The organism is Niastella sp. OAS944 (assembly GCA_024809215.1).
Classification (GTDB): Bacteria; Bacteroidota; Bacteroidia; order Chitinophagales; family Chitinophagaceae; genus Niastella.
Genome location: JANUBW010000003.1, coordinates 461,370 through 692,055, shown reverse-complemented (window position 1 = coordinate 692,055; position 230,686 = coordinate 461,370). Strand labels below are relative to the sequence as shown.

Sequence of the window (230,686 nt, the reverse complement as noted above, 5' to 3'; positions counted from 1 at the left end):
CAGCAGTTCCCCTGTCGATGGCTGTGATCTTGCCCGATACCGGATGCCATCCAAAAATATACACCGGACTCCCATTTACACTTACGCGGTATTGCGTTTCCATGGTATAGGTTTGAAAAGAGGTGGCCTTTACAAAAAAAGGAATATCATCAACCATCAATTCAAACTCCTCTGTCCTTGTTGTGTTCTTTTTTGTTTTCATAGAACCTCCTTTTAAAAGTGAATAAAGACAGTAATTTTTCAACAACTATGCCGGAATAGCCTTGCCAGTTACTGCCATCTTCACTTTAAAACTATTTTAATAGGAGATTCCCTTCAAATCAATACATTATGGTGCACACCCAAAATGAGTGGGCATTTTACACTACATTTTGTGGAAAAAAGGACTTATGACCCCCTTTGTGCACGGCCAGCTACGCGGGTTGATTTGGCAGCTCCCTTAGAATTACTTTTTCCTTTGGTTGGAATGGGCGATTTGCCGCCTGTTGCCGGAGTGCCTTTCTTTTTGTCTTTATTCTTATTCGTGTTAAACAGTGACATAATTAACAATTTTAAACTTGTAAAGTTACTAAATCAAAAAATCACAAATTCCAAATCTCAAGATCCAAAAAAAATACCAAGAACCAAATCACAAAATCCAAAAAGAAATGCCAAAATACCAACTTCAAATCGTAAAACATACTAAATAAACATTGAGTTCTGGTTTTTGATGCTTTGATTTGAAGCTTGGTGTTTAGGTTTTGTGATTTATTTGGTTCTTGGAGCTTGGAATTTGGAATTTAAAAAAGCCATCCTGCAACAGATGGCTTTACTTTTTTTCATGGCTCAACTCTCTACTGAACCTAAAACTTACTAACCCACTTAATTCAGCATTTGGTACCGTTATACCGAAACTAACGGCTGTTGTTCTATAATCATTTGTAATTCAACCAATAACGGACTAATGCCGACATTTATTCGGTATCACTCTACAAATTTACAATAAATTTCTTAAAAGATCGCGACGAACAGAATATTATTCAGAAATCCCCTAATTTTACAGAAAATTCATCGGAATGGATGTTGTTTTAGATAATACCGATCTGCAGATCCTGGAGCGTATGCAAGCCAACGCCCGCATTTCGAATGCCGATCTGGCCCGGGAATTAAACATGGCCCCTTCGGCTGTTTTGGAACGGGTTAAAAAGCTGGAGCAGAAAAAAGTGATCCAGGGTTATACAACGCAGATCAACCCGGGCACCGTTCAGCAAAAACTGCTGGCCTTTATTTTTATTCGTTCATCTGAAGGCTTTACCTGTAGCAGCAATACCGCACAGGCATTGGCGGCTATACCTGAGGTGCAGGAAGTACATCATATTGCCGGTGAAGATTGTTATCTTATTAAAGTTCGTACCGCTGATTCATCGTCACTAATGGCCCTTATGCGAAATCAGCTGCAAAAGATCCCTAATATAGCCTCTACAAAAACAACCATCGTTTTGGAAACCGTGAAAGAGCAACAACAATTGGTGATTCCTAAAATTTAACTGTCATGTCCAACCAAGCAAAAAAAAGCGCCAGTCCTTTAATGGTCGTAATTGCTTTTGCAACCGTTTACCTGGTATGGGGTTCCACGTATTTCTTTATTCAACGTGCTGTTGAAACTATTCCTCCATTTATTTTAGGTGCCATTCGCTTTTTAATTGCGGGCGGCCTGTTACTTGGCTGGTGTGCCATAAAGGGTGAAAAGCTATTTAACTGGGCACATATAAAACCGGCGCTGGTGAGCGGCCTGCTGATGCTTTTTATTGGTAACGGTGCAGTTATTTGGGCCGAAACATCGCTGCCAAGTTCACTGGTAGCCGTTCTGGTTTCCTCGGCACCCATTTGGTTTGTGGTGCTTGATAAGCCCAAGTGGCACGAAAACCTTACCAGCCGCAACACCATTGCAGGTTTAATTGTAGGTTTTATTGGTGTTATTTTATTATTCAGCGAACAAACTTCCAAAGCCCTGGGCGCAGGTAATGGTCACCAGGTAATTGGATTAATTGTTTTGATCATTGGCGCAATGGCATGGGCCGGCGGTTCATTATACAGCAAATACAAATCAACTTCAAAAAGCGCCACTGTAAATACCGCCTGGCAAATGATGGCAGCCGGTATTGCATTTGTTCCCGGCAGCTTTTTCAATAATGAATGGAGCTCATTTCATGTACAGGCCGTAACAACCAGCTCATGGCTGTCGTTGGTATATCTTATTACTATGGGTTCACTGGCCGGCTTTAGTGCTTATGTTTGGTTATTGCAGGTTAGGTCGGCAACACAGGTGAGTACCTACGCCTATGTAAACCCCGTGGTAGCAGTTTTACTGGGTGTTCTTTTCGCCAACGAAACCATGACCGGTTTACAAATTACCGGACTGGCGGTTATTCTGCTGAGCGTATTGTTAATAAACCTGGCAAAATATCGCAGCGAAAAAAAAGCGGGCGCGAATTCGAACTCAACACCCGTTAAAAATAACATCGCTATTCCGCCAAGGCCAAAAGCTGTCATCTAAATCCGGAACGCTTATCTTAAATTCATTATATAATTATTAATAACTGGCCAGCCTGGCATTAAAAGCAGGTTGGCCATTTTATTTTGTGTTAATTCAAGGCAGTAGCATGTAAGGCCATGGGTTTAATTGTATCTTGTGGCACCCCCTTGAAATGAGTACATAAACTCAGAACTAAAAACTTTTCTTCCCGACCGTTGAAAATGATAGGGCTTATTACTATTTTTAGCGCCTGTCTATACATTAGCTTTTTTAACATTCAATGTCTACTGTACCTTCAATCTCTGATCTATGAAAAAGGGAGTTAAAATCTTTTGGTGGGTGTTTTTTGGCGGACTGTTATTTGGAATTCTGTTTATTATGTCGGCCAATTTTGGTTTGTTAGGTAAAATGCCTTCCATTGATGAGTTATCAAATCCAACCTCACTTGTTGCCAGCCAGGTATATGCCGAAGATGGCAGCCTTTTGGGCAAATATTTAATCGAAGACCGTATTGACGTAGAATATAAAGAGATCAGTCCGCAGGTATTAAATGCGCTTGTGGCTACTGAAGACGAACGTTTTTACCAACATAATGGTATCGATCTCCGCTCAATTATGCGCTCACTTTCTTCTTTTGGAACCAAAGGCGGCGCCAGTACCATTACTATGCAAACCGCCAAAAACCTGTTCACCGAAGGCTGGAGCACCAGTAATCTCTTTACGCGTATAATCCAAAAGGTGAAAGAAGGGATTATTGCAGTGAAGCTGGAGCGCAATTTCTCGAAAGAAGAGATCATTACGCTTTACCTGAACACGGTAGCCTTTGGTGATAATGTGTATGGTATCAGGAATGCCGCCAAAACTTTCTTTCAAAAAGAACCCGACGATCTGTCAACTTCTGAAGCCGCCGTACTGGTAGGTATGGTTAATGGTGAGATCTATAATCCGCGCCGTTTCCCCGATCGTGCAAAAACCAGGCGCAATACTGTATTGCACCAAATGGTTAGAAGCAATTTCATAAGTGAAGCCGAGGCTAATGCAATGGGCAAAGAACCCATTAAGCTGAATTATAAAAAGCTGAATGAAAATACCGGGTTGGCACCTTATTTCCGTTCAGTATTGGGCGAAGAATTAAAGAAATGGTGTAAAGACCATGAGAACCCTGCCACCGGTAAGCCATACAACATTTACAAAGATGGTTTGAAGATATATACCACCATCAACCCACGCATGCAGCAGTATGCTGAAGAAGCCGTTTGGAAACATATGGCTAACATGCAGAAAATATTGAGTGCACAAAAGAATATTAAGAATGGTACTGTTTGGAAAGACCATGAGAATGTGCTGGAAGCAGCAATGAAAGCCAGCGATCGCTGGAAGGGCATGAAAAAGAATGGCGCCAGTGACGATGATATTCGCAAATCGTTCTTTGTAAAAACGCAAATGAACGTTTTTGCCTGGAATGCCAAACATCAGATAGATACGGTAATGACGCCGTACGACAGTATTAAATATTCCCGCGCCATGTTGCAGGCAGGCTTTATGGCTATGGACCCGCAAACCGGCGCTGTAAAAGCCTGGGTAGGTGGTATAGATTTCAAAACCTATAAATTCGACCACGTTAACGTTGGCACCAAACGCCAGGTGGGTAGTACCATTAAACCATTATTGTATGGTATGGCTATTAATGATGGCGGCTTTACGCCTTCAACGCCTGTTGAAGATGTACAGCAAATGTTTGAGGGTTTTGGTCCTGTACCTGCTACCACAGCATCCTGCTCGAACCAAACCATGCCCATGGCCGAAGCGCTTGCCCAATCACGTAACTGTGCAACGGCCTATATTATGAAACAAATGGGTAACAAAGGCAATGATGCCGCTGTGCGTTTTGTTGAATTCCTGAAAAAAGTGGGTGTTGAAACCGACATCAAACCTTTACCTGCAATTTGTTTGGGTAGTGGTGAAACCTCATTATACGAAATGATGCATGCCTATAGCATGTACCCCGCGGGTGGTTTCTCAGTAAAACCTATGTATATTACCCGTATTGAAGATAAGAACGGTAACGTGTTACAATCATTTACTTCTGAACGTAAAGAAGTGATCAACGCTGCAACAGCCTATAATGTAATGACCATGATGAATGGCGTTATGACACGCGGTACGGGCAGGCGCGCTGCCAGCTATGGCATTAACGTAGCCAATTTCAGTGGTAAAACCGGTACTACCAACGATAACAGTGACGCCTGGTTTATGGGTTATTCACCACAAATATTGTGTGGTGTATGGACGGGTTGCGACGACCGTTTTATTCGCTTCAGCAGTACCGCTGTTGGTCAGGGTTCTTCTGTGGCATTGCCTGTTTGGGCTTATTTTTATGGCAGCTGTTTAAAAGACAAAACTACCGGGCTCGATAGTAAAGTTGCTTTTGTAAGACCAGAAGGTATGGTTGTAGATACAATAAAACCATGGGATAAGCCAGTTGATGATGTTGAAGGCGGAAAAGACACGGTAACAACCGGAGCAAGTGACTACTAATACATATTAAGATTTAAATGGGGCCGACTAAAAATTTTTAGTCGGCCCTTTTTCTTTTATATTGCTCTTCGTTAATAATACACCTGCATGCACAAGTTATTTTCAGTCACAGTTGCTATCATATTATCATTATCAGGTTACACCCAGGTAAAATACGAGCCGGCCGAAACTTTTGCGCCGGGTTTGTATTCTAATAATGGTAATACCATTCGTTCGGCCAATGGCGCACCCGGACCGGCGTACTGGCAAAACCGCGCTGATTATAATTTGCAGGCTACCATCGATACCATTAAACAACAATTAACGGGTTACGCAATTATTCGATATACCAATAACAGTCCCGATTCATTGCAATCATTATGGTTGCTGCTTGAGCAGAACCTGTATAAAAAAGGCGCCCGCAGTAATTTTTTGTTCGATCAACAACCGCAGGAGTTTACCACAGGTTTCGAAATTGACGAAGTGAAAATTGGTCAGGGAGCAACAACAACTGCTGCCAATTATATTGTGACCGACACACGTATGCAAATACGGCTTAATAAAGCGGTGCCTGCAAAAAGCGGAACCATTAGTATTTATATTAAATATCATTATACCATTCCCGGCGCTTTTGGCGGCCGTACCGATTATGTGAGAACAAAGAATGGTACCATATATGAAATAGCACAATGGTATCCGCGTATGTGCGTGTATGATGATCTGTTGGGTTGGAACACGCATCCATTCTTAGGCAGCGGTGAATTTTATTGCGAGTATGGCAATTTCGATTATAGCGTAACTGTTCCCTGGAATTTTATAGTTGCCGGCGCGGGTGAATTGCAAAATGCCAACGAGGTATTAACCAAACAACAAATTGAACGGCTGGCCACAGCCCGCAATAGTGATAAAACCGTAATGATACGTTCTGCCAAAGAAGTAACTGAGGCAACAAGCAGACCAGTGCAAAAAGGTACCCTTACCTGGCGGTTTAAAATGAATAATACGCGCGATGTAGCTTTTGGCGCCAGTCCTGCATTTATATGGGATGCAGCCAGGGTTAATTTGCCACAGGGCAAAAAGTGTTTGGCTATGTCGGTATACCCGGTGGAGAGCGATGGCACTGAAGCCTGGAGCCGTAGTACCGAATACCTGAAAGCCTCTATTGAGCATTTTTCTGAGAAATGGTTTGTATACCCCTATCCTACTGCTGTTAATGAAGCCGGCATAGCCGCCGGGATGGAATATCCGGGAATTCTTTTCGATGGTATGAACGATAAAACCAAAGAACTGTATTGGGTAACCGCGCATGAAATAGGCCATAACTGGTTCCCTATGATCGTAGGCTCCAATGAACGCCGCCATGCCTGGATGGATGAAGGCTTCAATACTTTTATTGGTATTTATGCCTCCGATGCATTTAACAAAGGTGAATATGCGCCCAAGCGCGATGCTGAATATGCACCAGATGGTGGTAACCCCGCCGATGAAATTCGACCCTGGTTAAGTGATACCAACGCTCCATCGATGATGATGCCTGCCGATGTTATTCCTGAAAAATATCGCCACCCCATCTCCTACTTTAAACCCGCATATGGGTTATACCTGCTGCGTGAATATATTTTGGGTAAAGACCGTTTTGATTATGCTTTCCGCAGGTATATTCACAACTGGGCTTATAAACATCCTTCGCCCGAAGATTTTTTCCGCACAATGGATAATGAGGCAGGTGAAGACCTTAGCTGGTTTTGGCGTGGCTGGTTTTATAATAACTGGGCGCTCGATCAGGCAGTACAACAAGTGGCAGTAGCCGGTAATAAAGCAACCATTACCATTGCCAACAACTATAAACTGGTTATGCCCGTAGTTGTTCAGCTTACGTTTAATAATGGAAGCACCCAGCGGATTGAATTACCTGTTGAAACCTGGTTTCAGCGTACGAGTTATACATTTTCTGTTCCTGTTAACGCAGCAGTAACTGCCGTTACCATTGACCCCGACCAGGTATTGCCCGATGCCAACAGGGAAAATAATGTGTTCAAGATTAAATAAAAGCCCATGATGAGCCTCACTGAAAAATTATTGTTTGTAGCGGTTGGGTTTCTGATCATCATTTTTATTGCTGTGGGAGTTATTAACAAAAGCGATAAATTAAAAATGTTGAAAGAGAAATATGAGGAAGCGTTGCAGGGCGAAGACAGGGCTGAAGCCATTGCTGCGGGCGAGGCGTATTACAGATCGTTAAGGGGTGGGGAATTGAGTTTGGAAGATGAGCGGCGTATCTTAAGGGATGTTTCCCATATACCGGAGGCGGAGGTTGATGATGAGTTGAAGAGTTAACTGGTTAACGAGTTGACGAGGGCGTTGAAAAGTTAACAAGGGAGTTGATGAAGGTGATAAAGACTTGAAAGGAATGCTTTTGACTTGGTACGGTTCAGCATTTGGCCGCACTGTTTTCATTTAACGCCTCTGCTTACGGCAGGGTCGCAACAAAGAACTAAGAACTCAATAACTGAACAACTGAATAACTTACTAACATTCTAGTCAACAAGTTAACTCGTCAACCTCTTAGTTAAGGAACGAAATCATTCAATTTAACGCCACAACCTACATAGGATACACCCCCACACCTCACCTCCACCCTATACTCATACCAATTATCACTCATACCATCGCTGCAGAATTCGGGTTTAATAACTATTTGCATGGTAGCTGAATCTTTTTGCACATTATAAATATATTGTCCGTTTTGTTGAACGGCAGGTGCATAGGCAAATACAGTAGGTGCCGTGCTATCGACCCGCAAAAAACTTATTTGTTTGTCTTTATCAATTTCCATTAACCAAAAGGGTTCATTACCCAGTGCAAAAAAATCGATGCCGGCGGCTTTCTTTTCCATCCAGGCAATATTATCGGCGCCAATAATAGTAGGACTTAAATAAGTATCTGGATACAATGGCGCCGGGGCGCCGGTCATGCTTAATTCACTCAAACCTTTATTAGTAACCGCAAAGTGTTTGAACACCTGGTTATTCACCAATAATTTTAATTGATCGTTGGTGGTTTGCCACTGGCCCATTGTTTCCAATGGTGCGGTTTCTTTTCCATTAAACACATCTTTAAAATGAAATTGATGATCGGCCGATAAAAGAATCTTACGCGTAATGCTAAAGCAATCGCTACAAGGTATAATGCCCGTATAATAACCGGGTACAAAAGAAGTAGGCGCACCCGATTCTTCGGGAATAAGTTGATTGGTAAATGTGGAGTCTATTATTGTAGTATCTGAAACCTGGGGAACGTGTATGGGTACGGGATTGTTACAGGCCAGGGTAACCATTATAATCAGGCGAAAACAGCATTTCATAACACAATACGAGCAAAGAATGGGCCGGTTGTGTATATAAAACAGAAAAAATTTAGGGTACGGATGTTTGTAATTAGCCCTTCTTGTATTTGGGCCCATCCTGCTAGCTTGCTTTGCCCTTGTGTTCCCAATATTCTTTTACAATGCGGCCATTTGACATTTGACGAAGCCTTCGGGTGAAGCGCTCCCCCTTTATCTGACCAGTGTCGTCCTTGCGGCCAAGGACCAGTACTATGGCATCACCTTCGCGGTCTGTTTTAAATGCCATGTCGTAGCAATTGCAATGTGTTTCAATAAAAGAAGACGGTTGATACTTCTTGCGTAAAATTTTTAAAACAGGTTCTTCCAGCTCCATAATTCTAATTTTTATATCATGAGCAAATGGTTTTTCATTTTCATAGATGGTGAGGCCTGCTTTTCACTACCGCTATACTGTTAGCCACAAACGAATATTATTTTACGGTCAAGGGGGAGATGTAAATGATCAAGCACGGAAGTTAAAACGCTGAATTTTACAGCTAATGGGGCAATCCACGGTTAAACACGCACGTAGTTCATTTGAATAAAAATGTTGAGCGTTTAAAATTGTTGAAATAATAATGCCACTCATTTAAGCCAAAATGTGCATAGTTTTTTTCGCACATATACTAAAACGTGGCATATGTTGTACAAACCAGGGGAAGGATGTTTATGAATAAGGTGGGTAGTTTTAAACGAACAGGCACACTATGCCAGTATGAAAAAATAAAGGGAGAGCACGGAATTTTCCTTCACTTTTAAAAATTATAGCAGGTATTTTCTATCAATAAGTCTTAGGAGAGCGGCGTCCGGGTTTAACCGGAAAAAGTCACAACTCTTTAAAGTTACAACAATACACCTAAAAAAGTGCAACTCGTTTGCCCGTATTAACAAAGAATGCAACAATTTATCAAATGTCAAATGCGGGGTGTATGTTTATAGCCGCGTATTATATACTAATGATGGGTCACTTATCGTTTATTTTCAACTTTTTGTACAATACACTCGTTAAAATACGTACTTTATAGTCATGGATTATTTGAAGAAGTATAAAAGCTTTTTATACAGTTATTACCTTAGTTCCGGAGTACGTATTACAATAGGGGTGGTTTTACCGGCCCTTATTTTCAGCTACCTCGATATGCTGTCGCAGGGGGTGGCTATTTCATTAGGCGCCATGTGTGTTAGCGGAACCGATAATCCCGGCCCTATTCACCACCGGCGCAATGGTATGCTTATCTGTTTGTTGTTCCTGGTGGCAGTTGCCATTTTAACCAGTCTTTCCGCCTCGTACCCGGTTTTGCTGGGTATTAATATTACAGTTTGTTGTTTTGTTTTTTCCATGATAGGGGTTTACGGAAGCCGCGCCATTTCTATTGGTGTTTCGGCGCTGCTTATTATGGTGTTGCAAATAGGGCATCCCGGCCATGGCAAAGAAGTGTTTCTTCAGGGCGCCTATATTTTATTAGGCGGTCTTTGGTATACCGGGTTAAGCTTGTTGTTACACAGGTTTGCCCCTTATAAGCTGGCGCAACAGGCATTGGGTGAATGTATACAGGCCACCGCCAATTACATTCGCATAAGGGCCCTTTTTTATGATGCAACAACCGATCGTGAAAAGGCTTACCAGCAAATGATTGAACAACAGGTGATCGTTCACACCGAACAGGAGCTGGTGCGCGAAATGTTGTTCAAAAGCCGCTACATTGTAAAAGAATCAACCAATACAGGCCGCACCCTGTTGATGCTGTTCAGAAGCCTGGTAGATCTGTTTGAAAAGATCATGACGGCCTACCACGACGATTATAAAGAACTGCATGCTGCTTTTGAAGGCACCGAGATCATGGAACGCTACCGCCAGCTTATATTAATATTAGCCGCTGAGCTCGATGATATCAGTATAGCCGTTAAAAGCGGCCGCCGTTCGCACCAAACAACTGCCCTGGCCGATGCCATAAAAGAAACCCGCCGGTATTATATTGAGCTTAGGAACTTAAAAAGAACTCCGGAAACCCTGGAGTATTATATTACCATGCGCAATATCCTCAGTAATATAGAGGACATTGCCGCCCGTATTAATACCCTTCATTTATACACTACTTATAAAAAGGTGGCTTCTACCGAACCGGCCGATTACGAAAAATTTGTAAACAGGCAGGATTTCAGCCTGAAAGTTCTTACCGATAACCTAAGCCTGCAATCAAACTATTTCAGGCATTCATTGCGGGTAAGTTTGGCTACCCTGGCTGGTTACATCATATCTATGTTTTTACAGGTGGGGCATAACTACTGGATCCTGCTTACCATTATTGTAATTCTAAAACCCAATTACAGCTTAACTAAAAAACGAAATTTCGAAAGGTTGTTTGGTACCATTGCAGGGGCCATTGCCGGTTTAATTATCTTATATTTTATAAAAGACAGAACGGCCCTGTTCTTTATTATGCTGGTGCTTATGCTGGGCACTTACAGCCTGCTGCGCACCAATTATATGTGGAGCGTTATTTTTATGACCCCCTATGTGTTATTGATCTTTCAATTACTTTACGACACTCCCCTCAAAAATGTATTGACCGACAGGTTGATAGATACCAGTATAGGTTCGGCCATTGCCTTTATTGCCAATTTACTACTGGTGCCGCTGTGGGAGCATGAACAAATATCGGGTTACATAGCCACAGCCATTGAAAAGAACACCGCCTGGTTTAAAACAGTTGCTACCGAATTTATGGGTAAGAAGGTTTTGCCTACCGAATATCGCGTGAGCCGTAAAGAAGCATTGGTAGCGCTGGGTAATTTATCAGATGCATTTACGCGTATGCTGGCAGAACCCAAATGGCAACAGAAGAACGTAAATATCATTCACCAGTTTGTGGTATACAATCACCTGCTTACTTCACATATTGCTACCCTCTCGCATTTCGGACAACAATTTGCGGCCATCAATGCCACTAAAGATTTTGTTCCGGTAACCAATTATATTGAATCGGAACTTAACGCATCAAAAGCAATTATAAAAGGGGAAGAACCACAGGCCGAACCCACCCGCCAACCGCAATGGCAACAGATAGATAAACGGGTGAACAATTTACTTATCAATCGCCACAAAGAATTACAGGAAGGGCTGGCTGATACCGACACACGTGGCGTATTGCTGGCCGTTAAATCTGTTACCGATGAGTTTAAGATATTGCATGATGTAACTGCTGATATTAAAAAAATGAGCCTGCAGTTAGCACAAGCCAAATAAAAATAAATTCCAAGAACCAAATCACAAGATCCAAATAAAAAATACCAAATAACAAATCACAAGAACCAAAGAAGAAATACAAAATCTCAACTGTGCTATTTACAGGGTTTTGGATTGGAGCTTGGAATTTGAGTTTTGGAATTTATTTGGTTCTTGGATCTAGTGATTTGGGATTTCCACTTCAAGCACACTTTTCCGCAGTTCACTCACCTTTACCTCGTCACGGTTTTTATAGCAGCTTAGTTTTGTTATCAAAAGTATAACATGAAAAATATTGCCGTGGCTGCCCTGTTGGCCGCTATACCATTTGCCGGTTCGGCCCAATTAGGCGGGCTGATGAACAAAGTTAAAAACAAAGTAAACCAACGGGTTGATCAACGAGTTGATAGGGCCATTGATAAAGAACTTGATAAAGCAGAAGGAAAAACAGTTTCCAACTCTTCCTCTTCTTCAAATACCAGCAAAAGCAGTACTGCTGCAACTGCAGAAGAACCGGTTTTAAAAAGCACCGGGAAATATGATTTCATTGCCGGTGAAAAAATATTCTACTACGAAAACTTTGAAAACGAAGCCATGGGCGAATTACCCATTGGCTGGAACACAAACGGCACAGGCGAAATAACTACCCTCGATAAATATCCCGGTAAATGGTTACGTGTGCATAGCCCCTTCACATATCTTACCGCAAACAAAACTGAGTTCAGCGAGAACTATACTATAGAATTCGATATAATTCTGCAATTAAAGAACAATGGCTGGATGTATCCACAGGTTTCTTTTGGCCTTTTTTCATCTGGTACAGAAACTACTACCGACAATACATTTCTGAAAGACTATAACAAATACGGTGCAGTAACTGCTTTGTTTAGTCCGGGTGAGTTTAAAAGTACAAAAGCGGTGCTTAAATCATATGTTGATGGACAAAGCTTTTTTACCGGCGAACCAAAAGGATTGCCCGAGCTTGAACAATGGTATGGCAAACCGGTGCATATAGCTATACAAGTGCAAAAAGAACGTTATCGTATGTGGGCAAATGAAGTAAAAATATTCGACATTCCTAAGGGCGTTCCTACCAATTATGGTATAAACCAGTTGCAAATACGGGCACATTCTACCAATTATAACGACAGTCAGTATGGTATTTATGTAAGCAATATTAAAATGGCCAAAGGTTTACCCGATACCCGCCATAAACTTATAGATGAAGGCAAATTCAGCACTACTTCTATTTTATTCGATGTAAATGCAGCCACGTTAAAACCCGAATCGTTTGGAACTATAAAAGAAGTGGCCAATATTTTAAAAGAGTATAAAGATGTGCGGATAAAGATCTTCGGTCATACCGATAGCGACGGGAACGATAAAGACAACCTGGCGCTTTCACAAAAAAGATCAGAAGCAGTAAAAACAGCATTGGTAAATGAATATGGTATTGATGCAACAAGAATTGAAACCGATGGAAAGGGAGAAGCCGAACCCGTAGCGGATAATAAAACTAAAGAAGGGAAAGCGGCGAATAGAAGGATTGAAATGAAAGTAATTAAATAAAGTGCTTTACACCTAAGTGAAAAGTTGACGAGTTAACTGGTTAACTCGTCAACTTTTTAGCGTTTATAATGCTCATGTTAGGCAAACTTCTTTCTTGCCTTATGATGCATTACAGAATTACTCTGCTTATAACTTCAGAGATCACCGATTGGCCGTTTAGTCCAATGGCAATTACCCTGAACCAATAGGTAACCAACGGTTTCAACCCAGTAATGGTGTGCTTTCGATGAGCGGTTGTTTCGCTCACCCAAACCGTTGTTTCCGATGGCGGATCTGCCGAATACTGATGAACATATGCGCGGGCGCCTTTTACCGAGTTCACCAATATATTAGCTTCACCGGGGTTTCCATTTGTTACAACCATGCTTTGAATGGTTGCTAACAATCTGGCGCCCCCATTTTCTTTAGCCAGATCGAAGCCGCTGCTTAACATTTTTACGCGGTCTCCGTTACTTACCTGCATTACGTAAAAGCCCAGCTGAACCATAATATCGATCAAAGATCTTCGATCTTCTTTTCTAACCGCTATTAAAGTTCTGCTTCCGTCTGCAGCATTGTTCATTGAAACCTGAAATTTTGATGTTCTTTTTTCAAGTTCCTGAACTAATGACGTATCGGGAAAAAATGAATTGCCTTTTACGTTGCTTATTATGCGGTTTGCCGCTTTTGCTACTTCGGCATCACGGCTGTTCTTAAATGGAAAAACTATACGACTCATAAAATGAATTTAAACTGTGAAAAAAAAGGTTTCAAACGCGCTACTTAAACAGGACCATAACCAGATAATTGGCCAATAAAGAATAGGTAAGGCACACGAATGGCTGCGATTCCTGCGCTTCTGCAGGATCCTTTATACTACTACCATAAGATCATAGTAAAACAGAAAAACCGGAATGCAACAATTCTGTTTTCACGGAACGGAGATTAGTACTTTGCTAATTAGCAGACATGTCTTAGAATTCTTTGTGTACTTGTTATACCGGCTATCAATTGACAATTCGAATATACGGTGGCCGCCAGGCGATTTCCAAATTTTGGCAACACTTGGCAACACTTGGCAACATTTTTATAGGTAACTACTTAGTGTCCTGTTCGGATACCGGTATTTTATAACGCTATTTGCTACCCTAAATGATTGTAAAATGACGCAAATAGTTACCCTTTGCGCATGTAATACACTTGCAAATACTGATGGTCGTCAAGATTTTGCCGTTATTCATGTAGAAAAAACATCTTTTTTTGAATTCATTATGGTCATCTTTGCGCCATTTATAGCCATCCATGCGTTATTGATGGCCATCTTTGCGTCATTGACAGCTACCAATGCGTTGTGGATTGCCATCTTTGCGTCATTGATAGTAACCTATGCGTTATTTATAGCCTTCTTTACGTTCCCGAAAGCTATTTATGCGTCATTGACAGGCATCGTTACTTTATCGATAGCTATCAATGCGCCATTGATAAGCATCTTTACGTCATTTATAGCTACCTATGCGTTTATGATAGGCACCTTTGCATTATTGATAGCTATAACTGTGATACTTTTTCCACAAAAAAGGCGGCAATTTCTTGCCGCCCTTCTTAGTTACACAGTTGCCATTTGTTTTTCAAGTGCACCTTTCACTTTCTGCCAGCGTATGGGTGGTAACTCATCGCTTGCAATCATATATAATGTTTGAAAAGCCGGTTCCGGTGCTGTGCTACGCACATGTTTTAACCACGTAATGATCTCTTCGTTATTAAGGCTCCTGATCATATAAACACTGGTAGCCTGTAATTCAGCAAATGGAATATTGGCTACAATGGTGTTGTTGATATCCATGATCTCCACATCGGTATAATGTTTCCATAAGGCAATGTTGAGTATACGTTCTTCACGGGCCATATGACTTAAATTAAATGCCATAAACTCAACATAGGCTGTATGTATGGCATTACCTGCATCTATACGTTCTGCAGATGAAACGGCATTGTTAAAAGCATTCAATAAACCCTTTAACCGTTGCGCCATAGCTATATCTTCTTCATGCTCCTGCTCAAAAGAATGTACAAGGGCAGCATCATACTTTGCTATGGCCGGCAACACGTAAGTATCTTCATGCAATGCATGCTTATCAAATAAGTCGGCTATCTCGTGTACTTTTTTCAACGCAACTTCCGATTCATCGGCATCGGTAAAATCGGTTTGTTGTAAAAGGCTGCCTGTTTCGTACAAAAGGGCACGCAGGGCTTTGTGAATGTGATTAAAAATGTTGTAACGCATATGTAAATTGTTGTTTATCGTATTGCCACCAGGTTATTAACAGGTTTGTATTTTGTATTGTGAATTTCTTGCGCAGGCTCCAGTAAATCGGCCACATATTTTGCCACCAGTTCATTTGGTTTATAACGCGCAAACTCCTGGCTAAGCTTAATAACATTCTTTTTGTACAGGGCATTACCGGTAACTTTATCAACAGCCTGGCGCACCTGCGCGGGGTTAGGGCGTTCGGTTTTAAGGTTTATACCCAAATTAAAATAACCTACCCTTGCGCAGATCTCATTTTTACCTTCATGCACGCCGGCAACAACCAATGGCAGTTCATTTTCTATTCCTAACATAACACCACCATAACCGCCATTGGTTATATAGGCATGGGCGTAGGGCATTACCTCATTAAAGGGTATAAAATCTTCAATTATTAAGTTGCGTTGTGGATAAGCCGCCTGTAATTCTTTGGTTTGCGAACCACCCGTTGTGCATATCACCAGCGTATCGCTATTTTTAAATGCTTCAAGCGTGGGAACAATTAGTTTTGTCACATCTTTTTCCACAGTGCCCTGTGTTATCAACACAATTTTTCTATACTGCATCAATCGCTCATCGAACCAGGCCACATGTTGTTTTTTACCTGAATAAGGTAACAGCGGTCCAATAAACCTGATGTTCTTTCCAAGATCACTGCGCTTATATTCAAACGATGGCGTTCCGCTTTGCAATAACAACGATGCTTTTTTTATACCTAAATCAAATACAGAATAGTTGTGATGCTCCATGCCGTACTTATCCATAATATCATATAGCAACCTGTTCGATCTTTTAAACAATACCTGTTTGGTAAGAAATCGTAATAGTGATTGTTTCAACTTACCAGGTAAAGTGTTGGAGGGCGTCATTCCCAAACCCGCGGGCGGCAGGTCTTTTGAAGTTTCTGTAAGCGGCAATACACCAATGGCCACTACCGGAATTTGCATTTTATCGGTAACAAAAGGAATGGCGGTAAAAGCATTATCACATATCAACACATCGAACGGAAATTCTGTGTATATATCCAATATATCTGTATAATATTCGTCTGCCCGCAGAATGAACATATTTTGTATATCCCAATTCAGTTTTTTAAGCGCACCTTTCATTTCTTTTCGTTCTGCAAAAAGTTCTTCCATATTGTTGGCGGTAAGCTCAAGCGCCTTTTGAAAAGGATAATGCGGTATATCCAGCTTCTTTATTTTATTGGTATACTCCCGTGAACCATACCATCGCACATCCGCACCCGATTGCTGTAAGTAAACAGCTAATCCGGTTAACGGGTTAAAGTGGCCGTCGGCCGGAAAGTTGGCAAATAAGATCTTCTTTCCTTCCAGCGACCGGTTGCTTTTGATAAGTTTCATGGTTGTAATTTTTCTTTGTTAGCGTTTAATGACCCTGTAAAAATGGTTCAAAGACAAGCAGCGCAAAGGCCCGCTGTGCATGAGTTGTTATTGATTTTGTATGAACTGCCGCCGCCGGAACATGGCCCCTTTCAATTCATAACCGGTTTTTACCGGTTCAGCCCCGTTATCAACAATTCATCATTACAAATCCACATTTAAGCGGGTCAAAAGATTATATTTGAGAATTCATTACTTTTTTGTGCATCGTATATTTCTAATCATTGCATTTTTATGTGTATGTAGTCTGGTTTGTCTGTCGCAGGATGAAAGGCAATATGCATTTTCACATTATTCAACCGATAAAGGACTGGCTGGTCATGAAATAAAAGCCGTACAGCAAGATAAAGCCGGTTATTTGTGGGTAGGTTCTGTAATAGGCTTACAACGGTTTGATGGTACCCGTTTTCTTACATTCCGTCATAAAAGCTCCGACTCTGCCAGCATTCCCGATAACAACATCAATCACCTCTTTCGCGATAAAAAAGATAATCTGTGGTTAATTACAGCAGCTGGCAATGTAGGCACTTTCGATACCAGAAAGTTTAAGTATAAACCGGTAGCCATCGCTTACACCAAAAAGAATTCGCTTCAGGCCGATAAAAGATTTTTTACCGATAGTCGCGGCAATATTTACCTTCTTTGTTTTAGAACAGAATTGCTTGTTTATAATGAAAAGGAAAACACATTTGTTCCGGCCAGTCATTTGATACCATTGCCGCCCAAATGGCCTATACTTGGTTTTTGCGAAGATGCACAAACCGGTAAATATTATATTGGCACCGACAGCGGACTGGTAGTTTTCAACAGCCATACTAACAAGTTGAGTTATGCAGGTCACACTGTGGAAAACGAACCGGTAATAGAACAATTTGGTCGCCTTACTTATGGCGGACCTATGCTGCTCGATTCAAAACATCGCCTTTGGCTTATTACCTGGCCGCCTACATTAGGGTGCCCTTCTTTTTACTGTTATAACCTGGCCAGCAATACTACCGTTTTAAAAAACTATAGCTTTTTTCCCCTGATAAAAGAATACCACGAACCCAGTGGTATGATAGAGCAAAAGAATGGTACGGTATGGATAAAGGGCGGAAAAATTTTTGCCAGCTATCTTGAAAAAGAAAACAAATTTCAACTGGTGCACAATGGCTACACCAACGATCAAAGCATTGCTTTTGAAACCGTACACGATTTGTATGAAGATGGGGAAGAAAATCTATGGGTAGCTACCAATAATAACGGGTTGTTCAGGTTCAATCCCAGTCGCGAATTTTTTACCAACGTTCACCACATAAACCGCGCAACGCATAAAACCGGTGAAGGTCCGCCCTTAAGTTTTATTTCCGATAATAATAACACCCTTCTGATGGGCGCCTGGGGCAACGGCATTTACCGTTTCGACTCTTCTTTTAACAACATACCGCTTAAGATAAAAGGTATTGTTGAAAACAATGCCATATCGGTATGGAACATGCTGCAAAGCAATGATAGCAATATAGTATGGATGGGTACACAACCGGGGGGGTTATACAAATACAACCGGCAAACGCAAAGCGCCGTTTATTATGATATTCCGGCAATTGAAAAATCGACCGTGCGGCAACTTGCCGAGGATAAATATGGCAACCTGTGGATAGGCACGCATACCCGTGGCTTATTTAAATACACCAAAACCGGAACGGAATATAATTTCACAAAGAATGTTGAGAAAATAACAACAGTTGATGATCGTACCATTCATGCGCTTACCCTCGACAAAAACGGTAACCTGCTGGTAGCTACAAGCGCCAATGGCGTTTATATTATTGATACCAGAAGCAGCAGGCCCATTCAGCATTTTACAATGGAAGGTCCGCCGCAGCAACGGCTGCAAAGCATGTATGCTTCTTCGTTTTGCATTTTTAACGATACCACCATTTTCATTGGCGGGGGCGGATTAAATATGTACAATCCCGTTAAACAAACAATTAAGAAAATACTTACGCCCTACAATTTACCCGATGAGGTAGCTGCCATTCAAAAAGACAGAAGCGGCAATATTTGGGTAACGCTAAGCTCGGGCATGTTCAAACTTAACCCCAACTATCTTCGGGTGTTCATGCTTTTCGATCGCATTGAGGGCATTACCAACGATCACTTCACTAATAATGCATCGGCTGTTTTGCCTAATGGCCGTATGGTCTTTGGCAGCAGCAATCATTTCATTGCTTTTACTCCCGAAAAAATTATAGCGTCAGACTCTTTACCCGATGTTTCTATTTCTGGTTTTAAGATCCTGAACAAACCGGTAGCAGTTGATTCATTGCTCAATTTGAAACGCATTGAGCTTGGCCCTACCGAAAACTCTATTACCATTGAGCTTTCGTATTTATTATACGGGTGCAATTCAATTCTTAAATACAAACTCGAAGGCATTGATAAAGATTGGGTACATGCCGATGTTACCAATCAGGCCGTATACCCCTATTTGCCAACAGGCACTTATACTTTTAAGGCATTAACAGAAGGTGGTGATGGAAAGCCGGCAAAAAATATAACCACGCTTATAATAAAAGTAAAACCACGTTACTGGCAAACCTGGTGGTTCTTTGGGCTCATCATATTTGTAGGTGTAGGTATTTTTCTGTGGGTCGACAAATTGCGAATGCAAAAAATTAAAGCTACCGAAAGCGTTCGCAATCGTATTGCTACCAGCCTTACCGAAGATATGGGCAATTCGCTCAGCAGCATTAATATTACCAGTGAGCTGGCCAAAACAAAAATTGATAGCGATACCGGTAGAACGAAAGAATATATAAACCAGATCAGCGACAGCAGCAACCGCATGGTGCAGGCAATGTATGATATGGTTTGGAGCATTAACCCCGATAATGATTCGTTGCAACATACCATTGACAGAATGAAAAATTATGCTGCGGAAATGGAGAGTATGTATTCGCCGTCGATCATTTTTCAGGTTGATGAGCAGGCGAAAGATCTGCGGTTGAAAATGGAAACGCGGTATGAAATGCTGAGTATTTTTAAAGAAGCGGTAAACAATGCTGCCCGTCATGCGCAGGCAAAATATATTGAGGTGAACCTGCAATATAAAAACCCTACCATCACATTGTGTATTCGCGATGATGGTAAGGGATTTAATGTAGAGTTGGTGGAACTTTCGAGAGGACTGAGCGAAATGCGCCGCCGCGCCGGGACCATTAATGCCAAACTCACGTTGAAATCGGAAATTAATACGGGAACGACTGTTGTTTTAACGATGTTGCGTTGATGCTTGAAGCATAGTTCTTCAATGAACACTTTGTTGACGTGAGTGGTGAATGGTGAGTGGGCCTCCGGAATTTTTAGGTCCATGTCAATTTGCATCCTCGCTTTCGCACCAGGCCCTGCTAACTCATTACCTTAAAATTCTCCCTCAAGAGTTTTCATTTTCATTTCAACCCTTTATCAACTTTATCACCTCTATCAACTTTTCAACTTCCTATCTTGTCAACCAATCTGCCTTTCATTATCACATTATCACATTATCACATTGCACATTATCACATTTGTCATTTCCCCATCCACTTCTTAAAATCAGTAACCTTCTCCCTGCTAACGATAGCCTCTTTATCAACTGCGGGTTTTAAATTCAATAATAAGCGGTTGCCAAAATAATCATGTATTTGATCGATGCTGTTCACCGCCACATAAAATGCGCGGCTGATGCGGAAGAATTGATTAGGATCGAGCATTTCTTCCAGATCGTCCATAGTATAATCAACCACAAATTTGCGGTTATCGGTTGTTTTGAAGAAGTTCAGGCGGCCATCGCTGTAGAAATAAGCGATCTCTTCTACATCAACACTCACTAACTTTTGCGCATGTTTTACCAAAAAGCGTTTGCGGTATTCTTTGGGTTGCAACTTTTGTTGCAGCTCTTTTACCAGGTTATCAACATTGAGTGAAGGCGTGGGCGCGCTGTTGTTACCATAAAGCGATTTCAGTCCTTTTAGTTTTTCCAGCGCTGCGTGCAGGTCTTCTTTCTGAATAGGTTTTAATAAATAATCAATGCTGTTTACCTTAAATGCTTTCAGGGCATATTCATCGTATGAGGTGGTAAAAATAACCGTGCTTTTAACGTCTACCTTATCGAAGATCTCGAAGCTTTGGCCGTCTGCCAGTTCAATATCCATCAATATGAGATCGGGCGAAGGGTTTTGTTGCAGCCAGTTTACCGAGCTGCGAATGCTATCGGCCACCCCAACTACCTGTGCGGTGGAATCAACACTGGCAAGGGTCTTTTGCAGTTTTTTTACTGCCAGTTCTTCGTCTTCAATAATAAGTACTTTCATGTCCGTGGTTTTTGTGGAAGATGCAAATTACAAATCAGGTACTGTTTTGTGGACCGGGTAGGCATGAATTGCCAAATAGGGCGATGAACTGTAGTTTTTGACGTTCTAAGGGTGTATAAGTGGTACAATGACCGCGAACTCTTTTCCATCATCGCGCACGCTGATCTCTTCCTGCTTCATAAGCCGGTACTTTTTAACTATGTTGCTCAAACCCACTTTGTTTGAGGAAACCATTCTGTCTTTTCGTTGCAGGTTATTGCTTACGATCAGTTTGCCACTATTAGTAGTAAGGATCATGATCTGTAAGGGTTTGTCTTTCAGTATCATGTTGTGTTTCACTGCATTCTCAACCAGCATTTGCAGGGTTAGCGGTGGCACCAGGTAGGTCAAAAAGCGTTCTTCAATAGTAGTTTGCATATCGAGCCCGTCGCCATAACGGGTTTTCAACAAATGAAAATATGAGTTTATGAAATCCATTTCGGCCTGCAGGGTGGTTAATCCGTCTTCGTTGGTACGCAAGAGGTAACGGTACACCTTACTCATTTCATCGAGAAACTTTTCTGCCTTTTCGGGATCATCGCTAATGAGCGAAGAAAGGGAATTGAGGCTATTGAACAAAAAGTGCGGGTTTACCTGGCCTTTTAGTCCCTCGAGCTGGCTTTGGAGGTTTTCTTTTTTTAATTGTTCGGCTTCATCAACCACTTCGCGCCAGCGTTCAAAAAAGGCGGCGCCTTCGTTAAGGCTGGTAGCCATAATATTACAAAAAGCGCCTACGATCAGCGCCCAGGCATAGCGGTTCAGGTTTATCTGGTAGCCCATGAAACCAATATAGTCGTACCCCCAGAATAATATACTAAGGGCGGTAACCATTAGGGTAATGTAAATGATGAGGCCAATGGATATACGTTTGAAGGTTTGGCTGTATTTGGGAAAGCGGTTGCGTAAGCTAAAGGCCACCATGCCGCAGCAAACATACACCAGTGCTATAACGCTGAGGGTTATGCCTGTTGAGATCAAAAAACTGCCTGGTGACGAAAAGTATTGATTACCAAATATTGCAAAATTCAATAGAACGGCAAATGGGGGTAATATGATAAATGCAATTACCCTTTCTTTCCGGGAGTACGTTAATGGTTTTATGTCGCCGGCAAATGCCTCCATGCCATCAATTTACGATTAAATTACAACTGTTTTTGCAGGGGTAGCACCAATTGGCACATTTGCCGATGAATTGGTTCATTGGCCAGGTTAATTGTGCGGGTCCTTGTTGCAAAGTTAATTGGCAGCCAGCAACAAAAAGAGGCTTCCCTTACAGGAAACCCCTAAAAATTTATCATTGAGCTGTCGCCTTTTTATTATCACATTAGCACATTATCAAATTATCACATTGCTCTTTACTCCTTCATCTTCCCCGACTTCTTCAAATACCTTACAAACAAATAGGCAAAACCCAACAGGGGAAGTATAATGGCCAGTAGTATGTTGCGCAGCCGTACATCACCATTGGTGATTTGGGGATATTTCAACAACAAAATAAGGGTGATGCCGCTTAGCCAAATGTATTGGGTATTGTACTCTTTTAGTATCCAGCGGCGCCATTTGAACTCCATGCTTTTAAATGTTGCTGAAATACCTTTCAACCTGGGCACCCAGCGGTTAACAGCTTTTGTATAGCGATCGTATTGTTCGCCGAACTTGTTGCGGAGAAAATTCTCTTCGGCCAGCACAATGGCCTGGTACACAAAAAGAAAAAATGGAATAAACACGGCTACATATAAAAGCGAGTTCGACAATACGCCAACACCGCATAACATTAAAATATTACCTACGTACAAAGGGTTACGGCAATGATTAAAAATACCGCGGGTAACCAGTTCTTCTGCATATACTTTTCCTTCTTTACCGCCGCGAATAATATAAGCCAAACCAATAGTTGCACCTCTTATAAGCTGACCGCTTACAGTAATGAGTAAACCAAGTACTACAGGCAACATATAATAGTTAACGCCAAAAACCTCAGGTGAGAACAATGGAGCAGAGGGAATAAAAAGAGCCAGATACAGGAACATAAACAAAAAGTTCCTGTACCGGAAAAAGAAATTACCGATTGGGATCATTCGTATTTAGGGCTTTTTAATTTTTTACGGCAACGATGCCTGAGAAGTTATACCATTTGAAAAATATTTCACAATGCGAAAACCCGGCTTCGCGCAGCATCAGTATGTTTTCGCTTAGTTTATAAGGGATCAGCACGTTTTCGAGCGCTTCGCGCTTTTGCGAGATCTCCATTTCGCTGTAATGCTGCCGTCTTTTATAATTATAGTAGTAGTCTATAAAATCGCGGTTGAACTGACTTTCTTCGGCCAGAATTTTTTCAACGATGATCAATACGCCATTATCTACCAAACCATCAACGATCTTTTTAAGCAATTTCTCACGGTAAAGCGGCCGTACAAATTGAAGGGTTAAACAAAGGATCACCACGGAAGCGTTTTTGATCTCTACCCCATTATTTAAATCGCCCACAACAAGGTCATAAGGCCTGCTAATGCCGGCTTCATCGAGCTTTCCTTTGCACTTTTGAAGCATATCGGCCGAGTCGTCGATACCAACAAAACGCACATCCTTAGAGATAGTATCATCCATCAATATAAATGAGGTTCCGGTTGAACAACCGAGATCGTATACATTGGTACCGTCAAGCGCATGGTTTGCAGCAAGTTCAGCGATCATTCTTTGCATTTCGGCATAAAATGGTACCGAACGGCTAACCATGTCGTCAAACACATCGGCTACTTTCTTACTAAATTTAAAATCAGCCGGTTTGAGTGTCTGTTCCTTAAAAACTTCGTCCTTTAGCATTGGCCTGGTTTCTTAGTTGGTTTAATAATGAGACGTCAGCATTTTTATAACATTGCTATTTTGTCATAAATAATTATACCAGTATACCGCTACAACAGGAACATTAACCGACTCCGAGGGTGGAATGTATCCAATTTACTTAAAAATAGCTGAAAATCCTACCGTGTTGCAGCATTAAAGTCCCATTAATTAGACAAAATGGCAAATTGCGTAGACGAAACCCAATCATCCTATAAACGAAAGATTTCAGGTTAATAAAATGCGTGTGTGGGAGAAGGAAAGACTGAGCTAAGGGTATACCAATAAATTAAAATAAGTTAAATATAAAGGGCGGGGAATTTAACGGTGAAATAATTTGAAATGCTTTATTGCCGTAGCATCTTTGTGGTGTTAACAGTTAACGCATATCCAACATCACTGAAATACCTGGTCTCATATCCATTGAAAACTATCAGAATCCAATAAGTGAAAAGCCGTCCAAGTCCAAACCTGTGAAACCTGTCCAATCCTTATGATAAAAACCTAACGTTTACCAAGGATCCCTTATTAAGTAATTACCCCGCTTTTTGCGGGGTTTTCTTTTATGGCACCAACTTATAAAAACCTCTTGCATTACCCGAAATATGCTTATTTTTACTTATGCACGTTGGTTGCTTGCCACCTATTTCAATCAACTGCCATCATTTTACTTCTGGTTATAGGTTCATTTAGTACAGTGCTTCCCAACCCTTTGCAAGACAAACTATTCCCGCGCAATACATTCACTTAATGACCAATTAGTTTGATTTAGGGCTATCGTAGCCTGCATTGTAGTGTTTAGCTCTTAAAACCAGTTCTTCAAATGAAACAAAAACTTATGTGCATTTTATTCATCGATGATGATGAGCCAACTAATTTCCTAAACAAATTGCTTGTTGAAGAAATGGGTTGCGCGCATCATGTTCAGGTAGTTACCAGTGGCAGGGAAGCATTGGAATATTTAACCGGTAGCGGTGCATTTAATAATGGTACCGAGCATCCCCGTCCCGATCTTATTTTCCTTGATATTAACATGCCAGGTATGGATGGCTGGGAGTTCTTACAACATTATCAAAAGCTTCCATCAACACAAAAAGCGAATATTGTTATGGTAATGCTTACCACAAGTTTAAACCCCGACGATCAAATAGCAGCGCAGGAAAATGTGGAGATCTCCGGGTTCGAAAACAAACCGCTTCAACCAGAGGTGATCCAAAAAATAATAACCCGTTTTTTTCCTGAAGCCTGTTAACACCTTCTATCGTTGGTTATGAAAGATCAAAATGAAATCCTTCTCGAAAATGAAAAAGCATTCAAATCTTTATTTGAACATGCTACCATAAGTATTTTGGTAACCGACGAAAATGGTGATATTAACCTGGTTAATCCAAATGCCGAAAAGCTTTTTGGTTATACCAAAGAAGAACTTAGCGGAAAACCAATAGAACTTTTAATTCCCGAAAATTTAAGAGAAATACATCGCCAACACCGGCAACATTATTTTCAGGCTCCCAAAGCCAGGCCCATGGGATTGGGTAAAGACCTGTTTGCCCGCGATAAAAATGGCCGCACCTTTCCGGTAGAGATCAGTCTTGGTTATTATAAACTGGGCGCCCAAAAAATGGCTGTGGCATTTATAACCGATGTAAGCGAAAGAAAAAAAGCCGAAGCCATATTACGTGCCAGCGAAGAAACCACCCGGCTTATTATGAACTCGGCACTGGATGCTATTATTTGTATTGATAGCAATGGCTGCATCACGGTATGGAACCCGCAGGCCGAACAAATATTTGGCTGGAAGGAAGAAGAAGTAAAAGGCCGCCGCTTATCCGAGACCATTGTTCCACAACAACACCGCGAAGCACACGAAGCCGGACTGAAACGTTATTTAAATACCCGCGAGCAAAGTGTATTAAATAAACTAATTGAAATTACTGCACTCCATCGCAATGGTAAAGAGTTTCCCATTGAGCTAACCATTATACCAATGCGCCAAAATGATACCGATTTCTTTTGCGCATTTATTAGAGATATTACCGATCGGCGGGAAGCTGAAGTCAGGCAAAAAGAATATGCCGAAGACCTGAAGAGAAAGAATATCGAACTGGAGCAATTTGCCTATGTAGCTTCGCACGATCTACAGGAGCCGTTGCGAACTGTATCGGGCTTTGTTGAATTGTTGAAAAGGCATTATAAACACGAGGCCGATGAAAACGTTACCAAATATATCAACTATATAACCGATGCCTCGGACAGAATGCGGCGATTGGTGCAGGACCTGCTCGATTATTCAAGGCTGGGACGTGAACGAATTTTAGAACCCATCGACTGTAACCAGGTTGTACAGCAGGTTTTGAGTGATCTAACCATGGCTGTTCAGGAAAGTCATGCAGTTATTAACATCGATATGTTACCAACTATTTCCGGCTATGCTACCGAAATGAAACAGTTGTTCCAAAACCTGATCAGCAATTCGCTTAAATTTCGCAAACCGGGCGAACCGCCGGTTATCAACATTTCGGTAATGCCCAAGGATGACCACTGGCAGTTTAAAATATCCGACAATGGAATAGGTATTGATGAAAAATACTGGGAGCGCATTTTTATCATCTTTCAACGGTTACATACCAAGAATGAATATGAGGGAACTGGTATCGGCCTTGCACATTGCAAAAAAATTGCGGAATTGCATAATGGAAGAATTTGGGTTGATTCGGTTGTAGGTGAAGGAAGTACTTTTTATTTTACTATAAAGAAGCGATTTACGGATAAGTGGAAGTAAGGTAAAAAACTAAATTCTTTAGGGATATGAAATAAATATTTTATATCTTAGGAGTATAATTGTTCTACTATGGCTAAATATTATAAGTATTATCCGACTCTGGAGGAACGTAATAAGGCTGTAATGGAAGCCCTTGACGAAACATTTAAAAAAATCATGGCTTCAAAAGAAGCAGCAGATGATTTTTTCAAAAGGGCGGGGATAATTCTGGAAGATGCTCCAGAAACCGAAACTGATTCAAAGCCTTAAAAATCTAAATAATGGCTTATCATCAACCTTTTGAAATTTCAGCTTTTCACAGCTGTGATAGAGAGGTCGGCCTACGGATCTTAAACGGAGAGGATGACCTTATCGCAAGTGAAAATGAATGGGACTGGCTTGGCCCAGGTATTTATTTCTGGGAGCAAAACCCGGGTAGAGCATTGGAATATGCAATTGAATGTGCTTCTGGCTGGCAGAAGAATAAAACAAGAATAAAAACACCCTTTGTAATAGGCGCTATCATTGAGTTGGGGAACTGCTTGAACTTGCTGGAACCTGGTTCAATAGAAATGGTAAAAAAGGCCTATGATAAGTTCGCAGAATCTTGTGTAGAAAATGGTAAATCAATACCCGTCAATAAAGGCCCTATTAGAAAACTGGATTGCTCGGTCATTAAATGTTTGCACGCATCTACAGACGAAAATCAACAAAGCCGATTTGATACCGTTCGAAGTGCATTTAACGAAGGAGGTCAAATTTATCCAAATTCAAATTTTTACGATCGCCTGCATATTGAAATATGTGTTCGTAATCCCACTTTGATTAAAGGTTACTTTCTTCCAAGACCCATTGGGGAGTTTAACCCCTATCTTAAAAAGCAATATTCATTTTAGTTCTCCTTCAATCCGGCAATCACACCCCTCACCAACTCCGCCTCATACCCCTTTTGCAATAAATAATCGCTTGTCTTACTCATTTTTACAAACAGGTTCACACCTTCCCCCGTTACACTGTTCCATTTTTGTTCGGCCAGCTTATGCAATGTTTTCTCATAATCATCGTCATTAATTTCTTTCATTGCCTTGTTTACACAATATGCGCTTACCTGTTTTTGCTGCAGGGCATGTTTTATTTTAACCCGCCCCCATTGTTTCATACGAAATTTTCCACCCGCATACTGAATAGCAAACCGCTCTTCGTTCAGGTAATCTTCCTCAATCAATTGCGAAATCGACTCTTCAACCACTTGTTTACGCAAGCCAAAAGAATACAGCTTTTCTTTCACCTCCATATGGCAGCGCTCCTGGTAAGCACAGTAATGCCTAAGTTTTTGCAATGCCTGTTCCTTTGTTAATTGTTGCTTTCTCTGAAACATTGTAAATTAAACAGGCAATGAACAATTAAACTTTGCCAATTGTCCATTGCCTGTTGCCTTATTGATTTATTCTTCTATTCTATCTAAACAACCAAAATCATTCTTTAGCAGATCGTCATAATAATCTGCTTTCTTGAACAGGTTATCAAACACCTTTACACCCCCTTCCTTGGTAATATCGAGGTCGTACATAATGCACGATAATACGATATTCTGGTTCTGACAGCTTAACACCAAACTATTGGTGCGGTAATTCTCCTGCAACAGGAACTGGTAAAGCGGTTTTATTTTAAGCGCATCCTGTGGCAGCTGACACAAAAACGCATCGCCTACCACAAAGAAGTTTTCGGCATTGTAGGTGATCTTTATCTTGGCGCTTCCTTCACGCACTTCCCAGCGGTTTACGCCTTCGCGCGAAAGTTTTATGTCTTTTCCCAGTTCTTTCAAAATATCTTCAATGATTTTTGCTACACCGGTAGGCACTACCTCCTGCTCGGGCATAGTAGGCAATTTAACCTCGGTACCGCAAGCCGGGCAATACTTTTCCGAATCAATATTTTCGGGCAATACCAGGTAATCGCAACTATGGCAACGGGTACTGCTAACGCCTTTGTGTGGCGCATATAATTGCAGCGCCTGGCGCAGATAGCTTACCGGTAAAGCGAAACCAAGGTTATCGCCTCCCTGTACTTTAAACGAGTTTACGCCAATTACTTCACCATTGATATTTACGAGCGGGCCGCCACTGTTACCGGGGTTGATGGCCGCATCGATCTGAATAAATTTCAATCCATCGCGAATGCGATCAACTTTTGATATAACACCCTGCGTAGCGCTATAATTAAAGCCAAAAGGGTGACCAATTGCCAACACCTCATCGCCATCTTTTAAGGCATCGTAATTACCTAAACGAATTGTGGGAATTTCGGCATTGGCAGGCCCTTGCAAAAATGCCAGGTCGTGCTTGCGATCGGTATACCAAACCCGCGATAATGTTTTTTCAAATGTTTTACCGGCAATGGTAACCTCTGCATTATCCTGCACCACATGATCATTGGTTACTATTATATCATATTCCTTTAAATAAAACCCGGTGCCGGTACCGGTTTGCGTTGCTATTTGTATGATGGCGGGATGAAACTGTCCGATTATATCCTGAACCATTGATTAATATTTTTTGTAAGCGTGACACGCTTTGTAATGTTAGTTTGAATCGAAATTTAAAGCCGTGATCTCCGTACTAAAGCTGCTATTGAATGCAACCAGATTGTTAAACTTCAGCGTTTCCATTCTGAACACCAGTTTAGGATATTTAGGTTGCCACTCGGTAACGATCTGCTCTATCCGTTGGCGAATGGCTTCCGGATTGAATTGACCATTCAGCACCTCATAATACGGTACGGTAAAATTGAGCGCTTCGAAATATTCGCGGTAGTTGATCTGAAAGAATAATAATATCAGGTCACTCAGTGGCTTGGGTAAGCTGTACGAATACTGGCTGAACGAAAGCGCATACTCCATTACATTATTGGCAACCGTAGGATAGTTGTTATCGCGGTACCAAACCACATTCTGTGCAGCTGCATTTATAGCATCTGCCACGGTTTGGTGGTGCTGTGGAACTACAATAGAGAATGTATGTTTTGCACGGAACAGGTATGGGTACACATCTTCTTTCGTTTTGTTCATCAGCTTTTTGTACCCTTCAATCATACCCTGGTTACGCTCCATGGTCGATTTTTCGTCCTTACGGTAATAGATCTCCACAATCTTTTCAAGTTCGTTGAGCAGTTTACCATCCGGACAAACCAAATAATCGATACGGAAGGCCAGTGAAAGCAACAGGTAAGCTATGCCACCTGAAAACTTATCGGCATCCAGCGTTTCAATATATTCGAGGGTTTGTTTTACCCAAATCATCATGTGGTTGAACTTCACTTCTTTTTCCGCCTCGGGAATTGCAATGATGTGCTCAGTATCTACCGTTTGCAGGGCGGCAAATTCCTGTACCAGCAGGTCATCGAGTTTATCGGCTTTTACTGCCAGCTCTTTTAACCCATAATATAATTTATTGGGATTGGCAGTTTTTATATCGCTATCGAAGCGCATACACAACCGGTCGTTGTCGAGGGCGTACCGACTGTAGTAAAGGTTAAAATTCATTTCAAGCAGGCGACGCATTACCGGTACGCTGGCCTGGGGCATACGGGCCAGGGTTATTTCTGCCTTCAGACTTTCTTTGTCAAATTCGCCACGAACGATCTTGGAACCCTGAAATATCTGGAAAGTGCCATTTTCATTGTTTCGCTGCAGAATCACATTCTTCTCTTTGTCATCGGCCAGGTAGTCGAAAAATGCATCGATGCTTTCGTAGTAGGACTGTTGTTTGAACAGGTTATCGGCATCGGTCCAACGGCGTACTTTTTCAACCGTTTTGTTATTATCGGAATAGCGGCCAAAAGGAATATCCGGGTTTTCGGGCTTCTTTTTACCACGTCCGAAAAGTTTGTCAAACATATAAGGTTATATTGTTTTTAATACACAATCAGGTTCCTATATTAACACCAATATGGCTGATAAAATTGCTGTTTATATAATTTTTAATCAATGAGTTCCGAAAAATACCCACAAAGCTCAATGCCGAAGGCATAACATGGCACTCCGTACCTAACCAGATTCCGGAGGCTGGTTCAACCTTTAGCATTGCGCATTCAGCGAGTGTCCTCAGCCGGATTTAGCATTTTAATGGGAAAGCAGCCTTAACCACACCGGTCGGAAATTGAATGAATTATTGCCGTTTTGTAGTTAACGGACCCAACGACCTGCCTGGTGCTTCCTACGGTTTGGAAAGTGGTATTATTTTCAACCGGCACCCCGGTACATATTTCAGAAGCCGGTTTTTCAATACCGTCGGATGGCAAGATAGCGTATTTGTGGATTTCGTGTTTTAAAAAAACCGGGTAATTTGTTCAGTCATAACCCTATATTTGCTCAAATCTTAATCAGTTATATGAAGTTTATCGTTTCATCTTCGGCTTTATTGAAACAATTACAACAGATTAGCGGGGTGATCAATGCCAATACGGTGCTGCCGATCCTGGAAGATTTTTTATTTGACGTGCAAAAAAATCAACTATCGGTAGTGGCCACTGATCTGGAAACAGTAATGAAAATTCAGCTTGAAGTAGAGGCGAAGGACACGGGCCGGGTATGTATACCAGCCAAGATCCTGATGGATTCACTGAAGAACATTCCGGAGCAACCGCTTACTTTCAACATTGACAAAAATTACGCGGTTGAAATAACCAGCGATAATGGTAAGTATAAGGTTATGGGTGAAAATCCTGATAACTTTCCTAAAGATCCTGTGGCCGATGATACCAATTCATTTACAGTTAATTCATCTGCCCTGGTAACTGCCATTAATAAAACCCTTTTTGCGGTAAGTAACGATGACCTGCGTCCGGCCATGACAGGGGTATTCTTTGAAATGGATAAGAAAGGTTTGCAATTTGTTGCTACCGATGCTCACCGTTTGGTTCGTTACAAACGTACTGATGTAAGCTGTCCTAAAACCGATTCACTCATTGTTCCTAAAAAACCGCTTACCCTTTTAAAAGCGGCTATGCCGGTGAACGATGATGAGCTTACCATCAGCTACAACAGCAACCACCTGTTTGTAACGCATGGTACCACCCAGCTGAGCTGTCGTCTTATTGACGCCCGTTTCCCCGATTATAAAGTAGTTATCCCTACCGATAACCCATATAAATTGACAGTAAATCGCACCGATTTCCAGGGCGCTTTACGCCGTGTTGGTATTTTTAGTAACAAAAGCACCAATCAAGTTGTATTAAGTATCAGCGGTAGCCAGTTACAGTTAACCGCCCAGGATATCGACTTTTCGTTTGAAGGTAATGAGCGCATGAAGTGTCAGTACAATGGTGAAGACCTGCAGATAGCCTTCAACGCCAAATTCCTGATCGAAATGCTGAACGCTACCGATACCGATGATGTTACCGTTGAATTATCAACGTCTACAAAAGCGGGTATCATTCGTCCGGGCGACCAGGATGAAAATGAAGAACTGCTGATGCTGGTTATGCCTTTAATGTTGAATACCTGATCGCTATTTTTATATATTTCGCTATTACATACAGCAACCCCGCAAATGGCGGGGTTTTTTATTTTTACGATAGCGGAAAAATTTAGATGATAGCAAAACGTTTTAACTGCATCGTCTAAAAAATTTCCATGGCCTGTTTCTTTTTTTCTGACTCGTCTAAAAATTTCTGGCATCAAAAACTTTTTAGACACATCGGAAAAAAAATAATTGATAGTATAAAAATTTTAATTCATGACTTGAATCCTAAAATGCAGCTGTATAATTTTTCCTGGGTGTAAAAATTTAATTTTTTGACGTATAAAAAAAATTTCAAGCTCTCAAATCCTTTAAATAGCGCATTTTAAAAATTTTATATTGATATAAAATTTTTAATCCCTCCATAAATAAACCAGGCCTTTCCGCAGGTCATTTTATGCTTTCCCAGGCCATTTGCTAACGGATATTTTGGCGTAAATTACTGGTACAAACGATGTATGCCATGCAAGCATTTATGCAATTTTGGGAGAACATCGCCCCCTGGCAACGAATGGCCATTTTAATGGGCGGTATGATCTTCTTCTGGCTTATTGAAGGTTATTATCCCCTTTTCCGTTTTTCGTGGAAACGATATAAACATGCCGGCGTAAACCTCATATTTCTTACTACAACTGTTATTCTTAATATAGTATTAGGCTCTATCACCATCATTGCCTGCAAATGGGTTACCGATCATAATTTTGGTTTGCTGAACCTGTTCAACCTGCCGCTCTGGGCTAATATCATTTTAAGCCTGCTGTTTATGGATTTCTTTGCCCAGTATGCACCGCATTACCTGATGCATAAGGTAAAGTTTATGTGGAAATTCCATATGATCCATCACAGCGATACCAAGGTTGATGTTACTACGGGTACCCGCCATCACCCCGGCGAGTGGATATTTAGAGAATGCTTTACTATTATCGGCGTGTATTGTATTGGGCTTTCAATTGGAATGTATTTCTTATACCGCAGCATGTCGGCCATTTTCACGCATTTCAATCATGCTAATATTCATGTACCGGCCTGGCTCGATACACCCATTAGCTGGATCTTTGTTTCGCCCAATATGCACAAGGTGCATCATCATTATAAACGGCCATATACCGATACTAACTATGCTAATATCTTTTCCCTGTGGGACAGGCTGTTTGGCACCTTTGCCTACACAGATCCCAAGCAATTAAAGTATGGGCTAGATGTACTTGAAGATAGTACCGACGAGAGTTTGGGGTACCAACTGAAGTTGCCGTTCAATAAAAATATAAAGACGGATTATTGAGAAGTTCCTGTTACTGCTGCTGTTGAATCATTTCAAGATACCTTCTATACGAATTCTCATCAGTTTTATTACCGCCATTGGTAACGGGCTGTGGTGTTAATATAGTAGCCCGGTCGTCCTGTACATGACCATCTTCATAACTTACCGAAACACCCACTTCGAGGTTGTGGTTCGATGTGCCTTTATATGTTCCTTTTACGGGCGAACAATCGCTGAAATTTCGGCCCACGGCCAATCGCACATGCAGGTCGTTCACAAAACAGTTATTGGTAGGGTCAAGGCCCAGCCAGCCATAATTGGGAATATAAGCTTCTACCCAGGCATGGGTGGCGCCTTCACCTCGCATACCGTTACGGTTGGGACAAATATACCCACTCACATACCGGGCGGGAATACCTATCATACGCAACATCACCAGTAAAATATGTGCAAAGTCCTGGCAAACGCCGGCTTTTAATTTCCATATTTCGTCTGGAGTAGTTTCAACACTGGTAACACCCTGTATATATTGAAACTCGCGATAAACATATTCGTTGAGTTTTTGCGCGGTAGTCAGCGGCGTAACCTGCATATATTGCCCTACCTGGGTATCGCGTTTTATTTCACCTACCACTTCGCAGCTTTCCTGCTTAAGAAAATCAATATAGGGCACCTGGTATTTGATTGCCTGTAAAGCAGCCCATTGTTCTTCCTTTGGTAATGAATCTTCGGGCATTGGCCTGCTTTTGGTGACCACTTCAATTTTTGAATCTATCTTCAGTTCACTGTGTGCATCGGCAAACATGAAAGTACCCACTTCGTTACCATAATAATCTTTATACACCTCCACAACAGGTTCACCGGTAATGGCGAGGTCTTGTTTCAATACCGTTTGGTATTCATCCTTTACAGGATATAAAATGATCTGGTTGGCGCTATCGCGAACCGGCACCTCGTATGTATATCTTGTAACGTGATGAATTTTGAATTGTGGCATGGCTGACAAAAATACAAACTCCTTATTGGTTTTAAGAATAGGCAAAACAACATTGGTTCAGGGCATTGGCTATGGCGTACAGATCATTTTTGATGTCGATCAAATATTGATGCAGGTTTTGATTAATGATCGATTCCGCCGTTGAATAACGAACCTTACTCAGCAGCTTTCCTATCATAAAATCGAGCTGCTGGTAGTTGTTCACCTTACCTTCCTGTTTCAGCCTGTCGAAATAGCGTTGCAAGCGGGTAATTGAATATATAATAGATCGGGGAAAATGATTGTTCAGCACTAACTGCTCAACCACATTACGGGCTTCGAAACCTGTACGGTAGGTTTTCAGGTATAATTCGTAACCGGCAATGGAAAGCAGTAAATATTTCCAGTAAGGGGCATCGGCCGCGGTATCTATATCCGGGTTATTTATAAACCGCACATTCAGCAAATCGACCGTTAAAATGGCCCGTTCAAGAAATTTTCCAATATTCATAAAAGAATAGCCCTCCCCGCGCGACATGGTAATATCGGCCGTTCCGTAATATAACAAGCCTTGTTTTATCAGCACATCCAGTATAGTAATGGGATCATCTTTCTGCAACCAGTGGGCCAGCCACTCTTCCTTGGTGGTATGGTAATAATCGTTCAGGCATTGCCATAATTCTTTAGTAATGTGGTCCTGTACACTACGGGCATTTTCGCGGGCCCGTGTAACAATATTCACAACAGCATTGGGATTACCCTTGTCTGTAACAATATATTGCAGAATAGCCCGGGGATTTGTTTCCAGCTTTTTAGCTTCCGGTTCTTCCAAATAGGTAAACAACCGAAGTACCGGCCGCCACGAAAATTCTGAAATGCTATCCTGCGAATAGGCATAATTCACCTTCAACATTCGTAAAATACCATCACTTCGTTCAATATAACGGCTCATCCAGTATAAGCTATCGGCTACTCTACTTAACATTAATCAGTACGTTGTTTTAGTTTTCATTTCTGTATTTCCTTTCTCATTTCTCTGTTCCTCATTTTTCATTCTTCATTTCTATTATCCCGCCAGCACCCACGTATCCTTACTTCCACCGCCTTGCGAGCTATTCACTACCAACGACCCTTCCCTCAAAGCAACCCGGGTTAACCCACCGGGCACAATTTCAATCCCGTCTGGACCACACAAGGCATAAGGGCGCAAGTCAACGCGGCGCGGTTGCAATTTTCCCTGCATATAACAAGGCGCCGAAGACAAACTAATAATAGGTTGTGCAATAAACTGGCGCGGATCTTTATTTATAGCCGCACAGTAACTCATTATTTCTTCCTCAGTGGCCGTATTACCCATCAGCATACCATAACCGCCGCTTTCATTGGTCTTTTTCACCACCATGTTGGTAATATTCTTAAAAACATAGTCCCGTTGCTCCAGGTTATCGAGGTGATAAGTAGGTACATTCTTCAATATAGGTTCCTCGTTCAGGTAATATTTTATCATATCGGGAACATATAAATAAATAGCCTTATCATCGGCCACGCCATTGCCCACAGCATTTACAATAGCTACGTTACCCTTGCGGTAAGCATTCATTATGCCCGATACGCCCAATACGCTATTAGGATTGAAAGTGAGGGGATCAAGAAATTCATCATCAACCCGGCGATAAATAACATCCACCTGTTGCAGTCCAAAGGTGGTTTTCATATAAACCCGGTGGTTATCCACAACCAGGTCGCGGCCTTCAACTAATTCCACACCCATCAGCCTGGCCAGCGTGGTATGTTCAAAATATGCTGAATTATATATTCCTGGTGTTAATAAAACGATGGTGGGGTTGGCTATTTGCCTGGGCGAAAGGGAAACCAGATTCTTGTGTAAGATATTAGGATATTCTATTACACTTCGCACATTGTTCTGGGGTAGCAGATCGGGGAAAAGGCGTTTGGTTATTTCGCGGTTTTCAAGCATATAACTTACGCCACTGGGCGTTCGCAGATTATCTTCCAGAATATAAAATGAACCGTCATTATTACGTATAAGATCTATACCCGCAATATGCACATACAGGTCGTAAGGAACCGGCAGGTTATACATTTCGCGCAAATAATGCGGACAGCTGTATATCATATCAATGGGAACTACCCCGTCTTTTAAAATAAACTGGTTATGGTAAACATCTTTGAGAAAAAGGTTTAGCGCCTTCAGCCTTTGTTTAATGCCTTTTTCAATATGGCTCCACTCGGCAGCGGTAATTATGCGGGGAATAATATCGAACGGAAATATTTTTTCAATGCCTTCACCACTGCTATATACGGTGAAGGTAACACCCTGGCTCATAAAAAGGCGTTTAGCCAGTTCCTCCTTTTTGTTCAGCTCTTCAAGGTCCAGTTGCTGCATAAATTCTACCACCCGCTGGTATTGTTCACGAACGGTAGCTTGCGTGTACATTTCGTCCCAGGTATTGGTATCTACATAGTAGGTCTTCAGCAATTCGGTGGCTTGCATACAGAATAGTTTGGTTATAGTAACTGGCAGGCAAATCGCTGGAGGGAAAAGACGATCTATCCAAATATAACGAAATGACTGCGTTTAGCCAATCATTCATTGCTATATTCTTATCTTTATCGCGTATGAAAAAAATTGCAATGATCCCGGCCCGCTATGCGGCAACCCGGTTTCCTGCCAAATTGATGCAGCAGCTGGGTAATAAAACTGTTATTCGCCACACCTATGACAATACCGTAGCCACGGATTTATTCGATGAAGTATGGGTGGTGACAGATAGTGAAATTATTTATAATGAAATTGTTTCAAATGGCGGCAAGGCCTGTATGAGCCGTCAACAGCACGAAAGCGGCAGCGACCGTATTGCCGAAGCGGTGGCCGATATAGAAACAGATATTGTAGTGAATGTGCAGGGCGATGAACCTTTTGTAAAAAAAGAACCGCTTCAAAAATTGTTACAGGTATTTGAAGGCGAAGCAGGTGCTAAAGTACAGGTAGCTTCCCTGATGCAGGTGTTGAAAGAACCACAATTCATTGCCGATCCCAACTATGTGAAAGTAGCGGTTGATAAACATATGAACTCCCTGTTTTTCAGCAGAAGCATTATCCCCTACCCACGTAATAACGAAGCAGTGATCACCTATTATGAACATATTGGTGTATACGCTTTTCGTAAAGATGCGCTGATGAGCTTTACCACCTGGCCCATGACCCCACTGGAAGCCGCTGAAAAAATTGAATGCCTTCGTTATCTCGAAAATGGCGTTCCCTTAAAAATGGTAATAACAGATTATATGGGTGTTGAAATTGATACACCCGAAGACCTTGAAAGGGCAGCCCGGCTTTTACAATAATTATAATTAACCAACATGACGCAACCACTTTGGGGTATCGATTTGGGAGGAACCAAAATAGAAGGGGCCATCGTTCCTTCATTAGATAATCCACAACCTATTCTCAGGACCCGTATCGATACGGAAGGCCATAAAGGATACGAGCACATCATTGGCCAGATCGATAAATTGGTTCAAACAATGAAACAGCAATCAGGCTTGCAACCTGCCCGTTTGGGACTGGGTACGCCCGGTGTACTGGACCCCATTTTGCAAACTATGAAGAACTGCAACAGCACTGCCCTGAATGGACAGCCGCTGAAAAAAGACCTGGAAGAAAAGCTCGGAATTCCCTGTGTATTGGCCAATGACGCCAATTGTTTTGCCCTTGCCGAAACGCATTGGGGCGTTGTAAAACAACAGGCGCCCGATGCCAAAGTGGTGTTCGGTATTATTATGGGTACCGGTGTTGGCGGCGGTATTGTAATAAATGGCCATGTGTGGAATGGCAAACATGGCATTGCCGGCGAATGGGGACATAATTTCCTCGATGAATCGGGCGGCCCCTGTTATTGCGGCCGTACGGGTTGTGTGGAAACGGTTTTATCGGGCCCCGGTTTGCAACGGTATTATAAAAGTATTACCGGTTCCATGCTTTCGTTAAAAGATATTTTGGCCCACTCACTGCAGGGGAACGACCAGGCAGCCGTAAAGACCATCGACAGGCTTAACCATTTTTTTGGTAAGGCCGTATCGGTAATTACCAATATGCTCGATCCCGATGTTATTGTAGTTGGTGGTGGTGTGGGAAATATCGACAGTATTTATACTGCCGGTGTTGAATCGCTGCACAAATTCATTTTCAATAACCGCGTTGACGTTCAAATTCTAAAACCCAGCCTCGGCGATAGCGCCGGCGTTTTTGGCGCTGCGGCGTTAGTGGCGTAATTCGTAAAACGGAAAACGTGAAAGGGCTCGCGCGGTTTTGAGATTTACTTGTTTTTTGCACCAGCCATTTAAGGCGGCCCACAATAAAACGAAAGGGGTGAGTACCGCCGTACGGCGAACTCACCCCTTTCAATTATCCTTTTTTTCGTTATCCACTACATCTGCCCGAGTGTTCTGCCCAAAGGCAATCGGACATCACGCAATTAGCGAATCTTTTCACGTTTGCCGTTTCACGTTTCACGTCGTCTTAAGCGAGTACGGTTATCAACGATTTTATTATTGCTCCAAGTTTTACACCTTCAAGAATACGGCTTTCAGAACCGCCATGTTGTAAAATTGATTGTTCGTGCGAAGTAATGCACATTTCACAACCATTTATTGATGAAACAACCAGGCTCACCAGTTCAAAAAACTCTTTACCCAAAACAGGGTTCATCATAATGCTCATTTTTATACCAGCAGGCGTATTGGTATAAAAATCCTTATTCATAAAATGGCGGAAGCGGTAGAATACATTGTTCGCGTTCATCAAAGATGTACACGAAACTATCTCTGCCAGTTCAGCCTCGTTGGCGCCAGCTTCCTGGGCCTGCGCGCGAAAAGAATCTTTCAGCAGATCGAATTTTTCATTTACCGCAACTGCATAGGCCAGTAACAACGCTTCCTTTTTATTCAGGTATTGCGTGTTGTTCAGCACATTGCTCACATTGATCTTCAGGTCCTTTATATATTTCGATTCAGCTACCAACAATTGTTGTGCAGTGGCAGAAGGCGTATACTCAGGTATTTGCAGATCATTTAACAGGTTGCTAAAAGTTTCATTCTGTATTGCTATTCCCTGGCTCATGTTAAATACGTTTGTTTAAAATTAAGGACCGGATAAAAGAACATAGTTCACGAGGGTTATTTTGCACATTACCACTCTTTAGTAATGTCTTTTTAACCGGTCCTTACCACGTAGTTTTGTTACGCTATAAAAATTAGTTCATGCTTAATGCAGTGGTCAATGTTTCCTGACCTTTTTGCCAGTTGCAAGGACACAGTTCGTCTGTTTGCAGGGCATCCAGTACACGAACAACTTCCTGTACGTTACGGCCAACATTCAGGTCATATACACTTACCCAGCGTACAATACCTTGTGGGTCTATGATGAAGGTAGCGCGGTAAGCGATCTTCTCTTCAGAATCAAGAATACCCAGTTCTTCAGCCAGTGATTTAGAAGTATCGGCCAGCATAGGGAATTTCAGGTCTTTCAAATCGTTGTGATCTCTTCTCCATGCTGCATGCACAAATTCTGAATCGGTTGAAGCGCCTATCAAAATGGCATCTCTGTCAGTAAATTCGCTGTGTTTTTTGTTGAACTCCGCTATTTCAGTAGGACACACGAAAGTGAAATCTTTCGGCCACCAGAACATTACTGTCCATTTTCCTTTTGAAGTGGCGTACTCATTTGTTAATTCCATGAATTCTTTGCCTTTCTCAATAGATACAACCGCTTTCTTCTTAAATGCCGGGAACTGAGTTCCGATAGACAACACTTTGTTACTCATATTATGATTTAAAATTTTTAGAATGCTAATCGCCAAACGCACTAATATTTCGGCTAATGCTTAAGCATTATGCTTTGAACTTTCAGGAAAATGGCAGGAAAACAATCGTGATGCCCGTTAATGGGCTATGGTTGAGTGACGCAAAGATGCCAAAAAATGATATAGATTTTTATAGTATTATTCTATAATCAGATAGATTTTATCTATAATCGTATCGAGTACTATAATGCCTTCATCGGTATCGTTCAAATGCCCCAATAATTCTCCTTTACTGTTCCAGGCAGCAGATCTGCCACCGCAAAGCCCATCTTCACACATTCCCACACTATTGCTCATTAAAACGGTCATCCCGTATTTACTGGCAGTTTCACTTAGGCTTGCCCACGCTTTTTCCACACCTTTTACTGTTTTGGCCACACTGGCTACATATAGCTCAGCACCGGACTTGCGGGCATTTGCCGAATGTTCATGAACAGATATCTCATAACAAATAGCCAGGGCAATGGGTGTATTATTAATTATTAAGCCTTGTAAATTTTCACCACTTACAAAAAAGGGTTCTTCATCGGCATGCAAATACATTTTTGAGTTGGCCTGCCGTGGTTTATTGGGCTGAAACAAAACCATGGTAATATGAATACCGGATTCAGCATTTGTTGGTACGCCCACACCAATGGTGATCTGCTTTTCGTTGCTTAATTGTTGAAGAACTTCAAAGCGGCTGTCGTTAATACCGGTAGCTAGTTCTTTGGCAAGTGAGGGTTCATACCCGGTCAACGACAGTTCGGGGAAAATAATAATATCAGCACCATTATCGGCGGCGCGTGTGGCCAGGGTTATATGGTTTTTAATATTACCTTCAATATCCCCGGTAAGTGGTTTTGTTTGCGCTACTGCTATTTTCATTGGATAAGCTTTAATTTATAAGGATAATTATTTTTTAGGTTGTAGCTTTTTTATCACCTTTTCTACCCGCGCCCGTTTTGTTTCTTTTTCAATTTCTGCAAGCCGTGCCGATAGCGTTTGTATAAAAACAGCTTTGTTATTTTCATTTATAACCGGCAATGCATTTTCTGCATACATAGGCAATTGATTGGTGGGGCATAATTTCAATCGCTCCAGTAACAGCTTAAATGCATCTTCAGTACATTTTTTTACAGCCGCCAGTTTTATTAAAATTCCCACACAATGGTCATTGGTAATTACCGACCCCTTATCGGCCACAGCCACGATCGTTGGCAATGCGTTATACACAGCATCGGGTTTTTCATTGGTTATAGCATGCAGGGCCGTCATGGCGCCCCATTGCATGCGATTGTTCTTACTGCTCAAAAGCTCTATAAAACTATTAACATGGTTTGCCACCAATATAGGCTTTAGAGTAGCGATCTCATATAACACTTTTATACAATCGCTTTGTACGTCTTTACTTTTATTGCTTAGGTTATCAACCAGTTCCTGCACCGCTTTTTTATCATTGTTGCCGGCAATTTCAGCGGCCAGCTCCTGGTTTGGCACTTCATCTCTTCTACCAAGCGAAGACGCCAGTTTATTAATAACACCCATATTGCTCAATTTACGAATTCCTTTTAGCAGCAGGCCGGGTGCCGCTGTAGGTTTTTCCCACTGTAATAGGCAATTTTTACTGGCAATCACAGTTTTATATAAAATTTTTACCATCCCGGGCCTTGCGGGGGTGTATGGAATTATTTGACAATTGTCGATTGCCAATTGCCCATTGATTCCGACCTTCGCACGGCTAAATCACAGTATCTTTTAAAAATCATTTAGCGTAAGCATATGAAGTTCAGAAACTTTAAAATGGTCGATTATGTAATATACGGCCACGGCAGTTTTAACCAGCTCGATGAAATTTTAGCTCCACATAGAAAAGGCGATGCGCCCATGATCTTCCTAGTAGATCATTTTTTTGAAAACGGCGCCACCACCGGCGACGGCAAATCGCTTGTAAGCCGCATTCCTTTACGTGGTAAGGACAAAGTGATCTTTGCAGATGTTACATATGAACCAAAAACAACTCAGGTTGATAAACTGGCAAAACAATTAAAAGATGAGTTTGGCACCGTGAGCGGTATTATTGGCATAGGCGGCGGCTCAACCCTCGACCTGGCCAAAGCGGTTTCTTTAATGATGACCAATACTGGTTCTTCGGCCGACTATCAGGGCTGGGACCTGGTAAAAGTTGCCGGCGTTTACAAAGTGGGTATCCCTACTTTAAGTGGAACCGGTGCTGAGGTTTCACGTACCACAGTTCTTACCGGCCCTACCCGTAAACTGGGTATGAACTCTGATTTCACCCCTTTTAGCCAGATCGTTCTTGACCCCGAATTAATAGCCAACGCACCCGTTAACCAGCGTTTTTATACAGGTATGGATTGCTATATCCATTGTATTGAAAGCCTGCAAGGCACTTACCTGAACGAGTTCAGCAAATCGTATGGCGAAAAAGCATTGCAATTATGCCAGCACATTTTTCTTGAAAAAGATAACTGGGACGCTGAGTGCGACGAAAAACTGATGATGGCATCTTTTGCCGGCGGTATGAGCATCGCTTATTCACAGGTAGGCGTTGCACACGCTGTAAGTTATGGCTTAAGTTATTTGCTGGGCACCAAACATGGTATTGGTAATTGTATTGTTATGAACCATCTTGAACCTTACTACCCGGAAGGCGTAGCTGAGTTTAAAAGAATGGTTGAGAAAAATAATATCGATATTCCTGTTGGTATTTGTAAAGGTCTTTCCGACGAACAGTTCGATACAATGATCAATGTATCACTGGGCATGAAACCGTTATGGGAAAATGCATTGGGTAAAGACTGGGAAAAAATTATGACCCGCGAAAAATTACGCGCCTTGTACGAGAAGCTGTAATTAATAATTATATAATCACAACGGTAATATTTTACGAGAACGGAGTTGCAATTTGTAACTCCGTTTTTGTTTTATAGGCAGTATTTGCGTTGGGCATTAAGCGTTACGCCTTCGGTCTTTTTCAGTAAATTCACATAAAACCTGTTATATGAAAAAAATCATTCTTGGTGTTTGCCTGCTAATGGCAGGTTCTGCCTGGGCGCAGGATAAATATGTCCCCACTATTAAACAAGGTACAAAACTGGCTTACTCAGCTTTTTTAAATGGTCAAACTTTTCCCTGTACTTTTTCTTTTGATTCTGTTGCTACCGGTTTTCTTAAAATGGGTTGGAATGTTGAAGGTTTTGGTGGCGGCACCTGGGTTATGAAAAGCAAATCGCTGGAAAGCGGGTTGAAAGGTTTTTGGGACCAGCCTTCGCCCGGCACCGAGCAGGTACTGGCAGATGACCAAACTGCCATTGTATTTTCAAAAGCCCAATGGGACCAATTACAAAAAGATAAAAAGATAGATCTGGACAATCAAAGCTTTAGCGTTAAAACCCCTAACGAGCAACAGCAATTAAAGATAACGGGTAAACCAGTTGATGCCTTTTTTGTAGAAAATGCTGCCGGATCTACCCGAATTTGGATCCTTAACAATGCGGCCTTTCCTGTAATGCTAAAAATTGAAGGAAATAGCCTGGGCGCCGACCTCACCATTAACTCCGTAGAATAATTATTATAATTGTATGCTTTTTGCAGCAGTTACTCTTTGCCATTAACAAGTCAATTAGTGGCAAAGGGTATTGTATTTCAGTATTTTTAGCCATTTTTGTTATATGAGTCCTCAGAAATACCTGCGTTATTTAATGTTGCCATCCCTGTTCGGCACAGCCCGAACCAAGGAAATATTGCAGGTTAATCCTACCATTGTTCCCACACGTGAAGAAGCCAAGGATGTAAAGATCTCTGTATATGAGTACAACGCTGCTACCATACAGGAGTATAACGTTGAAACCGTATCGGAGTGTTTACATTGTAAGGATACTGACTATATCAGCTGGATCAATATTGATGGGTTACGAAAGACCGATGTGGAAGCCATTTGTAACGGGTACGATATTCACCCACTGGTAATAGAGGATATATTAAGTATTAACCAACGTCCGAAGATGGACGAAGTTGATAACATACTTTTCTGCCTGCTGAATATGCTTTATTTCAACGAGGAGAAAAGTTCGGTTGAATCAGAGCAAATAAGTATCATTTTGGGCAAAAATTTTGTGCTCTCTTTTCAGGAAGATGCCCAACGGGATGTGTTCAATCCAGTAAGAACAAGACTAAAAATAACTAACGCCAAGATCAGGCAACGTGGCGCCGATTACCTGTGTTATTCACTTCTTGATATGATTGTTGATAACTACTTTATTGTAATGGAAAAAGTAGGAGAACAAATTGAGTTGCTCGAAGAGGAAGTGATCCGCAGCAGCAATACCCGTTCATTGGCCCGTATTAACAAACTGCGTAAAGAACTGATCGTATTAAAAAGAAATTTTGCGCCGGTGCGCGATCTGCTGAATGGCATTATTCGTAGCGAAAGCGATTTGTTGGAAGACCGCCACACAAAATATTATAAAGACGTATACGATCACATTGTGCAGGCCTTTGACTTAAGTGAAAACTACCGCGATATTATAATGAGTATGCAGGACCTGTATATAAACAATGTGAACCTGCGTATGAATGAGGTTATGAAGGTAATGGCCATCGTTACCTGCTTAATGGCTCCTGCTACAGTAATAGGCGGCATCTTTGGGATGAATTTTGATAAGATCCCCTACCTGCATAATGATTGGGGATTTTTTATTGCTGTAGGGCTAATGTTATTAATACCGTTGTGGATGCTACGGCTTTTCAGAAAAAGAGGATGGTTTTAACAAGAAACCCGTTAATATATTGAGGGCAAGTTGTAAATTCAGCAACACAACCAAAAAACGAACACATGCCCTCGAATCGCCGCCATTTTTTAAAACAATTGGGTGGACTGGCAGCCGGCTTTGGCGCCGCTTCCACCGGATTATCTTTTATTACTTCTACTAACGACAATATTCAAACAAATGCTCATACGTTAGCTAACGATGTAGCAGCACCGCCGTTGTTCTTTACCATTTCACTTGCCCAATGGTCATTGCACAAAAAGCTTTGGGCAAAGGAAATGGATAATCTCGATTTTCCCTCAGTAGCCAAAAATACCTATGGTATAAGTGTAGTGGAATATGTGAACCAGTTCTTCAAAGACAAGGCAAAAGATGAGAAATACCTTGCCGAACTTTTAAAACGTTGCAATGATAATGGAGTAAAAAATCACCTGATCATGTGCGATGGTGAAGGTGAGCTGGGCGACCTGGATGATAAAAAAAGATTACAGGCTGTGGAAAACCATTACAAATGGGTTGATGCCGCCAAATTTTTGGGTTGTTCAACCATTCGCGTAAATGCATTTGGTGTGGGCACCAGTGAAGATGTGCAAAAAGCCGCCATCGATGGCCTGGGCAGGCTTGGCGAATATGCCGCCAAAACCGGCATTAATGTAATTGTGGAAAACCATGGTGGTTATACGTCAAACGGGGAATGGCTGGCCAAAGTAATGAAAACAGTGAACAAAAAAAATGTAGGTACGCTACCCGACTTTGGTAATTTCTGTATCAAGCGTGAAGGTGGCGCCATGTGGGGCGCTAAATGTATTGAAGAATATGATCGCTATAAAGGCGTTGCCGAAATGATGCCTTATGCGAAAGGCGTTAGCGCCAAAACCCACGATTTTGATGAAGAAGGAAATTGCATAGAAACCGATTATGCAAGAATGCTAAAAGTAGTAAAAGCCGCCGGCTTTAAAGGTTATATGGGTATAGAATACGAAGGCGACAAGTTAAGTGAAGAAGAAGGGATCAGGAAAACAAAGGCTTTGCTTGAACGTGTTGGGGCTGCTTTGAAATAAGAGCAAAAATTCCAAGAACCAAATCTCAAGATCCAAATAAATTCCAAAATACAAATCCCGGTTCCAATAAGGAGTCTGGGATTTGTATTTTTATGCGTTACAGGTTGCAACAAAAATTATAATTATTCCTACCAAAAATAACACACCAAATAGCGTCAGTTTTTTTTGTAATTGAAACTTCCAAAGGTCCTTATCATCCATGTATTATGATTTGTAGTTTTTGATATTTGGTATTTATGCTTTTATTATTTGGATATTGTGATTTGAAATTTGTGATTTTTCTTCTAGTAACTGGTTTCATCCAATTTTACTTTTCCCTTAAAGGTCCAAAATACAAATGAAGTATAGGTAGCTACCAGTGGAGTACCTATAAGAGCAATTATCAATAGTATCTTCATTGTTTTGGCTGAGGCAGCAGCATTTTGAATTGTTATGCTGTTATCAGGATTAGTTCTTGAATACAATAAATAAGGAAACACCTCCAGGGCCACCATTATTAACAATAATGAAATGGTTACCGATGAACTAATGAATGCATAACGGTATTTTCCAATCTTCAATTGTCGTGGAATATTTGCAATGGCCAATACCATCAATACAGGTATAATAAATGATGTAGGATGTTCCCTGAAAAAATCACCCAAATGCGGTACATATAATAATGTGTATAACGTGGTGATCACAAAACTCAGCACAAAGAATATGATGAACTGCCGGGCCAGTATATATAATTTAGTATACAGGCGATTCTCCGTTTTCATAACTAAATAAATAGCGCCATGCATCATAAACAACGCCAGTGTTGTTATGGCCACCATTATAGAAAAGAAATTAAAGAACGAAAGCCAGTCGCCGTTGAATTCTTTTTGTTCGTTCAATGATATACCTAACGCTACATTCCCAAGCATTAACCCCAGCGATAAGGATATTATTATGGAAGCCACGCAATACACAATGTCCCATGTTTTGCGCCATAATAAACCGGGTTCTTTGCTTCGAAATTCAATTGCAACACCACGAAAGATCAACCCAACCAGGAAGATCATGAATGGAACATAAAAAGCAGAAAAAATTGCGGCATATGCTACAGGGAATCCGGCAAACAAAGCGCCACCACCAATAACCAGCCATACTTCATTACCATCCCACACAGGGCCAATGGCATTAAGCGCAATACGCCGGCTTAATTCTTTATTCAATAAAAGGTGTAATGCCCCGGCGCCCAAATCGAACCCATCGAGTATTGCATAACCACTTATCACCGCACCGAAAACCAAATACCACCAAACGTTATAATCGAGTCCTAAGAATGTTTCCATTGTAAATTCATTTATGGTTTATAAAACGGTACTAATGAGCGGGAGCTGCATTTTGCCCGTTTGAGTGGTCAAGAATGGGGTTATCTCGCTTGCTGCCTTCATCAATATCTTCTTTGGTACCATAATCCACAGGGCCATGTTGAATTTTTTTGTTCAGCAAATAAAGGAACAATACTAATAACAACATATACACAACGGTAAACAGTATAAGTGAAAACACCACCTGGTTAGCAGTCACTGTTTTCGACAATGCATCGGAAGTTTTCAACAAACCATATACTACCCAGGGTTGTCGTCCCATTTCTGCAGCAAACCAACCGGTTTGATTGGCAATTTGCGGACCCAGCACTGCCCAAACAAACACCCACATCAACCATCGTTTTTCAAACAGTTTATTTTTAAAGGCCAGCCATGATGCATAAAGCGTTAGTGCAATCATAAACATACCGATACCAATCATGATATGATAGAACTGGAATATGGTATTTACCTGTGAGGGTCGTTCATCGGGCTTAAAAGCATTGAGACCTTTTACCGGTTTTTTAAAATCGAATTGAGTTAGAAATGATAAACCACCGGGAATTTTTATACCGGTAACTTTTTGGTTCTTGTTATCAACATATCCCAATAAAAACATATCGGCCACGGCCATGCTATCATAGTGACCTTCGAGCGCAGCTAGTTTTGCCGGCTGATGTTTATAAACTACATCAGCACTTCTATGACCCGCGAATAATTGTAACAGTGAAAATACAGTTGCGGCCACCAGGGCTATTTTGAAAGATGGTTTTGCAATTTCAAGGTGTTTGCCTTTTAAAATATACCAGGCATTTACACTCAGCACTAAAAATATCCCCGCTAAAAAAGCTGCTATCCACACGTGTATTAACCGGTCAACACTGGAGGGGTTAAATACCATGGCCCAAAAATCTGTGATCTCGGCCCGGGCTTCCATGCCACTGCCAACAATATGATAACCGGCCGGGGTTTGTTGCCAGGAGTTGGCTACTACAATCCAAATGGCTGAGAACATAGAACCAAGAAATACCATGACGGTGGAAAAGAAGTGAACTTTTGAACTTACGCGGTTCCAACCAAAAATAAGAATACCTAAAAAGCCCGATTCCAGTGCAAAAGCAAAAATACCTTCAGCCGCCAGAGCACTGCCAAAAATATCGCCCACATACTTCGAATACGTAGCCCAGTTGGTACCAAACTCAAATTCCATAATAATACCGGTAGCTACACCAATACCAAAAATCAGAGCAAAGATCTTGATCCAGAAACGGGTTATCTGTTCATACATTTTATTGCCGGTCTTCAGGTACAAACCCTCAAAAACCACAAGCAATAAACCAAGTCCAATGCTTAGGGGTGGATAAATGTAATGGAAGGCGATAGTAAATGCGAATTGGATCCGTGCTAGTATTTCAACGTCCATGGTGGCCGGTTTTGGTTTCTATATAATTAAGCTACGCAAGTAATATATATGCCATGTTCCTTGCTCCCTCCCAATAAATCGAAAGGACCGGAGGGAGGCCTCAAAAAAAAAGCCGACGCATTGGCATCGGCTTTCGTTAGTTATTTCTTTTTATAGATGGGAACAGTGCTGCAAGGTTCGCCATACATAAGGCTTTTAGCTACCGGCATTAATTTTTTTGTAATAGCCAGGTAAGCAAACTCTCCTATCGGAATATCTCCACACCCTTTAACAACGATCCTTTTATCAACAAACGGTTCCGTATCTATAGCATCTATATTACGTACAAAAAGTTGTTGACGGGCAGTTTGTTCATCGCCAAAGATCACATCTTTTGCAACCGGCTGCAGGTACGAACCAACCAGCATATATGCCCACATGGGAATAATAGCATCGGCCGTACAGGTAACTGCTACCACTTTATTTTGATAGGCACTCCAATCGTTATTTTGTAATGCTGCACGGAATTCTTTTTCCTTTAGGATCAATTCCATGAACAAGTGCGGCTTAAGGTCAAAGACCACAATTTCTTCAGCAGGATAATAGCTTTCCAGGTCGAGGGTGACCAGTTGGCTCTGTGCTATCTTATTTACAATTTCTTCACTCATAATACTCATTTTCACGCTACGAACACAAAGGTAAGTAGGATTTAGTTAAGTAGTTAACAAGTTGACGAGTTAACATATTGACAAATAAGATAGAAATTTCCTCTATAAAAAGCAAATGGGGCTGATAAGTTTCCTTATCAACCCCACTTAATATGTTAATCTATTGACTAGAAGAACTTAATTCTGTTATCCTTAATGGTAGCGGCTTTTTTCAGGGTTTCAATTGCTCTGTATCCTGTCATAGCACCCATTTGTTGTTGAAGGTTTGCCTGTTGCGCCTTCACATCGAAGTTCGGGTTAGGGGCAGCAGAAACGTTATCAACTTTAATAACAAATACGCCAATTTCACCTTTTATAGCAGGAGAGATTTTTGTTTGATACTCTTTATTGAAAGAAGCACCCAACACTTTCATTTCATTACCCACATTTGGAATAAATGTGCTATTGAAAGTTACACTGTCAGCTCTCAATACCTGTTGACCGGTAGCTTGTGCTACAGCATCCAAAGTAGCGGCACTGCCAATTTTTTTGGTAATGATTTCAGCTTTTTTATTGTTTTTGATCTTATACTCAACTAAAGGACGTGCTTTTTCAACCGACATGGTTCCTTTTTCCGAAACCTTAGCAACAGCAGGAACAACATATTTATCACCTACCAAATATGCATGTTCGGCAACAGTTCCTTTTTTAGCTTCATTGAATGCCCAGCGAACGATTTCGCGCGATTCACCTAATCCCATGATCATGTAATCAGATTCTTTCACATCGGCTGATAATACATTCAACTTTCTTTTTTGAGCGTTTGCTTCAAAATCTTTCGGGTTGCGGCTCTCAGCTGCAAATTGAGCTGCTGTACCACTGGCGGTATTTACTGTTTCATCGCTAGGTACAACCGGGCGACTGAGGTAAGCCAGTTTGTATGCAGTTTCAACTTTTTTCTGGCTCAGCACTTCTATATAATGGTATCCGCTGTATGAACCGTTTTCAACTTTTACAACTTTCTTATCGCCGGTGTTACCGTAGAAGATCACTTCAGCAAATTCTTTGCTGAGGGTAGAAAATTGCATAGAACCGAATTCGTACTCACCACCTTTTTCTTTGCTACCGGCATCATCGCTGTATTTAACAACCATGCTGTCGAAGCTGGCTCCACCGCTGATAGCAAGTTGAATGCTATCGATTAATTTTTTAGCAGCGCTGTCGGTTCTGGTCTGACCTTGCTGATCGGCAATTTTTATAAGAATGTGACGGCTTTTCACGCTATCGGGCATGCTACGACGACCAACCATTTTGGCCAGGGTATAGTTACCACCATCGAGGTAAGGACCAAACACGGCGCCATCGGCTAGTTTGCGTAAAGTATCGGCATTGGCCATTTGCATATGGCTGCTCAATACATAACCATCAAAGAATGGAGTTTCGCTTGAATTGTTTGCCAGTACATTTTGAACATCGGCAGTAGTAGCGGCATTTGCCAAAGCATCTTTTGCGTTAGCTACTGTATTATATACAGCCTGACTATCTTTTGAGTTTGGTGCAGCATCAAAAGTTACATACACCAGGCTACGTTCATTTTCCTGTTTGTAAGTTTCTTTGTGTGCATTCACATATTCCTGCACATCTTCGTCAGTTACTTTAATAGTAGAATCTGAGATGCTTGAATAAGGAACGTTCACATATGAAATAGAAGCACGTTGGCTGTTCTCAGTATTTGCTTTTTCGAGCAACCATTTTGGAACATACATGCTTTTTCCAATGAGAGATGTGAATTTCTCACGCTGACGGCTTTTTTCCAGTGCAGGAACAAATTCACCCCAGAAGCTATTATATTGAGGCGAGCCTTTTTTCAATGACTTGATAGCCTGGTAAGCCATCTGTGCATTGAACTGACCGGTTGAATCGGTAAACTGTTGTCTTAACATTTGAGGCGGGTTGGCACCATATAATAGATCGCCTACTTCTTTGTCAGATACTGTAATGCCGAGTTTTTCATACTCGCTGCCCATCAACGCGTCTTCTACATACTCGTTCCACAGGCTTTCACGGATTTGGTTGCGCAACTGATCGTTAACGGGGTAATTCTGTGCGCGGTAGTTTTCTTCGGCCATTTTGTAGCGTTGCTCAAAATCGCGAACGTCGATACTGGTACCATTAACTTTTCCCAGGGTAGTAGAGTTACCGCTAAACAATCCGCGGCTACCACCTTGAAGGGCGTCTTGTACGATAAAGGCGATAAGGGCTAACGCAATCGCGCCGATGATAATCCACGCTGCTTTGTCGCGGATGGTTTGAATAACTGACATATTATAGGTATACCTCTTTTTGTAAGGATGGCAAAAATAGGAGAAAAAAGTTTATGAACAAACTGTGGAAAACCATTCAAAACCAGCATCGAGTAAAGGTTCTACCATTCACAGCCATGTGAACAACCTCCATTTTTTTAATATGAATACGAATCGTGGAACGGTGCCGTGAAAACACTACAAACAGGGGGTACTGTATAACCCTAAAAACCTGTGGATAACCCCGTTTTTTGCACTTTGCTTTTGGTGGATAGTTGGCCGATAAGTTTTGATGAATACTTTTCCCTACCCCCCGGTGTATAAAAACCCTTAGTTATTCAACATCCATTAACAGACTTTTTATGTGTGAACACCGTTCTATTTTTCCCGGCCTTTTTTAATCCACTGCCGTGGAAAACTGCCTAAAACCTAAGCCAGGTAACAATTGTTTAATGTTGAAAGAAAGTGGAAAACCGTGGATAACCATGTTGTTGTAACTTTACCAAATTTCTTGAAAGTCATTTTATCCACGAATCCACAGGCGTAATAATAATAGGTATTTTATAAAAAAAAGAAATTAATATAAATACTATGGTAGATATCCACCTTGCTGACGCAAAAAAAAATTTGATGAAGGCCGGGTTCCTCGACATTGAAATTGACCCCACGCTCGATTTGTTTCATGAGATAGAGCGGTTGAAAAAAGAAAAAAATGCCATCCTGCTCGCGCACTATTACCAGGAGCCCGATATTCAGGATGTGGCCGATTACATTGGGGATAGTTTGGGGTTGGCGCAAAAAGCCCAAAACACCGATGCCGACATCATCGTTTTTGCCGGGGTGCATTTTATGGCTGAAACTGCCAAGATCCTGAACCCAAACAAAAAAGTGCTGCTGCCCGATCTCAACGCAGGTTGTTCACTGGCCGATAGCGCACCGGCCGACCAATTCAGAAAATTCAAAGAGAAACATCCCGATCATATCGTGATCTCGTACATCAACTGTACGGCCGACATCAAAGCACTGAGCGACATCATCGTTACATCGAGCAATGCCGAAAAGATCGTTGAAAGTGTACCGCCCGATCAAAAGATCATTTTTGCGCCCGACAAAAACCTGGGTGCATACCTGGTGAAAAAAACAGGCCGCGATATGGTTTTGTGGAATGGCGCCTGTATGGTTCACGAAATTTTCAGTTTGGAAAAGATCACAAAGCTGAAGACCCGTCACCCAAATGCGAAATTCATTGCTCACCCGGAGTGTGAAGAACCAGTACTCAGGCTGGCCGATTACATTGGGTCAACAACTGGTTTGCTGAAATACACCCAGCAGAGTGATGCAACTGAATTCATTGTTGCCACCGAAACCGGCATTTTGCACCAGATGCAAAAAGCCAGTCCAAACAAGACATTCATTCCCGCGCCACCGAATAACAGCTGCGCCTGCAATGATTGTCCACACATGAAACTCAATACGTTGGAAAAGCTGTACCTGTGCATGGAGTATGAAACTCCCGAGATCCAGATGGAAGAAGAATTGCGCAAGGCAGCCAGGAAACCAATTGACAGAATGTTGGAAATAAGTGCGAGATATGGTTTGTAGGTCCTAAGTTCACCCACATTTACGAACGAAATAGTTGAAATTGGCAGTTTGTCCCCAAAATACCGGGAATGAATTGCCAATTTTGCTTTTTGGAGAAAGTAGGTATTGGTTTTGAACACTATAGCTCGTAAATTAGTGGATAAACCTGTGGATAACCTATTAATAAGGCCGTATTTCAACACAATGGCTGTTAGGGAAGCTGTTTTCGGTCACATCAGTTTCCTGGAATAAGCTTTAAAACTATATTTGCTCCATGGCAGAAGATTTGAGCATTGTGCAGGGCACAAAAGAAGAAAAGTATCAGTCAGTAATTCCCCAAATAAAAGCTTTAGTAGAAGGCGAGCCCGACCTGGTTGCCAACCTGGCTAACATAGTTGCTGCGTTAATGGAACAATTCGGTTGGTTGTGGGTAGGGTTCTACCTCGTGAAAGAAAATCAATTAGTACTGGCTCCATTTCAGGGACCGGTTGCCTGCACACGTATCAGAAAAGGGAGAGGCGTTTGTGGAACCAGTTGGGAAAAAGCCGTAACGGTCATAGTTCCAGACGTTGAAAAATTTCCCGGACATATTGCCTGCAGCAGTAAGTCACGATCAGAGATTGTTGTTCCAATTATTCGTGGCAACAAAGTAATGGGTGTATTGGATGTGGATAGTGATCAGCTGGCTGCATTCGACGAAACAGATAAACATTTTCTTGAAGAGATTGTAGATCTGATCATTTTTGAGTAGTACTCAAATACCTTGTCATATGAAAAGAAGAAAATTTATTGAGAATGCGGCACTGTCTTCAACCGCTTTGCTTCTTGGTCAATCTGCATTAGCTGATGCTGGTAAAGCAGTAAAGAAAGAACTGTACGAATGGCGGGAGTATGAAATTAAGTTTAGGGGCAGTGTGGCTACATTGCATGAATATCTTGAGAAAGCACTCATTCCTGCATTAAATAAATACGGAGTTAAAACAGTCGGTGTTTTTAATGAGATCGGCAAAACGGAGCCGGCAAAAATATATGTGCTGATCGCTTATCCGTCTTTTGAAGAATATCTTTCAATAAATGCGAGCATCAAAAAAGATAATGCCTATTTGAAAAGCAGTGATAACTGGAATAAAGTTCCTGCCGACAAGCCGGTGTATAACAGGATCACCACTTCTTTGTCTTTGGCTTTTGATGGATATCCCACAATAACAGCTCCGGTTAAAGAACCACGAATTTTCGAATTAAGAACTTATGAAGGTTACAGTGAAGATGCTGTGGCTCGTAAAGTGAAAATGTTTAATGAAGAAGAGTTTCCTATTTTTTATAGAACCAACCTGACACCGGTATTTTTTGGTGAAGTGTTGGCCGGTCCAAATTTACCTTGCCTTACATATATGATCACGTTTAAGAATATGGAGGAGCGCGATAAGAACTGGGCAGCTTTTGGCGCCGATGCCGACTGGAAGAAAGTTTCTAACGATCCGAAGTATGCGAATACGGTATCGAACATACGAAGAACATTTCTTGAACCACTTCCCTACTCACAGGTTTAGCTACTAATATAATCTTCACTTTTTATTGGCAGTGCTATTTTCTTAAGGCTACACAATAGTTGTAAATTAGGAAAAGGCGAATTAAAGAAAGGCAGATGATAATTTGATATGGTATTTAAGCTGAGGGATAATATTATTAATATTAATAATGAGTCATCTTTTATGATCTTTCTTCATCTTATTGAAATTATTATTTATATAATTGGTATAACACATCGCAAGCAATTGAAGAATGGCGATAGCCCAAGTTTGGCAGAGATCTTTAGAAACAGAAGGCAGCAAAAGATCTCTACCAATATGAGCTAGGAATTATCTTCCCATATACACCATTAATATTTGAACGTCACTAGGGTTCACTCCACTTATTCTGCTAGCCTGGCCCAATGTGCGTGGTTTTATTTTTTTGAATTTCTGTAATGCTTCAGCAGAAAGCGAAACTATTCGGTTGTAGTCGAAGTTGTCAGGAATAATTAGATCTTCCAGCTGATTCATTCTTTTTACTAGTTCTTTTTCTTTTTCTATATATACATTGTACTTGATCTGAATATCGGCTTGTTCAATGATCTCATCTGTGAAACCGGTTAATGCCTGTTTAATTTTTGGCAAACCGGCAATCATTGACTCAAGTGAAATATTTGGACGAAGCAAAAGCTGAATTGCTTTTTGTTTTTCTTTAATTGGAGCTGAATTATTTTCTGCCAGATATCCATCGGCTTCAGAAGGTTCCAGAGAGATCTCTTTCAGAATATTTTTAATTTTTTCTACGCCATCTTTTTTGCTGATCACTTTATCCATTCTTTCCTGCGATGCCAGGCCAAGTCGATAACTTAATTCGGTAAGACGTATGTCGGCGTTATCCTGACGGAGTATTGTTCTGAACTCAGCACGACTGGTGAACATACGATATGGTTCTTCAGTTCCTTTGCTTATGAGATCATCTATAAGAACGCCGATGTAAGCATCGCTTCTTTTTAAAATAACCGGGTCAAGCGCTTTTGCTTTTTGATGAGCATTGATGCCGGCCATCAGACCCTGACAAGCGGCTTCTTCATAACCGGTGGTTCCGTTAATTTGTCCGGCAAAGAATAGATTACTGATCAACTGTGTTTCCAGCGAATGTTTCAATTGTGTTGGTGGAAAGTAATCGTATTCGATGGCATAGCCTGGGCGGAAAACCCGCACATTTTCAAAACCAGCCACCTGACGTAAAGCTGCAATTTGAACTTCTTCAGGGAGTGAAGTAGAAAAGCCGTTTACATAGATCTCGATTGTATTCCAGCCTTCGGGTTCAACAAAGAGCTGGTGTCTTTCGCGTTCTGCAAAACGGTTGATCTTATCTTCAATACTTGGGCAATATCTTGGTCCGGTTCCTTCAATTCTTCCGGCATACATTGGACTTCTGTCGAATCCCGTTTTCAGAATATCGTGAACTTTTTGACTTGTATAAGTGATCCAACAGCTGCGTTGTTCAACTGGTTTATTAGTATCGGTGAATGAAAAGCCAACTACTTCATCATCCCCTTTTTGTTCTTCCATTTTGCTGTAGTCGAGACTGCGGCCATCAATACGAGGAGGTGTTCCTGTTTTTAGGCGGTCGCTTTCAAAGCCGAGTTCAACCAGTTGTTCGGTAATACCGGTGGCTGCTTTTTCAGCAACCCGGCCACCGCCGAATTGTTTTTCACCAATATGTATGATACCGTTAAGGAAGGTACCACTGGTTATAACAACTGCTTTTGATTTTATTTCATGACCTAAACCGGTGATTACACCACATGCACGACCGTCTTTTATTATGAGCGACCGAACCATGTCCTGATAAAAGTCAACATTGGGCGTTTTCTCCAACATTTCCCGCCAGGTGGCTGCAAATAACATGCGGTCATTTTGTGCCCGGGGGCTCCACATGGCCGGACCTTTTGAAAGGTTGAGCATGCGAAACTGGATCATACTTATGTCGGTGACAATACCAGAGTAACCACCCATAGCATCAATTTCACGAACAATTTGTCCTTTTGCAATACCACCCATGGCTGGGTTACAACTCATTTGGGCAATGGTTTGCATGTTCATAGTTACTAAAAGAACTTTTGAACCAAGGTTGGCGGCTGCAGCGGCTGCTTCGCAACCGGCATGACCTGCCCCTACAACTATTATATCGTATTCTGGAAACATGATGCAAAATTACATGATGGCTGTGAACGGGTAAAAAGAGAAAGGAATAGCTAAGGGTTATTTAGGAGGATATTGGGTTTCTTTATGAGTGTTTTTGCTATTTATTATTTGGCCAGGCCCGTATTGAAAAGGAATAGTTAGGTAGATATAGTTTGAATGACCCCTTATACTTAGCCATTCAGGAGGAAGAAGAAGGGGATGTTTTAGGTTCTTCCTTTTAGGAAATGGGTTCTTTTTTCCTGCTTTAAGTACCCGGTGGATCTTCATTTTGAAGGGAGAGTCTTTAAATCTTTCACTGGTAGGGCTAAGTCCTTCTATGCTTTTTGGTCGACGTTTTAATTGTTGGTTTTTAGGATTAGTTTTACAGGTGATTATTACCTTGATGTTCCGAAATGTAAGGGAAGTGGAGAATGAAATTGTTAGGCCTTATTGCAAGGAAGTAACCTTTAGAGGGATATAGTTAATTGCTTCCGTCAGGTGCTTTATGAAATGAATGGTTACTTTGTTTTGCTTGGTTATGCTCCTCGGTGTATGAGTTAAAGGAATAGTTCTCCTCCTGCATCCTTCCCTTCTTTTTGAGTAAAGAGTATTAACATAGTGCTTCGAGGTATTTAAAGTGATTTCGAAGATTCATTCTTTACCCCGATAGGTAGTATCCTATTTCTCCCCTACCCTTTAATTTATTAGTGCTTTCTTTAAAGCCTTCAATACTTCTTTTACCGTGGAGTCATCATAAGTACCCGTTGTTTCACACACATTTCCACGCTCATGTTCCACGTGGAACCAAGAGGTTGTTATCTATTTGCTTGCCTCCCCTTTGTTTACCCTTACCTTATTAAGATAGTGGATACTACAGAAGTGTATTTCCTCCTGGCAAGTACTTGTTATGGATAAGGAAGTTATGGAAAGATTGGATTTATCTAACCTGGTTAATGGCAAGTGACAAGGTCATTTTGAAGTATTTAAACTATAGTCCTTTTGAACTTACGTCTTCTACTTTGAGCCTTGGCTTTATGACTAACCCTTTATTGAGCTTCCGATGTGTTGTATTCCCTGGGGTTTGTCTACATGTATATCTTATGTCCTTACCTATTCAAGTCTTTAACCCTTTCTTTTAACTCCTCTCTTTTGGAGTATCTTTCCCTGTTCTTGGTTGCTGTTTTTTATATGTAAATGTTCATGTGCTTGCTAATACCCTTTTGACCCTTTATTGAATCCTTACTATATCTCCTTAACCCTCCTTTGCAAGTACATGTTTGTATTTGGGCAATGAAGGTTGGCCTTGACTCCTTCTCTTATCTGAGGTTTTGGCGAAAACTTCCCTCCTTACTTGATTATAGGTAACAGGTTCATGTACCAGTTGGCGATGTTCGGTGTTTGACTAGAGCCTTTTCGCCCTTTATTTATTCCTTGCCATATCTCCATGACCCCTCCTTTACGAGTACATGTTTGTTATAAGACAACGGAGTTTGACCCTGACTCCGTCTCTCATCTTATATTTGGCTATACGCTTTCCTCCTTACCTGATTATTTAAGTACAGGTTCATGTACCTGTTAGCGATGTTTGGTATTTGGTTAGAGCCTTTACGCCCTTTATTTATTCCTTTCTACATATCCTTTGGCTTCCTTTACAAGTCCATGTTTGTATTAGGGCAATGATGGTAGGCCTTAACTCCTTCTCCTATCTTAGGTTTTTGGCCTATACTCTCTCCTTTCTTAATTCTTTAGGTACGGGTTCATGTACTCGGTATCCATATTCGTATTTGACTAGAGCCTTTTCGTCCTTTGATTACTTGCTATATCAATGATGGTAAGCCTTGCTCCTTTTACTCTGTAGCCCTATTACCTTGCCTTGTTATCTATCAGACTTTGCCTTGTTGGTTTACTTTAAAGTGCGCTATTTCTATACTGTGCTTATAACCAAGGCTCGGTCTAATTCCTCTATCCCTTTTTCTTTTATGAGATAGACCTATATGTTTGGGTGTATTAATGGTAGGCTAAGTATTTCCCTACTGTACCCCTTTTTCCTTAAATCTCGGTACATAACGATAGGCTTTTACGGACAACCTATATTGAGAATCTTTCATTCTATAGCGGGGCCTTTCCTGCCATTGCCTACTTATTTAAACAAGGGAATAGTTAACCAGGAACAAGGTTCCCTCCTAGTAATTGATCCCTTAGCCTATAACTACCTTACCCAGGGTATTTTAAGAGGAGTTATTTACTGGTAGGTATAAGGATTATAGTCTTCCCCAGTAATATCTGGCTTCCGTTTGGGTAGTCTCTTCTTCCTGAATATTTACAGGAACGTACCTGTGTTTTATTGGTTTCTTTTATTTTGATACTGGTAAGGGTGAATGAATCATTGCTTTCTAAACTAGACCTATTATTTTAAAGTGGGCAACTAGTAGGAGGAGACTTCTGTACAACCCTTACCTATTTCGTTATCGAGGTGAATTTTTGTTTTATATGAGAGATTATGGGAAGATTGTTTAAACAGGTAGGTTCTTTATGAACCTGACTTTTGTATATACCCAATTTATATTGAAGAGATACTCCAATGTATCAAATAGTGCTTGCAGTAAAAGAGGAGTAACAAGTACTGTGGTCCGCCTTGATAAACATTCAGACGGCAGACCCTTTATCTAATCTAAGAAGCCATAAATAGAAAGTTTATTTTCATACCAGTAAAGAAGGGGGATCTTCTCCCCCGTAATTTGTTTTGCAAGACCTACTTCTTGAAGACGTAATTTATTTCCTGTGTAACAGTTCGCGTTCCACGTGGAACACGCTATTTGACTTTTGATAAGTAGTAGTGTAGATATTTGTCCTCAGCCTTTCTCATAAGGACTTGGTCTTTCTCAGTCTTGTCTTTAAGACCACACAGGTGCAATGCACCATGAAAGATCACTCTTAATAGTTCATGTTTGAAGGATACCTCATAGTTCTGGGCATTATCCCTAACCCGGTCAATACTGATATAGATTTCACCGATAACTGAGTTGGGCTTTTCTGAAAGGTCGAAGGTGATGATATCGGTATAGTAGTTATGTTTTAGGTGTTGTTTATTTATCTCTAAAAGGTATTCATCTGAACAGAAGATGTATTGAAGTTGTTCCAATTTAGTCTTCTCCTTTTTAAAGATATCCCTTACAACTTCTTTAACCAGGGTACGCTGGGTAAAAGAAACGGGTAACATGTAATGAAAATGAATGGGGGGAGTTGTGTTATTCTTTTGCATTTTTCGAAATTCGTAACAGTCATTTATTAATACAAAGCTACATTTGTTGGACTATTCAATTATGAAACGATTATCAGAAATAAGAACAGGAGCTGTTGCCCGGATACTTTCTTTTGAAAACAACGACCTGTTTCTTAAACTAATGGAAATGGGTTGTGTACCGGGAGAGTTGGTTAAGGTAGAACAGGTTGCCCCCCTGGGCGATCCCATCTCAATAACTGTAGCTGGTTATAATCTCAGCCTGCGATTGAATGAAGCCGATAACATTTTTGTAGAAGAACTGGGAATCGCTTAAGCGGTTCCTTTTTCTTTTTGATTTTTCATTTCCTCATCTTGAAGTACTTATCCCAACCCAATGCTTCAGTAATTTATTATCATCTACCACCTGCCTCGTATTGTTTAAATACATGGACTTTTTTCCTCAGCTTCTTTTTCCTTAATTAGTTTACTGCAGCATCACCACATCATCATTCTTCATTTGCTTGTCTCTCTTTATTTCATCTTCTAAGCTTCACTTATATCTTTCCACACTTAGGCTCCCTTCTTTCAACTATTAATCTCTTGCATAATAGAACATTTCTGGTCTTACCAATCTCTCTTCAATCTAAGTGCAAACTTTCTCCTTTCACTATAAATCCATATATCTATCATTCTCCCTCCATTCATCCTCCATTATATAATGGAAGATGAATGGAGGATGAATGGAGGATGAACGAAGAAAAAATGAATAATTAGTGTTGTCATCTATAAGGAATAGACTTAACGCAAGCTTCGTGTTGCAAAGAATGACTTTAGCTAGAATTGAATTTGTGAGTGTCTTTTATTTGCCGATATGCATCTTGCGGAGAGAAAAAATGTGATCGATGGGCAGCCGACTTTAGGGTATGTAATAAGTTTCACCACCTAATGTTGAGATTATAGGTCAGTCTGCATTAAATCAAAAACGCACAACAGTATTCCACAAACAGATTTCATTCGTGCACTTTCTTGCCGGTTCCTCTTCCCGCTTAAATCTGTTTCTTTGCAGTATAATAGGCATCGCACAAACGCGATTTATTCTGGAACTTTAAAAGCGGGGAATTAACAATCAAATGAAAGTCGGACTTTATTTCGGATCGTTCAATCCTATACATCATGGTCATTTGATCATTGCCAATTTCATGTTACAGCATTCTGATCTCGATCAAATATGGCTGGTAGTTTCGCCACAAAATCCGTTCAAACAATCGGCCAGTTTGCTGAGTGCTTATGACCGCTATAACCTGGTGCAGCTGGCTGTAGAAAATGAACCGAAATTAAAAGTTAGCGATATCGAATTCAAATTACCGCAGCCCTCCTACACTGTAAATACACTCACCTATTTACAGGAAAAATATCCTACACATCAGTTCGCTATTATAATGGGAAGCGACAGTTTTGAGAATCTTGCCAAATGGAAAAATTATGAATTCATTCTTCAACACTATCCCATTTTAGTTTACCGGCGCCCGGGTCACGATGTGATCAATAATTTTAAAACAGCAAATATTACAATATTAGATGCACCATTGTTGCAAATATCTGCTACGCATATTCGCAATAATATCCGGCAGGGAAAATCTATTCGTTACCTGGTACCAGATAAAGTAGTGGAAGAAATAGAACGTAATCATTACTATCGATAACTAACAACCGAAAAACCATAACCGAAGTTTTTCATCTGCTGATCATAGTCAATCATTGATTGCAATATTGTGTTGACCTTTTCTATCATTGCCAGGCACCCCATCCGTTACCGCTAATGAATACAGGAAAAATAAATTGAACCTGATCATATTATGAAAAAATACACATTAATTTTGTTCCTGATATTTGGCGCCGATTACCTGTTTGCACAAAAGGTTGATAACCGGTTGCAAAAAAAAATTGAAAGCCTGGTAAAAGATCTACATGGTGATATTGGGGTGTATGTAAAAAATTTGCACACCGGCAAAGTGGCCGCAGTAAATGCCGATTCAATTTTTCCGACCGCCAGTATGGTGAAGGTGACTATACTAATAGGTATTCAGGATAAAATTGAAAAAGGTCAATTGGAATATCATCAGCAACTTGAATACAAAGATTCTTTGCTGTATGCCGGTGAAGACATTTTGGGTTCATTCAAAAGTGGTGAAAAAATAGGACTGCATAAGGTGTTAATGTTAATGCTAACTACCAGCGACAATACCGCCAGTTTGTGGTTACAAAGTTTGGCCGGCACAGGAACAAGAATAAATGAAATACTCGATTCACTCGGAATGGTATATACCCGGATAAATTCCAGAACGCCGGGCCGTGAAGCAAACCGGCTGCAATATGGCTGGGGACAAACCACACCCCGGGAAATGGGAACGCTGATGGAAAAAATTTATCGCGGCGAAGTGATCAGCAAAAAGGCAAGTGAAAAAATGGTGCGCCTGCTTGGGAGAAATTATAATGATGAGCAGGCGATTGCCGAAATTCCGCCGGCCGTATTTGTAGCATCAAAAAATGGTTGTGTAAATGCATCGCGTAGTGAAATATTATTGGTGATGGCTCCAAATGGTCCGTACATATTTTCTGTACAAACCAAAAACCTGCAGGACCAAAGTTGGGACAATTCAAACGAGGCCTGGGTACTCACCCGAAAGCTGAGTGCTTTATGCTGGAATTATTTTGAACCACGTTCGCGCTGGAAACCGGCATTATAAGTCGTCTGACCTAACGCAACATTGCCTAACTTGTGCCCATTCGGGGTTTTGAATAAATGGAATGATATTACTGCGCCATATACCTTTTTTAAAAGCGGTTTTTATTCATAGTGTTTCTGCCTTTGGCGGACCGCAAGGTCATTTTGGCATGGTAATGAAAACTTTCGTTCACCGCCGGCACGATGTTACCGAACAGGAATTGTTGGAATATAATTCTTTCTGCCAACTGTTGCCCGGCGCATCTTCAACCCAGGTATTAACATTGATCGGTTACAAACGCGGCGGAATACCGCTGGCCGTTTTAACCCTCGCCATCTGGATTGCCCCGGCCTGTATTTTAATGGGCGCCTTTTCTTTTTTGCTTGAGTACATTGATAGTAAGTCCATCAGTAATGGCGTCTTTAAATATATTCAACCCATGGCGGTGGGCTTCCTGGCATTTGCTGCAACCAGGTCGTTCCGGCTGGCCATACATAATAATATTACCCGGGTTATAATGATAGTAAGTTCAGTCACTACTTACTTTTTGTTTAAGTCGCCCTGGATATTTCCGATACTGTTATTGGTGGGCGGGTTTGTTACCAACCTCAGTGACAAACGCATTCCCGAAAAAGCGCAACCCGTTAAACAAATAAAATGGGGAAACATCTGGCTGTTTGCCATCATATTTTTAATGGCCGGGGTAGTAAGTGAATTGGCTCGTAAAAATGACTGGCCCAATCGCCGTCCGCTAAACCTTTTTGAAAATACCTATCGCTTCGGCAGTCTGGTATTTGGCGGCGGACAGGTTTTAATTCCTATGATGTACGAGCAATATGTTGAACGCCCAAAGTCGCCGGTGGTTATCAGGAAGAACCTGAACAAAAAAGAAAATGTGATCAGCATTGAGCGCGATGATTTTTATACCGGCGCAGGTATTGTTCGCGCTATGCCCGGCCCTGTGTTTTCTGTCTCTTCTTTTATGGGCGGCATGGCCATGAAAGATAAAGGAACCGGTTGGCAATTGTTGGGTTGCCTTATTGGCTCGGTGGCTATTTTTTTACCAAGCGCCTTACTTGTTCTTTTCTTTTTTCCCATTTGGCATAACCTGCAACGCTATGTAATTGTATACCGTGCATTGGAAGGCATCAATGCTGTGGTAGTAGGAATAATGGTGGCAGGTACCATATATATGATGCGCGATATTTCATTTATCGGTTTTCATACTGTAAGCATATTGAATATGGCCGTTATACTAGGCACCTGGCTATTGCTAAGTTTTTCAAAGATCCCCTCTCCTTTTATTGTATTGTTTTGTTTCCTTCTCGGTTGGATATTATAGATATATATCTAAAAGCCGCTTTGGGCCTGCATTTCATATATGCTTTTATCTAATTTACCGTTCGAATTTAAAATTGCTGTTCCCGTGCAATTTTTGTAAATTACATATAGCGGTATTCTGCAGATAAAAGCTTTTTGAATGTATGAGGCGTGTACTACTATACTTCATTCTGCTATTGGCTTGTCCCTGGCCATTGTATGCGCAAAAAGTACTTTCCATAAAATTAGAAGCAACTATCAATCCCGCTACTGCCGATTTTATTCATCGCGCTATAGAAGTAGCGCAAAATGAACGCGCCACTTGTTTACTTATTCATTTAAATACACCGGGCGGATTGCTGAAAAGTACCCGTGTTATTGTAAGTGATATTCTTGAATCGCCGGTGCCGGTGGTTGTATATGTTTCTCCGGGCGGAGCGCATGCCGGTTCAGCTGGTGTATTTATAACTATGGCTGCACATATTGCGGCCATGGCGCCCGGCACCAATATTGGTGCGGCACACCCCGTAACTACCCAGGGCGAAATGGATTCCATTATGAGTACAAAAGCTACTAACGATGCTATGGCATTTATAAAATCCATCGCAGCCAAACGTGGGCGCAATGCCGATTGGGGTGCACAAGCCGTTCGCAATAGTGTTTCGTTAACTGAAGCCGAAGCACTGGAAAATAATGTGATCAATCTGGTTGCTGGCAGTGAACAGGAGTTGCTTAATAAAATAGATGGTAAACAGATTACCGTTAGTACAGGTACTGTTTCATTAAATACAAAAAACGCAACTATACATATGCTCGAAATGGGCTGGGGCGAAAAAATGCTCAATATTCTAAGTGATCCCAATGTAGCGTATATCTTATTCCTGCTGGGTTTGTACGGATTGCTTTTTGAACTGTACAGTCCGGGTGCTATTTTTCCCGGTGTCATTGGTGGCATTTGCATCATACTTGCTTTGTATGCCATGCATACCTTACCGGTTAACTATGCAGGTCTTGCGCTCATTGTTTTTGGTGTTATATTATTTTTGCTCGAAATAAAAATTGTAAGTCATGGTTTGTTAGGCATTGGTGGTGTTATATCATTATTGCTTGGCTCTATGATGCTCATACGAACAGATGAAACCTGGCATGTGGCCAGTCTTTCATTAACGGTTATCATAACGGCAGTAACTATAAGTTCACTTTTCTTTTTGTTTGTTATAGGGATGGGATTAAAAGCGCAGCGCGCAAAACCGGCCATTGGTTTAGAAGCAATGATTGGTGAAATAGGTCAATCGTTAAGTGAGCTAAATCCTGGTGGTACAGTGCGCATGCATGGCGAAATATGGAAAGCTATTTCAAAAACAGGTCTTATTGCCGAAGGAAGAAAAGTAGTGGTAACCGGTTTTTTGAATTTCACGCTTCAGGTTGAACCATATAATGAACCTTCAGTATAAACCTATTTAATTATGCAAACATTACCTGTATCGGCCATTGTCATACTGTTTTTCTTCATCTTCATACTTAGCAGTGCCATTCGCATTTTGCGCGAATACGAACGCGGCGTTGTATTCAGATTAGGTCGCCTGATATCGGTGCGCGGGCCCGGCCTTATTATATTAATACCCGTTATTGATAAAATGGTAAAAGTAAGTTTGCGCACAGTAGTAATGGATGTGCCGCCGCAAGATATTATTACCGAAGACAACGTTTCAATAAAAGTAAATGCCGTTGTATACTTCAGGGTATTGCAACCACAAAAAGCTATTGTAGAAGTAGAGAATTATTTGGTGGCTACTTCTCAATTTTCACAAACAACATTACGCAGTGTGTTAGGGCAATCGGAGTTGGATGATCTTTTATCGCAGCGCGAAAAAATAAATCAAAAGTTGCAACAGATCATTGATACGCATACTGAGCCATGGGGTATAAAAGTTTCGAATGTAGAAGTAAAACAAATTGATCTGCCGCAGGAAATGCAACGTGCTATGGCTAAGCAGGCAGAAGCAGAACGCGAGCGTCGCTCGAAAGTAATTGCTGCCGAAGGTGAATACCAGGCTTCGCAGCGACTGGCCGATGCCGCCCGCATTTTAAGCGAGCAGCCCAGTGCACTAACGTTGCGTTACTTACAAACACTACGCGAAATTGCAACAGAAAATAATTCAACCACTATATTCCCGGTACCTATTGATTTACTAAAACCGTTTTTGAATAAGGGAACTACTTGATAAATATCAAAAATTACGGAGAGCATTAGTATGAAGAAGTAAATAGATTGTTTTATTAGTAGGTAATTATAAATAAGACTGCTAATAAAATATATGTAATGAGTAATCCGCCTTATGAATTCAGTAGGGAATCTTTGCATAGATATACGTTTACAAGTTCAGGTAAACGGGCTATAGATAAAGTAGTGGAGTTTACTCCAATGTCAAAAAGTGATGTTTATAACCTGGCTTTTGGCGATCTGTTACCAAATGGTGAGATAGATGACAAGGTTAATTCAAACAACGGGGATATTATTAAGATCTTTGCAACGGTCGTTGATATTCTACAAGATTTTACCGAACAAAATCCGGCTTATATAATATTGTTTTCGGGAAGCACACCTCTGCGAACCTTATTATACAAACGCATTTTAAAAACATATTATCAATCATTTAGTGCAAAATTTGCTGTACTTGGGCTTGTTGACAAAGAAGGTGAATCAGTACAAATTCCATTTGATGCGGAAAGCACAGATAATTATTATGCTTTTTTAGTAAAAAGAATTAATTAAATTTGATATATGGCAAAGAAGAAAACAGTAAAGAGAAGGTCTACAAAAAGATTAAAAGATCAGAATACTGTTATTGTAATAAAAACATTGCATCCTGCAAAGGATACTTTATTCCCTGAAAAGTTAGCCAAAGCAGAAGCTATCTTAAAAGAGATTGGAGAGATCAAATTTTAACTTCCCTACCTATATTGATTTGTTTGTTTAGGCCGCCCGCCTATATAGTTATTCTTTCTTTCAAGTTGATATATGCCAAAGAAAAAAACATTAAGAAGAATAAGTAAATCAAAATCGAAAGGTCGAAAGAATGTTGTTGCAGTAAAACCAATACGTCTTTCAGAAGGTACTTTATTCCCCGAAAAATTGGCGAAAGCAAACGAGTTACTAAAGAATGCCAAAATGATGGATTTTTAATGTTCCCCACCCATATTAATACTTGTTTAGGCGCCCGCCTATATGTTTAATTTCTTTCATAAACAGCTCCATTCTTTTTATTAAATGCCTCCTATACAGTAACTTCATAATAATAATTAGTACCATAATTATTTAATTGATGCTTACCGCCGGTCGCTTGCCAGCGCATTGATTATCATTATTAAAGGAGGAACATGAGTGCAGAACATCAACGACTTGCGGTTAATTCCACAAGGAAAATTCCTTTGGAACAATGGGGACCGTATCTAAGCGAACGCCAATGGGGGACAGTTAGGGAAGATTTTAGCGCAAATGGTGATGCCTGGAATTACCTGAACCATGATCAGTCGCGCTTTCGCGCCTATCGTTGGGGTGAAGATGGAATTGCAGGTATCTCTGATTTCTTTCAAAACCTGTGTTTCGCCATTACTGTTTGGAATGGAAAGGATGCCATTTTGAAAGAAAGACTGTTTGGCCTTGGCAACTATGAAGGCAACCATGGCGAGGATGTAAAGGAACTGTATTACTACCTCGACAATTTGCCTACCCATTATTATATGGAGTATTTGTATAAATACCCACAACAAAAATTTCCTTACGACGAACTATTGTCAGCAAACAGGCAACGTTCACGCACCGAGCCTGAATTTGAAATTCTCGATACGGGCATTTTTAACAACAACGAATATTTCGATGTAAATATCACCTATGCCAAACACAATTCAAAAGACATTGGCATCAGGATCAATATTCATAACCATCACAGCAAATCGGCCGAAATAACAGTATTGCCTACACTATGGTTTTACAATCGCTGGAGCTGGGATGCGTCGAAGAAAAAGCCTTCCATTGCCTGGCGCGATAAAACATCGGTAAAGGCCACGCACCACCGGCTTGGCACTTACTATTTATATTTTCAACCGCCACGTGATTGCCTGTTCACCGAAAATGAAACCAATTTTGAAGTGGTGAGCGGCAAACCAAATTTATCGCCTTTTACCAAGGATGCTTTTCATGGCGCCATTATAAAAGGAGAAAATATTGCTGCGCTACGGCAAAAGAAATCGGGGACCAAGTTTGCACCAGTATATAAACTACGCATACAGGGTGGTCGTTCAGAAAGCATTTATTTGCGGCTCAGCAATAAAATGATTGAAACGCCTTTTCACCCCGGCTTTGAAGACATTTTTAAATTACGGAAGGAGGAAGCCGATGCCTTTTATGCCAAGGTGCTGGAGAATACAAAAACAACCGGACTGGCAAGAATTTCGCGTCGTGCATTGGCCGGTTTATTATGGAGTAAACAGTATTACCACTTTGATATAGAACGCTGGCTCACTACCAGCGACCAGCTATCGCCAATAAACCCGGCCCGGTTAACAGGCCGCAACCACGACTGGAAGCACCTGAAAAACCAGGACATTATTTGCATGCCCGATAAATGGGAATATCCCTGGTATGCGGCGTGGGACCTTGCATTTCAGTGCATTCCCATGGCCATGGTTGACCCTGTGTTTGCCAAACACCAGCTTACGCTCATCATGCGCGAATGGTATATGAAACCCGATGGGCAGTTACCTGCGTACGAATGGAACTTCAGCGATGTAAACCCACCAGTGCAGGCCTGGGCCGCTATGGAAGTGTATAGAATTGAAAAGAAACAAACAGGCAAAGGCGATATTCCATTCCTGAAAAGAGTGTTCCAAAAGCTCCTCATTAACTTCACCTGGTGGATAAACCGGAAAGATTCCAATGGTAACAACATGTTCCAGGGCGGTTTCCTTGGGCTTGATAATATTGGAGTATTCAATCGTAGCCACCTGGTGCATAATGATATGGAACTGGAACAGGCCGATGGTACAAGCTGGATGGGGATGTACGCTTTGAATATGTTGGATATGGCATTGGAAATTGCCATGCACGATAGTTCATTTGAAGATACAGGCACCAAATTCTTTGAGCAGTTTGTAATGATTGCCGAAGCGTTGAACGAACAGGGCATGTGGAACCAGGAGGATAAATTCTTTTACGATACCCTTTCAATTGCCGGTTCTGAACCATTACACTTACGTATTTTCTCAATAGTAGGGCTCACATCGCTTTTTGCGGTATCAACCATTGAAAAGCGCATGTTAGATAAACTGGATGATTTCAGGAAACGCATCACCTGGTTCGAGAATTACCGTAAGAAGAATAATAAGTTTTGGCCCAATGAAGAAAGAAGCGATGGTAAAACAATTTTGTTATCGCTGGTGCCAAAAGAACGCGTGGTATTTCTGTTGCAAAGGTTGTTAGATGAAACGCAGTTTCTATCAGAGTGGGGTATACGCGCTTTGTCGAAGTACCACGAAAAGAATCCATACTCAGTAACCATTCGCGGTATTGAATATAAGATACAATATGAGCCCGGCGATTCAACTTCCGATATGTTTGGCGGTAACTCAAACTGGCGTGGCCCGTTATGGATGCCCATAAACTATATCATCATTCAATCAATTCGTCACTTTGGTGAATTTTATGGAAATGAATTGCTGGTAGAGTGCCCCACTGGTTCAGGAAAAAAGATGAACCTGATACAGGTGGCCGAAGAACTAACCCGCAGGCTCATTACTTTGTTTCAACCTAATCAGCATGGCAAACGTCCGTCGCATGGTGCATACAGCTGGTTTTATCAACGCTCCGAAAATGCAGATCTCATTTTGTTCTATGAATATTTTCATGGCGAAACGGGTGCAGGCTTAGGGGCCAGCCACCAAACCGGTTGGACGGCACTCGTTGCTGAACTGGTGCATTCACTGGAAGAAAAACAATATTTCACCGATGAACCACCACCGGAAGAGAAAGAAAAGAAGTAACGGGTGGTAACGAAAAATAGCGATCCCGGATGATCATATAATTATATGATCATCCGGGATTTTTAATTAATTGGTTGTCTTCGCTTTTTATAATTACTACCTGGTAGCCTTCCCCATTGTGCCCATGGCATATGTATTGCAAAACTGTAAGTGTACAAAGAATATGATTTATACAAAAAAGGACAGCTATGAAGAAATTGATAGTAGTAGTTCCGGCTTTCCTTTTTGTATTCGCATCAGTACATGCACAGAATGACTCTGTACTTCTGACTCGCGATACATTACCCATTCAACAGCCGGAAATAAAAGACAAACCTAAAGAGGTTTACAAACTTAACCTGGGCGCCGATATACCGGTGACCGCTACGGGAACTTTATGGTCGTTATACGCCTTTTCCCAAATTTATAGTAAAGACCCCAGTGATGCAGAAACAATACTGGCACTGGATAAAAGCCAGGTACCACGTTTCGATCGTTGGGCCATACGACCTTATAATGAAAAGGTTGATAAAATAAGTTATTTACCTTTCTATGCATCGATGCCGATGCCTGTATTTTTCTTATTTGATAAACGAATGAGAAAAGACATTGCAAAGCTCTCCTTTCTATACCTGGAGGCTATGTCGGTAACCGGTTTATTATACACAGGTTCAACCTACCTTACCAACCGCTACCGGCCATATGTATGGGATGAAGGAACGCCTTTAGATTATCGTACGCGAGGTGGAGGTAAGAATTCATTCTATGCGGGGCACGTAGCATTGGTGGCTACTTCAACCTTCTTCTTTGCACAGGTATGGGCCGATTATCATCCGGATTCAAAAGCAAAATGGGTATGGTATGGGTTAGCTGGTGCTGCTACCGGCGCAACCGCTTACTGGCGGTATAGGGGTGGTTTACACTTTCCTTCAGATATAGCGTTGGGAGTAGTACAAGGTACCCTTACCGGAATACTGGTTCCGAAATTACATAAGACCAGACTGATCAAAAATCCGAATCTTTCTATAACGCCATTCACCGGCTTATCACATGGGCTGGCCGTTAGATACAAATTATGACAGGAAGAGAATACAAGCTTTATATTACTGAAAACTCTATAGGAAATTCAACGATCCCCGACACATTTTGTAATGAGTTGGGGATTAGTTCTAATGCCATAAATACTTCTGAAGGCACCTCAAATGGTGGTCGAATATTCCAACGTGCTGCGGGCAAAAAGCCAAATTTGGGAAAATAGAATTCATGTCCAAAAACAAAAACATCGGTATAACCAAGCTCTGTTGCTTTTTGTAAACCAATAATAAGCAATTTGGCACCGAGTCCTCTTTTTTGGTGAGCAGGATGCACAACCATTGAGGTTACACCTAAACTTTCATACTTGAAGTCGCCATTGGTAATGGTGATCTTTGAAAATAAAATATACCCGATCAATGTATCATCCAAATAGGCCACCAGTGAAAGCTGAGGAATAAAATTGGAACCCTGGCGAATTTGATCAACCAGTCTGGCCTCATTGTCTTGCCCAAAGACAAATTTGTTTAGCTCATAGATCTCATCTATGTCAGCCGGGTCTTCCGGCCTTATTGAAACGTTCATTGTAGTAACATTACATTAGTTATTATACAAATTACGAACCACACCCGCATTTGGATGCTTTATAACGCCAAAACAACAATTCTATATATAAGATAGTAATTGTGGGTTACACGTTGTATAAAAAACGACAATGATTTGTTAATGCCTGGGGACTGTACTTATGTAATTATAATGTAAGGCTTTATAAAGCCAGCGAAGCTACTTCCCTGCTATAATCATGTTGCAGGTCCTCATGCATGCCAAGCAGGGTTTTATTTATCTTTTCAACCTGACTTTTATACATGTTGGTGATAACAACATTCTTTTCAAAGGGAATACCGCTTTCCTGTATTGATTTGCAGAAGTAGATGAGTAATTCAACAGTAACCTGTGAAGAACCGGTATACCTGATGTGTTTGTTTATATTTCTTAATATTTTGCGCAAGGTTTTTTTAACATAGTACAAACTACTTTGATTGATCTCCTCAAACTGTTCATCCACTTCCTTCTTCACAGATTGAATAAACCCTTCCTCGTTGTGCGCTTCAAACATCAGGTAGGTCAATAGCTCTTTATTTTCCTTTTTATATTTAGCCAGCCGCAGGCAAAGTTCTGTTAATTCGGTGGCGGGCATAGTTAATAACTCCTGTTTTAGTTCCTGAATACTGGCGCTTCTCATAATACAAAAATATTGAAATGGGCTTCAGCTATTTATAGTTTTTACAAACCCGGTTGTTTTAGGTTCAAAACCCAGGTACTGGTAAAAGGCATGCGCATCGCGCCTTTCTTCGCGGTTACCACTGTTTAAAAGCACCTGCTGTGCACCCAATTCAATGGCCCAGTCAATAGATTTCTGCAACAATGCTTTGCCCAACCCTATTTTCCTGTATTCTTTATTAACTACCAGCGCCCCTACCCTTATATATATTCCATTTTTTTCCCAATAATAATTACGAAGCAAACCTATCATGCCCACCACCTGGTTATTATAAACAGCTACCCAGGTAATATAATCGGGTTGCGACTGTAATGCCTCATAACGGGTTTGCATTTCGGTTGCAGTAGTAGGATAACCCAGTTCGGTCATCAATAAGGCCAGAACAGGTACATCGGCTTCAATGGCCTGCCGTATTATGCAATTGTTTTCAATCATGGTAAAATAAAATTACAAAATACCATAACGCAGGCGAAATGCACAATTACTACCTTTGATGCACTAATTAAGATCATGTCAACACTTACCGTTACAACTATACAAAGCAATTTGCATTGGGAAGATAAAACCGCCAACCTGCAAATGTTTGAAGAAAAGATAAAGGGGCTGCAACAGCGAACAGAGGTGGTAGTGCTTCCTGAAATGTTCAGCACCGGGTTTAGTATGCAACCCGAAAAACTGGCCGAAAAAATGGATGGCCCAGCGGTAGGCTGGATGAAGAAGTTGTCGGCCGAAAGAAAGATCATTCTTACCGGCAGTTTGATCATTGAAGAAGAAGGCCATTTTTACAATCGCCTGGTATGGATGTTGCCTAACGGGCAATATGGGTATTACGATAAACGCCATTTGTTTGGTTATGCCCATGAAGACCAGCATTATGCTCCTGGCAGTAAACGATTGATAGCTTCGGTTAAAGGCTGGAAGATCAACCTGCTGGTATGTTATGATCTGCGCTTCCCGGTATGGAGCAGGCAAAAACCTGCGGTGTCATCGCTTGCCGACCTGGTGGCCTCAGAAATGGAAGCGCACGATCTTCCTGTGCCCCCACCCCAGGAAACCGGTTCTTCGGCAATAGACCAAACACCTGAGTACGATGTGTTGATATATGTAGCAAACTGGCCCGAAAGGCGTAACCATGCATGGAAAACCCTGTTGCAGGCAAGGGCTATTGAGAACCAGTGCTATGTTATAGGTGTGAACCGCGTAGGAACCGATGGCAATGGCATATACCATAGCGGAGATAGTATGATCGTAGATGCATTGGGATCGGTTATATACACCAAAGCGAATGACGAAGAAGTGTTCACTACCACCCTGCAAAAAGAGTCGCTGGAAGAGGTTAGAAGTAAACTGCCTTTTTTGAAAGATGCAGACCGGTTTATAATAGCGTAAAATAAAATCGTATAAATCATATCCATGTTTACAGCATATACCAACGGAAAAATATTTACAGGCGAAAATATAGGGAACGGAAAGGCAGTATTGACAGATAATGAAACAATAGTGGGTTTGGTAAATGCCGATAGCATTCCTTCGCAATACAGAACAGAAGACCTGAAAGGCTTTACCCTTGCCCCGGCATTTGTTGATATGCAGATATACGGTGGTAATGGAAAATTGTTCTCGCAGGATCTAAGTGTAGAATCGTTAAAGGCAACCTATGAATATTGCCTGCATGGTGGCTGTACACAGTTTATGATAACCATGGCCACCAATACCGTTGAAAAATTTTTACAGGGGTTTGAAGTGGTACGTGAGTACTGGCAACAGGGCGGAAAAGGATTATTGGGCCTGCACCTCGAAGGACCATACATTAACGCCGCCAAACGCGGTGCGCATCTCGAAAACTGTGTTAAGAAACCTACAGTAGCAGAAGTGGAAATGCTGTTGAAAAAAGGCGAAGGCGTGTTTAAAATGATGACCCTGGCCCCCGAGCAATGCGACGATGCGATCATAGAATTACTGCAACAACATAATATCATTATTTCTGCCGGGCATAGCAATGCAACTTATCAACAAGCTATGGCTGCTTTTAATAAAGGAATTCCGGCCGCTACGCATATGTTCAATGCTATGTCGCCCTTACAGCACCGCGAGCCGGGCATGGTAGGCGCCATTATGAACCATTCGTTTGTAATGAGCAGCATTGTTTGCGATGGGGTGCATGTAGATTATGCGGCAGTTCATATTGCTAAAAAAGTATTACAACACCGTCTTTTCTTTATAACCGATGCTGTGGCTGAAACTACCAGCGGAGAATATCAACACCTGTACCGTGGCGATAGGTACGCATTGCCCGATGGTACTTTATCGGGTTCGGCGTTAACCATGTTGCAATGTGTGAAGAATGGGGTTGAGCATGCGGGCATCTCTCTTGAAGAAGCATTGCGAATGGCAACAACTTATCCGGCAAAATTGGTTAGTGATAAAAAGCTGGGTAAAATTGAAGCAGGTTATCAGGCCGACTTTGTTGTGTTTGATAATATGCTCAACCTGCAACGGGTTTATTGCTGAGCAATGCCAATCTTTTGCTTTTGCAAAATGATATGGCGAATAACGGCAGCTTTAGGATCGATACCGCGAATAATGGTTTCTCGGGTAGGCGATACCTGAATATCGGGAATAATACCCCGGCCTTCTTTAACCAGGTCTTTATCCATCACCAGCCTGAATTTAGGAAGGCGGAAGCGTACTTTGGTATTAGGTAATGTAACGTCGGGGATCATCCAGGCCGAATTACCATAGGCGCCGCCACCGGTTTCCTCACCTACCACCTTTACATTTTGTTGCCCCTGTAACGCTTTTACAAATAGTGTAGTGGCTGAGAAAGAATTACCACCGGTAACCAGGTATACGTTGTTATTGAAATGATAGCGTTTTTTGGGATGAAAATAATGACGTTCAAAATAGCCGAAGTGGTATTTTCCATCATCTTTCTTATGTGTTACAAACTGCATCAGCGACCAGTAAAATGGCTGCCAGCCTATGTATTTGTGGTATTTACTGCTTCTGCGAACTGCATATAAAGAATCGGCCAGTTTAAATTTCTTATTAGCCAGGTAACGGGTAAGCAAGGTAGAAAGGCCTGCATCGCCACCGCCGTTGGTCCTTACATCAACAACCAGGTGTTGAATATTGCGGCGTTGTAATTCGCGAAACACTTTACGGTAAAAAGAGCGAAGCCTGTTACCGCGGGTAAATGTGTGAATCGTCATGTAGGCCGAGGACAGGCTGGTATCTATTTGCACGTATCGGGCGCTCAGCGGTAGCAGGGGTCTTTGTCTTTCTTTTTCTTTTGGTGGTTTGGGAGCGGCGGTTACAGCGTGAGCAACCCGTTTGGTGGTATCTTTTAGCGAGGGGTCGAACACAGGAACGCTTACCGTTTGTTCAATACCGTTGCTATCAATATAGGATACGGCTATTTGATCTTTCAACCCAATTATATTACGGTATAAATTTCCAAATGAGCCACTATTGCTTAACGATTGGTATTTGCCATTTAAACTGTTGCCGTCGCCTGAAATAAAATTCATGAAAGAATCGGTGAGGCGGCGGGTGCTATAACCATCAATGGCTGTAACCAGGGTACCATACCGTAAAATAGAATCTTTTCTGTTAATATTAGCCGTTATGGCCATTGAGTCGCCCCAAACCTTAAAGCTAAGGGGGAACATCTTTATTTTGGCTGTATCGAGGTATTTGGAGTATTTTTTTGAATACCTAACGGCAGTATGTCCGCAATGTACCTTACTAATAACGTAGGAAAGAACATTGCGGAACTGCGTTTCGGTCATGGAATCGGTGATATGGCTGAACCCTTCATTAAAATACAGGTCCATGCTGTCTTTTGGGGTAAACCAATAGAGGCTTGGGTGCGATTCCTCGAGCACGCCTCTAAACACACGATAATCCTGCTGTAATTGCTTTTGGCTGTATTTATGCTGAGGATCAAAGGTTTGTCGTGATGCAGAGCAGCCAATGAGGCCGGTAACAAAAAAAAGTATGGCAACGTAGGATATCTTCTGCATCATGCAATCACCTTTTATTTTTTAAAAGCATTCCAACCCTGGGCAGTAATATTATGAACCTGGCCGCCTCTGGTATTTATTTTTATTCCCTCAGCGGCATCGGTCATGTATCCAATGACGCTAATTTGTTCATTTAAAACGATCTTTTCGTAATCAGATTGTTTCATTGTGAACAGTAATTCATAATCTTCACCACCGCTAAGGGCGCAGGCTGTGGGATCTATTTCAAATTTAAAGGCAGCTTTGCGCATTTCTTCGGCAATGGGCAATTTTTCCTCATACAATACACAACCAAGCTGACTTTGTTCGCAAATGTGAAGTATTTCAGAGCTCAGTCCGTCGCTTACATCCATCATAGCGGTAGGCACTATATTCTGCATTTCCAGGAATTCAACAATATCCTTGCGGGCCTCGGGTTTTAACAACCTGCCAATCACATAGCTTTCTCCTTCTAAATCGGGTTGAACCTGAGGACTTTCCAAATATATCTGTTTTTCGCGCTCCAGGAACAGTAAACCTACATAAGCGGCGCCCAGGTCGCCACTGCAGCAGATAAGGTCGCCTTTTTGAGCGGTATTCCTTTTTACATAGTTACCTGGCGTTACCTCGCCAATGGCGGTAACAGAAATAACGAACCCCTTTTGGCTGGTGCTGGTGTCGCCGCCAATAAGATCGACCCCGTATTTTTCGCAGGCGGCATAAATACCTTCATAGAACTCACTGATGGCCTCAACACTAAAGCGGTTGCTGATGCCTATACTCACCGTTATTTGGGTTGGTGTGGCATTCATGGCGTAAATGTCGCTCAGGTTCACTACCACACTTTTGTACCCCAGGTGTTTAAGGGGGGTGTACATGAGGTCGAAGTGAACACCTTCGATCAGCAGATCGGTGGTGATAACGGTTTGTTTTCCAAAATGATCTATTACCGCTGCATCGTCGCCCACACCCAAAACAGATGATGCGTTCTTTATTTCTATATTTCTTGTAAGGTGTTCAATTAAACCAAATTCGCCCAGGGAGCTTATTTCTGTTCTGCTTTCACTCATGGTTCTAAAATGATATTATCTTATAAAGTAAATAGCAATACTCCGCCCTCGCTTCGCGAAGCAAGGGCGGAGCAAAAAGACTATTAAAGTTATTGAATTATTCGGCAGTGGGTGCCAATAGGCAATAGACAATGGGCAATAAGCAAAAGGGAGTTCGCGAATTATGGGTAGTCCGAAAATTCGGCAACTCTTGCCAATTGCATATTGCCAATTGCTTTGCGCCGGAGGCGCAAAGTTTACGCCTTATCGTTCACCCAATTTAACATATCGTCGTGTATTTTACCGTTTGAAGCGGCGATATGGGGTTGGTAGGGTGAATATGGCTTGCCTTCGAAATCGGTTATTTTACCGCCGGCTTCTTCAACGATCAAAAATCCGGCAGCGCTATCCCAGGCCTGTAATTTATGCTCATAAAAGCCATCGAAACGACCGGCGGCTACCCAGCAAAGGTCCATGGCGGCAGAGCCCAACCGGCGAACGGGAATACCAGCCCTGATGAAACGGGAAAATGCTTCGAGCGGACCGTTAGGGTTGTTAATATATGTGTATGGGAAACCTGTTACCAGGCACGATTTCTTAATGTCGCTTTCGATGCTAACGTGAATAGGCTCGCCATTAAGAGAGGCGCCTTTTCCTTTTTCAGCGAAATAGTATTCTTTAATGAAAGGGTTAAGCACTGCGCCCATGATCATAGTGCCATTGTGCTCCAATCCTATAGAAACGCAGCAAATGGGAATACCGTGAGCGTAGTTCACTGTACCGTCAATGGGGTCAATGATCCACTTGTATTCGCTGTCCATAACGAGTTCCCCCGATTCTTCACTAAGGATAAAATGATCGGGGAATGCCGATTTGATGGTGTCGATAATGGCTTTTTCAGAAGCGTGGTCGGCCTCTGTTACCAGGTTATTGATACCTTCTTTATTACTGATGAGCAGATTTTTAGAGTTAAAATAATGCTGCATCACTTTGGCGCCGGCTTCGGTGGCGTTTATTAAAGTTTCTTTTAACATGGCGCAAAGATAAGGGTGTAAAGGCACAAGGCTCAAGATTCAGGGCATAAGGATAAGGGCGTAAAAACCAGGGCTCGGGGGCTTCAAATTTGAGGTGTTGAAAATTACCCAGACACTTGGGATATAAACACTTGTGCCTTGTACCCTGAACCTTGTATCTTGCAACATATGCTGCTGTCTGTCATTATTGTGAATTATAATGTTAAATACTTTCTGGAACAGTGCCTTTGTTCGGTAAGGAAAGCTATTGCGGCCAATACCCATGAAACCGGCCGGCGGAATGTGGAAGTATGGGTGGTGGATAATAATTCAACAGACAAAAGCATTGAATACCTCCAAATGAAATTCCCGTTTGTTCAATTTATAAAGAACACTATAAACCTGGGTTTTTCAAAAGCCAATAACCAGGCAATACAACACGCCAATGGAAAGTATATTTTGTTTTTAAACCCCGATACTATTGTACCCGAGGATGCTTTTACCAAATGTATTGCATTTATGGAAGCAACACCCGATGCGGGTGCGTTGGGTGTGCAAATGGTGGATGGCGCTGGCCAGTATTTAAAAGAATCGAAAAGAGGCTTTCCTTCATTATGGGTATCATTTTGTAAAATGAGCGGCCTCACCCGTTGGTTTCCTACTTCAAAGATCTTTGCCGGTTATTACATGGGGCATTTAAGCAACCAGCAGTTACAAAAGGTAGATATTTTATCGGGCGCATTTATGATGGCGAAAAAAGAAGTGCTTGACAGAACCGGGGGCTTTGATGAACAGTTTTTTATGTATGGCGAAGACATAGACCTTAGTTACCGGATTCAACGGGCAGGGTTTACTAATTATTATTTTTCCGACTGCACTATAATACATTTCAAGGGTGAAAGCACCCGTAAGGACAGCAAGTATGTTCGCCAGTTCTATAAAGCGATGGTACAATTTGTACAAAAGCATTTTCATGGTGAGCTGGCCTGGTTTTATACGGGGTTGCTTGAAGCGGTTATTTGGTTACGGGCAGCCATCACTGTTGTAAGCAGGGAGCATGGCGAACGGTCTGTCAGGTACGAAGGCACACCTGCATTTTACCTGGCTGGTGATGAAAAAAGTGCAAATGAAGTACGGTCTGTTTTAAACTCCTTTCCCAATTACTCTGTTACTACTGTTGCAGATGATGCCAAAGAGTGGATCTTTTGCGAAGGCGATGCCTATTCTTTTAAACAGATAATTGAACAAATACAAACCTGCCCCAGCTGGTTAAAACCATTTATACATGCCAATGGAACTTACACCATTGTAGGAAGTCATTCAAAAGATCAACGAGGGTATGCTATTGTGAGTGAATGAAGAGGCGTGAACATGTGATTAAAGAAAGAAATACGGTTGATATATAGTCACTTTGTAATAGCATAGTTTTACACCGCGTTTACGTAAGCGCTGATGCTTATATGTTATTTAACATTAAACCTTTTCTTATGCAAAGTCAAATTCTACACTTCTTTTCTATTTTATTCTGCCCCTGTAAATCTACGGGCATCTTTTAAATCACACATTTCGGTTGATAGTAGTATAAGGTTTTCTTATACCATAGGTTCAATCTAATGCATTGGCATTAGGGGTTGAACAGGATAGCTATTGTATTTTCTTAATCATTAAATATAATCTTTATGAAAATGTTTAAACACATCGTTTCATCTGCATGCTTATTTATTTTGGCACAGTCGTTAATGGCACAAAACACTTTTCCTGCTGTAGGCAGGGTGGGTATAGGAACTTCAAGTCCGCAGAATGCGTTGGACGTCGTAGGAGGCAGTGTATTAATTGAAACCAATAACGACCCGGTTCTTACATTCAATAACAATGATAACTCCTGGCAATATCTTCAATTTAATAGAAGCAATGTACGCCAGTTATGGATGGGTTTAGATGGAGGACAGGATTTTTATTTTACAAAGGAAACGCAGGGGAATCTTGTCTTGAATCCAATGAACGGTCAGGTAGTTAGCACTTCGCATTTGAGGTTCGATGCAGGGCGTGAAATTTCTTTTGTCGATAATGGGCAAATAAGAAGTTTTGACGACAACCATCGAATTCTATTCCGTCGCGATGAAAATAAAATGGAATTCCGTGAGTACGGTAGTATAGTGTTTTCTCCAGGAGCTACTAATGCCTTGGAAACATCTAAGGTTGTGATGCTTGCCAATGGTAGCGTAGGTATTGGCACAAACAGTCCTGGAAACTTCAAGCTCGCCGTTGAAGGTGGAATTGCTGCCCGCAGTGTAAAGGTTACTACAGCTGCTTTTGCTGATTATGTTTTTGAACCAACATATAAGTTAAGACCACTTTCAAGTGTAGAGAGCTACATCAACGAAAACAAACATCTGCCTGGAATGCCTTCGGCAAAAGAAGTTGAAAAAGATGGTGGTTTTGAGCTGGGTAATATGAATGTAAAGCTGTTGGAGAAAATCGAGGAGCTTACTTTATATGTTATCGAACTTAAAAAAGAGAATGAACAAATGAAGAAGGAGATCAAGGATATCAGGAAGAAGAAATAAGAGGTTTTTATTGAGCTTGGTTATTAAAACAAATGCTTAACCTATAACGGAGAGAAATGAGAAAGTTTTTAAAACTAATATATGTGTGTTTCGGGTTTATTACTGCTAACACATACGCGCAAACCAGTTGCCCCGACGCAACTAATATTTCTAATAATCAGTTTGTATGTGGGCTTTATGGGGATGCAAACGGAAATTCAAACTGGAATTGGGAAATAAGACCTGATGATCCTAGTGGTAAATATTGTGAACATTGGTATGCCAGGATCAACAATGCCACTAACCTTACCGCCATGCGCTCGCCATTTGTAGACCCACAAACAAGCGCATTGGAATTGATTGTGCAGCAGGAGGATTATAAAAAAACAAAAGGTTGGGAGTTATTACGTAGAAATTTTGGTTGCCAGGGTCAGGTAGGTTATCCTTATTTTATACTGTATAATAAATACACCGGCCTAATGCGTGTATTTATATATCAACCGGTACCACCAACACCACAATATTCTTCATTTTTGGTGGAATTAACACCTGTTAAATCGGCTTACCCGGCAACCACTTCATTAGGTGATGCAATATTAACTGCGCCTGATAAATATCAAACATCAACCTCATCAAGCACATTTGGCCGAAAGATTATTTCCGTTACTGAGGATGCCGGCAGCAGCAATTGGCGGGTGGCTGAATTTAATCTTGGGTTTGACCCAAATATTCAGGATGGTAATTATTTAGGGTCTGGAATAAGCCTTGTCATGTATGGCCTGGTTAATTCTACAGTAAAAGCGAAAATAAGAGGCGGAAGCGTTTCGGGAAGTGATCCCAAGATTTATAGCTTTAGTTATTCACCCGATAATCCCGTACCCACACCCAATGGAGAAAATTTTGATTTCAAGACCCAGGGCGAAAAGTTTACAAAATTCAGTAAAACTTTAGACGGGATGGGCGCGGACATTAATAAAGCCGCAAAATCTATTGTCAATAGTTTAAGTAATGTTACTAATGAAAAAAGCTTAAAAGGCCGGATAAAAGGCCTTGCGGAAGGCCTTAGCAAAGTAACTGAAACGACGGGTTCTTTGACCAAATTGCTCAATCAGGTAGGTGCTATTTCCGGAATTGCCGGTAGTGCATTATCCTTCATAGGAGGCGTTGTAGGCTTGTTTGGAGGCGGGGATGACGTACCTGGAGCCTTACCCATCTATACTTCATATGATCTGACACTGGATGGCACAATAACAGCAAAAACTACAGGCCAGTCAATTGTTTTACGTATTCCCGGCGCCCAGCAACCTGGCCCCGACAATTTACCATATTACAGATGTCCCGTTGGTATTTTCAATATTAAAAATACGCCACAAGCTGAGAAGATTACTTACGAAAGAGCTTATGCCTATAAGGATTGGTATCCAAGTGGTCCACCTCCTGCTAATTATATGAGAATACCAACACTGGCAAATTTTGTTTCTTATAGGATGAGCAATGATATTCAGGTGTCTTTTAACAGTGGCGCCGGGCTCGATCTGGTTTCTGTACAAGCTGCTATTGTTGGAGAGGTGCAGAAAGGTGGGGATGGAAATGCCGCGTATGATTTATTGATGGATCATGGTACCAATCTTTTAGGGCCTTTTCCTGATTATCGTAATTATCATTCTTACAATTTTATGCTTCCCGATTTTCAGGCCGGGATATTACAAATGACCACGTTTGAGCCTGAACATAATTTGCATACGTTTCAAACCCCCTATGTTAATATAGAATGTTTGAATGGACTTGCGTTCAATGCCCGGGCAGAAACAAATGTATTCTTAAGGGTTAAAGCAATATTGAAGAAGAAGAATGACCCTGCTAATACTCCTATCTATTACATTCGTGATTATGCTATTGATGCTACCGAAGTAGAAATGGATGGCGGTTTACGTAGTGACCTTAGACGTTGGAACTCCTACGAATATCCAACTCCTTTTACCAATTATTCGGAACTGCCTATGTACATTGCTCCAGATAGGCTGTTTAATAACAATCATTTTACCGGTTACTCAGAAGAAAGGGCGGATAATACCATTACTGCCGAAAGTAATGTCTTTATAGCCGCTAATGCAGACGTTACATTTAAGGCAGGTTATGAGGTGGAGCTGAATGACGGTTTTGAAGCTGAAAATGGAAGTAATTTTGAAGCAACACTCAAAATAAATCAGAGTAATCTTACCTGTGGCACACTTCAAGCCCAAGCGTATAATTATGGACAAGGCTGTTATAATACCAATGTGTCGGCATTAAGAGTGGAAACCAAACCAGCCGTTAATGAAACCGTTAGTCAGGAAAGTTTAAAAGTTTACCCCATACCCACCAGCGGTAAACTTTTCATAGAAGGGGTAAAAGCCAGTAACAAAACAACCATTACCATTCTCGATCAATCCGGAAGGTTGATCAAAGAACTGAGACCGGCTTCTTTCGATGGCGGCCGCATAGACGTGGATGTTTCATCCTTGAGCAATGGGGTATATTTTGTAAAAATTCAAACCCTTGAACAAATCATAACGCGGAAAATTGTAGTTACCAAGTAACTGAGTTCAGTAAAAAAAGTCGCCCTAACCGGCGGCTTTTTTTCAAACCGAAAATTCATATTCACCTAATTCGGCCTACGAGCCGAACAGAGTATCCATTTGTTTTTTCTTAACCATCAAATCATATTTTATGTTGAAAAAGTCTTTACAGTTAAGTATTGCATTATTTTTTATTGGCAGCAGTTCATTTGCACAGTGGGCAGGAAGTTCTGCCACTTCTGGCGATACATACAGAGATGGCAATGTTGGTATAGGAACAGCCAGTCCCGTTTCAAAATTACATGTACAGGGAGAATCGTTCTTTGACGGGAATCTACGTTTGGGACAATATACAAGTGCCCTTGGGTATGCTAAAAAATTATCTTTTGATGATGAAACTGGTTCAGATGGAGTTTGGTTTTCACGGTATATGGTTGCAAATGATGCAACGGAATTTAGATTAAATATTGGTGACGAAGGACAGGCCGCCGATAAATATGTTATTGGGTTCACTAACTGGCAAACCGGTATTTGGACCCCGAAATATTTTTTTGGTATGGATGGGAGAATGGGTATTGGTACCGACAATCCCGGATCCTATAAATTAGCGGTTGAAGGTTCTATCGCATCCCGTGGAATAAAAGTAACTACAGTATCGCCCTTTCCTGATTACGTTTTTGAACCAACCTATAAGCTCAGACCGCTTTCAAATCTGGAGAATTACATCAACGAAAACAAACACCTGCCTGGTATTCCTTCAGCAAAAGAAGTTGAAAAAGATGGCGGTATTGAACTGGGTAACATGAACGTAAAGTTGCTTGAAAAAGTAGAGGAGTTAACGCTGTATATACTTGAGTTGAATAAAAAGCTGGCAGCGCAACAAAAGGAAATTGAGCAATTACAAAAATCATCAAAGTAAAAACCGAACTATGAAAAGGATTACAATTATCCTGATTGGGCTGTTGCTTGGTATGCAACTCCAGTCGTTTTCCCAATGGATTTACAATACCAGTAGCCGGGGCAATTTTAATTTTAGTATGCCTGAATATCCTACCACAATGGATACCTTAGGCTTGCTAACGTATATATGTGCTCCTAATGACAACAGCAACATCTCATACCATGTTGAGTATATAGAAGATGCCTGGATAAGCGGTAATACAGATCTGGGCGAAATTATAGATACCAGTGGCCCCGCTTCCAGGTTGGCTGCAGACCCATGTTACATTGATAGCATTGCAAAATTCTTAAACGTGTATGCGCAGGTATTTCAGTATTCAACGCAGGGTACCATAGAAGGGTTTGAGACTTCAGACTATTCGACCTGTTCAATACGTGGACGAGAGTTAACAGTAAGGCATCAGAACTTAAGTGGTGATGGTGATTATTATTTTACGTTCACCAGGTATTACTATTGGAACGGCAAGCTACTCATCTTTTCCGTTTCTGGTCCCGAAGCCAATTTATCGGCCTTGTATTCCTACAAGAACCAGTTTTTTAGTTCCATTTACATATACTAGAAACACTCTGGTTAAACCTTTAAATAAATAATCAAAATGAAAAATATTATACTCGGTCTATTCTGTTGGTCCTTTGCATGTGCAGGGTACGGCCAGTTTGTTACACCGGGCCGGTTACCTGTTCAAAGCTGTCATGTTGATGTAAATACCAATTCAGACTTCCGTGATGATCTGAAGCGGGCAATTTTTAGTTTCAATGCAGGAGGATTTGGCAATTGCAGTGCTACACTGGTAAATCGCAAAACCAGTCAGGACCAGGTGGGGCAATACTTTATCACTGCATGGCATTGTTTCAAGCAGGGCTCAAGTTGCGATGGATCAACATTTGATTTTAACAATGGGTGGGTAACAATGCGGTTCAATTATCAAAGCCCTAATGGTCAAAGCCTCGTTTTTGACCAGAACACAAATGGCCAATTATATGAAATTACGCGCAGGGTGCGCCTGGTTGAAAAAGTTGACTGCTATTTAGGCGATTTTGCGTTATGTGAAATTTTAGGCGATCCTATTCCTCCTTATTTCAATCCTTATTATGCCGGATGGTATCCTACCGAAATAGGATTAAATGCCAATGGAGAATTTGCGGCTATACATCATCCCGCCGGCACTATAAAAAAGATCTCAGCAGTAGATCATGTGTGGCCATCTACCAATGTTGTAAAAACAACCTGTCAAACTGTTACAAAAGTTATTGACGTTTTGCTTGGCTGGATATGGAAAAGAAGATGGTCGACCCAGGTTATTTGTACATATGCCCAGGTGCCTTATTATGGAACAAAGTATAAGGTGTCTGGTTATAATTACGGAATTACAGAAGGAGGTTCATCCGGTGGCGGGTTTTTTACCGGTGAATGGGGTACGGCCGGAGCAAATCGATTGGTGGGCCAATTATCTGCTGCTGCGCCTGATCATGAATGCAATACATGGGTTGACCCAGGGATAAGTTATTTTGGTAAACTGTCTGATGCATATTACAGGCAGTCTGTAAAAAATACCCTCAATCCCGGCAATGATCTTTGGACCGATAATGCGGGTATGGGTGGAACGCAGATCACCTGTTATCCGCAGATCACCATTAATGGCGGACCCAGTATCCCTGGCGCTACCCTGCTGTATCCTGCCAATACATACCAGCCACAGAATGCAGTAACACTTACTGCGCAAACAGATTTTGTTACAAACCAGAATGTGATCATCAAAACCGGAGCTGATTTTACTTTCAGGGCTGGTCAAAATGTTGATCTCAATCCTGGATTTGATGTTGAGCCTGGTGCCAACTTTACGGCTGAGGTAACACCATCGCCCTGTAGTTTTGGAAATCAGGGCAGAATGGCTACTAACAGTTCTGAATTAAAGGAAGCGCTTAAACGCATTCCTGCTCCGCAGGAGAAAAAATTCGAGATCTCGAAATATCTGCCAGCGGTGGAAAAAGAAAAGAAAACAGGGAATAATGTAAATGCCTTTAATGTATACCCGAACCCTTCGAAAGGAATAATCAATGTGGATTTTTTCCTCTCAGAAAAGGAAAAAAATGTAGCGCTGGATATTTATGACCTGTACGGACGTCATATTCTTTCAAAAAAATACACGAACACCTATTTTATCAAAGAACAGCTTGTACTGCCCACTACCAGTAGTGGAATGTTTAATTTGATAATCAAGACAAATAGTGGAACATTTTCGAAACGGATAGTACGTGCTAATTAAAAGCGTATTACCCAGATAGTTGAAGGTTCGAATAATCACTTTTCAAAAAAAGTCGCCCAAACCGGCGGCTTTTTTCTTTTACCCATGCAGCATTTCCTAATCTTTGCAAAATGTGCAATATATCAGGCTAAAAACCTTTAATTTTGATTTAATGCCTGACCAAACGGGCAATTAATTAATGGCCCTAATTGATATCTCTTTACCCCGGTCCGTTGCCAGAGCGTTGAGATTGCCTGAGAAGTCACCAAGGCGGCAACAGATTAGGGTGCTGAAGAAATTGCTGAAGAAAGCCCGGTTTACCGAATTCGGTCAAAATTACCGTTTCGATGAGATCCTATTGAGCAAACACGCCGGCAAAAAATTCCAGCAACTGGTTCCTACCTATGATTACAATAAGATTTATGCTGAATGGTGGCATAAAACCCTCGAAGGTAAAAGGGATATTTGCTGGCCCGGAAAGATAAAATATTTTGCCCTTAGCTCCGGAACCTCCGAGTCTGCAAGCAAGTATATTCCAATTACCAATGACCTGATGCGCGGAAACCGCATCGTGATGATAAAGCAATTACTTTCTTTACGCACCTATCACGATATTCCTGTAAAAAGTATTGGCAAAGGATGGTTAATGCTGGGCGGTAGTACCGACCTTCAAAAAGGCCCCGGATATTATGCCGGCGACCTTAGCGGCATAACCGCTAAAAAGGTACCATTCTGGTTCTCACCTTTTTATAAACCGGGTAAAAAAATTGCCCGCACCCGCGACTGGAATAGTAAAATTGAAGCCATTGTTGAAGAAGCCCCTAACTGGGATATTGGCTTCGTAGTAGGCGTTCCGGCCTGGATACAAATGTGCATGGAAAAGATCGTGGAGCGCTACCAACTCAATTCCATTCACGATATGTGGCCAAACCTCGCATTTTTCGTTCATGGCGGCGTTTCTTTTGAACCCTATAAAAAAGGCTTTAATAAACTGGTAGCCAAACCGCTTACGTTTATTGAAACATATCTTGCCTCGGAAGGTTTTATTGCCTACCAGGACCGCCAGGATTCACCCGGCATGCGCCTGGCCCTCAATGATCATATCTTTTTCGAGTTTGTGCCTTTCAACAACGATAATTTCGATGCCGATGGCAACCTGGTCGAAAACCCGGAGGCCCTTATGATACACCAGGTAGAAGAAGGGAAAGATTATGCCATTCTGTTAAGCACAACCGCCGGCGCATGGCGCTACCTGATAGGCGATACGGTTCGGTTTGTTGATAAAGAACGTTGTGAGATCATCATCACCGGCCGTACCAAACACTTTTTAAGCCTGGTTGGTGAGCACCTGAGCGTTGACAATATGAACAAGGCCATTAAGCTGGCAAGTGAAGAAATGAATGTAAACATCCCGGAATATACAGTAGCTGGTATTCCTCATGGTTTGTTCTTTGCCCATCAATGGTGGATTGCCTGTGACGATGCTGTTGACCCCGAGTTGCTGCGTCAGAAAATAGACAACTGCCTGAAAGAGGTGAACGACGATTATGCAGTGGAAAGAAACAGTGCTTTAAAAGAAGTTTACCTGAAAGTGTTACCTGTTTCAAAATTCATGGAATTTATGCATTTGAAAGGAAAGATCGGCGGACAGCATAAATTTCCACGGGTTATGAAAGGTAAGATGTTTGAGGACTGGAACAAGTTCATTGAAACCGGTACTATTTCGCAACCTGCTTAGTATTGATGATTTTACGATTTATTTGAGAACTGTTTTACCTACCTTGCGTGCACGCATATTAAAACTGGAATATTTATAAGGGTATAGCATGTGGGAAGCCATAATAAAAGGGTTAACGCTGGGATGTATTCTTGCTCTATCTGTAGGGCCCGTAATATTTACCATAATAAAGCAAAGTTTGAATAATGGCCATACCGGCGGGTTAAGTTTTGTAACCGGGGTATGGGTAAGTGATATAATACTGGTTGTTATAAGTAACGCCTTTTCGGCCTTTGTGGCCGGTTTAATGGCTCACAAAAATATCATCGGCTATTTGGGCAGTACCTTTTTGGTGGGGGTTGGTGTATACTACCTTTTCTTTAAAAAGGTAGTGCTTAGGACCGATACCGATGGCAATGCGCTTAAAATGCGCAAATTTGATCTGTTCAAGATCTTTACAAGTGGCTTTTTTCTGAATACCCTTAATCCCAGTATCTTTCTTTTCTGGCTGGGTACCGCCTCTGCAGTTTCAAAACACTCATTTAATCAGCGGATCCTGATCTTCTCCATTTGCCTGGCTGTTAATATTGCTGCTGATATTTTAAAAGTAATGCTGGCGGGTAAATTACGTAACAAACTTACCCTGCATAATATTTCATTAATTAATAAGGTGTCTGGCGTAATACTGGTTGGTTTTGGCCTGGCCTTATTTTATGCTTCTTTCTTTATGCCCGATAAGATCATGGGTCACTAGTTCTTCAGAGGTCTTTAACAAATAATTAGTTAAATAACAGGAAGGCCCTGTGTAACTTGTTGCCGAATGAAGCAAACTATACTTTCAATATTACTGCTGTCCATTACACAAGTTACCTTATCACAAACCTCCGATTTTGTTGTATTAAAAAAACGTAACAACCGAACGTTAAAGACCTATTATCCCGGCGCATTTATTTCGGCAGTCACCTACAACGGATTTTCTATAAATGGATTTATTAAAGAAATTCGCCATGACTCAGTTTACATTTTACAGCAGGAACGCAAATTAGTGTCTACTGACTTTGGTTCTACTCTTGATACTGTATCCTATACCTTCGGCATAGACTATCGTGAAATAAAATCTTTTCATTATACAAGCCAGTATACCTGGGGGCGCAAACGGGGCTTTGCTGCTATAACCCTTCCCCGATTGATGAAGATGGGCGGCATAGGCTTCATAGTACTGGAACTGGTCAACTCTGCTTACCGCAAGGAATCTTTATCTGAAAATAATAAAGCGGTTCCCCTTGCCATAGCTGCCGGTGTAGCTGCCACCGGTTTTGCCATCAGTTATTTCCAAAATAAAACCGATAAGGCCGGCGGAAAGTACAAGGTAGTATATGTGAAAAATTCAAAATAAGAAAATATCAAAGGCCTGTAACACGTTTAAGGAACAGCAAGCAAAATTGTATCTTGCGGCCAAAGCAGTTCCCTACTCATGTCAACTACAACGAAAGAAAAAGCCCATCGCATCTGGCGAATCATTAAAAGGACTTTGATCTTTCTTATACTTTTTCAGTTTTTTTATATTCTCCTGTTAAAGTGGGTTGATCCGCCTTTCACCTTAACCCAGCTGGGTAGCCTTTTTACCGGCAATGGGTTGAAGCGCGATTATGTGGATATGAAGCAGGTGTCTTCGTACGGGCGCCTGTCGTTTATTGCTGCTGAAGATCAGTTGTTCCCCGACCATAATGGGTTCGATTGGAAAAGCATTCAAAAGGCGATGGAATACAATAAAAAGAAACCGAATCGTATAAAAGGTGCTTCAACCATTAGTCAACAGGTAGCAAAAAATGTTTTCCTGTGGCAGGGCCGCAGCTGGCTTCGCAAAGGCCTTGAAGTGTATTTTACATTTATGATAGAACTAATGTGGGGTAAAAACCGTATAATGGAAATGTACCTCAACGTTTCTGAAATGGGCCCCGGTGTTTTTGGAATTGAAGCTGCTGCGCAGAACTACTTTAAAAAGCCCGCTAAAAAACTCACCCGGCAGGAAGCCGCAATGATAGCCTCATGTATGCCCAACCCCAAAAAATATACGGTAAAGCCACTATCGAGGTACGTGGCCAGGCGATATCCCTGGGTAATGACGCAAATGTCTTTTTTGCAAAACGACCCCGATATTCAAAAACTGTTGCAGTATTAATTAAGGCAAAGCTCAAACTCGGTACTATTTATAGAAGGAAACCCTGGCAAAATGGTGCCAATACATAATCTGGCTTTATAATTTTTTGCTGCTACTTCGGCAGGAATATTAATATGAAGTTCAAGAGCGGAACCTGATAGCTTTTGTACAGTGGTACCCGTATTTATTATTGTCTTTACTTCACCATCACAATATAACACCAGCCATACAGGCGTTTCGCTATAAGCAGGCTGCTGAAAACAGGCCCTGTAATTTTCAGGAATAGAAACACTGGTATTTATTTGAACAACTCCCTTTTGCTTAACAGAACATTTAATACCGGTGAATAACACTCTCGAAAATGAATAGTAGCCATGATAGATGCCTGCCTTTGGAAAACGCCAGCCATTTGGTTTAAACAACCATTCATAATCTTTGCTATTACGGGGAACATCAACATACACCGTTTTTCCAATTAATGAATCTTCAACCGGCCACAAATTATAATTATTACGACGGTAATAAGGTGAGTTCATTGAAAGGGCCGGTACCCCGGAATAGAACCAGTATTTGGAAGCCTGTTGATAGGTATTCACAAAAACCACAGGCAGGTCACCTGCTTTATTATGCATCTCGTTTGCCCATTCCCGATTTCCATGAAACTCATTACGTTCAACCCATGAAACGGGCGGAAACCATGACATTATATAAAGCCGCACAGCCACTACCAGCAGTAGCGTAATGGGAATGCTTCTGTATACCCATTTTTGCAGTTGATAATTTTGAACAAAATACCGGTGACTTAACACCATTATGGGAATAAGAGCTGTTACCGTCCAGTTGGCCTCTACCCGGCCTTTATAGGTACTTATTAAGAATACCACGTAGGTGCCTGCCATCGTGTACTTCATGGCCCGTTCAACAGCAGATGCGGGCTTGTACCGGAATGCAGCCCAAAGCAGCAACCAACCTATTACCGGCCCCGCAAATACTAGTTGTCCCAACAGGTATTCGGTAGTAAACCTGAATTTATAATCGGCTGCATTGCGTTCAAACAAATGAAATTGAACAGATGGAAAATTATGCTGGTACTGCCAGTAAATGTGCGGAACAAACAACGCCAGGCAAACCAGCAGAGAAACATATGTGTTTTTATTGGCAAATAATTTCAGATTCGATAATAGCACCAACCCTATTACCAACACACCATGGTATTTACTGTATAACAAACAGGCCATGCAAACGCCCAGCAAAATGGCGTTGAAAATATTATTGTATTGAAGAAATCGTTGATAGAGCCAGTAAAACAATACCATAAAGAACAGCAGGGGTGTATCGGGCACTGCAATCATTCCGCCTACCTGGGCAACGGCAATAGAACCGGCAACTGCATAAAATAAGGTATCATCTTTTCTATGGGTAAGCTTATGAACAAAGAATATAGTGGCGGTATTTAATATCACTATAAATAGCCGAACGCCGAACTCATTATTAAAAATAGCATAGCCTGCTTTTACCAATGCTGCAATCATTGGCGGATGATCAAAATACCCCCAATCAATAAAGCGGGAATACACCCAGTAATAGGCTTCATCATCGAATAATTCTGTATTCGCGGCCTGAATAATGCTTAGTAACGCCCATCCGCTATAAAATAGCAATCGATGATTTCTTTGCAGCGCATTTGGCATAAAAGCAACAACAACGCAGCAATAGAAAGGGTTGAATTAAACATGTAAAACGTTTACCGCCTGTATGGCTTTTTGTAGCCGTTCATCATAATTGCCCGATATTTCAACCCAGGGAACAGACTGATTAGTGAGGAGGTTCTTATATATTTCATATAACTCTAGTCGTGGGGCCAGGTCGGGATATTCTCTTAACGGATCGTGTATCCAGGGCAGGTCGATGTTGCATAAAAGGTATAAATCATATTTCCTTTTTGTAATTTGATCGAGCACCCACTGATGGCATTTCCCAAAAACAAATTCACACCACACCTTCATTACATATTGATCGGTATCTACGAACAGGACCTTTGCAAAAGGGGCTGCCCTGTTAATATAACTTTCTTCCAATGCTACCTGGCCTTTGGCAATGGTAAGCAGGTCGTCATACGTATATTCGGTACCATGTTCAATCAGATATTCACGCGCATATTCAGGTACCCAGGTGGTGTTATAGTGTTTTGCCAGCTGCTCACTCAACGTGCTTTTCCCTGTTGACTCCGGACCTATGATCACTACTTTTTTCATTAGTACCTTTTAATTGATTTTACCATGTTTTAGCGCACGTTTTCTCCATTCAATTAAACCAAACACCGCCATTACAAACAGTACAAAATAAAAAACACTGGTAAAAACATATTGCTTGGCAAAGTATAACGGTATAGAGGCAATGTTGGTCGCAATCCACCAGTACCAGCTTTCAACCTTCTTTTTTGCCATCAGCCACATGCCGGTAAAGGCGGTTGCTGAAGCAAATGCATCGGCCCAGGGAATGGTGGCAGAATAGAACGCCTGTTTTAAATAGTGAAGCGCGGCATAAATGGCAACATAAAAAAAGGCAAAGAACAATAATTGCTGAACCCATTCGCGACGGCTTGAAAACTGTACGGTAACCACATAATGCTGTTGCTTGTCTTTTTTAAGCCAAAGCACCCAGCCGTAAATGCTCATGATGGTATAGTACAGGTTAACACTTGCCTCGCCAAACAGGCTTCGTTCGGCACTCAGAAATATATAAATAACGGTGCTGATAAGCCCTACAGGGTACACCCATATATTTTCAATGCGTGAAAACCATACACTGGCAATGCCCGAAAAAACAGCAAGGTATTCGAGAAATGTAGTGGCACGCATGCCTTCAATAAATTGGGTCAGGAATTCCTGGTACGTCATTGTATAAAAAAATGCAATTTAGTTCTATTGACAATAATATTGCTGTAACTCCTGGTCTGCACATTCGGCCCAGTTTACGATATTTGGCCCCTAAATAGCATATCCCTTGAATTATTATACCAATAAAACCGTTTGGATCACCGGCGCCTCTTCGGGCATTGGCGAGGCCCTTACTTACGAACTTGTAAAACTGGGTGCAAAAATTATTATTTCGGCCCGGCGACAGGAAGAATTGAAACGCGTACAGCAACAGGCAGGCGCAGCGAATGTATATGTGCTTCCGCTCGACCTGGAGGCCGCCGATACATTTCCCACAAAAGTACAGGAGGCTATTAGCGCCTTTTCACAAATTGATATAATGGTGCACAATGGCGGCATTAGCCAGCGAAGCAAAGTAAAAGATACCCTGCCGGCAGTGCAACGTAAAGTAATGGAGGTTGATTATTTCAGTTATATAGAACTTACGCGGTTATTATTACCACACATGCAACAACGGCAAACGGGGCATATTATAGCCATTAGTAGCGTAATGGGCAAAATAGGTACGCCTATGCGCTCGGCTTATGCCGCTGCCAAACATGCCCTGCATGGCTTTTTTGACTGCCTGCGTGCCGAGGTATGGCGCGACAATATAAAAGTTACGCTGATTATGCCCGGCTATATAAGGACCCAGGTTTCGCTAAATGCGGTTACTGCTTCGGGCGAGAAGCTCAATGAGTTGGGCAAAAATATTGGCCATGGCTACCCGGCCGATAAAACAGCACAGCAGATACTGAAAGCTATTCGCAAAGGGAAGTTTGAAAAATATGTTGGACGGCCTTTTTCGCAGGAGTGGATGGCCGTTCATCTTATGCGATTATTTCCATCGCTGGCCATTAAGGTGTTTAAAAATGCCGTACCGGAATAGAACCGTTGTACAACTCGCAGAACTTTTTAAGATTGGTAAGGCCTTCGCTAAACTGATTTTTAAGGTTTTTGTGGATCATGTAACCCATTAACCGGCCTATAGGGTAAGGTAGCAATCCTGAATTTTGCCAGGTAACTTTTGTTTCACCACTACCCCATTCTTCAAAAAGCCAGTTATCGCGGGCAATGGTCTTAAAAGGTTTTATAAATTCAAGGTCAAAATGAATATGCCTGTCGTCGATATCGCGCAGGGTAAGACTGCCTGTGCCTATTTTACTTTCCTTCCACGAATATTTATGGCCGGGCTGTTTTGATAAACCGGTAATATTGGTAGTGCTGCTATTTTCTTTGGGTTGCCATGGGTTCCATTGTATATGATTGTGAAAATCGGCCACTTTATCCATAACAAAAGCACATGGCTTTTTTATTATAGCCGATTTCTCTATAAAATACCCGTTGGGCAAAAACAAAGCAATGATTAACAGTAGCACTATCACTACCACTAACGCACCTAAAATATACAGAAAGGTCATAAACCTGCTGTTTTGCTGAATTTACTGCATTCCCACAATACAGCCAAGCGAGGTGAATATCTCAGCTATACTTTCTTCCTGTTCACATAAGTACAAAAAAAGACCTTCCCTTTGCGGGGGAAGGTCAACGCAATAAAGTTATATTAACTACTTAAGTGTTATTCTGCCTCAGCCACTACTTCCTTAACCTCGGGGATCATGCGCTTCATCATTCCTTCAATACCTGCCTTTAAGGTGATCATTGAAGAAGGACAACCACTGCATGAGCCTTGCAACATCAGGTTTACAACACCTTCGTTATAGCTTTTAAATTGAATAGCACCGCCATCCATTTCCACCGCTGGTTTTACATAGTTTTCCAGTAACTCTTTAATACGCTTAACCACATCGTCGTCATCGGCGGCAACTGTGTTTGAGCTTTCCTGTTTAATAGTAGCGATCTCGTCTTCATTGATCACCACTTTATTTTCTTCCAGGTATTCTTTCAAAAACTGGCGAATGGTTGGAATAACGTCATTCCAATCGGTTTCAACAGTTTTTGTAAGGGTTACAAAGTTGCTGGCGATGAAAACCGCCTTTATAAAGGGAAAACCAAATAATTCGGTAGCCAGTGGCGAGGCCTTGGCATTTTCCAGATCCGGAAAATCAATGCTTTTGCCCGGATACAACAACTTATTGGCCACAAATTTCATTGTCTCCGGATTAGGCGTCATTTCTGTATAAATACTAATGACAGGACTTCCTGTTTTGATCATGATACTTCCTTCGTTTAAGTTGAATACAAAAATAACAATTGCGCGCTGCAATTGTTTCTTATTTTGAAAAACTTGTTCTCGTAAGGTTTTACCAGGACAAAATATGCTGAATATAGTGCCTGAAGCGGGGAAAAGCCATTTTAATGATCACAATCATCTTCATGAGCATGATTGTGCACCCGGCAGGCCCTGAAGTTTATTAAATGAGCGGTTACGATCATTAAAACAGCAAAAGGCAGGATCCAAAGCTGGTATTGATGCCATATTTGCTTGGCTATCAGCCCGGTAATGCCAACGGCGAAAATGATAATGGGAAGCGTGCTATGGTGATGTTTCTTATATCCATGGCGAAGGGAATACACCCCAATGCCAAAGGCCAGAAAGATCATAAAATATTCAAACGCTTCATTGTCAATTATATTTATGCCCAAAACAGGCAAACTGGTTAATGCCAGGGGTAAAATTGCGCAGTGGATTGCGCAGGCAAGTGAAGCGGCCACACCCATCGCATCCCAGTTTACTCTAAAATTCATGGCCCGAAGATAAGAAGTAAATTTATTCGCATGCAACTTTGTTGCAAAAAGATTCGTTATAAAAATAAATCCATTGGTTGCGGAGAGGCTAGCCGTACCTTTGAGGCCTGAAAATATCAACATTGTTATGAACCGTAAAGTGTTCTTTTATATTGGCTTTTTTATAGTGCTGGCGATTGGTTTCTATTTCGCTATGACGCAGGTAATTCCTGGTTTTGGCGATGTAAAGCTACCTGTGGTGCAACGAATTAAACCTTTTAGTTTTATAAACCAGGATGGGGAGCGGGTAACAGAAAGATCAGTAGAAGGCAAAGTATACGTGGCGGAATATTTTTTTACCACCTGCCCCAGTATTTGCCCTCAGCTGAACACCAATATGCACAAAATATACGAGGAGTTTAAAAATGAACCGGCTTTTATGATCTTGTCGCACACCGTTGATCCTGATAATGACACGGTGGGCCGGTTAAAATGGTACGCCGATTCATTAAAAGTGAATACAAAACAGTGGGTGTTCTTAACGGGCCGTAAAGATAGCCTGTACCTTACAGCACGTAACAGCTATGTGTTAGATGACCCGCAAAACAACCTGCAGAACATTAATGACCAGTTTTTGCACACCCAGTTCTTTGCCCTGGTTGACAGAATTGGCCGGGTGCGTAAAATTTACGACGGCTTAAAGAAAGAAGAAATAGAAGAATTGAAAAAAGATATAAAGAAGTTGTTGCGGGAACATAATCCCGGTGAGCGTTTTTCAAATAATGTTTTCGGCAGCTAATGCTGCAGTGTTTAATGATTTCACAATGGAGGCACAGATAGACGATATACTTCGTAAAAATCAATTAAGTGTGACCGGTAGCCGTAAGCGCATACTGGAGTTGTTTTTATTGAGCAACGGAGCGCTGGCGCATGGCGATATTGAAAAAAAGACCGGTGAAAAATTCGACCGGGTTACTGTTTACCGTACGCTGCAAACATTCCTTGAAAAAGGAATTATTCATACCATACCAACCGCCGATAATTCGGTGTTGTACGCCCTTTGTAAAGATGATTGCTCCGAGGGACATCACCACGATAACCACGTTCACTTTATATGTCAGAAATGTGGCAAAACAATTTGCCTGGCCGATGTACATATTCCTGAAGTAAAATTACCAGGTGGGTTTTTACCACACGACTACCAAATGGTGGTTACTGGTTTGTGTAAAGAGTGCCGTTAAAAAACTTGATAACAATCAGTAAATAACAATTCCGGTTATTCGCCAACGATGTAAAACCAATTGGCAATAGACAATACGCAATAGGCAAAATGGTTTCGCGATTTTTAAATACCGGCGACCCTTGCTTATTGCCCATTGCAAATTGGCATTTGCGTTTATCCCGGTGTGCCATAACCGGTATTTTCTTTTTGGAAGAAATTCTGTGCATCTCATTAAAGAGGGATTAAAAACTGACCGTGGTCAGTAAAATCCAATGCTTAACCAATTTTGCTTTGATCATTTGAAATGCCCGCCAGTACTGAATTCTATTTATTAATAACCTTTAACAAAATCTTGGACATATAAAAACACAAAGCCCCGATGTAGAAACACCGGGACTTTTGGTTAAGGCTCTGATTAGTAGCTATTTTATGATAGTTGGCAGCAGTTGCTACCTAAATCAACTCTATTTTTTAATGCTACAAATATAATAGAATGAATTAATATTTCGCATACCATGAACTGGGTATTTTTTTCCCGGCTATGGATGAACGTTTAGTTTATCCATTTCGCCTTTTACAAATTGCATCAGCTGCTTTATATAGTCGGGAGAAAAGTTAAAAACAAGTCCTGCCGCTTTGTACAGTTCAGGTAATGTTTTAGTTCCACCCAATTGTAGTGACGTCATATAGTTGTTAATGGCTGCTGTTTTATCTTTTCTGAACTGCATCCACAAACCAATGGCGCCTAACTGAGCAATACCATATTCAATATAGTACAACGGAACTTCAAACAAATGCAGCTGTCGTTGCCAGGCGTAGGTGCGATAACCTTCCAGTCCTTCCCAGTCAACCACATTGCTCGAGAACTCGTTCAGGATCTCCATCCATTTTGCAGACCGCTCTTCTACTGTATGTGTAGGATTTTCGTATACCCAGTGTTGAAACTTGTCGATGGTGGCTATCCAGGGGAATATGGTTATCACTCTTTCCAGCTGGTGTTCTTTAGCCCTTATAAGGTCTTCTTCTTTGGTAAAGAAAACATCCCAGGCGTCCATGCTGAACAATTCCATCGACATGCTGGCTACTTCGGCTATCTCCATTGGGTACTCTTTGAAAGAGGTTAACTCCAATGGGTGGGCGAGAAATGAATGTACCGCATGGCCACCTTCGTGTACCATGGTTGTAACATCACTCATTTGTCCGGCCGCATTCATAAATATAAAGGGCGCTCCTGTTTCGGCCAGCGGACAATTATACCCGCCGGGCGCTTTTCCTTTACGGCTATCCAGGTCGAGGCGTTTCATTTCGCTCATTTTGCGCAGGCAATCGGCAAAGAAAGGATGAACCTGGTCGAAGCATTCAATACTTTTCTCCAACAGTTCATTGCCTGTGCTAAACGGATTCAGTGGAGCAACACCTTCTGGTTCTGCTTCAGAATCCCAGGGGCGTAAAGAAGTAAGGTTCAGTTTTTTCTTTTTCCGCTCATTGATAATATTTACCAGTGGCAGTACGTGTTGTTTTACAGCTTCGTGAAACTGAAAGCAATCTTCTTTTGTATAATCGAAACGGCCCAGCTCTTTAAACTTATAATCGCGGTAGTTATCGAAACCGGCATTTTTAGCTACCTGGTGTCTTTTTTGTATCAATTGCGTATACAGGTCGTTCAATGCATCCTTATCCTGTAAGCGTCGTTCGTTTATTTTGCGGTAAACGCTTTCGCGCAGGCTGCGGTCGTGGCTTTCGAGGAATTTACTGGCCTGTTGCAGAGTGTATTCCTTTCCGTTCACTTCAACCGTCATTTTACCGGCAATGGTGCCAAACTGTTGTGCCAGTACGGCCAGTTCAGATTGCAGGGGAATATTTTCTTCGCGAAACAGCTCGATGCTTTTACGAACGCTACGCAGGTAGGTAAAATATTTTTGCTGGTCAAGTTTTGCCACGAATGGGCTTTCAACCAGTTTTTTATTCAGCTTATCGGCATAGGGCTGAATTTGAGGCTGAATTTGGGTTACAAAGAACACGAAGGCTTCTTCAAGCGTTTTGTTCTCGGTATCGCAGGTCATTTTAATCTGGCGCCAGCACGCATCTTCACTTACTACGGCTTCCAGTTCGCTCATATCGTACAACCATTTTTCCAGGTCGGCATTTGAGTTAATGGGCCTGTCGAGCAGGTTCTTAAAATAAGGTTCAAGATTATCCCAGGTAGTTACTGTAAAATCTTCAGGTAAAAATTGCCTTGGCAATTTTTTAATGTCGGCAGTATGATTCATTGTATCACCTTTTTTAAAATAAGAAAGCTACAAACTTCCGGTATAAAAACCAGCAGCCTGTAGCTTTAGTTTATTAAAGAATGCTAAATTACTTTTTGGCGTCTTTTTTAGGAGCCGCTTTCTTTTTAGGCGCTTCTTCAGTAGCATCGCCCTCTTCTTTCTTGGCTTTAGGGGCTGCTTTTTTCTTAGGGGCTGCTTCTTTCTTTTCTTCGCCGTCGCCTTCAGCTTCTTCTTTTTTAGCTTTGGGAGCCGCTTTCTTTTTAGGGGCTGCTTCTTTCTTTTCTTCTTCACCAGCTGCTTCAGCTACTTCTTTTTTAGCTGCTTTCGGCTTTTCTGCTTTAGCAGGAGCTGCTGCTGTTTCTTCTACTGCAACTGCTTCTTCAACGCCTTCTTCTTCAGGGGCTGCTTCTCTTAATTTAATTTCGATATTGTTCGACTTCAATACGCCATACCACTTTACCATCTTCTTCATATCGCTTGAGTATACGCGGTCGAAATCGAGGTCGGCATAAACTTTTTCGAAATATTTTTTCACTGCCGCATTATCCTTATCGTCAGGCAGGTTCTCGCCACTATTTTGCATGGCTGTAAAAATATCCACCAGGTTCACATTATCGCGAACTGTATATACTTCAATGCTTTCGAGATGAGAAAAATTATGTATCCTGCTCGAAACAAATTTTGTGCTTTTGTCTTCCAGTGACCGTACAATAGCGCCATCAGATTTACTGCTCACCAATTCGAATAATCCTGGTAAACCTGTTACAGCAACAATTTTAGCGTATTCCATATCAATACAAATTTTTTAAGGAGTTGCAAGATAATCTGATTTTGGCAAACGGTGTTCCAAAATAGTCTGAAAGATGGTGTCCGATAGGTTCCGGCCCAAAAAACCAGTATGGTGAATGGGGCAACATGGGCCCATTTTGGGGCTTCAACACAATATTTTTTGTTTTAGCGCAGGTTTTTAGCCCTTGCCGGCATCCAAACAGGGTATACTTTCCATAAACTAAATCTCATAGCATGAAAAAAGTGTTTTTATTATTAGCGATTGCAATAACCGGGACATTTGCCGTACAAGCCCAGGGTGGTCCTGGCGGCGGCGGTGGTTTTCAACGCCGTACCCCCGAAGAGAGATTAAAACAGGTTAAAGAAAAACTGGTTGACCTGAAGCTTGATGGCGACCAGACCACTAAAAGCGATAGCACTTTCCTGGAGTTTTTCAGGGCTCAGAATAAAATGATAGAAGATATGCGGGCCGGCGGCGGCGCCCCTGACCGGGATGCCATGCGCGAAAAAATGCAAAAAATGAGCGCTGATCGCGACGAAAAGCTGAAAAAGATCTTTACCGAGGACCAATACAAGAAATGGAAGGATGAAATTGAGCCTTCTATGCGTCCTCAACGCGGCGGCGGACCACGTGGTGGCGGCGCAGGCGGCGGCAACAACTAATGCTGTGATGCACAAATTCCCCGGTAGTTTATTTTATCGGGGTTTTTTATGGGCAATGGGCAATGGTCAGTGGTGAATGGTGAATGTGGTCGCCTAATTAATAATTAATAATATGTTTTGAATTCCCGAACTCCAGAGCTCCTTCTAATTTGTATTGCCACTCATCATTTAGCATATTCGACAATATTCGCGGATCTCTCCCTGTATTCCATTATCACATTATCTCATTAGCATATTATCACAATAACCTACTGTCCCATCCATTGCTTGAAGGCGGCGGCATTTTCCTGACTTATTATAATATCTTCTGTTACAAGGGGCACAACTTCAAGTAATAATTTGCTTTTTGGGTAGGTTTTTATACGTTTAATGGCGCTCATATTTACCAGGTATTTACGATTTACCCGGTAAAAGGAGGTAGGGTCAACCTGGGTCTCAATATCGGCCAGCGATTGGTCCATAATAAATTTTTGCCCGCTGCTGTCAACCATGCAAACCAACTTATGAGTAGCGTAAAAATAGGCCACTTCTTCTGCCTTAATGCTAATGTAATCTGTACCCCGTTTTACCAGGAACCGTTTTTTATACCCAGCCTGTGATTGGGTGGCCGGCCAGTTTGCCAAGGTTTGATAGTTGCCGGTAAAATGTTGTTTTAGCTTTTGATACTTTTTGAGGGCCGCATCCAGCTTTTCGGGTTTTACCGGTTTTAGCAAATAATCTATACTGTTATGTTCAAATGCTTCCTGCCAGTATTCATCATAGGCGGTAATAAATATAACCGGGCATTCAATATTTATTTGTTCAAATATTTTAAACGACAGGCCATCGCTCAGTTCAATATCCATAAATATCAACTCGGGTGTGGCATGCTGTTGCAGCCAGTCGATGGCTTCCTTTACACTGCCCAATACCGCTTCAACATATACCTGTTGACTACCTACAGCAAGTAATGAAAGTAATTTTTCTGCTGCCGGTTTTTCGTCTTCTATAATAACGCAGTTCATATCAGGCAATTTTTAAAATGGGTAATGAAACAGTGAAATCGCTGGCTGATTCCGATACACTAATTTCTTTACTGGTGGTTAATCTATAACGTTCGCCCAGGTTATTCAACCCAATGCGGGAGGAAGTTTTTCTTAAAACTTTTTTTCGTACCTGGTTATGAATGATCAATTCATCGTTTTGCATTTCTATGGTAATTACCAGGGGCAGGGCATCGGAAAACTCATTATGCTTAATGGCATTCTCAACCAGTATTTGCAGTGAGATAGGGGGTATTAAATACAGATCGAATAGTGCAGGGTCAATATTTATTTGTAATTGAACAGCCTGTTCGAACCTGATCTTCAACAATGAAAAATAATCGGTTAAAAATAGTATTTCTTCATGAAGCAAAACCAGCTCGCGAACTTTGTTTTGAAGAATGTACCGGTAAACGTCGGCCAGGTTATCATTGAACTTTTTTGCTTTGGCCGGTTCTTTTTCAATAAGGTGCGATAATGTATTTAATGAATTGAATATAAAATGCGGGTCTATCTGATTCTTCAGTGCCTCCAGTTCCGCTTCGGCCCTGGCCCTTTCCAGTTGCTCTTTCTTCAGCTTTTCATTTTCTGCCTCACGCACTAAAAATACCGTTTCATAAATATGTGTAATAAACAATACGCTTATCATTATTACAAGCGTGGTTGTATAAAGCAGGTCCCAATTAACTATGCCATTATTGAAGATCTTATACCATATCACCAGCATCAATGCGCTTATAGGAATAGTATAAAAAGAGATGGCCAATACAAGCACTACAATTTTGCGCACCGGTTTATTAAACCAGTCGAAGTAACTACGCAGGGTAAACAGCAGGTAACGGTTACCCTCCCATATTAAAAACGCAATACCAATGGTAAATAAAAAGCTGAGCTTGAATTTCCAGGTTGAAGGCGTTTGATTGTTCACCATAGGTGATCAATGGAATAACGACGCCGAATGCAGGTATAAGAATAATTCTGAACCCAATATCGTTCAGGCGCACGGCGCTGCCTGTTTTTTTGATCGGCTTATTATTGATATTGATCGGCTGCTTTTCCAACCTTATTCCCTTTTAGTTGAAGGTATAAAAATTAGCAAATAGATTTGAAATAACTATAGGGGCGTGGGTTTTAATTAAAAACTATTTGTTTATGACAATGCCTTTAATAAACTGGTGGGCTGTGCTGGTAGCCGGTATTTCGTCATTTGTAGTGGGCGGCATTTGGTACTCGCCCGGGCTGTTTGGCCGGGCCTGGATGAAGGATAACAATTTCACCGAAGAACAAATTAGAAAAGGCGGTAATAAAGGAAAGATCTTTGGCTTTACACTTATTTTTTCACTATTGATGTCGGTAAACCTGGCCATGTTTTTAGCCACACCGGCAGACTGCCCGCCGCAATGCGCAGCCAAAGCCGATATTACCTGGGGCGCCATTGCTGGTTTTTTAGCCGGCATTTGGACGTTTTGCGCCATTGCCATTCATAGTTTGTTTGAATTAAAACCCTGGCGCCTGATATGTATTAACGGATTTTATAGTGTGGTAGCATTAATATTAATGGGGGCCATCATTGGCGCCTGGCATTAAAACGCAATTCAATATATAGCCATGAAAATGCCTTGAAGGAGTCTGCGCATACAATGCAACAATTCCTTCAAGGCTTTATATACCTGCACAAAAAAACAATAAAATATGTCAACTATTGACTGGAGCAAGTTCGTTACACGTATAAATATAAGCGCACCTGCTGAAGACATTTATAAAATGTGGGCCACCCGGGGTGGAATGGAAAGCTGGTTTGTACGCCTGAGTGAGTACAAGGATAAAGATGGTGTTGAAAGAGGCACTGATGAAGAAATAACTATTGGCGATACCTATAAATGGCTTTGGTTTGGTTATGGAGATGAAGCTGTTGAAAACGGTAAAATACTTGAGCTGAACCATAAAGACCGTTTCAGGTTCAGCTTTGGTAAAGCAGGTAATGTTACAGTAACGATCACAGAGGAAGAAGGGGAACATATTGTAGAACTAACACAGGAGGATATACCAACTGATGAAAAGGGCATGTACAATTTTCATGTGGGTTGTAAAGGCGGCTGGACATTCTATTTGGCAAACCTGAAGTCGATACTGGAAGGTGGAATAGACCTGAGGAATAAGAAAGTGAGACAAAAAGAAATGTTGAATAGCTGATTGTTTTTTAAACGCTCATTTTAAAAAGTTTTTGATACGGGGAATTTTTAGATGAGCCGGAAAAAAAGCAACCACATATTAAAGCTTTTTTTATGCTGCGTATAAAAAGTTTTTTAATGCCGGGAATTTTTAGCGTGAGTAGGAAACGCAACAACAGCATATCAAAACTTTTTAGTTTGATGTCTTTAAAAAGTTTTCAATAGGCGCAGATTGTTTTCTGACCACCGGGAAAAATTAAATGCGTTGGAAAAAAAATAATTAATAGCTGAAGCTTTTTGTTCGATGCGGTTAAAAGTTTTTTGATAGCGGGAGTTTTGTAGGAGGGGCGCCAAAAAAGTTAAAGAGGCTAAAAAATGCATTTAATAATGCCGTTTAAAATTTTAGCTATAGGGAAAGACAATTTTTGCTGTTATATAATTTGATAAATGTCAAAACCAAAAAGAAACAGGGGTTCCCGATTTATCGGGAACCCCTGTTTCTTTTCTTTACGGTATTTATTTAGCCCTGGTGAACGTAATCTCCATAGTTTTCATCTCCTGACCACCCATATTCATAAACATTTCCATTTTTTGGGTATTGTCGTTAATAACGGCAAAGGTTTCTTTTACATCCATTTCCTTACCGGTCATTGGGTCGGTTGTTTTGCCTTTCAATGTGGCCGTTTTAGTGGCATCGTCCCAGGTGCCTTCCATATACATAATACCGGTTCCCATATTATCGATCCAACTGCTAACAAGTACTTTTCGGGCATTGTCCCAACCCAGCGTGCTTTGCCCTTCAAAAGGCTGGCCCATCATGTTGCCGGAGTGTGTACTTAGTTGATAACGCCCTCCCATTATCATTTTGTTTACACAGGTTGAAGTGCTTTTTGTTGGCGGTGCGCCGGGCTGCATCCACATGCTTACATCGCCTTTCCATTTACCATCCCATTTGGCCAGCATCTTATGAACATCGCCAGGTGTCATGTAATCTGTCCAGGCTTTCATTTGATCCTGTTGCGTTTGTGCACTGGCATTAAAGCTATTGATGATAAATAATACAGCGGTAGCCGCAATGGCAAGCTTTTTCATAACTGTTAGTTTTTATAAAAATACAAAATCAAAAAAGGTACCAATGTGCAATCTGATCAATATCAATTAATACCTGATGAAGCGGGATTGCAACACGATGAAAACCGTACCGAACGAAATACCTTTTGTAACTTCAGCAATATGTTATACTAATACACTTCGCTATGAGAAAGTATACTGTTACTATTTGTTTATTGTTTGTGTTTGTAACTATATCAATGGCACAACAACCTGTTTACACAAATACTGAGTTCAAACCCCTGCATGGGTTAACAGGTTTGTGGAAAATGGATAGTAAACGCGGCGCCTTATACGAAGAGTGGCAGGTTAGTGGCGATAACCAGCTTACAGGCCGCAGTTATAAGATAAGTAACAATGATACTATAGTGCTGGAGAATGTGGTTATTTCATTACAGGGCAATGCTATTTTTTATACACCGGTAGTACGGGATCAAAATAATCAACAACCGGTCCCATTTAAATTGATCTCTTATAATAATAACCGTTACGTGTTTGAGAATAAAGAACACGATTATCCGCAACGGGTGATCTATGAACTTATTTCTTCGAATGAAATACGGGCAAGAATTGAGGGGAATAAGAATGGAAAGGAGTCTGGCTCTGATTTTAATTATACCCGGCTTAAATAACAAGCATGAGGTATAAAGCTTGTTGATCTTCATACCTCATACTTCTTACTTCTCTCAATCGGCAGGGAACTGCGATCTATCAATATTAGGTATAATGCGCAGTGCGTTCTTATAATATACTTTCTTCAGGATAGCATCGGGCAGGCCCATGCCATACATAGCCCAAAAGGCATGATACTTTTTATGATAGGGAAAATATTCGTCTTCGGTTTCAAGCACTCTAAAGTAGGTGGCATATTCATCGGGCACCCAGCTGTCTTTTCCAAATAAAATGCGGTCCTGGTATTTTTCAAAGAATTTACGCGCCATGCGAGGCTGGCGGCCCAGTTCGGCAATCACGGCGCCAAATTCCACTACAACGTTTGGCATATCATCTAACAGCTCGCCCAGCTTAGGCAGATTATTAGGGTACCAGCCAAAATGCGCTGCAATAAATGTGGTGCGGGAATGCTTTTTAAACATACGGTGCTGCTCTTCAATCAGCACTTCCCAGGGTGCAGGATCGTTGGGGCCTCTTTTGCGGCCCGGGTGCGAAGTAATCTCGAGCCAGCGTTCGTTGTGCTCATCTTCCGGGTCCCAAAAGGGTTTGGGGTCGGCGGTGTGTATAAGCACCGGTATTTTAAGCTCGCCGCATTTATCCCAAATGGCATCTAAACGCGGGTCATCGACGGTTACACGTTTGCCGGTATTGTCTTTCACTGAAAGGCCCAGGTTCTTGAATACTTTTAAGCCATTGGCGCCATATTTTGCATCTTCTTCTAACTGTTTAACGGCTTTTTCCGTCCAGCCGGGGTCACCGATGCCGTTGAAGTTGATATTGGCAAAAACAATAAACCGTTTGGGACTGGTTGAACGAATATTGTCGATCTTATTTTGAAGGCTTTTGCCATTGTCACCGCTAAGATTTACCATCACCGCCATATTCAACTTGTCCATGTCTTTTTGCAGGTCTTTGAGGTCTGAAGGCGACATGCCGCGTTGGTGATTATGCACATCGATGAATGGATAGCGGGCGCGGTTTAATTTATGTTCTGGTACTACCAGCGTTGAAGTAGGGGTATATTTTTCAAAATCCATGTGCGACGTTTGCGCACTGGCGGTTTGTAATGCTATTAGTGAACCGGTGATGATCAGCAGCCTTCTCATGCCTGGAATTAATTTCTTCCAATTTAGTGGGTATTGGTAGAATTAGGAAACCGGTTGTGTAAATGGGAGTCTTAAAATGAAAAAGGCCCCTACTATTGCAGAGGCACCCTATAAACTAGTTAACTCGTCAACCAGTCAACATGTTAACTCTCAATCAAGCTTCATCTTATACTTATCAGCATACTTGTTTATCCAGTCGTACAACCGATGTACATCCTCCTTCTTAAACAATTGGGTGCCGGGGTTCATTGTGGCAGCGGTACCGCAGGCTACACCAAAGCGTACCGTTTCGGAAATTGTTTTTCCCTGGCTCAGCATCCACACCATACCGGCTACCATGCTATCGCCGGCGCCAACAGTGCTTTGCTTTTTCACCGTGGGCGTTGGTATATGTTCACATCCGTCGCGGGTAACCAGCAAAGCGCCGGTTGGCCCCATTGAAACTACCATTACTTCACAACTTCCCTGCTTAATAACTTCCATAGCGGCATCATCAACCTCATTAACCTCAAGGTGTTCTTTGCCTACTAAAGCACATAGTTCGCTTAGATTGGGTTTTAAAAGATAGACGCCCTCTTTTGCCGCCAATTGCAATGGTTTGCCTGAGGTATCAATAATATAGCGGGCATTTAACTTCTTAACTACTTTGGCCAGCTCACCAAAAAAGTCTTCGGGTAAACCGGGCGGCAGACTGCCACTGGCAACAATACAGGTTGGGCGTGGTTCCAGTTGTTGCAACAGCTCAAAACAGGCATGTGCTTCTTTGTCGCTCAATGAAGCGCCCGGCATTACAAACCTGAATTGCTGATTGGTATCTGTTTCACGAACCACAATATTTTCGCGGGTTTCATGTGCAACAGGAATGCTTTTGTAATTGATCTGCCTTTGAGAAAGATAATTTTCGATCAGTTTGCCATTCATGCCACCTGAAGGGAAAACGGCTAATGATTCGCCACCCAGTTCTTTAATGGCTTTGCTTACGTTTATTCCGCCGCCACCAGCTTCAGTAATAAGCTCACTGCAACGCATTTTCTTTTCGGGCACCAGTTTATTTATAGACGTGCTTTTGTCTACAGCGGGATTCATTGTGATTGTAACGATCATGGTACTGTTTTTAAATGACTTGTTTGTTCTCTTCCAAAGCAGCGTCGATCCGTTGTTTTAAAACGTCATATTCAGTATAGCCCGATGCAAGCAAAACAAATTTCGATTCACTAACCTGCATCAATACGGCGGGAAAGCCAGATACTTTTAATTGTTTACATATTGAAAATTCTTCGTAGGCTTTTTCTTTATATGCAGGGTCTTTTAATGCATTATAGAATGGTTCAACAGGGATTGCATATTTTTCAAGCAAATGCCTGTAGGCCTCATTATCACACAGATCGCGGCCTTCATATTGAAGCGCGTATTGTAGGTCATACGCAAATGCTATCTGTTTATCGGGATGATATTCCTTGAACACACATAAGGCAATGGCTGGCTTTTCTGAATTGGGAAACCAATCGCTCAAATCGGGGTTCTTTATATGCCATAGAAAGTCTTCTCCAAATTTTGCGCCGGTAAATTCTGCTACCGTTTGGCAGTTTTGCCGAAAATAGTCGGCCATCACACTTATAGGTTTGGGTGTTTCGGGTAGGATCATTCCACCCGAAAGCACTTCAAATTGTAACCTATTGCCATATTCGCCGGCTATTTGTGTCATAACGGGGCTAAACCCATAACACCAGTTGCAATAAGCATCATAACAATAAAATATCACAGGTTCCATATTGACTGTGAATTTACGGCGATCCTTTCAATAACAAAATAAAAACGGCTACCTGATAATTTCACAGATAGCCGTTTACTATAGATCGTTATATGAGGGTTATTTCTTTCGTTTCCTGTAAATGAGTATCGCTTCCTCGGTAGTATTGGCGCTGCTTTTAACCAATCCTTTAAGTGTTAGTATATTTTCATCAACTCCTATTACAACAAATACTTTTGCATCACTGCCGGTAGCGTCGTTCAGCTTTAGTACGGTGGGCCGTCTTTCATCAACTACTCTTTTACCTAATTCATATTTAACTTCTTTTACCAGTTCTTCCCTGATGTTCCATTTATAAAGTTTTACTTCATTGGTACATCCTGTTTTGTTAGATCCGTAATAAGTTTTTGCATTGAAATCGGGAAACAATTCAAGTTGCTGGTCTTTTCTGCAATCATCAAATTCCCAGAAAGCGTCGGAAGAGCGGTAGCCATCTTTATTGAGATCAACGGGATGTTTGAATTTAACAGACTGGAGTACCCACACACCCGTAAACTGCGCCGTATCGTATTGAGCGTATAAGGTGATGAATAAAAAGCAAACGATTAAAGAAGCTACAATGCGTTTCATAGTATAAGATTAAGGGTATGGTTCACAGAAACGACTTCTGTAAATAGAACGCCGAAAGATCAATAATATTTCTGTAAAAGAGAAATGTTTAACTAAAAAAAGCTTTAGCAATCATTTACTAATCAATGCTTCAAGTAGCTCTTTTGTAGTTGGCCACTCCGGTTTAATGATGCTATATACGATGGTGTTGCGAAATGTACCATCGTCGTTTTTGCGATGGCATCTTAGTAATCCTTCTTTAATGCCACCTATCTTTTCAATGGCCTTTTGCGATCGAACGTTGGTTTCTCTTGTTCTGAATTCAACACGCATAATGTTGGCCTTTTCAAAGCAAAAGGTCAATAGTAAATATTTGCTTTCTATGTTAATCTTTGTTCCCCAAACAATTGGTGACAACCACGTAGGCCCAATCTCCAATTGATGATTTACGGGATCAATGTTAATAAACCCTGTACAGCCACACACCTGTTTGTTGCTTTTATTACGAACAACATATGTAACCGTTTGACCGCTCAGATTTTGCTGCAGCCGGTCTTTGATGAATATATCATAGGAATGTTTGTCTTTTATGTTATAAGGCAGGTTCTGCCAAATGCGTTCATCCAATGCTACTGATTCCAATTCGGATATATGATCATTTGTAAGTCGTTCAAGATCTATATTATGCCCGGGAAGAAGTTCTTCGAATCGCATTGTGGTATGTTTAAACTTTAAGCTGTCGGCAATACAATTATACCCATTTAAAGGCTAATGCAATTTAGTATAACAAAAAAAGTCCCCCCGAAATTAATCGGGGGGACTTTCAATTTGATTATTATGAAAAAAGCATTATCCCCTTCTTGGCCGGCTTCCTCCTCCAAGACCACCACCACCAAAACCACCACCACTATTTCCGCCGCCATTGTTTCCTCCGTTATTTCCGCCACCTCCTACCGAAGGTCTTGAGCCGCCACCTGAACCGAATCCGCCGTTCGAAGGTCTTGAACCGCCGCCCGAGCTGAATCCACCACCCGAAGGTCTTGATCCGCCACCTGAACCGAATCCACCACCTGAAGATCTTGGGCCGGGGTTAAAACCACCGCCGCCAGAAGATATTGGTGTGCGAACAGGTGATGATGGTCTGCCAGAAAAACCACCGTTATTGTTACTGCCGCCATTGTAAGGTCTGTCAATAGTGCGGGTACTTCCACCGCCTGGGCGGTCTATAACTCTTCCGGGGCCGCCCTGGGGATCGGCATTGCCGATACTACCTAAACGGCCTGGACCTGCGTTTCCACTTCCATTTCCATTGCGCCACTCGCGTGGGCCGCTAAAGCCGTTATTACCGTTGGTTGGGTTTAAATTACCGGAGCGTGGAGATATTCGTCCGCCATTGTTATCTGAAGAATTCCATCCTCTGGTATAACCACCATTACTGCCACCTGTAACCGGGCGACCAGTACGTCCGCCGGGATTATAAGTTCCATTGCCGGTTCCAAAACCTCTGCCGCTGCCTACATCACTGCGTCCACCTCTATCGGGGCGACTGCCTCCATTTCCGCCAGGTGAAAACCGTCCACCGTTGTTGCCATTATTTGCATAGCCCATACGGCCACCATTATAACCACCATAACGTCCGCCATTGTAACGGGGGCCACGGTCATAACCATTGCGATCATAATCGCGGGTTACCACACCACTTCTTCCTCTGTATATGTTAGTATTGCCATAGTAGTTATTTATAACGGTTACATTGCTATACTGGCGATATGATCTGTAACTGTTATAACCATAGTAGCCGCCACGGTAGTAATAAGACGGGCCATAGTAGCAAGGGCGATACACGCGTGGGCCACCCCACCAGCCGCCACAACCATAATAACCCCATGGGTAAGGATTTCCTATGTTGATGCTTACATTAAACCAGTCCCAGCCAAAACCTACCCCAAAGCCCCAACCAAACCAGGGATTATAGCGGGTAGCAAACCCCCAGGTATAAGGCCGCGCATAATAGTAACGGCCATGCCAGGGGCGATAGTAATAACCGGTTCCATATACAACAGTAGGGCCATATACATAGGCGTTCAAATAACCAGGGGTATAACCCATGTAAACATAATCGGGTGTTACATCGTAGATATCAACATACTTCATGTAATACACCGGATAGCGTGGAGGGATCAGGGCTACTGCATATGGGCGTCTTACGCAAACGGCCCAGGGGCCTACTGCATTATACGATTCGTACCAAACACCATTGTCAACACTATAATACCTGCCCTGCCAGCGGATCACAGATCCGGGCGTGTTGGTAGCATAATACATATCGGTTCCATCAATAGCTTCAAATTCCGGGTCGCCATCATATGTAACTTCTTCACGTACTTTACTGCGTTCAACTTTTGCTGTTTGCGGAACCTGTGCTTCTGCAACGGCATCGTTCGCTTCTTCGGTTCCTGCTACGCTGGCCAGTACATTGTCTTTAGGCGATCCTTTGGGTATTTTGGCAAAATCGGCGGGTAGTTGGTCGGCTGCTACATAGTCCCATTTGCCACTGAGGGTTTTTGATTTATACCAGCGACCCGACAACAACACATAATATTGTTGCGAGTTAATGTCCATGAAAATATCGTTCTCAGAGTTTGATACGTACAACAAACCGGTGCCATCTACTGCAGAGAAATTGGCTTCTCCTTTCGATTGTATCAATTCTGCAGGCTCAGTAGTAACTAGTATATTGTAAATGGTGTTGGCATCAGATTCTTTCTTCTCTTCAGGATTATTTTTTGCGTCGGCCTCTTTGATCGATGCTTCAATTTTATCGAGGTTGTTCGGAATGTCGGTGATCAGTTTGTAAGGGCCGGTAGCTGCAGGAGCAGTATACCAGTGTTTGCCACCGTACAAATAGAATTTATCGTCGCGGTTCTTTACTAAAACGAAGGGCGTATTTACTACAGCCTCTACACCCCAGTCTTTATTGGTTTGAAGTTTAGGGGTGCCATCAATTGAAACCAGAATGGATGGAACGTTGGAGTAAATAACTTTTGGGGGTGTGTTGCTGATCTGGGTGGCCAGGCTGTTTTGTTGTTTGTTCAGGTCCAGAGAAGATTGCAGTTCCTTATTGGCAAACGCTATGTTCCAGGAAGGGACCCTGTCTTCAAGTGTATTGGCAAATTTTTCCAGTTTGGCATCATCATCTTCACCAGGCAGTTTAATGTTGGTGATGTAGATTGATTTAACCTGTACCTGGTCGCCCTGGCTTTCTGTAGTGGCTTTTAACCAGGCTACACCAAAAACGGGCTCCGACTTACCGCTTTCCGTTATAGAAATAGCAGCATGGGCTTTTAACGTGTTATCAGCAAACGATTCGGGCTGCCATTGGTAGAGTTTAATGATGGTCCCATCGGAAGTAGTTGCCGTTTTGGGCCAACTGTCCTGGGCCATAACCAAGTGCGTGATCATGCTTCCCAACACTACGGCCAACAGTGTAAAGATCTTCATATACGGGTGTTTATTTTTTTTGAATAATCCATTGCGCAGAAATCTTACATTAATTTACTACCATTAGACGGCAGTTTAAAGCAGAGGTTTCGAAATATGCCAGTATTGGCAAAACATTAGACAAAGCAATTGTTAAAGGATAGGTTTACTATTGACAAATTAATGTCTTTTTAATAGCGGTGCGCTTCAAAGACTGTCATTTAGTGTTTTACGTGTATTTTTGAGCGACATATGAAAACGCGTAAAAATTTATTTATTGCCCTGGAAGGAATTGATGGTAGCGGTAAAAGCACCCAAACGAAACTGTTGACAGAACAGTTAACTGCCCAGGGACATAAAGTATATAGCACTTTTGAACCTACTAATAATCAGATTGGCAAGCTGATAAGAGATATTTTAAGAGGAAATACCAAAGCAGATCATCGTGTTATTGCCGGGCTGTTTGTTGCCGACAGGTTAGATCATTTATTGAATGAAGAATATGGCATTGTGAAAAAACTTGAAGAAGGGTATACCGTGATCATGGACCGGTATCTTTTTTCATCTTACGCATACCAGGGCGCCCATATGGATATTGACTGGGTAATTCAGGCCAATGCCATGAGCGCCCAAATACTTCGTCCTGATGTAAATATCTTTATCGATGTTTCGCCCGAAGTGAGCATGCACCGGGTGCATACCAACAGAGAAAACGTTGAGTTATTTGAAACGCTCGATGGCTTAAAGCTTGTGCGTTCGAAATATATGGAGGCGTTTGAAAAGCTGAAAGATGTTGAGTATGTTTTTAGTGTTGATGGCAATCGTACACCCGGGCTTATAGCACAGGACATTTGGCAAAAAGTACAATCCATGCTTGGCCAATAGTAATATTACTTCGCAAACTTCATGGGGTATTTTGCCTGTATCTGCCCTTTTGAAATTTTATCCAGCTTTGCCTGTAGTAATTTACGGGTGAGCGGCTTCAGGTAATCGAGATACAAAACACCTTCGGTATGATCGTATTCGTGTTGTATCATTCGTGCGGTTGTACCGTAGAAGGTTTTGATTTGTTTTTCAAACTGCCGGTTGAAGTATTCAATGGTAATGCTCCACGGGCGTTTTACGCGTTCTGCGATTGCAGGAATGCTAAGGCAGCCTTCTTCATCGATCCAGGCTTCATCCGATTCGTCGATAACGGATGCGTTTATAAAGGTTTCTACAATGCCGGTGTCTTCAGGAACAAAATAATCTTCACGAAGATCATCTTCCATTTTGTCGTAGGTTGATTTGCTGTCGACAACAAACAGCCGAATGGGCATATTTACCTGTGGGGCGGCAAGTCCGCAACCGTGGGCGCCGTACATGGTTTCCCACATATTGTCGATAAGGGTATTGAGGTTGGGATAGGTGGCATCGATCTCATCGCATTGTTTTCTTAAGATCTCATGGCCATAAGATAAGATGGGTAGCTGCATGGGGCAATCGTATTATGAAAATGCGCCCCGATGCATCGGGGCGCATGTAAGAAAATTTAGTGTGCTTCGAGCCAGTTAACGCCCGATCCAACCTCTGCTTCAACCGGTACTTCATTGGGTAATGGCAGTGCCGAACGCATACACTCGAGGATGATGGGTTTTATAATATCTATTTCTTCTTTCACCGCGTCAAACACCAACTCATCATGCACCTGCAAGATCATCTTTGATTCAAACTTATGTTTGCGGAACTCATGATATACTTTCACCATTGCCAGTTTTATCATATCTGCCGCGGTGCCCTGAATGGGTGAGTTAATGGCGTTGCGTTCTGCAAAACCACGCACTGTAAAGTTTGATGAGTTTATATCGCGCAACCAGCGTTTACGGCCCATAATGGTTTGAACAAAACCATTTTCGCGTGCAGAATTGATGGTATCGTCCATATACTTCTGAATACCGCTGAATTGCTTTTTATAATTATCGATGATCTCTTTTGCTTCGGTACGGCTTATGCCCAGGTTATCGGCCAGTCCAAAGGCGCCCTGCCCATATATGATACCAAAGTTTACGCTCTTGGCTTTATATCGTTGTTCTTTTGTTACTGCCGACTCTTCTACCCCATATACCTTGGCTGCGGTGGCGGTATGAATGTCAATTCCTTTTTTGAATGCTTCGCACATAGCCGGGTCGCCACTGATGGCGGCTACAATACGTAATTCAATTTGTGAATAGTCGGCTGAGATCAACACACGGTTGCTATCGCGGGGAACAAATGCCTTTCTGATCTCACGGCCTCTTTCTGTTCGAATAGGAATGTTTTGCAGGTTGGGATTGTTGCTCGACAACCTGCCGGTTACCGCTACCGATTGGGCATAGGAAGTATGTACCCGGCCGGTTTTGCGATTGATCAGTTCGGGTAATGAATCAACGTAGGTTGATTTAAGTTTGGTAAGCTCTCTGAACGTCAATATATCTTCTACTATCTTGTTCTGATGTGCCAGTTTCAACAACACATCTTCCCCGGTTGCATATTGGCCGGTTTTTGTTTTTTTAGCTTTGGGATCGAGTTTTAGTCTTTCAAATAATACTTCGCCTAACTGGCGGGGAGAAGCGAGGTTGAACTTAACACCGGCCTGTTCGTACACTTTGTCTTCGGCCACTGCTGCTTCGCGTTCCAGTTCTTTTGAATATTCACGCAGGAAATCAACATCTACTTTTACGCCTTCATATTCCATTTCCATCAACACTTTGGCCAACGGGTTTTCTACTTCCTGGAACACTTTTTCTACTTCCCGGCTTTTTAATAAAGGTGTTAATACCTGTTTCAACTGCAGGGTTATATCGGCATCTTCTGCTGCGTAGTCGCTTATTTTTTCAATGGCAACATCCCGCATATTCAGCTGGTTCTTTCCTTTTTTGCCTATCAGTTCTTCAATATGCACAGGCTCATACCCTAAAAATTGAGCACTGAGCATATCCATACTACGTTTGCCATCGGGTTCAATTACATAGTGCGCAAGCATGGTATCGAAAGTTTGGCCTTTTAGCTCATAACCATACCATTTCATTACAAGCATGTCGTATTTCAGGTTCTGGCCAATCCAAAGAACATCTTCTTTATTGAATACCGGTTCAAAATGCTTAAGAATGTTTTTCGTTGCTTCCTGATCGGCGGGGCAGGGAACGTAATATGCTTCACCGGGTTTACAGGAGAAGCTCATTCCCACCAGCTCTACATCATTCGCGTCAATACCCGTAGTTTCGGTATCGAAACAGATCTCTTTTTCTTCGAGTAATTCTTTTACAAGGGTCTTAAGAGCATCTTCTTCCTGAATGGTACGGTATTGATGGGCTGTATTATGAATATTTTTACCGGCAGGCATTATATCGCCATCTACGGCACGGTCTTCATCGCCGGCTGCTTCCGCTTTTTGCGTTTTGGTCGCTTTAGCCGATTCTACTGCATTTCCAAACAAATCGGTTTGCACTCCCTGTGGCGTTGCTGTTGTGCCTGGTACTATGGATATCTCTTCACCGAGTATGCGTTTGGCTACTGTTTTAAATTCCAGGTCAATAAACACTTCTTTCAACAGATCGCGATTCCACTCTTTAAGGCGGAAATCCTCTTCATGAAACTCAATGGGAACATCTGTAATGATGGTGGCCAGTTTTTTTGAAAGTATGGCGGCGTTCTTACCATTACGCACTTTTTCGCCCAGCGCGCCTTTTATTTTATCGGCGTTTTCAAGCACATTCTCCAGGGTGCCATATTCATTCAACAATTTAGCGGCTGTTTTTTCACCTACGCCGGCAATACCTGGTATGTTATCAACAGCATCGCCCATGAGCCCTAAAATGTCAACTACCTGGTGAACTTCTTTGATATTCCATTTTTCACAAACCTCTTTAGCGCCCAGGATCTCGGCATCGCCACCCTGGTAGCCGGGTTTGTAAATTTTAACGTTGCCATCAACCAGTTGTCCGTAGTCTTTATCGGGCGTAACCATAAATACCTGGAAGCCGGCTGCGGAACCTTTTTTGCTAAGGGTGCCAATAACGTCATCGGCTTCAAAGCCATCAACCTCCAGTACGGGAATATTAAAGCCACGGATGATCTTTTTAATATCAGGAATGGCTGCCATCAGGTCTTCCGGAGCTTCCTGCCGGTTGGCTTTATAATCGGTGAATTCGGTATGCCGTTCGGTGGGCGCCTGCGTATCAAAACAAACTGCCATATGGGTTGGCTTTTGGTTGTTGATAAGGTCGAGCAGGGTATTTATAAAACCAAACTGGGCATTGGTGTTCTTGCCTTTTGAAGTAATGCGTGGATTGCGGATAAGCGCATAATAGGCACGGAAAATAAGTGCCAGGGCATCGAGTAAAAAAACTTTCTTATCGGTTGATTGATTCTCCATATGGTGTCCTCCAATTATTATTCACAATGCCCCGAAGGTAATAACTATGAAGCTTTTAAAAAGCGGTTAATTAGCCCATCGGCCCGATTGTTACACATAGTCACCACCGGTCATAAACCCGATGGCTAATTAACCTAATATTGGAGGCTTCGCACTGTGTAAAAACAGCTTAAGAAGAATATATGAAAAGGAACTTCGTGCTTGAATTAAGGTGCGTTGCTTTATTTAACCTTGTTGGCGCTGGCTGTAGTTTGCGCGGCCCGGCCAACCTGCTCATTTGAATCATCTTTTGAAAATTCGGTCAGGTAAATAGCATATGCCAGGCAGGCAAATGCAAATAGGTTAAATAAGCGACGACGCATACGACGGGCTCTCATACACTGAAATGATATGGGTTTAGGGGTTGATTTCGAACGTATTAAGAACGAGATGTTGCGGGGAATATTTTATTTATACACATTATTTTTTAAAGTTGACAAGTTGACGGGTTAACAAGTTGACGAGGGAGTTGATAAGTTGATGGAGTTGAAAGGTTGATAAAGGAAATACAAGAGTTGTTCAGTTATTCAGCTTGTAACTTGACTGGAGGTGATCTCGCTTCGCTCGATCACTTGACTGTTCAGCTCGCAAGGCGCGGCAGCGCCAATAGCCGTGATCCCACAAAAAAGAGGCCCTGTAAAGAGCCTCTTATGTATTGTAAACTTTCTTTTTAATCTGTAACACCGTTAGCTGAATCCTTGTTAACTCGTCAACTTGTTAACCCGTTAACTCTTTAGTTCCTGCAACTGTTTCTGCAAAGAAAACATTTCGTCGCGAAGGCGGGCGGCTTCCATAAAGTCGAGGTCGCGGGCCGCTTTCTCCATTTCCTTTTTGGTTTTGGCAATGGCCTTTTCCATCTGTGGAATGGTTTGATAAACCACCTGCTCTTCTGCCGCAATGTTTTGAACCAGTTCGTCGTTGGGCGCCAATGCATGCGGGTTGTTGGGGTCGTAGCCCTTGATATCCAGCACCGAGGTTTGTGCAAATACCTGATCGCGCGATTTCTTTACCGTCCTCGGCACAATGCCATGTAAGGTATTGTGGGCAATTTGTTTTTCGCGGCGGCGGTTGGTTTCGTCAATCGTGCGTTGCATGCTTTCCGTCATCTTATCGGCATAAAAGATCACCAGTCCATCAACGTTACGGGCCGCACGGCCGGCAGTTTGGGTAAGCGATTTTTCGTTACGCAAAAAACCTTCTTTATCGGCATCCAGAATGGCCACCAGCGAAACTTCCGGCAAATCGAGTCCCTCACGCAACAGGTTCACCCCTACCAGTACATCAATTTCGCCCAGCCGTAGTTGGCGCAGGATCTCTACCCGTTCCAGCGTATCTACCTCACTGTGAATATATTTTGACTTTATATTAATGCGGTGCAGGTATTTATCCATTTCTTCCGCCATCCGTTTGGTAAGTGTGGTTACCAGTACCCGGTCGCCCTTTTTAACGCGTTTATCAATTTCATCTAACAGGTCGTCAATCTGGTTAACGCTGGGGCGAATTTCAATCGGCGGGTCTAACAAACCGGTGGGTCGAACCACCTGTTCCACCACTATACCATCCGTTTTTTCCAGCTCGTAATCGCCGGGGGTAGCCGAAACAAATATGGTCTGGTCGAGCATCGATTCAAACTCATGAAAGTTCAGGGGCCGGTTGTCGAGCGCTGAAGGTAGCCGGAAGCCATAGTCGACCAGCACCAGTTTACGGCTTCTATCGCCGCCGTACATACCGCTTACCTGCGGAACGGTTTGGTGGCTTTCATCAATTACGCATAAAAAGTCTTTTGGAAAATAGTCGAGCAAACAGAATGGGCGGGTGCCTGGGTGGCGGCGGTCGAAGAAACGGGAATAGTTTTCTACCCCATTACAATAGCCCAGCTCGCGGATCATTTCCACATCATAGTTCACACGCTCGTTAAGACGCTGTGCCTCAATGAATTTTCCTACACTTTTGAAGTACTCTACCTGAGAGGCGGCTTCATCCTGTATTTCGGCAAGGATTTGTTGTATAATGTCTTTGGGCGCCAGGTACAGGTTGGCCGGGAAGATGGCGGCGTTTTCCACCATGCCTATCCGTTTGGCGGTTTTTATGTCGAGGGTTTCAATGGTCTCAATTTCGTCACCAAAAAAGGTAATGCGATAACCAAAATCAACGTAGGGCAGGTTTATATCAACGGTATCGCCCTGCACCCTGAAGTTACCCCGGTTGAAATCAATGGTGCTGCGTGAGTACAAGGAGTTTACAAGGGCGTGCAAAAAGCCCTGGCGGCTGATCACCTGGCCCTGGTGAATTCGAATGATCCCGTTCTCAAATTCGGCGGGGTTACCAATACCATAAATACAGCTTACCGAGGCCACTACAATAATATCACGGCGGCCGCTTAGCAGTTCTGTGGTAGCCTGAAGGCGCAGTTTATCCAGTTCCTCATTGATACTCAGGTCTTTTTCAATATAAGTATCACTAACCGGCATATAGGCCTCGGGCTGGTAATAATCGTAATAACTTACAAAATAGCCTACCGCATTTTCAGGAAAGAACTGTTTGAACTCGCCGTACAACTGGGCCACCAGTGTTTTATTATGGGTAAGCACCAGAGTAGGTTTTTGTACCTGCTGAATTACGTTAGCTACTGTATATGTTTTACCAGAACCAGTAACACCCAGTAAGGTTTGATATTTTTCGCCATCGTTCAGTCCCGTAACGAGCTGACGAATAGCCTCCGGCTGATCGCCGGCGGGTTGGTATGGAGCAAATAGTTTAAAAGCCATGTTGTTTAGATCTACACAAATTTACCGTGTTAACCCTTTCCAAAGTTGAATGGCTTTGGAAAGGGGCCTATATAAAACGGTTCTGGCTTTTAATTGTTCAGGATGCGGGTGAGCAAAAAGTTAAACTTTCCGGTTCAAATAGCTGGTATAGTCGGGAATGTTTACCATGTATTCTTCCATCATTAGCGGGGAGGTGAGAATAAAATCGGCGGTAGCCCGGTCGTTGGCAACAATGCAGTTCCAGGCAATGGCTACACGAAGCAGGGCTTTTACATCGCTGTCGTGCGGTTGTGCTTCCATGGGGTCCCAAAAGAATATAAGCATATCGATATCGCCGCTGGCTATCATGGCGCCAATTTGCTGATCGCCACCCAATGGCCCGCTAAGCAAACCTCTTACCGGGCGGTCAAGTGCGTTCTCGAGCAATTTACCGGTTGTACCGGTAGCATATAATTCGTGTCTTGCGAGAACGGTCTTATTAAACTCCGCCCATTCTATCAGGTCTTTTTTCTTGTTATCGTGCGCTACCATGGCAATGCGTTTACGGGCGTTCAGTTTTCTAACTCTAAGCATAAACTTGGGTTCTTGATTGAAATATATAGGGGAACAAGGTAAATGACTTTTAAAAAACTTTAACGGCCCGGGCCGAATTTTATTAGGGCCCAAACGTTTTCCACATTCGGGCACAGTAATTGTTAATAGTGATGTTCTTGATTTTGACCCATTAAATTCCATGAAGAAAGGCGTACTGGTATATTTAATATGCCTGCTTGTACACGTATGTACAGCGCAGGAAGAGGCTACGGTAGTTCCACCGGTGGTAAGTCAAACTCCTGCAGATATTGCTGATACCACTGATACCACAAGCTACGTTACTGATCTTACCTTAAGCATATTTGAGAACGCAAGGGTTATTCTGGGTTGGAAACAGCCGGAAGATACATCGCTTGCTTTTGCCGTTATAGAGCGTAGCACCGGCGGTCGCAATTTTGAAGTGGTGGCTGTTATAAAGAAGTCGGATATAAAGTCGCTGAATGAATGGATCGATGACGCGCCCCCTAAAGGTCGCAGCATGTACCGGGTTAAGTTTTCGGGAAAGGAAAATCAGCAGGCCGCTTATTCAAAACCAGCTGAGGCTACTATTATGGGCGATATATCGTTCAGGTTTTATCCTAACCCCGTTGATAATATATTAATTATCCGTTCCGAATCGCAACTCGACATTCAGGTGATTGATGCGGTGGGTAAACAACGCATCGCAATCAACAATTTGCAGGGACTTCAAACCCTCAATGTTACTTCGCTTGAAAAGGGCATTTATTTTCTGCGCATAAACAATCATAATACGGGTCTTATTACCCAGGAAAAATTGATTAAGAACTGAAGAATTTAATTGACCAAGGTCATGCTCAACCGATGATAGCAGGTTTCCTGACCTCATATTTAAAAATGTCAATAACTTTCCTGATTCGTAACCCCGCTATAGTCTTTCCTGCCGTCTTTTAATGTGTATTTTGCTGGTTGTCTGCTGGTTATAGACATAAATATTGCATGTATTTCTACGTGTAAACAGGTATTTAAACCACCAAATACCTTGGTATTTCTACTATTACCACAAAATGGTATTGCAGATATCAGAATTCCCCACTATTTTTACCTCGGTTTTTCATAGGATATTGGATTTTAAAAGCGGGGTTGAATTTCTATTCAGACCCCTTTTTTATTTTATACCGGTAATACTTGTGTAGCTAATAAAATACACCCGGTAAATACACAACAGTTTACTGCTTCCCAACCTATTAAGCCGTACTAATCATTTCGATATATTTCTTTTGAATAAGTAATAATAAAAAACGTCCCGGGCGAAACCGGAACGTTATACTTACTAACCCATTTAAATTCTAAACTGGAACCAGGAAATGAATTGCGTGTTAGGCAGATTGCATTTCTACTATTTTTGCCCTGATCTTCACTTCAATTTCGTTAGAGAGTTCAGGATTATCTATCAATAATTGCTTAACGGCATCGCGGCCCTGACCAAGTTTATTAGACTCATAGCTGAACCAGCTTCCGCTTTTATTTACAATTCCAAGTTCAACGCCCATATCGAGAATTTCACCGGTTTTTGAAATGCCTTCGCCAAACACGATATCGAATTCTGCGGCGCGGAAAGGAGGAGCTACTTTATTTTTTACCACTTTTACTTTTACGCGGTTACCAATGGCTTCATCACCGTCTTTAATTTGAGCCTGACGGCGAATATCCAAACGAACCGAAGCGTAGAATTTTAAGGCGTTACCACCGGTAGTAGTTTCGGGGTTACCGAACATAACACCAATTTTTTCACGCAGCTGGTTAATGAAGATGCAGATGGTATTTGTTTTATTGATGGTGGCAGTGAGTTTACGCAGGGCCTGAGACATAAGACGGGCCTGTAAACCCATTTTGCTGTCGCCCATTTCACCTTCCAACTCACCTTTTGGTACCAGGGCGGCCACAGAGTCAATTACTACAACATCCAGGGCGCCTGATAAAATAAGACGGTCGGCGATCTCAAGGGCTTGCTCACCATAGTCGGGTTGAGAAATAAGCAGGCTATCTACATCAACCCCCAGTTTGCGGGCGTACAGGCTATCAAAGGCGTGTTCCGCATCGATGATGGCGCACATACCACCTTTTTTCTGAGCTTCAGCAATAACATGTATTGCGATGGTTGTTTTACCAGAAGATTCAGGTCCGTAGATCTCAACGATACGACCTTTAGGTAAACCGCCAACGCCGAGGGCTGAATCCAAACCGATTGAACCGGTGGAGATCACTTCGATGGGGTCTTGTGATTTTTCATTCATCATCATCACACTGCCCTTACCGAAATCTTTTTCAATTTTATCTATAGTAAGCTTGAGCGCTTTTGCTTTTTCGTTATCTACTTTATCTGTTGCCATAATGGGTTGTTTTTAATTCTTTCAAATTTACCGATTGCCAAATGTAGAGAAAATTATCTTATCAACACTAACTATTTTAGTATTTACGCACTAATTATTTTGGGGCATTAGTGAGCGTGGGTGGGCAATACATAATATTAGTAGGAGTTCCCGTTCCCGGTTTCCCGACACCGGGCCTGGCATTCGGGACTGCTGATTATTATCGGGAATCTTGACATTTCGGAAGCGACCGGTAACTGGCATCCCGGTAACCGGTAACAACGAAAAAACCCTGCCAGCGCGACGTAGCAGGGTTACCCACATGAAATTTCGAGAAAACTACTTCTTGGAAAAGGCAATGGCTGAAACCCATGTGGTTGCTAACAAAGTGACAATAATTAAAAATAACAATCAATACCACTTAGTGGTATTTTTAGTCACACCCTGCATCATAAAATATGACTATGATCAGTATAACCAGCATAACAGTGAAAATGTGTGAATTACGAATTAAATTCGCTTACATTCTTTGCCTTTGCCAATGCTTATTTAAGGCGCTATTAAGTAAATCGCCTTTGTAATTGCGGAGAACCAACAGGCAGTACGGTAATTTTGTCATTACATATTGATCACTATTCTACCGCTGCATTCTATATTATATACCTTGAATTAGCCACGTACTACTATGTATTAAAAAGAAGGGTTATTGTAAGAGCGCGTATAACGGATGATAATTGCCGTTAGGTTGCTTAAGGGCATTTGTACATGACTGAACATGTTCCTTTAAGGTTGCACCCGATTAAAAAATAAAGTGCTTTTTTTTCAATAGCGATGGATTGCTGAAAAATTTTATTAAAACAAACTTAAATTACTGATTTAAATAATTTTCGATCACTGATAATGGCTTCAATCTATACCTTTGCCACTGCCAGGCACAATACTTGCTAAAGGGCCATATAAAGGGAATGGCAGTGCGGTATTTGGCAAAACAATTAAAACAACATACTATATGAAATGTAAGCAGGTGTTATTAACAGGATTATCTTCTCTGTTACTTTTTTCATGTGTTAGCTCAAAAAAATATAAAGGCGAAGTTGCAAAATACAATGAGCTGAATGGTAACTATGTGAAGTTACAGGGCGATTTGAAAGGTTGTGAAGATGCAAAAGCTGAATATGCGCGTAATAAAGAAAAACTGGAAGGTGAAATAGAGAACCTGAAAAAACAAAACGAGTTCTTAAAAGAGAACAATACACAGGCGTTAAAGCAATTGCAAGACCTGTCGGTTATTTCTTCTTCACAAGCTGAAAGCATTAAGAAATCATTGGAGAATATTGGTGCTAAAGACCTGTACATCCAGGACCTGCAGGCTTCAATGGCGCGTAAAGATTCATTGAACATGGCGCTGGTGATGAACCTGAAAGGCGCTATTGGCAACATGGCCGATGAGGACATCAATATCAAGGTTGATAAAGGTGTAGTATACATCGATATCTCTGACAAACTGTTGTTCAACAGCGGTAGCTATGTGATCACTCCAAAAGCAAATGAAGTATTGGGTAAAGTGGCCAAAGTATTAGCTGCGCAACCCGATATTGAGTTTATGGTAGAAGGTCATACCGATAATGTGAAATTTGCCCGTGCGCCATTGCTCGACAACTGGGATCTGAGCGTACACCGTGCTACTTCCGTAGTTCGTGTATTACAAAATCAATATGGTTTAAATCCGGCTCATATAGCAGCTGCTGGTCGTGGTGAATATTTACCTGTTGCACCAAACGATACACCTGCCGGCCGTGCCGCCAACCGCAGAACAAGGATCGTGATCCTGCCTCAGCTCGATCAGTTCTTCAAACTGCTTGAACCTAAGAAATAAGTAAAAGTTTAATAAGATTTCTTAAGCCCTGACGGTATCGTCAGGGCTTTTTTTATGTGTTTTAAAGTCGGATCGCTAATGTAATTCTAATAATACCCTAATGTGGCCAGCTTAATGCGGGTATGGATTTAAGTGATTTTACTTAATATTTTTTTCCAAACCCCTTGAATGTGATAATTTGTTCGCCTGTTGATCATTTTTTCAATCATGTTGCGTTTGTTTATCGAACCCCAGTAGAAATGCCCTGACCGGTTGTTATGAAATATTTGAAATGGATCGTCTTTTTTGCCCTGCTTATATGCGGCCATTTGCCTGCTTGCCTCGCAAAGGATGAACCATTGACGGATGTTGCCGCAAAAAAAGGCGTTCTCGACCTGCGTACAAGTGATTTAAATGGGAAACCGGTTAACCTCGATGGAGAGTGGCAATTTTACTGGCGACAGCTTTTATGGCCCGGCGATTCAATAGTTCGAACTCCTGATTATGTACCCTACCCTTCTTTGTGGAACAAGATCAAATTACATGGCCATGCGCTTCCCGCAGAAGGCTATGCTACCTATTCACTCACTATTTTACTTCCCAGGAACCGGCCGCATCTGGCATTGTTGATGCCCGATGTCTATTGCTCGTACCGGTTATTTATAAATGACTCTTTATTATTGTCGAATGGCCGGCCCGATACAACGGAAGAAAAGGCTGTTCCCTTCTGGTGTACACATACTGTAAACCTGCCAGGTAATACAGATACCGTTCACCTGCTGTTACAGGTAGCCAACTTCTGGCATACAAAGGGCGGTTCTTACAAACAGCTTTTTGTTGGTAAAAGTGAAGAGTTGCGGTTGGGCCTGCAACGCGACCGCGCCTACGATCTGCTGCTGGCCGGTTGTTTGTTTATGGGCGGTTTGTTCTTTTTCGGCTTTTATGCTTTTGGTAGCCGCGATAAGGCCATATTATATTTCTCATTGTTTTGCATTGTATATAGCTATAGAATGATAGGCACCAGCCTGTACGTGCTGCATTCCATCTTCCCCGGTCTTAGCTGGTTTCTTACTATACGAATAGAATATTTAAGCCTAACATTGGGCGTTGCCCTGTTTAGCCGGTATTTTCAAAGTGTATATCCTAAAGACGTCAATAAGGTTATTGTAAATGCGGTGGTGTACATCTGTTTGTTTTACTCGCTCATGATAGCCGTATTGCCACCGTGGTTATTTACCAAAGGCATTATGCCCTTTTTGGTAGTGATGTTCATGTACATTGGTTTTGCATTTTATTCCTGCATCAGGGCCGTGAAATATAAAAGGGTGGGCGCCCCATTTGCGTTAATGAGTTGCGCAGTAATGCTAATGGTTTTCCTTATCATCAACCTGCATTATTTTCAAATTGTAAGTACTGATAAGTGGATCGTTTTCTTCGGCTATGTGACCTTCTTCTTTTTACAGTCGCTGGTATTATCGCATCGCTTTGCATTTGCGCTTAAAAAAGCGGCCGATGAGGCAGAACAGGGGTTAAGAACAAAGACGGAATTCCTTTCAACCATGTCGCACGAAATACGCACACCGTTGAATGTGGTCATCGGAATGGCGCACCTGCTGCTACGCAACACGCCGCGGAAAGACCAGGAAAAGAACCTGAACGTATTATTGTTCTCTGCCAATAACCTGCTTTCGATAGTAAACGATATCCTCGATTATAACAAAATAGAAGCCGGCAAGATCAACTTCGAAATGATACCGATGGATATTTCATCGATAGCACAACATATTACCGGCGGTTTAAGCAGTAAAGCAGTGGAAAAGAACATAGCTTTAACTACAGACATCGATAGCCGCATTACCCATAAAATAATTGGTGATCCCACACGTACCAGTCAGGTTATTTATAACCTGGTGCATAATGCCATAAAGTTTACCGAAGAGGGTGCTGTTAACTTGTCGATACAGGTTGAAAAGATGACCGATGAAAATGTAACGCTTACTATTAAGGTTAGCGATACCGGTATTGGTATTGAACCCGAAAAGCAGCAATTGATATTCGATCGTTTTACCCAGGCCGATTCCAGCACCTCACGCAGTTATGGCGGTACCGGACTGGGGCTTGCCATTACCAAACGAATACTGGAACTTCAAGGCGTAGCACTGAATTTACGAAGCGAGCCGGGAAAAGGATCTGTATTCTTTTATACCCAGCAGTTTGCTTTGAGTAATGAACCCGTTACGCAGGAAGCGCAGCATGATCTGGTGGCGGAACCTGACATGCAATTGCAAAATGTTCCCATACTGGTAGTAGAAGACAATCCTTTTAATATTATGGTAGCGCAATCGTTGCTCGAGCGTAGCGGGGCTATTGTTGATGTTGCCAATAATGGGGAAGAAGCGTTGGAGAAAATTCAACCGGGTAAATACCGTCTGGTGTTGATGGACCTGAACATGCCTGTTATGGATGGGTTTGAAGCAACGCGCCGGCTGCGCGCCCGTGGTGTAACATTACCAGTGATTGCGTTAACTGCCAGCTTACCTGCCGAAGTAGAAAAAGATGTAAACAGTGCCGGGCTTACCGATATAGTAGTGAAACCATTTAATCCCGATGAGTTGTTAAGGGTATTGTTAAAACACCTGAAGAACTAACTGAACTACTCCACCGGTTTAAAGAACAATTGAAAGTGTACGGTGATCTCCTCTTTTATTTTAATAATGCCGGCGAATTTTTTAGGCGGGGTTAAGTTGAACTCCGAGAACAACAAGGCTTTTGTTCCGTTCATTTGAATAAGTCCGGTACTGGTAGTGCTGGTCCTGAAATCTATTGTAGTGCATTTGATCTGTCCGGCTAACTGTATCTCAACTTTACCTCTAACTATTTGAGGGTTGTGCACATCAAATGCATCCAGGCATATGAACTGTATTTTAAGAAAGCGGTTTTGATCGGCCTTTAAGGTTTTTCTGAAGTCGTTGGTGATAATACGTTGGTGACAATCAAAGTCATTTATATTAACATTAAGGCGGCTGTTGTTGAATACAAACTGCCGGGTTGTTTCATTTTTAATATACTGTAAGGTGTCTGCTTCAAGGTATTTGGTAACCTCGCAACAGAAAGGGCTCAGGTTCGAACGGCCTTCGATATTTAAAGAACTATTGCCGGCCACTGCCCAGCGTTTTACCAACGGTTTTGCGCCATTATTTTCACACCAGGGCATTATTCCCAAAAGCAAATGGAAGAATATTATGATTAGCATAACCCCGATTTTAAAATTAGATGTGCCCCGATGCATTGGGGCACATCTCTATTTAGGCTAAAATCCAACTGTAGCAGCTATTACATACCCGTTGAATTTCCCTTCGTTGCGAATATCGCCTACAGGAAAATCGCGGTAGTTCTGTTGAACATACTCACCTTTCAATAACACATTGCGGGTAATGAACCAGCCAGCGCTTCCCACTATACGGTCAACTGTTACGTCTTCAGCAAAACCCAAATTTCCTTTAACTACATTGTAGCGTGCGGCTACATACAGGTTCTCTTTACAACCGAAGCGGTAAACACCGTCAATGGCAAACTGATTCATTTTTCTTGAGGAGTATTCTGCATTCGATCTGCCCCGGGCCTGTTCATAAGTACCGAATACTTCAAAGCCATATATTTTAGCAAAGGCGTTTACCTGTGCAGCATCAATTTTTTTGGTGAAGCCGGGGTTTAAACGACCACTGAAGGCGTTGGCTGAATAAGTGCCTGTTGTAGGTTCCAACACCATAAAGTAGTTAGAACCGGTGCGGTCGCCACCATACAGTGTATTACCGTTTTTGCCAGCGCTGCCGTTATGGTAATAAGAAACAGCAACACGCACCCGTACGTTTTCAGTTAACCTGTTATCATAAGCGCCTTTGAAATAAAGCGATGGGCTTTTATGTACGTTGTCGTCCTGTGGCGTTGCTATCACTGAGTCAATATTACCCTTTATCAATCCATTGCTAACACCTGCCATACCAAGGAAACCGTTTTTTTGAACATATATTTCACCGCCTATTTCAGTTGAGAACGCATCCATAATATAGTTTTCGGCAAATGGGTTGTAGAAGGTGTGGCCGCCATCTGATCTGCGAAAGTGCTGATCGCCATAGTTGATCTCCATATGACCCACTTTAATGGTGGTAACTTTCATAATGTCATCGAAGATCTTTCCTTTTAGAGGCAATTTATCAAACTGAATGTAACCGCCTTTTACCCAGGTTTCGTTATGGTGCCTCGATGACAAATAAGAAGTAAGGTTTAAACGAATACCATCTGCTAAGGCCACATCCATGGTAAGGTTGGCATTGGCCGTATTAAAACCGGGCGTAATGCCATATAATTTAGGAGTGGTGGTTTTTCCGTAGCTGTTCTCGTGTTTCAGCCCCTGAAAGGTTTGGGTGAAGCCACCGCCAAAACGGATCTTAGTACCGGTGAATTCTATATTGGTCGACTTAGGTGTTTCAAATACATTGATACCACGTTGATCATTATATCGCATATAAGCAATACTGTCGCTGAATTGTGCTTTTAAAGCCATGGGTAAGCAGCAGGCTGCAATGGTGAAAGCTTTCAAAAGCAAGGATGTGTATCTCATTATAGTAAATTTTAAGTTGATTAATTGTTGAGGTTATTTGGCTTTATAGAGGAGATTGAATTTTACGGTGATGTCGTCGCCGGTTTTAATGGCGCCCAGCATAATGCTGGGGGGCGTAACGTTATAGGATGTCATTTTCAGTTTGTAAGACCCATTAAGGGTAATGCTTTTGTCGGCATTTACGATGCAGATGCCCGTTACATCAACATCTTTTGTAACTCCACTTATGGTTAACCTGCCTTTTGAGTATACCTGGTAAGTGCTACCGGCAGGTTTTATTGAAGCAGACAGAACTGTAAAGCTAAGCTGTGCAAATTTATCGCTGTGCATGGCTTTGTAAGCGTTCTTATCCATACCGGAGTGTTCGCTCTTCAAACTTTCAACAGGTAATGTAAAAGTCAGTGCAGAAAGCCCGCTAAGGGCGCCATGTGCATCGGAAATGAATACGGCGGTACTGTTGCCTTTGTCGGTATTCATTTCCCAGTCGTGAATGTTTGATGTACCAAGGATTTGGATCTTAGCAGGCCCGGATGTTTGATAGGTGGTTTGTGAATGAGCGGTGTTAAACAGGCCTAGGCTACATATAATAAAGGAAAGCGTAACATATTTTATAGCGTGCAGCCTGTTTGAAAATGAGCGTTTCATAAAAATTCTTTTAAAGTATTAGGAGATGTTTCGGTTTTGGTTGATATCTCAAAGCTATACCCGATAAAACCGGATGTGCTTGATGGCAGTCAAATCAAAACATGAACATGGTCATCAGGGGAGATGGTATTAAATCAGGTTTTGGGGTGCGAAGAGCAAACCGTGGTCAGCCCGTCTTTGCCATGGCTGCGGCGGGCCAAAGCGGGCACAAAGTTTTTAAATATGAGGAAGGAGACTATTTTTGTGACATAAATTATCTACTATGAAATGGACCGGACGACGTGAAAGCTCTAATGTTGATGACCGTAGAGGTATTTCGGGGGGTGGATTGGCTGTTGGCGGTGGCATTATTGGCGTAATTGTCTTATTAGTAAGGTTCTTTGTGCTTGGCGATTCTTCTGCAATAAATGATGCAATACCACAGCAGGGAGGCCCGCAACAGGAAATGAGTGCCGAAGAAAAAAAGCTCGATGACGAAAGGGCCAGTTTTGTGAAAGTGGTGCTTGCCGATACCGAAGACGTTTGGAATCAAATTTTTTCACAAGGCGGCAAAAAATATGTTGAGCCTACACTGGTTATGTTCAGGCAATCGGTTCAAAGCGCCTGTGGAATGGCCGGTGCTGCAACCGGGCCTTTTTACTGCCCCGGCGATCAACAGGTTTATATAGACCTGTCGTTCTTTGAAGACATGCAAAACAAACTAAATGCCAGTGGCGATTTTGCCATGGCTTATGTTATTGCACATGAAGTTGGCCATCACATTCAAAAGCTCAACGGCACCAGCGATAAAATGAATCAGCTGCGCCAGCGGTTAAGTGAGGAAGAGTACAATAAATATAGTGTGAAGCTCGAACTGCAGGCCGATTTTCTGGCAGGTGTATGGGCACACCATGCACAAAAAATGAAGAACATTTTGGAAGAGAATGATATTGACGAAGCCCTGAATGCGGCCAACGCCATTGGCGACGACCGCCTGCAAAAGCAAGCCCAGGGCCGTGTAGTTCCCGAATCATTTACCCATGGTACATCGGCCCAACGGGTTTACTGGTTTAAAAAAGGATTTGAAACAGGTGATGTTAGTCAGGGCAATACATTCCAGGACCCTTCTTTGAATTAAATCTCATGATCCAAAAAATAAAATACAAAATCCCAAGCTCCAAACGGACTTGGGATTTTGTATTTGTTGGGATTTATTGGAGCTTGTAATTTGAGATTTGGAATTTTCCTCTGGCATAAAATTTTTAGCTACCAGGGTATGAGACCGTTTACCTTACTAGTAAGCATTATGTTACTGTCTTGTAATGGTTCCCCTGGCAATAATTTACCCACTACCGACAGTACAGATCAGGCAAAAAAAGATACAACCCTGGCGCAAGCGCCGGCTCCTGTGCCTGAAAAAGATACTACTAAATTGGGTGGAGTATGGTTTTTACAACCCGTTATGGCATCTGATACCGCAGTAGGTAAAATTCCGCGGTTAGATCTAAACCTGTCAACCAAGCGGTTTACAGGTAACACCGGTTGTAATAATATGAATGGTAGTTTCGATTTCACCGATACTACTATTCAATTTAATCAACGGATTGTAACCACCAGAATGGCTTGTGTTGGTTATAATGAAAAAGCGTTTTTGGAAAACCTGTTACGGGCCAATAATTACAAACTTCAAAATGGCATGCTCATCCTGATGTTCGATCAAACCGAATTGTCGCGGTGGACACGTAAAGTGGCGCCTAAACCGGTAGTAAATAAGGCCTAGTTTTTTCGTTATGCTTTTTTCAAACCAGCCGGTCTTATCCGGTCAATCAGGAAGGAGCTAAGCAACAGCCAAAAGGAGCCTATGCAAAAGCCCGCCACCACATCGGTGAAATAATGCACGCGTAAATAAATGCGACTAAAGCCTATCGATAATAATAAAGCGATCACGAGTAACAGTAATGTCCATTTTAAAACGGGGTGTGGCCTTTCTTCTTTCCAAATGATGATCATTAACAACCCATAAAAGCAAACACTCATAAATGCATGTCCGCTGGGGAAGCTTAGTCCTTTGGCTGGTTCAAGCAAAGGAATTAGCGGGCGGTGGCGATTGAATAATAATTTCAACCCCAGCATAATAAGCACGCTGCTAAGCGCAATGGCGCTCACCTTTATTGAATACCGCGACTTCTTGGTAAATAGAAAAAATAAACACAATAATGTATTGGCGGGAATAAGAAAATAATGTGAGCCAAAGAAGGTAATGACCTCCATTAATTTAGTTGTACTGTCGTTTACAATGGAATGTGCAAAAGCGAATGCTTTTTCATCGGCATCGGTTTTGTCGAGGTAAAATACCCGGTAGGCAATGATCACGAAACTGAAAAGACTAATGGTAAATGCCCCCAGCAAAATGATCAGTTCTTTTGAAAAGATAACGACTTTGTCGGCTACTTTCTTTTCTTCGGGTGGCAGACTTGTTTGTACCATATGCTATTAATTATGCCTGTTAATTAGTATCCTTGCTAACCTGTAACCATTCCCTGTAACTCAACACTGCTTTTATTTCAATCCACGAATAGTCTTCGCCCAGCTTTTCTTTCACGGGTGCAGAGCCAGGGGTTGGTAAATTCAATTCTTCCACGGTTCTTAGTATAGTAGCTATTTTATCTTCAGGCACCAGTTCTTTTACATCTATTTCACCGGTCTTTACAAACGAAACCAGGTGGCTTTCAATGGTAGAAGGCGCCAGTTCACGAATAGTTGCTATTTCAGTAATGTTCTTACCTTCTTTAAACAATTGAAGGCTTATTCGGTTCGTTTCGCCTTTTGGTAACCTGGCAGTGGCGGTTTTCTTTTCAACTACTGCTTCCTGTTTTATTACTTCCGTTCGTTTTTGCCCAACTAATTCAAGTATTTCAGTAGTATTTACGCCTTTTATCAGTCCTTCGGTAATTTGTACTGCCTGGTTAAGTTGTTGTTTTTTTCGTTGTGGCAACAGGCTTAGTTGCTGTAGGTGGGTAACATATTTTTTTGCCTTTGGCTTTGCTTTTATTTCGGCTATATGATTTTTGATGGAAGTTTCCATTTCATCCATAGCCTGTAAAAAATAAGTGCTTCCGGCCGATACACGTTGATGCAGGAACTGGTAACCATCTTCAGGAGCATTGGGTAACAACTGTTCCAATTGCCGGGTAAACTTATCGGCCATTTCCTGTTGTTTCAACACTGCATCGAGCAGGCCTTTTGCCCAAACCACACAATGGTTTTTATCGGGCACCTGTCGGGTCTCATAGCTTTCATAGTGCATTTCCATGCCTTCTGCCAGCTTTAACCAATCGAAGGTTTGAACAAGGGAGCGGGTTATATATATCTTTTGTTGTAAATGTAATTCCTGTGCCAGCTGATCTTCTTCTTTTTCGAGCCGCGTAAATTCAATCACCCGTTCATCGGTATGAATGTTTGAAGGTTGAATGCGCGAGTAAAGTATCAATCCGGCCAATGATGTTAACCGGCTAAGGGCAACATAAACCTGGCCGGGGGCAAATGAGGCGCCGGCATCAATGATGGCTCTTTCGAAGGTTAGCCCCTGGCTTTTGTGAATGGTAATAGCCCAGGCCAGCCTTATGGGGTATTGCTTGAATGCGCCCACTTCCTCCTCTTCAATCATATCCTGCTCCTGGTTGTACTGGTATTTGATGTTGCGCCAGGTTTCTTTTTCAAGCAGCATATCGTGTTCATCGCCTTCGAACCTGATATAGATGTCGCCGCTGAGTATGCGCGAGATGGTGGCAATTTTACCATTGTAAAATCTTCTTGACTCGCCTTTATCGTTTTTAATGAACATGATCTGTGCGCCTTCTTTTAATTGCAGCAACACATCGGCCGGGTAGGCCCGTTCATTAAAATCACCGGTTACTTCGGCTTTGCACTCGCTTATGTTGCCATTCAGTTTTTCAAGCTGCGCCTGGTTTATTGTATCTGCCTTGGCGTTATGGGTGGTAAGGGTTATATAATTTTCGTTCTCTGCACTTTCATAACCCGGCAGGTAATGTTTGTGCAGCAGATCGAGGTCTGCCTGGGTAGTTTTATTGTTCCGGATGTTATTAAGTACCTTAATAAACTCCTCATCAGTTTGGCGGTAGATCTTCTTTAATTCGAGGTAAAGCGGTGGGCTTTGCTGCAAAGCCTGTGCATCAAAAAAGAACGGACTGCGATATTGCTGACGCAAAATGTCCCATTCATCGTTTTTAACAACTGGCGGTAACTGAAACAGGTCACCGATATACAGCATTTGAACGCCGCCAAATGGCTCAAACTGCTTTTTACGAACATGTCGAAGAATACAATCTATTTCATCGAGAATATCGGCCCGTAGCATGCTCACCTCATCAACAATGAGTAGTTCCAGTTCCTGCAGCAATACCTTTTTATCGTTATTGAGCCTAAGGTTCTTTAATAGTGTATGCGGGGTGTTGAAGGAGCTATTGCTGTTCCAACCGGATTGCTGAACCGGTAAGAACGAGCCATGCGGCAACTGGAAAAAAGAGTGCATGGTAACCCCACCTGCATTAATGGCCGCCACCCCGGTAGGGGCTACGATAGCCAGCTTTTTAAATGTATTTTCCCGAATGTATTTAAGGAAGGTGGTCTTTCCCGTGCCTGCTTTTCCGGTAACAAAGAGGTGCCGGTTGGTTTGATTCACAAACCTAACAGCCAGCTGAAACAAATGATTTGACGAGTCACCGGAGAAAGCCATAACACCTCAGTTTGAGGCAAGATAATACATGCGTTACGAAAGGCAATGAGTAAATGACATAAAGCAAGTTTTTTGAAAGTTGATATGTATTAAGCAGTTAGTAATATATAATCTTATTATATTGTAATGATTTAAGCAGCCACCTATACCATTAAACTTTAAACTGCTTATATAAATGAAAATGTTATTCATGAATTAATTCATGAAATAAACGGCTATAAAGTAATGCTCGATTTTGACCTGGCTAAATTATATGGCGTAACTACCAAAGCATTAAACCAGGCCATGAAACGCAATCTCGAGCGTTTTCCTTCGGATTTTAGTTTTCAACTCACAAAAGAACAATGGGATGCTTTGCGGTCACAAATTGTGACCGCAAAAAAGAAAGGAAACCAATACCTTCCATTTGCATATACAGAGCATGGAGTAACTATGTTAGCCAGTGTTTTACGTAGTGAAAGAGCCGTAAAGATGAACATTGCCATTGTAAGGGCTTTTATTGCCCTTCGGAAAATAAGCATGCACTACAATGAACTGGCCGAAAAGATTAAAGAGTTGGAAATCAGGTACAACAAACAGTTTTTTTCCCCATCAAAAACGCCTAATGGCCATTGGCGAAAACCTTTTGCCGGCTGGCAGACAACCATTTCCACAGGGAAATTTTATTTTGTTACCAGGCAAAGACTCATTGCGGAAGAGAAAAAATTCATTGCGGCTAGACGAAGCATTTTTGCCAACTGACCAAGGTCCATTGCGATCATACAAAAGACATTTGCCATTGGGCAAAGCATAATTGTCTGCGGACAAAGGTTCTTTGCCCCCGGGCAATTATATAATTGCAGGGGCAAAAACTCAATTGCCAGAGACAATTAACCATTTGCCGTGGGCAAATGACAATTGTCCACGGGCAAACGGTCAATGGCCCGGGACAAAACAAAATTGTCCCTGGGCAATCACCTATTTGCCCTGGGCAAAAATGTAATTGCCAAGGGCAAAGCATAATTGTCCGCGGGCAATGATCCATTGTCCGTGGACAATTTTAACTACTTCATTGATTATCAATATCCCTTATTACTCATTTCGTTTGCTTAAAGGAAATTTCAACGGCTGGAACGCTATCGGGTAAGCTTAGCCCCAGTGCTATATATTATAATTATATACATCCGCTTTTTTATTGTGTGCCAAGCTGAAAAAATGAAAATTCAGGTAGAAATAAGTGGAAAATAACAAAGGTGAATGTCATGTTTTAAGATCTAAATTCAAAAAAATCACCTTTTTTATATGATTTAGATCACAGAAAGCGCGGGAAATTAAAAAATGGCTTATATTAGCAGAGTGGAAATAAAAAAGCCACCTGTAGAAACAGCTGGCCTCTAACGATTGCTTGCCATATGAAAAAAGAGATAAATCTATTTGTCTTTTTGAATACCGCGTATTAACTTGCCGTATTCTTTTTTGAGCCTCTAATGATTGCTATACACTAACGATTGCTTCCCATTATCATTTTGCTCATTTGCTGAATCAAAAGTAGGATGTAAATCCGTATCTTTCAATACATCTTACTACCGGTTTAATTACGCCAAGAGTGTGAAAGAAATCCTAAAACCCTTGCCGGTATTGAGTTTCAGGCAAATTTCATAATTATGTCCAACCGATTTACAGATGCATTGTTTCAATTGGTTCATTCACTGGAGAAGTCGGAAAAGAGGCACTTTAAACTTTATATAAAAAGGAGTTCGGCAAACGAAGACTTAAAGATCATACGCTTATTCGACGCGTTGGATAAATTGCCCGAATATGACGAAAAGTTGTTGCTTAAAAAGTTACCAGACATTAAGAAGCCGCAACTTGCCAACATAAAAACACATTTATATAAACAGTTATTGGCCAGCCTTAGGCTGTTAAAGGCTACCGAAAATATTGATCTTCAACTCAGTGAACACCTTGATCATGCACGGGTGCTTTACAATAAGGGATTAAAACTGCAAGGCCTTAAAATTCTTGAAAAGGCCAAGGAGATTGCACGTGCCAACCAGAAGTTCAATTTCCTGGCACAGGTTATCTCTCTGGAGAAAAAGATCGAAACCCTTCATATTACCCGCAGTTCTACCGAAAAAACACTTCAATTAGCTGAGGAAGCACAGGAAATAAGCAGTCATATCGACCGCGTTACCCGGCTTTCGAACCTCGCCCTGCTTATGTACCGGTGGTTTGTGCTTAATGGTCACGCCCGCAACCCCGAAGATCTGCAGCAAATGGATAAATTCTTCAAAGAATATCTGCCTGCCGACCTGGGTGAAGTGAATGGCTTTTACGAAAAGCTTTACCTGTACCAAAGCTATAGCTGGTATGCATTTATAAAGCAGGACTTTTTAATGTATTACCGCTACGGCCAAAAGTGGATAGATCTGTACGAAGAACATCCGCTGATGAAGGAAGTAGAAACCGGGCACTATATAAAGGGCATGCATAACCTGCTGAATGCCCATTTTGATTTGCGTAACTTCAAACGATTTGAAATTACGCTAAAGCAGTTTGAAGAGTTTTCTAAAACACCCGTTGCTACGCACCACGACAACTTCCGCACACATACATTTATTTATATAAACAGCGCCAAAATTAACCAGCACCTGATGCAGGGCACCTTCCGCGAAGGTCTTGCCCTTGTGCCTGAAATTGAGGAAAAGCTGGAAGAATATGCGCTGTTTGTTGATCAGCACCGTATTCTGGTATTCAACTACAAGATTGCCACCCTGCATTTTGGAAATGGCGATTTTGAAAAATGTATCGATTACCTGCAGCGCATTATCAACGGACCTATTGACCTGCGGGTTGACCTGCAATGTTACGCGCGTTTACTTCATATGCTGGCCCACTACGAAATGGGTAACTACGAGCTGATGGAATCTCTCAGCAAATCGGTTTTCCGCTTTATGGCCCGTATGAAGAACATAACAGTGGTAGAAGAAGAAATGCTGAAATTCCTGCGTCATTCATTTGGAATAAGTCCGCGTGAGTTAAAGCCCGAGTTGGAAAAATTCTTACATAAGATCAAACATCTTGAAAAGAACCCATTTGAAACCAGGGCATTCGCATACCTCGATATTATTTCCTGGACGGAAAGCAAAGTATACCAGAAGCCTATGCGCGATGTTGTATATGGAAAATATTTAGAAAGCCGGCACCGCTTACTCAGTAAAGCCTGATTGGCCGATAATAATAGTAAAGCCCCCGACTGTACTTGTCGGGGGCTTTTTAATGTCCTAACGGTTTTATAACTTCAGGGAAACAAGTCTTTATGACAATACGCCGGTTACTGATTTTAATAGCGTTGCTTAGCAGTATTGCTTCCATAGGCCAGGTAACGTTAACCAGGCCAAGAAATTTAGAAAGCGCCAATGAAAAAGGCACACGCACCAACAATGGGCAACCCGGTGCAAAATACTGGCAAAACACAGGCAACTATACTATCGATATCAATTTTGACCCGGCCACGCGGCTGCTCTCCGGTAAAGTTGACATTGAATATGTTAATAACAGCCCCAATAACCTGCAACAGATTGTATTTAAACTGTATCCCAATATTTACAAAAAAGGAAGCATTCGCCTGATGCCGGTAAAACCTTCCGATATTACAGACGGCGTTCGCATTTCATCGTTCCAATACAATGGCACAGCTGTAGATAGCACCCGGCTACACATTAGCGGTACCAATATGACCGTACCGGTTAGTACATTGGCGCCCGGCGGTACCATGAAGTTCAGCATTCAATATTCGTATACGCTTAATAAAACCTCACACATTCGTACCGGTGAAATTGAACCCGGCGCCGATTTTATTGCCTACTTTTTTCCGCGTATAGCCGTGTATGATGATGTTGATGGCTGGAATACAGAACCCTATACCGGACCGCAGGAGTTCTACAATGATTTTGGCAATTTTAATGTAGCTGTTACAGTACCCACAAATTTTGTAGTGTGGGCAACCGGCGATCTTACCAATTGCAGCGATGTGTTCACCGAAACCTATTGCCAGCGTTTACAAACAGCCGAAAAACAGGACGGTGTCGTTGAAATAATTGATTCGGCCGACCTGCAAAGAAAGAATATCACCAAACAAAACGCGTTCAACACCTGGAAATTTGCTGCAACCGATGTATGCGATTTTGCGTTTGCCGTAAGCGATCACTATATGTGGAAATCGACCAGTTTGGAAGTAGATGCCGCTACAAAAAGAAGAACAAGAGTTGATGCGGTTTTTAATCCCTCGCACAAAGATTATTATGAAGTGGTTGATTTTGGCCGTAAAACAGTTTGGGCTATGAGTTATGTGTTTCCGCGCTGGCCTTTTCCCTATTCGCACGTAACCATTGTAGATGGGCTCGATCAAATGGAATATCCAATGATGGTGAACGATAACCCGCTTGCCAGCAGGGTCGAAACAATTGAACTGGTCGATCACGAAGTGTTCCACATGATGTTTCCTTTTTACATGGGTACCAACGAAACAAAATATGGGTGGATGGATGAAGGCTGGGCAACTATTGGCGAATGGATCATTTCATCGATCATCGACAGCAGCCTTACCGATGATTATGGTGTTGGCGGTTATGAGCGACTGGCAGGCACTGAGAACGACTCTCCTATTGGTACGCTTTCAACACAAATTAGCGGCAGTAACTATTTTGTAAACTCGTATCCTAAACCGGCGTTGGGATATCTCTACGTAAAAGATCTGTTGGGCGATTCGCTTTTTACTACGGCATTACACTTTTATATTCAACAGTGGAAAGGTAAACATCCTCTTCCTTTCGATTTTTTTAATTGTATGAACGTGGGCGCAGGAAAAAATTTGAACTGGTTCTGGAAAAGATGGTTCCTCGATGGAGGTATTCCCGACCTGTCGTTAAAAAAAGTGGTTAAAACTGCAACAGGCTACACCGTAACGGTTGATTGTGTTGGAAATAAACCCGTTCCGGTTGATTTAACAATTACTTATGCTGATGGTACAAAGAGCACAGTACATCGATCCGTAGCTGTGTGGGAGAAATCGAATTCAGTCACCTTGGCACTCACTGCAAAAACGTCTGTTAAATCAATTTCCCTGGGTAGTACCTATGTTCCCGATGTAAATAAGAAGAATAATGTGTGGAATAATAAGTGAGGAATTTTTTTCATGTAGCTTGCTCAATAAGGGTTTGCAATTACTGATTGGAAAAACATTCATAGGTTTTTAGTTTTTCATTCGTTTTTCGCAAATTAAATTTGCATCTTTGCAGACGCTTGCTGCCGTACAAAAGAGTTTAGTTATTTCCATAGTAAAACCGATTATTATAATGTATACTCACATTTGGCTCAAATACCTGCCCATTCTGAGAATTTTAATGAAGAAGTCGGCCGCGGGTGATCAAGTGCTCAACCTCAATCGTCCTGATTTTGAAAAAGCCGGCGTTGCACGCAAAGCCGGGTACAAATTCACCATTGAGTTTACCAATGGCAAAGTAGCTAATGTGATAAGCACATCTCAGTTAGCCCTCGATCTGGCTACTGTAATGCTGGAAGATGCTACTTGCAAAACGTTGTTCGCTAACAACAATTACGCTATTAGCCTGAACACTAAGTTCCAGGTGAGCATCAAAAATGTTACTCCGCAACCAGAAGCACTGGCTTTAGAGGAAACAACAGCGTAAGCAACTGGTTCATACCTTTAACCCATTTCTCCCGAACCATAATATATTTAGTCCTGACTGTACTCGTACTTGTCAGGACTTTTTTATTCCTACAACTTCAATTTGGTACAGTTTATAACTAGTTATTAACTACCAGTATTTAATATTTTTTTTCCGCTACAAATAATCAGCAGAGGCGTTAACTTGCATAAATGCAAGATTATTTACAGGGATTGAACGCGCAACAGCGTGAAGCCGTTTTACATAGAGATGGTCCGTTAATGATTGTGGCGGGGGCCGGTAGTGGAAAAACAAAAGTACTTACCACCCGTATTGCTCACTTAATGGCCACCGGTGTTGATGCTTTTAACATACTGGCGCTCACCTTTACCAATAAGGCCGCCAAGGAAATGAAGGAACGTATTGAAAAAGTGCTTGGCAACAGCGACGCCAGGAACCTGTATATAGGTACTTTCCATAGTGTGTTTGCCCGTATTTTACGTGGCGAGGCACATAACATTGGTTATCCCAACAACTTTACCATTTACGATACCGACGATACCAAGAGCGTTATAAAAACAGTGGTGAACGAGATGAACCTCGATGACAAAGTGTACAAACCCGCTGCTGTTTATAATCGTATCTCAGGTGCAAAGAACGCATTGGTGGGCCCTGCAGAATATGCAAATGATTACGCGTGTCAGCAGGAAGACATGCGCGCTAACCGCCCCGCCATTGCACAGATCTACGACGCATATGTAAAACGTTGTTTTAAGAACGGCGCTATGGACTTCGACGATCTGCTGTTGAAGTTTTATGAGTTGCTTAGAACTGTTCCCGAATCACTGAGCAAATACCAACGCAAGTTTAAATACATTCTGGTTGATGAGTACCAGGATACCAACCCCGCACAGTATGAAGTAATAAAACTGCTTGGCGCCATGCACGAAAATGTGTGCGTGGTGGGTGACGATGCGCAAAGTATCTATAGCTTCCGCGGCGCCACCATTGAAAACATTTTACAGTTTCAGAAAGATTACGATGATGCCAAAGTGGTGAAACTGGAGCAAAACTATCGCAGTTCAAAAAGTATTCTCGATGTAGCCAACGAAGTGATCAAAAATAACAAAGGACAAATTCCTAAAAACCTTTGGACAGAAAAAGGTGAGGGCGAGAAGATAAAGCTGGTTCGGTTAAACACCGATAACGATGAAGGTAAGTTTGTTGCAGATACCATTCAGGAACAAAAACTGCGCAACCATTATAATAACCGCGATTTTGCCATCTTATACCGCACCAATGCACAAAGCCGTGCATTTGAAGAAAGCCTGCGGCGTATGGCCATTCCCTATACCATGTTTGGTGGTCTTAGCTTCTACTCACGCAAAGAGATCAAGGATTACGTTGCTTACCTGCGCGTGATCGTTAACCCACGCGATGAAGAAGCGTTGAAGCGTATTATCAATTATCCCGTTCGGGGCATTGGTAAAACCACCATCGATAAAACGGTATTGATAGCCAACCAATACAACATTTCCATGTGGGAAGTACTGGAGCGGGCGAACCAGGCTGGTTTTAAAGCCGGCACGCTGGAAGCCATTGAAAATTTTGTTACCATGATCAAGAGCTTTGCCAGCATGCTGCAAAACAAGAACGCGTACGATGTAGCGGTGCATGTTGGTAAACAAACCAATTTTGTAAAAGAACTATTCAACGATAAAAGCACCGAAGGTGTTCAACGGTACGAGAACGTGCAGGAGTTGCTGAACAGTATAAAAGAATGGACCGAAAGCCCCGATACCGAAGATGGTGAAGTAACCGACAAAGGCCTGGGCGCTTATCTGCAACAGATCACCCTGCTTACAGATGCCGACGAAAAAGACCCCAATGCCGATACAGTAAAATTAATGTCGATTCACGCGGCAAAAGGTTTGGAGTTTGGTTGTGTGTTTGCTGCCGGGTTAGAAGAAATGCTTTTCCCCAATGCACTGGCAATAAACTCCCGCGAAGAACTGGAAGAAGAACGCCGGTTGTTTTATGTGGTAATTACCAGAGCCAAAGAAAGACTTTGGATCTCTTACGCCAATACCCGTTACCGATTTGGTAACCTGGTGCAAAACGAACCGAGCCGCTTTTTAGAAGAACTGCCTCCGCAATATGTTGACAGAAGTTTTGCTGGTGGCGGTATGCGTAACCAAACCGGCACTGGCGGCAATCGCAGCTCCTACGGATCAACTGGCGGCGGCTGGGGCGGTGGCCAATCGGCCAACCAGGCTGAAAAACGCTACGGTCCGCCACCATCAAAGAAAGCAACAACAACCCCAACATCTACTACGCCTTCTTATATTTCGCCCAAGCCGCAAAGCAAACCGGTTGAGCATACGCCTTCGGCCGATTTTGTTGCCAGCGATGTATCTAACTTACAGGTAGGGCAGCGGGTTGAGCACCAGAAATTTGGTTTTGGCGAAGTGGTAAAAATGGAAGGAAGTTCGCACAACCCCATTGCAACCGTTAAGTTTGAACTGAATGGTGAGAAAAAGATCATGCTTAACTATGCGCGGTTAAGGATAATTGAACAATAGACAATAAGTAATTGACAATAGACAAAGGGTCCCGGCTGAACCGGGACCCTTTGTTATTTTATCAGGTAGTAAATACTTTCATCACGCCATTCCTAAATAGCTTCCCAATGGGTATGTCGGTTTTATCAACCTCAACCAGTTCGTTAGTGAAGCTTTTTATTTTGTTAATGGAAACTATAAATGAGCGGTGGGTACGTACAAAAAGTTTTTCGGGCAACATAGCCTCTACCGAGCTGATAGACTGTTTTGTGATGATAACGCCATGTATGGTATATACCTTAATGTAATCTTTCATGCTTTCGATGTATAAAATATCATCGAGCATCACTTTTACCATTTTACGATCGGCGCGGAAGTAAACAAAACTTTCATTTTTCTTTTCTTCTGTTACGGTGCTAACGACAGGCTTTAAAGTATGCGCTGAACCAGCAAGTGGATAAGCTTTATTGACCGCCTTTAAAAAGCGATCGAACCGAATGGGTTTCATCAGGTAATCTACCACATCCAGCTCATACCCCTCCAGTGCATATTCTGAAAAAGCAGTTGTGATTATGACCTTGGGCGGGTTCTTCAATGTTTTTATAAAATCGGTACCGTTTAGCTGCGGCATACGAATATCGAGAAATAAAAGATCAACAGGGTGCTGTTGCAGGGATGTAAGGGCCTGAATGGCGTTGGCGCATTCGCCCATCAGTTGCAGCGTTGGTATTTCCTGAACATAGCGTCGAATGATCTCACGCGCAGGCGGTTCATCATCGATAATAAGGCATCGTATGGTTTGTATATCATCCATTATATGCAAGCTTATAACTACTGGTTTCTTTTTTGGTAAGGGGCAGTTTCTCTAATTCCAGACAAAGGTTTACAATGAATACCTCTTCTTCGTCGGTAATTGTAAGCTCATGTTTGCCGGGGTATAAAAAATCGAGCCGCTTGCGTACATTCATAATGCCAATGCCTTTGAAATTAATTCTTGTTACTTCATTGGTTTTCCCGTTCATGAGCTTTACATACATGCGGTTGTTTTCGATGGCAACATGCAGGCTTAGCCAGGGTTGATCTATCATATGGCTGGTGCCGTGTTTAAAACAGTTTTCAACAAGCGGCAGCAGCAACAGCGGTGCAATTGCCAGGTTATCGGTATTGGCCGGCAGGTCAACGTGAACATCCAGGTTCTTGTCGTATCTGATCTGCTCCAGGGAAATATAATCCTGCACCATTTTCAATTCTTTCTCCAGGGGCACCTGCGGTTGGTTGCATTCATACAACATAAAACGCAGCATATCTGATAGCCCCATTACCAATTGCGATGCAACCGGCGCGGTGTTTTGCGTATGCGAGTAAATGTTATTAAGCGTATTGAATAAAAAGTGGGGGTGAACCTGGGCTTTTAGCAGCTGCAATTGAGCCTCGGCATTTTCTTTTTGCAATTGCAGATTGCGTTGTTCTTTAACATACCAGTGTTTCATTAATTTAATGGCCGCTGCAATACCACCAATAGTAATGCCGCCACGTAAGCCGGCCATAAGTGCCAGGTGAACTTCGAAGATGGCCCGTTTTCTTAAATATAAACGATGAACATCATCATGCATAACCACCCGTTGTATTTCAGGAATGATAGTGGCCGATAAAATGGTAGAAATTACCGCGGCTCCTAAAAAGCTGATAGCTACCCACAAGGCTGTGAGCCAGTATTTTTGTTTGAGCAGAAAACGCGGAATAACAAAATACATGAGCATAAAGCCAACGAAAATGTGCGCTATCATGTAAACCAACGATTCGCAAAAGGAATCTAACAGGCGTATTGAATAAGTGGGTGTGCCGGTATAACCAATCACAGAATACAGTACCCCCTGAAACAACCACCAGAAACCCCAGAATGCCAGATGGCGCCGGATGCGGTATTTAGGCGCATCGGAAAATATAAAGGGGTATTGTTGGGTTGGCTGCATATACTAAAATTACATTTCGTTTGGCGTAAATGCATGGCGGGTTGTGTTAATATCGCTGTACATCAGGTTTTCATCGACAAAAGTTCTTTCTTTACCAACCTACCATCTCCCCTTCAAACTATTCACTACCAACGACCCATCCTCAATCACCCTATGCTCCTTCTCCCAGGCTACTACCGTCGCTTCCAGCACCTGTTTCAGTTGCATTTTGGTTTTGCGCTTTTCGGGGTTCAGGCGAACGTCTTCAAGCTTTTCTTTATAAACCATTACCCCGTCGTTATTATAGAAGTAAACGATGTGTTGTTTGGGTGAATGAATATTGCTTTCTATCATCCACCATCCTTTTGAGGATGCAAATTCCGGTACAGGGCGTGGCTTGTTTTGTGCAATAGCGGTATGCAATAAAAGACCAATGATGCCCACAACGATCCATTTTGTTTTCATGACTAATAGCTTTACGTAAATAATGTAGAACACCGTAAAGCTATTCTTTTGACGGGCTGGCAAATGCTAATGTGGCCGGTGTGCAAATAATCCATGTTAGAATGCAGCCGGCTGTAGACGAAATGCAAAAAGGAAGATGAAATGTTTTGGTCGTCGAAATAGGAATGGGCTCGACAAGTATACCATGTAACCCTCACCCACAGCATCACTGTACTGCTAAACATTGCAAAAACGGATTTTTATGGGTTTAAATCATTGAATTGTAGTATGTAATAGTTGATCCGTATCAAATTTACCTCTATTTGTTACAAAGACCCGATACGGGATTGCCCAAATGCCAAAACTTTACTACCTTATATGAATGTACGAAAAACCCCCACCCTTCGGCTCTTATTATGTAACACTAAGTGTATCTGGCTGGATAGATGTTTTTACCTGCCACACTTATTGCGAAATTTTAATTGACAACCTAAACAATTGTATCGACAACAAACACCTGTATGTTTATGAATACGTGTTAATGCCCAGCTACATCACAATTGTTGCTTCTTCAAAAAAGAAGCACATCTCTACCGTCTTAAGGGAATTTAAAAATGGTACTGCAAAGCAAATACTGAAATCAATTGCAGAAAATCCCGATGAGAAGCGAAAAGAATGGATGATGCGATTGTTCAGTTATTACAGCAACCGGTACCAGCACGATGCGGAACATCACTTTTGGCAGTTTGGCAATCATCCGGTAGTATTGGACAGCTCCGAATTGTTTGCCCACCATGTTACAGAAGTGGTGAACCTGCCGGTAACTACCCGGCTGGTTGATGACCCGCATCATTATGTTTATAGCAGCGCCCATCCCCATCAACGGGTTAAGCTGGCTCCCTGGCAATAGTTTTTAAATAACACCTCCGTATACCTCTGTCAAGCTATTGACGGCTACCGCCGGTTTATCAAAATTGGCTGGGAAGCCCTTTTCATGCCTTTACTAAAAGTTTATTAAAAGAAACATCTTGCGATATCGATAAAGCATTCCTGTTCAGCAAAAAATATTAATGAAACATTATTATTCTATCGAAGCCATTAACATCCGGAAGTTTTATAAACAACATTTTGTATATTACACTTCCTTGTCTATGCTATATTCTTTAGCCTGATTGTACGTATACCAATACCCGGCTTCTTACCAACAGCACGGTTTTATTTATTAATTACCCTACGATTCCCGACGTATTTGTTTATTAATGAATATTGATAAAGCAATGCTCCTATGATAAATAAGAATAAAGACCAGGGTCTACCGCAGCATGATTGTTCTTACCTGACCTTTAATGTAGTAGACTGGATCGATGTGTTTATAAGACCTACCTATAAGCAGATCATTGTTGAGGCGTTAAACCACTGTATAACAGCCAAAAAATTCACTGTATATGCCTGGTGCCTAATGACCAATCACCTGCACCTGCTTGCCAGGGCACAGGATGGATCGGGCCTGGCCATGATAGAGAAAGAATTTAAAAGATATACCACTACCAAAATACTCGAGGCTATAGATATTGAGCCCGACCTGCGCCGCTCGTGGATGCTGCAGCGATTTGAGAGCTGCAGTCTGTCGCTTAAAAAAATTGAAAAATTTCAATTGTGGCAAACCTGTACCAATCCTGCCTATATTGATTTCAAACAGGTATATAAACTACAGGAAAGGGTTTTGTACATACACGAAAACCCCATTCGCGATGGAATAGTTGACAGCCCGGAACATTACCTATACAGTTCGGCGGCTGATTATGCCGGCAAACAGGGGCCGGTTAAAGTGCAGGTCATCAATTTTGAATCGCTGCGGATGTCGCTGTTAAAAAACGGATCATAAGGCATTCTTTAGGGCCTCAACCGTTTTCTTCTCACTGCCCACAAAAATTTTATCATTTACAAAAACTACCGGTCTTTTTAAGAAGGTGTATTCATCGAGGATGAGCTGGCGATAATCCTTTTCGGTAAGGGATTTGTCTTTCAGACCCATTTCCTTGTATTTCATGGCGCGGCGGCTGAACAGCGATTCATAACTGCCGGTCTTTTCTTTCATTTCGTCTAACTGGGCGGGGGTTATCTTTTCGGTTTTTATCTCCTGCATCTCAAATCCCTTTTTATCAATGCCGGTTTCTTTAATAATGGCCTGGCAGGTGGTGCAATTGCCCAGATGATACATTTTTTTCATGGCACGAAGATAGTGGTTATCAGCAGTTTGAGTGGTAACGCAGGCTTAATTGGTGCTAAAATGTTGTAATTTGCCGGCGAAATTTGGCGTTATAGGTTCGGGTTAGCCGCAACCGACAGCCGGCTTTCACATTTTATTAAATAATAATGGTGTTTTGCCTGTAATTTTTAAGGCAAATCGCCGACCAATTAAGTATCTTTTCGCTAAAACCAACCCAATTGCAGGCAAAACTTAACCAGGATGAGTTTGTGGCATTGGTGCACCAACACCGCGCTATGTTGTATAAGGTGTGTAATTTGTATTGCACATCCGATTACGATAAACAGGACCTTTTCCAGGAGATCGTGATACAATTATGGGGCGCATATCCACGGTTCAGGGGTGACTCAAAATTCAGCACCTGGCTGTACCGTATTGCACTCAATACCGCCATTTCTGACCTGCGTAAACAAAAGAAGATCATTAAAAGCGTAGAACCCGATTTATTACCAACGGAGATACAGGACATTCAATATAGCAACGAAAAAGAAGAACGGTTGCAGCAACTTTATAAAGCTATTAACCATCTTACTGAAATAGAACGGGCTATTACAATGCTGTACCTTGAAGACAAGAGTTACGAAGAAATGGAAGATATTTTGGGGATCAATCAGAATAACCTGCGCGTGAAAATGAACCGGATCAAAGAAAAATTACGTAAACTCACAAAATCAGTAGAACATGGAGTTAGATAGCCTGAAAGATATATGGAAGGATCTGGATGAAACAGATCTTCAACCGGGCAGGGATGTGCCGATTTCGTCCATGTTGCATAAACGGTCGCAAAGTACCATTGCAAGGCTGAAGCGCAACCTCAACCGCGAGCTCATCGCAGTACTGATCATATATTCATTAACTATCTGGTACATTGTTACATTCAAGGGAATGTATAGTGAGCTGGCCGTGTTGCTGGCATTGGTAGGCGGCGCTTTTCTGTTTTATTACTACCGCAAAAGCAAGTTGCTGAAACAAATGGAGTGCGTTGCCTGTGAAGTACGCTCAAACCTGAAACAACAATTGGGAACACTCGAAAAGTATGTTCGCTTTTATTTTATCGCAGGCACCATACTTACCCCACTTGCTTATTTTGCCGCCGGCCTTATTATCATGTTCAATGCCCACGAAGGCAATTCACATGTGGTAGATGTTTCAATTGATGCGCAAACCTCCGTTGCACAAATGCCCATTGCCCAACATATTAGTAACCACCGATTTTTCGTTCTATTTCTTTCAATTGGTGCAGTGCTTACCCTTGGCAGTTATTTTTTGAACCGTTGGCTGATTGGTAAACTGTATGGGCAGCATATACAAAAGCTAAAAGATCTGTTGCAGCAGATGGATGAGGAAGCTTAGAATACCGGCTTTTTTATTCAAATAACATATAACCCCAACCCTATCAATCAATGCGTACCCTGTTAACTGTAATCCTATTACTGACCGGTAGTGTATTGCTTGCCCAGCAATCGAACTTTATCAAAGACCGGCCATTTACCCCACATGTGGTAAACGATTATGGCAGTTTTCTTTCATCGGGCGATGAAAGAACGCTCGAAAAAGAACTCATCTCCTTCCGCGAAAAAAAGGGCTATTCAATTGTAATTATTACCCTGTCAACATTGACCGATAACTCAGGCTACACCTGGTCTGTTGAGGATGCAGCGTTACAATACTTTAATAAATGGGGTATTGGCAGCAAACGCAGCAACGATGGTGTATTGATCTTACTAAGCAAAGACCCCCGCCGGGTAAGAATTGCTACCGGCTCGGGCATCGATCATAAATTAACCGATGAAGTTTGCCAGCGTATTATCGATAGAACAATAGTGCCCAAATATAAAATGGGTTGGTATTATACCGGTTTAAAAGAAGGCGTGAAAGATATTGAATCGGCACTTACCGGTTGGGCGAGCCCTGGCCGAACTAATAGCCCAACTACCGCACATAGCGGAACCACAGCGCAAGCTACCGATAACTGGTCAACAGTAGAGGAACCAGCGCCATCGCAAACCCAGGCTCAGGCACAACCTCAACCGTTAGCTCAAAATACTTCGCCCTATGCATATAGCAGCCAGCGCAGACCTCCAACAGTTGGCGAAACTATTATGGGTTTCTTAATGATGGCGCTGTTTGTTTGGTTACGGGTACGATACATTAAGTCGAAGGACCGCAGCACGGGAAATAATTTTGTAGATTATATGAATGCTACAGGTTATGTGTTCTTATGGTTCCTGAAGATCTTTTGGTGGACCCTGGTTTGTGTCTTTGGAATTTTCGCCATCTTCTTTGGTATCAATGTTTGGAAAGGAAGGACATTTAGCAGTGGCGCAGGCGCCAGCTTTGGTGGTGGAAAAAGCAGTGGAGGCGGTGCTACCGGCAGTTGGTAAGAAAACATAAAAAATGATAAAAGCAAACCGGTTACTGTTATCAGTAACCGGTTTTTCTTTTTGCTGCAACCTGAAGCCTGTAATAAGCATCCATATTGAGGGTGTTTGATTTTTAAGTAATTTAACTCTCTAAAAACGATACGTTATGCCAACTCGTCGGGATTTCCTCAAACAATCATCTTTGCTTACCGCTGGTTTTTTTATCAATAAAGAAGAATGGTTTGCCCAACCCAAAAAGATCGGCCTTCAGCTTTACACACTTCGCAGCGAAATGGCGAAAGACCCAAAAGGAACATTGGCCAAAGTTGCCGCCCAGGGTTATAATACCGTTGAAACTTATGGCTATGGCGACGGCAAATGGTTTGGAATGAACGCCACAGAATTGCGATCAACCTTAAAATCACACGGACTATCAAGCCCAAGTGGTCATACCTTCCCCGCCAGCATATTTTTACAAAGCAGATGGGAAGAAAAATGGAAACCAGCCGTTACCGATGCCAAAGCACTGGGGCAGGAATTTATTGTTATACCCTGGCTCGAAGAAGAATACCGCCAGGCCGATAACTACAAAAAGATAGCTGCGGCCCTTAACAAGGCCGGTGAAATAGCCAAAAAAACAGGTCTTAAGCTGGCTTATCATAACCACGATTTTGAATTGGCACCAGCAGGTGGCACAACCGGCTATGATACCCTGCTGAAAGATACCGATCCCAAACTGGTGTTTTTTGAAATGGATATTTACTGGGTATCAAAAGCCGGTAAAGATCCTTTGGCCTTATTTGCCAAACATCCGGGCCGCTTTGCCATGTGGCATGTAAAGGATATGGATAATACCCCCAAGAAATTCTTTACCGAAGTAGGTAATGGCGTTATCAACTATAAAAAGATCTTTAACTATGCCAAACAAAGTGGTATGAAATACTTCTTTGTTGAGCAGGATATGTGCCCCGGAGCCCCGCTTGATAGTACTGCAAAAAGCATAGCGTACCTGAAGAAGAATATCATTAAATAAACTGTTCTATTATTCTACCTAATACCATTTTCTTATGCAAAGAAGGAGGTTCCTGCAACAGGCAGGTACATTGCTTGCCGGAGGCACTGTTTTGTCGGCCCTGGATAATAACGCGTTTGCCATATTTAAAAATCGCATCGCCCCATCAGATCAATTAGTGATTGGCGCCATTGGCATCAATGGCATGGGCTGGGCAAATGTAACTGCAGCATTGAAAGTGCCTGGTGTTATCATTGGCGCTTTATGCGACGTTGACAAAAATGTGATCGACAAACGAATGGCCGAGCTGGCAAAGAACAATATCGACACCTCAAAGGTGAAAACCTATGGCGATTACCGTAAGCTGCTCGATCAAAAAGATATTGACATTGTAATTGTAGGTACGCCCGACCACTGGCATGCCCTGCAAATGATACATGCCGCGGAAGCTGGTAAAGATGTATATGTTGAAAAGCCTGTTGGTAACTCCATTGTTGAATGTCGTGCTATGATAGCGGCGCAAAAGCGCTATAATAAAGTAGTACAGGCCGGCCAATGGCAACGCAGCCAGCAACATTTTAAAGATGCGGTTGAATATGTACAAAGCGGTAAGCTGGGTATGATAAGGACCGTAAAAGTATGGTGCTACCAGGGCTGGATGAAACCGGCGCCGGTTGTGCCTGACAGTAATCCACCTGCCGGTGTTGATTATGCCGCCTGGTTAGGCCCCGCTCAAAAACGGGCCTTCAATGCCAGCCGTTTTCATTTCAACTTCCGCTGGTTTTGGGATTATGCCGGTGGCTTAATGACCGACTGGGGCGTGCACCTCCTCGACTATGCGCTGCTGGGTATGAAAGCCGATGTGCCCAAATCAATAGCAGCACTGGGTGGTAAGTTTGCCTACCCCGACCTAAGCGAAGAAACACCCGACACATTAACTACGCTGTACGAATTCGATAAATTCAACCTGGTATGGGATTCTGCCATGGGTATCGACAACGGTTCTTACGGCAGAACCCACGGTATTGGGTTTATTGGTAACAATGGTACCCTGGTACTGCACCGCGGCGGCTGGGAGGTTTTGGAAGAAGCCAAAAGTACCAATAAAGCCAGCAAGCCATATGTACAATCATTAGACAATGGGTTAGACCTTCACTGGGTGAATTTCATTGATGTGGTGAAGTCGAGGAAAATGGAGGATCTGAATTGTTCCATTCAGGCAGGGTCGCATGTGGCCACCGTTGCCCAAATGGGAAACATAGCATTCCGAAGCGGACAAAAATTAATATGGGATAAAGAGAAAGAAAAGTTCACCGACGAAAAGATAAACAGCCAGTACCTGGCGAAGGAGTACCATAATGGGTATAAGCTTCCTAAAGTGTAGATACAAGTTGACGAGTTAACTGGTTAACAAGTTAACTCGTCAACTTTCTTTTATAACTTCTTGATCTTAATATTACGGTACCAAACAGAGTTGCCATGGTCTTGCAAAGCAATTCTACCTTTTTTGTAGGTTCCAAAGCCAGGCCATTGTTTAAACTTGCTGGCGGCTATCATTTTTTTCCAGGCATCATCCCACATGGTGGTAGTAAGAATCTTGGTGCCGTTCAAATGAAATTCAAGCGCGCCTTTATTACTGATCACTTCAACCTGGTTCCATTCACCGGCCGGCTTTACAGTTTCAGGTGAGCTGGTAATAAGATCGTATAGATCGCCTGCCCGGTGTTTAATGATCTTGGCGTCTTTGTGAGCCGCATTATCGAGCACCTGCATTTCGGGGCCTGTGTGATAAGTTTCGCCAAATTTAGGCCCCTCCTGCACGTAAAACATGATACCGCTGTTACCTCCGGGGTCAATCTTCCAATCGAGCTTCAGATCAAAACTTTCATATTCATCATTGGTAAGCAAATCGCCACCGCCTACGATCTTACCATCTTTTATAGTGGCAGTGTCGAGATGCAGGGCGCCATCGGCTACCTTCCAGGCAGCGCCATCGGTTTTATTATTGAACACATGGAAATTGCTTTTCGAAGTACCATCGAAGAGTAATTGCCAGCCTTCGCTTTTTTCAGCGTCGGTCAGTTTGTTGGTCATATCTGCAGGAGCAGCTGTAGCCATGGTATCGGTTTTTGTTGTGTCGGCTTCTGGTTGTTGTGAACCTGAATTTCCGCCCTGGCAACCGGTAATGGCGCCGGCAATGATGAGGCAGGCAAAAGTTGTGCGCATATGTTAGATGATTTTAGTGAAAAGACGAATTATAACCGTTTGATCTGAATGTTGCGGAACGAAACGCCATTGCCATGGTCCTGCAGGGCAATACGTCCTTTTTGAAACATGCCAAAGCCCGCCCAGTTCTTGAACTTACTGTTTGCGATCAGTTGCTTCCAGTTATCGTTCCACATGGTGGTAGCAACAACTTTAGCGCCATTCTGATGCAATTCAAGCTGGCCTTTATTAACAATGAGCTCTATTGAGTTCCACTGGCCCCAGGGATGAACGTTCTCTGTAGAGCTGGCAACAAGATCATACAGGTCGCCGGCGCGGTGTTTATTGATCTTTGCATCGCGGTGGCCGGTATTGTCAATGATCTGCATTTCGGGCCCGGTTAAATAAGATTGGGCATACTTCGGATCTTCCTGGGTTAAAAAAATAATGCCACTGTTTCCGGCAGTATCAATTTTCCATTCCAGCTTCAGATCAAAGTTTTCAAATTCTTCATTGGTAACGAGATCACCGCCACCGGCTCCGTTTTTCTTTGCTGTAGGGTCCAGGTATAAGATGCCGTCTTTAACCGTCCAGGCCGAACCGTCGGATTTGTTGTTGTAAATGTGCCAGGCGCTTTTTGAGCTGCCATCGAACAGTACCTGCCAGCCATCATTTTTGATTGATGATGCTTTGGTTGAACCGGTTGTTTTACTGGCTGTGTGGCATGCAAGCGACACTACAGGAAATAAGGCGATGATTAACTTCTTCATGTGTTTTTGAACGTAAAAAGAAACCCCTGCTTTTCAGGAGCAGGGGTTGTATTATGTTACTGATTTTTTAAATTCAGAATGTACCTAACCATTTCCTTTGCGCTGTCTGCACTCAGGGCTGGGTGCGGTGTCATTGGTACAGTGCCCCAGTTACCCGAGCCGCCTTTGATCACCTTTTCAGCAAGCATGTTAATGTTTGCATCGGTTGTTTCATATTTCTTAGCTACATCGGTATAAGCAGGGCCGATATTTTTTTCGCTGATCTTATGACAGGTAGTGCAATCTAATGCGCCTATCATTTCCAGGGCTTTGTCATTGGCTGCTGTTGAAGCGCCACCAGCTGGTGCAGTTGTGCTTTCAGCGGGTTTTTCTCCTTCCTTCTTAGTGCTATCTGAAGAGTTGCAGGCAACCATAGCTGTACAAAGAGCAGCAAAAACAACGTACTTCTTCATCTAAATAAAAGTTTTAGTTCACAGAATTGTGCAAGTTATATCTTTAGCAAATTACATTATTTTAATCCTAATACCGATCTGTTAAATTTTTCATCGCTTCCGGTACCGGCAAAATCGTCAAATGCTTTTTCTGTTACCCGTATAATGTGGTCTTTAATGAACACAGCACCTTCTTTAGCGCCATCTTCAGGATGTTTTATACAGCATTCCCATTCCAGCACGGCCCAGCCCGCATAATCATAAGCTGCCAGCTTGCTGAAAATAGATTTGAAATCAACCTGGCCATCGCCCAGTGAGCGAAAGCGGCCGGCCCTGTCGATCCAGTTTTGATAGCCGCCATATACACCCTGCTTACCGGTTGGGTTAAACTCAGCATCCTTTGCATGGAACATGCGAATACGTTCATGGTAATTGTCGATGTATTCGAGATAATCCAGGCATTGTAATACCAGGTGCGATGGGTCGTACAGCAAACAGGCCCTTGGGTGGTTGTTGGTGTGCTGTAAGAACATTTCATAAGAGATTCCATCATGCAGGTCTTCGCCGGGGTGAATTTCGTAACAAAGGTCAACCCCGTTTTCATCAAAGGTGTTCAGGATGGGAAGCCAGCGGTTGGCCAGTTCCTTAAATCCTGTTTCAACCAAACCGGCCGGGCGTTGTGGCCAGGGATAAACCGTAGGCCATAACAATGCGCCGCTAAAAGTAGCATGCGCGTTAAGGCCAAGATTTTGTGATGCTTTGGCGGCGTAGTGCAATTGTTGAACGGCCCATTCGGTCCTTGCTTTGGGATTGTTGCGAAACTTTTCCGGAGCAAAGCCATCGAACAGGGTATCATAAGCAGGGTGAACTGCTACCAGTTGTCCCTGCAGGTGTGTTGATAGTTCGGTTATTTCAAGACCGCATTCATTTACGATGCCTTTTATCTCATCGGCATAGGTTTTACTTTCTGCAGCCTTTTGTAAATCGATACAGCGGCTATCCCAGGTAGGAATTTGCACGCCTATATAACCCAGGCTTTTGGCCCACTGGCAAATTGATTTCAGTGAGTTGAATGGCGGCTGATCACCCATGAACTGGGCCAGAAATAAGCCAGGTCCTTTTAATGTTTTCATTAAATGACTTTGATTGTTAAAAATTACAAGAACCAAGCACCAAGATCCAAAGAAATTTCAAGTCCCATTCTCAAGTTCCAATTTAAATCCCAAAAAGCCTCAATAAAGAATTGGAATTTGGTGTTTTTATTGGAGCTTGGAATTTGAATTTTTGAATTTATTTGGAACCTGGAATTTGTGATTTGGAGCTTTTCCGTTATACTTCAAACAACGTCCACTTCTCTTTGCTGGCGCTGCTTTTTACAACATTATCAATAAACGCCATGCCCCGAACGCCTTCGTCTACCCGAGGAAAGTCGAGCATTTCTTTTGAAGGTTGTTGTCCGTCAATTTTGGCTCCCAGTGTCAATGCAAAGTTGCGATAGATATTGCCGAATGCCTCGAGGTAACCTTCGGGGTGCCCGCCCGGAGTGCGGCAGTTGTGTGTGGCAAAAGAAGATAATACACTGGTGTAGTTAGCGCCCGCGCGTAAGATCTGTGTAGGTTGATCGAGCCATTTGGCAATAAGGGTATTGGGTTCGTGTTGTGCCCATTCAACGCCACCCAACTCGCCGTATACCCGAATTTTTAAAGCGTTCTCTTCCCCGGCGGCTATTTGCGAAGCAATTAAAGCACCGGCGGCGCCATTATCAAATTTTAATAGAACATTGCCATCATCATCGAGGTGGCGGCCTTCAACCATTGTATTCAGGTCGGCGCAAAGATGGGTTATCTTCAAACCGGTAATGTATTCTGTAAGGTGTGCAGCGTGTGTACCAATATCGCCCATAGCACCGCTCTTACCCGATTTTTTAGGATCGGTTCTCCAGGCGGCCTGTGCGTTTCCTTCGCGTTCGCTCAAACGGCTTAACCAGCCTTGCGGATATTCAACAATTACTTTTCTAACCTTACCCAGTGCACCGCCCTGTACCATAGCACGGGCCTGTTTTACCATAGGATAACCCGAATAGGTATGTGTTAAACATAACTGCAAACCGGTTTCCTCAACTTTTTTGCTTAACTGTTTAGCTTCGTCGAGTGTAAAGGTCATAGGCTTTTCGATCACCACATGAAAGCCATGATCGAGCGCCATCATAGCAGGAGCAAAATGTGCAAAGTTGGGCGTAACGATGGTTACAAAATCCATACGTTTATCGGCTGGTAATTTGCTTTCGGCCCTGATCATATCTTCGTAATTGGTATATATACGATCCTCGGGAAGAAATAACATTTTTCCAGATTCGATGGCCACTTCAGGATTTACACTTAGTGCGCCGCAGCACAGTTCAATGAGTCCGTCCATATTGGCAGCAATGCGGTGAACAGCGCCGATAAAGGCATCTTTGCCTCCACCTACCATTCCCATTCTTAATTTTCTGTTCATGAAATATTAATTAGAAAATGTGAAAAAGGATTTGTTTTAAAATAAAAAATTACATTTACATGCTTATTGTGAATCTAACGAATTTACAATTGCGTTCGATAAAGTTACGGTGGTTCGGTAAAAACTTTAAAAATTATCAATTACCAGCCGTATATTAAACCAAAAAGATTTCTTGCCATGCAACAACCAACTATCAATCGCGGCCAGCTTTTCTGGGCCAGTTGTTTAGCTCTTTTAGTAACCTCTTTATCTTTCGGCATACGTGCCGGTATCTTAGGCCAGTTAGGTACCGAATTTCAACTCAACGCTTCTCAATTAGGGACCATAGCAGCCACAGCATTCTGGGGCTTTCCTTTAGCCGTTATTATTGGCGGTATGGTAGTAGATGTTATTGGCATGAAAAAGTTGCTTTTACTTGCCTGTTTCTTTCACCTGGTAGGTATTATATTAACTGTTTTTGCCAAAGGGTACTGGCCATTATTTCTCTCTACCTTATTAATAGGTATTGCCAACGGTACGGTAGAAGCGGCCTGTAACCCACTGGTAGCAGCTATATTCCCCGAAAATAAAACCACTAAATTAAATCACTTTCACCTTTGGTTTCCCGGCGGTATTGTTATAGGAACGCTTATAGTATTCTTATATAATAAAGCAGGTATAGGTCCTATTGCCGGTATGCAACCCTGGCAAATACAGGTGGCCGTAATGCTTATTCCTACTTTAATTTATGGTTACCTGGTAAGCAAGCTGAAATTCCCGGTTACTGAACGGGTAGCTGCCGGTGTTTCAACAGGCGACATGTATAAATCATTATTGAATCCGCTGTTTATTTTCATGATCATCTGTATGTTCGGAACAGCCATTACAGAGTTGTTTACCGGGCAGTGGATAGATGTATTATTAAAGAATGTTACCGATAACCCCATATTGTTGCTTACGCTCGAAACCGGTGTAATGGTTGTAGGCCGCGGCCTGGCTGAGCCTGTTGTGCATCGCTTATCGCCACAGGGGGTACTGCTTATATCGGCCATACTTTCTGCTTTAGGAATTTATTTGTTAGGTCATACTACAGGGAACATGGTTTTCGTAGGCGCCTTAATTTTCGGTATGGGTGTTTGTTATTTCTGGCCAACCATGATCGGGTTTGTTTCAGAAAACCTTCCCAAAACAGGTGCAGTAGGATTGAACTTAATGGGCGGCGCAGGTATGTTTGCGGTGTCAATATATATGATGCTTATGGGAAGCCATTATGATAAACTGCTGGCCGATAAGTTACCCGCAGGCGCCGATCTGAAAACGTATATGGGCGCAGCCCCGGGATCAGAAATGGCCAATGCGCTTTCTGAAGCTAAAAAAGCAGCCGGTCCGCAGATCTTAGATACCACTTTAATTATTCCAATAGTATTGGTTGTAGCGTTTGCAGGGTTGGTTTTTTACATGCGCGGCAGAAAGAAGGCCGAGCTGTTAACACCTGTTAGCGCATAATAGTACTATCTTAACCATTAATAATATTTTAACATCGGCGGTTCCACAATTAAACGATTTTGTGAGAACAATTTGTAAATTTCAATCTTAACATTTTTAAACATGGCCAATCAATCGCGAAGAGTTGCCATTAAAAACCTGGTAGCGGGAACGGCCGCACTGGGAACTGCCAACGTGCTTTCGTCTTTTACCACTTCTGAAGAAACTAAATCAACAGCCTTGAAAGGAAATATCAACCATGCTGTGTGCCGTTGGTGCTACGGTTCAATTCCGTTGGATGAGTTTGCTGCGGCCGCAAAAAAAATGGGTATCAGCGCTATTGACCTCGTTGGTCCTAAAGACTGGCCAACCCTGCAGAAATACGGTGTGTTCTCCTCTATGTGCAACGGCGCCGAAATAAACCTGGTAGATGGCTGGAATGATAAAAAATTCCACGCCCAGTTAATAAAGAACTATACCGAAATGATTCCCCTGGTAGCAAAAGCAGGTTATAAAAACCTTATTTGCTTCAGCGGCAACCGCCGGGGTATAGACGATGAAACAGGTTGGAACAATTGTGCAGAAGGATTGAAACAGATCATGAGCATAGCCGAAAAGAACAACGTGATCATTGTAATGGAGCTGCTCAATAGTAAAGTAAACCACAAAGACTACCAGTGCGATAAAACCGCCTGGGGTGTAGAGCTCGCCAAACGTATAGGATCAGAAAACTTCAAACTGTTATACGACATCTATCACATGCAAATAGATGAAGGCGATGTTATAAGGACCATTAAAGACAACCACCAATACATTGCACATTACCACACCGGCGGTGTTCCCGGCCGGAATGAAATTGATGAAACGCAGGAATTATATTATCCTGCCATCATGAAGGCCATTTTAGACACCGGCTTTAAAGGTTATGTGGCGCAGGAGTTTATTCCAAACCGCAAAACCAATGAAGAAAAACTGGTATCGCTTGAAAAAGCGATCAAAATCTGTGATGTATAATAGCTGTTACTTATTTCTATACGTGTTTCTTATAAACTAAAAACGATTGAACCATGGCAGATAATGTTTATGATGCTATTGTAGTGGGCTCGGGCATTAGTGGCGGCTGGGCTGCAAAAGAACTTACCGAAAAAGGATTGAAAGTTTTGTTGCTTGAACGCGGTGAAAATATTGAACACATAAAGGGGTACGCAAGTGCCAACAAAGCACCTTGGGAATTTCCACACCGCGGTGGCAAAACCCAGGAAATGATAAAGGAGTATCCTGTATTGAACCGGGACTATCCTCTCAACGAAACGAACCTGAATTACTGGACAAATGAAAAAGATTGTCCGTATACCGAAACAAAACGGTTCGACTGGTATCGTGGTTATCATGTGGGCGGCCGCTCCTTAATGTGGGGCCGTCAAAGCTATCGCTTAAGTGATCTCGACTTTGGAGCCAATGCTAAAGAAGGCCACGCTATTGACTGGCCTATTCGTTACAAAGACATTGCGCCCTGGTACGATCATGTTGAAAAATTCGCAGGTATAAGTGGTACCAAAGAAGGTCTGCCTCATTTACCCGACGGGCAGTTTCAACCCGGCATGGAATTGAACTGTGTTGAAAAAGATGTAGCAGCCCGCCTTAAAGCATATTACAAAGGAGAACGTCATTTATTCATAGGCCGCGTGGCCAATATTACCCAGGAATTACCAGGCCGTACAAAATGCCAGTTCCGCAACAAATGCTGGCTGGGTTGTCCGTTCGGTGGTTACTTCAGCACGCAATCATCTACTTTACCAGCTGCCATGGCAACCGGTAACCTTACGCTTCGTCCTTTCTCTATTGTTACAAAAGTGTTGTACGATAAAGACAAGAAAAAAGCCACGGGTGTTGAGATCATAGATGCGCAGGATAACAAGACCTACGAGTACAAATCGAAAGTGGTGTTCCTGTGTGCTTCGGCATTTAACAGTACCTGGGTGTTGTTTAATTCGGCCACGGATGTATGGCAGGGCGGTTTGGGCAGCAGCAGCGGCGAGTTGGGCCATAATGTTATGGACCACCACTTCAGAGTAGGCGCCGATGGCATGGCCGAAGGGTATGATGACAAATATTATTTCGGTCGCAGACCAACAGGTTTCTATATTCCCCGCTTCCGCAATGTTGGCAGCGATAAAAGAGATTATGTTCGTGGTTTTGGTTATCAGGGTGCAGCCAGCCGTCAGGGTTGGAACCGCCAGATAGCTGAGCTGGGAATTGGTGCCGAACTGAAGGACGCATTAACAGAACCAGGTCCCTGGTCGCTGGGTATGACCGCCTTCGGCGAAATTTTACCTTACCACGAGAACAGGATCTCACTCGATACATCGAAAAAAGATAAATGGGGACTGCCCGTTCTGGCTATCGATTGCGAATTGAAGGAAAATGAGAAGAAGATGCGCATAGATATGAAGAACGACGCCATGGAAATGCTTACCAACGCCGGATTGAAAAATGTAAAAGCCAGCGAAAGCGATTATTTCATGGGCATGGGTATTCATGAAATGGGAACAGCCCGTATGGGTAAAGATCCCAAAACATCGGTGCTCAATGCGCACAACCAGGTTTGGGATGCTCCCAACGTATACGTAACAGACGGCGCTTGTATGACATCTGCCGCCTGCGTAAACCCATCACTTACTTACATGGCATTAACGGCCCGCGCCGCTGACCATGCCGTAAGTGAACTAAAAAAAGGAAATATTTAAAACAGAATAAGCTAATGTGATAATATGCTAATGTGCTATTGGCAGATTGATGTCTTAAATACATTTAAAAAATTATTTAAATTACACGCTGCTTTATTTTAAATGAAAGCGTCTTAACCGGTGTATTTCATTATCACATTATCATATTATCACATTATCAAATTAATAGTATGGGGGATTCCTTAAACGTACACCTAAACACTAAAGCAACCGCACAAAACACCTATGATGCAATTGTTGTAGGTTCAGGTATAAGTGGTGGCTGGGCCGCCAAAGAATTATGCGAAAAGGGTTTAAAAACATTGGTGCTGGAGCGCGGTAGAAATGTGGAACACATTAAAGACTACGCCGGAACAGAAAAGAATATATGGGAGTTACCCTACCATATGAACAAGAGTGAAGAAGACAAGAAGAACAGCCCTATTCAAAGTAAATGTTATGCTTATGACGAGGTGTCGAAAAAGTTCTTTGTCAACGATATCGAAAACCCATACAACGAGGTAAAGAAATTCTGGTGGATCCGTGGATACCATGTTGGCGGCCGTTCGCTGATGTGGGGCCGTCAAAGCTACCGGTGGAGTGATATTGATTTTGAAGCCAATGCCAAGGACGGGCACGGTGTTGACTGGCCCATTCGCTACAAAGACCTGGCGCCATGGTACAGCTATGTAGAAAAGTTCGCCGGTATAAATGGTAATAGAGATGGTTTGGCGCAATTGCCCGACGGGGAATTTTTGCCAGCAATGGAAATGAATTGCCTCGAAAAACATGTGGCTGCCAGCCTTAAGCAAAGCTATACCGACCGGGTAATGATCATGGGCCGTTCGGCCAACCACACCAGGCAGGTAGGCGACCGTGGACCCTGCCAGTACCGCAACAAATGCCACCAGGGCTGTCCGTTCGGTGGTTATTTCAGCAGTAACTCGGCAACACTGCCCGCAGCAAAGAAAACCGGCAATCTTACTTTACGGCCGAACTCAATTGTGCTCGACGTACTGTACGATAAAGACAAAAAGAAAGCTACAGGTGTTCGCATCCTCGATGCGGAAACCATGAAAACCGAAGAGTATTATGCCAAAATAGTGTTCCTGAACGCATCTACCCTGGGCACTGCTCACATTCTGTTACATTCCGTATCGGATGTATTCCCGAATGGATTTGGCAACAGCAGCGAGCAGGTGGGCCACAACCTCATGGACCATCACTATGGTGTAGGAGCGCACGGAGATTATGACGGGTTTGAGGATTCGTATTATTATGGAAGAAGACCAAATGGTATTTACATACCCCGGTTCAGAAACATAAGTGAAAAAACAAAGCGCAGCGATTATGTACGCGGTTTTGGTTACCAGGGTGGCGCAAGCCGGGGCCGGGTTAGCAACGGCGATGGCATTGGTGTTGAACTGAAAGAAAGTCTTACCGAACCCGGTAAATGGTCAATGGGTATTGGGGCCTGGGGTGAACATTTACCCTATTATGAGAACAAGGTTACCTTAAACAAAGAGAGGAAAGATAAATGGGGGCTGCCTATACTTGATATCGATTGTGAGTTCAAGGAAAATGAAAAGATCATGCGCAAAGACATGACGGACAGCGCAGCAGAGATGTTGGAAAAAGCAGGATTAAAAAATGTGAAGACATTCGACAACGATCCCCCGCCCGGATTCTGTATTCATGAAATGGGTACGGCCCGTATGGGAAGAGATCCTAAAACATCGGTGCTGAATGGTAACAACCAAATGCACGATGTAAAGAATGTGTTCATTACCGATGGCGCCGCTATGGCATCATCAGCCTGCCAAAACCCATCGTTAACGTATATGGCGCTTACGGCACGGGCGGCTGATTTTGCAGTGAATGAATTAAAGAAAGGCAATCTGTAGTCAATGTGCTAATGTGATAATTTGCTAATGTGCGATGCTTTAATGCGAAGCTCAAAAGTAAATGCTGGCACTAATAAATTGAAATTCTTAAAACGATTCATACTTCAAATTTATAATTATGAACAGAAGAGACGCATTATCCCGTGTTGCATTGTTGTTGGGGAGTACGGTGATCGGGGCTGAATTCTTTCTGAGCGGTTGCGCCAGTGGCGATAAAAAAGTTGGCCAGTCGGTTGACTTTACCGCCGACGATATTGCTTACCTGGATGAAGTAGCGGAAACCATTATTCCTGCCACCGATACCCCAGGCGCCAAAGCTGCCAAGGTTGGTACATTCATGACCGTTATGGTAAAAGACTGCTATGACGAAAAGAACCAGAAGATCTTTCTGGAAGGCATGAATAAACTGAACGAGGCCAGCAAGAAGAAATTCAGCGGCAACGGGTTTTTGAAAGCAACGCCCGAACAACGTAAAGAGCTGTTGAACGAGCTGGATAAAGAACAAAAAGATTACGCAAAGAATAAAAAGAAGGAAGACGGCGCGCACTACTTTACACAGATGAAACAGTTAACGCTGTTGGGTTACTTCACATCTGAACCCGGCGCTACACAAGCTTTACGCTATGTGCCAGTGCCCGGCCGTTACGATGCGTGCATCCCTTATAAAAAAGGCGACAAAGCCTGGGCTTTATAAAATATTGAATGTCGAATAACGAATGATGAATGATGAAGTGTATTTCACTTCAACATTCATCATTTACTATTAAATACAAGTGATTCATGCAAAATAGAAGAAGTTTCCTCAAAGCAACCGGAACATTGGCGTCGGGATTATTAATAGGAAGATCAGCCTTCTCTATGGAAGATTTTGAGACCAATGCAAGCATTAAAAAATTCGGTTTGCAGTTATACTCTCTCCGCACCGATCTGCCAAAAGATCCCAAAGGGGTTTTAAAACAAGTGGCAGCTTTTGGCTATAAGCAAATTGAAAGTTACGAAGGCAAGGATGGCATGTTTTGGGGCATGACCAATAAAGAGTTCAAGAAATATATGGATGAGCTGGGCCTTACCATTGTGTCGAGCCACTGTAACGTATTCAGTGATTTTGAAACAAAGGCGGCACAGGCAGGTGAAATAGGCATGAAGTATTTGATATGCCCAAGTTTGGGTGGTCGCAATAAATCGATAGATGATTTTAAAAAGGCAGTTGATACGTTCAATGCCTGCGGCGACATTTGTAAAAAGAATGGATTGCGTTTTGCCTATCACAACCACGGCTACAGCTTTGAAACAATGGACGGTCAGCTGCCACAGGATATATTGATGCAGGGCACCAATAAAGACACGGTTGATTTTGAAATGGATATTTACTGGGTTGTTACAGCCGGCGCAGACCCAATTGCCTGGTTTAATAAATACCCCGGCCGCTGGAAGTTGTGCCACGTAAAGGACCGCAGAAAAGGCGCCGATCCAAAAGATCACGAAGCCTCTATTGACCTGGGTATTGGTAGTATTGATTTTAAAAAGATACTGAAAGCAGGTAAATCAAATGGCCTGGAGTATTATATTGTTGAGCAGGAGCGTTACGATAACAGCACGCCGCTGAAAAGTGCAGAGGTAGATGCTGCGTATATGAAGAAGTTTAAGTTTTAAGATAGAATTTTAATATATAAGAAAGCCCGGAGGTAATTTGAAGCCTCCGGGTTTTTTATGCAGGTTAACGGGTTAACTGGTTAACGAATTAACTCGTCAACTAAATCTTATCTTTAAACAAACAACTACACATATTATGAGAAGTTTACCTCTCTTCATTTTATCCTTCTTTTTAATTCAACAGGTTTGGGCACAGGATAAAGATGAACAGGCCGTTCGAAAAATACTAGGCGACCAAACCATTGCCTGGAATGCCGGAAATATTGAAGAATTTATGAAAGGGTACTGGAACAATGACTCTTTAATGTTTATTGGAAAAAGCGGTGTAACATATGGATACCAGAACACACTAATGAACTATAAAAAGAATTACAGCAATTCCGACGAAATGGGTACCCTGTCTTTTGACCTCATTAAAGTACAGCGCCTCTCCCGTGATTATTACTTCGTTGTAGGAAAATGGCATTTGAAAAGAAAGGTGGGCGATGTAGGTGGCCACTATGATCTAATTTTCAGAAAGATCAACGGCTCCTGGTTTATTGTTTCTGATCATAGCAGTTAAACTATAGTGCTAAATAGCAATAGGGATTCTCTATAGGTACCATGATGAATGCGCGGAAATTGTTGAACCACTTCAACCTTGTTTGCACCGTTATGACAGCCATATTGGTGGCGGCCATAATGTGCGAACTTAAACCATACAATCATGGCTCTTATAATTATCGGGTTTGTCATTTTTCTTATTGGCCTGGCAGTAGCCCGCAACCAGGATAACTTCCGTCGCTTTGCTGCACCTGTTCGCATCCTTGGCGCCATCGTTATATTAATTGGGATCATAACGTCGTGCATTATTCAAATTGATGCCGGAGAGGTGGGCGTAAAAAAGCTGTTTGGTAAAGTACAGAACGATGTATTGACAAGTGGCTTACACTTCATAAACCCATTGCTCGATGTAGAAAAGATGGACGTAAAAACCCAAAACTATACAATGAGCGGGGTACATGATGAAGGCCAGAAATCGGGTGATGACGCCATACGCGCCCTTACTGCCGACGGCCTTGAAGTAGTGATCGACCTCACGGTTTTGTACAGGGTACTACCAACCGATGCGCCCCGTATTGTACGCGAAACCGGCCTCGACTTTACCAGTAAGGTGGTACGACCGGTTACCCGCACCAAGATCCGCGACAATGCCGTGTATTATGAAGCGGTAGCACTGTATTCTTCTAAACGCGATGAATTTCAGGCCCGCATTTTTAAAAGCATTGAAGCCGATTTTAAAAACCGCGGACTGGTACTTGAGCAATTACTCGTTCGCAACATAACGCTGCCGGCCATGGTGAAAACGGCCATAGAGCAAAAGATAACGGCTGAACAGGATGCGCAAAAAATGCAGTTTGTATTGGCAAAAGAGCGCCAGGAAGCTGAGCGCAAGCGTGTTGAAGCGCAGGGTATTTCAGATTATCAGCGCATCATTAGCGAAAGCCTTACCGACAGGCAACTACAGTATGAGCAAATAAAAGCCCTGAAAGACCTCGCCGGTTCGGGCAACGCAAAAATGGTAATTATGGGCAAGGGGAATACACCGGTTATTTTGGATGCGAAGCAGTAGGTAGTCGTGAATCGTGAATCGGCAATCGGCAATAGCTCGCGATTATCGGTGCCCGCTATTAATCGTGAGTTACCTGAAACTTAAAACCCGCAACCTGTATTTTGTATTCCCTGAAACTTGCACCCTGCAACCTGTAACTTGAATTTTTGCATTTCCCGGCAACAGGAACCCGGTAACTGGGAACCCTGTATGGGTAAGTAATATTTTAACTCATAAACCGTTTAAGGATGTCAACCAAGCCGTAGATTTGTGCCGGCGAACAGATTATATCCTAATTGAATATTAATGAGAAAGATTATCATGGTGTTATGTTGCACCCCCCTGGCAACATTTGCTCAAAACTTTCATTTGTCGGCCCGGGTGGGCATCGCCAATTACCAGGGCGATCTGCAATCAAAGAACATTACTTTTAAACAGGCAAAATTCATGGGGTCACTGGGCGCCATGTATGATATATCGGAACATGTTACTGCCCGTACCTATTTTACGCTTACATCACTGGCAGGCGACGATAAAAAAGGTACCACTGCAATGAAAGCCCGTAACCTGAGCTTTCAAAGCCGGATCTTTGAATGGGAGCTGGGTGCACAATACAATATTTTAAGCCTTAACAACAGCTGGTGGACTCCCTATATTTATGCAGGAGTGGGTTTGTTTCACTTTAACCCGTACGCCAAAACTGCCGATGGCAACAAAACCTATCTAAAGCCATTGAGCACCGAAGGTCAGGGTATAGTTGCTGGTAAAAATGAATATAAACTTACCCAGTTTATGATACCACTTGGAATTGGGGCCATGTATGCCATTAGTGAAGATGTAAGGGTGGGAATAGAAATGGGCTATCGCAAATTATTTACCGATTACCTCGATGATGTTAGTACCCAATATGTTGACCAGGGCACTTTGTTGGCTGCAAAAGGACAAACTGCTGTTGACCTGGCTTACCGGGGCGATGAAGTTGGTGCTGGCGCATATCCTGCGGCTAAAAGTCCCCGTGGTGGATCGAGCGTAAAAGATGGTTATTATTATATGGCCGCTACCGTAACTGTTCGTGGAATTTTCTTCGATACCTACAGGCGTATTGCTGGGTTACCCACTTATCACAGAGATAGAAAAGTTGGTTGTCCGGCTACCAGATTCTAATTTGAAGTTGATAAGTTAACAAGGCTGAAACAAAAGATTTTTATACAAGGCTTCCTTCAACCAGGGAGCCTTTTGTGTTTATTTCACGTTTGCCGTTTCACGTGAGCGAGGCTGAATAGTGGCGAGCCATTGCCGATTGCCGCTTTTCACCCATGCGGAAACTTCTTCTTCCAAATACGAACATATAAATAGATGAGGGCTGCCGTGGTAACGGCGAACCAAATGTAGAAGATGATATTGCCAATAGTTATTTTAGGGTTGGGTACCAACAGGTCGTTATAAGCGCCAATGGCCACGGTAATGGTAAGCCAAAAAAATCCTGCTGAAACAGTCCAAACGATCCGCTTCAAAAAGTCCTTAACATCATGTTCCATCATATCCATACAGGAAAATTTTTTAGAGGCTGTAAAACTTTACTTTTTGTATCGTCCAAAAATTCCCGGTTGTCGAAAATTTTTTGAACCGCATCATCTAAAAAGTTTTTGCTATCAAAAAAAAATAAAATCAGCATCTGCAGTTCGTTTTTATGATAGCAAAGCGTCCCTAAGCCCCTATAAAATTACATTTTGTAAGGGCAAAATGGCTTAAAAGCCTTATTCTTTCCGTTTAATTGACCAGTAATTTCTTGAAGTCGGTAGAGTCGCCGCTAAATGCGTTGAAATCAACCTTGGCAAAAATACCATTCACATGGCCCTGCTCGCTGTATTGCCAAAAATGCCAGTCGCGGTAAATGCGGGGTTTTTCTTTTTGCAGGTAATGGGCCACCCATAAAGGGTATTCATCAAATTCATCTTTGAGTACCTGTTGGTAAAAATCAACATTGGCGTATATGATGGGTTTAACCCCGTAGTAATTCTCAACAGTTGTAAGCCATTCTTTTACCCGCTCGCGTACTTTTTTCCAGGGCACACCGTATGTGGCTTCCACATCGAGCACGGGCGGCAGGTCGCCGGGTTGCAGTTCTACCGTTTTAATAAAATGCTCGGCCTGGGCCTTGCCATTTTTGGTGGCAATAAAAAAATGATAGGCGCCGCGAGCCATGCCGGCATCTTTGGCCCTTTTCCAGTTACGTTTAAAAAAACGGTCCAGGCTTTCAACTCCTTCGGTTGCTTTTATGAATGTAAAGCCCATTTTAATGCCTGCTACATTCATATTTCTTACGCTTTCCCAGTCAATAGTTTCCTGGTAGCGGCTTACATCTATGCCATGAATTGTATATCGGGTGGGAACTTCAATGCCAAATGCCGCATATCGGGTAAAATGAGCTCTTCTTTCCTGCCACCATTCATACGCCCTCAACACCAGCATGCAAATTGTTGCTGCTACGATCAGGCTAACGACTAATTTCCAAACAATGGCTACCTTTTTTTTATTTGCCATAAGGGTACACAAATATATTGGAGCGCTTAAACAAAGCGATGATATAATCTGTTGAAGTGGAAAATTTTAACTCTTTTAAACGTTGCGGTACTTAAAACATTGTCTTTAAGCTTACGAACCCTAATTTTACACTCCTATGCCCGCAATTAACTGGCACGATAGTTTCAATTTAATATCGAGGTTAACACCCCGCCGGGCATGGAATGCAGGTAAGGTATTAAGCAGTTATTATATAAGTAAGATAACCGGCAAACCAGTGCAGTGGGGGTATCCCATCTCTATTTCATTCGAACCTACCACATCGTGCAATTTACGCTGTCCGGAATGCCCCAGCGGTTTAAGGGCATTTACCAGGCCAACGGGAATGCTGAAAAATGATTTCTTCCGGCAAACTATTGATCAACTGTCAAAAGACCTCTTATACCTTGTCTTTTATTTTCAGGGCGAACCGTATTTAAACCCGGCTTTTCTCGATATGGTGAAATACGCATCGGAAAAGGGGATATATACTGCCACCTCCACCAATGCACATTACCTCACCGATGAAAACGCCCGTAAAACGGTTGAAAGCGGCCTCGACAGGCTGATCATTTCATTAGATGGCACTACCCAGGATGTGTATCAACAATATAGGGTGGGCGGAAAATTGCATAAGGTATTGGAAGGGGCCCGAAATATAGTAAAGTGGAAAAAAGAACTCAGGAGTAAAACGCCGTTCGTATTCTTCCAGTTTTTGGTAGTAAAACCGAACGAGCATCAGATAGAAGATGTAAAGCGGCTGGCAGCAGAGATAGGAGTTGATGAAGTAAGATTTAAAACAGCCCAGGTGTACGATTATGAGAACGATCCTAATAAGCTAATACCATCCATTGAAAAGTTCAGCCGGTACCGCAAAAACAAAAGCGGAAAAATGGAGATCAGGAATAACCTGAGCAACCATTGCTGGCGGTTATGGCACGCTACGGTTATTAGCTGGGATGGACTGGTTGTACCCTGTTGCTTTGATAAAGATGCCCAGCATCCGTTGGGTGACCTGAAAGGTATGAGCTTTAAAGAAGTGTGGCATAACGATAAGTATAAACGATTTCGTGAGCAGGTGTTGATGGGGCGGAAAAATATTGATATTTGCGCCAATTGCAGTGAAGGAACAAGAGTGTGGGGCGACTAAGGGAAATTATATAACGTAGGCTGGTAAGAGTAATCAAAAAAGAGGAATAGTAGCTTTAAAAGTGCTTAAGGAATAAGAAATAATGTAATTTCGAAAAACAAAATAGGTTTAGCAGTACAATAATAAGGTCAGCCAATAGACCAGACCAAATAACCCCTAACAACCCGGGAAATAAACCCAAAACAATGCTTAGAATTAGGACCCAAAACTAAGCACAAGGAAACCTGATCCTTCCCCATACCTGACCGCAGAACAAGTTTAAACCAGTGAGTATATGTCCTTGTCTGCATCTGTTTGTAGCCGGTTGCAACATCAGCATGAAACTATTCAAGAACTGTTGAATGAGTTTTCAGAAGACCAATTACAGCAACGTATACATAGCGATAAATGGAGTGCTTTTGAGCAGGTAGCTCATGTAGTTACTTATCAATCTGTATTCCGATAACGACCCTATGAAATGCAGTACACATAGCATATTTATGCTAACGCGGTCGACCCGCCCCTGGTTATCAGTTTTTATTCAATAACTAATATTTATTCCTGTGCAGACCATGAGTATAGAAAAAGACATACAACAGCCAAAGTTCCGGAATGAGTATCATAAAACGGTGGTCAACCTGATCTTTACCTACAACTGGATAACAGAAAAGACCAAACAGTTTTTTGAAAAGGGAGATATTACCTCCCAGCAGTATAATATTCTCCGCATTTTGCGGGGTGCCGGAAAGCCATTGTCCACGTTACAGATCCGCCAGCGGATGTTGGATAAAATGAGTGATACCAGTCGTATTGTTGACAGGCTGGTAAAGAAAGAGTTAGTACAAAAAGTGATATGTAAAACCGACCGTCGGCTGGTAGATGTTACCATAACCGATACCGGTATGCAGTTGCTCGACCGGCTAGATAGCTACAACGAGCAAATGGATTCCATGCTGGGCAATTTGAGTGAAGAGGACGCTAAAATGTTAAATCAGCTTCTCGATAAGATAAGAAATTCAGAATAACCGTACTTTTATTGAAATCCGTTAATCTTTAATCCGAATATGAAAAGAACACTAAGCCTGTTGGTAGTGGCCTGTTTTATAGTGTTTAATGTTGTAGCGCAGCCTAAATATGAATTTAGGGCAGCATGGATTGCTACAGTTGATAACATTGACTGGCCTACACGTGGAAATTATAATACTGAAAGCCAGAAAGCAGAGTATATAAACCTGCTTGAAATGCATAAGCGTAATGGCTTAAATGCCGTTATCGTACAGGTACGACCCTGCGCCGATGCATTTTATCCATCACAATACGAGCCCTGGAGCCAATGGCTTACCGGTAAACAAGGTAAGGCGCCAACTCCTTATTACGACCCATTGGCATTCATGGTTGAAGAGGCCCATAAACGCGGTATGGAGTTCCATGCCTGGTGCAATCCTTACCGGGCCGAGTTTGCCATAGGTAAAGCGCCCATTGCTGCCAGCCATATTACCAAAACACATCCCGAGTGGTTTTTGAGTTATGGCGGTACCCGGTATTTCGATCCCGGTAATAAAGAAGCACAGAATTATGTGGTGAATGTGATCCGAGATATTGTTAGCCGCTACGATATAGATGCTATTCATTTTGATGATTATTTCTACCCATACCCCATTTCAGGCAAAGAATTCCCTGATAAAGATTCTTATCAGAAATACGGAAATGGGCTGAGCCTTGGCGATTGGCGTCGGAGCAATACCGATTCTATCATCTTAAAGCTTAGCAACGCCATTAAAGAAGAGAACAGGTTTTGCCGTTTTGGAATTTCACCCTTCGCCATTTGGCGCAACCGCAGCCAGGACCCCGAAGGCAGTGAAACTCAGGCGCTGACCAACTATAGTGAGTTGTATGCCGATATCTTACTTTGGTTAAAAAGCGGCTGGATAGACTATGTAGCGCCACAGATCTATTTTGAATTTGGTCACCCCCGGGCAGCTTATGAAGTGTTGCTCGACTGGTGGGCAAAGCACAGCTACGGCAAGCATTGTTATGTTGGACTGGGCATTTTTAAAGCCGGTTCAAGTGCAGCGTGGAAAGATAAAACCCAGATCCCGCGCCAGATACAGGCTATGCGCCAATATCCTGAAATTCAGGGTGCTATTTACTTCAGTACGGCCTCCTTCTTAAAAAATCCGCTGGGTTGGAACGATAGCCTGCGCTATAATTATTATAAAGAACCGGCCATGGTGCCACCTATGCCGTGGATTGATGAAGTTAGACCCGAAACCCCTGAAGTGGTTTCAATAAAACCGGTTGATACCACCTTGCGCATAGAAGTAGCAAGAACAAAAACAACCTCTACCCAGGCGAAAAAAATAAAATGTTACCGTTTATACGCTTGTTATAATGAGGAGTTCAATAACAACAATTTTTATAACGCCCAATTAATAGGAAGCCGTTTCGATTCGGTCGACACTTGTGTGTTTTACGCGCCGTTGCGGAACGATAAAAAATTTGTAAGGTTTTATGTAACCTGCCTAGATGATGAGAATACCGAAAGCAAGCCATACCCCAACTGGCCGATAAAGCTGGAGGCCGTAAAGGTGGACAGGTTGGGCTGGACGTTGAATAGAGAGGCTAATACAGCGGCGAAGTAGGGAAAAGTTGACAGGTTGAAGAGTTAATAAGTTGACAAGCCGGCAGTGCGGCTACCAATAGGTAAAAGGATTAAAGATATGGGAGGCTTCCTGCAAAGGGAGCCTCTTTTTTGTTTCCGGGTTCCGGTTACCAGTTGCCGGGAATACAAATACAGATTCCGGGTTCAGGAGAATAGGAGCTGCGAAGCCGCGACGCATAGCAATAATCTTTTCCGCACGTTAGCGACGGGGGACCCAAAAACCATCCGGAACCGCCGAAGGCGGCGAAGGAGCATCGTTTTTAACTTACAAACTGAACAACTGACCAACTCACAAACTTGTATTCCCTTTATCAACTTTATCATCTCCTTCAACTTTTCAACTTCCTTGTCAACCTGTCAACTTGTTAACCTGCAACTATTTACCAAATTACTTTGTTCAACCGGTACCCATGCTAATATCCAAACTGGATCACCACTATCCACCGAAATATCTACCTTTGCTGACCAAATATTTTGACAAATAAACCATAAACAAATTCAATATGCCTGGCTTTGAACTATGGGGCGCCGATGAACGCAAACAAGTTAATGATGTACTTGAAACCGGTATCCTGATGCGGTTTGGATTCGATGGAGCACGTAAAGGGATCTGGAAAGCAAAAGAGCTGGAAGCAGCCATCAATAAAAAATTTGGCTGCCAGTATACCCACCTGGTATCGAGCGGCACTACAGCCCTTACCACCGTATTAAGCGCATTGGGAATAGGCTATGGCGATGAGGTGATAATGCCCACCTTTACATTTGTGGCCAGCTTTGAATCTATCATCAGCGTAGGTGCCCTGCCCGTGCTGGTTGATGTAGACGATACCCTTACCATGAACCCCGATGCGGTTCGCAAAGCCATTACGTCCAAAACAAAATGCGTTATGCCTGTACATATGTGCGGCGCCCAGGCCGATATGGACGCCCTGCAACAAATATGTAAAGAACACAACCTGATATTGCTGGAGGATGCCTGCCAAAGCTTTGGCGCTACTTATAAAGGAAAATACCTGGGTACCATTGGCGATGCCGGTTGCTATTCCTTCGACTTTGTAAAAACAGTTACCTGTGGCGAAGGCGGTGCAATTGTAACCAATAGGGAAGATGTGTATATTAACAGCGACGGCTTCAGCGATCATGGTCACGACCACAAAGGTGTAGACCGTGGCGCCGATCTGCATCCGTTCCTGGGTTACAACTACCGCATATCTGAACTACATGCCGCAGTAGGTTTAGCGCAGTTTAACCGCCTGGAAGAGTTTCTGACCAAACAACGTGCTGGCCATTCTCAGCTGAAAGCCATTCTGGCTCAGGTGCCAGAGATCAGCTTCCGCCGGGTGCTCGATGAAGCAGGCGATAGCTGCACTTTCTTAAGCTGGTTCTTACCAACCACCGAATTAACACAGGCAGTAGTTGCTGAATTAAAAGCCCAGAATGCATGGGGTGGCAACTTCTACTGGTTCGATCATAACTGGCATTATATACGCAAATGGGAGCACCTGAAGAAGGGCGTTACACTTAATGCCCTGCACCCCGAGTACAAAGCAGCCATTATGCAACAGGCCAATAAAGATTTTTCGCCAAGTGATGCAGTAATGAGCCGCGGTATTACAACACAGATCTCGCTGCTTACAGGCGAGCAACAAATGAAAGAAAAAGGGGAGAAAATTGTAGCGGCAGTGAAGAAAGTACTGGCTGCGCAAAAGATCTCAGCCTAACCATAATTTTACTACCAGGCCCACGTTTAGAAGATGATGTCAGCAAAAGATATCATCTTCTGAACGTTGCTAAACCAGCGCATTTAAAATGGAAAAGACCGTTATCTCTATAAAAACAGGCATGTGTGTTTGCCTGGTAGCGTTATTAGTATTGGCCGGTTGTAAAAGTCAGGATTCGCAAAGCGGAAGTGCCGCCCGTAACATCAGCGATTCGGCCCGAAAAGCGCAGGACCGCCTCGACAGTCTAAGAAAAACCCACTATTTGAATAACGACCTCTCCATTATTTTCCTCGATGCCACCTCCTGGATCATGAAATCGCAAATGGCTTTAACCAGGGCCGAAATGAGTGGTAATAAAAAAGAAATGGTCGACAGCCTCCTCATAAACAGTACCCAGGGCGATACATTGTATTTGACTTTAAGAAGAATGTATGAAGCCGGCGCTGTGTTTGCCACCTCATATGAAGAGAAAGATGAATACCGCGCCATGCGCGAGCCAGACAGCTCCAAACTGTGGCTGCAGAAATACTTTAAAGAAAGTACGCCAAAAGATGCGTTAAGTACTTTGCAAAAGTTTCAGCAGGATGTTACTGTTATTAATAAGATTGTGAGGAAGTAGCTGCTGACAATCGTGAATGATCGTGAATCGCCGAACGGCGTGAAACGTGAAACGGCAAACGTGAAACGCTTTACTTTCGAGGTTCGCGGCTTTACGCAATCAGGTTGAATTTTCAGTCAGTGCAAAATTAGTTTTTAGTCCGAAAAATCGCGAGCCCTTTCACGTTTCACGTTTCACGACCAGCCAACTATTACCTATGACCTTCTTTACATTCGCTACAGCCATATTCTAATCTATTAGCCTGCTCCAAAGAACCCAGTCTAAACCGGAAAGCCACTTTTGTAACCTTCTCCAACTCTAACTCCCGTTTACAAAATAAGCCAAACCGCTGGGTGTAATAATTGTTACTAATAGTACTCACCACATTTGGGGCCTGAAAAACAGGCTGAACGGCCACTTTGGGGTGGCTTACTTCATGAAAACCAGTTGTTGGTAACTTTTTAGGTAGTTTATACATAGAAACCGCCGCTACTTTGTCCGAAGAAAATAACACCCGGCCCAATGTTATATTTACTTGATTTTGAGCCGAAATAATCCCCGGCAGCAAACAAAAAGCCGCAAAGACAATAATTTTATAAAAACCTTTCACAACGTTCATTACATTTGTTTGTAAATTTACGGCCTGATTTTTGTGGTTGCCGCGAATTTTTGTTAAATTTTTAAGCAACTAACTGAAATAAAATATTGACGCACATGGCATTGAGTCAAAGTTTACAGCAAAAGCTACTCCAAAAACTTTCTCCCCAGCAGATTCAGCTTATGAAGTTGCTGCAGGTGCCTACGGCTAATTTAGAAGAAAGGATCAAAGAAGAACTGGAAGAAAATCCGGCTTTGGAAGTGTCTGAAGAAAATCATGACGAGTATGATAATGAGACGAAAGATGAATTCGACAGTAGCGATGAAGAGGATTTTGATGTAGATGGCAGTGAGGATGAGTATGATAATATTGACATTAGCGAATACGTAGGCGATGAAGACGGAGAAATAGCTGATTACAAATTGCGGGATGATAACTATCCCGAAATGGACGACAAGAAAGTAGTTCCATATAAAATAGAAACGTCTTTTCATGAACACCTGCTGGGGCAGCTGGGAATGTTAAAGATGAGCGATAAAGAACGCCGTATTGCCGAACAAATAGTAGGCAGTATTGACGATGATGGTTACCTGCGCCGCGAAACCGCAGCCATTGTTGATGACCTCGCATTCCGCCAGAATATTGATACTAATGAGCAGGAAGTGGAAAAGGTGATCAGACTGGTTCAACAATTTGACCCGCCGGGCGTAGGTGCCCGCGACCTGCAGGAGTGTTTATTGATACAATTACACCGCCAGCAGGTAGAAGGTAGAAATGTTGACCGCGCCATTGATGTACTTACCGATTACTTCGATGAGTTTACCAAAAAGCACTACGATAAAATTCAACGTGGCCTTAACCTCGATGATGATGGACTGAAAGATGTGATCAGCCATATCATTCGCCTTACGCCAAAACCCGGCGGTAATCATTACGACATCAATAAGGCTGAAAGTTATGTAGTGCCCGACTTCTTTGTTTATAACAATGGCGGTAAGCTGGAACTTACCCTCAACTCTAAGAACGCGCCCGATCTGCGAATAAGCGAAGGCTATCGCGATATGCTGCGCGAATATGATAAGGGCAGCAAAAAAGACAAACGGCAAAAAGAAGCTATCATTTTCATAAAGCAAAAGATCGATGCGGCCAAGTGGTTCATCGATGCCATTAAACAACGCCAGCACACACTGAGCAGTGTAATGGAAACCATCATGACCTATCAGCGCGAGTTCTTCCTTACGGGCGATGAAACCACGCTGAAGCCCATGATCCTGAAAGATATTGCCGAACGCACCGGGCTCGATATCTCCACGGTAAGCCGCGTGGCCAACAGTAAGTTTGTACAAACTGAATTTGGTACATACAGGTTGAAATTCTTCTTTAGCGAATCTCTTAGTACCGATAGCGGGGAAGAAGTTTCAACACGTGAAGTAAAAAAGATCCTCAGCGATCTTATTGAAGGCGAAAGCAAAAAGAAACCCCTGAGCGATGAAAAACTCACCGAGCTATTGCAGGAAAAAGGTTATAATATTGCACGCCGAACCGTTGCCAAGTACCGCGAACAATTGAATATTCCGGTGGCCCGGTTAAGGAAAGAACTGTAATAGAAGCTAGTTATGTCAACAACACCGATCGCCGCCGAGCCGCTTAAACATCCGGCGCCCGTAAGGGCTTTGGCGCATTTTTTTTCCTATGTTTTTCACCCGTTATTTATTCCGGCCTATGTAACAGCATTCCTGGTGTTTGTTGATCCATATACGTTTGCCGGACTGAGCTTTAAACCAAGATTGTTCAGGCTCATTTTTGTTGCTTTCAATACTGCAGCGATACCGGGTTTTGCCGTGTTCCTCATGTGGCGGTTGAAGCTTATACAATCTATGTTCTTGCGTACGCAAAAAGAAAGGATCATACCATATGCAGCAGCCATGATCTTTTACTTTTGGGCCTGGTACGTTGCACATAGACAAAATGAAAACCCTGCACCATTTATTCAATTTCTATTAGGCACATTTCTGGCTGTTTGCGCCGCCTGGTTTTTGAATATCGTAAATAAAGTAAGTATGCATGCCATTGCTGTAGGTGGAATGGCCACGTTCTTCTTATTACATGCATTTAGCCAGCAGGATGTTACCGGAATTTATTTCTCTTATGCTATTATAGTTGCCGGCGTGGTGTGTACCTCCCGCCTTATTGTTTCTGATCATTCACTGGCAGAAGTTTATCTGGGCCTTATTGCCGGCGCCCTTTGCCAGGTGCTTGCAGTGTGGTTGGGATAAGATAAAAATATTATAAATAGAAAAGGGGCCGCTGTGCATCAGCGGCCCCTTTTTCTATTTATATCAATGTCTTATTTAACTATTCAATACCCTCGATTTCTGAATGTAGGTTTTGGTAGGATGATAGATGAACAGGCAGCTTCCATCCTTTATAGTTTGAATAACCCTTCCGGTTTCTTGTTGAGGAAGCGCCGGGCAACCCTGGCTACGGCCATTGATAGGGCTACGGGCTAAAAAACTGGCACCTACATACTCTGAGCCATGAATAACAATGTTACGTTCGTCGGCTTTGTCGTTAAAGTTCTTTTCCAGTCCCTGAATTTTTAAAGCCAGCCCGTGGGTGCCGTAATAAGTAGAGCCGGTTTTATAAAAACCGAGGCTGCTTTTATGCGACTCGGGGCTATTTGAAAAAGAGCGGGCATATTCCCCACCCGAATTGCGGCCATGCGCTACCCAGGTATTGATAAGCACTTTCTTTGTTTCCATGTCAATTACGTAAAATCTTTTGCGGCGTGAGCTTTGGCTAAAGTCGCAAATAGAAAGAACTTCATCTTTCATCACTTTTCCATGCTCAACCAGGTTGCGATAACCCTTAAGAGCATATTCAAATGCTTTTATAGAAAGGCCCCATTTTTTCAGTTTCATTTCTTTGTACATGCCCTCCGCTTCGGCTTCAAAAAGCTCGGCAGCAGTTTTAACATGCGCACTTGCTACCGCGGGCATTCGAACTGGTGCTGCTGTAGAAATAACCGCAGCAGGTTCTTTTACCTCTTCATCAGTACCCGATGTAATTACCGGCGATACTGCCAAAAAACACAACAATGCCCCCATTGACATTTTCCTGTACGTCCGCTTCATAGGAATTAGAACTTATATGGATTTGTAACTATTTGTTTCGGTGATTACGGCTTAGTAACGAAGCTTTCCCGAAATTATTTCGAAAATTCAGGTTGATTTGCAGTGTTTTCCGAAATTATTTTTCTGGTATGTATAAGAAAGTATTCTTTCCTAGGGGAAATCCCCTAATGGCGGGCAGGCACATTTGGTACAATTACCTGGGAGAGCCCTCGCCTCTTTTTTCAATATTGAATTCGTTGGCGTAGATCTTAATGAGCACAAGGAAAAGGGAGATGAGAATGGGGCCAAAAATAAGACCTATAAACCCGAAGAGGCCTACCCCAATAATAACCCCAAAACCTGTTATCAGCGGGTGTACATCGCCAAGGCGTTTAAGTACAATAAACCTAAACAGGTTATCTACTGTACCAATAATGCCAAGGCCGTATATCAGCATAATAAGCCCCTTGCCATTATGACCATTGGCAAAGAACAACAGGCTTACCGGAATATAGGCAATAGCGGCGCCCAGCACAGGTAACATACTGGTAATACAGGTTATCACAAACCAAAACCAGGGTTCATCAACACCCAGTATAAGATAGCCAATAAGACCCACTATCCCCTGCAGAATAGCAATAAGAGGAATACCAATGGCATTCGAGTACACCATACTGTTAAGCTCCTTGCGAAGCAGCAGGGTATTCTCATCTTTCAAAGGTACCCAGTCGTAAAAATTCGATTCCATTTTACGGCCATCCACCAGCATGAAGTATAAAATAAAATACATGATCACAATGGTGGTCAATGTATCAAAGGTGGCCCCAAGTATTTTGGGTAATGTATTGCCACCCCAGGCGGTTACTTTTTCCAGGTTAGCACTGGTAAGTATCTGGATCTTGTACTGCGCTTCTATTTTTTCTACGAACGATTGAATTGAGCCCAGCACTTCTTGCGAGTGCTCCATAAAGAAGGCAACTTTTGTAGTAAGCATATTGGCCACCAGGAAAATGGGCAGCAAAATGATCAGGAACGACAACAGCATAAGCAATGCTGCACTAAGGCTTTTCTTCCATTTATACTTACCCATTAAAATGAACATCCATTTGCGCAGCAATACATACAGGGTATAGGCGCCCAAAAAGGCCGGAATAAGGGTTTTTAACTGGTTGAACAATACGATGCCCAGTGCAATAATGGTGGCCAGTATAAGCACCTGCCTGATGGCGTTATTGGGAATTTGCTGCTTCATGAAGGTTGTAACTAAGAATTAAAAGTAACCAATAATTGCAAAAGCCATTCCTATAAAAACAAAAAGGGCGGGTCCTCCACCAGCTGGCGGAGGGCTCGCCCTGTAAGAACAGTATGTTGATCTATATTTTAACCTGCTTCCATTTGCCTCTTCTGAAAAGAATGATACCGGCAATTGAAATACCTGTTTCCGCTGCTACAATAGCAATGAACACGCCTTTGGGGCCCAGTTCAAAAATGATAGCCAGCAGGTATGCCAGCGGTACCTGAAAAAGCCAGAAGCCGAATATATTGATAAGCGTAGGTGTTTTAGTGTCTCCCGCCCCGTTAAAAGCATTGGATACAACCATGCCTATGCCATAAAAAATATAACCAAGGCTAATGATGCGTAAGGCCTGCACCCCATATGAAACAATGGAGGTGTCTTTGTTCATAAAGCCCACAATAGGTTGGGCAAATAACAAAAACACCAGCATTACAGAGGCCATGAAGATGAGGTTGAACTGCACCGTTTTCCATACCGATTGTTCAGCCCGCAGCGGTTGTTGTGCACCCAGGTTTTGACCTACCAGCGTGGCCGCTGCATTACTAAGACCCCAGGCTGGTAATAAAAAGAACATGATCAACCTCAACGCTACAGCATAACCATCAACAGCTGCATCGCCAAATGTGGCCATAATTCGCGTAAGCACTATCCAGCTGCCCGAAGGGATCAGGAACTGTGCAATGCCGGTACTGGCAATATTGACAATAGATTTAATAACTGGCCAGTCGGGTACAAGGTATTGTCGTCTTAATTTAATAATACGCTTACCATTGAATAAATGATATAATTGATAAAGAACTCCAATACCGCGGCCGGTGGTGGTAGCCACAGCGGCGCCGGTTATGCCAAAGGCCGGAATGGGGCCAAGGCCATGGATCAATATGGGGCAGAGAATAATATTACAAATGTTGGCGATCCATAACGAGCGCATAGCCATTGACGCATCGCCGGCGCCTCTGAAAATGCCGTTGATGAGAAACAGCAACATAATAACAATACTGCCGCCAAAAATGATACGGGTAAAGTTGGTGCCTATGCGAATTGTTTCGGCCGAACCGCCCATGAGTCTTAAAATATCTGACGCAAAATATAAACCGGTAATACTAACAATAGCAGTTACGAAAAACGCAATCAGCAGAGATTGCATGCCGGCCTTTGATGCCGCTTCCGGATTCTTTTCACCAACCCGGCGGGCAACCATGGCAGTGGTAGCCATACTAAGCCCAATAGCCACTGAATAAACAATAGTGATCACCGATTCGGTAAGTACCACGGTTGAAATGGCTTCCCGCTGGTTCAGCTTGCCAACAAAATAAATATCTACAAGCGCAAAAACCGACTCCAGCACCATTTCAAGTATCATGGGCACGGCCAGTAAGAATACTGCCCGGCGTATGCTTCCTTGTGTATAGTCCTGCTCCTGGCCGCTCAATGCCTGTTTAAATAAAGAGAAAAAAGTTTTGATACGTGGCGTACCAACATTCGATGTTTGGTCTGTCATACAGATCCTGTTTAACTGGTAATACAATAAATAAAATGACTGCGCTGCAAGCGCTAATAAAAAAATGCAGATGTTGGGAAGTGTTCGTGGAACATGCCTGATGCTGCAGCGAACGGCGTCTTAAATTTTCATGCTTCGGTTAATTGAAGAGAGGCAAAGGTAGCCAATGCCCCCAATAACCAAAATTTTTTTACCGGCAAAAGGCTAAGCCCTTAATAATAAACGATGAAAGCGGATTATATAGGGTTGAATGGTAACAGGCTTTTCTTTTTGGCGAATTAGACCGATCGGTTTATTTTTGTGTGGTGACAAAAGCAGAAAAAACAAAAGAACTCATTATTGCCAAAGCGGCGCCGCTGTTCAACAAGAAGGGATATGCCGGTACTTCCATGAGCGATATTATGAAAGCCACCGGCCTGGCAAAAGGCGGGCTGTATGGCAATTTCGAAAGCAAGGATGAAATTGCCGCCCTTGCCTTTGAATACTCATACAACCAGTTAAAAGAAGATATTGGCCAAAAGATAAAAGCCAAAAAAACGGGTGTAGATAAGTTGCTTGCTATTTTTCAATACTATAAGAACTATACAGTTTCACCACCAATAGATGGCGGCTGTCCGCTTATGAATACCGCAGTTGATGCCGATGATGCTTTTCCCTTTTTAAAAAAGAAAGCAAAACAGGCGTTACAGGAAATGCTGGGCTCTCTGCAACATATTATAAAATTGGGCATACAGGAAGGCGCATTTCGCAACGACCTGAATGTGAAGAAGGAGGCCGAATTAATATTTGCTTTAATAGAAGGCGGTATTATGATGGCCAAAGTGCTCGATGATGTAACGGTGTTGAACAGGTTGTTAGATAACCTGAAAAACCGCATAGAAACAGAATACATTAACCAGCCGGCATAAACCGGCAGATATTAAATTATATGCAAACCACACAACCAAAAACATTTTATACAGTACGGTTTAGTGATTGTGATCCCATGGGCCACCTGAACAATGCAAGGTATATCGATTACATGTTGAACGCCCGCGAAGATCATCTGAAACAGGCTTATCAAATAGACCTGTTAGAATACCATAAGCAAGGCATTGCCTGGGTAGTGCGCCGACATGATATACAATATATACGTCCGGCGTTTTATAACGAAACGGTATGCATTGAATCAAGACTTATTGAGCTGGCCGATTCGCATGTGATGGTTGAAATGTTAATGTATGATGAAAAGCAAACGACTTTAAAAGCCATTATGTGGACCAACTTTACAAGTGTTGATGTTAAGACCGGCCGCAAGAAAGAACACCCTGCGGCGTTTATGGATTTCGCCTCTGCTATTAAAGTAGGTGAAGTGAATATACATGGAGGCTTAACAGAAAGAATAAAGTCTTTGAAGAACCCCGTGCATTAACAAAACCACAACAGTTTATATAATTAACCCCTGATAAGGAAGGCACATTTCCTTATCAGGGGTTGTTCGTTTAAAGCAACACCTGTTAATGAATTACTAATACCATATAATTCCGCTTTACCTGTAGCAATACCCTTTTCTTCTTAGCATTTCTTTAATAAACTTCCTGGCTTTTGCGCCATCTATTAGTACATAAAAGCAATACGCTTTAACAAGTAAAACAATCACCTAAAAACATTAGATATGAAAACGTTTTTTACCCTCACTACCATTGTACTGATAGTAATTGCCAGTTTAGTAAGTGTAGTTTTATTTCAACACGGACATTATACTTTCTCGGCACTGTTAGTATTGACCAGCTTTTTATCCGCTACATTATGGATATATGTGCTGGGCGCAAAGAAAGTGGTATTGAGCTAATATATAAAGCTTCTTTCAGTCATAACATAAGGGTTCCAGGAACTGGTGTTTACCGGTTCCTTTTTTTATTGTTACACTTCAGCTATTTCGGGCCATTCATAGGCACCAACCTCGTTACGGCCCGGAACAGTAAACAAATGCATACCTATATTTTGAAATGAAAAGGGAAATACGCTTATTAAAGGGAGTTACCATGACTGATAACTATTTTGCCGAAGTAATTACCGGCCTTCAAATAAGCAAAAGCGTCAATGGAATTATTGAAATCAAAAACCCGGTCAATAACAGGTTGAAGTTTGTTTACAGCGATGGCTTTATTCATGGCAATAAACTGGGCGCGGTTACCCACAGCAATAGGTCTTATGTGCGCACCTGACATAAAAAGCAAACCTATTTGAACAGGTTGCAGATCGCCGCCCATTCGCCCAATGAAATTTATTTGACCGCCGGCTGTTGTTGATAGGATAGATTGTTCTAAAGTAGTGCCGGCAACTTCAACAACCTGGTCAACCCCATTTCCATTGGTTAACTGCCGCACTGTTTTATGCCATTCGGGTGTTGTGCGATAATTAATTACTTCATGAGCGCCCAGGGCTTTTAACCGTTCGGCTTTAGCATCATCTGAAGTGGTGGCAATTACCCGGGCGCCAAAAAGCCTGGCAAATTGAATGGCAAAAATCGAAACACTGCCCGACCCAAGTGTTAATATCGTTTGACCTGGCAGCAAGGGTTTGCCGCTTGTTAATGCATTCCATGCGGTAAGCGCAGCACAGGGTAAAGTGGCTGCTTCTTCAAAAGAAAGATGATCGGGAATGGTAACAACTGCGTTCTGGTGTACTACTGCATATTCCGTTAAAAGGCCATTCAGCGATCCGCCTATTTGTGCAGCATATTCCCAGGTAAACTGACCTTCGAGCCACAGGGGAAACATATTTACAGCAACACGGTCCCCTGGTTTTGTACGGGTAACTTCACTGCCTGTTTGTACCACTTCACCAGCGCCATCTGAAACAGCGATGACATCGGGCATTACAGGCAACAGGTAATTTCCCTGCATAATACTAATGTCGCGAAAGCTAAGACTGTTTGCTCTGATCCTGATAAGTACCTCCTGTGGGCCTGGCTGGGGAACAGGATGTTCCTTTGCCTGTATACCTGCTAAACCATGTCCGTTTTGAATATGAAAGCTTTTCATTTTTTGAACTGACTGCATCAAAAAAAATTTAGGCAACAAATCTAACGTGGTAGGTATATTTGAGTCAAGTATGCACCAATTGGTAGCCTACATACCAGAAGTATACTATTGTTGATAATCAGCAATAAAAAATTTTCAACATGATCAAAATAAAACGGCTCACTGCTGCTAAATGCCCGGTCGATTACGCATTTCAACGTATTGGCGGCAAATACAAGGCGCGTATTTTATGGCTTTTGAAAGATGAAGTAAGGCGATATGGTGAGCTTCGCAGGTATGTGACCGGAATAACGCCAAAAATGCTTTCGCAGGTTTTGCGTGAGTTGGAAGATGATCAATTAATAACCCGCACTGTTTATTTTGAAGTTCCACCCCGGGTTGAATATAGCTTAACCGATACTGCTCGTGAACTTATACCTGCCATAATACTTATAAGCACATGGGGGCACGAACAAATGCAACACCAGGGTGTGGAAGTGATGCAGGAGACCGAAGCTGAAAAAATGTAATTACCTGCCTGCTTTATGCTCTACCTCGTTGCCCAATTCGGGTTCAGCATTAATGAACCAATTGGGCAATTCATGTTCATGTAATTTCCATTGGTTATTTTCATCGCGCGCAAGGGTGGCTGTTATTAGCCGCCCGCTGCTATCTACCACTGAAATGTGGAAATAAATAGCCACAGAATTAATGCGGGTAAAATAAAACTCCCGTTTCTGGCCGTCCTTGCACAAAATAGTAGTTGAGAATTCTGTTTCCATAATAGCACCGTTTAACCCATAATACAAAGGTGCACAATAATCTTTCCAGTCTTTGGTATTGTAAACCAATACCGGTAAAAAGAGTTGTTTTTGTTTAACAAGCTGATGAAAACCAGTAATTTATTAATGTTGAAGCTTTATTGAGTGAGGCAATTTATTTAGGAGCGATCATTATCAGTGCAACGATAAGTGTAAAAATAGCCACACCGATATATGAATAAAAGGGATGGCGGTGTTTAAAACAGGATGCAACATTTGGGCAACTTTCTTCCTAAAAATTTCGTAAATTCATAAGAGATGATCCTGTATGACCTAAACGGGGACTTTTTTACTGCCCATCTTTGATCAATTACCCTTTACTGCATTTTATAGTAATCACCTTTTTGCCAAAAGCATGAAGAGAATTGTAATTGGCTGCTTGCTGCTGCTTACGCTTTTTGCCGCCCGTGCCGATCACATCACAGGTGGCGAAATGAGTTATACTTATATGGGTGAAAGCGGAGGCAAACATACCTATGCAATTACAGCCAGGTTGTTTATGGATTGCTATAGCAACCGGCGGCTTCCCGACCCTGCTTACTTTGGCATCTTCGATAAAACCAATGGCAGCCGCATAACCGATCTGTCAATAAAAATGGTGCGGCAAGACAGGCTTCTTCTTAGTAACCCCGGGCCCTGCATTACCAACCCGCCTAGTGTTTGTTACGATATAGGTTTATATGAATTTGTTGTAAGCCTGCCGGCCTCGGCAGAAGGATACGTAATTGCCATACAGGTGGTATACCGCGTGCAGGGCATCAGCAATTTAACGCCGGGCTATGGCAATATTGGTGCTACCTACACCGGTGAAATTCCCGGCACCAGTAAAGTAGGTTCGGGACCGATAAATAACAGCGCTCGTTTTACGGGTGACGATATGGTGGTGATATGCGCCAATAACGCTTTCTCATACAACTTTGCTGCGGCAGATGCAGACAATGATCAGTTACGGTATTCATTTGCCGACGCTTTTATTGGTGGCTCAGGTGGTGGCGGAACCAATTTTCCACCGGCAGCGCCTCCTTATCAGTCAGTGCCCTACGGCTCCAATTATGGTTCAAATGCACCGCTGGGCGGTCATGTAAAGATCAATGCCAACACCGGCATGATAACAGGTGTTGCGCCCGGCGATGGTGTTTATGTGGTAACAGTACAGGTTGAAGAAATAAGGAATGGTGTGGTGATAGCCACTCAGCGTAAAGATCTGCAAATACGTATCACCGCTTGTACCATTGCATCGGCCTCTATGCCGCCCGATTATATGTTATGTAAGAACTCGCAAACCATTGCACTTTCAAACATGAGCACAAGCCCGCTTATTACGTCAACCAATTGGGAGGTGTATGATAATAAAGGGAATTCAATTTTTAGTTCAAACAGTGCAGCCACATCATTTACATTTCCCGATACGGGAACTTACTCTGTAAAGCTCATCATAAATCGAAATCAGCAATGTTCCGATTCATCGATCACTACTGCATATGTGTATCCTGGTTTTGTACCCGATTTTAATGTGGATGGTATTTGCTTTAAAAAGCCAACCCGGTTCTTTGATAAAACGGTGACCAGGTATGGACAGGTGAATTCGTGGGCGTGGGATTTTGGTGATGGTACCGGTAATGACAAATCTTTTATAACGTCTCCCACCTATACATATCAGTATATGGGGAATAAAGAGGTGCGGCTGGTGGCAACAAATACAAAGGGGTGCCGCGATACGGCAATCAGGAACATCAGCATTGTTGATAAACCGCCCCTGTCGCTTGCTTTTCGCGATACGCTTATTTGTATTCCCGATGCGCTTAAGCTACAGGCAACAGGCAATGGTGTTTTTAGTTGGACGCCCGGTACTGCCATGATAAATGGCAGTACGGCAACGCCTATTGTGAACCCGGTAACAACCACCACCTATACAGTTCATCTCGACGACAATGGATGTCTTAATCAGGATTCAGTGAAGGTGCGGGTAGTTGACCATGTTACCTTACAGGCAATGAATGATACCACCATTTGCCAGGGCGATACTATAAGGTTACGGGTGCAATCAGATGGGTTGAGGTATTTATGGGCGCCGGTAAACCAGGTGCTCAATCATACAGCGGCCAATCCATTAGCGGTAACATGGTTTGCTACCAGTTACCAGGTAACAGCGGGCATAGGCAGTTGTACCGCCACCGACAGGGTGATAGTTACCCCGGTACCATACCCTGTAGCAATAGCAGGCGTTGATACCACTATTTGCTTTGCTACCCCTGCCCTGTTACATGGCAGCACAGAGGCTATTACATACGCATGGATACCCAATTCAACATTAAGTAATGTTAATTCATTAAACCCTGTTGCAACCCCTAAAGCTACCACTGCTTATGTATTAGCAGCATATGATAACAAAGGATGTCCCAAACCGGGGTACGATACAGTGATCGTTAATGTGCTACCCGATATACTTGCATATGCCGGAAGAGATACCGCTGTAGTTACCGGTCAGTTATTACAACTACAGGCAAGCGGCGGGGTAAAATATCGGTGGATACCTGAAGCCAGTTTATCGAACTATGCAATAGCAAACCCTACGGCCACTTACAGCAATCCTTCGGCGGGTATTTCATATAAAGTGATGGTGTATAACGAAGCCAATTGTGTTGATTCGGCTTATATAAAAGTGAAGGTATTTAAAACGCTTCCTTCGGTTTTTGTACCCAATGCATTTACGCCAAACAGAGATGGCCGCAACGATTTGCTGCGCCCTATAGCAGCAGGCATTGCCCACATCGATTACTTTCAAATATATAATCGCTGGGGACAGCTGGTGTTCAGCACAACAATAAATGAATACGGCTGGGATGGAACCGTTGGCGGCAAGCTGCAACCTTCGGGCACTTATGTGTGGATTGTAAAAGCGGTTGACTACCTGGGCGCGCCCTATATACAACGCGGCACGCTGGTATTGCTACGATAGTTTTTCAGTACTCCAGTCCATCGAAAATACATTCAGCAGGCAATTACACAATTCACTGATGCGGGTGGGTTTTGTTAAGAAGTAATGTGCACCCAGCTGCATGATCTCCTGTTTGTCTTTTTGGTTTGAGCTGGTGGTGTAAATAATAAGCGGAACGGTAGCGTACCTTGGGAGCTTCTTTATTTCAATTAAACATTCCTTGCCATTGAGCTTTGGCATGTTCAGGTCGAGGAAAATAAAATCGGGTAAGGGAATGGTCTCATCTTTCAACTGCCGTAATGCTACTTCTCCATTATTGGCATAAAAACAGTTGAAAGGTATATTCAAATCCTTCATAGCCTCATTAATAAACAGCTGATCATCTTCATCATCATCAATTATGAAAAGGGTTTTTGCTTTGTGCATGAGGTTTGAATAATAAGTAATAAAATTACCAATTTTCGAGAGTATTTTCCCGTATGAAAATTATTTTAATCTTGTAGGAGTATCAGCAATCGGAGCGGCAAACGTGAAACGTGAAAGGGCGGCTCAATTTTGAGCCTCACGTACTTTTGGCAATCGGCAAACGTGAAACGTGAAACGGCAAACGACCGCCCAATTTTGAGGCTCGCGTTTTGTCAATGACCGGCAATAAATTTTGGCGGCTCAGATTCGTAAACAAATCTGAATATTCGCGAACCCTTTCACGTTTCACGTTTGCCGTTTCACGACTCAGTACCCACCCCCCTGAATCAAATTGTCGTTGAATCCTGTATCTTCAGCTTTGCGATACTGCCGGTAAACCTTTATTATGCCTTCCGGCAGGCTAAACCAACGATTTATGCACCACTTGAAAATTGTAATTAAACAGCTTCTTATTCTATCGTTATTATTGCCAATATGCCTGCGTGCACAAACGCAAAAAGCTATTGTAAAGGGAAACCTCCACCGCGATTATTTTGTTCAATCACTTGTGCAAATTGCCAATCCGGTTTTAAATGCTCTTAGCAAAAACGAGCTTAAAAAGAAAATGCCGGTTGAAGCAAAGACCAACGACCGGCAAAACTATACCTACCTCGAGGCCTTCGGTCGCTTACTTGCAGGAATGGCGCCCTGGCTTGAACTGGGCCCGGATAGTACTGCCGAAGGTAAGCTGCGCCAAAAATATATTGACCTTAGTATAGCATGCATTCGCAACGCCACAGACCCGGCTGCGCCCGATTATATGAACTTTTACAAGGGCGGGCAGGCACTGGTTGATGCGGCGTTTTTGTCGCAGGCCCTGCTGCGTGCACCCAGCCAGTTATGGGGCCGGCTCGATTCAAAAACAAAGAAGAATGTACTGGATGCGCTAAAGAGTTCGCGGGTGATAACGCCCGGCCATAGCAACTGGCTTTTTTTCAGCGCCATGGTTGAGGCCGCCCTGTTACAATTTGAGGGAAGCTGTGATAAAATGCGTGTAGACTATGCCGTATCGCAACACCTGCAATGGTACAAAGGTGATGGCGCCTATGGCGATGGCGCCACTTTCCACTGGGATTATTACAACAGTTTTGTCATTCAACCCATGTTCCTCGAAGTATTGCAGGCGCTTATTACCAGCGGACAAAATGAAAATAAGACCTGGGACATGGAGCTGGCGCGCGCCCGTCGCTATGCGGCTGTACAGGAACGCATGATCTCCCCCGAAGGCACGTATCCACCAATTGGCCGTTCGCTGGCTTACCGCTTTGGAGCCTTTCAGCTATTATCGAAGATCGCACTAATGCATCAACTGCCTGCCGATGTACTGCCGCAACAGGTAAGGTGCGCATTGTATGAAGTGGTTAAAAAGCAAATGGAAGCACCCGGTACATTCGATACAGACGGATGGCTTACAATAGGCCTGGTTGGCCATCAACCCGGTATTGGTGAAAATTATATTTCAACCGGTAGTTTGTATTTATGCTCACAGGTATTTCTTGTGCTGGGTTTGCCTGCCACCGACCCCTTTTGGCAAAATGCCAATGCCGACTGGACCGCAAAAAAAGCCTGGAAGGGTGAACCCATTCCCATTGATCATGCCATTGAGAATTAAACAAACACCTGGCCTCATTGCCTGCATTTGACGATAGCTATGATGAAACAGATGCGGTAACATCATGGCGTCGCCAGCTGGCAGAAGCGGCGAAATTGCAGGCACTGCCACCCGCAGTGCCATTCAGTCGGTACAAAATGCCCTCATAAATGTCATTGAACAGTCAAACACTTCGGTAGGCTAAGAAATATGTTCATTTTACATAAGTGTTAACCCGCTGTTTTTGCCGATACCCTCACTGCATCGGGCATTTATTGCCCAATTGGTTCGACATTTGCCCTTCAGGAATGTGATTGATTGAAATGGTAAAAGGTTGTTAAAGCAATTGCTTACACCCAGCCAAATATTATAAAAACTCGTTAATAGAAACCTGGAGGCCCATTACCAATGAATGTAAAAACTATAACCCGTGCAACGATCGTAGGTGTGTTGATCTTCGCCGCCTGTAAAAAAAGTGATTCCATATCTTCTGACAACAACAATACTTCAACCAGTAACTGTGTGGTGCAGCAAAGCGCCGAAAATGGAAGATTAATTACCGACCAGTACATAATTGCTTATAACCCTTCAACCAGCAGCAGTTTATCATCCACTGCCCGGGTTGCTTCTTTTAGTAATGACCTGTTGCAACGAAATAAAATAAACCTGGGTGCCTTGCGTAATACCTTCGCAGGTACGCCCGGCCGCAGTTTAGGTGGTTTTATTGCAAAGCTGTCTGGGGCCGAACTGCTTCGCTTAAAAGCAGATAGTTCTATCAAAATGATTGAGCAGGACCGCGTAGTGGCCTATGGTACTTGTTTTCAGGTGGTTGAACCAAAAACCATTACCTGGAACGTGGCTCGCGTAGGGTATGGCGATGGCACTGGCAAAACGGCCTGGATCATTGATTCGGGAATTGATTTTACCCACCCCGACCTGAACGCAGATGCAACACGCAGTAAATCATTTATTAATGGTGTAACCTCGGCCGCCGATGAAAACGGACATGGTACCCATGTGGCCGGCATCATAGGTGCAAAAAATAACTCCGAAGGTGTATTAGGTGTTGCCTCTGGCGCAAGCCTGGTAGCCTGCCGGGTATTTGATAAGAACGGCGAAGGCACCCTCGGTTCTATCATACAGGCATTATCATACATTAGCAGCAATGCAAAAGCAGGCGATGTGGTAAATATGAGCCTGGGCGAAGATGAGCCTTCAAACATCCTCGATGAGCAGGTTAAGAACATAGCAGCCAAAGGTATTTTCTTTGCCATTGCAGCTGGTAACGACGGCAAATCGGCTAACGGATTTTCACCTGGCCGCGTGAACGCCACTAACATCTATACCGTGTCTGCAGTTGACAGCCTCGATAATTTTGCTTCTTTTTCAAACTATGGCAATGATGTGGTTGATTATGCAGCACCCGGTGTACGTATACCTTCCACATACCTCAATGGTAAATATGCCATTTTTAGCGGAACCTCAATGGCAACCCCACATGTGGCCGGTTTGTTATTACTTAAAGGAAATGCTATAACCACTTCTGGTACAGCTAAAAATGACCCAGACGGCACGCCCGATCCTATTGCCCATAAATAGCTGCCCTATACGTTTTAGTTAGCATATTGGGGAATTCGTTGCCCAACAAAAGCTGGTTCTAAATTTCGATGCATGATGCATCGATGAAAGTAAAACAAAAACAACCGCGCAGATATGTAATTTCCCAAAAACTGGATGCATTCTTTATTGATATGTATTCATTAGGTCAGTTTATGGGACGCTTTTTCCGTGCAGTGTTTTTACCTCCTTATGAGTTTAAAGAGATCATTAAGCAGAGTTATGCGGTAGGGGTAAAATCATTACCACTAATAACGCTTACCGGTTTTATAACAGGCATCGTATTTACAAAACAAAGTCGCCCATCGTTATCTGAGTTCGGCGCAACTTCCTGGCTACCGTCACTGGTAGCCATTGCTATTATTCGGGCATTGGCCCCGCTGGTAACGGGCCTTATTACAGCAGGTAAAGTAGGCTCAAATATTGGCGCCGAGCTGGGCTCCATGAAAGTTACCGAGCAAATAGATGCCATGGAAGTATCGGCTACCAACCCATTTAAATTTCTTGTTGTTACCCGCGTGCTGGCCACCACTTTTATGGTGCCTTTATTAATGTTATACATGGCCTTGCTTGCTTTAGCGGGCGCCTTTGTAAATGTGCACGCCAATGAACAAACCAGCTTTGTTTCTTTTATTGAGAACGGTTTTCACAGCATCAACTTTATTGATATTTTTTCATCGGTCTTAAAGTCAATCGTCTTTGGTTTTACCATTGGCATTATAAGTTGTTATCAGGGTTATAATACAACCCAGGGAACGCAGGGCGTAGGCCGTGCGGCCAACACCTCCGTGGTGATGGCCATGTTCCTGATATTTATAGAAGAAATAGTTATTGTACAGATCACTAACTGGTTCAGACCATAATGATAAAAGAAGGATTACATATCGACAGAACAAAATGCGTGATCTGTATTCGGGATCTGCACAAATCTTTTGGGCCAAACCATGTGCTGCGTGGCATTGACCTTGATGTTTACCAGGGTGAGAACGTAGTAGTGCTGGGAAGATCGGGTACTGGTAAATCGGTGCTGATAAAAATAATTGCCGGTTTATTAAAACCCGATAAAGGAACCGTAAATGTATTAGGTAATGATGTTACTGCCATTAGCTATCGCGAACTGGAGCAACTGCGTTTACGCATTGGATTTTCATTTCAAAACAGTGCCCTGTACGATAGTATGACGGTGCGCGAGAACCTGGAGTTTCCTTTGTTGCGCAATTCAAAACACTTAAGCAGGGGGCAGGTAACTGAGGCGGTGGAAAAAGCACTTGACGCTGTTGGCCTGTCGCAAACCATTAACCAGTGGCCGGCCGAACTGTCGGGTGGGCAACGAAAACGTATAGGCATTGCGCGTACCCTTATTATGCAACCTGCTATTATGTTGTACGATGAACCAACCGCCGGGCTCGATCCCATTACCAGTATGGAAATAAACGAGCTTATTAAAGAAGTACAGTTAAAGTTCAATACCAGCTCTATAATTATTACGCATGACCTTACCTGTGCCAAAATAACCGGCGATCGTTTAGCTGTTTTGCTCGATGGCCGTTTTGTACAGGAAGGTTCGTTTGAGCAGGTGTTTTCAAGCGGCGATGAGCGACTAAAAAGTTTTTATGATTACAACTTTATAACCTGATTGAAAATGCACTAAAAATGGTTACTAATGAGCACAGAAAAAAATAAACGAACTGTAATAGTCGGCCTGTTTGTAACAATAGGCCTGCTGATCTTGTTGGTTGGCGTTTTTACTCTTGGCGGACAGAAAAAAACATTTGCCCCTTCTATTAAAGTGCAGGCGGTTTTTGATAATGTGAACGGATTACAGAAGGGCGATAATGTTTGGTTTTCCGGAGTAAAAGTGGGCATTGTAAAGTCGGTTGAATTTAATGGCAATTCGCAGATACGGGTAACAATGCATATTGAAAGAAAAGCTCAGGAGTTTATTCGTAAAGATGCCAAAGCTAAAGTGGGCGCCGAAGGTTTTATTGGTAATAAACTGGTAGTTATTTATGGCGGTACCGAACCGGCTGGCGCTATTGAGGGTGGCGAACATTTGATGGTTGAAAAAACACTAAGCACCGATGATATGATGGCCACATTGCAAAAGAACAACGAAAACCTGGTGGCTATTACTACCGATTTTAAAACAGTGAGCAACCGCCTGGTGAATGGTGAAGGCACTGCAGGCGCTTTACTTACCGATGCTACTTTATACAAAAGCCTGGCAAGCACTGCCAGTAATTTACAATTGGCAGCGCGCAACAGCCAGTTGCTTAGCAGCCGCATTGCAGAGTATACAGCGCAGTTAGAAAAGCCCGGCAGCCTGGCAAATGGTCTGGTGCATGATACCGTTATCATGACCAACTTACAATCTGCTGTACGGCAAATAAACGATGCCGCCAATGCTACCCGTTCGTTTACAGCCAATTTAAGATCAGTAAGTGATCAGCTGCATACAAACAATAATGCCGCAGGCGTATTACTAAACGATCCGCAGGCTGCCGATGATCTTAGGAACATACTGGAAAACCTCAATTCGGGTAGCCGCAAACTCGATGAAGATCTGGAGGCCTTACAACACAATTTTTTATTCCGTGGTTTTTTTAGAAAGAAAGCAAAGCGCGAAGCGAAGGAGCGTGAAGCCGCTGAAAAAGCACAGGAAGCTGCAGAGAAAAATTAAATAAATACCCCCATACAACATCAATATTTATTACTGTTAAAATTAACTTAAGGGCCTTATTGGGCAAACTTCTTGCGCCTTGTAACGTTATATACGGGTAACTCATTCATTAATCAATACCAACGAAAAATTAATGCCCACATCCAATCATCCCAAAGTAAAGTACATCCTTCCACTGTTACTAGTGGCCGTAGTGTGTTTCATTTTCGCTGCACCTGCAGCGAGTTTTCTGAACAATAAAAAGACTCATACAGCTATCCCCGTGAAGGATTCAGCTATTGACAACACAGTTAGTGCTGTTAACCAGTACAGTATGTTGTATGGTCAAATGAAGTTAGACAGCCTGGGGCTTTCACAGGAAGCCTTTAACTATGGATTACAAGGCTATATGGGACTGCTTGAAAGCGGCACTGTTAAAAAGAACAATGTACTTTCCATCGTTGATTTCAGTTTGCCTTCTTCAAAAAAGAGGTTGTTTGTAATTGATGTAACTACAGGCAAATTGTTGTTCAATACATTTGTTTCGCATGGCCGTAATTCAGGTAAAGAAATGGCTACAGAGTTTTCAAACGATCTTAACAGCTTTAAGAGTAGTTTGGGCTTTTACGTAACAGGAAATACCTATAAAGGCGAACATGGTTATTCTTTACGCCTTGAAGGTATGGAGGCAGGAATAAATGACAATGCATTTAACAGAAGTATTGTTATGCATGCAGCTAATTATGTAAATGAAAAGGTTATACAAATGACGGGGTTTTTAGGCCGCAGCCTGGGTTGCCCTGCTGTACCGCCAACTTTACATAAAGCCATTATCAATACCATTAAAGATGGCAGCTGTTTGTTTTTGTACAGTCCCGATACGGCTTATCTTTCTCATTCTAAAATGATAGCCAAACCAATGGCCATGCAACAGCCGGTTACGGGTTAAAAATATAGGTGAGCCACATTTACCATTGCGTAGAACAACAAATGTGGCACACCATAATAATAGTTTTACCGCGCATAAAAAAGAAAAGTCCTTCCGGTTCGCCGGGAGGACTTTTAGTTTTTCATACGTAAATGATCACCAGTTCTCAATCGGAAAAGCTCTTTATTATTAGTTGCGTATTATAGGACAGTCGAGAGTGCTTCTTTTTCCAAACGTGTATATGATGCCTAACGAAATGTTTGAGTAAAAGTCATTTTTATTGGGGTTCGATGCCTTACTGAACCCATCAATATAATCGCTAAAGGTGAAGCGATACGACCCTTCGGCCATTAATGATAATTTGTCTGTAATAGGGTATCTGAATCCGATGCCTACGGGAATAACTCCAATAGTGCTGGGTAGTGTATGCGTAGAATCTTCAGCCAGACCTTCGAGCAAAGTTGTTTCACTGGCAAAATAATCATAATTAATGTTGCTCCAGTCGCGGGTAATACGTAAGGCGCTAATGCCAATGCCACCAAAGATGTACGGAGATATTATTTTCCTTTCGCCATAATTGTTTCCTAGAATATTCCAAACCAACAGTTCTGAAATTTCGGTCACCCGGGTACCAAATCTGAATGCACGTTCTTTACGCCATTCGGGTGTTTTGTAATTGGCGTCATCGGCCGTTAGTTTTCCATGGGCTAGGTTAGTGCGTAATGAAAAAGAACGCGAAAGCAGGCGGTTATAAAAGATGTTGAATGCAAACCCTGGCGTTTTAAATGCGCCGGCATCTTCAGGAGTAAGGTCGCCCTGGTAAATGAACATGCCCACACCTAAACCTATTTCGTGTTTAGGAACAAGGAATTGTGCATGTAATGAATTAAAGAAGCTGCAAGCAATAAGCGTAAATACAATGGCCTTCCTGGAAATCACTTTCATGAAACGAATGTTTGGTCGGGTAGAAAGCGGCCATGAAAAAGAGTTTGGTTATTGATCTATTGTATTAAGAAGGCTGGTAAGTGTAAAAGTTTAATCGCAGCTGGAAAATTATTCTTAAAATTTCTTCGGTAACGGGCATAAGAAAAGCCCTGTGGAAACAGGGCTTTGCACTTTAAAAGTAACACCCATGAAAAACGAGTTCTAAAAATTTCTTTGTACTTATTTTGACGATGTTAGGCACTTATCATTGCGCTTACATCTGAAATTATTTTTAATTATTTGGGGCTCCTGCGTCTATCCAACAGGTAATAAGGGCTTTTTGACTGGCGCTGAAAGCTGCGTCTTGTGGCATGGTGCCGCTTGCTACCACATCTTTTATTTTTACCCTTGCATTAAAAATCTGCGTGTAAGTTACAAGTGGGCCGGGACCGTTTACGCTTCCCGTAGCATGGCAATTGCTTTTTGCACAACTTGTATTCATTAATGGCTGTACTGTACCTGAAAACGTGGTGGTGATGGTGCTGCAATCAACAGTGGCAGGCGTGTTATCATTTTCACTGTCTTTTTTACAAGCTATAACAAGAACTGTCATTAATACGATAAAGCCCGCCAGACTAAGTAATTTCTTCATACAGGTTGTTTTATTGGAAATTGATCGGTTTCTGTCTTCTTCTTTTACGTTACAACGGGTAAATAGGTTGCCGCGCCCCTAACCGCCAATAATAACTGCACTGTATAAAACAAAATTGCTTTGAACAACATAAAAATAGTTCCAATATTAAGTATTGCAATAATGTTATAGACGAAACCGGCAAATGTATCGGGGAAAGGCCCGTTTTATTATCAATTTTTCTTCCAGTTAATGATGAAATTTACGTAACTATCGCTGATGGGTAGTTCTACGCCGGCTGCTAATTGTACCTTCCGGTTTTGAATGGATCTCACTTTTGCCACAGACACAATATAGCTGCGATGTATTCGCTGGAATTTATCTGCAGGCAGTTTTTCCAGCACTTTTTTCATTGACATAAGTGTTAACACTGGCCTGGCCCCGGTAATGTGTATCTTAATATAATCTTCGAGGCTTTCTATGTATTCAATTTCATTTAATTGAATTTTAACCAGCTTGTATTCTGAATGTACAAATAAGCAGTCGTTATCATCTTGTGCCGGCGTACTCTTGTACTTATAATAATCAATTGCTTTATGTACTGCCCTGGTAAACCGGTCGATATTGATAGGTTTTAGCAGGTAATCCACGGCATCCAGTTCAAACCCTTCAATGGCAAATTGCTTATGTGCTGTAGTAAAAATGATCAGTGGCTTTTGTTGCAAAGAGCGTACCAGGTCAATACCCGAAATATCGGGCATATTGATATCGATAAACAGCAGGTCGATCTTAGTATTACGTAATAATTCAACCGCTGAAATAGCATCGTCGAATGTATGTACCAGTTTTAATTGAGGAAAGCGGGTAATATAGGTTTGTAAGAGCTCCAGCGCCAGGGGCTCATCATCTATGGCAACACATTTCAATTGCATAACGAAACAGTTTAAGCTAGTAAGATCAACTCTACGGAAAAGAAACCGTTTTCGTTGGTTATGTTCAATAAATGTTTGTTAGGGTACAAATGATTGAGCCGTTTTTGAGCATTGGCAATACCAATACCCGTACGTTGAGGGGTGCCTGCTGGCGTAAAGATCTTATTGTGGCAATAGAATGTAATGCTTCGCTCGTCGGCTGTTAATTGAATGGTTATAGTAGTATTTTCATGATTGCTGATGCCATACTTGAATACGTTCTCCACAAAAGTGATCAGCAATAAAGGTACTATGGTTTTATCGTTGAGCCTGCCCCTTACGGCAAAATCAACCGTTGTTTTTTTACTTAGCCGCAGCCGCTGCAGTTCTATAAAATCATTGATACAATCAACTTCCAATTGTAGTGGAACAAAATGCTGTGAAACATCATCAGTTACATATCGCATAATGTTCGACAGCTTCATAATGCTATCGGCCGTTTTATCATTTTTAGTAATGGCCAGCGTGTAAATATTGTTCAGGGTATTAAATAAGAAATGCGGATTGATCTGTGCTTTTAAAAAGGATAGTTCTGCTTGTGCTTTGTCGGCCTCGGCGCGGGCAACCTGTTGAAGCGATGTGCGCCACTGGCGGGTTATTTGTATGGCCATTCCCAACGCAATGGTCATTATGTAAAGAAAGATACTTACAATATCAATGCGCATATTCCTTGGTCCGCCATGCCTGGGCCCTCTTGGGGGGCCACCACCTGGTCCATTATATGCTCCACGATTAGGCATTACCATATCGTTTGGTCGCGGTGGATGATGGTGCTGTAAAAGCAATTCAAAAGGCCGGGCATAAGCTATCAAAATAAACAACACCAATATTATGGCTGCGTAAAACAGATACTTCCTTTTAAGATATAGCTGCGGAATAAGCCAGTAAGTATTAAGGTAGAAGATAAAAATATAAGTAAGACAAAAGATCCAGTACCCAATTGACAATACAATAACGCCCACGCCATCTTCACCGGCCTGGCCGCTCATGAAAAGCAGGGGCAGTAGCATAAAAGCCAGTCCTGCAAATACATGTATAAAAACATCGGGTATCCTTGAATAAGGCATGTTGCAAAGAAATAAAAGGGAAATTACATATTAATGATTGTATCGGTAATACAAGGGTTTGTATAGATGGAGGTTAGGGGTAGTTGACGAGTTAACAAGGGTTTAAGTGCAGCAGGTTGATTAATAGTTGACAGGTTGAAATTTAAAAGGCGATAAACGCCAACGAAATTTAGGTTATAAGAAAAGCCCCTCCCCCCACCGGGGGAGATCGGGAGGGTAGGCCACGAGGTGGCGGTAACGAGTTAACTCGTTAACACGTCAACTCGTTAACTTGCCTGTTCGGAGTCCTTGGGCTTGTCGTAAATCAGTGACTGTCTTTTATTTACAGTTCTGGCCCTCTGTATTTCTTACTTCTTACCTCCTAACTCTTACCTCACTATTCTATAACACTTCCCCCAAATTTTATAAACCCCGTTCCGAAAAAACAATATACTTTTACACCGAATGAAAAAGCTCCTGGTATCCATATTAGCCATTTTTTACCTCGGCACCTCGGTAGGCGCTACGGTAAACCTGCATTATTGCATGGGCGAACTGGTGAACTGGGACCTTTCCGTGCAAGACACCCACACCTGTGGCAATTGCGGCATGGAAAAGGTGAAGAGTAAAAAGAATGGTTGCTGCGAGGATAAGCACCATACACTTCAGGTTGAAAAAGACCAAAAAGGTGAAAGCCGGTTTCAGACCGATGCTCCGGTTGGTGTAGCAGTGATCACTACCTATTCTCCTTTCGTATTACCGGTTATTTCTTCTATAACTGAAGAATACCCCGTATCAAACGCACCTCCCCGAAGTACAGTGCCCGTGCGTATTCGCTATTGTATTTTCCGTATCTGATCAATTTCCCTTTCTATACCCCGGCATTCTGTTGGGCAGTTGGCATTATTGTCTGCAATGCCTGCTTACGTTTCCATTTAGTATTCAACATAAAATTATAGCATAAGAAAAGCACCGCTCAATGGTTTGCATTTTCCTGTGCGCCTGTATTTAAATTATTCATAACTACAAAACTCATTCAAATGAAAAAGTTATTCATTGGTGTATTAGCTACTATTTCAATTATTGCATATTCCTGCGGCGAAAGCGCTTCAAACACAACCCCAAAAGAAGAAAAAGCACCCGAAGCGGCGCATGCTACAGCAGAAGAGAACGCCGAGGTTAAAGTAGTAAAAGCATCTTTTACAAATGTTGATGCAGCCGTGGCCAATCAAATTAAAAACATTACAGATGATTACCTGCAAATAAAGAATGCCCTCACTAATGGCAAGGCTGCCGATGCCGGCGAGGCCGCCAATAAAATGCTGGCAGCTTTGAAAGGCTTAGACAAATCACTGCTTTCGGCCGACCAGAAAAAAGTATACGATCAACAGGAAGGGAATTTAAAAACAAGTGGCGAACATATTGCAAAAAGCACCGGAGATATTGAACACCAGCGCGAGATGTTTAGCTCTTTGAGCGAAAGCCTGTACACCGTGGTAAAAGCCTTTGGTGGCGGCAAAACCCTGTACCACGATCATTGCCCAATGGCTAAAGATGGCAAAGGCGCTATGTGGTTAAGCGAAACCAAAGAAATAAAGAATCCCTATTTCGGCGATAAAATGATGGAGTGCGGAAGTGTTGAGGAGGAGATCCAGTAGTTAATGTGCTAATGTGATAATTCGATAATGTGATAATGAAAGGCAATCGGCAATCGGCAATCGGCAATCGGCAATCGGCAATCGGCAATCGGCAATCGGCAATCGGCAATCGGCAATAATTTCGGGCGGCGCAAGATCGCATATTAGTCGTGAAATTCGCGAGGCTGTATTCCATTATCGAATTATCTAATTATCGAATTATCACATTCGCTTCGCGAGGCCATTCACGATTCATCCGCCAGCTGGCGGACCGATTCACGGCCTAAAAGTGAAAGGCCTCTGTTTTAGAAGAGGCATCTTGTATTTATTTCACGTTTCGCGTTTGCCGTTTCACGACCAGCCTCTTGTGAGCTATTCACATTCCCTATTCAATACAGCACAATAAATAAGCAATGATCTCTTCATTAATATCCTGGTCACTCAAAAACCGGTACGTGGTGCTGGCTTTGGCAGCCGCACTGCTTGTATGGGGCTTTATCAATGTAAAGAAAAACCCCATCGATGCCATCCCCGACCTGTCTGAAAACCAGGTGATCGTTTTTACCGAATGGATGGGGCGCAGCCCGCAGATCATCGAAGACCAGGTGACCTACCCACTGGTAAGCAACCTGCAAGGTATACCCAATGTAAAGAACGTACGCGCCACCTCTATGTTCGGGATGAGTTTTGTGTACGTGATCTTCGACGATAATACCGATATCTATTGGGCGCGCACCCGCGTGCTCGAGCGCCTGAACTATGCGCAACGTTTATTGCCCGAAGGCATTACGCCAACCCTGGGTCCCGATGGTACCGGCGTGGGTCACGTATTCTGGTACTCGCTCGATGCCAAACAAATGGACCTCGGCGAACAACGCGCATTGCAGGACTGGTACATAAAACTCGCTTTACAAACCGTGCCCGGTGTGGCCGAAGTTTCGTCCTTTGGTGGTTTTGAAAAACAATACCAGCTGGTGCTCGACCCCGTTAAGCTGCAGTTTTACAACGTATCGCTGATGGATGTAATGAACAAAGTAAAAGAAGCGAACAATGATGTAGGCGGCCGCAAGTTCGAAATGAGCGATATGGCGTACATCATTCGCGGACTGGGTTATGTAAAAAGCAAAGAAGACCTCGAAAGCATTGCAGTAAGTAATTACAATGGCATTCCGGTTAGGGTAAAAGACATAGGCACCGTGCAAATGGGCGGCGATCTGCGCTTGGGCATCTTCGATGAAAATGGACAGGGCGAAGTAGTAGGCGGTATTGTCGTAATGCGCTATGGCGAAAATGCCGATAAAGTGATCACCGCAATCAAAGAGAAAATGAAAGAAGTGGAGAAAGGCCTGCCAGGTGGCGTAACTTTTAAGACCGGTTACGATCGCAGTGAACTCATACAAGCCGCTGTGGGCAATGTAAAGAACAAGCTCATTGAAGAAATGGCGGTGGTATGTTTAATTGTGATCATTTTCCTGTTTCACTGGCGCAGCGCCCTAAGCATCATTATACAAATTCCTATCACCATTGCCGTAAGCTTTATTTTATTGAACGCCATTGGGCTGTCGTCGAATATTATGTCGTTAACCGGTATTGCGCTGGCAATAGGAGTTATTGTCGACAATGGAATTATTATGAGCGAAAACGCGTATCGCCACCTGGCCGAATACCAGCAACAGCAAAGCGCAAAATCTTGATGCAATGACGAAACTATTTAACAAAATACGCGGAAATAAGAATAACCGTATCCCCGAACTGGTACGCATGCAAATCATTGAAAAGGCATGTAAACAGGTATCGCGCGGGGTGTTCTTTTCCACCATTATTATCATTACCTCGTTCCTGCCGGTATTTCTGTTAACGGGGCAGGAAGGAAAATTGTTTCACCCGCTGGCCTATACCAAAACCTTTATAATGGTGGTTGATGCCCTGCTGGTGGTAACACTGGCGCCGGTATTGATCTCGTTCTTTATGAAAGGAAAGTTCAGACCCGAAAATGCCAACCCGGTAAACCGGTTGCTGGAGCGGGTATATGAACCAGTGATACGGGCCTGTATTAAATGGCGTAAAACAACCATCGCAATAAATATCATTGCGCTGGCCATCAGTATTCCTTTGTTGATGAGTTTGGGCCGCGAATTTATGCCGCCGCTCGATGAAGGGTCGCTGTTATTTATGCCGGTTACTTTACCCGATGTTTCGAACAGTGAAGTAAAGCGCATTTTGCAGGTGCAGGACAAGATCATAAAAACCGTTCCCGAAGTAAAGAACGTATTGGGTAAGGCCGGGCGTGCCAACACCGCTACCGATAACTCACCCATCAGTATGATCGAAACTATTATTCTGCTTAAACCACAAGCCGAATGGCGACCTGGTTTAACCAAGAACGACATCATCAACGAACTGAACAATAAGCTGCAAATACCGGGTGTTACCAATGGGTGGACGCAACCCATCATTAACCGCATCAATATGCTTTCAACAGGTATTCGTACCGATGTGGGCGTAAAGGTGTACGGACAAAACCTCGATACCATTTATGCTTTTGCACAAACCATCAAAAAGCAACTGGAAGGCATAGATGGGGTAAAAGACCTGTATGTTGAACCAATTACCGGCGGCAAGTATATCGACATTCATATTAAACGCGATGAAATTGGCCGCTATGGTTTAAGCATCGACGATGTGAACCGCGTAATTGAAATTGCCCTGGGTGGTATGAAGCTGACCACCACTGTTGAAGGCCGTCAGCGCTTTTCGGTGAATGCGCGCTTTGGCCAGGATTTTCGGAATAACCTCACCGCATTGAAAAGGTTACAGGTGCAAACCATGAATTACGGTCCTGTGCCCCTGGAAGCAGTAGCCGATGTAGGTATTGCAGAAGGCCCGCCCATGATCAATTCAGAAAATGCCATGTTGCGCGGTACGGTGTTGTTCAATGTGCGTGAACGCGACCTGGGTAGTACGGTAAACGAAGCGCGTGAAAAGCTGAATGCCATGATCAACAAATTGCCCAAAGGGTATTACCTGGAGTGGAGCGGTCAGTACGAAAACCTCATTCGCAGTGAACGTACGTTGAAGTTGATCTTGCCGGTTGTATTGCTGATCATTTTCATCTCCATGTATTTCGCTTTTCATTCGGCCCGCGAAGCATTTCTTAGCCTTATTACAATACCATTTGCCCTTATTGGTGGCGCGTATATGATCTTCATCTGGGATGTAAACCTCTCCGTTGCAGTGGCGGTTGGCTTTATTGCCTTGTTCGGGCTGGCAGTTGAAACCGGAATAGTAATGGTGATCTATTTAAACGATGCCATGCAACAGCTGGTTGACAAAAAGGGCAATTCAAGAGAAACCATTACCAAAGAAGAGTTGCGCGAGCATGTAATTGCCGGGGCTGCCAAAAGGTTACGGCCAAAGATAATGACCGTGTGTGTGTCGCTTTTTGCGCTGGTGCCCATTTTATGGAGCCATGGTGTGGGTAGCGATGTTATGAAGCCCATCGTGTTGCCAATGGTAGGCGGTGTGCTTACTTCTGCCACGCATATTTTGTTGGTAACTCCACTTATATTTTTAATGGCAAAGGAATACGAATTGCGCAAGCATGGCAAAATTGATGTGTTGGAAGCGAAGCATTAAATACGTAAGACCTGTAAGGTCCATCACATGAGCGTGCAAAATTTTTATGTTGAATTGGACCTGACAGGTCTGGTAATTCACAACAAATCAGAAAATATGTTCAAAAAGGTATTAATAACCGGACTGTTTGCAAGTATAGCACTAACTATACAGGCGCAGGAATCTATGACGTTGGAAAACATCTTAACAACCATAGAAAAAAACAACCCCGGGTTAAAGATGTACGAGTCGGAAGCGCGCGCTTTCAATGAAGCCGCCAAAGGCGCTTATAGTTGGATGCCACCCGAGGGCGGCGCCGGTTTGTTTATGACGCCGTATAATACCAAAGAAATAAAGGCCGATAAAATGATGATGAAGGAAGGTATGGGCTATTTTATGGTATCGGCGCAGCAAATGTTTCCCAGTAGAAAAAAGCAGGATGCCGAAGCCGCCTGGATGCGCAGCATGAGTACCGTAGAAACAGAGAAAAGAAAAGTGGCGCTGAATGATTTGCTGTATGTAGCAAAAAAAAGCTACTACGAATGGCTGGTATTGTTGAAACGGCAAACCGTGCTCGATGAAGGCACCCGCATTTTGGATTTCATGATCAAAAGCGCTGAAATACGCTATAAGAATGGGTTGGGCAAAATAAGCGCTTATTATAAAGCAAAGGCGGCACTGGCCAATATCGATAACATGAAGCTGATGCTGGAAAATGAATTGCGACAAAAGCGCATTATGCTCAACAGCCTTATGTATCGTAACGTACAGCAGGAATTTTCCATCGATACCTTGTTTACCTGGAAAGATTTTCCGGTGTCGATCCTCGACTCTGCGTACCTCAAAAGCCGCCGCAGCGATATCATGGCCCTGCAACGCAATATGGAAGTGAATAACCTGCAACGCAATGCTGAGCTGGCAAAACTAAAACCAGAATTTGGTGTCAGGTACGATCATATGATAGGGCTTAGCACCCAGCCATCGCAGTTTACTATTATGGCTATGGTGAAACTGCCGCTGGCCAAATGGTCGTCGAAAATGAATAAGGCAAAAGCAGAAAGCCTGGTTTGGCAAAACGAATCGTTGAAAAGCCAGCAGCAAATGATCCTGAATGAAGCTACCGGTATGGCCGGTTCTGCCCGGGCGGAACTGGAAACCAAAAAGAAACAAATGCGTTTGTACGAAACGCAAATTGTTCCGGCGCTGCAAAAGAATTTTCAAACCATGCAACTGGGCTACGAACAAAATACCGAAGAGCTTTTTGAGTTGTTCGATGCCTGGGAGGCTTTAAATATGACACAGTTAGAATACCTGGAACAGTTGAAAACTGCTTTATTAATGCAAGCAGAATTAGAGAAGATCCTGGAGATAAAATAAAATAGTTTATGAAAAGTTTTAGCCTTTTGCCTTTAGCCTTTTGCCTTTTGCCTATTGCCTTCACAGCTTGTAAAGAAACAAAAAAGCACCAACCCGAAGAAAAGGCTTCAGTGAAGGAAACATACACCTGCCCCATGCACCCGCAGATCATAAAAGACAAACCTGGTAGTTGTCCTGTTTGTGGTATGGACCTGGTTAAAAAGTCTGCAGGCGGTGAAAAGGTAGGTGATGTTACCCTCAACGATCTGTTGCGCCCTTCGAACCAGTATGTACTTTCGTCTATACCTACGGTACATATACAGGAGCGCGACGAACCGGTTGAAATAACTTCCTACGGTTTTATTACCTACGATACCCGGCAGGCCGGTACGGTTTCTTCAAACATAAATGGCCGCATTGAAAAATTGTATGTGAAATACCGGTATCAAAAGGTGAATAAAGGCCAAAAGATAATGGATGTATACAGTCCGGAATTGTTAACGGCGCAGCAAAACCTGTTGTTCCTGTTACAGCGCGATGCCGATAACCAACCGCTTATTGCTGCAGCGCGTCAAAAGTTATTATTACTGGGCATGAGCAATACACAACTTAACCAGGTAGAAAAAAGCGGTAAGCCTGTTTTCACCGTTTCTATTTATAGCGGCTATACAGGACACATACACGAATCGGAGACCATGCAGCCCCAGGCGCAAACCGGCATGAAAGATATTTCGCTCATCACCGAAGAGCTTACCTTAAAAGAAGGCATGTATGTGTCAAAGGCCCAGAACCTGTTTGTTATTTATAACCCTTCAAAGGCCTGGGCGGTGTTGAATATTTTCTCAGGTCAGGCAGCAATGGTAAAGGTGGGCGATAAAGTGCGCATCTCGCCCGAAACGGCGCCCGATAAGGATTTCAGGGCTGCTATTAGTTTTATTGAACCGTTTTACCGGCCCGATAGTAAAACCGCTACAGCCAGGGTATACTTTAATAATCCCAACATGGGCATTCCCATCGGCAGCCAGGTAAAGGCAGTGATCTTCGCCGGCGCCCGCTCGGCCCGATGGCTACCCGAAGAGTCGGTTCTTACGCTGGGCCTCGATAAAGTGGTGTTCGTAAAAAAAGACGACGCTTTTGTCGCCCATAAAATACAGACAGGTCTGGTCAATAATCATTTGATCCAGGTGTTGAGTGGATTAACGGAGGAAGACGAAGTGGCGGCCAATGCCCAATACCTGGTAGATAGCGAGAGTTTTATAAAAGTGAAACAATAGAAAATTATGCTTCAACATATTTTATATAATGGAACCAGCAGCAGGAATTCTTCTCAGCTTTTCTTGCGACGCTCCCTTGTGCGCCTGGTCCTTTGCGCAGCTTTTTTTGCCATGCTGTTTATAACCGCCTGTAAGAACAAAAAAACAACCGAAGCAACAAAAAGCGATACTTATTATACCTGTTCCATGCACCCGCAAATAATGCAGGATAAACCAGGTACCTGTCCTATTTGCCATATGGACCTGATACCCGTGGCAAAGTCAAACGAAACAAAAGACGAGCTTATGCTCAGCGATGAACAAATACAGCTGGGCAATATTCAAACCGATACCCTGGGCCATGCATTGGCAGGCGATAAAGTGGTGCTTACCGCAACCCTCAATTTCGATGAAATGAAGGTGAATACAGTAAGCGCCCGCATCACCGGCCGTATAGACAGATTGTATTTTAAAAATACCGGCGACTATATAAAAAAAGGCGATCATCTGTTCGATCTGTATAGCGAAGAACTGAACACGGCCAAACAGGAGTACCTGGCTGCCCTTGAGCGGCAACAAACACTTGGTAATTCTATTGTAGATTTTAAGCAATTGCTGCAAAGCGCAAAGAACAAACTGATGTTATGGGGCGTAAGCGAATCGCAGATAGATGCCCTGGCAAAAACAAAACAATTCTCACCCCTTACCGCATTTTACAGCACCGCAACGGGGTATGCTACCGAAATACCAGTTAAAGAAGGTCAATACGTAACGGAAGGTGGGGTTATTGTAAAATTAGCCGACCTCTCAACGCTGTGGGCCGAAGCGCAGGTGTATGCCTCACAGCTATCCTCAGTTGATTATAAGGGGTTAGCCCATGTGCAGTTGCCCGATGTGCCCGGCAAAGAAATAACCGGTAAAGTAACTTTTGCCAACCCTGAGATCAGTACCGATACCCGCATCAATTTATTACGGGTTTCAATACCTAATACCACAAATCAATTAAAACCCGGTATGCCCGCTTATGTGGTTTTAAAAGGCAGCGCCGGCAATGCCACCACGCTTCCCATAGATGCTGTGCTGCGCGATGGTAAAATGGCCATGGTGTGGGTGCAGACAGATAAAAACACCTACAAAAGAAAGTCTGTGGAAACCGGTTTAGAAAGTGGCGATCGAATTGAAATAAAGGAAGGCCTCCAAAATGGCGATGTAGTGGTAATAAGCGGTGCTTATTTGCTCAACAGTGAGTATATTTTTAAAAAAGGCGCCGAACCCATGGAGGGGCATAAGCACTAAAGGGAGGGTAATCAAGCCCGCAATACACCTGTAAACCTTGTCTAAAGGTTGTGTGAACCCTGTGTGATCCATGTGTCAAAGGATATACTTTACTAAGGGAACACACAACTTTGACACATGGCTGACACATGGATTATACCATTCGTCCCAGGTTTCATGTGTGCTCGTCCCACATTTACCATATAGCTATGCCTGTATATTGCATTTCGTCCCTGGTTTAACACATGCTCGTCCCTGGTTTGACACATGCCCGTCCCATTTTTCAAAACTCAGTTGATAGTTAATTTACCTTTGTGATTCGTACGAAAGGTTCTTTGACATAGTTGAAACTATAATACACCTAAAATAAAAAGGTCCCGATTGTTATCGGGACCCTTTTGGTAAACTTAAATGAATTGTGAACTATCGGGACGGTGTATCTTCTTACTTTACTTTGTTTACTACAGTTTCTTCAACGTAAGTGTGGCTTCTGTTGATTGAATAAACTTCTGTAGAACCGTTGTTTTTAGATTTTACAACCACGTTCAGGGCTGCATCACCAAACTCTTCAGATTTCAACAGGAACTTTTTAGAGATGGCTGCACCTTTGAATTTCTCAGTGTACAACACGTTGCCATACTCATCGCGGAAAGTAACTGTATACTCATCTTCTACAGTTGACTTCAGGCTCAGTTCGAAAACAGGTTGATTTTCTTTATTACCGATGAACTTCAGTTCAGTAGTATGTTTGTTTGGACCTTCTTCATTTGCAACTGCGCTGTTAGAGAAAGCGAAGGTAAAAGCGATTAAAACGATAGCGATAATTCCGTAATTCTTCATTGCCTTTTTCATAAATGCGTATTTTATATATTATCTTTTAAATTCTGTTGATTGTTTAACTATGGAGTAACAATCGATTCAGGCAGGCAATTCGTACGTCTTTTCGAAAGAGAGAGCAACTTTGCTTTGAGGTTCACCCGGTTGGTGTTTGTGTCTGTTGCTTTTCGTGATACAAACATACCACTACATTTACGCCCCCAAAAATCAACTCTACTGCATTTATAGGATGGTTAAGCCCCCTATGAAATGTTAAAACCCGCTGCCAACACGGGTTTTGCGTAAAACTGGTCATGATGCCCAACACGTTTTACAGCTGCTTAAAACGGGCACAGTTAATAATTGCTTAACCTGTTTTTGCATTTGAAACCCCTTTTTCCTGCCTTTGGGCTAACTGAGACAGAAAATGAGCGCTAACGTTTGTTAGTATTTTTGACAAATATGGTTATCTTTGAAACCACTAAAAATGTTTCACATGTCGGTTCAGGAATTAGAAAAGATCTTTTTGTCGAAAATTGACCAGGAAATCAAGATCGAACCAAAGGATTGGATGCCCGATGCTTACCGCAAAACGCTGGTAAGGCAAATATCGCAGCATGCGCATAGTGAAATTGTAGGTATGCTGCCCGAGGGCAACTGGATCAGTCGCGCCCCCAGCCTTAAGCGCAAGGCTATTTTGCTGGCCAAGGTGCAGGATGAAGCAGGGCACGGCCTGTACCTGTATTCCGCAACTGAAACATTAGGCACTACCCGCGAACAAACCATTACCGACCTGCATAGCGGAAAAGCCAAGTATTCTTCCATTTTCAACTACCCTACACTTACCTGGGGCGATATTGGCGCTATTGGCTGGCTGGTTGACGGCGCCGCCATTTTAAACCAGGTAATGCTGTGCCGCACATCGTATGGGCCTTATGCCCGCGCCATGGTGCGTATATGCAAAGAAGAAAGCTTTCATCAACGCCAGGGGTTCGATATACTGATGGCGCTTTCGCAGGGAACTCCCGAGCAACGCGACATGTGCCAGGATGCTATTAACCGCTGGTGGTGGCCATCATTGATGATGTTTGGTCCACATGATAGCGAGTCAACAAATAGTGAACAAAGCACCAAATGGAAGATCAAGCGCATGAGCAATGACGAATTGCGCCAGAAGTTTGTTGATATGATAGCCGAACAGGTAAAGGTGCTGAACATGACCCTGCCCGACGACAAATTGAAATGGAATGAAGAAACCAAACATTACGACTTTGGCGAAATTAACTGGACGGAATTTTGGAATGTAGTAAAAGGCAACGGCCCCTGTAACAAACAACGCCTCGATGCGCGGCGCAAGGCCTGGGATGAAGGCGCCTGGGTTCGCGAAGCTGCCAGCGCACATGCCGCCAAACGCAAAATGCGGGAAGAAACGAAAGAAGAAAAGCAAATTGCTTAAGTAACTAAAAACGATTGTAATGAATATAAGCATCACAAAATATTATTACGGCGATATTCCTGAGGATAAGGGCAGTGGAGGAAATAAACTTTTTTCTAATTCCTCCCCCACCGGGGGAGGTAAGGAGGGGGCCAGCCAGGGGGAGGCTAAAGCCAACGGCGCCGACTGGCCTTTATGGGAAGTATTCATCCGCAGCAAACAGGGTATAGATCATAAACATGTTGGTAGCCTGCATGCAGCCGATGCAAAAATGGCCATTGAAAATGCACGCGATGTGTACACCCGCCGTATGGAAGGGATAAGCATTTGGGTGGTGGAAAGCAAATACATACATGCATCCAATCCCGATGAAGCGGCATCGCTGTATGAACCGGCCAATGATAAAGTGTACCGTCACCCTACGTTTTACGATCTGCCCGATGAGTTAACCCATATGTAAAAAATGACAAAGGAAATTATATATAACTATACGCTTCACCTGGCCGATAATGCGCTTATTCTGGCTCAACGCAACAGTGAGTGGTGCGGGCACGGGCCCATACTTGAGCAGGATATTGCCATCACCAATATTTCATTAGACCTTATTGGGCAGGCAAGGAGCTTGTATCAGTACGCCGCCGAAGGCTGCGAAGGCGCCACTGAAGACACCCTCGCATACCTGCGCGACGTTCGCGCTTATAAGAACTGTTTGCTGGTTGAACAACCCAATGGCGACTGGGCGCAAACAATACTTCGCCAGTTCTTCTTTAGTACTTATCAATATTTTTTATATCAGCGTTTGCAACAATCGGCCGATGCCACCCTGGCGGCCATTGCCGAAAAATCGTTGAAAGAAGTTACCTATCATGTACGCTGGAGCAGTGAGTGGGTAATACGTTTAGGCGATGGTACCGGGGAAAGCCATAACCGCATGTTGAATGCCCTTGATGAATTGTGGGCATTCACCGGCGAATTGTTTACACCGGCCGGCTATGAAATGGAAGCAGTTAAACTGGGCATTGGAGTTGATGTAAATGAAATAAAAGGGGAATGGGAGCAACGCGTTAATGAGATCTTTGCAGAAGCAACCCTGCCTTCACCCACAACCGAAGGCGTGTGGATGCAAGCTGGTGGAAAAACCGGCGTGCATACCGAACATATGGGTTTTATTCTTGCCGAAATGCAATCGATGCAGAGAGCGTATCCGGGGTGCGAATGGTAAGGTTAATGTGATAATGTGATAATGAATACAGAAGGTGATGTTAACTTAGCAGCACAATGCAAACAAATGAAAACATATTAACTAAGAATATATGGTCACTCCTTCAGGAAGTAACCGACCCCGAAGTGCCTGTGCTCACAATTATTGACCTGGGAATAGTACGCGATGTTAAAATAAACAAAGCAGGTGCTGAGAATGAAATTGAAGTAGTGATAACGCCTACCTATTCGGGTTGCCCCGCCATGGATGTAATTCGAATGAACATAAGGATGGTGCTGCTGGAGCATGGTTTCAAAAATGTGCAGATCACTACCATTCTTTCACCCGCCTGGACAACCGACTGGATGAGCGATGCCGGCAAAGAAAAATTAAAAGCCTATGGCATTGCGCCACCGAACCCCAAACAACAGGTTTGCAATACGCAGTTGTTTGCAGAAGATGAAGCGGTACAATGCCCGCATTGTAACTCGTACAATACCCGCCGCATTAGTGAGTTTGGTTCAACCGCCTGCAAATCGTTGTTTCAATGTAACGATTGCCACGAACCGTTCGATTATTTTAAATGCTATTAAAAGCTTCCCACTTATATGTCATCTATTCTTTTTACGATTGAAGGAGGAATTGCCACCATTACATTGAACCGGCCCGATAAATTAAATTCATTTAACCGCGAAATGGCTTTGTTGCTGCAACAGCAGCTCGATGAATGCGCTTCCCTGCAAGGCATACGCTGTGTGTATATAACCGGTGCAGGCAAAGGTTTTTGCGCCGGGCAGGATCTTGCCGAAGTGGTAGACCCCGAAGGCCCGGGTATGCAAAGGATCTTAAGTGAACATTACAATCCTATCATTACACGTATTCGCAATCTTGAAAAGCCCGTAGTGGCAGCCGTGAATGGGGTGGCTGCCGGCGCCGGCGCTAACATTGCACTGGCTTGCGATATAGTGGTAGCAACCCAATCGGCCTCGTTTATACAAGCCTTTTCAAAAATTGGGTTGATACCCGATAGCGGTGGTACGTTTATGTTACCCCGGTTAATTGGATGGCAAAAAGCAAGCGCCATTATGATGCTGGGCGATAAGATCACAGCTCCGCAGGCAGAGCAAATGGGCATGATCTATAAAGTATTTCCCGATGAAAGCTTTTCGGCCGAAAGCAAAAAGATAGCGCTCACTTTATCACAAATGCCCACAAGGGGGCTGGCTTATACAAAACAGGTGCTCAGCAGATCAATGACCAATAACCTGGAGCAACAGCTGCAATTGGAAGATGAGTATCAGCAAAGGTCGGCAAATACGAAAGACTTCAAAGAAGGGGTGCAGTCGTTCCTCGAAAAGCGGAACCCTGAGTTTAAAGGCGAATAAACCATCACTATGTCAGCAAGCAAAACAAAAGCCACCGCCATTGTCGACGCCATGATGAATAAAGACTATTTCAGTCAGTGGCTGGGTATTGTTCGGTTGGAAGAGCGCGATGGTTTCTGCAAGTTAAAAATGACCATCCGCAAGGAAATGTGTAATGGCTTTGAAATTGCTCATGGCGGAATCAGTTATTCCTTTGCCGATAGTGCATTGGCATTTGCCTCTAACAGCCATGGGCGGCATGCCGTTTCAATAGAAACTTCTATTTCACATATAAAGCCGCTTAAAACAGATGATGTAATAGTAGCTGTTGCCGAAGAAAAAAGCCGCAGTAATAAAATAGCCATTTACGAAGTGCGGGTTGAAAAAGAGAATGGCGAGCTGGTGGCACTTTTTAAAGGCACTGTTTTTAGAAAGGAAACCGAATGGAACGTGTAAGGTCCCATTCGGTTTGGCAATTAATGATTAACCAGTTTTAAAGCACCCTCGCTATAGCGTTGTCCTACATTGGGATATTTGTTAACAACTGCCTCTATATTTTTCAACTCACCCTCGCTTAAGGTAATATCAACGGCACCGGCATTTTCTTCCAGGTATTTTCTTCTTTTGGTACCGGGAATAGGTATTATATCTTCACCCTGCGCCAACACCCAGGCTAATGCCAGTTGGGCCGGTGTGCAACCTTTTTGTTCGGCCAGCACGGCAAAATCACTTACCAACAACTGGTTGTTTTGCCAGTGTTCATTGTCAAAGCGAGGTAATGTTTTGCGATAATCATCATCTGGCAAACTGTCTTTATCAGGCGGTAAGGTGGCGGTAACCAACCCTCGTGCAAGCGGACTGTAAGGAACAAACGTAATTCCCAGTTCGCGCAGCGTGCCAAGGATATTATCTTCAACATCGCGTGTTAATAACGAATATTCACTTTGCAATGCGGTTATCGGGTGCACGGCATGTGCTTTACGTATTGTTTTGGCAGAGGCTTCAGACAATCCAAGATAGCGGACCTTCCCCTCTTTCACCAGTTCTGCCATGGCGCCAACCATATCCTCCACCGGAACATTGGGATCAATACGGTGCGCGTAATACAAGTCGATGGTATCGATCTTCAATCGTTGTAAGCTTTTTTCAACGGCGGTTTTTAAGTAAGCGGGTGAGCCATCAAAATAGGTTGCGCCTGTACCAGCGAAATTTCCGGTTTGGCCTTCTCTTTGACGGAAGCCAAATTTGGTAGCAATGAAAATTTTATCTCTGTTTGGTACCAGCACTTTTGAGATCAGTTCTTCATTATGGCCAAAGCCGTACATATCGGCCGTATCCCAAAAATTAATACCCAGCTCCAATGCCCTGTTAAGTGTAGCAATTGATTCTTCATCATTGCGAGGGCCATAGGCAAAGCTCATGCCCATGCAGCCGAGCCCGATGGCCGAAAGCTGAACGCCGGTATTACCCAGACTTCTGTATTTCATAAAATTGTGTTTTGGAAACAAATTTAAAAAAGGAAAATCCCTTGGGTTTTGTTTATTTCAAACCATTAATTGCGAAATTCAAACAACGAAATTGGAACAATTAAAAGCCAAAATGGTTGGGCGCTGGCGTGTTATCTTTGATCAAACATTCCTGCATATGATCTATTCGTTTAAAGGGTTTATACCTGTTGTACATCCTTCATCATTTGTACATCCGCAAGCTGCTGTAACCGGTAATGTTATCATTGGTAAAAATGTATATGTGGGCCCTGGCGCCGCCATCCGTGGCGATTGGGGTGGAATTGTAATTGAGGACGGGTGTAATGTGCAGGAAAATTGTACCATTCATATGTTTCCCGGCGTAACGGTATTGTTGAAAGAGGGTGCGCATATTGGTCACGGTGCAGTGATACATGGCGCTACCATTGGCCGCAATTGCCTGGTAGGAATGAACAGTGTGATCATGGATAATGTAGAATTGGGTGATGAATGTATCGTTGGCGCACTCAGTTTTATAAAAGCCGATGAAAAGATACCTGCGCGCAGTTTACTCGTAGGCAATCCCGCGAAGATCATAAAGCAGGTATCGGATGAAATGATTGGCTGGAAGACGGAGGGTACTCGTTTGTATCAAATGTTGCCTGGTGAAATGAAGAGTGAGTGGGTTGCTTGTGAGGCATTGACGGAGGTTCCTGTTGATAGGCCGGAGCAGAGTAGTTTATATAAAACCTGGAATTCGGTTAAGGGGAGTGAGTGATTGTAAGAATGTTGAGTTAAAATGTTGATAGAGTTGATAGAGGTGATAAAGGAAATACAGTTCCTAATTTGACATATGATAAAAAATTAAGCAGGGTGTTCTTTTAGAAAGATATTGAATTACCTTAATGGTTCAACGATAGCTATGTCAGAAACAGGATATCAGAACTATGAGGAGCTGCAGTGTTGGAAACACTCGCGCGTGTTAAAAAATGAGCTATTTGCTTTGGCCAAAACATTTCCTGCTGAAGAAAAGTATCGGCTTATTGACCAATTAGTCAGAAGTTCACGATCTATAAACGCCCAAATTGCCGAAGGTCATGGCCGGCGAACAACGCCGGATAAAATAAAATTCTGTATTCAGGCCCGCGGCTCTCTACACGAAACCCTCAATCACCTCATCGATGCATTTGACTGTTCGTATATCAATTCTAAACAACTTCAATACTTCAGGGAGAAGATCAAAGAAGTGGAAAGGATACTAAATGGCTACATCGCTTATCTCGAAAGTAAGCTGCCCCCAAAATAACTCTGTACAGGTCAATAACTTAGCTATTCACCGAAGCGCTGTATTACCTCTATCAACTATATCAACTCTATCAACTTTTCAACTTACCTTTGCACCCAATTTTATAAGTAAGTAACATAGTGGAAAAATCAAACTTTGTAGATCAGATAAGAATATTTTGCCGCAGCGGCCATGGCGGTGCAGGAAGCAAACACTTCATGCGCACCAAATTCAATCCCCAGGCGGGGCCCGATGGTGGTGATGGCGGTCGTGGTGGCCATATCATACTGCGTGGTAACAAAAACATGTGGACGCTATTACACCTTCGCTATTATAAAAACGTGCTGGCCGAAGATGGCCAGGGTGGTAATAAAAACAACATGACCGGTCGTGATGGTAAAGATATTATCATTGAAGTGCCGCTTGGTACTGTAGCTCGTGACGAAGAAACCGAAGTACAGGAAGCTGAGATCTTAGAGCACGGCCAGGAAATAGTTTGGATAAAAGGTGGCCGCGGCGGATTGGGCAATGCTCATTTTGCCACACCTACCAACCAGGCGCCCGAATATGCCCAACCGGGCGAACCCGGCGAAGAAGCCTGGAAAGTGCTGGAGTTAAAAGTGCTGGCCGATGTAGGATTGGTAGGCTTTCCAAATGCAGGTAAATCAACCCTGCTTTCGGTTATTACCGCCGCCAAACCCAAGATCGCAGATTATGCATTTACCACCATCAATCCTAATTTAGGTATTGTGGCTTATCGCGATGGTAAAAGCTTTTGCGTGGCCGATCTGCCAGGGATCATTGAAGGCGCTGCCGAAGGGCGCGGACTGGGGCATCGCTTCTTGCGACATATTGAACGCAACTCGGTTTTGCTGTTTGTTATTCCGGCCGATAGTAATGATCACAGAAAAGAGTTTAACATTCTGGTGAATGAGCTGGAAGAATACAACCCCGAGCTGTTGCACAAACAATTCCTCATTGCCATTAGTAAAAGCGAAATGCTCGATGATGAATTGAAAGCTGCCGTTAAAAAAGAACTGCCGCAAAACGTTCCTCATATTTTTATTTCTTCTATTACTCAACAGGGACTTGGTGAATTAAAAGACCTGCTTTGGAAATCGTTGAATGAAGGGTTGGAGGTTGCTAACAGTTAGCGCAGCGTTATACCGTTATGGTAACTGTACATAATACACAGGTATTTAATGTGACAAACAACATAGGCAATACAATTTTTAGGGTATTGAAATTGCGGTAGATAGTAACTACCTTAGGGATACCCTAAAACTGTTTGCTTATGTTGGCCATATATGGTTTACTTAACCGTTTTGGTACCCTCCTGCGTAACCTCTTTCGTGCATTATGGGTATTCTTTCCCGGTATCTTATTCCTCGTACTTACCCAGGTTTGTTTTTGGAACCTTGCCCAGGGAAAAGACCTGATGGTACTAGCCACCGAACACCGGGGTTTCTTTCTGTTATTTCAATCGTTGCTTGGTTTTTTAGTACTGGTAAGCTGGTATGCTGCCCGTACAGTTGCCTATGCCAAACAGCAAAGCGCTTATACGGCGCCGGATTATTTGCAGGAAGGCTATTATAAACACATGCCCCGCTTTATAGGCTTTTCTTTATTCACCATTATAATGCTGGCCTTTGCGCAAACGCCCTTGTTTGACAGGAAGATTGATGATGATAGTAAAATGTTTTATGTTTTACTGGCTCTTTCCATCCCCTATTATTTCGGGGTCAACAACTTCATCGAGCGCAATTTTAAAGTGATACGGGTTAACTGGTTATTTGTGATCACTATGTTGGTGGTAGTAACAGGGTCCGTTTTGCTTACACGTAAATTAGACCGCTACTCCTGGCTTATAATTGTAATGATGATGGTATTGCAGTTATGTTTTATGGTGCTGGTGGTTACAAGGCGCGAGCTGTTACAAAAAAAGAAAAAGGCTAAAAGTGTGGAGGCTATACCAAGCAGTAAAGTACAACGCCTGGCTAAGAGGCTGGGTATTCCACGCGAAGAAATCCGCTTTCATGTAATATTCCTTTTTATAAGCGTGGTGATGCTGGCCGTGTACCTGGCCTGTACGGTGAACGTGGCATTTGCCGTATTTCTTGGTTCATTCCCATTTGTATTACTGGCATTTTCGGTATTTATGGGTTTTGGTTTTATCATCACGTTTTTGTCGGTACGCAAAGGCATAAACATTCACCTCATCGTGCTTATCATCGTTTTCATTTTTGGTCAGTGGACGGAACGTCATTATACGGGTTTGATTGAGAACCCGCCAAAAAAGGTAAGTTTCGCCAATAAGGCCAGTGTAAGAGATTACTTTATTCAATGGGTGAAAGACAGGGATACATTGATCAGGAAGTCGCAGGGATTTCCGGTGTATTTTGTATTGAGCGATGGCGGCGCTTCCCGCTCGGGTTACTGGGTGGCTTCGGTATTGGGAAAACTGGAAGACACGTCGAACCACGATTTCTCGAAACACCTGTTCTGTTTATCGGGCGCTTCGGGTGGTAGTGTAGGCAATGCAGCGTTTTATACTTTATTAAAAAATGCAGCCGACAGGCCCGATAAAAGCCTGCCCAAAAATCAACCGTTTTATGAGGCGGGAAAAGAATACCTGCGCAGCGACTTTCTTACATACACACTCAGTCGCATGTTGGGCCACGACTTTTTTGTGGCCATGTTCCCGTTCGATACAAAGGGCGATAGGGCAAAAGCTCTTACCGATGCACTGGAGCAGGCGCCCAATGACAGCGTACTGTTGAAGAACCAGCTGCAGGTGCCAATGTCGGAACTGGCTATTTATAAAGACAAAGTGACCACCAAACTGCCCATTCTTTGTGTGAATACCACTCGTATGCAGGATGGCGCGCCGTCGGTTATCAGTACTATACAAATTGATCCGCTTACATTTAATAACCGTGTAGATGTGCTGGCGCGTATTAATAATGGCCGCGATATGAAGCTGAGCACCGCCTGTGTACTGGGGGCCAGCTTTCCGTATGTTAGTCCGGCCGGCCGTATAGATGGTGTGAAATTCCTAAGCAAAGGGCCTACTGAATTTCCTTTTTACTTTGTTGATGGCGGTTATGTTGATAACTCCGGCGCCGGTGTTGTACATGAAATGATCATTAAGCTGAACTCATTGCGCGACTCAATTTGCAAATCACAAACCGATACCATTTTACGCTCCAACTGTAAAAAGATCTCTTTCTACGTAATGCACATAAGTAACGGCCCGGAGGGCGATGTGTTACTGAAAAAAGTAAACCCATTTGTAAACGACCTGGCAGCGCCCATAAAAACGCTCATGGGCGCTTATGGTGTACAAACAAGTATCAACGATAGCCGTCTCAAAAACTATCTGCAAAACATGTATGGCAATGGGCTGCATTACAAACCCATTAACCTGTACCGGCCAAAAGAGCCCTTGAAATACTCCATGAACTGGGTCATTTCAAAACGTACGCTTGATAGTATGGACAAACGACTGTACTCATCGGATGTTCGTGCGTATATGGTGAAAATATTGCATGAAATAAAGAAGTAAGATGTATGAAGTATGAAGTAAGAAATACAGTTTTGAGGCACCTGTATTGGGGTTCTTCGTACTTCTTACTTCTTACCTCCTACTTCTAGTAAGCTCTTCCAATAGTATCACACACTGCTTTCAGCAATGAATATTCATCATTGGCATCCTGGCCCTTTTCCCACATCATAACACCATTGCCGCGTTGTTGGGCGAGCATGGTTTTACGCTTTATGGTTGGCTGCCCGTTATAGTAGATCATATATGGGCTGGGCCAGCCGCTGGTAGTAACCATTGCCGAATCGCTGTTGGGGCTGCCGCCTTGCGCAAGAATTGATGAATACGCTAACGTGGTATTGGTTTGGGTTATACCACTTGGGCGGCCATATGCCGGTAAACCCAATACACATTTTGCCTTGGGCAAACCACGCGTATTTAACCAGTAATTTAAACAGGTTACCGCCAGTTCGTAGGGCGAATGTTGGCGATACGGCACCGTAGTATTGAAATCGTCATAGGCCATAATATTCATCCAGTCAACATAGCCAAACACTTCAGTTTTTATGGCATCTCTATAACTGCCCGCATACTTACCAGCAGTAATGGCGGCAGTTAAATAATACTTACTGCCCAGGTGGCATGAATCGCTGAGCTCTTTCATCATAGATGTAAATGCCACATCGGTACTATCGGCAGTGCTGGGAAATTCCCAGTCAATATCGGCGCCATCTAACTGATATTGTCGAAGGATGTTCATCAGGTTTTTTATAAATGAATTTCTACCCGTGGCTGTAACCGCCATCGCTTTCCAGTTGGCTGTTGTTCCATTTACACTAATGAATATTTTGGCGTTGTTTGCCTTTGCCTTATTCACTACCAATTGAAAGCGCGAAGGGTTGTTAACAACCGGCACACCGCTGCTGTTAACAGTGGCAAATGCATAATTCACTACATTGGTCATTCGAAACTTTGAATCGGGAATGGTTGCGGGATCGCGGTAGTTGGGCATATAACCAATTACTTTAAATCCAAAATCGGGTGGCGGCGCAATGGTAACAGGTTCTTCGGTTATCGGATTCTTTTTACTACAGGCCACTAATAAGCTCAATACTGCAAGTACAGTAACATAGGATTGCCGGTTTAACATAAAGTAGAGATTTTGAGGGGGTGAAAATAAGCGAATATTTATAATTATCATGGTTTGGTTATCCACCTTATTAATTGATTTATATGTGTTTGCGTTATTCTGCAGATAAGTGTTCCGAATGATGTGTATGGAGGTGCACCGGCTGAAAAAAGTTGGTGTTTTCCGTTATCCAAACGCAAAATTCAATAGGTTTGCCGCCACAAAAGCTATCATAATATGAAGAAACTATTATTAACGGTTGTATTGGCCGTTACTATGGTGCGCAGCTTTGCCGATGAAGGCATGTGGCTGCCGCTATTGCTTGGGCAACAAGTGTATAACGATATGGTGAAGCGTGGTTTAAAGCTTACCAAAGAACAGTTGTACAGTGTGAACAAAGCCTCTATCAAAGACGCTATCATTATCTTCGGTGGATTTTGCACTGGCGAAATTGTAAGTAACGAAGGGCTTATTTTTACCAACCACCACTGCGGTTACGATGCCGTGGCAACCGCCAGCTCAGTTACCAACAACTACCTCAAAAACGGTTTCTGGGCAAAAAGCAAACAGGAAGAAATTCCTTCTCCCGGCTTATATGCAGAGTTCCTTACTAAAATAGAAGATGTTACAGCCGAAGTACTGAAGGCTGCAGAAGGCTTGAGCGGACTGGACCGTGTAAAGAAAGTAACTGAGATCACAACAGAGATCAACAAGCGTTACAGTGATGAAGCTACCAGCACCATTGCCCGCGTGAATGCATTGTTCAAAGGCAATCAATACCTGGTGTTTGTTTACAAACGTTATAACGATATCAGGCTTGCCGGCGTTCCACCCGAAAGCATTGGTAAATATGGCGGCGATACCGATAACTGGGAATGGCCACGCCACACCGGCGACTTCTCTATCTTCCGCGTATATATGGGTAAAGATGGAAAAGCTGCTGCTTACTCGCCCGAGAACGTTCCTTTAAAACCTAAACATTTTCTGCCTGTTTCAATTAAAGGAATAAAAGATGGTGATTATGCCATGATATATGGTTACCCCGGCAGCACCAATCGTTATGAAACTTCATATGGCATTAAACAAAAAATTGATATCGATAATCCAACGCTGGTAAAGCTGCGCGATATGCGGTTGAAGTATATGTTCGATCAAATGAAGAACGATGCCGCCATTAAATTGCAGCTGGCCGCTGATTATGCTTCTATTGCCAACTACTGGAAATTCTTTGATGGTGAAAGCAAACAGCTGATCAAGTACAATGTGTACGATCAAAAGAAAGCCACTGAAGCCAAGTTCCAAAGCTGGGCAAATGGCAAACCTGAGTTTGAAAGTATTTTCAAAGATTGGGGTGCAGCCTATGATGCATGGCGTCCGTATTCAAAACACCGCATGTACATCAATGAAGGTATTTTCGGTTCGCCATTGTTGGCATATGCGGCTTCTTTACAACAACTCGAGAACGCTATTGTACAAAAAGGAAGCTCAGAAGCGATAAAGAAAGCGCTGGAAAGCGCCAAAGAAGCAAGGACTGAATTGATGAAGAGCGAAAACAAAGCCAGTGACCAGAATATTGTAGCTGCTGTTTTGCAGATGTATTATAAAGATGTTGATAAGGCACAACAACCTATTGGTTTTTATGATGGCGTAAAATCGGGTTATGGTGATTTGAACGATGAAACTACCTATAAAAAATATGCAGCTTCCATCTTCGCCAATACCATGATCCTTGATAATGCAAAATGGGATGCATTCAGCAGCAATCCCGATGCAACCGTATTGCAGGCAGATGCTGCCTATGCAGTGGCCAGTGCATTTTTAAAGAACTGGCAGGGTAAGTATTTGCAATACTACCAACAATTCAATTTAAAAAATACAGAGTTTGGCCGTTTGTATTTGAAAGGCATTATGCAAATGGATACCGTTAAGGCAAAGAAAATGTATCCCGATGCTACCTTTACCATGCGTGTAAGTTTTGGTAATGTAAAAAGCTATGCTCCGCGCGATGCTGTTAAATACGACTACGTAACCACCATGAAGGGTATTTTAGAAAAATACAAACCCGGTGATTATGAGTTCGACCTGCCCGAAAAATTAATTGAGGTGGCAAAGAAAAAAGACTTCGGCCAGTACATCGATAAGCAACGCAACGACCTGGTTGTAGGGTTTATCACTACCAATGATATTACCGGCGGTAACTCAGGTTCACCAGTGATCGATGCCAGCGGAAATCTTATTGGTTTGGCATTCGATGGCAACTATGAAGCATTGAGCCATAAAATTTCATTCGATCCTGTTTACAATCGTACCATTTGTGTGGATGTTCGCTATGTGTTGTGGTGCATTGACAAACTGGGCGGCGCTACCAACCTAATTAATGAGTTGAAGCTTGTAAAGCAATAATCGGCCTACCTGTTTTAAACGTGCCACGGTTCCAAACCGTGGCACGCTTGCTTTATATGAGATTCTTTCGTTTATTTTGTGGTTCAATTTCAAACGATGATGATGGATCAGGATGATAAAGAAATATTACGCGAAGAACGGGAAGAAATGAACTATTCCGACCCCGCTCCGAAATTCGCCCGTTTTGTGAATTACATTGTTGACTGGGTGGCCATTGGGGTAATTTTAAGGGCGGTTAAATTTAGCTTGGCGTATCTTACATTGGGCGCAAAGTACCGCGAGCATATTTATTATAAGATAATAGACCTGGAGCACCTTGATCTTGAGGTTATACAACAAAACCTGTATGTTTCCATGGTTGTTACTTTTTTATATTATCTCATTTTTGAAGGCGTAACCCGGGGCAGAACGTTGGGTAAGATAATGACAGATACCGCTGCCATTACCCAGGACGGAACGCCATTTACCTTTGCCCATGCGCTTACGCGCACCTTGTGCAGGTTTATTCCTTTTGAACCCCTTAGCGCGCTAATTTCCTACTTGCCCTGGCACGATAGTATTTCGAAAACGGCAGTCGTTCGTAAAACTTGGTGATTCTTTATAAATCAGAAAAGGCTTCCGAAGGAAGCCTTTTCTGATAATATTTGAGTCCTGGAGAATAGTAGCGAGCTTTAAAGTTGAACTCCTTGTTAACCTGTTAACTCGTCAACTCTTTCGCCGCTTCCACCCTCGGCTTTGCATCAATAACATCTTCCTTACGTGGGCGAATGATCAACCGCAGGGTTGGGTCGTTGGTTATAAACGACCAGAACCAGCTAAAGGCCAGTTTTACTTTGTTGCGGAAACCGATCAATGGAATAATGTGAATGAACAGCCAAATAAACCAGGCGCCAAAACCTTTAAAAAACAGCTTGGGAAGGTCAACCACCGCCTTGTATTTAGAAATGATGGCCATGCTGCCCTTATCATTATATACAAAGCCTTCCATGGTTTTGTTATCTGCTTCTCTAATGAGGTTGGCAGCCAGTTTATCGCCATGCTGAATGGCTACCTGTGCCAGTTGCGGGTGCCCGTTGGGCCATTTTGTATCGCTGGTTTGTAAACTTTGATCACCCAGCGCAAAAATATTTTGTGTGTCGTGAACTTTATTGAACTCGTTTACTATAATTCTTTTACCCCGGCCAATAGCGGTTGCCGGTAAACCGGGCACTTCACGGGCAATTACGCCCGAAGCCCATATTAATACGTTGGTAGGAATTGTTCTGCCATCGGCCAGGTAAACGATATCATCACGATAATCCTTAACGGCCGTATTGGTAATGATCTTTACACCCAGTTTTAGTAAGATCCTGGTGGCTTCCTGTTGCGATTTAACGCTCATGGGGCCTAACAATGCCTTGCCGGCATCAACCAGGTAAAGGTGTGAACGCAGGTCTTTTATTTCGGGGTATTCTTTGAGTGCAATGTTGCGACCTAACTCGGCCAGCATACCAGCCAGCTCAACGCCTGTGGGGCCGCCGCCGGCGATAACGATATTCAGGTGTTTTTCTTTTTCCTTCATATCGTTGGTGTGCACTGCCTCTTCCATATTCAACAGCAAATGGTTGCGCAGGTTAAGGGCATCGTCGATGGTTTTCATGGGCAGGGCGTTTGCTTTAACCTGCTCCATGCCAAAGTAATTGCTTTCGGTACCCATAGCCAGAACCAGGTAATCGTATTCAACAATACCGGTATCTGTTTCAATAGTGTTTTGTTCGGGGTTTACTTTTTTTAAAGACCCCATGTGAAAGCGCAGGTTATGTTTCTTTTGAAACAATCTGCGGAACGGGTAGCTGATGTTTGAGGGTTCAATGAACGCCGTGGCCACCTGGTATAAAAGTGGTGGAAAGAAGGTGTAATTGTTCTTATCTACCAGGGTAATGTGGAAACGTTTGTCTTTCGAAAGTTTTTTAATGAGGTTTATGCCGGCGAATCCACCACCGACGATAACTACTCTTTTTACTGGTTGTTCCATAACTCGTTCTTCTTATTAACATTAATGAACTATTGCAACCCTTTATTGCATAAAGGGCGCCTATCGCCTAACTAACTTTTCAGGTTATGGCAAGTGGTAATAAAGCAAGGATGGAGATTGATAGACGGTGCAAAGTTCGTTACTATTCCTGAAATAGCATAAAAAACATGCCAGCGGATGGCTGAATGCATGTTATCAATGAGTTATAGTTGTGTGGAATTAGCCTGCTTTACGAAGCAGCTCTGTATAATTGGCGGTAATTAAAGGTATCACTTCTTCGATGATCTTTTTGAAATCGTGGATCTGGTCCTTCAAAGCCGGAAACTCTTCTTCCGTCCACGGTGTATTTTCAATTTTTTCAGCAATGGCAGCGGCTGAAGATATGTTCAGGTTGTTGAGTGAAGATTTCATTCTATGGGCCAGGAACTTTACCTGTTTCAGGTCCTTTTTTTCAAAAGCTTCTTCCAGGTTGGTAAGTCCGGTAATGGTTTCGCTTATGAATACCTGCAACATCTTAACAATGAATTTTTCATCGCCGCGGGTAATTTGTTTCAGCTTACCCAAATCGTATAAAGGAGCGTTGGTAACCTTATTTGTTTTGCCTGCGCCAAAATGCGTTTCGCGCCCCAGCCATTTGGCTATCAGCCGTACCAGGTCTTCTTCTTCAAATGGTTTGCTTAGGTAATCGTTCATGCCCGCCTGTATGCATTTTTCCATTTCGCCCTTAACCGCATTGGCGGTAAGCGCTATAATGGGTATGGTTGAGTGCAGGTCGTTACGAATAAGGCGGGTGGCTTCAAGACCATCCATTACCGGCATTTGAATATCCATTAGAACAATATCAAACGGATGGCTTCTGAGGGACTCAATGGCTTCAACCCCGTTCACCGCCTCAGAAATGGAGGCGCCATATTGATTCAGGATGGTTTCTGCCACTACCCGGTTCATTTCGTTGTCTTCTACAAGCAGTATTTTCTTATCGGCCAGAATATGGGCTTCAACATGGCTGTTGTCTTTTTTGGGCAGATCGCTTTCTGTGCCTTTTGCAAAAGACAGGGTGATGTTCACCTGGGTGCCTTCGCCTTTTTTACTTTTTACGGCAATGGAACCGTTCATTAGTTCAACAAGCTGTTTAACGATGCTCATGCCCAGGCCGGTGCCACCATAGCTGCGGGCAATGCTTTCATCTTCCTGGCTGAATTTGTTGAAAAGGTTCTTTAAGTACCCTTCATCCATGCCCTTGCCCGTATCGTTGATAACTATCTCAAGAGATTGATTATCGCCTTGCTCTTCATTAAGCAAACACTGTAACGTAACACTGCCCCGTTTAGTGAACTTGATGGAGTTACTAAGCAGGTTCATCAGGATCTGGTTTATGCGGAAGGGATCGCCTTTTAAAACCCTGGTTACATTGGGATCAACAACCACTTCAAACAATAAACCTTTTTCCTCGGCTTTTAATTTCAGTACGCGGCTGGTATTGGTTACCAGGTCGTGCATATTGAAACCAATTTCTTCAAGCGTTACTTTGCCTGCTTCCAGTTTTGAAAAGTCGAGAATATCGTTAATGATCACCAGCAGGTTTTCGGCGGCAGTGCCAATGATCTCCAAAAAGGATGTTTGCTGCTGGTTGAGTGATGTTTTTTGTAGTTGTTTGCTCATGCCCAAAATAGCGTTCATGGGCGTTCTTATTTCATGGCTCATGTTAGCCAGGAAGAGGTCTTTGGCATGCACCGATTTTTCGGCCAGTTGTTTTGCTTCCTCCAACTGTTTTTGCAGCATTTTTTGCTGGGTAATATCGAGGTGAATGCCAATAGATCCTATGAGCTGTTGTTTGTCGTTGTATAAGGGGGCACCGCACACCAGCCACCAGTTGGCATTGCTGTCTTTGGTGCGTACGTTCATTTCGTATGCATCTGACAGGCCCCGTTGCCGCGATTGGTTCTTTTCAACCATGATATTCCTGTATTCATCCTTTACAAAAAGATCGGCGGCATTTTTACCAATAAGCTCATGTTCTTCATAACCGCTCATTGAACAAAAGCTTTGGTTTACGTACCTGATGTTTTCTTTGAGGTCAACCTCAATAAGGCCCAGGTTCATATTGGCAATAATACTGCGGTACTTTTCTTCCTGACGTTTAAGTTTTATTTCGGAACGTTTTCTTTCGGTAATGTCGTTGTACGTCCATAGGTGCCCGCGGTAAATATCATCAATAAACAGGGGAATATAATTTCTTTCAAGCACCCGGCCGTCGGCCATTTCCATTTGCTCGCAGTCGACATGTATGCGGTTGTTTAAGTGTTTTCTTGTGCGGCTTAAAAACTCGTTATGGTGTTTAAAAAGCACGGCGCTGCTTTCATATAGTTCGGTGCATTCAATGCCTACCAGGGTATCGGGTGAACCGGGATAGCCGAAGAATTCAGTGAATTTTTTATTGGTAAGAACCACTTTTCCGTTCTCATCTTCGAGCAGTACCCCTGTTTGCAGGTTTTTTAGCAGGTGCGACAATCTATTGGCTGTTGCCGATAATTCACCCTGAATGGTTTTAAAACTCTGAATATCGGTTAGCGTGCCAATAATGGTAATGGGTTTGCCGCTTTTCGATTTGCTGATGATACCGCCGCGGTTAAGGATCCATCTTATGCTTCCATCTTTCAGCTTCACGCGGTATTCAACACAATGTTTTGTGATCTCTCCGCTCATGTACTGGCGAAAGGTGTTTATGGCAATATGGCGATCTTCTTCAAGGATCGATTGCCACCAATCCATATTATCGGAACCTTGATATGTATTTTTATCGAGGTCGAGAATAGATTTTTCGTTGGCGGCAAAGGTGATTGTTTGCGAGGGAAAATGATATTCCCATACATTGTCGTCGATGGTTGAAAGCGCCAGTCGAAGGCGTTTTTCAGATTGTTGCAACAGGTCGTCGGCCTTCTTTTTTTCCTGTAATTCGTGTTCAAGATAATTTATAATGTCTGAAAGATCGTCGGTATCGTTATATGCAATGTTTTTGGACCCCTTGAATTTATTGATGGTTTGTTTTAGTTGTTGAATGGATGCGTGTTTGAGCCTGGCTTCTTTTTTCAGCGTTTCGTTTATTTGAATGTACTCGTTCTCACTGCAGGCAAAAGCATGGTTGAAAAGCTTCCGGTCCCGCTCATATTCTTCATACGAATCGTGCACCGCCTGAATAAAACGGGCGAGGTGTTCCTGATTTTTATAATCTTCAGGAAGGTATTTTTTTATTTGGCGTTCAAGAAGTTTATTAAAGGCCATATCGCAATTATAACTCATCGAAGGTGGTAATGGTCATTGTTTGGTTATGCAACTCGCATTTCGCATTATCATTAAAGGGAGAAATTTCGCCGTATGAGTAAAAGCCGGTTAGCAGTGTATTATTGCCAAATGTATCGGCAACGGCTTCTACTTCTTCTTCTGTTCGTTTTCCTAAAATGATCTTGCGGCCTACACAGCTGATCAATAATGCCAGTTGAGGCGCCGCGGGTAATTTTTGAAAAGCCTGTCCGGCGGCGTTGGTGGCGGCATCAACCAGTTTATCGAAATTGGCTTTCATGAACCTTACCTTCGAACCGTTAGGTATATCGCCTGCAAATACCATGCTGCCTGAATCCTGGTCAATAGAGAGTATGGTTCGTACAATAGGAGCATCGTCTTCGTGTATTTTAATACCCAGCGGAAACAGCAGGGCCGAGCCCGGTAGTTCATCTGCATAGGTGCCCAGGTAGGTTTTATATAGGTCCAGGGCTTTTTGTCCTTCTATTTCAAACAGTTGGTTGGCAACTGATTTAGTAACGGTGCGTTCGGGACCAAAAATTTCCCAGCCGCCCATTGAGGCGTGTGAAACAACAAAGTGGTTGCCATAAAAAGGAATGGCTACAATATTGCCGCCCGATGGCTGTTCGTTCAACCCCACCAGGGTGGATTGAAAATTAGTGCCATCGCCGGCCAGGCCGCCTGTTACCGGTACCCGGTCATTTACCAGTTCGTTTATGCCACGAACCAGTTCGCTGCCATTTACATTGCTACCGTCGGAAATAACTAAAATATAAGCCAGGTCCTTAAAATCAATCAGTTTTATTAGGCCTTTACCGGCTTCATAACTGTTCTCAAAATCGCGAATATTTACAGTAACGGGTTGAATAGTAGTTTTTTCAAACTCAATGGCTGCTACCGATACGGTGTTATCGTTAACGCGGTTATTAATAATTTCCCCGGCGGTGGAACATAATACAACATGGGCGTTAGGGAACTTTGATTTTAATTCTTCGAAAACAGGTTGGGTATTAATAACCTCTTTGCCGCCAAAACCCAGTACCAGCTGTATTTTGGAAACTTCGGCGGATGCGCCGCCATTTTGGGTTTGCAATTTGTTGTCGTTGAATAAAAACAATGTTGTTTGCATGTGGAAGCGTTTAAGGTTAATAATCCATCATTACGGATAAATTGATTAGTGCAGGCGGATTAAAAAATACCCTTCTAACAGAACGCAGGGGGGAATAAAATATTCAAAGACAAATCGGAAGGGTATTGGATAACTCTTATTGAATTTAGCCTGTATGTTTAAAACAGCAACTTTGTTACACTACTAAGTTATTCTGAAATAAGCTATCAGGAAAACATAAGTGGTATAACCGTTAGTTTATTGACATAGGTCAATATGGAGGCGGATTTGAGCTAAGGGGAGCAGGAAAACGGGAATAGAAAATAAGGGTTTTATTGTAGAAGGCTTAGAAGTTTGTCTTTATTCACCATGGCAGCTTTATAACCCGCTTCATAAATAAGATCGGCTTTATTTACGTCGAACATGCCAAATTCGTGCAGATCGGGCTCGATAAATACATGCAGGCTGGGTACTTTGCTGTAAACCGTGGGAGCAATGGCCATGTGAAAGCATTTTTCGATCATATTCATTTTACCAATGCGTTTGCCATTACCAACACCCTTTGGAATGT

At 42.6% G+C, this 230,686-nt stretch carries 210 protein-coding genes (2 of these 210 only partly in view); 120 read left to right on the top strand and 90 right to left on the bottom strand.

Annotation, left to right across the window (positions count from 1 at the left end):
• Both GGD38_RS17540 and GGD38_RS17535 read right to left on the bottom strand, forming a co-directional pair.
• Positions 1 to 202 carry the 5' portion of a hypothetical protein gene (locus tag GGD38_RS17540; protein ID WP_375297552.1) on the bottom strand. Its footprint begins 68 nt before the window's first position, so the window shows 202 of its 270 coding nt (coding positions 1-202); its start codon is at positions 200 to 202; its stop codon lies off the left edge, out of view.
• A gap of 185 nt (positions 203 to 387) precedes the next feature.
• Entirely contained in the window at positions 388 to 540 is a 153-nt protein-coding gene (locus GGD38_RS17535; RefSeq protein ID WP_375297551.1) for a hypothetical protein, read from the bottom strand.
• Positions 541 to 1,055: 515 nt separating this feature from the next.
• Between GGD38_RS17535 and GGD38_RS17530 the strand changes: the two genes are divergently transcribed.
• From GGD38_RS17530 to GGD38_RS17510, 5 genes are all read left to right on the top strand, one after another.
• Positions 1,056 to 1,526, top strand: coding sequence for an Lrp/AsnC family transcriptional regulator (locus tag GGD38_RS17530; RefSeq protein WP_375297550.1), 471 nt, complete (start codon positions 1,056 to 1,058; stop codon positions 1,524 to 1,526).
• Positions 1,527 to 1,531: 5 nt separating this feature from the next.
• The gene (locus tag GGD38_RS17525; RefSeq protein ID WP_375297549.1) at positions 1,532 to 2,536 is read left to right on the top strand and encodes an EamA family transporter; all 1,005 of its coding nucleotides are present in this window, start codon (positions 1,532 to 1,534) and stop codon (positions 2,534 to 2,536) included.
• 288 nt (positions 2,537 to 2,824) lie between these two features.
• Positions 2,825 to 5,053: a penicillin-binding protein 1A gene (locus tag GGD38_RS17520; protein ID WP_375297548.1), complete on the top strand. Its 2,229-nt coding sequence runs from the start codon at positions 2,825 to 2,827 to the stop codon at positions 5,051 to 5,053.
• 87 nt (positions 5,054 to 5,140) lie between these two features.
• The gene (locus tag GGD38_RS17515; protein ID WP_375297547.1) at positions 5,141 to 7,081 is read left to right on the top strand and encodes a M1 family metallopeptidase; all 1,941 of its coding nucleotides are present in this window, start codon (positions 5,141 to 5,143) and stop codon (positions 7,079 to 7,081) included.
• Positions 7,082 to 7,087: 6 nt separating this feature from the next.
• Positions 7,088 to 7,369 carry a hypothetical protein gene (locus tag GGD38_RS17510; protein ID WP_375297546.1) on the top strand — a complete coding sequence of 94 codons (282 nt, stop codon included), beginning with the start codon at positions 7,088 to 7,090 and terminating at the stop codon, positions 7,367 to 7,369.
• A gap of 232 nt (positions 7,370 to 7,601) precedes the next feature.
• On the opposite strand, the gene GGD38_RS17505 is transcribed toward GGD38_RS17510, so the two are convergent.
• Together GGD38_RS17505 and GGD38_RS17500 are read right to left on the bottom strand one after the other, a co-directional pair.
• The gene (locus GGD38_RS17505) at positions 7,602 to 8,396 is read right to left on the bottom strand and encodes a copper resistance protein NlpE N-terminal domain-containing protein (protein ID WP_375297545.1); all 795 of its coding nucleotides are present in this window, start codon (positions 8,394 to 8,396) and stop codon (positions 7,602 to 7,604) included.
• Between the two features lie 103 nt (positions 8,397 to 8,499).
• Positions 8,500 to 8,751, bottom strand: coding sequence for a hypothetical protein (locus GGD38_RS17500; RefSeq protein WP_375297544.1), 252 nt, complete (start codon positions 8,749 to 8,751; stop codon positions 8,500 to 8,502).
• A gap of 693 nt (positions 8,752 to 9,444) precedes the next feature.
• Here GGD38_RS17500 and GGD38_RS17495 point away from each other — a divergent pair.
• Both GGD38_RS17495 and GGD38_RS17490 read left to right on the top strand, forming a co-directional pair.
• Positions 9,445 to 11,664: an FUSC family membrane protein gene (locus GGD38_RS17495; RefSeq protein ID WP_375297543.1), complete on the top strand. Its 2,220-nt coding sequence runs from the start codon at positions 9,445 to 9,447 to the stop codon at positions 11,662 to 11,664.
• 264 nt (positions 11,665 to 11,928) lie between these two features.
• Entirely contained in the window at positions 11,929 to 13,212 is a 1,284-nt protein-coding gene (locus GGD38_RS17490) for an OmpA family protein (protein ID WP_375297542.1), read from the top strand.
• Between the two features lie 109 nt (positions 13,213 to 13,321).
• On the opposite strand, the gene GGD38_RS17485 is transcribed toward GGD38_RS17490, so the two are convergent.
• The gene (locus GGD38_RS17485) at positions 13,322 to 13,930 is read right to left on the bottom strand and encodes a fibronectin type III domain-containing protein (protein ID WP_375297541.1); all 609 of its coding nucleotides are present in this window, start codon (positions 13,928 to 13,930) and stop codon (positions 13,322 to 13,324) included.
• A 424-nt stretch (positions 13,931 to 14,354) separates the two neighbouring features.
• On the opposite strand from GGD38_RS17485, the gene GGD38_RS17480 reads away from it, so the two are divergent.
• The gene (locus GGD38_RS17480; RefSeq protein WP_375297540.1) at positions 14,355 to 14,891 is read left to right on the top strand and encodes a hypothetical protein; all 537 of its coding nucleotides are present in this window, start codon (positions 14,355 to 14,357) and stop codon (positions 14,889 to 14,891) included.
• Here the strand turns inward: GGD38_RS17480 and GGD38_RS17475 are convergent.
• Together GGD38_RS17475 and GGD38_RS17470 are read right to left on the bottom strand one after the other, a co-directional pair.
• Complete coding sequence (locus GGD38_RS17475) at positions 14,798 to 15,475, bottom strand: hemerythrin domain-containing protein (RefSeq protein WP_375297539.1); 678 nt, start codon at positions 15,473 to 15,475, stop codon at positions 14,798 to 14,800. The two genes, GGD38_RS17480 and GGD38_RS17475, sit on opposite strands and share 94 nt — an antisense overlap.
• Before the next feature lie 14 nt (positions 15,476 to 15,489).
• Positions 15,490 to 16,863 (bottom strand): glycosyltransferase, encoded by a 1,374-nt coding sequence (locus GGD38_RS17470; protein WP_375297538.1) that lies wholly within the window; start codon positions 16,861 to 16,863, stop codon positions 15,490 to 15,492.
• A 220-nt stretch (positions 16,864 to 17,083) separates the two neighbouring features.
• On the opposite strand from GGD38_RS17470, the gene GGD38_RS17465 reads away from it, so the two are divergent.
• Positions 17,084 to 20,173, top strand: coding sequence for a two-component regulator propeller domain-containing protein (locus GGD38_RS17465; RefSeq protein ID WP_375297537.1), 3,090 nt, complete (start codon positions 17,084 to 17,086; stop codon positions 20,171 to 20,173).
• 280 nt (positions 20,174 to 20,453) lie between these two features.
• On the opposite strand, the gene GGD38_RS17460 is transcribed toward GGD38_RS17465, so the two are convergent.
• The 4 genes from GGD38_RS17460 to cmoA form a co-directional block, all read right to left on the bottom strand.
• Entirely contained in the window at positions 20,454 to 21,236 is a 783-nt protein-coding gene (locus GGD38_RS17460) for a LytR/AlgR family response regulator transcription factor (protein WP_375297536.1), read from the bottom strand.
• Between the two features lie 105 nt (positions 21,237 to 21,341).
• Entirely contained in the window at positions 21,342 to 22,397 is a 1,056-nt protein-coding gene (locus tag GGD38_RS17455; protein WP_375297535.1) for a sensor histidine kinase, read from the bottom strand.
• A gap of 233 nt (positions 22,398 to 22,630) precedes the next feature.
• The gene (locus tag GGD38_RS17450) at positions 22,631 to 23,353 is read right to left on the bottom strand and encodes a methyltransferase family protein (protein WP_375297534.1); all 723 of its coding nucleotides are present in this window, start codon (positions 23,351 to 23,353) and stop codon (positions 22,631 to 22,633) included.
• A 16-nt stretch (positions 23,354 to 23,369) separates the two neighbouring features.
• Positions 23,370 to 24,098: a carboxy-S-adenosyl-L-methionine synthase CmoA gene (gene cmoA, locus GGD38_RS17445; protein WP_375297533.1), complete on the bottom strand. Its 729-nt coding sequence runs from the start codon at positions 24,096 to 24,098 to the stop codon at positions 23,370 to 23,372.
• Between the two features lie 841 nt (positions 24,099 to 24,939).
• Here cmoA and GGD38_RS17440 point away from each other — a divergent pair.
• The 4 genes from GGD38_RS17440 to GGD38_RS17425 all read left to right on the top strand — a co-directional run bounded on the left by GGD38_RS17440 (position 24,940) and on the right by GGD38_RS17425 (position 27,773).
• Positions 24,940 to 25,368: a response regulator gene (locus GGD38_RS17440; protein ID WP_375297532.1), complete on the top strand. Its 429-nt coding sequence runs from the start codon at positions 24,940 to 24,942 to the stop codon at positions 25,366 to 25,368.
• An 18-nt stretch (positions 25,369 to 25,386) separates the two neighbouring features.
• Positions 25,387 to 26,898 carry a PAS domain S-box protein gene (locus GGD38_RS17435; protein WP_375297531.1) on the top strand — a complete coding sequence of 504 codons (1,512 nt, stop codon included), beginning with the start codon at positions 25,387 to 25,389 and terminating at the stop codon, positions 26,896 to 26,898.
• A gap of 69 nt (positions 26,899 to 26,967) precedes the next feature.
• Positions 26,968 to 27,147 (top strand): hypothetical protein, encoded by a 180-nt coding sequence (locus GGD38_RS17430; RefSeq protein ID WP_375297530.1) that lies wholly within the window; start codon positions 26,968 to 26,970, stop codon positions 27,145 to 27,147.
• A gap of 11 nt (positions 27,148 to 27,158) precedes the next feature.
• Complete coding sequence (locus GGD38_RS17425) at positions 27,159 to 27,773, top strand: hypothetical protein (protein ID WP_375297529.1); 615 nt, start codon at positions 27,159 to 27,161, stop codon at positions 27,771 to 27,773.
• Here GGD38_RS17425 and GGD38_RS17420 read toward each other — a convergent pair.
• The 3 genes from GGD38_RS17420 to GGD38_RS17410 form a co-directional block, all read right to left on the bottom strand.
• Positions 27,770 to 28,255, bottom strand: coding sequence for a regulatory protein RecX (locus GGD38_RS17420; protein ID WP_375297528.1), 486 nt, complete (start codon positions 28,253 to 28,255; stop codon positions 27,770 to 27,772). The genes GGD38_RS17425 and GGD38_RS17420 overlap by 4 nt on opposite strands.
• 66 nt (positions 28,256 to 28,321) lie before the next feature.
• Positions 28,322 to 29,419, bottom strand: a complete 1,098-nt coding sequence (locus GGD38_RS17415) for a trypsin-like peptidase domain-containing protein (RefSeq protein ID WP_375297527.1) — start codon at positions 29,417 to 29,419, stop codon at positions 28,322 to 28,324.
• Positions 29,420 to 29,458: 39 nt separating this feature from the next.
• Entirely contained in the window at positions 29,459 to 30,772 is a 1,314-nt protein-coding gene (locus GGD38_RS17410; RefSeq protein WP_375297526.1) for a hypothetical protein, read from the bottom strand.
• Positions 30,773 to 31,265: 493 nt separating this feature from the next.
• On the opposite strand from GGD38_RS17410, the gene dnaN reads away from it, so the two are divergent.
• Complete coding sequence (gene dnaN / locus GGD38_RS17405; protein WP_375297525.1) at positions 31,266 to 32,381, top strand: DNA polymerase III subunit beta; 1,116 nt, start codon at positions 31,266 to 31,268, stop codon at positions 32,379 to 32,381.
• A gap of 478 nt (positions 32,382 to 32,859) precedes the next feature.
• Positions 32,860 to 33,678 (top strand): sterol desaturase family protein, encoded by an 819-nt coding sequence (locus GGD38_RS17400; RefSeq protein WP_375297524.1) that lies wholly within the window; start codon positions 32,860 to 32,862, stop codon positions 33,676 to 33,678.
• Positions 33,679 to 33,688: 10 nt separating this feature from the next.
• Here GGD38_RS17400 and GGD38_RS17395 read toward each other — a convergent pair whose 3' ends face one another.
• From GGD38_RS17395 to GGD38_RS17385, 3 genes are all read right to left on the bottom strand, one after another.
• A complete protein-coding gene (locus GGD38_RS17395) occupies positions 33,689 to 34,654 on the bottom strand; it encodes a transglutaminase domain-containing protein (RefSeq protein WP_375297523.1) in 966 nt (321 codons plus the stop codon).
• Positions 34,655 to 34,685: 31 nt separating this feature from the next.
• Entirely contained in the window at positions 34,686 to 35,618 is a 933-nt protein-coding gene (locus GGD38_RS17390; RefSeq protein ID WP_375297522.1) for an alpha-E domain-containing protein, read from the bottom strand.
• A gap of 81 nt (positions 35,619 to 35,699) precedes the next feature.
• Positions 35,700 to 37,133, bottom strand: a complete 1,434-nt coding sequence (locus tag GGD38_RS17385; RefSeq protein WP_375303706.1) for a circularly permuted type 2 ATP-grasp protein — start codon at positions 37,131 to 37,133, stop codon at positions 35,700 to 35,702.
• Positions 37,134 to 37,273: 140 nt separating this feature from the next.
• Here GGD38_RS17385 and kdsB point away from each other — a divergent pair, with 140 nt between their 5' ends.
• Together kdsB and GGD38_RS17375 are read left to right on the top strand one after the other, a co-directional pair.
• On the top strand, positions 37,274 to 38,002 hold the full coding sequence (gene kdsB / locus GGD38_RS17380) for a 3-deoxy-manno-octulosonate cytidylyltransferase (RefSeq protein ID WP_375297521.1): 729 nt from the start codon (positions 37,274 to 37,276) through the stop codon (positions 38,000 to 38,002).
• 15 nt (positions 38,003 to 38,017) lie between these two features.
• Complete coding sequence (locus tag GGD38_RS17375; RefSeq protein ID WP_375297520.1) at positions 38,018 to 38,929, top strand: ROK family protein; 912 nt, start codon at positions 38,018 to 38,020, stop codon at positions 38,927 to 38,929.
• A gap of 247 nt (positions 38,930 to 39,176) precedes the next feature.
• Here GGD38_RS17375 and GGD38_RS17370 read toward each other — a convergent pair whose 3' ends face one another.
• From GGD38_RS17370 to GGD38_RS17355, 4 genes are all read right to left on the bottom strand, one after another.
• On the bottom strand, positions 39,177 to 39,776 hold the full coding sequence (locus GGD38_RS17370; RefSeq protein WP_375297519.1) for a carboxymuconolactone decarboxylase family protein: 600 nt from the start codon (positions 39,774 to 39,776) through the stop codon (positions 39,177 to 39,179).
• A 133-nt stretch (positions 39,777 to 39,909) separates the two neighbouring features.
• Positions 39,910 to 40,479 (bottom strand): peroxiredoxin, encoded by a 570-nt coding sequence (locus GGD38_RS17365; RefSeq protein WP_375297518.1) that lies wholly within the window; start codon positions 40,477 to 40,479, stop codon positions 39,910 to 39,912.
• A gap of 177 nt (positions 40,480 to 40,656) precedes the next feature.
• Positions 40,657 to 41,385 (bottom strand): carbon-nitrogen hydrolase family protein, encoded by a 729-nt coding sequence (locus GGD38_RS17360; RefSeq protein ID WP_375297517.1) that lies wholly within the window; start codon positions 41,383 to 41,385, stop codon positions 40,657 to 40,659.
• Positions 41,386 to 41,412: 27 nt separating this feature from the next.
• Positions 41,413 to 42,045, bottom strand: a complete 633-nt coding sequence (locus GGD38_RS17355; protein WP_375297516.1) for a hypothetical protein — start codon at positions 42,043 to 42,045, stop codon at positions 41,413 to 41,415.
• Positions 42,046 to 42,279: 234 nt separating this feature from the next.
• On the opposite strand from GGD38_RS17355, the gene GGD38_RS17350 reads away from it, so the two are divergent.
• The 4 genes from GGD38_RS17350 to GGD38_RS17335 all read left to right on the top strand — a co-directional run bounded on the left by GGD38_RS17350 (position 42,280) and on the right by GGD38_RS17335 (position 46,351).
• Positions 42,280 to 43,374, top strand: coding sequence for an iron-containing alcohol dehydrogenase family protein (locus GGD38_RS17350; RefSeq protein ID WP_375297515.1), 1,095 nt, complete (start codon positions 42,280 to 42,282; stop codon positions 43,372 to 43,374).
• A 148-nt stretch (positions 43,375 to 43,522) separates the two neighbouring features.
• Entirely contained in the window at positions 43,523 to 44,089 is a 567-nt protein-coding gene (locus GGD38_RS17345; RefSeq protein ID WP_375297514.1) for a hypothetical protein, read from the top strand.
• 103 nt (positions 44,090 to 44,192) lie between these two features.
• Positions 44,193 to 45,290, top strand: a complete 1,098-nt coding sequence (gene corA, locus GGD38_RS17340) for a magnesium/cobalt transporter CorA (RefSeq protein ID WP_375297513.1) — start codon at positions 44,193 to 44,195, stop codon at positions 45,288 to 45,290.
• Positions 45,291 to 45,355: 65 nt separating this feature from the next.
• Entirely contained in the window at positions 45,356 to 46,351 is a 996-nt protein-coding gene (locus GGD38_RS17335; RefSeq protein WP_375297512.1) for a sugar phosphate isomerase/epimerase family protein, read from the top strand.
• Positions 46,352 to 46,635: 284 nt separating this feature from the next.
• Here the strand turns inward: GGD38_RS17335 and cydB are convergent, their stop codons facing one another.
• The 4 genes from cydB to GGD38_RS17315 form a co-directional block, all read right to left on the bottom strand.
• The gene (gene cydB, locus GGD38_RS17330) at positions 46,636 to 47,670 is read right to left on the bottom strand and encodes a cytochrome d ubiquinol oxidase subunit II (protein WP_375297511.1); all 1,035 of its coding nucleotides are present in this window, start codon (positions 47,668 to 47,670) and stop codon (positions 46,636 to 46,638) included.
• 31 nt (positions 47,671 to 47,701) lie between these two features.
• A complete protein-coding gene (locus tag GGD38_RS17325; RefSeq protein ID WP_375297510.1) occupies positions 47,702 to 49,111 on the bottom strand; it encodes a cytochrome ubiquinol oxidase subunit I in 1,410 nt (469 codons plus the stop codon).
• A gap of 140 nt (positions 49,112 to 49,251) precedes the next feature.
• Positions 49,252 to 49,758, bottom strand: coding sequence for a DUF2480 family protein (locus GGD38_RS17320; RefSeq protein ID WP_375297509.1), 507 nt, complete (start codon positions 49,756 to 49,758; stop codon positions 49,252 to 49,254).
• Positions 49,759 to 49,925: 167 nt separating this feature from the next.
• The gene (locus GGD38_RS17315; RefSeq protein WP_375297508.1) at positions 49,926 to 52,061 is read right to left on the bottom strand and encodes a peptidylprolyl isomerase; all 2,136 of its coding nucleotides are present in this window, start codon (positions 52,059 to 52,061) and stop codon (positions 49,926 to 49,928) included.
• A gap of 609 nt (positions 52,062 to 52,670) precedes the next feature.
• Between GGD38_RS17315 and nadA the strand changes: the two genes are divergently transcribed.
• The 4 genes from nadA to GGD38_RS17295 all read left to right on the top strand — a co-directional run bounded on the left by nadA (position 52,671) and on the right by GGD38_RS17295 (position 55,477).
• Positions 52,671 to 53,642 (top strand): quinolinate synthase NadA, encoded by a 972-nt coding sequence (nadA, locus tag GGD38_RS17310; protein WP_375297507.1) that lies wholly within the window; start codon positions 52,671 to 52,673, stop codon positions 53,640 to 53,642.
• A 253-nt stretch (positions 53,643 to 53,895) separates the two neighbouring features.
• Entirely contained in the window at positions 53,896 to 54,372 is a 477-nt protein-coding gene (locus GGD38_RS17305) for a GAF domain-containing protein (protein WP_375297506.1), read from the top strand.
• A gap of 19 nt (positions 54,373 to 54,391) precedes the next feature.
• Complete coding sequence (locus GGD38_RS17300) at positions 54,392 to 55,171, top strand: NIPSNAP family protein (RefSeq protein WP_375297505.1); 780 nt, start codon at positions 54,392 to 54,394, stop codon at positions 55,169 to 55,171.
• Between the two features lie 108 nt (positions 55,172 to 55,279).
• Entirely contained in the window at positions 55,280 to 55,477 is a 198-nt protein-coding gene (locus GGD38_RS17295) for a hypothetical protein (protein ID WP_375297504.1), read from the top strand.
• A gap of 3 nt (positions 55,478 to 55,480) precedes the next feature.
• On the opposite strand, the gene mnmG is transcribed toward GGD38_RS17295, so the two are convergent.
• On the bottom strand, positions 55,481 to 57,343 hold the full coding sequence (gene mnmG / locus GGD38_RS17290) for a tRNA uridine-5-carboxymethylaminomethyl(34) synthesis enzyme MnmG (RefSeq protein WP_375297503.1): 1,863 nt from the start codon (positions 57,341 to 57,343) through the stop codon (positions 55,481 to 55,483).
• A 2,791-nt stretch (positions 57,344 to 60,134) separates the two neighbouring features.
• The gene (gene ybeY, locus GGD38_RS17285; RefSeq protein ID WP_375297502.1) at positions 60,135 to 60,584 is read right to left on the bottom strand and encodes an rRNA maturation RNase YbeY; all 450 of its coding nucleotides are present in this window, start codon (positions 60,582 to 60,584) and stop codon (positions 60,135 to 60,137) included.
• 61 nt (positions 60,585 to 60,645) lie between these two features.
• On the opposite strand from ybeY, the gene GGD38_RS17280 reads away from it, so the two are divergent.
• The 11 genes from GGD38_RS17280 to GGD38_RS17230 all read left to right on the top strand — a co-directional run bounded on the left by GGD38_RS17280 (position 60,646) and on the right by GGD38_RS17230 (position 71,691).
• The gene (locus GGD38_RS17280) at positions 60,646 to 60,879 is read left to right on the top strand and encodes a FeoA family protein (protein WP_132555098.1); all 234 of its coding nucleotides are present in this window, start codon (positions 60,646 to 60,648) and stop codon (positions 60,877 to 60,879) included.
• Positions 60,880 to 61,675: 796 nt separating this feature from the next.
• Entirely contained in the window at positions 61,676 to 62,248 is a 573-nt protein-coding gene (nadD, locus tag GGD38_RS17275) for a nicotinate (nicotinamide) nucleotide adenylyltransferase (RefSeq protein ID WP_375297501.1), read from the top strand.
• 153 nt (positions 62,249 to 62,401) lie between these two features.
• Positions 62,402 to 63,292 carry a serine hydrolase gene (locus GGD38_RS17270; RefSeq protein WP_375297500.1) on the top strand — a complete coding sequence of 297 codons (891 nt, stop codon included), beginning with the start codon at positions 62,402 to 62,404 and terminating at the stop codon, positions 63,290 to 63,292.
• A 61-nt stretch (positions 63,293 to 63,353) separates the two neighbouring features.
• The gene (locus GGD38_RS17265; RefSeq protein WP_375297499.1) at positions 63,354 to 64,613 is read left to right on the top strand and encodes a chromate transporter; all 1,260 of its coding nucleotides are present in this window, start codon (positions 63,354 to 63,356) and stop codon (positions 64,611 to 64,613) included.
• Between the two features lie 142 nt (positions 64,614 to 64,755).
• On the top strand, positions 64,756 to 66,045 hold the full coding sequence (locus tag GGD38_RS17260; RefSeq protein WP_375297498.1) for a nodulation protein NfeD: 1,290 nt from the start codon (positions 64,756 to 64,758) through the stop codon (positions 66,043 to 66,045).
• Positions 66,046 to 66,057: 12 nt separating this feature from the next.
• The gene (locus GGD38_RS17255) at positions 66,058 to 66,816 is read left to right on the top strand and encodes a slipin family protein (RefSeq protein WP_375297497.1); all 759 of its coding nucleotides are present in this window, start codon (positions 66,058 to 66,060) and stop codon (positions 66,814 to 66,816) included.
• Between the two features lie 98 nt (positions 66,817 to 66,914).
• Positions 66,915 to 67,367 (top strand): hypothetical protein, encoded by a 453-nt coding sequence (locus GGD38_RS17250; RefSeq protein WP_375297496.1) that lies wholly within the window; start codon positions 66,915 to 66,917, stop codon positions 67,365 to 67,367.
• A 9-nt stretch (positions 67,368 to 67,376) separates the two neighbouring features.
• Positions 67,377 to 67,541, top strand: a complete 165-nt coding sequence (locus GGD38_RS17245; RefSeq protein WP_375297495.1) for a hypothetical protein — start codon at positions 67,377 to 67,379, stop codon at positions 67,539 to 67,541.
• Between the two features lie 72 nt (positions 67,542 to 67,613).
• The gene (locus GGD38_RS17240) at positions 67,614 to 67,778 is read left to right on the top strand and encodes a hypothetical protein (RefSeq protein WP_375297494.1); all 165 of its coding nucleotides are present in this window, start codon (positions 67,614 to 67,616) and stop codon (positions 67,776 to 67,778) included.
• A gap of 194 nt (positions 67,779 to 67,972) precedes the next feature.
• A complete protein-coding gene (locus GGD38_RS17235) occupies positions 67,973 to 70,633 on the top strand; it encodes a glucosidase (protein ID WP_375297493.1) in 2,661 nt (886 codons plus the stop codon).
• Between the two features lie 188 nt (positions 70,634 to 70,821).
• Entirely contained in the window at positions 70,822 to 71,691 is an 870-nt protein-coding gene (locus GGD38_RS17230; RefSeq protein ID WP_375297492.1) for a phosphatase PAP2 family protein, read from the top strand.
• Between the two features lie 19 nt (positions 71,692 to 71,710).
• Here GGD38_RS17230 and GGD38_RS17225 read toward each other — a convergent pair whose 3' ends face one another.
• From GGD38_RS17225 to GGD38_RS17215, 3 genes are all read right to left on the bottom strand, one after another.
• Positions 71,711 to 72,229 carry a GNAT family N-acetyltransferase gene (locus GGD38_RS17225; RefSeq protein WP_375297491.1) on the bottom strand — a complete coding sequence of 173 codons (519 nt, stop codon included), beginning with the start codon at positions 72,227 to 72,229 and terminating at the stop codon, positions 71,711 to 71,713.
• 181 nt (positions 72,230 to 72,410) lie between these two features.
• On the bottom strand, positions 72,411 to 72,887 hold the full coding sequence (locus GGD38_RS17220) for a hypothetical protein (RefSeq protein ID WP_375297490.1): 477 nt from the start codon (positions 72,885 to 72,887) through the stop codon (positions 72,411 to 72,413).
• A 24-nt stretch (positions 72,888 to 72,911) separates the two neighbouring features.
• Positions 72,912 to 73,361: a GNAT family N-acetyltransferase gene (locus GGD38_RS17215; protein WP_375297489.1), complete on the bottom strand. Its 450-nt coding sequence runs from the start codon at positions 73,359 to 73,361 to the stop codon at positions 72,912 to 72,914.
• A gap of 75 nt (positions 73,362 to 73,436) precedes the next feature.
• On the opposite strand from GGD38_RS17215, the gene GGD38_RS17210 reads away from it, so the two are divergent.
• Positions 73,437 to 74,315 carry a nitrilase family protein gene (locus tag GGD38_RS17210; protein WP_375297488.1) on the top strand — a complete coding sequence of 293 codons (879 nt, stop codon included), beginning with the start codon at positions 73,437 to 73,439 and terminating at the stop codon, positions 74,313 to 74,315.
• A 24-nt stretch (positions 74,316 to 74,339) separates the two neighbouring features.
• Entirely contained in the window at positions 74,340 to 75,437 is a 1,098-nt protein-coding gene (gene nagA / locus GGD38_RS17205; RefSeq protein ID WP_375297487.1) for an N-acetylglucosamine-6-phosphate deacetylase, read from the top strand.
• On the opposite strand, the gene GGD38_RS17200 is transcribed toward nagA, so the two are convergent.
• The 3 genes from GGD38_RS17200 to GGD38_RS17190 all read right to left on the bottom strand — a co-directional run bounded on the left by GGD38_RS17200 (position 75,428) and on the right by GGD38_RS17190 (position 79,013).
• Complete coding sequence (locus GGD38_RS17200; RefSeq protein ID WP_375297486.1) at positions 75,428 to 76,954, bottom strand: S41 family peptidase; 1,527 nt, start codon at positions 76,952 to 76,954, stop codon at positions 75,428 to 75,430. The genes nagA and GGD38_RS17200 overlap by 10 nt on opposite strands.
• A gap of 11 nt (positions 76,955 to 76,965) precedes the next feature.
• Complete coding sequence (gene thiL / locus GGD38_RS17195; protein WP_375297485.1) at positions 76,966 to 78,000, bottom strand: thiamine-phosphate kinase; 1,035 nt, start codon at positions 77,998 to 78,000, stop codon at positions 76,966 to 76,968.
• Between the two features lie 236 nt (positions 78,001 to 78,236).
• Complete coding sequence (locus GGD38_RS17190) at positions 78,237 to 79,013, bottom strand: inositol monophosphatase family protein (RefSeq protein WP_375297484.1); 777 nt, start codon at positions 79,011 to 79,013, stop codon at positions 78,237 to 78,239.
• A 168-nt stretch (positions 79,014 to 79,181) separates the two neighbouring features.
• Between GGD38_RS17190 and GGD38_RS17185 the strand changes: the two genes are divergently transcribed.
• From GGD38_RS17185 to mtgA, 10 genes are all read left to right on the top strand, one after another.
• On the top strand, positions 79,182 to 80,351 hold the full coding sequence (locus GGD38_RS17185; protein ID WP_375297483.1) for a glycosyltransferase family 2 protein: 1,170 nt from the start codon (positions 79,182 to 79,184) through the stop codon (positions 80,349 to 80,351).
• A gap of 320 nt (positions 80,352 to 80,671) precedes the next feature.
• The gene (locus GGD38_RS17180; protein WP_375297482.1) at positions 80,672 to 81,559 is read left to right on the top strand and encodes a hypothetical protein; all 888 of its coding nucleotides are present in this window, start codon (positions 80,672 to 80,674) and stop codon (positions 81,557 to 81,559) included.
• Positions 81,560 to 81,615: 56 nt separating this feature from the next.
• On the top strand, positions 81,616 to 84,117 hold the full coding sequence (locus GGD38_RS17175; protein WP_375297481.1) for a T9SS type A sorting domain-containing protein: 2,502 nt from the start codon (positions 81,616 to 81,618) through the stop codon (positions 84,115 to 84,117).
• 130 nt (positions 84,118 to 84,247) lie between these two features.
• Positions 84,248 to 85,015, top strand: a complete 768-nt coding sequence (locus tag GGD38_RS17170) for a hypothetical protein (protein ID WP_375297480.1) — start codon at positions 84,248 to 84,250, stop codon at positions 85,013 to 85,015.
• 10 nt (positions 85,016 to 85,025) lie between these two features.
• Positions 85,026 to 85,616, top strand: coding sequence for a hypothetical protein (locus tag GGD38_RS17165; RefSeq protein ID WP_375297479.1), 591 nt, complete (start codon positions 85,026 to 85,028; stop codon positions 85,614 to 85,616).
• A 36-nt stretch (positions 85,617 to 85,652) separates the two neighbouring features.
• A complete protein-coding gene (locus GGD38_RS17160; RefSeq protein WP_375297478.1) occupies positions 85,653 to 87,323 on the top strand; it encodes a 3-coathanger stack domain-containing protein in 1,671 nt (556 codons plus the stop codon).
• A gap of 178 nt (positions 87,324 to 87,501) precedes the next feature.
• Positions 87,502 to 89,040 (top strand): GH3 auxin-responsive promoter family protein, encoded by a 1,539-nt coding sequence (locus GGD38_RS17155; RefSeq protein WP_375297477.1) that lies wholly within the window; start codon positions 87,502 to 87,504, stop codon positions 89,038 to 89,040.
• Between the two features lie 88 nt (positions 89,041 to 89,128).
• The gene (locus GGD38_RS17150; protein WP_375297476.1) at positions 89,129 to 89,773 is read left to right on the top strand and encodes a LysE family translocator; all 645 of its coding nucleotides are present in this window, start codon (positions 89,129 to 89,131) and stop codon (positions 89,771 to 89,773) included.
• Positions 89,774 to 89,839: 66 nt separating this feature from the next.
• A complete protein-coding gene (locus tag GGD38_RS17145) occupies positions 89,840 to 90,415 on the top strand; it encodes a hypothetical protein (RefSeq protein ID WP_375297475.1) in 576 nt (191 codons plus the stop codon).
• 78 nt (positions 90,416 to 90,493) lie between these two features.
• The gene (mtgA, locus tag GGD38_RS17140; RefSeq protein WP_375297474.1) at positions 90,494 to 91,201 is read left to right on the top strand and encodes a monofunctional biosynthetic peptidoglycan transglycosylase; all 708 of its coding nucleotides are present in this window, start codon (positions 90,494 to 90,496) and stop codon (positions 91,199 to 91,201) included.
• On the opposite strand, the gene GGD38_RS17135 is transcribed toward mtgA, so the two are convergent.
• From GGD38_RS17135 to pnuC, 3 genes are all read right to left on the bottom strand, one after another.
• Positions 91,198 to 92,841, bottom strand: a complete 1,644-nt coding sequence (locus GGD38_RS17135; protein WP_375297473.1) for an ArnT family glycosyltransferase — start codon at positions 92,839 to 92,841, stop codon at positions 91,198 to 91,200. The two genes, mtgA and GGD38_RS17135, sit on opposite strands and share 4 nt — an antisense overlap.
• Positions 92,842 to 92,907: 66 nt before the next feature.
• A complete protein-coding gene (locus GGD38_RS17130) occupies positions 92,908 to 93,435 on the bottom strand; it encodes an AAA family ATPase (RefSeq protein WP_375297472.1) in 528 nt (175 codons plus the stop codon).
• 9 nt (positions 93,436 to 93,444) lie between these two features.
• Entirely contained in the window at positions 93,445 to 94,080 is a 636-nt protein-coding gene (pnuC, locus tag GGD38_RS17125; protein ID WP_375297471.1) for a nicotinamide riboside transporter PnuC, read from the bottom strand.
• A 106-nt stretch (positions 94,081 to 94,186) separates the two neighbouring features.
• Between pnuC and GGD38_RS17120 the strand changes: the two genes are divergently transcribed.
• Positions 94,187 to 94,987 (top strand): SDR family oxidoreductase, encoded by an 801-nt coding sequence (locus tag GGD38_RS17120; RefSeq protein WP_375297470.1) that lies wholly within the window; start codon positions 94,187 to 94,189, stop codon positions 94,985 to 94,987.
• Here the strand turns inward: GGD38_RS17120 and GGD38_RS17115 are convergent.
• The 3 genes from GGD38_RS17115 to GGD38_RS17105 form a co-directional block, all read right to left on the bottom strand.
• Positions 94,965 to 95,519, bottom strand: coding sequence for a hypothetical protein (locus tag GGD38_RS17115; RefSeq protein WP_375297469.1), 555 nt, complete (start codon positions 95,517 to 95,519; stop codon positions 94,965 to 94,967). The two genes, GGD38_RS17120 and GGD38_RS17115, sit on opposite strands and share 23 nt — an antisense overlap.
• A gap of 158 nt (positions 95,520 to 95,677) precedes the next feature.
• A complete protein-coding gene (locus GGD38_RS17110; RefSeq protein ID WP_375297468.1) occupies positions 95,678 to 96,274 on the bottom strand; it encodes a NifU family protein in 597 nt (198 codons plus the stop codon).
• A 140-nt stretch (positions 96,275 to 96,414) separates the two neighbouring features.
• Complete coding sequence (locus GGD38_RS17105; protein WP_375297467.1) at positions 96,415 to 96,807, bottom strand: MerC domain-containing protein; 393 nt, start codon at positions 96,805 to 96,807, stop codon at positions 96,415 to 96,417.
• A gap of 127 nt (positions 96,808 to 96,934) precedes the next feature.
• Between GGD38_RS17105 and GGD38_RS17100 the strand changes: the two genes are divergently transcribed.
• Both GGD38_RS17100 and GGD38_RS17095 read left to right on the top strand, forming a co-directional pair.
• The gene (locus tag GGD38_RS17100) at positions 96,935 to 97,585 is read left to right on the top strand and encodes an SCO family protein (RefSeq protein ID WP_375297466.1); all 651 of its coding nucleotides are present in this window, start codon (positions 96,935 to 96,937) and stop codon (positions 97,583 to 97,585) included.
• A gap of 25 nt (positions 97,586 to 97,610) precedes the next feature.
• Positions 97,611 to 98,027: a Fur family transcriptional regulator gene (locus GGD38_RS17095; protein WP_375297465.1), complete on the top strand. Its 417-nt coding sequence runs from the start codon at positions 97,611 to 97,613 to the stop codon at positions 98,025 to 98,027.
• A 520-nt stretch (positions 98,028 to 98,547) separates the two neighbouring features.
• Here GGD38_RS17095 and GGD38_RS17090 read toward each other — a convergent pair.
• Positions 98,548 to 100,278: a M3 family oligoendopeptidase gene (locus GGD38_RS17090; RefSeq protein WP_375297464.1), complete on the bottom strand. Its 1,731-nt coding sequence runs from the start codon at positions 100,276 to 100,278 to the stop codon at positions 98,548 to 98,550.
• Between the two features lie 88 nt (positions 100,279 to 100,366).
• Positions 100,367 to 101,068 carry a DUF5606 domain-containing protein gene (locus GGD38_RS17085; protein ID WP_375297463.1) on the bottom strand — a complete coding sequence of 234 codons (702 nt, stop codon included), beginning with the start codon at positions 101,066 to 101,068 and terminating at the stop codon, positions 100,367 to 100,369.
• 233 nt (positions 101,069 to 101,301) lie between these two features.
• Between GGD38_RS17085 and GGD38_RS17080 the strand changes: the two genes are divergently transcribed.
• The gene (locus GGD38_RS17080; RefSeq protein ID WP_375297462.1) at positions 101,302 to 101,730 is read left to right on the top strand and encodes a hypothetical protein; all 429 of its coding nucleotides are present in this window, start codon (positions 101,302 to 101,304) and stop codon (positions 101,728 to 101,730) included.
• Positions 101,731 to 101,978: 248 nt separating this feature from the next.
• On the opposite strand, the gene GGD38_RS17075 is transcribed toward GGD38_RS17080, so the two are convergent.
• Positions 101,979 to 102,734 (bottom strand): LytR/AlgR family response regulator transcription factor, encoded by a 756-nt coding sequence (locus GGD38_RS17075; RefSeq protein ID WP_375297461.1) that lies wholly within the window; start codon positions 102,732 to 102,734, stop codon positions 101,979 to 101,981.
• 1 nt (position 102,735) lies between these two features.
• Complete coding sequence (locus GGD38_RS17070; protein WP_375297460.1) at positions 102,736 to 103,683, bottom strand: sensor histidine kinase; 948 nt, start codon at positions 103,681 to 103,683, stop codon at positions 102,736 to 102,738.
• 221 nt (positions 103,684 to 103,904) lie between these two features.
• On the opposite strand from GGD38_RS17070, the gene GGD38_RS17065 reads away from it, so the two are divergent.
• Together GGD38_RS17065 and GGD38_RS17060 are read left to right on the top strand one after the other, a co-directional pair.
• Positions 103,905 to 104,339 (top strand): DUF1761 domain-containing protein, encoded by a 435-nt coding sequence (locus GGD38_RS17065; protein WP_375297459.1) that lies wholly within the window; start codon positions 103,905 to 103,907, stop codon positions 104,337 to 104,339.
• 105 nt (positions 104,340 to 104,444) lie between these two features.
• Positions 104,445 to 104,945: an SRPBCC domain-containing protein gene (locus tag GGD38_RS17060; RefSeq protein WP_375297458.1), complete on the top strand. Its 501-nt coding sequence runs from the start codon at positions 104,445 to 104,447 to the stop codon at positions 104,943 to 104,945.
• Positions 104,946 to 105,439: 494 nt separating this feature from the next.
• Here GGD38_RS17060 and GGD38_RS17055 read toward each other — a convergent pair whose 3' ends face one another.
• The gene (locus GGD38_RS17055) at positions 105,440 to 106,015 is read right to left on the bottom strand and encodes a DUF1579 domain-containing protein (RefSeq protein WP_375297457.1); all 576 of its coding nucleotides are present in this window, start codon (positions 106,013 to 106,015) and stop codon (positions 105,440 to 105,442) included.
• 164 nt (positions 106,016 to 106,179) lie between these two features.
• On the opposite strand from GGD38_RS17055, the gene GGD38_RS17050 reads away from it, so the two are divergent.
• A complete protein-coding gene (locus tag GGD38_RS17050) occupies positions 106,180 to 106,665 on the top strand; it encodes a DUF6265 family protein (RefSeq protein ID WP_375297456.1) in 486 nt (161 codons plus the stop codon).
• A 54-nt stretch (positions 106,666 to 106,719) separates the two neighbouring features.
• Here GGD38_RS17050 and GGD38_RS17045 read toward each other — a convergent pair whose 3' ends face one another.
• The 6 genes from GGD38_RS17045 to GGD38_RS17020 form a co-directional block, all read right to left on the bottom strand.
• Positions 106,720 to 107,811 (bottom strand): amidohydrolase family protein, encoded by a 1,092-nt coding sequence (locus GGD38_RS17045; protein WP_375297455.1) that lies wholly within the window; start codon positions 107,809 to 107,811, stop codon positions 106,720 to 106,722.
• Between the two features lie 150 nt (positions 107,812 to 107,961).
• Positions 107,962 to 108,915, bottom strand: a complete 954-nt coding sequence (locus GGD38_RS17040; RefSeq protein ID WP_375297454.1) for a 1-phosphofructokinase family hexose kinase — start codon at positions 108,913 to 108,915, stop codon at positions 107,962 to 107,964.
• A 10-nt stretch (positions 108,916 to 108,925) separates the two neighbouring features.
• Positions 108,926 to 109,582: a DsbA family protein gene (locus GGD38_RS17035; protein WP_375297453.1), complete on the bottom strand. Its 657-nt coding sequence runs from the start codon at positions 109,580 to 109,582 to the stop codon at positions 108,926 to 108,928.
• 99 nt (positions 109,583 to 109,681) lie between these two features.
• Positions 109,682 to 110,191: a hypothetical protein gene (locus GGD38_RS17030; protein ID WP_375297452.1), complete on the bottom strand. Its 510-nt coding sequence runs from the start codon at positions 110,189 to 110,191 to the stop codon at positions 109,682 to 109,684.
• Between the two features lie 111 nt (positions 110,192 to 110,302).
• On the bottom strand, positions 110,303 to 110,884 hold the full coding sequence (locus GGD38_RS17025; RefSeq protein ID WP_375297451.1) for a GNAT family N-acetyltransferase: 582 nt from the start codon (positions 110,882 to 110,884) through the stop codon (positions 110,303 to 110,305).
• A gap of 135 nt (positions 110,885 to 111,019) precedes the next feature.
• Entirely contained in the window at positions 111,020 to 113,671 is a 2,652-nt protein-coding gene (locus GGD38_RS17020) for a hypothetical protein (protein ID WP_375297450.1), read from the bottom strand.
• 231 nt (positions 113,672 to 113,902) lie between these two features.
• Between GGD38_RS17020 and tmk the strand changes: the two genes are divergently transcribed.
• The gene (tmk, locus tag GGD38_RS17015) at positions 113,903 to 114,535 is read left to right on the top strand and encodes a dTMP kinase (protein ID WP_375297449.1); all 633 of its coding nucleotides are present in this window, start codon (positions 113,903 to 113,905) and stop codon (positions 114,533 to 114,535) included.
• 5 nt (positions 114,536 to 114,540) lie between these two features.
• On the opposite strand, the gene def is transcribed toward tmk, so the two are convergent.
• The 5 genes from def to GGD38_RS16990 all read right to left on the bottom strand — a co-directional run bounded on the left by def (position 114,541) and on the right by GGD38_RS16990 (position 121,423).
• A complete protein-coding gene (gene def, locus GGD38_RS17010) occupies positions 114,541 to 115,125 on the bottom strand; it encodes a peptide deformylase (protein ID WP_375297448.1) in 585 nt (194 codons plus the stop codon).
• Positions 115,126 to 115,181: 56 nt separating this feature from the next.
• Positions 115,182 to 118,043, bottom strand: a complete 2,862-nt coding sequence (gene polA / locus GGD38_RS17005; protein ID WP_375297447.1) for a DNA polymerase I — start codon at positions 118,041 to 118,043, stop codon at positions 115,182 to 115,184.
• A 221-nt stretch (positions 118,044 to 118,264) separates the two neighbouring features.
• Positions 118,265 to 118,420: a hypothetical protein gene (locus GGD38_RS17000; protein ID WP_375297446.1), complete on the bottom strand. Its 156-nt coding sequence runs from the start codon at positions 118,418 to 118,420 to the stop codon at positions 118,265 to 118,267.
• 387 nt (positions 118,421 to 118,807) lie between these two features.
• On the bottom strand, positions 118,808 to 120,850 hold the full coding sequence (gene uvrB / locus GGD38_RS16995; protein WP_375297445.1) for an excinuclease ABC subunit UvrB: 2,043 nt from the start codon (positions 120,848 to 120,850) through the stop codon (positions 118,808 to 118,810).
• Between the two features lie 120 nt (positions 120,851 to 120,970).
• Positions 120,971 to 121,423, bottom strand: a complete 453-nt coding sequence (locus GGD38_RS16990) for a methylglyoxal synthase (RefSeq protein ID WP_375297444.1) — start codon at positions 121,421 to 121,423, stop codon at positions 120,971 to 120,973.
• Between the two features lie 160 nt (positions 121,424 to 121,583).
• Here GGD38_RS16990 and GGD38_RS16985 point away from each other — a divergent pair, with 160 nt between their 5' ends.
• Positions 121,584 to 122,234 (top strand): T9SS type A sorting domain-containing protein, encoded by a 651-nt coding sequence (locus GGD38_RS16985; protein WP_375297443.1) that lies wholly within the window; start codon positions 121,584 to 121,586, stop codon positions 122,232 to 122,234.
• A gap of 547 nt (positions 122,235 to 122,781) precedes the next feature.
• Here the strand turns inward: GGD38_RS16985 and recA are convergent.
• Positions 122,782 to 123,795 carry a recombinase RecA gene (gene recA / locus GGD38_RS16980; RefSeq protein WP_375297442.1) on the bottom strand — a complete coding sequence of 338 codons (1,014 nt, stop codon included), beginning with the start codon at positions 123,793 to 123,795 and terminating at the stop codon, positions 122,782 to 122,784.
• 988 nt (positions 123,796 to 124,783) lie between these two features.
• Between recA and GGD38_RS16975 the strand changes: the two genes are divergently transcribed.
• On the top strand, positions 124,784 to 125,650 hold the full coding sequence (locus GGD38_RS16975) for a flagellar motor protein MotB (protein WP_375297441.1): 867 nt from the start codon (positions 124,784 to 124,786) through the stop codon (positions 125,648 to 125,650).
• A gap of 257 nt (positions 125,651 to 125,907) precedes the next feature.
• Positions 125,908 to 128,277, top strand: coding sequence for a response regulator (locus GGD38_RS16970; protein ID WP_375297440.1), 2,370 nt, complete (start codon positions 125,908 to 125,910; stop codon positions 128,275 to 128,277).
• Positions 128,278 to 128,282: 5 nt separating this feature from the next.
• Here GGD38_RS16970 and GGD38_RS16965 read toward each other — a convergent pair whose 3' ends face one another.
• The 3 genes from GGD38_RS16965 to GGD38_RS16955 are packed head-to-tail and all read right to left on the bottom strand — an operon-like array spanning position 128,283 to position 130,895.
• Complete coding sequence (locus GGD38_RS16965; protein WP_375297439.1) at positions 128,283 to 128,882, bottom strand: hypothetical protein; 600 nt, start codon at positions 128,880 to 128,882, stop codon at positions 128,283 to 128,285.
• Between the two features lie 57 nt (positions 128,883 to 128,939).
• Positions 128,940 to 130,250: a hypothetical protein gene (locus GGD38_RS16960; protein WP_375297438.1), complete on the bottom strand. Its 1,311-nt coding sequence runs from the start codon at positions 130,248 to 130,250 to the stop codon at positions 128,940 to 128,942.
• A gap of 33 nt (positions 130,251 to 130,283) precedes the next feature.
• The gene (locus GGD38_RS16955) at positions 130,284 to 130,895 is read right to left on the bottom strand and encodes a YceI family protein (protein ID WP_375297437.1); all 612 of its coding nucleotides are present in this window, start codon (positions 130,893 to 130,895) and stop codon (positions 130,284 to 130,286) included.
• Between the two features lie 262 nt (positions 130,896 to 131,157).
• Between GGD38_RS16955 and GGD38_RS16950 the strand changes: the two genes are divergently transcribed.
• Both GGD38_RS16950 and GGD38_RS16945 read left to right on the top strand, forming a co-directional pair.
• A complete protein-coding gene (locus tag GGD38_RS16950; RefSeq protein WP_375297436.1) occupies positions 131,158 to 132,012 on the top strand; it encodes a neutral zinc metallopeptidase in 855 nt (284 codons plus the stop codon).
• 138 nt (positions 132,013 to 132,150) lie between these two features.
• Positions 132,151 to 132,654, top strand: a complete 504-nt coding sequence (locus GGD38_RS16945) for an META domain-containing protein (protein ID WP_375297435.1) — start codon at positions 132,151 to 132,153, stop codon at positions 132,652 to 132,654.
• An 8-nt stretch (positions 132,655 to 132,662) separates the two neighbouring features.
• On the opposite strand, the gene GGD38_RS16940 is transcribed toward GGD38_RS16945, so the two are convergent.
• Together GGD38_RS16940 and GGD38_RS16935 are read right to left on the bottom strand one after the other, a co-directional pair.
• The gene (locus GGD38_RS16940) at positions 132,663 to 133,361 is read right to left on the bottom strand and encodes a phosphatase PAP2 family protein (RefSeq protein ID WP_375297434.1); all 699 of its coding nucleotides are present in this window, start codon (positions 133,359 to 133,361) and stop codon (positions 132,663 to 132,665) included.
• 19 nt (positions 133,362 to 133,380) lie between these two features.
• Positions 133,381 to 135,630: a helix-turn-helix domain-containing protein gene (locus GGD38_RS16935; protein WP_375297433.1), complete on the bottom strand. Its 2,250-nt coding sequence runs from the start codon at positions 135,628 to 135,630 to the stop codon at positions 133,381 to 133,383.
• A gap of 171 nt (positions 135,631 to 135,801) precedes the next feature.
• Here GGD38_RS16935 and GGD38_RS16930 point away from each other — a divergent pair, with 171 nt between their 5' ends.
• From GGD38_RS16930 to GGD38_RS16910, 5 genes are all read left to right on the top strand, one after another.
• Complete coding sequence (locus GGD38_RS16930; RefSeq protein ID WP_375303705.1) at positions 135,802 to 136,371, top strand: ORF6N domain-containing protein; 570 nt, start codon at positions 135,802 to 135,804, stop codon at positions 136,369 to 136,371.
• Between the two features lie 902 nt (positions 136,372 to 137,273).
• On the top strand, positions 137,274 to 138,836 hold the full coding sequence (locus GGD38_RS16925) for a hypothetical protein (protein WP_375297432.1): 1,563 nt from the start codon (positions 137,274 to 137,276) through the stop codon (positions 138,834 to 138,836).
• A gap of 92 nt (positions 138,837 to 138,928) precedes the next feature.
• The gene (locus tag GGD38_RS16920) at positions 138,929 to 140,794 is read left to right on the top strand and encodes a M1 family metallopeptidase (protein ID WP_375297431.1); all 1,866 of its coding nucleotides are present in this window, start codon (positions 138,929 to 138,931) and stop codon (positions 140,792 to 140,794) included.
• A 172-nt stretch (positions 140,795 to 140,966) separates the two neighbouring features.
• The gene (locus GGD38_RS16915) at positions 140,967 to 141,320 is read left to right on the top strand and encodes a hypothetical protein (RefSeq protein ID WP_375297430.1); all 354 of its coding nucleotides are present in this window, start codon (positions 140,967 to 140,969) and stop codon (positions 141,318 to 141,320) included.
• 191 nt (positions 141,321 to 141,511) lie between these two features.
• Entirely contained in the window at positions 141,512 to 143,881 is a 2,370-nt protein-coding gene (locus tag GGD38_RS16910) for an ATP-dependent helicase (protein WP_375297429.1), read from the top strand.
• 61 nt (positions 143,882 to 143,942) lie between these two features.
• Here GGD38_RS16910 and GGD38_RS16905 read toward each other — a convergent pair whose 3' ends face one another.
• From GGD38_RS16905 to GGD38_RS16895, 3 genes are all read right to left on the bottom strand, one after another.
• Positions 143,943 to 144,674, bottom strand: coding sequence for a LytR/AlgR family response regulator transcription factor (locus tag GGD38_RS16905; RefSeq protein WP_375297428.1), 732 nt, complete (start codon positions 144,672 to 144,674; stop codon positions 143,943 to 143,945).
• Positions 144,667 to 145,833 (bottom strand): sensor histidine kinase, encoded by a 1,167-nt coding sequence (locus GGD38_RS16900; RefSeq protein WP_375297427.1) that lies wholly within the window; start codon positions 145,831 to 145,833, stop codon positions 144,667 to 144,669. Before GGD38_RS16900 ends, GGD38_RS16905 begins: the two co-directional genes overlap by 8 nt.
• Before the next feature lie 99 nt (positions 145,834 to 145,932).
• Positions 145,933 to 146,277 carry a hypothetical protein gene (locus tag GGD38_RS16895; RefSeq protein ID WP_375297426.1) on the bottom strand — a complete coding sequence of 115 codons (345 nt, stop codon included), beginning with the start codon at positions 146,275 to 146,277 and terminating at the stop codon, positions 145,933 to 145,935.
• Positions 146,278 to 146,638: 361 nt separating this feature from the next.
• On the opposite strand from GGD38_RS16895, the gene GGD38_RS16890 reads away from it, so the two are divergent.
• Both GGD38_RS16890 and GGD38_RS16885 read left to right on the top strand, forming a co-directional pair.
• Positions 146,639 to 147,166 carry a hypothetical protein gene (locus tag GGD38_RS16890; protein ID WP_375297425.1) on the top strand — a complete coding sequence of 176 codons (528 nt, stop codon included), beginning with the start codon at positions 146,639 to 146,641 and terminating at the stop codon, positions 147,164 to 147,166.
• Positions 147,167 to 147,541: 375 nt separating this feature from the next.
• Entirely contained in the window at positions 147,542 to 148,141 is a 600-nt protein-coding gene (locus GGD38_RS16885) for a transposase (RefSeq protein ID WP_375297424.1), read from the top strand.
• Here the strand turns inward: GGD38_RS16885 and GGD38_RS16880 are convergent.
• Positions 148,136 to 148,486: an arsenate reductase family protein gene (locus GGD38_RS16880; protein WP_375297423.1), complete on the bottom strand. Its 351-nt coding sequence runs from the start codon at positions 148,484 to 148,486 to the stop codon at positions 148,136 to 148,138. The genes GGD38_RS16885 and GGD38_RS16880 overlap by 6 nt on opposite strands.
• Before the next feature lie 218 nt (positions 148,487 to 148,704).
• Between GGD38_RS16880 and GGD38_RS16875 the strand changes: the two genes are divergently transcribed.
• From GGD38_RS16875 to GGD38_RS16855, 5 genes are all read left to right on the top strand, one after another.
• The gene (locus GGD38_RS16875; RefSeq protein ID WP_375297422.1) at positions 148,705 to 149,220 is read left to right on the top strand and encodes an RNA polymerase sigma factor; all 516 of its coding nucleotides are present in this window, start codon (positions 148,705 to 148,707) and stop codon (positions 149,218 to 149,220) included.
• A complete protein-coding gene (locus tag GGD38_RS16870; protein ID WP_375297421.1) occupies positions 149,207 to 149,878 on the top strand; it encodes a hypothetical protein in 672 nt (223 codons plus the stop codon). The genes GGD38_RS16875 and GGD38_RS16870 overlap by 14 nt, the downstream gene beginning before the upstream one ends.
• Positions 149,879 to 149,928: 50 nt before the next feature.
• Positions 149,929 to 150,909: a TPM domain-containing protein gene (locus GGD38_RS16865; RefSeq protein ID WP_375297420.1), complete on the top strand. Its 981-nt coding sequence runs from the start codon at positions 149,929 to 149,931 to the stop codon at positions 150,907 to 150,909.
• Positions 150,910 to 151,054: 145 nt separating this feature from the next.
• Positions 151,055 to 151,921, top strand: a complete 867-nt coding sequence (locus GGD38_RS16860; protein WP_375297419.1) for a sugar phosphate isomerase/epimerase family protein — start codon at positions 151,055 to 151,057, stop codon at positions 151,919 to 151,921.
• Positions 151,922 to 151,955: 34 nt separating this feature from the next.
• On the top strand, positions 151,956 to 153,284 hold the full coding sequence (locus GGD38_RS16855; protein WP_375297418.1) for a Gfo/Idh/MocA family protein: 1,329 nt from the start codon (positions 151,956 to 151,958) through the stop codon (positions 153,282 to 153,284).
• 50 nt (positions 153,285 to 153,334) lie between these two features.
• Here GGD38_RS16855 and GGD38_RS16850 read toward each other — a convergent pair whose 3' ends face one another.
• The 5 genes from GGD38_RS16850 to GGD38_RS16830 all read right to left on the bottom strand — a co-directional run bounded on the left by GGD38_RS16850 (position 153,335) and on the right by GGD38_RS16830 (position 157,802).
• Positions 153,335 to 154,126, bottom strand: coding sequence for a DUF1080 domain-containing protein (locus GGD38_RS16850; protein WP_375297417.1), 792 nt, complete (start codon positions 154,124 to 154,126; stop codon positions 153,335 to 153,337).
• Positions 154,127 to 154,155: 29 nt separating this feature from the next.
• A complete protein-coding gene (locus GGD38_RS16845; RefSeq protein WP_375297416.1) occupies positions 154,156 to 154,875 on the bottom strand; it encodes a DUF1080 domain-containing protein in 720 nt (239 codons plus the stop codon).
• Positions 154,876 to 154,931: 56 nt separating this feature from the next.
• Complete coding sequence (locus GGD38_RS16840) at positions 154,932 to 155,327, bottom strand: c-type cytochrome (RefSeq protein ID WP_375297415.1); 396 nt, start codon at positions 155,325 to 155,327, stop codon at positions 154,932 to 154,934.
• A 56-nt stretch (positions 155,328 to 155,383) separates the two neighbouring features.
• Positions 155,384 to 156,439, bottom strand: coding sequence for a sugar phosphate isomerase/epimerase family protein (locus GGD38_RS16835; RefSeq protein ID WP_375297414.1), 1,056 nt, complete (start codon positions 156,437 to 156,439; stop codon positions 155,384 to 155,386).
• A 196-nt stretch (positions 156,440 to 156,635) separates the two neighbouring features.
• Positions 156,636 to 157,802 (bottom strand): Gfo/Idh/MocA family protein, encoded by a 1,167-nt coding sequence (locus tag GGD38_RS16830; RefSeq protein WP_375297413.1) that lies wholly within the window; start codon positions 157,800 to 157,802, stop codon positions 156,636 to 156,638.
• Positions 157,803 to 157,979: 177 nt separating this feature from the next.
• Here GGD38_RS16830 and GGD38_RS16825 point away from each other — a divergent pair, with 177 nt between their 5' ends.
• The 9 genes from GGD38_RS16825 to GGD38_RS16785 all read left to right on the top strand — a co-directional run bounded on the left by GGD38_RS16825 (position 157,980) and on the right by GGD38_RS16785 (position 168,304).
• Positions 157,980 to 159,287 (top strand): sugar MFS transporter, encoded by a 1,308-nt coding sequence (locus GGD38_RS16825; protein ID WP_375297412.1) that lies wholly within the window; start codon positions 157,980 to 157,982, stop codon positions 159,285 to 159,287.
• Between the two features lie 102 nt (positions 159,288 to 159,389).
• Positions 159,390 to 160,280, top strand: a complete 891-nt coding sequence (locus tag GGD38_RS16820; protein WP_375297411.1) for a hydroxypyruvate isomerase family protein — start codon at positions 159,390 to 159,392, stop codon at positions 160,278 to 160,280.
• Between the two features lie 53 nt (positions 160,281 to 160,333).
• On the top strand, positions 160,334 to 162,013 hold the full coding sequence (locus tag GGD38_RS16815; protein WP_375297410.1) for a GMC oxidoreductase: 1,680 nt from the start codon (positions 160,334 to 160,336) through the stop codon (positions 162,011 to 162,013).
• 170 nt (positions 162,014 to 162,183) lie between these two features.
• The gene (locus tag GGD38_RS16810) at positions 162,184 to 163,896 is read left to right on the top strand and encodes a GMC oxidoreductase (protein ID WP_375297409.1); all 1,713 of its coding nucleotides are present in this window, start codon (positions 162,184 to 162,186) and stop codon (positions 163,894 to 163,896) included.
• 118 nt (positions 163,897 to 164,014) lie between these two features.
• A complete protein-coding gene (locus tag GGD38_RS16805; protein ID WP_375297408.1) occupies positions 164,015 to 164,590 on the top strand; it encodes a gluconate 2-dehydrogenase subunit 3 family protein in 576 nt (191 codons plus the stop codon).
• An 86-nt stretch (positions 164,591 to 164,676) separates the two neighbouring features.
• Positions 164,677 to 165,549, top strand: coding sequence for a sugar phosphate isomerase/epimerase family protein (locus tag GGD38_RS16800; protein ID WP_375297407.1), 873 nt, complete (start codon positions 164,677 to 164,679; stop codon positions 165,547 to 165,549).
• A gap of 136 nt (positions 165,550 to 165,685) precedes the next feature.
• Positions 165,686 to 166,111 (top strand): YybH family protein, encoded by a 426-nt coding sequence (locus tag GGD38_RS16795; RefSeq protein ID WP_375297406.1) that lies wholly within the window; start codon positions 165,686 to 165,688, stop codon positions 166,109 to 166,111.
• 144 nt (positions 166,112 to 166,255) lie between these two features.
• Positions 166,256 to 167,161, top strand: a complete 906-nt coding sequence (locus GGD38_RS16790) for a prohibitin family protein (protein ID WP_375297405.1) — start codon at positions 166,256 to 166,258, stop codon at positions 167,159 to 167,161.
• 285 nt (positions 167,162 to 167,446) lie between these two features.
• Entirely contained in the window at positions 167,447 to 168,304 is an 858-nt protein-coding gene (locus GGD38_RS16785) for a DUF6089 family protein (protein ID WP_375297404.1), read from the top strand.
• A 146-nt stretch (positions 168,305 to 168,450) separates the two neighbouring features.
• Here GGD38_RS16785 and GGD38_RS16780 read toward each other — a convergent pair whose 3' ends face one another.
• The gene (locus GGD38_RS16780) at positions 168,451 to 168,687 is read right to left on the bottom strand and encodes a hypothetical protein (protein ID WP_375297403.1); all 237 of its coding nucleotides are present in this window, start codon (positions 168,685 to 168,687) and stop codon (positions 168,451 to 168,453) included.
• Between the two features lie 223 nt (positions 168,688 to 168,910).
• Positions 168,911 to 169,684, bottom strand: a complete 774-nt coding sequence (locus GGD38_RS16775; RefSeq protein ID WP_375297402.1) for a glycoside hydrolase family 25 protein — start codon at positions 169,682 to 169,684, stop codon at positions 168,911 to 168,913.
• A gap of 136 nt (positions 169,685 to 169,820) precedes the next feature.
• Here GGD38_RS16775 and GGD38_RS16770 point away from each other — a divergent pair, with 136 nt between their 5' ends.
• The 6 genes from GGD38_RS16770 (at position 169,821) to GGD38_RS16745 (ending at position 175,833) form a co-directional block, all read left to right on the top strand.
• A complete protein-coding gene (locus GGD38_RS16770) occupies positions 169,821 to 170,852 on the top strand; it encodes a radical SAM/SPASM domain-containing protein (RefSeq protein ID WP_375297401.1) in 1,032 nt (343 codons plus the stop codon).
• Positions 170,853 to 171,126: 274 nt separating this feature from the next.
• Entirely contained in the window at positions 171,127 to 171,297 is a 171-nt protein-coding gene (locus GGD38_RS16765) for a DinB family protein (RefSeq protein WP_375297400.1), read from the top strand.
• Between the two features lie 106 nt (positions 171,298 to 171,403).
• The gene (locus GGD38_RS16760; RefSeq protein ID WP_375297399.1) at positions 171,404 to 171,856 is read left to right on the top strand and encodes a MarR family winged helix-turn-helix transcriptional regulator; all 453 of its coding nucleotides are present in this window, start codon (positions 171,404 to 171,406) and stop codon (positions 171,854 to 171,856) included.
• A gap of 39 nt (positions 171,857 to 171,895) precedes the next feature.
• Positions 171,896 to 173,473 (top strand): glycoside hydrolase family 10 protein, encoded by a 1,578-nt coding sequence (locus tag GGD38_RS16755; protein WP_375297398.1) that lies wholly within the window; start codon positions 171,896 to 171,898, stop codon positions 173,471 to 173,473.
• Between the two features lie 523 nt (positions 173,474 to 173,996).
• Positions 173,997 to 175,214, top strand: coding sequence for a DegT/DnrJ/EryC1/StrS family aminotransferase (locus GGD38_RS16750; protein WP_375297397.1), 1,218 nt, complete (start codon positions 173,997 to 173,999; stop codon positions 175,212 to 175,214).
• Between the two features lie 88 nt (positions 175,215 to 175,302).
• Positions 175,303 to 175,833 carry a hypothetical protein gene (locus GGD38_RS16745; protein WP_375297396.1) on the top strand — a complete coding sequence of 177 codons (531 nt, stop codon included), beginning with the start codon at positions 175,303 to 175,305 and terminating at the stop codon, positions 175,831 to 175,833.
• Between the two features lie 190 nt (positions 175,834 to 176,023).
• On the opposite strand, the gene GGD38_RS16740 is transcribed toward GGD38_RS16745, so the two are convergent.
• Positions 176,024 to 176,500, bottom strand: coding sequence for a hypothetical protein (locus GGD38_RS16740; RefSeq protein WP_375303855.1), 477 nt, complete (start codon positions 176,498 to 176,500; stop codon positions 176,024 to 176,026).
• A 26-nt stretch (positions 176,501 to 176,526) separates the two neighbouring features.
• On the opposite strand from GGD38_RS16740, the gene rpoN reads away from it, so the two are divergent.
• A complete protein-coding gene (rpoN, locus tag GGD38_RS16735; protein ID WP_375297394.1) occupies positions 176,527 to 178,014 on the top strand; it encodes an RNA polymerase factor sigma-54 in 1,488 nt (495 codons plus the stop codon).
• Positions 178,015 to 178,026: 12 nt separating this feature from the next.
• Entirely contained in the window at positions 178,027 to 178,686 is a 660-nt protein-coding gene (locus GGD38_RS16730; RefSeq protein WP_375297393.1) for a hypothetical protein, read from the top strand.
• 75 nt (positions 178,687 to 178,761) lie between these two features.
• On the opposite strand, the gene GGD38_RS16725 is transcribed toward GGD38_RS16730, so the two are convergent.
• The 3 genes from GGD38_RS16725 to GGD38_RS16715 all read right to left on the bottom strand — a co-directional run bounded on the left by GGD38_RS16725 (position 178,762) and on the right by GGD38_RS16715 (position 182,321).
• On the bottom strand, positions 178,762 to 179,544 hold the full coding sequence (locus tag GGD38_RS16725; protein ID WP_375297392.1) for a murein L,D-transpeptidase catalytic domain family protein: 783 nt from the start codon (positions 179,542 to 179,544) through the stop codon (positions 178,762 to 178,764).
• A 193-nt stretch (positions 179,545 to 179,737) separates the two neighbouring features.
• Positions 179,738 to 180,775, bottom strand: coding sequence for an AI-2E family transporter (locus tag GGD38_RS16720; RefSeq protein ID WP_375297391.1), 1,038 nt, complete (start codon positions 180,773 to 180,775; stop codon positions 179,738 to 179,740).
• A 121-nt stretch (positions 180,776 to 180,896) separates the two neighbouring features.
• The gene (locus GGD38_RS16715) at positions 180,897 to 182,321 is read right to left on the bottom strand and encodes an MATE family efflux transporter (RefSeq protein WP_375297390.1); all 1,425 of its coding nucleotides are present in this window, start codon (positions 182,319 to 182,321) and stop codon (positions 180,897 to 180,899) included.
• A 305-nt stretch (positions 182,322 to 182,626) separates the two neighbouring features.
• Here GGD38_RS16715 and GGD38_RS16710 point away from each other — a divergent pair, with 305 nt between their 5' ends.
• From GGD38_RS16710 to GGD38_RS16700, 3 genes are all read left to right on the top strand, one after another.
• On the top strand, positions 182,627 to 183,229 hold the full coding sequence (locus tag GGD38_RS16710; RefSeq protein ID WP_375297389.1) for a TetR/AcrR family transcriptional regulator: 603 nt from the start codon (positions 182,627 to 182,629) through the stop codon (positions 183,227 to 183,229).
• Between the two features lie 20 nt (positions 183,230 to 183,249).
• The gene (locus GGD38_RS16705; RefSeq protein ID WP_375297388.1) at positions 183,250 to 183,732 is read left to right on the top strand and encodes an acyl-CoA thioesterase; all 483 of its coding nucleotides are present in this window, start codon (positions 183,250 to 183,252) and stop codon (positions 183,730 to 183,732) included.
• Positions 183,733 to 183,975: 243 nt separating this feature from the next.
• Positions 183,976 to 184,152 carry a hypothetical protein gene (locus tag GGD38_RS16700; protein WP_165920403.1) on the top strand — a complete coding sequence of 59 codons (177 nt, stop codon included), beginning with the start codon at positions 183,976 to 183,978 and terminating at the stop codon, positions 184,150 to 184,152.
• A gap of 178 nt (positions 184,153 to 184,330) precedes the next feature.
• On the opposite strand, the gene GGD38_RS16695 is transcribed toward GGD38_RS16700, so the two are convergent.
• Complete coding sequence (locus GGD38_RS16695; protein WP_375297387.1) at positions 184,331 to 185,365, bottom strand: NAD(P)-dependent alcohol dehydrogenase; 1,035 nt, start codon at positions 185,363 to 185,365, stop codon at positions 184,331 to 184,333.
• A gap of 122 nt (positions 185,366 to 185,487) precedes the next feature.
• Between GGD38_RS16695 and GGD38_RS16690 the strand changes: the two genes are divergently transcribed.
• Positions 185,488 to 185,856, top strand: coding sequence for a winged helix-turn-helix transcriptional regulator (locus tag GGD38_RS16690; protein ID WP_375297386.1), 369 nt, complete (start codon positions 185,488 to 185,490; stop codon positions 185,854 to 185,856).
• Here the strand turns inward: GGD38_RS16690 and GGD38_RS16685 are convergent, their stop codons facing one another.
• Positions 185,857 to 186,108, bottom strand: a complete 252-nt coding sequence (locus tag GGD38_RS16685; protein WP_375297385.1) for a hypothetical protein — start codon at positions 186,106 to 186,108, stop codon at positions 185,857 to 185,859.
• Positions 186,109 to 186,502: 394 nt separating this feature from the next.
• On the opposite strand from GGD38_RS16685, the gene GGD38_RS16680 reads away from it, so the two are divergent.
• Positions 186,503 to 189,106 carry a gliding motility-associated C-terminal domain-containing protein gene (locus tag GGD38_RS16680; RefSeq protein WP_375297384.1) on the top strand — a complete coding sequence of 868 codons (2,604 nt, stop codon included), beginning with the start codon at positions 186,503 to 186,505 and terminating at the stop codon, positions 189,104 to 189,106.
• Here GGD38_RS16680 and GGD38_RS16675 read toward each other — a convergent pair.
• Positions 189,098 to 189,511: a response regulator gene (locus tag GGD38_RS16675; RefSeq protein WP_375297383.1), complete on the bottom strand. Its 414-nt coding sequence runs from the start codon at positions 189,509 to 189,511 to the stop codon at positions 189,098 to 189,100. The two genes, GGD38_RS16680 and GGD38_RS16675, sit on opposite strands and share 9 nt — an antisense overlap.
• A gap of 415 nt (positions 189,512 to 189,926) precedes the next feature.
• Between GGD38_RS16675 and GGD38_RS16670 the strand changes: the two genes are divergently transcribed.
• The 6 genes from GGD38_RS16670 to GGD38_RS16645 all read left to right on the top strand — a co-directional run bounded on the left by GGD38_RS16670 (position 189,927) and on the right by GGD38_RS16645 (position 196,366).
• Positions 189,927 to 191,162, top strand: coding sequence for a DUF2264 domain-containing protein (locus GGD38_RS16670; RefSeq protein WP_375297382.1), 1,236 nt, complete (start codon positions 189,927 to 189,929; stop codon positions 191,160 to 191,162).
• Between the two features lie 387 nt (positions 191,163 to 191,549).
• Complete coding sequence (locus tag GGD38_RS16665; protein WP_375297381.1) at positions 191,550 to 192,740, top strand: S8 family serine peptidase; 1,191 nt, start codon at positions 191,550 to 191,552, stop codon at positions 192,738 to 192,740.
• A gap of 83 nt (positions 192,741 to 192,823) precedes the next feature.
• Positions 192,824 to 193,621, top strand: coding sequence for an MlaE family ABC transporter permease (locus GGD38_RS16660; protein WP_375303854.1), 798 nt, complete (start codon positions 192,824 to 192,826; stop codon positions 193,619 to 193,621).
• Positions 193,621 to 194,394 (top strand): ABC transporter ATP-binding protein, encoded by a 774-nt coding sequence (locus GGD38_RS16655; protein WP_375297379.1) that lies wholly within the window; start codon positions 193,621 to 193,623, stop codon positions 194,392 to 194,394. Before GGD38_RS16660 ends, GGD38_RS16655 begins: the two co-directional genes overlap by 1 nt.
• A gap of 27 nt (positions 194,395 to 194,421) precedes the next feature.
• Positions 194,422 to 195,438 (top strand): MlaD family protein, encoded by a 1,017-nt coding sequence (locus GGD38_RS16650; RefSeq protein ID WP_375297378.1) that lies wholly within the window; start codon positions 194,422 to 194,424, stop codon positions 195,436 to 195,438.
• 133 nt (positions 195,439 to 195,571) lie between these two features.
• Positions 195,572 to 196,366 carry a murein L,D-transpeptidase catalytic domain family protein gene (locus GGD38_RS16645; RefSeq protein ID WP_375297377.1) on the top strand — a complete coding sequence of 265 codons (795 nt, stop codon included), beginning with the start codon at positions 195,572 to 195,574 and terminating at the stop codon, positions 196,364 to 196,366.
• Between the two features lie 168 nt (positions 196,367 to 196,534).
• On the opposite strand, the gene GGD38_RS16640 is transcribed toward GGD38_RS16645, so the two are convergent.
• The 4 genes from GGD38_RS16640 to GGD38_RS16625 form a co-directional block, all read right to left on the bottom strand.
• Positions 196,535 to 197,290: a DUF6089 family protein gene (locus GGD38_RS16640; protein ID WP_375297376.1), complete on the bottom strand. Its 756-nt coding sequence runs from the start codon at positions 197,288 to 197,290 to the stop codon at positions 196,535 to 196,537.
• 271 nt (positions 197,291 to 197,561) lie between these two features.
• Positions 197,562 to 197,921: a hypothetical protein gene (locus tag GGD38_RS16635; RefSeq protein WP_375297375.1), complete on the bottom strand. Its 360-nt coding sequence runs from the start codon at positions 197,919 to 197,921 to the stop codon at positions 197,562 to 197,564.
• Between the two features lie 212 nt (positions 197,922 to 198,133).
• Positions 198,134 to 198,832 (bottom strand): LytR/AlgR family response regulator transcription factor, encoded by a 699-nt coding sequence (locus GGD38_RS16630; protein WP_375297374.1) that lies wholly within the window; start codon positions 198,830 to 198,832, stop codon positions 198,134 to 198,136.
• 11 nt (positions 198,833 to 198,843) lie between these two features.
• Positions 198,844 to 199,938 (bottom strand): sensor histidine kinase, encoded by a 1,095-nt coding sequence (locus GGD38_RS16625; RefSeq protein WP_375297373.1) that lies wholly within the window; start codon positions 199,936 to 199,938, stop codon positions 198,844 to 198,846.
• A 444-nt stretch (positions 199,939 to 200,382) separates the two neighbouring features.
• On the opposite strand from GGD38_RS16625, the gene GGD38_RS16620 reads away from it, so the two are divergent.
• The 7 genes from GGD38_RS16620 (at position 200,383) to GGD38_RS16590 (ending at position 209,074) form a co-directional block, all read left to right on the top strand.
• Positions 200,383 to 200,775 carry a hypothetical protein gene (locus GGD38_RS16620; RefSeq protein WP_375297372.1) on the top strand — a complete coding sequence of 131 codons (393 nt, stop codon included), beginning with the start codon at positions 200,383 to 200,385 and terminating at the stop codon, positions 200,773 to 200,775.
• Between the two features lie 182 nt (positions 200,776 to 200,957).
• Entirely contained in the window at positions 200,958 to 201,575 is a 618-nt protein-coding gene (locus tag GGD38_RS16615; protein WP_375297371.1) for a DUF3347 domain-containing protein, read from the top strand.
• A gap of 392 nt (positions 201,576 to 201,967) precedes the next feature.
• Positions 201,968 to 203,248: an efflux RND transporter permease subunit gene (locus GGD38_RS16610; RefSeq protein ID WP_375297370.1), complete on the top strand. Its 1,281-nt coding sequence runs from the start codon at positions 201,968 to 201,970 to the stop codon at positions 203,246 to 203,248.
• A 4-nt stretch (positions 203,249 to 203,252) separates the two neighbouring features.
• Positions 203,253 to 205,190: an efflux RND transporter permease subunit gene (locus GGD38_RS16605; protein ID WP_375303853.1), complete on the top strand. Its 1,938-nt coding sequence runs from the start codon at positions 203,253 to 203,255 to the stop codon at positions 205,188 to 205,190.
• Between the two features lie 96 nt (positions 205,191 to 205,286).
• Entirely contained in the window at positions 205,287 to 206,546 is a 1,260-nt protein-coding gene (locus GGD38_RS16600; RefSeq protein WP_375297368.1) for a TolC family protein, read from the top strand.
• Positions 206,547 to 206,554: 8 nt separating this feature from the next.
• Positions 206,555 to 207,799 (top strand): efflux RND transporter periplasmic adaptor subunit, encoded by a 1,245-nt coding sequence (locus GGD38_RS16595; RefSeq protein WP_375297367.1) that lies wholly within the window; start codon positions 206,555 to 206,557, stop codon positions 207,797 to 207,799.
• A 6-nt stretch (positions 207,800 to 207,805) separates the two neighbouring features.
• A complete protein-coding gene (locus tag GGD38_RS16590) occupies positions 207,806 to 209,074 on the top strand; it encodes an efflux RND transporter periplasmic adaptor subunit (RefSeq protein WP_375297366.1) in 1,269 nt (422 codons plus the stop codon).
• A gap of 423 nt (positions 209,075 to 209,497) precedes the next feature.
• Here GGD38_RS16590 and GGD38_RS16585 read toward each other — a convergent pair whose 3' ends face one another.
• Positions 209,498 to 209,905, bottom strand: a complete 408-nt coding sequence (locus GGD38_RS16585; RefSeq protein ID WP_375297365.1) for a hypothetical protein — start codon at positions 209,903 to 209,905, stop codon at positions 209,498 to 209,500.
• Positions 209,906 to 210,365: 460 nt separating this feature from the next.
• Here GGD38_RS16585 and paaA point away from each other — a divergent pair, with 460 nt between their 5' ends.
• From paaA to GGD38_RS16555, 6 genes are read left to right on the top strand one after another with little or no spacing between them, the layout of a single operon-like run.
• On the top strand, positions 210,366 to 211,325 hold the full coding sequence (gene paaA / locus GGD38_RS16580; RefSeq protein WP_375297364.1) for a 1,2-phenylacetyl-CoA epoxidase subunit PaaA: 960 nt from the start codon (positions 210,366 to 210,368) through the stop codon (positions 211,323 to 211,325).
• A gap of 19 nt (positions 211,326 to 211,344) precedes the next feature.
• Positions 211,345 to 211,764: a 1,2-phenylacetyl-CoA epoxidase subunit PaaB gene (gene paaB, locus GGD38_RS16575; RefSeq protein ID WP_375297363.1), complete on the top strand. Its 420-nt coding sequence runs from the start codon at positions 211,345 to 211,347 to the stop codon at positions 211,762 to 211,764.
• A 3-nt stretch (positions 211,765 to 211,767) separates the two neighbouring features.
• Positions 211,768 to 212,526 (top strand): 1,2-phenylacetyl-CoA epoxidase subunit PaaC, encoded by a 759-nt coding sequence (paaC, locus tag GGD38_RS16570; RefSeq protein ID WP_375297362.1) that lies wholly within the window; start codon positions 211,768 to 211,770, stop codon positions 212,524 to 212,526.
• 56 nt (positions 212,527 to 212,582) lie between these two features.
• Positions 212,583 to 213,098 carry a 1,2-phenylacetyl-CoA epoxidase subunit PaaD gene (gene paaD / locus GGD38_RS16565; protein WP_375297361.1) on the top strand — a complete coding sequence of 172 codons (516 nt, stop codon included), beginning with the start codon at positions 212,583 to 212,585 and terminating at the stop codon, positions 213,096 to 213,098.
• A 15-nt stretch (positions 213,099 to 213,113) separates the two neighbouring features.
• A complete protein-coding gene (locus GGD38_RS16560; RefSeq protein ID WP_375297360.1) occupies positions 213,114 to 213,890 on the top strand; it encodes an enoyl-CoA hydratase-related protein in 777 nt (258 codons plus the stop codon).
• A 9-nt stretch (positions 213,891 to 213,899) separates the two neighbouring features.
• Positions 213,900 to 214,325 (top strand): hotdog fold thioesterase, encoded by a 426-nt coding sequence (locus GGD38_RS16555; RefSeq protein ID WP_375297359.1) that lies wholly within the window; start codon positions 213,900 to 213,902, stop codon positions 214,323 to 214,325.
• Between the two features lie 20 nt (positions 214,326 to 214,345).
• Here the strand turns inward: GGD38_RS16555 and GGD38_RS16550 are convergent, their stop codons facing one another.
• The gene (locus GGD38_RS16550; RefSeq protein ID WP_375297358.1) at positions 214,346 to 215,356 is read right to left on the bottom strand and encodes an aldo/keto reductase; all 1,011 of its coding nucleotides are present in this window, start codon (positions 215,354 to 215,356) and stop codon (positions 214,346 to 214,348) included.
• Positions 215,357 to 215,447: 91 nt separating this feature from the next.
• Between GGD38_RS16550 and GGD38_RS16545 the strand changes: the two genes are divergently transcribed.
• The 4 genes from GGD38_RS16545 (at position 215,448) to GGD38_RS16530 (ending at position 220,185) form a co-directional block, all read left to right on the top strand.
• Complete coding sequence (locus GGD38_RS16545; RefSeq protein WP_375297357.1) at positions 215,448 to 216,113, top strand: transferase hexapeptide repeat family protein; 666 nt, start codon at positions 215,448 to 215,450, stop codon at positions 216,111 to 216,113.
• Between the two features lie 144 nt (positions 216,114 to 216,257).
• The gene (locus GGD38_RS16540; RefSeq protein ID WP_375297356.1) at positions 216,258 to 216,641 is read left to right on the top strand and encodes a four helix bundle protein; all 384 of its coding nucleotides are present in this window, start codon (positions 216,258 to 216,260) and stop codon (positions 216,639 to 216,641) included.
• Positions 216,642 to 216,760: 119 nt separating this feature from the next.
• Positions 216,761 to 217,774, top strand: coding sequence for a GTPase ObgE (gene obgE, locus GGD38_RS16535; RefSeq protein WP_375297355.1), 1,014 nt, complete (start codon positions 216,761 to 216,763; stop codon positions 217,772 to 217,774).
• 140 nt (positions 217,775 to 217,914) lie between these two features.
• Positions 217,915 to 220,185 (top strand): patatin-like phospholipase family protein, encoded by a 2,271-nt coding sequence (locus GGD38_RS16530; protein ID WP_375297354.1) that lies wholly within the window; start codon positions 217,915 to 217,917, stop codon positions 220,183 to 220,185.
• An 85-nt stretch (positions 220,186 to 220,270) separates the two neighbouring features.
• Here GGD38_RS16530 and GGD38_RS16525 read toward each other — a convergent pair whose 3' ends face one another.
• Positions 220,271 to 221,311, bottom strand: a complete 1,041-nt coding sequence (locus GGD38_RS16525; RefSeq protein ID WP_375297353.1) for a glycosyl hydrolase family 18 protein — start codon at positions 221,309 to 221,311, stop codon at positions 220,271 to 220,273.
• A 216-nt stretch (positions 221,312 to 221,527) separates the two neighbouring features.
• On the opposite strand from GGD38_RS16525, the gene GGD38_RS16520 reads away from it, so the two are divergent.
• Positions 221,528 to 223,693 carry a S46 family peptidase gene (locus tag GGD38_RS16520; protein WP_375297352.1) on the top strand — a complete coding sequence of 722 codons (2,166 nt, stop codon included), beginning with the start codon at positions 221,528 to 221,530 and terminating at the stop codon, positions 223,691 to 223,693.
• A gap of 96 nt (positions 223,694 to 223,789) precedes the next feature.
• Positions 223,790 to 224,287: an RDD family protein gene (locus tag GGD38_RS16515; protein WP_375297351.1), complete on the top strand. Its 498-nt coding sequence runs from the start codon at positions 223,790 to 223,792 to the stop codon at positions 224,285 to 224,287.
• A gap of 103 nt (positions 224,288 to 224,390) precedes the next feature.
• Here GGD38_RS16515 and GGD38_RS16510 read toward each other — a convergent pair whose 3' ends face one another.
• The 4 genes from GGD38_RS16510 to GGD38_RS16495 form a co-directional block, all read right to left on the bottom strand.
• Positions 224,391 to 225,707 (bottom strand): NAD(P)/FAD-dependent oxidoreductase, encoded by a 1,317-nt coding sequence (locus GGD38_RS16510; protein WP_375297350.1) that lies wholly within the window; start codon positions 225,705 to 225,707, stop codon positions 224,391 to 224,393.
• A gap of 219 nt (positions 225,708 to 225,926) precedes the next feature.
• Positions 225,927 to 228,989 (bottom strand): PAS domain S-box protein, encoded by a 3,063-nt coding sequence (locus GGD38_RS16505; RefSeq protein ID WP_375303852.1) that lies wholly within the window; start codon positions 228,987 to 228,989, stop codon positions 225,927 to 225,929.
• A gap of 7 nt (positions 228,990 to 228,996) precedes the next feature.
• Positions 228,997 to 230,136 carry an FIST signal transduction protein gene (locus GGD38_RS16500; RefSeq protein WP_375297348.1) on the bottom strand — a complete coding sequence of 380 codons (1,140 nt, stop codon included), beginning with the start codon at positions 230,134 to 230,136 and terminating at the stop codon, positions 228,997 to 228,999.
• 311 nt (positions 230,137 to 230,447) lie between these two features.
• A protein-coding gene (locus tag GGD38_RS16495) for a patatin-like phospholipase family protein (RefSeq protein WP_375297347.1) crosses the window boundary here: on the bottom strand, positions 230,448 to 230,686 show its 3' end. It continues 529 nt past the right edge of the window; 239 of the gene's 768 nt are visible here — the last part of the coding sequence; its start codon lies beyond the right edge, outside the window — the gene reads right to left on this strand; its stop codon occupies positions 230,448 to 230,450.

What these genes read in the sequence shown, in the direction of transcription:
- GGD38_RS17535 (WP_375297551.1), bottom strand. Translation starts at nt 540, where the DNA reads ATGTCACTGTTTAACACGAATAAGAATAAAGACAAAAAGAAAGGCACT.
- GGD38_RS17530 (WP_375297550.1), top strand. Translation starts at nt 1,056, where the DNA reads ATGGATGTTGTTTTAGATAATACCGATCTGCAGATCCTGGAGCGTATG.
- GGD38_RS17525 (WP_375297549.1), top strand. Translation starts at nt 1,532, where the DNA reads ATGTCCAACCAAGCAAAAAAAAGCGCCAGTCCTTTAATGGTCGTAATT.
- GGD38_RS17520 (WP_375297548.1), top strand. Translation starts at nt 2,825, where the DNA reads ATGAAAAAGGGAGTTAAAATCTTTTGGTGGGTGTTTTTTGGCGGACTG.
- GGD38_RS17515 (WP_375297547.1), top strand. Translation starts at nt 5,141, where the DNA reads ATGCACAAGTTATTTTCAGTCACAGTTGCTATCATATTATCATTATCA.
- GGD38_RS17510 (WP_375297546.1), top strand. Translation starts at nt 7,088, where the DNA reads ATGATGAGCCTCACTGAAAAATTATTGTTTGTAGCGGTTGGGTTTCTG.
- GGD38_RS17505 (WP_375297545.1), bottom strand. Translation starts at nt 8,396, where the DNA reads ATGAAATGCTGTTTTCGCCTGATTATAATGGTTACCCTGGCCTGTAAC.
- GGD38_RS17500 (WP_375297544.1), bottom strand. Translation starts at nt 8,751, where the DNA reads ATGGAGCTGGAAGAACCTGTTTTAAAAATTTTACGCAAGAAGTATCAA.
- GGD38_RS17495 (WP_375297543.1), top strand. Translation starts at nt 9,445, where the DNA reads ATGGATTATTTGAAGAAGTATAAAAGCTTTTTATACAGTTATTACCTT.
- GGD38_RS17490 (WP_375297542.1), top strand. Translation starts at nt 11,929, where the DNA reads ATGAAAAATATTGCCGTGGCTGCCCTGTTGGCCGCTATACCATTTGCC.
- GGD38_RS17485 (WP_375297541.1), bottom strand. Translation starts at nt 13,930, where the DNA reads ATGAGTCGTATAGTTTTTCCATTTAAGAACAGCCGTGATGCCGAAGTA.
- GGD38_RS17480 (WP_375297540.1), top strand. Translation starts at nt 14,355, where the DNA reads ATGACGCAAATAGTTACCCTTTGCGCATGTAATACACTTGCAAATACT.
- GGD38_RS17475 (WP_375297539.1), bottom strand. Translation starts at nt 15,475, where the DNA reads ATGCGTTACAACATTTTTAATCACATTCACAAAGCCCTGCGTGCCCTT.
- GGD38_RS17470 (WP_375297538.1), bottom strand. Translation starts at nt 16,863, where the DNA reads ATGAAACTTATCAAAAGCAACCGGTCGCTGGAAGGAAAGAAGATCTTA.
- GGD38_RS17460 (WP_375297536.1), bottom strand. Translation starts at nt 21,236, where the DNA reads ATGAAAGTACTTATTATTGAAGACGAAGAACTGGCAGTAAAAAAACTG.
- GGD38_RS17455 (WP_375297535.1), bottom strand. Translation starts at nt 22,397, where the DNA reads ATGGAGGCATTTGCCGGCGACATAAAACCATTAACGTACTCCCGGAAA.
- GGD38_RS17450 (WP_375297534.1), bottom strand. Translation starts at nt 23,353, where the DNA reads ATGATCCCAATCGGTAATTTCTTTTTCCGGTACAGGAACTTTTTGTTT.
- cmoA (WP_375297533.1), bottom strand. Translation starts at nt 24,098, where the DNA reads ATGCTAAAGGACGAAGTTTTTAAGGAACAGACACTCAAACCGGCTGAT.
- GGD38_RS17440 (WP_375297532.1), top strand. Translation starts at nt 24,940, where the DNA reads ATGAAACAAAAACTTATGTGCATTTTATTCATCGATGATGATGAGCCA.
- GGD38_RS17435 (WP_375297531.1), top strand. Translation starts at nt 25,387, where the DNA reads ATGAAAGATCAAAATGAAATCCTTCTCGAAAATGAAAAAGCATTCAAA.
- GGD38_RS17430 (WP_375297530.1), top strand. Translation starts at nt 26,968, where the DNA reads ATGGCTAAATATTATAAGTATTATCCGACTCTGGAGGAACGTAATAAG.
- GGD38_RS17425 (WP_375297529.1), top strand. Translation starts at nt 27,159, where the DNA reads ATGGCTTATCATCAACCTTTTGAAATTTCAGCTTTTCACAGCTGTGAT.
- GGD38_RS17420 (WP_375297528.1), bottom strand. Translation starts at nt 28,255, where the DNA reads ATGTTTCAGAGAAAGCAACAATTAACAAAGGAACAGGCATTGCAAAAA.
- GGD38_RS17415 (WP_375297527.1), bottom strand. Translation starts at nt 29,419, where the DNA reads ATGGTTCAGGATATAATCGGACAGTTTCATCCCGCCATCATACAAATA.
- GGD38_RS17410 (WP_375297526.1), bottom strand. Translation starts at nt 30,772, where the DNA reads ATGTTTGACAAACTTTTCGGACGTGGTAAAAAGAAGCCCGAAAACCCG.
- dnaN (WP_375297525.1), top strand. Translation starts at nt 31,266, where the DNA reads ATGAAGTTTATCGTTTCATCTTCGGCTTTATTGAAACAATTACAACAG.
- GGD38_RS17400 (WP_375297524.1), top strand. Translation starts at nt 32,860, where the DNA reads ATGCAAGCATTTATGCAATTTTGGGAGAACATCGCCCCCTGGCAACGA.
- GGD38_RS17395 (WP_375297523.1), bottom strand. Translation starts at nt 34,654, where the DNA reads ATGCCACAATTCAAAATTCATCACGTTACAAGATATACATACGAGGTG.
- GGD38_RS17390 (WP_375297522.1), bottom strand. Translation starts at nt 35,618, where the DNA reads ATGTTAAGTAGAGTAGCCGATAGCTTATACTGGATGAGCCGTTATATT.
- kdsB (WP_375297521.1), top strand. Translation starts at nt 37,274, where the DNA reads ATGAAAAAAATTGCAATGATCCCGGCCCGCTATGCGGCAACCCGGTTT.
- GGD38_RS17375 (WP_375297520.1), top strand. Translation starts at nt 38,018, where the DNA reads ATGACGCAACCACTTTGGGGTATCGATTTGGGAGGAACCAAAATAGAA.
- GGD38_RS17370 (WP_375297519.1), bottom strand. Translation starts at nt 39,776, where the DNA reads ATGAGCCAGGGAATAGCAATACAGAATGAAACTTTTAGCAACCTGTTA.
- GGD38_RS17365 (WP_375297518.1), bottom strand. Translation starts at nt 40,479, where the DNA reads ATGAGTAACAAAGTGTTGTCTATCGGAACTCAGTTCCCGGCATTTAAG.
- GGD38_RS17360 (WP_375297517.1), bottom strand. Translation starts at nt 41,385, where the DNA reads ATGAAAATAGCAGTAGCGCAAACAAAACCACTTACCGGGGATATTGAA.
- GGD38_RS17355 (WP_375297516.1), bottom strand. Translation starts at nt 42,045, where the DNA reads ATGGGTGTTATTAATAAACTGGCGTCTTCGCTTGGTAGAAGAGATGAA.
- GGD38_RS17350 (WP_375297515.1), top strand. Translation starts at nt 42,280, where the DNA reads ATGAAGTTCAGAAACTTTAAAATGGTCGATTATGTAATATACGGCCAC.
- GGD38_RS17345 (WP_375297514.1), top strand. Translation starts at nt 43,523, where the DNA reads ATGAAAAAAATCATTCTTGGTGTTTGCCTGCTAATGGCAGGTTCTGCC.
- corA (WP_375297513.1), top strand. Translation starts at nt 44,193, where the DNA reads ATGAGTCCTCAGAAATACCTGCGTTATTTAATGTTGCCATCCCTGTTC.
- GGD38_RS17335 (WP_375297512.1), top strand. Translation starts at nt 45,356, where the DNA reads ATGCCCTCGAATCGCCGCCATTTTTTAAAACAATTGGGTGGACTGGCA.
- cydB (WP_375297511.1), bottom strand. Translation starts at nt 47,670, where the DNA reads ATGGAAACATTCTTAGGACTCGATTATAACGTTTGGTGGTATTTGGTT.
- GGD38_RS17325 (WP_375297510.1), bottom strand. Translation starts at nt 49,111, where the DNA reads ATGGACGTTGAAATACTAGCACGGATCCAATTCGCATTTACTATCGCC.
- GGD38_RS17320 (WP_375297509.1), bottom strand. Translation starts at nt 49,758, where the DNA reads ATGAGTGAAGAAATTGTAAATAAGATAGCACAGAGCCAACTGGTCACC.
- GGD38_RS17315 (WP_375297508.1), bottom strand. Translation starts at nt 52,061, where the DNA reads ATGTCAGTTATTCAAACCATCCGCGACAAAGCAGCGTGGATTATCATC.
- nadA (WP_375297507.1), top strand. Translation starts at nt 52,671, where the DNA reads ATGAAGGCCGGGTTCCTCGACATTGAAATTGACCCCACGCTCGATTTG.
- GGD38_RS17305 (WP_375297506.1), top strand. Translation starts at nt 53,896, where the DNA reads ATGGCAGAAGATTTGAGCATTGTGCAGGGCACAAAAGAAGAAAAGTAT.
- GGD38_RS17300 (WP_375297505.1), top strand. Translation starts at nt 54,392, where the DNA reads ATGAAAAGAAGAAAATTTATTGAGAATGCGGCACTGTCTTCAACCGCT.
- GGD38_RS17295 (WP_375297504.1), top strand. Translation starts at nt 55,280, where the DNA reads ATGGTATTTAAGCTGAGGGATAATATTATTAATATTAATAATGAGTCA.
- mnmG (WP_375297503.1), bottom strand. Translation starts at nt 57,343, where the DNA reads ATGTTTCCAGAATACGATATAATAGTTGTAGGGGCAGGTCATGCCGGT.
- ybeY (WP_375297502.1), bottom strand. Translation starts at nt 60,584, where the DNA reads ATGCAAAAGAATAACACAACTCCCCCCATTCATTTTCATTACATGTTA.
- GGD38_RS17280 (WP_132555098.1), top strand. Translation starts at nt 60,646, where the DNA reads ATGAAACGATTATCAGAAATAAGAACAGGAGCTGTTGCCCGGATACTT.
- nadD (WP_375297501.1), top strand. Translation starts at nt 61,676, where the DNA reads ATGAAAGTCGGACTTTATTTCGGATCGTTCAATCCTATACATCATGGT.
- GGD38_RS17270 (WP_375297500.1), top strand. Translation starts at nt 62,402, where the DNA reads ATGAAAAAATACACATTAATTTTGTTCCTGATATTTGGCGCCGATTAC.
- GGD38_RS17265 (WP_375297499.1), top strand. Translation starts at nt 63,354, where the DNA reads ATGATATTACTGCGCCATATACCTTTTTTAAAAGCGGTTTTTATTCAT.
- GGD38_RS17260 (WP_375297498.1), top strand. Translation starts at nt 64,756, where the DNA reads ATGAGGCGTGTACTACTATACTTCATTCTGCTATTGGCTTGTCCCTGG.
- GGD38_RS17255 (WP_375297497.1), top strand. Translation starts at nt 66,058, where the DNA reads ATGCAAACATTACCTGTATCGGCCATTGTCATACTGTTTTTCTTCATC.
- GGD38_RS17250 (WP_375297496.1), top strand. Translation starts at nt 66,915, where the DNA reads ATGAGTAATCCGCCTTATGAATTCAGTAGGGAATCTTTGCATAGATAT.
- GGD38_RS17245 (WP_375297495.1), top strand. Translation starts at nt 67,377, where the DNA reads ATGGCAAAGAAGAAAACAGTAAAGAGAAGGTCTACAAAAAGATTAAAA.
- GGD38_RS17240 (WP_375297494.1), top strand. Translation starts at nt 67,614, where the DNA reads ATGCCAAAGAAAAAAACATTAAGAAGAATAAGTAAATCAAAATCGAAA.
- GGD38_RS17235 (WP_375297493.1), top strand. Translation starts at nt 67,973, where the DNA reads ATGAGTGCAGAACATCAACGACTTGCGGTTAATTCCACAAGGAAAATT.
- GGD38_RS17230 (WP_375297492.1), top strand. Translation starts at nt 70,822, where the DNA reads ATGAAGAAATTGATAGTAGTAGTTCCGGCTTTCCTTTTTGTATTCGCA.
- GGD38_RS17225 (WP_375297491.1), bottom strand. Translation starts at nt 72,229, where the DNA reads ATGAACGTTTCAATAAGGCCGGAAGACCCGGCTGACATAGATGAGATC.
- GGD38_RS17220 (WP_375297490.1), bottom strand. Translation starts at nt 72,887, where the DNA reads ATGAGAAGCGCCAGTATTCAGGAACTAAAACAGGAGTTATTAACTATG.
- GGD38_RS17215 (WP_375297489.1), bottom strand. Translation starts at nt 73,361, where the DNA reads ATGATTGAAAACAATTGCATAATACGGCAGGCCATTGAAGCCGATGTA.
- GGD38_RS17210 (WP_375297488.1), top strand. Translation starts at nt 73,437, where the DNA reads ATGTCAACACTTACCGTTACAACTATACAAAGCAATTTGCATTGGGAA.
- nagA (WP_375297487.1), top strand. Translation starts at nt 74,340, where the DNA reads ATGTTTACAGCATATACCAACGGAAAAATATTTACAGGCGAAAATATA.
- GGD38_RS17200 (WP_375297486.1), bottom strand. Translation starts at nt 76,954, where the DNA reads ATGATGCAGAAGATATCCTACGTTGCCATACTTTTTTTTGTTACCGGC.
- thiL (WP_375297485.1), bottom strand. Translation starts at nt 78,000, where the DNA reads ATGAGTGAAAGCAGAACAGAAATAAGCTCCCTGGGCGAATTTGGTTTA.
- GGD38_RS17190 (WP_375297484.1), bottom strand. Translation starts at nt 79,013, where the DNA reads ATGTTAAAAGAAACTTTAATAAACGCCACCGAAGCCGGCGCCAAAGTG.
- GGD38_RS17185 (WP_375297483.1), top strand. Translation starts at nt 79,182, where the DNA reads ATGCTGCTGTCTGTCATTATTGTGAATTATAATGTTAAATACTTTCTG.
- GGD38_RS17180 (WP_375297482.1), top strand. Translation starts at nt 80,672, where the DNA reads ATGAAAATGTTTAAACACATCGTTTCATCTGCATGCTTATTTATTTTG.
- GGD38_RS17175 (WP_375297481.1), top strand. Translation starts at nt 81,616, where the DNA reads ATGAGAAAGTTTTTAAAACTAATATATGTGTGTTTCGGGTTTATTACT.
- GGD38_RS17170 (WP_375297480.1), top strand. Translation starts at nt 84,248, where the DNA reads ATGTTGAAAAAGTCTTTACAGTTAAGTATTGCATTATTTTTTATTGGC.
- GGD38_RS17165 (WP_375297479.1), top strand. Translation starts at nt 85,026, where the DNA reads ATGAAAAGGATTACAATTATCCTGATTGGGCTGTTGCTTGGTATGCAA.
- GGD38_RS17160 (WP_375297478.1), top strand. Translation starts at nt 85,653, where the DNA reads ATGAAAAATATTATACTCGGTCTATTCTGTTGGTCCTTTGCATGTGCA.
- GGD38_RS17155 (WP_375297477.1), top strand. Translation starts at nt 87,502, where the DNA reads ATGGCCCTAATTGATATCTCTTTACCCCGGTCCGTTGCCAGAGCGTTG.
- GGD38_RS17150 (WP_375297476.1), top strand. Translation starts at nt 89,129, where the DNA reads ATGTGGGAAGCCATAATAAAAGGGTTAACGCTGGGATGTATTCTTGCT.
- GGD38_RS17145 (WP_375297475.1), top strand. Translation starts at nt 89,840, where the DNA reads ATGAAGCAAACTATACTTTCAATATTACTGCTGTCCATTACACAAGTT.
- mtgA (WP_375297474.1), top strand. Translation starts at nt 90,494, where the DNA reads ATGTCAACTACAACGAAAGAAAAAGCCCATCGCATCTGGCGAATCATT.
- GGD38_RS17130 (WP_375297472.1), bottom strand. Translation starts at nt 93,435, where the DNA reads ATGAAAAAAGTAGTGATCATAGGTCCGGAGTCAACAGGGAAAAGCACG.
- pnuC (WP_375297471.1), bottom strand. Translation starts at nt 94,080, where the DNA reads ATGACGTACCAGGAATTCCTGACCCAATTTATTGAAGGCATGCGTGCC.
- GGD38_RS17115 (WP_375297469.1), bottom strand. Translation starts at nt 95,519, where the DNA reads ATGACCTTTCTGTATATTTTAGGTGCGTTAGTGGTAGTGATAGTGCTA.
- GGD38_RS17110 (WP_375297468.1), bottom strand. Translation starts at nt 96,274, where the DNA reads ATGATCAAAACAGGAAGTCCTGTCATTAGTATTTATACAGAAATGACG.
- GGD38_RS17105 (WP_375297467.1), bottom strand. Translation starts at nt 96,807, where the DNA reads ATGAATTTTAGAGTAAACTGGGATGCGATGGGTGTGGCCGCTTCACTT.
- GGD38_RS17100 (WP_375297466.1), top strand. Translation starts at nt 96,935, where the DNA reads ATGAACCGTAAAGTGTTCTTTTATATTGGCTTTTTTATAGTGCTGGCG.
- GGD38_RS17095 (WP_375297465.1), top strand. Translation starts at nt 97,611, where the DNA reads ATGGAGGCACAGATAGACGATATACTTCGTAAAAATCAATTAAGTGTG.
- GGD38_RS17090 (WP_375297464.1), bottom strand. Translation starts at nt 100,278, where the DNA reads ATGAATCATACTGCCGACATTAAAAAATTGCCAAGGCAATTTTTACCT.
- GGD38_RS17085 (WP_375297463.1), bottom strand. Translation starts at nt 101,068, where the DNA reads ATGGAATACGCTAAAATTGTTGCTGTAACAGGTTTACCAGGATTATTC.
- GGD38_RS17080 (WP_375297462.1), top strand. Translation starts at nt 101,302, where the DNA reads ATGAAAAAAGTGTTTTTATTATTAGCGATTGCAATAACCGGGACATTT.
- GGD38_RS17075 (WP_375297461.1), bottom strand. Translation starts at nt 102,734, where the DNA reads ATGAACTGCGTTATTATAGAAGACGAAAAACCGGCAGCAGAAAAATTA.
- GGD38_RS17070 (WP_375297460.1), bottom strand. Translation starts at nt 103,683, where the DNA reads ATGGTGAACAATCAAACGCCTTCAACCTGGAAATTCAAGCTCAGCTTT.
- GGD38_RS17065 (WP_375297459.1), top strand. Translation starts at nt 103,905, where the DNA reads ATGACAATGCCTTTAATAAACTGGTGGGCTGTGCTGGTAGCCGGTATT.
- GGD38_RS17060 (WP_375297458.1), top strand. Translation starts at nt 104,445, where the DNA reads ATGTCAACTATTGACTGGAGCAAGTTCGTTACACGTATAAATATAAGC.
- GGD38_RS17055 (WP_375297457.1), bottom strand. Translation starts at nt 106,015, where the DNA reads ATGAAAAAGCTTGCCATTGCGGCTACCGCTGTATTATTTATCATCAAT.
- GGD38_RS17050 (WP_375297456.1), top strand. Translation starts at nt 106,180, where the DNA reads ATGAGAAAGTATACTGTTACTATTTGTTTATTGTTTGTGTTTGTAACT.
- GGD38_RS17045 (WP_375297455.1), bottom strand. Translation starts at nt 107,811, where the DNA reads ATGAGAAGGCTGCTGATCATCACCGGTTCACTAATAGCATTACAAACC.
- GGD38_RS17040 (WP_375297454.1), bottom strand. Translation starts at nt 108,915, where the DNA reads ATGATCGTTACAATCACAATGAATCCCGCTGTAGACAAAAGCACGTCT.
- GGD38_RS17035 (WP_375297453.1), bottom strand. Translation starts at nt 109,582, where the DNA reads ATGGAACCTGTGATATTTTATTGTTATGATGCTTATTGCAACTGGTGT.
- GGD38_RS17030 (WP_375297452.1), bottom strand. Translation starts at nt 110,191, where the DNA reads ATGAAACGCATTGTAGCTTCTTTAATCGTTTGCTTTTTATTCATCACC.
- GGD38_RS17025 (WP_375297451.1), bottom strand. Translation starts at nt 110,884, where the DNA reads ATGCGATTCGAAGAACTTCTTCCCGGGCATAATATAGATCTTGAACGA.
- GGD38_RS17020 (WP_375297450.1), bottom strand. Translation starts at nt 113,671, where the DNA reads ATGAAGATCTTTACACTGTTGGCCGTAGTGTTGGGAAGCATGATCACG.
- tmk (WP_375297449.1), top strand. Translation starts at nt 113,903, where the DNA reads ATGAAAACGCGTAAAAATTTATTTATTGCCCTGGAAGGAATTGATGGT.
- def (WP_375297448.1), bottom strand. Translation starts at nt 115,125, where the DNA reads ATGCAGCTACCCATCTTATCTTATGGCCATGAGATCTTAAGAAAACAA.
- polA (WP_375297447.1), bottom strand. Translation starts at nt 118,043, where the DNA reads ATGGAGAATCAATCAACCGATAAGAAAGTTTTTTTACTCGATGCCCTG.
- GGD38_RS17000 (WP_375297446.1), bottom strand. Translation starts at nt 118,420, where the DNA reads ATGAGAGCCCGTCGTATGCGTCGTCGCTTATTTAACCTATTTGCATTT.
- uvrB (WP_375297445.1), bottom strand. Translation starts at nt 120,850, where the DNA reads ATGGCTTTTAAACTATTTGCTCCATACCAACCCGCCGGCGATCAGCCG.
- GGD38_RS16990 (WP_375297444.1), bottom strand. Translation starts at nt 121,423, where the DNA reads ATGCTTAGAGTTAGAAAACTGAACGCCCGTAAACGCATTGCCATGGTA.
- GGD38_RS16985 (WP_375297443.1), top strand. Translation starts at nt 121,584, where the DNA reads ATGAAGAAAGGCGTACTGGTATATTTAATATGCCTGCTTGTACACGTA.
- recA (WP_375297442.1), bottom strand. Translation starts at nt 123,795, where the DNA reads ATGGCAACAGATAAAGTAGATAACGAAAAAGCAAAAGCGCTCAAGCTT.
- GGD38_RS16975 (WP_375297441.1), top strand. Translation starts at nt 124,784, where the DNA reads ATGAAATGTAAGCAGGTGTTATTAACAGGATTATCTTCTCTGTTACTT.
- GGD38_RS16970 (WP_375297440.1), top strand. Translation starts at nt 125,908, where the DNA reads ATGAAATATTTGAAATGGATCGTCTTTTTTGCCCTGCTTATATGCGGC.
- GGD38_RS16965 (WP_375297439.1), bottom strand. Translation starts at nt 128,882, where the DNA reads ATGCTAATCATAATATTCTTCCATTTGCTTTTGGGAATAATGCCCTGG.
- GGD38_RS16960 (WP_375297438.1), bottom strand. Translation starts at nt 130,250, where the DNA reads ATGAGATACACATCCTTGCTTTTGAAAGCTTTCACCATTGCAGCCTGC.
- GGD38_RS16955 (WP_375297437.1), bottom strand. Translation starts at nt 130,895, where the DNA reads ATGAAACGCTCATTTTCAAACAGGCTGCACGCTATAAAATATGTTACG.
- GGD38_RS16950 (WP_375297436.1), top strand. Translation starts at nt 131,158, where the DNA reads ATGAAATGGACCGGACGACGTGAAAGCTCTAATGTTGATGACCGTAGA.
- GGD38_RS16945 (WP_375297435.1), top strand. Translation starts at nt 132,151, where the DNA reads ATGAGACCGTTTACCTTACTAGTAAGCATTATGTTACTGTCTTGTAAT.
- GGD38_RS16940 (WP_375297434.1), bottom strand. Translation starts at nt 133,361, where the DNA reads ATGGTACAAACAAGTCTGCCACCCGAAGAAAAGAAAGTAGCCGACAAA.
- GGD38_RS16935 (WP_375297433.1), bottom strand. Translation starts at nt 135,630, where the DNA reads ATGGCTTTCTCCGGTGACTCGTCAAATCATTTGTTTCAGCTGGCTGTT.
- GGD38_RS16925 (WP_375297432.1), top strand. Translation starts at nt 137,274, where the DNA reads ATGTCCAACCGATTTACAGATGCATTGTTTCAATTGGTTCATTCACTG.
- GGD38_RS16920 (WP_375297431.1), top strand. Translation starts at nt 138,929, where the DNA reads ATGACAATACGCCGGTTACTGATTTTAATAGCGTTGCTTAGCAGTATT.
- GGD38_RS16915 (WP_375297430.1), top strand. Translation starts at nt 140,967, where the DNA reads ATGTATACTCACATTTGGCTCAAATACCTGCCCATTCTGAGAATTTTA.
- GGD38_RS16910 (WP_375297429.1), top strand. Translation starts at nt 141,512, where the DNA reads ATGCAAGATTATTTACAGGGATTGAACGCGCAACAGCGTGAAGCCGTT.
- GGD38_RS16905 (WP_375297428.1), bottom strand. Translation starts at nt 144,674, where the DNA reads ATGGATGATATACAAACCATACGATGCCTTATTATCGATGATGAACCG.
- GGD38_RS16900 (WP_375297427.1), bottom strand. Translation starts at nt 145,833, where the DNA reads ATGCAGCCAACCCAACAATACCCCTTTATATTTTCCGATGCGCCTAAA.
- GGD38_RS16895 (WP_375297426.1), bottom strand. Translation starts at nt 146,277, where the DNA reads ATGAAAACAAAATGGATCGTTGTGGGCATCATTGGTCTTTTATTGCAT.
- GGD38_RS16890 (WP_375297425.1), top strand. Translation starts at nt 146,639, where the DNA reads ATGTACGAAAAACCCCCACCCTTCGGCTCTTATTATGTAACACTAAGT.
- GGD38_RS16885 (WP_375297424.1), top strand. Translation starts at nt 147,542, where the DNA reads ATGATAAATAAGAATAAAGACCAGGGTCTACCGCAGCATGATTGTTCT.
- GGD38_RS16880 (WP_375297423.1), bottom strand. Translation starts at nt 148,486, where the DNA reads ATGAAAAAAATGTATCATCTGGGCAATTGCACCACCTGCCAGGCCATT.
- GGD38_RS16870 (WP_375297421.1), top strand. Translation starts at nt 149,207, where the DNA reads ATGGAGTTAGATAGCCTGAAAGATATATGGAAGGATCTGGATGAAACA.
- GGD38_RS16865 (WP_375297420.1), top strand. Translation starts at nt 149,929, where the DNA reads ATGCGTACCCTGTTAACTGTAATCCTATTACTGACCGGTAGTGTATTG.
- GGD38_RS16860 (WP_375297419.1), top strand. Translation starts at nt 151,055, where the DNA reads ATGCCAACTCGTCGGGATTTCCTCAAACAATCATCTTTGCTTACCGCT.
- GGD38_RS16855 (WP_375297418.1), top strand. Translation starts at nt 151,956, where the DNA reads ATGCAAAGAAGGAGGTTCCTGCAACAGGCAGGTACATTGCTTGCCGGA.
- GGD38_RS16850 (WP_375297417.1), bottom strand. Translation starts at nt 154,126, where the DNA reads ATGCGCACAACTTTTGCCTGCCTCATCATTGCCGGCGCCATTACCGGT.
- GGD38_RS16845 (WP_375297416.1), bottom strand. Translation starts at nt 154,875, where the DNA reads ATGAAGAAGTTAATCATCGCCTTATTTCCTGTAGTGTCGCTTGCATGC.
- GGD38_RS16840 (WP_375297415.1), bottom strand. Translation starts at nt 155,327, where the DNA reads ATGAAGAAGTACGTTGTTTTTGCTGCTCTTTGTACAGCTATGGTTGCC.
- GGD38_RS16835 (WP_375297414.1), bottom strand. Translation starts at nt 156,439, where the DNA reads ATGAAAACATTAAAAGGACCTGGCTTATTTCTGGCCCAGTTCATGGGT.
- GGD38_RS16830 (WP_375297413.1), bottom strand. Translation starts at nt 157,802, where the DNA reads ATGAACAGAAAATTAAGAATGGGAATGGTAGGTGGAGGCAAAGATGCC.
- GGD38_RS16825 (WP_375297412.1), top strand. Translation starts at nt 157,980, where the DNA reads ATGCAACAACCAACTATCAATCGCGGCCAGCTTTTCTGGGCCAGTTGT.
- GGD38_RS16820 (WP_375297411.1), top strand. Translation starts at nt 159,390, where the DNA reads ATGGCCAATCAATCGCGAAGAGTTGCCATTAAAAACCTGGTAGCGGGA.
- GGD38_RS16815 (WP_375297410.1), top strand. Translation starts at nt 160,334, where the DNA reads ATGGCAGATAATGTTTATGATGCTATTGTAGTGGGCTCGGGCATTAGT.
- GGD38_RS16810 (WP_375297409.1), top strand. Translation starts at nt 162,184, where the DNA reads ATGGGGGATTCCTTAAACGTACACCTAAACACTAAAGCAACCGCACAA.
- GGD38_RS16805 (WP_375297408.1), top strand. Translation starts at nt 164,015, where the DNA reads ATGAACAGAAGAGACGCATTATCCCGTGTTGCATTGTTGTTGGGGAGT.
- GGD38_RS16800 (WP_375297407.1), top strand. Translation starts at nt 164,677, where the DNA reads ATGCAAAATAGAAGAAGTTTCCTCAAAGCAACCGGAACATTGGCGTCG.
- GGD38_RS16795 (WP_375297406.1), top strand. Translation starts at nt 165,686, where the DNA reads ATGAGAAGTTTACCTCTCTTCATTTTATCCTTCTTTTTAATTCAACAG.
- GGD38_RS16790 (WP_375297405.1), top strand. Translation starts at nt 166,256, where the DNA reads ATGGCTCTTATAATTATCGGGTTTGTCATTTTTCTTATTGGCCTGGCA.
- GGD38_RS16785 (WP_375297404.1), top strand. Translation starts at nt 167,447, where the DNA reads ATGAGAAAGATTATCATGGTGTTATGTTGCACCCCCCTGGCAACATTT.
- GGD38_RS16780 (WP_375297403.1), bottom strand. Translation starts at nt 168,687, where the DNA reads ATGGATATGATGGAACATGATGTTAAGGACTTTTTGAAGCGGATCGTT.
- GGD38_RS16775 (WP_375297402.1), bottom strand. Translation starts at nt 169,684, where the DNA reads ATGGCAAATAAAAAAAAGGTAGCCATTGTTTGGAAATTAGTCGTTAGC.
- GGD38_RS16770 (WP_375297401.1), top strand. Translation starts at nt 169,821, where the DNA reads ATGCCCGCAATTAACTGGCACGATAGTTTCAATTTAATATCGAGGTTA.
- GGD38_RS16765 (WP_375297400.1), top strand. Translation starts at nt 171,127, where the DNA reads ATGTCCTTGTCTGCATCTGTTTGTAGCCGGTTGCAACATCAGCATGAA.
- GGD38_RS16760 (WP_375297399.1), top strand. Translation starts at nt 171,404, where the DNA reads ATGAGTATAGAAAAAGACATACAACAGCCAAAGTTCCGGAATGAGTAT.
- GGD38_RS16755 (WP_375297398.1), top strand. Translation starts at nt 171,896, where the DNA reads ATGAAAAGAACACTAAGCCTGTTGGTAGTGGCCTGTTTTATAGTGTTT.
- GGD38_RS16750 (WP_375297397.1), top strand. Translation starts at nt 173,997, where the DNA reads ATGCCTGGCTTTGAACTATGGGGCGCCGATGAACGCAAACAAGTTAAT.
- GGD38_RS16745 (WP_375297396.1), top strand. Translation starts at nt 175,303, where the DNA reads ATGGAAAAGACCGTTATCTCTATAAAAACAGGCATGTGTGTTTGCCTG.
- rpoN (WP_375297394.1), top strand. Translation starts at nt 176,527, where the DNA reads ATGGCATTGAGTCAAAGTTTACAGCAAAAGCTACTCCAAAAACTTTCT.
- GGD38_RS16730 (WP_375297393.1), top strand. Translation starts at nt 178,027, where the DNA reads ATGTCAACAACACCGATCGCCGCCGAGCCGCTTAAACATCCGGCGCCC.
- GGD38_RS16725 (WP_375297392.1), bottom strand. Translation starts at nt 179,544, where the DNA reads ATGAAGCGGACGTACAGGAAAATGTCAATGGGGGCATTGTTGTGTTTT.
- GGD38_RS16720 (WP_375297391.1), bottom strand. Translation starts at nt 180,775, where the DNA reads ATGAAGCAGCAAATTCCCAATAACGCCATCAGGCAGGTGCTTATACTG.
- GGD38_RS16715 (WP_375297390.1), bottom strand. Translation starts at nt 182,321, where the DNA reads ATGACAGACCAAACATCGAATGTTGGTACGCCACGTATCAAAACTTTT.
- GGD38_RS16705 (WP_375297388.1), top strand. Translation starts at nt 183,250, where the DNA reads ATGCAAACCACACAACCAAAAACATTTTATACAGTACGGTTTAGTGAT.
- GGD38_RS16700 (WP_165920403.1), top strand. Translation starts at nt 183,976, where the DNA reads ATGAAAACGTTTTTTACCCTCACTACCATTGTACTGATAGTAATTGCC.
- GGD38_RS16695 (WP_375297387.1), bottom strand. Translation starts at nt 185,365, where the DNA reads ATGCAGTCAGTTCAAAAAATGAAAAGCTTTCATATTCAAAACGGACAT.
- GGD38_RS16690 (WP_375297386.1), top strand. Translation starts at nt 185,488, where the DNA reads ATGATCAAAATAAAACGGCTCACTGCTGCTAAATGCCCGGTCGATTAC.
- GGD38_RS16685 (WP_375297385.1), bottom strand. Translation starts at nt 186,108, where the DNA reads ATGGAAACAGAATTCTCAACTACTATTTTGTGCAAGGACGGCCAGAAA.
- GGD38_RS16680 (WP_375297384.1), top strand. Translation starts at nt 186,503, where the DNA reads ATGAAGAGAATTGTAATTGGCTGCTTGCTGCTGCTTACGCTTTTTGCC.
- GGD38_RS16675 (WP_375297383.1), bottom strand. Translation starts at nt 189,511, where the DNA reads ATGCACAAAGCAAAAACCCTTTTCATAATTGATGATGATGAAGATGAT.
- GGD38_RS16670 (WP_375297382.1), top strand. Translation starts at nt 189,927, where the DNA reads ATGCACCACTTGAAAATTGTAATTAAACAGCTTCTTATTCTATCGTTA.
- GGD38_RS16665 (WP_375297381.1), top strand. Translation starts at nt 191,550, where the DNA reads ATGAATGTAAAAACTATAACCCGTGCAACGATCGTAGGTGTGTTGATC.
- GGD38_RS16660 (WP_375303854.1), top strand. Translation starts at nt 192,824, where the DNA reads ATGAAAGTAAAACAAAAACAACCGCGCAGATATGTAATTTCCCAAAAA.
- GGD38_RS16655 (WP_375297379.1), top strand. Translation starts at nt 193,621, where the DNA reads ATGATAAAAGAAGGATTACATATCGACAGAACAAAATGCGTGATCTGT.
- GGD38_RS16650 (WP_375297378.1), top strand. Translation starts at nt 194,422, where the DNA reads ATGAGCACAGAAAAAAATAAACGAACTGTAATAGTCGGCCTGTTTGTA.
- GGD38_RS16645 (WP_375297377.1), top strand. Translation starts at nt 195,572, where the DNA reads ATGCCCACATCCAATCATCCCAAAGTAAAGTACATCCTTCCACTGTTA.
- GGD38_RS16640 (WP_375297376.1), bottom strand. Translation starts at nt 197,290, where the DNA reads ATGAAAGTGATTTCCAGGAAGGCCATTGTATTTACGCTTATTGCTTGC.
- GGD38_RS16635 (WP_375297375.1), bottom strand. Translation starts at nt 197,921, where the DNA reads ATGAAGAAATTACTTAGTCTGGCGGGCTTTATCGTATTAATGACAGTT.
- GGD38_RS16630 (WP_375297374.1), bottom strand. Translation starts at nt 198,832, where the DNA reads ATGCAATTGAAATGTGTTGCCATAGATGATGAGCCCCTGGCGCTGGAG.
- GGD38_RS16625 (WP_375297373.1), bottom strand. Translation starts at nt 199,938, where the DNA reads ATGCCTTATTCAAGGATACCCGATGTTTTTATACATGTATTTGCAGGA.
- GGD38_RS16620 (WP_375297372.1), top strand. Translation starts at nt 200,383, where the DNA reads ATGAAAAAGCTCCTGGTATCCATATTAGCCATTTTTTACCTCGGCACC.
- GGD38_RS16615 (WP_375297371.1), top strand. Translation starts at nt 200,958, where the DNA reads ATGAAAAAGTTATTCATTGGTGTATTAGCTACTATTTCAATTATTGCA.
- GGD38_RS16610 (WP_375297370.1), top strand. Translation starts at nt 201,968, where the DNA reads ATGATCTCTTCATTAATATCCTGGTCACTCAAAAACCGGTACGTGGTG.
- GGD38_RS16605 (WP_375303853.1), top strand. Translation starts at nt 203,253, where the DNA reads ATGACGAAACTATTTAACAAAATACGCGGAAATAAGAATAACCGTATC.
- GGD38_RS16600 (WP_375297368.1), top strand. Translation starts at nt 205,287, where the DNA reads ATGTTCAAAAAGGTATTAATAACCGGACTGTTTGCAAGTATAGCACTA.
- GGD38_RS16595 (WP_375297367.1), top strand. Translation starts at nt 206,555, where the DNA reads ATGAAAAGTTTTAGCCTTTTGCCTTTAGCCTTTTGCCTTTTGCCTATT.
- GGD38_RS16590 (WP_375297366.1), top strand. Translation starts at nt 207,806, where the DNA reads ATGCTTCAACATATTTTATATAATGGAACCAGCAGCAGGAATTCTTCT.
- GGD38_RS16585 (WP_375297365.1), bottom strand. Translation starts at nt 209,905, where the DNA reads ATGAAAAAGGCAATGAAGAATTACGGAATTATCGCTATCGTTTTAATC.
- paaA (WP_375297364.1), top strand. Translation starts at nt 210,366, where the DNA reads ATGTCGGTTCAGGAATTAGAAAAGATCTTTTTGTCGAAAATTGACCAG.
- paaB (WP_375297363.1), top strand. Translation starts at nt 211,345, where the DNA reads ATGAATATAAGCATCACAAAATATTATTACGGCGATATTCCTGAGGAT.
- paaC (WP_375297362.1), top strand. Translation starts at nt 211,768, where the DNA reads ATGACAAAGGAAATTATATATAACTATACGCTTCACCTGGCCGATAAT.
- paaD (WP_375297361.1), top strand. Translation starts at nt 212,583, where the DNA reads ATGCAAACAAATGAAAACATATTAACTAAGAATATATGGTCACTCCTT.
- GGD38_RS16560 (WP_375297360.1), top strand. Translation starts at nt 213,114, where the DNA reads ATGTCATCTATTCTTTTTACGATTGAAGGAGGAATTGCCACCATTACA.
- GGD38_RS16555 (WP_375297359.1), top strand. Translation starts at nt 213,900, where the DNA reads ATGTCAGCAAGCAAAACAAAAGCCACCGCCATTGTCGACGCCATGATG.
- GGD38_RS16550 (WP_375297358.1), bottom strand. Translation starts at nt 215,356, where the DNA reads ATGAAATACAGAAGTCTGGGTAATACCGGCGTTCAGCTTTCGGCCATC.
- GGD38_RS16540 (WP_375297356.1), top strand. Translation starts at nt 216,258, where the DNA reads ATGTCAGAAACAGGATATCAGAACTATGAGGAGCTGCAGTGTTGGAAA.
- GGD38_RS16530 (WP_375297354.1), top strand. Translation starts at nt 217,915, where the DNA reads ATGTTGGCCATATATGGTTTACTTAACCGTTTTGGTACCCTCCTGCGT.
- GGD38_RS16525 (WP_375297353.1), bottom strand. Translation starts at nt 221,311, where the DNA reads ATGTTAAACCGGCAATCCTATGTTACTGTACTTGCAGTATTGAGCTTA.
- GGD38_RS16520 (WP_375297352.1), top strand. Translation starts at nt 221,528, where the DNA reads ATGAAGAAACTATTATTAACGGTTGTATTGGCCGTTACTATGGTGCGC.
- GGD38_RS16515 (WP_375297351.1), top strand. Translation starts at nt 223,790, where the DNA reads ATGATGATGGATCAGGATGATAAAGAAATATTACGCGAAGAACGGGAA.
- GGD38_RS16510 (WP_375297350.1), bottom strand. Translation starts at nt 225,707, where the DNA reads ATGGAACAACCAGTAAAAAGAGTAGTTATCGTCGGTGGTGGATTCGCC.
- GGD38_RS16505 (WP_375303852.1), bottom strand. Translation starts at nt 228,989, where the DNA reads ATGGCCTTTAATAAACTTCTTGAACGCCAAATAAAAAAATACCTTCCT.
- GGD38_RS16500 (WP_375297348.1), bottom strand. Translation starts at nt 230,136, where the DNA reads ATGCAAACAACATTGTTTTTATTCAACGACAACAAATTGCAAACCCAA.